194 protein-coding genes, 1 tRNA gene and 2 pseudogenes (1 of these 197 cut by a window edge) are annotated in these 230,686 nt (G+C 52.8%); 99 read left to right on the forward strand and 98 right to left on the reverse strand.

Going from position 1 to position 230,686, the window contains the following annotated elements; translation table 11 throughout:
- Positions 1-96: 96 nt before the first annotated feature.
- On the reverse strand, positions 97-465 hold the full coding sequence (locus DCC81_RS19265) for a hypothetical protein (protein ID WP_108688326.1): 369 nt from the start codon (positions 463-465) through the stop codon (positions 97-99).
- Positions 466-1,151: 686 nt separating this feature from the next.
- On the opposite strand from DCC81_RS19265, the gene DCC81_RS19270 reads away from it, so the two are divergent.
- The 3 genes from DCC81_RS19270 (at position 1,152) to DCC81_RS25870 (ending at position 3,166) form a co-directional block, all read left to right on the forward strand.
- Entirely contained in the window at positions 1,152-1,865 is a 714-nt protein-coding gene (locus DCC81_RS19270) for a hypothetical protein (protein ID WP_108688327.1), read from the forward strand.
- Positions 1,866-1,888: 23 nt separating this feature from the next.
- Positions 1,889-2,266, forward strand: a complete 378-nt coding sequence (locus DCC81_RS19275) for a hypothetical protein (RefSeq protein WP_108688328.1) — start codon at positions 1,889-1,891, stop codon at positions 2,264-2,266.
- Between the two features lie 285 nt (positions 2,267-2,551).
- Positions 2,552-3,166, forward strand: a complete 615-nt coding sequence (locus DCC81_RS25870; RefSeq protein ID WP_165806660.1) for a hypothetical protein — start codon at positions 2,552-2,554, stop codon at positions 3,164-3,166.
- Positions 3,167-3,241: 75 nt separating this feature from the next.
- Here the strand turns inward: DCC81_RS25870 and DCC81_RS25875 are convergent.
- The 5 genes and pseudogenes from DCC81_RS25875 to DCC81_RS19300 all read right to left on the reverse strand — a co-directional run.
- Positions 3,242-3,340 (reverse strand): annotated as a pseudogene (locus DCC81_RS25875) (transposase); the annotation flags it as partial.
- Positions 3,341-3,419: 79 nt separating this feature from the next.
- The gene (locus DCC81_RS19285) at positions 3,420-4,694 is read right to left on the reverse strand and encodes an amidohydrolase family protein (protein ID WP_108688329.1); all 1,275 of its coding nucleotides are present in this window, start codon (positions 4,692-4,694) and stop codon (positions 3,420-3,422) included.
- A 35-nt stretch (positions 4,695-4,729) separates the two neighbouring features.
- Positions 4,730-5,599, reverse strand: coding sequence for an SMP-30/gluconolactonase/LRE family protein (locus DCC81_RS19290; protein WP_240613027.1), 870 nt, complete (start codon positions 5,597-5,599; stop codon positions 4,730-4,732).
- 160 nt (positions 5,600-5,759) lie between these two features.
- Positions 5,760-6,521 carry an SDR family NAD(P)-dependent oxidoreductase gene (locus tag DCC81_RS19295; protein WP_108688330.1) on the reverse strand — a complete coding sequence of 254 codons (762 nt, stop codon included), beginning with the start codon at positions 6,519-6,521 and terminating at the stop codon, positions 5,760-5,762.
- A 48-nt stretch (positions 6,522-6,569) separates the two neighbouring features.
- The gene (locus tag DCC81_RS19300; protein WP_108688331.1) at positions 6,570-8,285 is read right to left on the reverse strand and encodes an IlvD/Edd family dehydratase; all 1,716 of its coding nucleotides are present in this window, start codon (positions 8,283-8,285) and stop codon (positions 6,570-6,572) included.
- 164 nt (positions 8,286-8,449) lie between these two features.
- On the opposite strand from DCC81_RS19300, the gene DCC81_RS19305 reads away from it, so the two are divergent.
- Positions 8,450-9,313: a helix-turn-helix domain-containing protein gene (locus DCC81_RS19305; RefSeq protein WP_108688332.1), complete on the forward strand. Its 864-nt coding sequence runs from the start codon at positions 8,450-8,452 to the stop codon at positions 9,311-9,313.
- A gap of 289 nt (positions 9,314-9,602) precedes the next feature.
- Here DCC81_RS19305 and DCC81_RS19310 read toward each other — a convergent pair whose 3' ends face one another.
- On the reverse strand, positions 9,603-10,580 hold the full coding sequence (locus tag DCC81_RS19310) for a hypothetical protein (protein WP_108688333.1): 978 nt from the start codon (positions 10,578-10,580) through the stop codon (positions 9,603-9,605).
- A 389-nt stretch (positions 10,581-10,969) separates the two neighbouring features.
- Here DCC81_RS19310 and DCC81_RS19315 point away from each other — a divergent pair, with 389 nt between their 5' ends.
- Positions 10,970-12,469 (forward strand): hypothetical protein, encoded by a 1,500-nt coding sequence (locus DCC81_RS19315; RefSeq protein WP_133177729.1) that lies wholly within the window; start codon positions 10,970-10,972, stop codon positions 12,467-12,469.
- A 111-nt stretch (positions 12,470-12,580) separates the two neighbouring features.
- On the opposite strand, the gene DCC81_RS19320 is transcribed toward DCC81_RS19315, so the two are convergent.
- Positions 12,581-12,946, reverse strand: coding sequence for a hypothetical protein (locus DCC81_RS19320; RefSeq protein WP_133177730.1), 366 nt, complete (start codon positions 12,944-12,946; stop codon positions 12,581-12,583).
- A gap of 340 nt (positions 12,947-13,286) precedes the next feature.
- On the opposite strand from DCC81_RS19320, the gene DCC81_RS19325 reads away from it, so the two are divergent.
- On the forward strand, positions 13,287-13,721 hold the full coding sequence (locus DCC81_RS19325) for a VOC family protein (protein WP_108689250.1): 435 nt from the start codon (positions 13,287-13,289) through the stop codon (positions 13,719-13,721).
- 150 nt (positions 13,722-13,871) lie between these two features.
- On the opposite strand, the gene DCC81_RS19330 is transcribed toward DCC81_RS19325, so the two are convergent.
- The 3 genes from DCC81_RS19330 to DCC81_RS19340 all read right to left on the reverse strand — a co-directional run bounded on the left by DCC81_RS19330 (position 13,872) and on the right by DCC81_RS19340 (position 19,705).
- Complete coding sequence (locus tag DCC81_RS19330; RefSeq protein WP_108688336.1) at positions 13,872-17,639, reverse strand: glycosyltransferase family 2 protein; 3,768 nt, start codon at positions 17,637-17,639, stop codon at positions 13,872-13,874.
- Between the two features lie 13 nt (positions 17,640-17,652).
- Positions 17,653-18,990 (reverse strand): hypothetical protein, encoded by a 1,338-nt coding sequence (locus DCC81_RS19335; protein WP_108688337.1) that lies wholly within the window; start codon positions 18,988-18,990, stop codon positions 17,653-17,655.
- Between the two features lie 334 nt (positions 18,991-19,324).
- On the reverse strand, positions 19,325-19,705 hold the full coding sequence (locus DCC81_RS19340; RefSeq protein WP_108688338.1) for a hypothetical protein: 381 nt from the start codon (positions 19,703-19,705) through the stop codon (positions 19,325-19,327).
- 259 nt (positions 19,706-19,964) lie between these two features.
- Here DCC81_RS19340 and DCC81_RS19345 point away from each other — a divergent pair, with 259 nt between their 5' ends.
- The 4 genes from DCC81_RS19345 (at position 19,965) to DCC81_RS19360 (ending at position 24,081) form a co-directional block, all read left to right on the forward strand.
- The gene (locus DCC81_RS19345; protein WP_108688339.1) at positions 19,965-21,599 is read left to right on the forward strand and encodes a sensor histidine kinase; all 1,635 of its coding nucleotides are present in this window, start codon (positions 19,965-19,967) and stop codon (positions 21,597-21,599) included.
- A gap of 13 nt (positions 21,600-21,612) precedes the next feature.
- Positions 21,613-22,671 carry a response regulator gene (locus DCC81_RS19350; protein ID WP_108688340.1) on the forward strand — a complete coding sequence of 353 codons (1,059 nt, stop codon included), beginning with the start codon at positions 21,613-21,615 and terminating at the stop codon, positions 22,669-22,671.
- A 93-nt stretch (positions 22,672-22,764) separates the two neighbouring features.
- Positions 22,765-23,241 (forward strand): pyridoxamine 5'-phosphate oxidase family protein, encoded by a 477-nt coding sequence (locus DCC81_RS19355; protein ID WP_108688341.1) that lies wholly within the window; start codon positions 22,765-22,767, stop codon positions 23,239-23,241.
- Between the two features lie 111 nt (positions 23,242-23,352).
- Positions 23,353-24,081 (forward strand): hemerythrin domain-containing protein, encoded by a 729-nt coding sequence (locus DCC81_RS19360; RefSeq protein ID WP_108688342.1) that lies wholly within the window; start codon positions 23,353-23,355, stop codon positions 24,079-24,081.
- A gap of 65 nt (positions 24,082-24,146) precedes the next feature.
- Here the strand turns inward: DCC81_RS19360 and DCC81_RS19365 are convergent, their stop codons facing one another.
- The 8 genes from DCC81_RS19365 to DCC81_RS19400 all read right to left on the reverse strand — a co-directional run bounded on the left by DCC81_RS19365 (position 24,147) and on the right by DCC81_RS19400 (position 31,768).
- Complete coding sequence (locus DCC81_RS19365; protein ID WP_108688343.1) at positions 24,147-24,413, reverse strand: hypothetical protein; 267 nt, start codon at positions 24,411-24,413, stop codon at positions 24,147-24,149.
- A gap of 370 nt (positions 24,414-24,783) precedes the next feature.
- Positions 24,784-25,995, reverse strand: a complete 1,212-nt coding sequence (locus DCC81_RS19370; protein WP_108688344.1) for an MFS transporter — start codon at positions 25,993-25,995, stop codon at positions 24,784-24,786.
- A 42-nt stretch (positions 25,996-26,037) separates the two neighbouring features.
- Positions 26,038-26,544, reverse strand: coding sequence for an N-acetyltransferase (locus DCC81_RS19375; RefSeq protein WP_108688345.1), 507 nt, complete (start codon positions 26,542-26,544; stop codon positions 26,038-26,040).
- An 86-nt stretch (positions 26,545-26,630) separates the two neighbouring features.
- Entirely contained in the window at positions 26,631-28,037 is a 1,407-nt protein-coding gene (locus DCC81_RS19380; RefSeq protein WP_240613028.1) for an aminotransferase-like domain-containing protein, read from the reverse strand.
- A 167-nt stretch (positions 28,038-28,204) separates the two neighbouring features.
- Positions 28,205-28,639 carry a chromate transporter gene (locus DCC81_RS19385; RefSeq protein ID WP_240613029.1) on the reverse strand — a complete coding sequence of 145 codons (435 nt, stop codon included), beginning with the start codon at positions 28,637-28,639 and terminating at the stop codon, positions 28,205-28,207.
- A gap of 153 nt (positions 28,640-28,792) precedes the next feature.
- On the reverse strand, positions 28,793-29,605 hold the full coding sequence (locus tag DCC81_RS19390; RefSeq protein WP_108688346.1) for a helix-turn-helix domain-containing protein: 813 nt from the start codon (positions 29,603-29,605) through the stop codon (positions 28,793-28,795).
- Positions 29,606-29,633: 28 nt separating this feature from the next.
- The gene (locus DCC81_RS19395; protein ID WP_108688347.1) at positions 29,634-30,605 is read right to left on the reverse strand and encodes an aldo/keto reductase; all 972 of its coding nucleotides are present in this window, start codon (positions 30,603-30,605) and stop codon (positions 29,634-29,636) included.
- A gap of 176 nt (positions 30,606-30,781) precedes the next feature.
- On the reverse strand, positions 30,782-31,768 hold the full coding sequence (locus DCC81_RS19400; RefSeq protein WP_108688348.1) for a glycosyltransferase family 9 protein: 987 nt from the start codon (positions 31,766-31,768) through the stop codon (positions 30,782-30,784).
- 158 nt (positions 31,769-31,926) lie between these two features.
- On the opposite strand from DCC81_RS19400, the gene DCC81_RS25610 reads away from it, so the two are divergent.
- The 6 genes from DCC81_RS25610 (at position 31,927) to DCC81_RS19435 (ending at position 42,177) form a co-directional block, all read left to right on the forward strand.
- On the forward strand, positions 31,927-32,334 hold the full coding sequence (locus DCC81_RS25610; RefSeq protein WP_165806661.1) for a hypothetical protein: 408 nt from the start codon (positions 31,927-31,929) through the stop codon (positions 32,332-32,334).
- Positions 32,315-33,121 carry a helix-turn-helix domain-containing protein gene (locus tag DCC81_RS19410; RefSeq protein ID WP_108688350.1) on the forward strand — a complete coding sequence of 269 codons (807 nt, stop codon included), beginning with the start codon at positions 32,315-32,317 and terminating at the stop codon, positions 33,119-33,121. Before DCC81_RS25610 ends, DCC81_RS19410 begins: the two co-directional genes overlap by 20 nt.
- Positions 33,122-33,198: 77 nt before the next feature.
- Positions 33,199-35,664: a TonB-dependent receptor domain-containing protein gene (locus tag DCC81_RS19415; protein WP_108688351.1), complete on the forward strand. Its 2,466-nt coding sequence runs from the start codon at positions 33,199-33,201 to the stop codon at positions 35,662-35,664.
- A gap of 743 nt (positions 35,665-36,407) precedes the next feature.
- Entirely contained in the window at positions 36,408-37,487 is a 1,080-nt protein-coding gene (locus DCC81_RS19425; protein WP_108688353.1) for an efflux RND transporter periplasmic adaptor subunit, read from the forward strand.
- 24 nt (positions 37,488-37,511) lie between these two features.
- Positions 37,512-40,754: an efflux RND transporter permease subunit gene (locus tag DCC81_RS19430; RefSeq protein ID WP_108688354.1), complete on the forward strand. Its 3,243-nt coding sequence runs from the start codon at positions 37,512-37,514 to the stop codon at positions 40,752-40,754.
- A complete protein-coding gene (locus DCC81_RS19435) occupies positions 40,747-42,177 on the forward strand; it encodes a TolC family protein (RefSeq protein ID WP_108688355.1) in 1,431 nt (476 codons plus the stop codon). Before DCC81_RS19430 ends, DCC81_RS19435 begins: the two co-directional genes overlap by 8 nt.
- Positions 42,178-42,290: 113 nt before the next feature.
- Here the strand turns inward: DCC81_RS19435 and DCC81_RS19440 are convergent, their stop codons facing one another.
- Entirely contained in the window at positions 42,291-43,352 is a 1,062-nt protein-coding gene (locus DCC81_RS19440; RefSeq protein WP_108688356.1) for a proline iminopeptidase-family hydrolase, read from the reverse strand.
- A gap of 168 nt (positions 43,353-43,520) precedes the next feature.
- Between DCC81_RS19440 and DCC81_RS19445 the strand changes: the two genes are divergently transcribed.
- Both DCC81_RS19445 and DCC81_RS19450 read left to right on the forward strand, forming a co-directional pair.
- On the forward strand, positions 43,521-43,778 hold the full coding sequence (locus DCC81_RS19445) for a hypothetical protein (RefSeq protein WP_108688357.1): 258 nt from the start codon (positions 43,521-43,523) through the stop codon (positions 43,776-43,778).
- A 289-nt stretch (positions 43,779-44,067) separates the two neighbouring features.
- Positions 44,068-44,820 (forward strand): porin family protein, encoded by a 753-nt coding sequence (locus tag DCC81_RS19450; RefSeq protein WP_108688358.1) that lies wholly within the window; start codon positions 44,068-44,070, stop codon positions 44,818-44,820.
- 103 nt (positions 44,821-44,923) lie between these two features.
- On the opposite strand, the gene DCC81_RS19455 is transcribed toward DCC81_RS19450, so the two are convergent.
- The 3 genes from DCC81_RS19455 to DCC81_RS19465 all read right to left on the reverse strand — a co-directional run bounded on the left by DCC81_RS19455 (position 44,924) and on the right by DCC81_RS19465 (position 48,992).
- A complete protein-coding gene (locus DCC81_RS19455; RefSeq protein WP_108688359.1) occupies positions 44,924-46,576 on the reverse strand; it encodes a lectin in 1,653 nt (550 codons plus the stop codon).
- 334 nt (positions 46,577-46,910) lie between these two features.
- Complete coding sequence (locus tag DCC81_RS19460) at positions 46,911-47,885, reverse strand: GlxA family transcriptional regulator (protein ID WP_108688360.1); 975 nt, start codon at positions 47,883-47,885, stop codon at positions 46,911-46,913.
- 522 nt (positions 47,886-48,407) lie between these two features.
- On the reverse strand, positions 48,408-48,992 hold the full coding sequence (locus DCC81_RS19465; RefSeq protein WP_108688361.1) for an NADPH-dependent FMN reductase: 585 nt from the start codon (positions 48,990-48,992) through the stop codon (positions 48,408-48,410).
- 320 nt (positions 48,993-49,312) lie between these two features.
- Between DCC81_RS19465 and DCC81_RS19470 the strand changes: the two genes are divergently transcribed.
- The 4 genes from DCC81_RS19470 (at position 49,313) to DCC81_RS19485 (ending at position 52,617) form a co-directional block, all read left to right on the forward strand.
- The gene (locus tag DCC81_RS19470; RefSeq protein ID WP_108688362.1) at positions 49,313-50,347 is read left to right on the forward strand and encodes an aldo/keto reductase; all 1,035 of its coding nucleotides are present in this window, start codon (positions 49,313-49,315) and stop codon (positions 50,345-50,347) included.
- A 235-nt stretch (positions 50,348-50,582) separates the two neighbouring features.
- A complete protein-coding gene (locus DCC81_RS19475) occupies positions 50,583-50,948 on the forward strand; it encodes a hypothetical protein (RefSeq protein WP_108688363.1) in 366 nt (121 codons plus the stop codon).
- Between the two features lie 77 nt (positions 50,949-51,025).
- Complete coding sequence (locus DCC81_RS19480; RefSeq protein ID WP_108688364.1) at positions 51,026-51,835, forward strand: SDR family oxidoreductase; 810 nt, start codon at positions 51,026-51,028, stop codon at positions 51,833-51,835.
- Between the two features lie 38 nt (positions 51,836-51,873).
- Complete coding sequence (locus DCC81_RS19485; RefSeq protein ID WP_108688365.1) at positions 51,874-52,617, forward strand: hypothetical protein; 744 nt, start codon at positions 51,874-51,876, stop codon at positions 52,615-52,617.
- Here the strand turns inward: DCC81_RS19485 and DCC81_RS19490 are convergent.
- Entirely contained in the window at positions 52,595-53,581 is a 987-nt protein-coding gene (locus tag DCC81_RS19490; RefSeq protein ID WP_108688366.1) for a nucleoside hydrolase, read from the reverse strand. The genes DCC81_RS19485 and DCC81_RS19490 overlap by 23 nt on opposite strands.
- Before the next feature lie 66 nt (positions 53,582-53,647).
- Here DCC81_RS19490 and DCC81_RS19495 point away from each other — a divergent pair, with 66 nt between their 5' ends.
- Both DCC81_RS19495 and DCC81_RS19500 read left to right on the forward strand, forming a co-directional pair.
- Positions 53,648-53,845: a hypothetical protein gene (locus DCC81_RS19495; RefSeq protein WP_108688367.1), complete on the forward strand. Its 198-nt coding sequence runs from the start codon at positions 53,648-53,650 to the stop codon at positions 53,843-53,845.
- Between the two features lie 122 nt (positions 53,846-53,967).
- The gene (locus tag DCC81_RS19500; protein ID WP_108688368.1) at positions 53,968-56,352 is read left to right on the forward strand and encodes an ABC transporter permease; all 2,385 of its coding nucleotides are present in this window, start codon (positions 53,968-53,970) and stop codon (positions 56,350-56,352) included.
- A 145-nt stretch (positions 56,353-56,497) separates the two neighbouring features.
- On the opposite strand, the gene DCC81_RS19505 is transcribed toward DCC81_RS19500, so the two are convergent.
- Complete coding sequence (locus DCC81_RS19505; protein WP_108688369.1) at positions 56,498-57,541, reverse strand: DNA topoisomerase subunit B; 1,044 nt, start codon at positions 57,539-57,541, stop codon at positions 56,498-56,500.
- Between the two features lie 73 nt (positions 57,542-57,614).
- Here DCC81_RS19505 and DCC81_RS19510 point away from each other — a divergent pair, with 73 nt between their 5' ends.
- Entirely contained in the window at positions 57,615-58,709 is a 1,095-nt protein-coding gene (locus DCC81_RS19510; protein WP_108688370.1) for a Gfo/Idh/MocA family protein, read from the forward strand.
- A gap of 142 nt (positions 58,710-58,851) precedes the next feature.
- Here DCC81_RS19510 and DCC81_RS19515 read toward each other — a convergent pair whose 3' ends face one another.
- Positions 58,852-59,736 (reverse strand): hypothetical protein, encoded by an 885-nt coding sequence (locus tag DCC81_RS19515; RefSeq protein ID WP_205686388.1) that lies wholly within the window; start codon positions 59,734-59,736, stop codon positions 58,852-58,854.
- 123 nt (positions 59,737-59,859) lie between these two features.
- On the opposite strand from DCC81_RS19515, the gene DCC81_RS19520 reads away from it, so the two are divergent.
- Positions 59,860-60,681 carry a GNAT family N-acetyltransferase gene (locus DCC81_RS19520; protein ID WP_108688371.1) on the forward strand — a complete coding sequence of 274 codons (822 nt, stop codon included), beginning with the start codon at positions 59,860-59,862 and terminating at the stop codon, positions 60,679-60,681.
- Positions 60,682-60,720: 39 nt separating this feature from the next.
- Entirely contained in the window at positions 60,721-61,275 is a 555-nt protein-coding gene (cysC, locus tag DCC81_RS19525) for an adenylyl-sulfate kinase (RefSeq protein WP_108688372.1), read from the forward strand.
- Here the strand turns inward: cysC and DCC81_RS19530 are convergent.
- Positions 61,223-62,146 carry a sulfotransferase family protein gene (locus tag DCC81_RS19530; protein ID WP_108688373.1) on the reverse strand — a complete coding sequence of 308 codons (924 nt, stop codon included), beginning with the start codon at positions 62,144-62,146 and terminating at the stop codon, positions 61,223-61,225. The genes cysC and DCC81_RS19530 overlap by 53 nt on opposite strands.
- A 4-nt stretch (positions 62,147-62,150) precedes the next feature.
- Positions 62,151-62,852 (reverse strand): aspartyl/asparaginyl beta-hydroxylase domain-containing protein, encoded by a 702-nt coding sequence (locus DCC81_RS19535; RefSeq protein WP_205686389.1) that lies wholly within the window; start codon positions 62,850-62,852, stop codon positions 62,151-62,153.
- A 474-nt stretch (positions 62,853-63,326) separates the two neighbouring features.
- Between DCC81_RS19535 and DCC81_RS19540 the strand changes: the two genes are divergently transcribed.
- The 6 genes from DCC81_RS19540 (at position 63,327) to DCC81_RS19565 (ending at position 77,249) form a co-directional block, all read left to right on the forward strand.
- Positions 63,327-64,445, forward strand: coding sequence for a Gfo/Idh/MocA family protein (locus DCC81_RS19540; protein ID WP_108688375.1), 1,119 nt, complete (start codon positions 63,327-63,329; stop codon positions 64,443-64,445).
- A gap of 174 nt (positions 64,446-64,619) precedes the next feature.
- Positions 64,620-65,195 (forward strand): phage tail protein, encoded by a 576-nt coding sequence (locus DCC81_RS19545; protein WP_240613030.1) that lies wholly within the window; start codon positions 64,620-64,622, stop codon positions 65,193-65,195.
- Positions 65,196-65,212: 17 nt separating this feature from the next.
- The gene (locus DCC81_RS19550) at positions 65,213-66,373 is read left to right on the forward strand and encodes an ABC transporter substrate-binding protein (protein WP_108688377.1); all 1,161 of its coding nucleotides are present in this window, start codon (positions 65,213-65,215) and stop codon (positions 66,371-66,373) included.
- Between the two features lie 12 nt (positions 66,374-66,385).
- The gene (locus tag DCC81_RS19555) at positions 66,386-74,401 is read left to right on the forward strand and encodes an Ig-like domain-containing protein (RefSeq protein WP_108688378.1); all 8,016 of its coding nucleotides are present in this window, start codon (positions 66,386-66,388) and stop codon (positions 74,399-74,401) included.
- A 26-nt stretch (positions 74,402-74,427) separates the two neighbouring features.
- Positions 74,428-75,402, forward strand: coding sequence for a PorP/SprF family type IX secretion system membrane protein (locus tag DCC81_RS19560; protein WP_108688379.1), 975 nt, complete (start codon positions 74,428-74,430; stop codon positions 75,400-75,402).
- Between the two features lie 398 nt (positions 75,403-75,800).
- A complete protein-coding gene (locus tag DCC81_RS19565) occupies positions 75,801-77,249 on the forward strand; it encodes an ArnT family glycosyltransferase (RefSeq protein ID WP_165806662.1) in 1,449 nt (482 codons plus the stop codon).
- 15 nt (positions 77,250-77,264) lie between these two features.
- On the opposite strand, the gene recQ is transcribed toward DCC81_RS19565, so the two are convergent.
- Positions 77,265-79,427, reverse strand: a complete 2,163-nt coding sequence (recQ, locus tag DCC81_RS19570; RefSeq protein WP_205686390.1) for a DNA helicase RecQ — start codon at positions 79,425-79,427, stop codon at positions 77,265-77,267.
- A 1,008-nt stretch (positions 79,428-80,435) separates the two neighbouring features.
- On the opposite strand from recQ, the gene DCC81_RS19575 reads away from it, so the two are divergent.
- From DCC81_RS19575 to DCC81_RS19595, 5 genes are all read left to right on the forward strand, one after another.
- A complete protein-coding gene (locus tag DCC81_RS19575) occupies positions 80,436-81,428 on the forward strand; it encodes a sugar phosphate isomerase/epimerase family protein (RefSeq protein WP_108689253.1) in 993 nt (330 codons plus the stop codon).
- A 197-nt stretch (positions 81,429-81,625) separates the two neighbouring features.
- Positions 81,626-81,973: a hypothetical protein gene (locus DCC81_RS19580; protein ID WP_108688382.1), complete on the forward strand. Its 348-nt coding sequence runs from the start codon at positions 81,626-81,628 to the stop codon at positions 81,971-81,973.
- 172 nt (positions 81,974-82,145) lie between these two features.
- On the forward strand, positions 82,146-83,333 hold the full coding sequence (locus tag DCC81_RS19585; RefSeq protein WP_108688383.1) for a proline dehydrogenase family protein: 1,188 nt from the start codon (positions 82,146-82,148) through the stop codon (positions 83,331-83,333).
- Positions 83,334-83,460: 127 nt separating this feature from the next.
- Positions 83,461-84,255: a thymidylate synthase gene (locus DCC81_RS19590; protein WP_108688384.1), complete on the forward strand. Its 795-nt coding sequence runs from the start codon at positions 83,461-83,463 to the stop codon at positions 84,253-84,255.
- An 11-nt stretch (positions 84,256-84,266) separates the two neighbouring features.
- On the forward strand, positions 84,267-84,758 hold the full coding sequence (locus tag DCC81_RS19595) for a dihydrofolate reductase (protein ID WP_108688385.1): 492 nt from the start codon (positions 84,267-84,269) through the stop codon (positions 84,756-84,758).
- A 210-nt stretch (positions 84,759-84,968) separates the two neighbouring features.
- Here DCC81_RS19595 and dnaG read toward each other — a convergent pair whose 3' ends face one another.
- Positions 84,969-86,960 (reverse strand): DNA primase, encoded by a 1,992-nt coding sequence (gene dnaG, locus DCC81_RS19600; RefSeq protein ID WP_108688386.1) that lies wholly within the window; start codon positions 86,958-86,960, stop codon positions 84,969-84,971.
- Positions 86,961-87,328: 368 nt separating this feature from the next.
- On the opposite strand from dnaG, the gene DCC81_RS19605 reads away from it, so the two are divergent.
- The 5 genes from DCC81_RS19605 to DCC81_RS19625 all read left to right on the forward strand — a co-directional run bounded on the left by DCC81_RS19605 (position 87,329) and on the right by DCC81_RS19625 (position 91,103).
- A complete protein-coding gene (locus DCC81_RS19605; protein ID WP_133177731.1) occupies positions 87,329-87,871 on the forward strand; it encodes an LVIVD repeat-containing protein in 543 nt (180 codons plus the stop codon).
- The gene (locus DCC81_RS19610) at positions 87,871-88,623 is read left to right on the forward strand and encodes an LVIVD repeat-containing protein (RefSeq protein ID WP_133177732.1); all 753 of its coding nucleotides are present in this window, start codon (positions 87,871-87,873) and stop codon (positions 88,621-88,623) included. Before DCC81_RS19605 ends, DCC81_RS19610 begins: the two co-directional genes overlap by 1 nt.
- Positions 88,623-89,303: a hypothetical protein gene (locus DCC81_RS19615; RefSeq protein ID WP_108688389.1), complete on the forward strand. Its 681-nt coding sequence runs from the start codon at positions 88,623-88,625 to the stop codon at positions 89,301-89,303. Before DCC81_RS19610 ends, DCC81_RS19615 begins: the two co-directional genes overlap by 1 nt.
- A 25-nt stretch (positions 89,304-89,328) precedes the next feature.
- Positions 89,329-89,853, forward strand: coding sequence for a hypothetical protein (locus tag DCC81_RS19620; protein WP_108688390.1), 525 nt, complete (start codon positions 89,329-89,331; stop codon positions 89,851-89,853).
- Between the two features lie 77 nt (positions 89,854-89,930).
- Positions 89,931-91,103, forward strand: a complete 1,173-nt coding sequence (locus DCC81_RS19625) for an acetyl-CoA C-acyltransferase (protein WP_108688391.1) — start codon at positions 89,931-89,933, stop codon at positions 91,101-91,103.
- 111 nt (positions 91,104-91,214) lie between these two features.
- Here the strand turns inward: DCC81_RS19625 and DCC81_RS19630 are convergent, their stop codons facing one another.
- Positions 91,215-91,838, reverse strand: coding sequence for a hypothetical protein (locus DCC81_RS19630; protein ID WP_108688392.1), 624 nt, complete (start codon positions 91,836-91,838; stop codon positions 91,215-91,217).
- Between the two features lie 236 nt (positions 91,839-92,074).
- Here DCC81_RS19630 and DCC81_RS19635 point away from each other — a divergent pair, with 236 nt between their 5' ends.
- Positions 92,075-93,058, forward strand: coding sequence for a pyruvate dehydrogenase complex E1 component subunit beta (locus DCC81_RS19635; protein WP_108688393.1), 984 nt, complete (start codon positions 92,075-92,077; stop codon positions 93,056-93,058).
- A 288-nt stretch (positions 93,059-93,346) separates the two neighbouring features.
- On the opposite strand, the gene cysM is transcribed toward DCC81_RS19635, so the two are convergent.
- Together cysM and DCC81_RS19645 are read right to left on the reverse strand one after the other, a co-directional pair.
- Complete coding sequence (gene cysM, locus DCC81_RS19640; protein WP_240613031.1) at positions 93,347-94,231, reverse strand: cysteine synthase CysM; 885 nt, start codon at positions 94,229-94,231, stop codon at positions 93,347-93,349.
- Between the two features lie 34 nt (positions 94,232-94,265).
- Positions 94,266-95,069: a serine O-acetyltransferase gene (locus DCC81_RS19645; RefSeq protein ID WP_108688395.1), complete on the reverse strand. Its 804-nt coding sequence runs from the start codon at positions 95,067-95,069 to the stop codon at positions 94,266-94,268.
- 142 nt (positions 95,070-95,211) lie between these two features.
- On the opposite strand from DCC81_RS19645, the gene DCC81_RS19650 reads away from it, so the two are divergent.
- The gene (locus DCC81_RS19650; RefSeq protein WP_108688396.1) at positions 95,212-96,396 is read left to right on the forward strand and encodes a sigma-54-dependent transcriptional regulator; all 1,185 of its coding nucleotides are present in this window, start codon (positions 95,212-95,214) and stop codon (positions 96,394-96,396) included.
- A gap of 33 nt (positions 96,397-96,429) precedes the next feature.
- Positions 96,430-97,080, forward strand: a complete 651-nt coding sequence (locus DCC81_RS19655; RefSeq protein ID WP_108688397.1) for an alpha/beta fold hydrolase — start codon at positions 96,430-96,432, stop codon at positions 97,078-97,080.
- A gap of 68 nt (positions 97,081-97,148) precedes the next feature.
- On the opposite strand, the gene DCC81_RS19660 is transcribed toward DCC81_RS19655, so the two are convergent.
- Positions 97,149-98,021 (reverse strand): MerR family transcriptional regulator, encoded by an 873-nt coding sequence (locus DCC81_RS19660; protein ID WP_165806663.1) that lies wholly within the window; start codon positions 98,019-98,021, stop codon positions 97,149-97,151.
- Between the two features lie 131 nt (positions 98,022-98,152).
- Here DCC81_RS19660 and lepB point away from each other — a divergent pair, with 131 nt between their 5' ends.
- The 3 genes from lepB (at position 98,153) to DCC81_RS19675 (ending at position 101,070) form a co-directional block, all read left to right on the forward strand.
- Positions 98,153-99,325, forward strand: a complete 1,173-nt coding sequence (lepB, locus tag DCC81_RS19665) for a signal peptidase I (RefSeq protein WP_108688399.1) — start codon at positions 98,153-98,155, stop codon at positions 99,323-99,325.
- 76 nt (positions 99,326-99,401) lie between these two features.
- Positions 99,402-99,887 (forward strand): cytidine deaminase, encoded by a 486-nt coding sequence (gene cdd / locus DCC81_RS19670; protein ID WP_108688400.1) that lies wholly within the window; start codon positions 99,402-99,404, stop codon positions 99,885-99,887.
- A 163-nt stretch (positions 99,888-100,050) separates the two neighbouring features.
- Positions 100,051-101,070, forward strand: coding sequence for a tetratricopeptide repeat protein (locus tag DCC81_RS19675; RefSeq protein ID WP_108688401.1), 1,020 nt, complete (start codon positions 100,051-100,053; stop codon positions 101,068-101,070).
- 322 nt (positions 101,071-101,392) lie between these two features.
- Here the strand turns inward: DCC81_RS19675 and argS are convergent, their stop codons facing one another.
- The 3 genes from argS to DCC81_RS19690 form a co-directional block, all read right to left on the reverse strand.
- Entirely contained in the window at positions 101,393-103,327 is a 1,935-nt protein-coding gene (gene argS / locus DCC81_RS19680; RefSeq protein ID WP_108688402.1) for an arginine--tRNA ligase, read from the reverse strand.
- Between the two features lie 60 nt (positions 103,328-103,387).
- Entirely contained in the window at positions 103,388-103,861 is a 474-nt protein-coding gene (locus tag DCC81_RS19685; protein WP_108688403.1) for a GNAT family N-acetyltransferase, read from the reverse strand.
- A gap of 308 nt (positions 103,862-104,169) precedes the next feature.
- Positions 104,170-105,537 carry an OmpA family protein gene (locus tag DCC81_RS19690; RefSeq protein ID WP_240613032.1) on the reverse strand — a complete coding sequence of 456 codons (1,368 nt, stop codon included), beginning with the start codon at positions 105,535-105,537 and terminating at the stop codon, positions 104,170-104,172.
- A 321-nt stretch (positions 105,538-105,858) separates the two neighbouring features.
- Here DCC81_RS19690 and dnaK point away from each other — a divergent pair, with 321 nt between their 5' ends.
- The gene (gene dnaK / locus DCC81_RS19695; protein ID WP_108688405.1) at positions 105,859-107,766 is read left to right on the forward strand and encodes a molecular chaperone DnaK; all 1,908 of its coding nucleotides are present in this window, start codon (positions 105,859-105,861) and stop codon (positions 107,764-107,766) included.
- A gap of 331 nt (positions 107,767-108,097) precedes the next feature.
- Positions 108,098-109,108: a dipeptide epimerase gene (locus DCC81_RS19700; protein WP_108688406.1), complete on the forward strand. Its 1,011-nt coding sequence runs from the start codon at positions 108,098-108,100 to the stop codon at positions 109,106-109,108.
- Between the two features lie 7 nt (positions 109,109-109,115).
- On the opposite strand, the gene DCC81_RS19705 is transcribed toward DCC81_RS19700, so the two are convergent.
- The 7 genes from DCC81_RS19705 to DCC81_RS19735 form a co-directional block, all read right to left on the reverse strand.
- Positions 109,116-109,376, reverse strand: coding sequence for a hypothetical protein (locus tag DCC81_RS19705; protein ID WP_108688407.1), 261 nt, complete (start codon positions 109,374-109,376; stop codon positions 109,116-109,118).
- 11 nt (positions 109,377-109,387) lie between these two features.
- Positions 109,388-110,914 (reverse strand): hypothetical protein, encoded by a 1,527-nt coding sequence (locus DCC81_RS19710; protein ID WP_108688408.1) that lies wholly within the window; start codon positions 110,912-110,914, stop codon positions 109,388-109,390.
- Between the two features lie 148 nt (positions 110,915-111,062).
- Positions 111,063-111,695: a redoxin domain-containing protein gene (locus tag DCC81_RS19715; protein WP_108688409.1), complete on the reverse strand. Its 633-nt coding sequence runs from the start codon at positions 111,693-111,695 to the stop codon at positions 111,063-111,065.
- Between the two features lie 277 nt (positions 111,696-111,972).
- The gene (locus tag DCC81_RS19720; protein WP_165806664.1) at positions 111,973-113,721 is read right to left on the reverse strand and encodes a HAMP domain-containing sensor histidine kinase; all 1,749 of its coding nucleotides are present in this window, start codon (positions 113,719-113,721) and stop codon (positions 111,973-111,975) included.
- A gap of 191 nt (positions 113,722-113,912) precedes the next feature.
- Entirely contained in the window at positions 113,913-114,404 is a 492-nt protein-coding gene (locus tag DCC81_RS19725) for a PH domain-containing protein (RefSeq protein WP_108688411.1), read from the reverse strand.
- A 44-nt stretch (positions 114,405-114,448) separates the two neighbouring features.
- Positions 114,449-115,399 carry a type I pantothenate kinase gene (coaA, locus tag DCC81_RS19730; protein ID WP_108688412.1) on the reverse strand — a complete coding sequence of 317 codons (951 nt, stop codon included), beginning with the start codon at positions 115,397-115,399 and terminating at the stop codon, positions 114,449-114,451.
- Between the two features lie 92 nt (positions 115,400-115,491).
- Positions 115,492-116,844: an NAD-dependent succinate-semialdehyde dehydrogenase gene (locus DCC81_RS19735; RefSeq protein ID WP_108688413.1), complete on the reverse strand. Its 1,353-nt coding sequence runs from the start codon at positions 116,842-116,844 to the stop codon at positions 115,492-115,494.
- Between the two features lie 225 nt (positions 116,845-117,069).
- On the opposite strand from DCC81_RS19735, the gene DCC81_RS19740 reads away from it, so the two are divergent.
- Positions 117,070-118,245, forward strand: coding sequence for an MFS transporter (locus DCC81_RS19740; protein WP_108688414.1), 1,176 nt, complete (start codon positions 117,070-117,072; stop codon positions 118,243-118,245).
- Positions 118,246-118,253: 8 nt separating this feature from the next.
- Here the strand turns inward: DCC81_RS19740 and DCC81_RS19745 are convergent, their stop codons facing one another.
- From DCC81_RS19745 to pfkA, 3 genes are all read right to left on the reverse strand, one after another.
- Complete coding sequence (locus tag DCC81_RS19745) at positions 118,254-118,964, reverse strand: YqjF family protein (RefSeq protein WP_108688415.1); 711 nt, start codon at positions 118,962-118,964, stop codon at positions 118,254-118,256.
- A gap of 73 nt (positions 118,965-119,037) precedes the next feature.
- The gene (pyk, locus tag DCC81_RS19750) at positions 119,038-120,528 is read right to left on the reverse strand and encodes a pyruvate kinase (RefSeq protein WP_108688416.1); all 1,491 of its coding nucleotides are present in this window, start codon (positions 120,526-120,528) and stop codon (positions 119,038-119,040) included.
- A gap of 13 nt (positions 120,529-120,541) precedes the next feature.
- Positions 120,542-121,522, reverse strand: coding sequence for a 6-phosphofructokinase (gene pfkA, locus DCC81_RS19755; RefSeq protein ID WP_108688417.1), 981 nt, complete (start codon positions 121,520-121,522; stop codon positions 120,542-120,544).
- A 189-nt stretch (positions 121,523-121,711) separates the two neighbouring features.
- Here pfkA and DCC81_RS19760 point away from each other — a divergent pair, with 189 nt between their 5' ends.
- Both DCC81_RS19760 and DCC81_RS19765 read left to right on the forward strand, forming a co-directional pair.
- Positions 121,712-123,796 (forward strand): prolyl oligopeptidase family serine peptidase, encoded by a 2,085-nt coding sequence (locus tag DCC81_RS19760; protein ID WP_205686391.1) that lies wholly within the window; start codon positions 121,712-121,714, stop codon positions 123,794-123,796.
- Between the two features lie 19 nt (positions 123,797-123,815).
- Positions 123,816-124,712, forward strand: coding sequence for an SDR family oxidoreductase (locus DCC81_RS19765; protein WP_108688419.1), 897 nt, complete (start codon positions 123,816-123,818; stop codon positions 124,710-124,712).
- Positions 124,713-124,894: 182 nt separating this feature from the next.
- Here the strand turns inward: DCC81_RS19765 and DCC81_RS19770 are convergent, their stop codons facing one another.
- Genes DCC81_RS19770 through DCC81_RS19780 form a run of 3 tightly spaced genes read right to left on the reverse strand, consistent with a single transcriptional unit; the run spans position 124,895 to position 130,630 of the window.
- Complete coding sequence (locus DCC81_RS19770; protein WP_108688420.1) at positions 124,895-125,869, reverse strand: HU domain-containing protein; 975 nt, start codon at positions 125,867-125,869, stop codon at positions 124,895-124,897.
- 27 nt (positions 125,870-125,896) lie between these two features.
- Positions 125,897-127,549, reverse strand: coding sequence for a TonB-dependent receptor (locus DCC81_RS19775; RefSeq protein WP_108688421.1), 1,653 nt, complete (start codon positions 127,547-127,549; stop codon positions 125,897-125,899).
- Between the two features lie 12 nt (positions 127,550-127,561).
- On the reverse strand, positions 127,562-130,630 hold the full coding sequence (locus DCC81_RS19780) for a tetratricopeptide repeat protein (RefSeq protein WP_108688422.1): 3,069 nt from the start codon (positions 130,628-130,630) through the stop codon (positions 127,562-127,564).
- Between the two features lie 229 nt (positions 130,631-130,859).
- On the opposite strand from DCC81_RS19780, the gene DCC81_RS19785 reads away from it, so the two are divergent.
- From DCC81_RS19785 to DCC81_RS19800, 4 genes are all read left to right on the forward strand, one after another.
- A complete protein-coding gene (locus DCC81_RS19785) occupies positions 130,860-131,285 on the forward strand; it encodes a DoxX family protein (protein ID WP_108688423.1) in 426 nt (141 codons plus the stop codon).
- A gap of 117 nt (positions 131,286-131,402) precedes the next feature.
- Positions 131,403-131,828: an acyl-CoA thioesterase gene (locus DCC81_RS19790; protein WP_108688424.1), complete on the forward strand. Its 426-nt coding sequence runs from the start codon at positions 131,403-131,405 to the stop codon at positions 131,826-131,828.
- 53 nt (positions 131,829-131,881) lie between these two features.
- Positions 131,882-133,138 carry a CinA family nicotinamide mononucleotide deamidase-related protein gene (locus DCC81_RS19795; protein ID WP_108688425.1) on the forward strand — a complete coding sequence of 419 codons (1,257 nt, stop codon included), beginning with the start codon at positions 131,882-131,884 and terminating at the stop codon, positions 133,136-133,138.
- 134 nt (positions 133,139-133,272) lie between these two features.
- Positions 133,273-134,634 (forward strand): dihydrolipoamide acetyltransferase family protein, encoded by a 1,362-nt coding sequence (locus DCC81_RS19800; RefSeq protein WP_108688426.1) that lies wholly within the window; start codon positions 133,273-133,275, stop codon positions 134,632-134,634.
- Between the two features lie 194 nt (positions 134,635-134,828).
- Here the strand turns inward: DCC81_RS19800 and DCC81_RS19805 are convergent, their stop codons facing one another.
- The gene (locus DCC81_RS19805; RefSeq protein ID WP_108688427.1) at positions 134,829-135,158 is read right to left on the reverse strand and encodes an RNA recognition motif domain-containing protein; all 330 of its coding nucleotides are present in this window, start codon (positions 135,156-135,158) and stop codon (positions 134,829-134,831) included.
- Between the two features lie 215 nt (positions 135,159-135,373).
- Between DCC81_RS19805 and DCC81_RS19810 the strand changes: the two genes are divergently transcribed.
- On the forward strand, positions 135,374-136,093 hold the full coding sequence (locus DCC81_RS19810; protein WP_108689254.1) for a hypothetical protein: 720 nt from the start codon (positions 135,374-135,376) through the stop codon (positions 136,091-136,093).
- A gap of 53 nt (positions 136,094-136,146) precedes the next feature.
- On the opposite strand, the gene DCC81_RS19815 is transcribed toward DCC81_RS19810, so the two are convergent.
- The 10 genes from DCC81_RS19815 to DCC81_RS19860 form a co-directional block, all read right to left on the reverse strand.
- Positions 136,147-136,593, reverse strand: a complete 447-nt coding sequence (locus DCC81_RS19815; RefSeq protein WP_108688428.1) for a hypothetical protein — start codon at positions 136,591-136,593, stop codon at positions 136,147-136,149.
- 29 nt (positions 136,594-136,622) lie between these two features.
- Positions 136,623-137,084, reverse strand: a complete 462-nt coding sequence (locus tag DCC81_RS19820; protein ID WP_108688429.1) for a hypothetical protein — start codon at positions 137,082-137,084, stop codon at positions 136,623-136,625.
- Positions 137,085-137,425: 341 nt separating this feature from the next.
- The gene (locus DCC81_RS19825; protein WP_108688430.1) at positions 137,426-138,043 is read right to left on the reverse strand and encodes a DUF4230 domain-containing protein; all 618 of its coding nucleotides are present in this window, start codon (positions 138,041-138,043) and stop codon (positions 137,426-137,428) included.
- Positions 138,044-138,055: 12 nt separating this feature from the next.
- Positions 138,056-138,577 (reverse strand): cupin domain-containing protein, encoded by a 522-nt coding sequence (locus DCC81_RS19830; protein WP_205686392.1) that lies wholly within the window; start codon positions 138,575-138,577, stop codon positions 138,056-138,058.
- A gap of 75 nt (positions 138,578-138,652) precedes the next feature.
- Complete coding sequence (locus tag DCC81_RS19835) at positions 138,653-139,501, reverse strand: helix-turn-helix domain-containing protein (RefSeq protein ID WP_108688432.1); 849 nt, start codon at positions 139,499-139,501, stop codon at positions 138,653-138,655.
- A 353-nt stretch (positions 139,502-139,854) separates the two neighbouring features.
- Complete coding sequence (locus tag DCC81_RS19840; protein WP_394337128.1) at positions 139,855-142,692, reverse strand: alpha/beta hydrolase family protein; 2,838 nt, start codon at positions 142,690-142,692, stop codon at positions 139,855-139,857.
- Positions 142,693-142,758: 66 nt separating this feature from the next.
- On the reverse strand, positions 142,759-143,652 hold the full coding sequence (locus DCC81_RS19845) for a DMT family transporter (RefSeq protein WP_108688433.1): 894 nt from the start codon (positions 143,650-143,652) through the stop codon (positions 142,759-142,761).
- Between the two features lie 131 nt (positions 143,653-143,783).
- Complete coding sequence (locus DCC81_RS19850; RefSeq protein WP_108688434.1) at positions 143,784-144,563, reverse strand: polyprenol monophosphomannose synthase; 780 nt, start codon at positions 144,561-144,563, stop codon at positions 143,784-143,786.
- A gap of 72 nt (positions 144,564-144,635) precedes the next feature.
- Positions 144,636-145,409, reverse strand: a complete 774-nt coding sequence (locus DCC81_RS19855) for a 3'-5' exonuclease (RefSeq protein ID WP_108688435.1) — start codon at positions 145,407-145,409, stop codon at positions 144,636-144,638.
- A gap of 85 nt (positions 145,410-145,494) precedes the next feature.
- Positions 145,495-146,850, reverse strand: coding sequence for a UDP-N-acetylmuramate--L-alanine ligase (locus DCC81_RS19860; RefSeq protein ID WP_108688436.1), 1,356 nt, complete (start codon positions 146,848-146,850; stop codon positions 145,495-145,497).
- 489 nt (positions 146,851-147,339) lie between these two features.
- Between DCC81_RS19860 and ytxJ the strand changes: the two genes are divergently transcribed.
- From ytxJ to aroQ, 4 genes are all read left to right on the forward strand, one after another.
- On the forward strand, positions 147,340-147,669 hold the full coding sequence (gene ytxJ, locus DCC81_RS19865; RefSeq protein ID WP_108688437.1) for a bacillithiol system redox-active protein YtxJ: 330 nt from the start codon (positions 147,340-147,342) through the stop codon (positions 147,667-147,669).
- Between the two features lie 234 nt (positions 147,670-147,903).
- Entirely contained in the window at positions 147,904-148,326 is a 423-nt protein-coding gene (locus DCC81_RS19870) for a hypothetical protein (protein ID WP_133177733.1), read from the forward strand.
- Between the two features lie 80 nt (positions 148,327-148,406).
- Positions 148,407-148,973 (forward strand): UbiX family flavin prenyltransferase, encoded by a 567-nt coding sequence (locus DCC81_RS19875; protein ID WP_108688439.1) that lies wholly within the window; start codon positions 148,407-148,409, stop codon positions 148,971-148,973.
- Between the two features lie 49 nt (positions 148,974-149,022).
- Complete coding sequence (aroQ, locus tag DCC81_RS19880) at positions 149,023-149,442, forward strand: type II 3-dehydroquinate dehydratase (protein WP_108688440.1); 420 nt, start codon at positions 149,023-149,025, stop codon at positions 149,440-149,442.
- A 160-nt stretch (positions 149,443-149,602) separates the two neighbouring features.
- Here aroQ and DCC81_RS19885 read toward each other — a convergent pair whose 3' ends face one another.
- The 6 genes from DCC81_RS19885 to DCC81_RS19910 all read right to left on the reverse strand — a co-directional run bounded on the left by DCC81_RS19885 (position 149,603) and on the right by DCC81_RS19910 (position 155,853).
- Entirely contained in the window at positions 149,603-150,178 is a 576-nt protein-coding gene (locus DCC81_RS19885) for a hypothetical protein (RefSeq protein ID WP_108688441.1), read from the reverse strand.
- 254 nt (positions 150,179-150,432) lie between these two features.
- Entirely contained in the window at positions 150,433-151,434 is a 1,002-nt protein-coding gene (gene bioB, locus DCC81_RS19890; protein WP_108688442.1) for a biotin synthase BioB, read from the reverse strand.
- Positions 151,435-151,582: 148 nt separating this feature from the next.
- Positions 151,583-152,683, reverse strand: coding sequence for a M42 family metallopeptidase (locus DCC81_RS19895; protein WP_108688443.1), 1,101 nt, complete (start codon positions 152,681-152,683; stop codon positions 151,583-151,585).
- A gap of 66 nt (positions 152,684-152,749) precedes the next feature.
- Positions 152,750-153,589 carry a UbiA family prenyltransferase gene (locus DCC81_RS19900; protein ID WP_133177734.1) on the reverse strand — a complete coding sequence of 280 codons (840 nt, stop codon included), beginning with the start codon at positions 153,587-153,589 and terminating at the stop codon, positions 152,750-152,752.
- A gap of 171 nt (positions 153,590-153,760) precedes the next feature.
- A complete protein-coding gene (locus DCC81_RS19905; RefSeq protein WP_108688445.1) occupies positions 153,761-155,290 on the reverse strand; it encodes an acyl-CoA carboxylase subunit beta in 1,530 nt (509 codons plus the stop codon).
- An 83-nt stretch (positions 155,291-155,373) separates the two neighbouring features.
- A complete protein-coding gene (locus tag DCC81_RS19910; protein ID WP_108688446.1) occupies positions 155,374-155,853 on the reverse strand; it encodes a hypothetical protein in 480 nt (159 codons plus the stop codon).
- Positions 155,854-156,035: 182 nt separating this feature from the next.
- Between DCC81_RS19910 and DCC81_RS19915 the strand changes: the two genes are divergently transcribed.
- Together DCC81_RS19915 and DCC81_RS19920 are read left to right on the forward strand one after the other, a co-directional pair.
- Complete coding sequence (locus DCC81_RS19915; protein WP_108688447.1) at positions 156,036-157,019, forward strand: acyl-CoA synthetase family protein; 984 nt, start codon at positions 156,036-156,038, stop codon at positions 157,017-157,019.
- A gap of 56 nt (positions 157,020-157,075) precedes the next feature.
- Entirely contained in the window at positions 157,076-157,960 is an 885-nt protein-coding gene (locus DCC81_RS19920) for a hypothetical protein (protein ID WP_108688448.1), read from the forward strand.
- A gap of 9 nt (positions 157,961-157,969) precedes the next feature.
- On the opposite strand, the gene DCC81_RS19925 is transcribed toward DCC81_RS19920, so the two are convergent.
- The 7 genes from DCC81_RS19925 to DCC81_RS19955 all read right to left on the reverse strand — a co-directional run bounded on the left by DCC81_RS19925 (position 157,970) and on the right by DCC81_RS19955 (position 163,099).
- The gene (locus DCC81_RS19925; RefSeq protein ID WP_108688449.1) at positions 157,970-158,407 is read right to left on the reverse strand and encodes an HvfX family Cu-binding RiPP maturation protein; all 438 of its coding nucleotides are present in this window, start codon (positions 158,405-158,407) and stop codon (positions 157,970-157,972) included.
- The gene (locus DCC81_RS19930; RefSeq protein WP_108688450.1) at positions 158,404-159,150 is read right to left on the reverse strand and encodes an HvfC/BufC N-terminal domain-containing protein; all 747 of its coding nucleotides are present in this window, start codon (positions 159,148-159,150) and stop codon (positions 158,404-158,406) included. Before DCC81_RS19930 ends, DCC81_RS19925 begins: the two co-directional genes overlap by 4 nt.
- Positions 159,137-159,967, reverse strand: a complete 831-nt coding sequence (locus DCC81_RS19935) for an HvfB family MNIO-type RiPP peptide maturase (RefSeq protein WP_108688451.1) — start codon at positions 159,965-159,967, stop codon at positions 159,137-159,139. The genes DCC81_RS19930 and DCC81_RS19935 overlap by 14 nt, the downstream gene beginning before the upstream one ends.
- A 78-nt stretch (positions 159,968-160,045) precedes the next feature.
- Positions 160,046-160,393, reverse strand: coding sequence for an HvfA family oxazolone/thioamide-modified RiPP metallophore (locus DCC81_RS19940; protein WP_108688452.1), 348 nt, complete (start codon positions 160,391-160,393; stop codon positions 160,046-160,048).
- A 113-nt stretch (positions 160,394-160,506) separates the two neighbouring features.
- Positions 160,507-160,770, reverse strand: coding sequence for a hypothetical protein (locus DCC81_RS19945; protein WP_108688453.1), 264 nt, complete (start codon positions 160,768-160,770; stop codon positions 160,507-160,509).
- A gap of 3 nt (positions 160,771-160,773) precedes the next feature.
- Positions 160,774-161,370 carry a sigma-70 family RNA polymerase sigma factor gene (locus DCC81_RS19950; RefSeq protein WP_108688454.1) on the reverse strand — a complete coding sequence of 199 codons (597 nt, stop codon included), beginning with the start codon at positions 161,368-161,370 and terminating at the stop codon, positions 160,774-160,776.
- A 223-nt stretch (positions 161,371-161,593) separates the two neighbouring features.
- On the reverse strand, positions 161,594-163,099 hold the full coding sequence (locus tag DCC81_RS19955) for a malate:quinone oxidoreductase (protein ID WP_108688455.1): 1,506 nt from the start codon (positions 163,097-163,099) through the stop codon (positions 161,594-161,596).
- A gap of 248 nt (positions 163,100-163,347) precedes the next feature.
- On the opposite strand from DCC81_RS19955, the gene DCC81_RS19960 reads away from it, so the two are divergent.
- From DCC81_RS19960 to DCC81_RS19975, 4 genes are all read left to right on the forward strand, one after another.
- Positions 163,348-163,429: transfer RNA gene (locus DCC81_RS19960), tRNA-Leu, on the forward strand.
- Positions 163,430-163,968: 539 nt separating this feature from the next.
- Positions 163,969-165,840 (forward strand): ATP-binding protein, encoded by a 1,872-nt coding sequence (locus DCC81_RS19965; protein WP_108688456.1) that lies wholly within the window; start codon positions 163,969-163,971, stop codon positions 165,838-165,840.
- A gap of 257 nt (positions 165,841-166,097) precedes the next feature.
- Positions 166,098-166,556: a MaoC family dehydratase gene (locus DCC81_RS19970; protein ID WP_108688457.1), complete on the forward strand. Its 459-nt coding sequence runs from the start codon at positions 166,098-166,100 to the stop codon at positions 166,554-166,556.
- Between the two features lie 315 nt (positions 166,557-166,871).
- A complete protein-coding gene (locus DCC81_RS19975; protein WP_108688458.1) occupies positions 166,872-167,861 on the forward strand; it encodes a hypothetical protein in 990 nt (329 codons plus the stop codon).
- On the opposite strand, the gene DCC81_RS19980 is transcribed toward DCC81_RS19975, so the two are convergent.
- Positions 167,862-168,704: a class I SAM-dependent methyltransferase gene (locus DCC81_RS19980; protein WP_108689256.1), complete on the reverse strand. Its 843-nt coding sequence runs from the start codon at positions 168,702-168,704 to the stop codon at positions 167,862-167,864.
- 154 nt (positions 168,705-168,858) lie between these two features.
- Here DCC81_RS19980 and DCC81_RS19985 point away from each other — a divergent pair, with 154 nt between their 5' ends.
- Positions 168,859-170,310, forward strand: a complete 1,452-nt coding sequence (locus DCC81_RS19985; protein ID WP_108688459.1) for an apolipoprotein N-acyltransferase — start codon at positions 168,859-168,861, stop codon at positions 170,308-170,310.
- On the opposite strand, the gene DCC81_RS19990 is transcribed toward DCC81_RS19985, so the two are convergent.
- Positions 170,299-170,868: a Crp/Fnr family transcriptional regulator gene (locus DCC81_RS19990; RefSeq protein WP_108688460.1), complete on the reverse strand. Its 570-nt coding sequence runs from the start codon at positions 170,866-170,868 to the stop codon at positions 170,299-170,301. The two genes, DCC81_RS19985 and DCC81_RS19990, sit on opposite strands and share 12 nt — an antisense overlap.
- 120 nt (positions 170,869-170,988) lie before the next feature.
- On the opposite strand from DCC81_RS19990, the gene DCC81_RS19995 reads away from it, so the two are divergent.
- Together DCC81_RS19995 and DCC81_RS20000 are read left to right on the forward strand one after the other, a co-directional pair.
- Entirely contained in the window at positions 170,989-171,489 is a 501-nt protein-coding gene (locus DCC81_RS19995) for a GNAT family N-acetyltransferase (RefSeq protein ID WP_108689257.1), read from the forward strand.
- Positions 171,490-171,500: 11 nt separating this feature from the next.
- The gene (locus DCC81_RS20000; protein ID WP_108688461.1) at positions 171,501-171,944 is read left to right on the forward strand and encodes a MarR family winged helix-turn-helix transcriptional regulator; all 444 of its coding nucleotides are present in this window, start codon (positions 171,501-171,503) and stop codon (positions 171,942-171,944) included.
- Between the two features lie 3 nt (positions 171,945-171,947).
- Here the strand turns inward: DCC81_RS20000 and DCC81_RS20005 are convergent, their stop codons facing one another.
- Genes DCC81_RS20005 through DCC81_RS20015 form a run of 3 tightly spaced genes read right to left on the reverse strand, consistent with a single transcriptional unit; the run spans position 171,948 to position 174,712 of the window.
- Positions 171,948-172,868 (reverse strand): helix-turn-helix domain-containing protein, encoded by a 921-nt coding sequence (locus DCC81_RS20005; protein WP_108688462.1) that lies wholly within the window; start codon positions 172,866-172,868, stop codon positions 171,948-171,950.
- A 15-nt stretch (positions 172,869-172,883) separates the two neighbouring features.
- On the reverse strand, positions 172,884-173,810 hold the full coding sequence (locus tag DCC81_RS20010) for an NAD(P)H-binding protein (RefSeq protein ID WP_108688463.1): 927 nt from the start codon (positions 173,808-173,810) through the stop codon (positions 172,884-172,886).
- An 8-nt stretch (positions 173,811-173,818) separates the two neighbouring features.
- A complete protein-coding gene (locus DCC81_RS20015) occupies positions 173,819-174,712 on the reverse strand; it encodes an NAD(P)H-binding protein (protein WP_108688464.1) in 894 nt (297 codons plus the stop codon).
- A gap of 568 nt (positions 174,713-175,280) precedes the next feature.
- On the opposite strand from DCC81_RS20015, the gene DCC81_RS20020 reads away from it, so the two are divergent.
- Positions 175,281-175,907: a trimeric intracellular cation channel family protein gene (locus tag DCC81_RS20020; protein WP_108688465.1), complete on the forward strand. Its 627-nt coding sequence runs from the start codon at positions 175,281-175,283 to the stop codon at positions 175,905-175,907.
- 2 nt (positions 175,908-175,909) lie between these two features.
- On the opposite strand, the gene DCC81_RS20025 is transcribed toward DCC81_RS20020, so the two are convergent.
- The gene (locus DCC81_RS20025; protein WP_108688466.1) at positions 175,910-179,989 is read right to left on the reverse strand and encodes a hybrid sensor histidine kinase/response regulator transcription factor; all 4,080 of its coding nucleotides are present in this window, start codon (positions 179,987-179,989) and stop codon (positions 175,910-175,912) included.
- A 332-nt stretch (positions 179,990-180,321) separates the two neighbouring features.
- Between DCC81_RS20025 and DCC81_RS20030 the strand changes: the two genes are divergently transcribed.
- The gene (locus DCC81_RS20030; protein WP_108688467.1) at positions 180,322-183,483 is read left to right on the forward strand and encodes a glycoside hydrolase family 2 TIM barrel-domain containing protein; all 3,162 of its coding nucleotides are present in this window, start codon (positions 180,322-180,324) and stop codon (positions 183,481-183,483) included.
- A 79-nt stretch (positions 183,484-183,562) separates the two neighbouring features.
- Here DCC81_RS20030 and DCC81_RS20035 read toward each other — a convergent pair whose 3' ends face one another.
- Positions 183,563-183,919, reverse strand: a complete 357-nt coding sequence (locus DCC81_RS20035) for a winged helix-turn-helix transcriptional regulator (RefSeq protein ID WP_108688468.1) — start codon at positions 183,917-183,919, stop codon at positions 183,563-183,565.
- 112 nt (positions 183,920-184,031) lie between these two features.
- On the opposite strand from DCC81_RS20035, the gene DCC81_RS20040 reads away from it, so the two are divergent.
- Positions 184,032-184,553, forward strand: a complete 522-nt coding sequence (locus DCC81_RS20040; RefSeq protein ID WP_108688469.1) for a hypothetical protein — start codon at positions 184,032-184,034, stop codon at positions 184,551-184,553.
- A 19-nt stretch (positions 184,554-184,572) separates the two neighbouring features.
- Positions 184,573-185,169: an HD domain-containing protein gene (locus tag DCC81_RS20045; RefSeq protein ID WP_108688470.1), complete on the forward strand. Its 597-nt coding sequence runs from the start codon at positions 184,573-184,575 to the stop codon at positions 185,167-185,169.
- Between the two features lie 6 nt (positions 185,170-185,175).
- On the opposite strand, the gene DCC81_RS20050 is transcribed toward DCC81_RS20045, so the two are convergent.
- Positions 185,176-185,523 carry a hypothetical protein gene (locus DCC81_RS20050; protein ID WP_133177736.1) on the reverse strand — a complete coding sequence of 116 codons (348 nt, stop codon included), beginning with the start codon at positions 185,521-185,523 and terminating at the stop codon, positions 185,176-185,178.
- 240 nt (positions 185,524-185,763) lie between these two features.
- On the opposite strand from DCC81_RS20050, the gene DCC81_RS20060 reads away from it, so the two are divergent.
- Together DCC81_RS20060 and DCC81_RS20065 are read left to right on the forward strand one after the other, a co-directional pair.
- A complete protein-coding gene (locus DCC81_RS20060) occupies positions 185,764-187,041 on the forward strand; it encodes a DUF3472 domain-containing protein (protein WP_108688473.1) in 1,278 nt (425 codons plus the stop codon).
- Between the two features lie 7 nt (positions 187,042-187,048).
- Complete coding sequence (locus DCC81_RS20065) at positions 187,049-190,033, forward strand: glycoside hydrolase domain-containing protein (RefSeq protein WP_108688474.1); 2,985 nt, start codon at positions 187,049-187,051, stop codon at positions 190,031-190,033.
- A 152-nt stretch (positions 190,034-190,185) separates the two neighbouring features.
- On the opposite strand, the gene DCC81_RS20070 is transcribed toward DCC81_RS20065, so the two are convergent.
- The 8 genes from DCC81_RS20070 to DCC81_RS20105 all read right to left on the reverse strand — a co-directional run bounded on the left by DCC81_RS20070 (position 190,186) and on the right by DCC81_RS20105 (position 197,844).
- A complete protein-coding gene (locus tag DCC81_RS20070) occupies positions 190,186-191,034 on the reverse strand; it encodes a glycosyltransferase family 2 protein (protein WP_108688475.1) in 849 nt (282 codons plus the stop codon).
- 219 nt (positions 191,035-191,253) lie between these two features.
- Entirely contained in the window at positions 191,254-192,756 is a 1,503-nt protein-coding gene (locus tag DCC81_RS20075; RefSeq protein WP_108688476.1) for a hypothetical protein, read from the reverse strand.
- Positions 192,757-192,791: 35 nt separating this feature from the next.
- Positions 192,792-193,751, reverse strand: coding sequence for a helix-turn-helix transcriptional regulator (locus tag DCC81_RS20080; RefSeq protein ID WP_108688477.1), 960 nt, complete (start codon positions 193,749-193,751; stop codon positions 192,792-192,794).
- A 278-nt stretch (positions 193,752-194,029) separates the two neighbouring features.
- Positions 194,030-194,362, reverse strand: coding sequence for an SWIB/MDM2 domain-containing protein (locus DCC81_RS20085; protein ID WP_108688478.1), 333 nt, complete (start codon positions 194,360-194,362; stop codon positions 194,030-194,032).
- A gap of 225 nt (positions 194,363-194,587) precedes the next feature.
- Positions 194,588-195,175: an HdeD family acid-resistance protein gene (locus tag DCC81_RS20090; RefSeq protein WP_108688479.1), complete on the reverse strand. Its 588-nt coding sequence runs from the start codon at positions 195,173-195,175 to the stop codon at positions 194,588-194,590.
- A 178-nt stretch (positions 195,176-195,353) separates the two neighbouring features.
- Complete coding sequence (locus tag DCC81_RS20095) at positions 195,354-196,706, reverse strand: sugar porter family MFS transporter (RefSeq protein ID WP_108688480.1); 1,353 nt, start codon at positions 196,704-196,706, stop codon at positions 195,354-195,356.
- Positions 196,707-196,964: 258 nt separating this feature from the next.
- Positions 196,965-197,186: a helix-turn-helix domain-containing protein gene (locus DCC81_RS20100; protein ID WP_108688481.1), complete on the reverse strand. Its 222-nt coding sequence runs from the start codon at positions 197,184-197,186 to the stop codon at positions 196,965-196,967.
- A 1-nt stretch (position 197,187) separates the two neighbouring features.
- Positions 197,188-197,844, reverse strand: a complete 657-nt coding sequence (locus tag DCC81_RS20105; protein WP_108688482.1) for a DUF2975 domain-containing protein — start codon at positions 197,842-197,844, stop codon at positions 197,188-197,190.
- Positions 197,845-197,963: 119 nt separating this feature from the next.
- On the opposite strand from DCC81_RS20105, the gene DCC81_RS20110 reads away from it, so the two are divergent.
- From DCC81_RS20110 to DCC81_RS20120, 3 genes are all read left to right on the forward strand, one after another.
- Complete coding sequence (locus DCC81_RS20110) at positions 197,964-199,868, forward strand: AAA domain-containing protein (RefSeq protein WP_108688483.1); 1,905 nt, start codon at positions 197,964-197,966, stop codon at positions 199,866-199,868.
- Positions 199,869-200,007: 139 nt separating this feature from the next.
- The gene (locus DCC81_RS20115; protein ID WP_108688484.1) at positions 200,008-200,835 is read left to right on the forward strand and encodes a ThuA domain-containing protein; all 828 of its coding nucleotides are present in this window, start codon (positions 200,008-200,010) and stop codon (positions 200,833-200,835) included.
- Positions 200,836-200,838: 3 nt separating this feature from the next.
- Complete coding sequence (locus DCC81_RS20120) at positions 200,839-201,363, forward strand: 2'-5' RNA ligase family protein (protein WP_108688485.1); 525 nt, start codon at positions 200,839-200,841, stop codon at positions 201,361-201,363.
- Positions 201,364-201,450: 87 nt separating this feature from the next.
- Here DCC81_RS20120 and DCC81_RS20125 read toward each other — a convergent pair whose 3' ends face one another.
- Together DCC81_RS20125 and DCC81_RS20130 are read right to left on the reverse strand one after the other, a co-directional pair.
- Positions 201,451-201,918, reverse strand: coding sequence for a GNAT family N-acetyltransferase (locus DCC81_RS20125; protein ID WP_108688486.1), 468 nt, complete (start codon positions 201,916-201,918; stop codon positions 201,451-201,453).
- 464 nt (positions 201,919-202,382) lie between these two features.
- Positions 202,383-202,601, reverse strand: coding sequence for a hypothetical protein (locus tag DCC81_RS20130; RefSeq protein WP_108688487.1), 219 nt, complete (start codon positions 202,599-202,601; stop codon positions 202,383-202,385).
- Between the two features lie 250 nt (positions 202,602-202,851).
- Between DCC81_RS20130 and DCC81_RS20135 the strand changes: the two genes are divergently transcribed.
- Positions 202,852-204,309, forward strand: coding sequence for a sigma-54-dependent transcriptional regulator (locus tag DCC81_RS20135; RefSeq protein ID WP_108688488.1), 1,458 nt, complete (start codon positions 202,852-202,854; stop codon positions 204,307-204,309).
- Positions 204,310-204,679: 370 nt separating this feature from the next.
- Positions 204,680-205,591 (forward strand): AraC family transcriptional regulator, encoded by a 912-nt coding sequence (locus DCC81_RS20140; RefSeq protein ID WP_133177737.1) that lies wholly within the window; start codon positions 204,680-204,682, stop codon positions 205,589-205,591.
- A gap of 523 nt (positions 205,592-206,114) precedes the next feature.
- Here DCC81_RS20140 and DCC81_RS20145 read toward each other — a convergent pair.
- Together DCC81_RS20145 and DCC81_RS20150 are read right to left on the reverse strand one after the other, a co-directional pair.
- A complete protein-coding gene (locus DCC81_RS20145) occupies positions 206,115-206,762 on the reverse strand; it encodes a hypothetical protein (RefSeq protein ID WP_108688490.1) in 648 nt (215 codons plus the stop codon).
- Positions 206,763-206,903: 141 nt separating this feature from the next.
- Positions 206,904-208,238: a DEAD/DEAH box helicase gene (locus tag DCC81_RS20150; RefSeq protein ID WP_108688491.1), complete on the reverse strand. Its 1,335-nt coding sequence runs from the start codon at positions 208,236-208,238 to the stop codon at positions 206,904-206,906.
- Positions 208,239-208,297: 59 nt separating this feature from the next.
- Here DCC81_RS20150 and DCC81_RS20155 point away from each other — a divergent pair, with 59 nt between their 5' ends.
- Together DCC81_RS20155 and DCC81_RS20160 are read left to right on the forward strand one after the other, a co-directional pair.
- Entirely contained in the window at positions 208,298-210,499 is a 2,202-nt protein-coding gene (locus tag DCC81_RS20155) for a B12-binding domain-containing radical SAM protein (protein WP_108688492.1), read from the forward strand.
- 104 nt (positions 210,500-210,603) lie between these two features.
- Positions 210,604-211,572: an ion channel gene (locus DCC81_RS20160; RefSeq protein WP_108688493.1), complete on the forward strand. Its 969-nt coding sequence runs from the start codon at positions 210,604-210,606 to the stop codon at positions 211,570-211,572.
- A gap of 177 nt (positions 211,573-211,749) precedes the next feature.
- Here the strand turns inward: DCC81_RS20160 and DCC81_RS20165 are convergent, their stop codons facing one another.
- Positions 211,750-212,328, reverse strand: coding sequence for a TetR/AcrR family transcriptional regulator (locus DCC81_RS20165; RefSeq protein ID WP_165806665.1), 579 nt, complete (start codon positions 212,326-212,328; stop codon positions 211,750-211,752).
- A 434-nt stretch (positions 212,329-212,762) separates the two neighbouring features.
- Between DCC81_RS20165 and DCC81_RS20170 the strand changes: the two genes are divergently transcribed.
- The 4 genes and pseudogenes from DCC81_RS20170 to DCC81_RS20185 all read left to right on the forward strand — a co-directional run bounded on the left by DCC81_RS20170 (position 212,763) and on the right by DCC81_RS20185 (position 216,076).
- Positions 212,763-214,166, forward strand: a complete 1,404-nt coding sequence (locus DCC81_RS20170; RefSeq protein ID WP_108688495.1) for an RtcB family protein — start codon at positions 212,763-212,765, stop codon at positions 214,164-214,166.
- Between the two features lie 79 nt (positions 214,167-214,245).
- Positions 214,246-214,863: a peptide chain release factor H gene (prfH, locus tag DCC81_RS20175; protein WP_108689258.1), complete on the forward strand. Its 618-nt coding sequence runs from the start codon at positions 214,246-214,248 to the stop codon at positions 214,861-214,863.
- Between the two features lie 65 nt (positions 214,864-214,928).
- Positions 214,929-215,516: a TMEM175 family protein gene (locus tag DCC81_RS20180; protein WP_108689259.1), complete on the forward strand. Its 588-nt coding sequence runs from the start codon at positions 214,929-214,931 to the stop codon at positions 215,514-215,516.
- Between the two features lie 18 nt (positions 215,517-215,534).
- Positions 215,535-216,076 (forward strand): annotated as a pseudogene (locus DCC81_RS20185) (DUF1415 domain-containing protein).
- Between the two features lie 75 nt (positions 216,077-216,151).
- On the opposite strand, the gene DCC81_RS20190 reads toward DCC81_RS20185, so the two are convergent.
- Positions 216,152-216,628 (reverse strand): DinB family protein, encoded by a 477-nt coding sequence (locus DCC81_RS20190; RefSeq protein ID WP_108688496.1) that lies wholly within the window; start codon positions 216,626-216,628, stop codon positions 216,152-216,154.
- 156 nt (positions 216,629-216,784) lie between these two features.
- Here DCC81_RS20190 and DCC81_RS20195 point away from each other — a divergent pair, with 156 nt between their 5' ends.
- From DCC81_RS20195 to DCC81_RS20225, 7 genes are all read left to right on the forward strand, one after another.
- Entirely contained in the window at positions 216,785-217,375 is a 591-nt protein-coding gene (locus DCC81_RS20195) for an RNA polymerase sigma factor (RefSeq protein WP_108688497.1), read from the forward strand.
- 79 nt (positions 217,376-217,454) lie between these two features.
- The gene (locus tag DCC81_RS20200; protein ID WP_165806666.1) at positions 217,455-218,648 is read left to right on the forward strand and encodes a FecR domain-containing protein; all 1,194 of its coding nucleotides are present in this window, start codon (positions 217,455-217,457) and stop codon (positions 218,646-218,648) included.
- Positions 218,649-219,092: 444 nt separating this feature from the next.
- Positions 219,093-222,452: a SusC/RagA family TonB-linked outer membrane protein gene (locus tag DCC81_RS20205; RefSeq protein WP_108688499.1), complete on the forward strand. Its 3,360-nt coding sequence runs from the start codon at positions 219,093-219,095 to the stop codon at positions 222,450-222,452.
- A gap of 21 nt (positions 222,453-222,473) precedes the next feature.
- Entirely contained in the window at positions 222,474-224,021 is a 1,548-nt protein-coding gene (locus DCC81_RS20210; RefSeq protein WP_108688500.1) for a RagB/SusD family nutrient uptake outer membrane protein, read from the forward strand.
- Positions 224,022-224,042: 21 nt separating this feature from the next.
- Positions 224,043-224,900 (forward strand): PKD domain-containing protein, encoded by an 858-nt coding sequence (locus tag DCC81_RS20215; protein WP_108688501.1) that lies wholly within the window; start codon positions 224,043-224,045, stop codon positions 224,898-224,900.
- A 52-nt stretch (positions 224,901-224,952) separates the two neighbouring features.
- Positions 224,953-225,819, forward strand: coding sequence for a glycoside hydrolase family 16 protein (locus DCC81_RS20220; RefSeq protein ID WP_108689260.1), 867 nt, complete (start codon positions 224,953-224,955; stop codon positions 225,817-225,819).
- Positions 225,820-225,827: 8 nt separating this feature from the next.
- The gene (locus DCC81_RS20225; RefSeq protein ID WP_108688502.1) at positions 225,828-227,285 is read left to right on the forward strand and encodes a glycoside hydrolase family 30 protein; all 1,458 of its coding nucleotides are present in this window, start codon (positions 225,828-225,830) and stop codon (positions 227,283-227,285) included.
- A 4-nt stretch (positions 227,286-227,289) separates the two neighbouring features.
- Here the strand turns inward: DCC81_RS20225 and DCC81_RS20230 are convergent, their stop codons facing one another.
- Positions 227,290-227,814: a DUF3592 domain-containing protein gene (locus DCC81_RS20230; RefSeq protein ID WP_165806667.1), complete on the reverse strand. Its 525-nt coding sequence runs from the start codon at positions 227,812-227,814 to the stop codon at positions 227,290-227,292.
- A 184-nt stretch (positions 227,815-227,998) separates the two neighbouring features.
- Here DCC81_RS20230 and DCC81_RS20235 point away from each other — a divergent pair, with 184 nt between their 5' ends.
- Positions 227,999-228,406, forward strand: a complete 408-nt coding sequence (locus tag DCC81_RS20235; protein ID WP_133177738.1) for a hypothetical protein — start codon at positions 227,999-228,001, stop codon at positions 228,404-228,406.
- Between the two features lie 118 nt (positions 228,407-228,524).
- On the opposite strand, the gene DCC81_RS20240 is transcribed toward DCC81_RS20235, so the two are convergent.
- Positions 228,525-228,908 carry a VOC family protein gene (locus DCC81_RS20240; RefSeq protein WP_108689261.1) on the reverse strand — a complete coding sequence of 128 codons (384 nt, stop codon included), beginning with the start codon at positions 228,906-228,908 and terminating at the stop codon, positions 228,525-228,527.
- Between the two features lie 92 nt (positions 228,909-229,000).
- Here DCC81_RS20240 and DCC81_RS20245 point away from each other — a divergent pair, with 92 nt between their 5' ends.
- Both DCC81_RS20245 and DCC81_RS20250 read left to right on the forward strand, forming a co-directional pair.
- On the forward strand, positions 229,001-230,143 hold the full coding sequence (locus DCC81_RS20245; protein ID WP_108688505.1) for a DEAD/DEAH box helicase: 1,143 nt from the start codon (positions 229,001-229,003) through the stop codon (positions 230,141-230,143).
- Positions 230,144-230,279: 136 nt separating this feature from the next.
- Positions 230,280-230,686: the 5' portion of an ABC transporter ATP-binding protein gene (locus DCC81_RS20250; RefSeq protein ID WP_108688506.1), read on the forward strand. Its footprint extends 226 nt past the window's final position; the window shows 407 of its 633 coding nt (coding positions 1-407); its start codon is at positions 230,280-230,282; the stop codon falls past the right edge of the window.

The following is a 230,686-nucleotide window of genomic DNA, read 5'->3' on the forward strand; positions in this document are numbered from 1 at the left end:
CGCTTTCCTGCGACTTGAGAATGCCTATAATCTGGCTCTCCGTGAATTTGCTCTTTTTCATAATTCTTCCCTTTTAAAGGTAGCACTTTTATATTTTTATGTGCTACCGTTTACAGGGAAGCTTTCATCATCACTAGCATGATTTGTCCCTTTTTCGTTTTGCGCTAGAAACCGTGCTGATAGCGCGATTTCTAGGAATACGGAATTAATTTTTGGAGTTCGAAATGCCCCAATTTTCTGATCATAGACAATTCCCTCCGGAAAAACGACTTTTTGCAGTTGCTCTTTCACTTTGATTCCTCCGGAACTCCATACTGTAGCGAGTTTTGAGCAAATATTTATTGCTTCTTCAAGCATAAAATCGAGGTTCGAAATGGAATTTTGACATTGCGATAGCTGTTTGGAAATATTGGCGTTCTCGGCAGTGAGTCGCTGATGGAATTTATCAAAGGGCTCTTTGCTCATACGCTCCTGTATGAAGAACTTTTCCCCTATCTTATCAATCTTTCCCTAGACTTCCGAAAGCTAGTTTTTCCAGAATAGCGGGCATAAACTCCGGTGCTACCTTTAGCCGGTCCAATTCCTGCTTGAATGCATCATGAAGCTGAACAGCGTTTGTGTTACATTTGCAACCAATGGTTCTACATTAATAATAGTAAAACCATAAGTATCACTTTTATGTTCTTGGGATGAGGTCGAGCATAACGATGGACTGAAGATAGCTGATCATCGACCGGAGGGGGGTACAGTTTATTTGGACAAAATTGAATATGGAGAAAGTAGATTAATGCCTTACGCTGTTCGTGAAGCGGCGATTCACTTTGTTGGCAAGAATAAGGGGTGGCTCTTATAAAAGTTTTATGATGATGTTTGGATTGGAAGACCAGTCAAGATCGTTGAATGTATTGACGCTTGGGTATTCTACTGACCTTTCAATTTCTGTTGGACTTGGTGTAATGGGATATGAGGGTCATGCTAGCGTCGGAATTGGAGTGGGGCTGGGACAAGTATCGGTTGGAAATAGCCATACTGACGCTAACAACAATGTTACGGGAGGAGATATTACGGTCCGACCAGGTGCTGTAACCGTTCTTGCTGCTGTTATTATTACGACAGCCCTTCCAGCTTTGGCATTCTAGAATTGTATAAATATGGAAAACAGATCGATTAGGAAAGGCCTTGCACTGCTTGGTTTGCTTATGGTATTTGGTGGCATTGGCTATGTATGCCTTAAAGGTTTAAAAGGGTTTAAGTCGAATCAAGACTTGTTTGCTGAGGACTTGCCGACGACATTTAAAATGCTGCCAGAAGATTCGGCATTAATTCAGAACGAATATTTAAAAAGAATTAAGGTTGTTCAAGTTCGCAATAACCGGGTTCGACGGCCGATGTCTCAGTTTCTTGTTGATAATAGATACTCACTTTTTATATGTAAATTGGATAGTCTGGGATTGTTGTCATTTAAAGACTCCTTTACTGTGAAATATATAGGTGCGGATCGGACAACCGGGATAGTTTACGATGTCCTTGATCTAGGGCCCTATGAGTTTCAGTATAGGTCTGAAAGTGTCGGAGATGCTTCTTTTGTGCTTTTAACAATGAAAGGGGATTCCGTGCAGCAAACTCTGAGAAGCGACAGTTTAATTGGCTTTTCCGGCTTGTGTGATAATATATCCGTTAGTTATGGATATAATGAAGTTGTTGATATTTTTATGGAAGGGCGCCAGATTGGCTTTACAACATTCCCAATCCCGATGGATATTTTATTTTGCAAACGGGGAAAAAGCACTTATCTCTTAATACTTACAGCAAATAGGTCCAATGCACCCATCCCAAGAAAACTCCTATTGTCGATGTTGTCATAGTAAATAGTTAAATAATTGATTTTATGAATGAAAATACAATTACATTAATAAATCAAAAAGTAAAAGAGTTCACATTCTTGAATTTCTCAATTTTTGAATATCATCATAATGAATTTGTCATAGCGATTAGCAGTGATTTTACTTATTATCATCTGTTTGAAATAAGATTTAAGAATGTTTTTTCTGTAATATGCAATACGCTTTGGAGTGTGGATACACAGAAAGACGTAATTAAAGTTCTTGATTTCACAGAAGCATATGATTTGAATGTAAAGTATGGAGTCGAAGTTGGCTATTCAATCTTTCAGCTTATGAATGAAGATGAATTAAAGCTATATATAATTGCAGAGCATGTCGAATTCACAGAACATATTGTTAAATATTTTAATGATGTGATATGAATGAGATTATCGTGAAAGCTCCCTAAAGCTCTGAAGTTGCCTCGAAGGGTTTTCAATCCGCAGCTACAACCATTGCCGTTAATTTTGCCCTGAGTTGGAATGCTCGCCCGGTACTCTGCGCAATTCAAGCCCTTCTCGAACGAGAATTTAAAAAACTTGTAATTGCGTACTTGGCTGAGGAGATTGAGGACTACCAACAATGAGTAATTATCTATCTAAAAAGAGTATTATAGTAACACTTGCAGTTTGGAACGTCCCTGGAGAATAAATGCCATTATTTAAAAAATGAACTCTAAAGAGCAATACTTAATCGACGAACTTACCAATTTAGCTTACAGGTATTATCCCTTGGGAATATCTGATACAGAAGATGCATACTTTCTAACAGAACAGTTTAAACTTCATAACGCTCGCCTAGATGAGTTTAAAGAGAAATACGAAAGAGGGTTTTCGGATTTGTTGTCTGGTATTACGGCAAATACCCGAATTAGATGTGAAGATATAAGTGGGCTTTATTATCATGACATGTGCGTTAAGGCGCGCTTATGGCGTGATAAGCCAGTCGCAGTAAGGATTTTAGTGCTTTACATTAGCTTTGCAATTCCATTTTATGTGTTGTATGAATCCGTAGACAGGTTTGCGGGGTTTACAATCACTGACTTCCACGAGCGAAGTTACATATCGGAAATAGGTACACCTGAAAATGTGGAAATTGCAAAATTAATTGAAGCCAAAATTCCTGTTTACTTCCCTGGCATTGAGAGATTACCAACAGCGGTGAGAGATGCTCCTGTTGATAACGTTCAATTTGATGGAGTAGGGAGGATTTTGGGAATGGAAGGACCCGGATCGGTACCAATGACAATCTTTAATTGCTTTTTTAGTAACCAATATTTTTGATGCACTTTTTTTTATTGATCTTTCTGATTTCTGCATACTACACTGACTTTTAAACCACATCGATGTTGGGAAGAAAAGTTTGTTTTTAGTATACTTCCTGATTTTACCATTTAAATTTTCAATTAGGTTCGTAGTATAGATGACCTGGGGGATTTCCAGGGGAAAATCAAAAATATAATCAAATTCCTCTCAGCTGCCCCGCCAGCGTTTAATAACATAGGCATATTTTGCGACCCATTTGCAATAAACCCGTTCATTTTTTGTAAAACGCTCCCTTTTTTATCACCAGGTACACCGCGTCGAGGTTATCGATCTTAACCAGCGGGTCCTTGTCGAGGATCAGCAGATCAGCTGCTTTTCCCGGGGCAATGGTGCCGTGGGTATGCTCAATGTGGAGTGCCTGTGCGCCATGGAGGGTAGCGGCGATGATGGCATCTGCAGGTGTTAGTCCCGCCTCACGGACCAGCAGTTTTATCTCTTCCTGTACAAACGCTTCCTGGTCATCATCGGTACCGGTACAAATGGTAACGCCCGCCTTACAAGCCGCGGTGACAAAGCGTTTACCCAACTCATAATCGTACCACATGGTACTGTCAGACTGTGCCCACTTTTGATACGTTAGCAGCGTGGCATCCAGGATGATGCCTTGTTTTTGCATGCGTTTAAAAAGCTGGGTGAGGTCTGGCGTAGAATCGTTCCAGAATTGTTGCGAATGCAGGGTTGCCTTCCAGGATGCCGGTACATCCTTGTAAGCCTCATGTACGAGTAACGGCGCGTGGGAAAGTGGGCTTACCCCTGCGTCCACGAGATCTGATGGAATAGCGGCCTGCAACCAGGCATGGCCCCATACGGGCATGTTTTGCCGGCGGGCTTCCTGTACAATTTTCTTTACCAGTCCCGGTTCCAGGTTGGCATACAACTTTATGCCAGAAGCGCCCGTGCCCTTAGCGGCAGCAATAGCCAATGGCAGGTTAGTACTGTCTGTTACTGCGAGCATGTACGGCATCTTGCCCGGCGTAGCGCCTCTGGTGGAGGTGCCGGTGCGTGGGTCTGCAAAGAATACCGGGCCAGCCATGAGCGCAGCGTAATAGATGTCTGGCGATACGATGTCGCCGGTCAGCGCGTCCCGCGAAAGGCCGGCCAGCGTACGGGCATCGCCTGCCATATCCCGTACCGTGGTAACGCCGCTGTACAGCATACGTTGCAGCACCTCCAAGGTGTGGCTGCGGTTATCTGTGCCGGATGGATCTGTGGCCAAATGCACATGGGTGTCTATCAATCCAGGAAGCAGGAATTTGCCTTTCAGGTTGATGTTCACCAGGGAGTCGGGCAGGGGCTTGCTGTTATCGGGAAACACTTCGCGGATCAGGTCATTTTCTATGATCACGGTTTGCCCGGAAAGCGGGGTCCGGTGGTTAGCATCAATGATAGTCAGGCCGGTCAGCGCGTATTTTTTCAGCGCAACCTGGGCCAGGCCAACTTGTGTAATAAGTAATAAAGACAACAGTAGCGGGTAGCGCATTTTCATATTGATGGGGTATTTATGGGAGTAAAGTAAATAACCTATTTCTTATATTCAAATGCAGGTATCCCTGTATACCCGGTGTTTTCCCATACAAATAATGAACCTGCTAAGTGTTGTTCATTTAATTCCGCTGCAGTAAGGCCTTTGCGTGCAGTTGTGATATACAAATCCTGCAGTTTTTCTCCCCCAAAAGTGCAGGAAGTGACGTTCGCCACCGGTAAAGGAATCGAAAGGAGCTTTTTCCCTGTTGCCGGGTCCCAGCGGCTAACCTGCCAGCCGTTCCAATGTGCTATCCACAGCATCCCTTCCGTATCTACCGTCATTCCATCGGGAATGCCATCTTCTGGTACAAATTCGACCACAGTTTTTATCCCGGAGATTTCACCGCTTTGATCATAGTGATAGCGCACCACGCTGCCGGTTGTTGAGTCAATAAAATAGAAAAATCGCTGGTCAGGGCTCCATGTCATCCCGTTTGAGATGGTCGTGCCTTCGATCTTTCGCGATATCGATAGTGCTTGTCCTAACATATAGACGGTGCCGGCGGCTGGAGCCTCTGTTAAAGACATTGTACCCGCCCAAAACCTGCCGGATGGATCGCATTTTCCGTCATTGAACCGGTTTCCGGGCAGGTGACGCTCGGGATCTGATACGATGTTTACGGCACCGGTATTCCTGTCAATAAATCCAAATCCATCCTGAAAGGCGCCTAAAAAATTTCCGTCTTCACAAATGCAGACAGCCCCTAGAACACGGTTGGTTGTGATCGTTTTTAAAAAACCGCTATCAGGATCGAGCGCATAGATCATACCTTTCAAAATATCGATCCAGCAAATCAAATGATTGCTGGCGTCCCAAACAGGGCCTTCGCCCAAGAGGCATTTTTGTTCCGACACGATCTTTATCATTGGCATTTTTTTACTGTTCAATTTTATAAGACCGCTGTCGATCGGGTAATGGCTCCCTGTTATAAAAGCAGCCGTGTTTTACCAAGACTATTGTATTTGTTAGATCAGGCATTTTCCAATTTCAGTTCGCTGATCAACGACAGGCGATAGCCGATCCTGGTTATTCAGGAGAAACACTTACAGAAGTCCATCCACCGTCGATGATCAGGTTTTGCCCGGTGATGTGTTTCGCTTTATCTGAAACCAAAAATAAAGCCGCATTGGCGATATCTGATACAAATGCAGGCCTGCCCATAGGTGTGATCCGCGACCATGTTTCCCGGTAATCCGGGTCCTCCATTGTCCGTTCTGTCAAAGTTGCACCGGGAGCGATGGTGTTTACATTTATCCCGTACTGGGAAAGTTCAATCACAAGGCTTTTTGCCAGCATTTCTAACGCAGCCTTGCTCATTCCGTAAGCCGCAAGATTTTTGTGGGCCTGGTGGCCTGTTACGGAAGATGTAAACAGGATAGAACCGCCTGATTGCTGAAGTTTCATCTGGCAAGCGGCTGATTGAGCCAGGAAAAATGTTCCGGCAAGATTAACCTGCATGGTCTTTATAAATGATTCCGGGGGGTAGGTAAAAAAGTCTCCGAACAAAGTAATTCCTGCATTAGCGATAACGATATCAACGTGGCCAAACTTTTCCACCGCGAAAGCTACTATCTCCCGGGTAAAGGATATATCACCTGCATCGCCTTCCATACCGGTGCAGCTGTCCTTTCTTAACATGTTGATCGCGGCGGTAGCCGAGCTGGTTAGCGCATGATCAAGGTCATTTAAGAGGATAGTTGCGCCCTCCATGGCGAGTTGCTTGCATATTTCAAAACCAATTCCCCGGCCTGCCCCGGTTACGATTGCTACTTTATTTTTAAATAACATATGGTAGATATTCTGCTTGCTCAGTAAATATTAAAACCTGGACCATGTTTAATGTGAATCGCGCGTCACTTTATTGCCTGATCTTCCCCTCAAAAAGTCCATATCAGCTCCTAAGTGGGCCTGTTGAACATGATCTGCATAGAGACTTGCATACCCCCTGCTAACTGGTGGTTCGGGTGGAATAAATTTAGATTTCCGGTCTGCCAGTTCCTCATCTGAAAGGGCAACATTGATAAGCCGGTTTGGAACATCCAGTGTTATAAGGTCCCCTGTCCTGATCACGGCAAAATTATTACCGGTTGCAGCCTCTGGTGATACATGGAGAACAACCGTGCCGAACCCTGTTCCACTCATCCGGCCGTCAGATATCCGCACCATATCTTTCACTCCCTTCTGAATTAGCTTTTTGGGCAAGCTCATATTGCCAACTTCCGGCATTCCCGGATATCCTTTCGGGCCAACATTTTTTAAAACCAGTATAGATGATTCGTCTACTTCCAGGTCATCACTGTCGATCCTTGCATGATAATCTTCGATACTGTCAAACACAACGGCTTTGCCAGTATGCTGCATCAAATGGGGGCTTGCGGCAGAAGGCTTGATCACTGCACCATTTTCGCAGAGGTTGCCGGAAAGGATGGCCAGGCCGGTTAGATCATTGAACGGATTTCCGGTTGTTGTAATAACGTCTGTATTATAACAGGTGGCATCTGCATAGTTTTGCTGAATGGTTTTCCCGTTGACCGTAATGCACGCTTTATGCAATAGCTGCTCAAGGTGTTTGATTACAACCTGTAGTCCGCCTGCATAATAAAAGTCCTCCATAAAATATTGCCCCGATGGCTGCAAATTGGCAATGAGCGGAATTCCTGATGACAAACGATCGAAGTCATTTAAGTTTAAAGGTACACCTACGCGGCCGGCAATGGCTAAAAGATGGATAACAAAATTTGTGGAGCCACCGATCGCTGCGTTCACCCTGATCGCGTTTTCAAAGGCTTGCCTGGTAAGTATATCTGATGGTTTAAGATCTTCTTTTACCATATCTACTATCCTGAGGCCGGAGAGCTGGGCGAGCACTTTCCGCCTCGAATCTGCGGCGGGGATCGAGGCATTGTTTGGCAATGAAAGCCCCAGGGATTCAACCATACAAGCCATGGATGACGCAGTGCCCATTACAGCACAATGTCCCGGGCTTCTGCACATGGAGGCCTCAATACTTAAGAGTTCTTCTTCTTTAATAAGATCGCCCCTCAGATCTGAAAAAAAGCGCCATATATCGCTTGTGCCGATACTATTGCCTTTATACCGCCCGGTTAACATCGGCCCACCCGATACCACAATAGCAGGTATATCCACGCTGCAGGCGCCCATTACCAGGGCAGGCGTGGTTTTATCACAGCCACATAATAACACAACGCCATCCAGTGGATTGGCTCTGATGCTTTCTTCAACATCCATACTGGCAAGGTTGCGGTAAAGCATGGCCGTGGGCTTCATCAACGTTTCTCCCAACGACATCACCGGGAACTCAACCGGAAATCCCCCGGCTTCCAGAACACCTCTTTTAACTGATTCCGCCAAATCTCTGAAATGTGCATTGCAAGGGGTTAGCTCACTCCAGGTGTTGCAAATGCCAATAATTGGTTTATTGTTAAATTCATATCCGGGTATGCCTTGATTTTTCATCCAGGCCCGGTATATAAACCCATCCTTACCCTGGCGGCCAAACCAGTTACTGCTTCTTAATTTTTTATTTTCCATAATTTAAGACCAGCATGCATTTTATACTGAATCGCCAATCCTTTCAGGTTTACATGCAGGATCAATTATTCGAATATAGCACAGGGTATAAATCAAAAAAAATACACCATTTGCTATTTTCTGATACAATATTTACATTTATCACTTATTGCCATAAATGACAGATGAAAAAGGTCTTTCACGAACTTAGCAAGCCAGAAAATGCAAGCTATATTGTTAAAGAGGAAATCGCGGCACAGTTCGCGGCGCCATTTCATTTTCACAAAGGCTATGAGCTTACCTATATCGTTAAAGGGCATGGGAAGTTTTACGGTGGTGATAGCATATTGAATTTTACAGGTGGTGAACTGTATCTTTTTGGGATAGGCTTTCCTCATTATTTTATCAATGATAAGTCATTTATTGGATCGGGAGTGCTTGCGCATTCTATTACTATCCAGTTTGGCGATGATTTTTTGGATGGCGGCTTTTATCTCCAACCTGAATTTACGAAAGTAAAGGCCCTGCTTAAAAATGCGCATAGGGGAATTAAAGTGGTAAGTCCCAATGCTCAATTGAAAAAGATGATGCTGGATGCTCCCCAAAGCTCAGGATTAAAGGGATTAATCAACTTACTTGGCATATTAGATATCATAGCAAGCTCAAATGACGACGGGAAGATCACTATCAGCACCGATTTATTCGAGAACTCGCTGGTAGCGCAAAAGAAAGAGCAAAAGTTAGACGATGTTTACAGGTATGTGTTGGAGAATTTTAAGGAACATATCACGAATCAAAAGGCGGCGGCGCTTGCATGCATGAATGAATCCGCATTTTGCAGGTATTTTAAACGCCATACCAAGAAAACCCTTTCGCAATTTGTATCCCAGGTGCGTGTTGCGCATGCTATGCACCTGCTTGCAGAAGAGGACATGAGTATATCAAAAGTTTGTTTCGAATGCGGATTTACCAATCTGTCCTATTTTAACCGGCAATTCAAAGCCGTTACCGGCAAAACCCCATTTATCTATCGTAAGGATTTTTACTAGGTCCTGCTTAAGCAAATTCCCTTTCCGGGGCAATGATGCCTGGAATGCCCATACTGAACCAGGCATTGCCCGGCTATTCATTAGTATATTCCGAATGATCCGGATGATTATGTAGGGGCGCAACTTTGACGGACGCTACGCGGAGAACGGCCATGACGAAGGTTCATTGTAACGGTGCGCCGTACCGGCACTACCGTATCTGGGCGCGGACGAAATTTATCACATCAAAAAAGCCTTTGCGTCCTTTGCCTAAAGGCTTTTTTGATGAACAATACATTGTAGCTCTGCACTAGAAGTATTTAGGAGTATTATCATGCCAGCTTGTATCCGCAGGCAACGCTATGTGAAGGCCTGCTCCACTCGACACCCCAGGGAATAGGTTGCCGGTGAGGTTCGTGTTATTACCAGTTGTGATGTCAACGCCATAAATGGTCTTGTTGGTTAGGACGGCGTTGGTGCTGCTATATACGGTGAATACCAGGTTCAGCTTAGTACCCGGGGCGCCAAAAAAGTACAGGTAGGTATTCCAGCCCGTCTTTCCCAGTTGATCAGCTGACAAGCCAAAGGTGCTTTTATCTGGCTGCCCCACGAGGGCGTCTCCCAATACTTTACTATTAAAGTAATCATAGTGATTGGCCCAACCGAACTCGGTGCCCTGGTTGATACTGTCATATGGTGGCGAACTAGCTTGGTAGCTTTTAATTTCCATGCGGCTGGCGTTAAAAGGGAGTGTGTCCAGTACCGTCAGGTGTACGCGGCTTACCACACGATCCAAAATAAGGCCCTGGTTTAAAACCCCAACCACAGTAAAGTTGAGTGCTTTAGAAAAGAAATCACCTCCGGGCAATACCATGCCTACGTCAGTTACAATCCCGGACATAAGGGTGGTGAATCTGAGTGAACTGTCCACGTTTGCATTCGTTACGAAAACAGCCGCCTCATAGTCCCCACCGGGTAGCGAATCAACAATAACCCCAAAATTGGGATCGGTGGATTTTTGAATGATGCGGGGTTGGGACCCGTACCCGATAAAATAATAGAGCGTGTACACGGTGGTATCTGCATTCGTGCGCCCGTTCGCATTTTGCTGGCGAAGCTTGCTGATCTCTGAGGTGAAGTCGCCCCCCACATTGAATTTCACCGCGTATTTTTTCCCGCCGGAATCGGGGCTACCGGGTACTCCGGGTTTGGTATTACCCTGTTTGGAACAGCTTATAGCTGTGAGCAGCAGGAGTGCGGCAAGTACCGCGTTAGTGATCTGTCTCATTGGTTAATTTAGTTGAGCATGATAGATTGGAAGTAGGATATGGACGTTTTTGTAATAGGATGGTATCAGGCTTGCAACAAGCCCAGCAAAAGATCGCGGGTAAAGTTTCCGACGCTATACATATAAATTTTACCCGGAGGTGGTAATATCAAATATCATTCCATCACGTTCCGCCATAACCTGCTGCATGGCATCTATGATAGGGCCACTACCTTTTCCCCGCCACGCCCGCAAGACGATACCCATGGGCTTTCATATCGTACCACCATAACTTGGCGGAGGGAATTAATGGACGCCGCCTTTACTTAAAGTAAATATTAACCAGCGACTGCCGAAATGTAGGTGGTTTTTCCGGTATCGCTTAATATTGCAGGATATTCACAATGACCATGGGACTACCTAAACTCCTCATATTCACTAAAGGTCCGGCTACAACAGGTTTCCGCTACCAGCAGCTCAAAGCCCTCCGGGATTGGCTGCTAAGCCGTCTTGAGGCTACGGATGACGTGTTCTTTTACGATAATGAAGACGGTGTTTTCCTGAGGGTACCCGGCCAACAGCACGGATTTGCAGCGGTGAAATATTACGCATCCAGTCCGGCATTCAATGGTGATGAAGTAAGTAGCGCCATTAGAAGATTTTTTGTGTTATGGCGGAAGGGGGAATATAAACCTGGTGGGATCACTTTTGTATTTGAGGCAAATGCAGTTACGGCTGCGGAGGATGCAGAAATCCCTGTTGAACCTGCGTATGACGGGAATGATGGGGCGCTCCTGGAAGAATGGGTGACACAGCAGGACCAGCTCAACGGGGACTTGCTTGGCCGCATAGTAACCTACGTCCAGGAAATCATTGGTCAGGATGGATCTGATCCCCTGGAACCTGATAGCTGGGAAGCATTCGTAAAGGCGGTTAGCTGGCAGGCTGACAGCATTGCCCTGGATGAGGGTATGGCCCTGTTGGTAGAAGACATCGATGACCTGATCCGGCATTTACCACTGGAGGGCGTGAAGAGCCAGCCGGCATTGTTGCGTGCAGCGCTCTATTACGAAATAGCAGCAGGCATAGGAAAAGCTGCCGTCGGTCAGCAGCGGCTCACCGGTGAGTTGTTGGATAGCGTGGTCCTGCAAGCGGATGGGGAAGAGCGTAAGTGGTATCGTAATGCATTGGAGGTTTGGAAAAGCGCCCCTGCGATCACCCATTTCAACCCGGAGGAATTTTATGAAGTTATAACAGCCGCCAGGTATTGCCGTTTCCGCTCCTTGCGTGCCTCGGGCGAGCACGAACAATGGCAGGATCTGTTACATCTATATATCCACCTGGAAGACATTGGTATCTATTTCCTGCGCAAAGCCATTTATGAATATCTCTTCCTGATCACCGCCACCGATCCGGATTCCTTTTTGCCGGGCGGCACCCTGGCCGGTATGGAGGATGGGATCAACTATTATTTTGACAACGCCCTGCAGCCCACCAGGGACATTGAGATGGAAGAAGATATTGCGTTGCTCTCCCTGGTCATCAATGCGCAATCTGCGGGGCAGATCAACATAGAAAGCCCGGTAATTGAATTTTGGAAAAAGAATATAATGGATTACCTGGACAGCCGTTTGGAAGAATCTTTCAATGTGGATGACAAGTGTGTACTATTGGAGCTGAAAGGCTCATTGATCATGGATTGCAGCATGCCGGGAGACTACGATCATGCCATCCGGGAGGCGCTTGTTGTATACCGGCAAATTCTTCCCCTGTTGCCGGAGGCTCGGCATTACAATATGAAAAGGCTTACGGAAATACTGGATGCGGTAAAGCGGACCATGATGCTGCTGCAAGTAAAAGGAGAGGGCGTTAAGCGCCTGGAGGCATTCCTGGGGGAGATCCGGCAATGAGGGGCCGCCGTGAATTGCATTGCCTTCATTGGACCTGACGCAATGACTACCCGTAAAAATGCCTTCAGGCCACTGGCCTGAAGGCATTTTTAATTTGAAAATTCGACGCCTTTACTGGGCAATCTTTATCTGGCTTTCACTCGTCACATTGATCTGCGGCTTTCCTTTAAACTCCGTAATCCGCCCCGTTACACAGATCTGCTTGTCCAGCAGTTTCTCATCCGGTGCATAAGAGAATCCATCCCGCGCGGGTTTGAAGATCACCAGCGTTAAAGGCTGGTTCGGAAATTTCCCGTCCAGGTCCAGGAGGGTAGGAGCGTTTTTACCGCCAGTGACATACTTGGCACCCATCACCTTCGCACAAACGGTAACGGAATCACCAATATGCTTTTTTGCCTCGCTGGCAGCAATTTTCGTCTGCGCACGGCCGGCCAGACCCAATGTTGTAAAAAGAGCAATAAGAACGATGTAGCGCATATACTTGATGATATTTAGTGTTTCACTGTTGGCATAGAAAAAACGTTGGCGGTGTATGATCTGCAAAATAGACAATTGCCGGCATACCGGCCGCAGGTGGCAAAGAATTATGGTGGTCGGGGATTATTTAAGCGTAAACAGGACATAGGCCCTGCTTTATGGACCGGGAATATGTTACGGCAATCCTTAGGTTAGATTGCTGCGTTTGTTTATATTCGAATGCGCCGGATCCGTCCGGCCGCCTGCGGCCAACGCCTCGCAAGGTTTCGCTGAAACACCGGATCGTGGCTGGGCCGATGATCTTTCCGCTCCCGGAATTAACAATTTAAAAATTCAAGTTATGAGAACAATCAACCCCTGGATCAATTTTAATGGCAATGCCGAAGAAGCATTTAACTTTTACAAATCGGTTTTTGGTGGGGAATTCACCAGGATCGTTCGTTTCAAGGAGCTGGCAGGCGAGGCGTTCCAGGTACCGGAACACGAAGCCAATAAGATCATGCACATTGCGCTTCCGCTTGGCAAGCACAACGTTCTGTTGGCGAACGACGTTCCCGAAATAATGGGACGCGTTAACGAGCATGAAAACAGGTCTAAAATATTGGTGAGTGCTGAAAGCCGGGAGGAAGCGGACAGGTTATTTAACGGACTGTCTGCAGGTGGAGATGTTGAAGGGCCCATTGGTGACAGTCCCTGGGGTACCTACGCAGGAATGTTTAGAGATAAATATGGCATTGAATGGATCGTGGAATTTGACCCATCCTATAACGGGTAGCCGGCCGGCCCGGGTGCTCCTTTTTAACATCCTGGAAAAGGCCCGCATGGCTCATTTGACACTGGTGCCCTGAGATCCATCCGCCCCGCATATTTCCGGGATCCGGATGGCAATCCCGTTGAAGGAATTACCTGCACCGTTGTTTTTATTTTAACGTACCGCAGCTGCTGGCCTATCGGGAAGCGCAGCAGTATCCAGTGGAATATTCAAAATGGAAGTAGCGCTTGTAATGGCATTGCCTTTCACGCCCACCAGGTATAGCCGGTACTGCTGCGGTTTTTCAGGCACGGTATAATCAAGCGAGGGTCCTTTGCTCAACCGCTTTATTTCCAAGGGCGTGCCCCAGGCGTCTGTCCGCACCTGGTACCATTCAAACTGCAATCCTGTGGAGGGCGTCGTTGCCAGCCGCCACCTGCCATCCTGGTATACCAATGCATGATAGGGCAGTACATTACCTGGCATTGTAGTAAGCGCCGGGCGCAGTATTTTAATGTCCGGCAAATGATAGCGCGTGGTATCATTCATCCAGTTGTGGGTAATGGCATAAAAGCCGGGTTTGTTCCTGCCCCAGATGTCTTTTAAACCGTTAAAGGTTACACCGGCATTTGTTTGCTGGTCCTGCCAGTTTTCCATAACGGCAGTTGCAGCTGGATCGTGCAACTTAAAATACAGCAACGGGTCTACGCTGCTGAAATAATAGGGAACCGGTAAATGATGAATTTCGGCAGTGTCTTCCAGGTTGTCCTTTAATACGAGACCATAAGCATCAATCCCGGGCACCTGGTCCCGCAGGGTGGCCACTATGTTTTGCAAGTCGTGCGCTACATTTACATCAACTGTTACCGGCCTGGAAGGATCTGTTTTTTTGATCTGCGCTATCAGCGTCTTCAGCCACTCCATGTATGCCTGCCTGCGGTAAAATAACTCCGGTTGCAAATAGCGGTCGTTCATTTGCTGCAGGGTACAGTTGCCAATATTCCAGCATTGTATAGAGCCATTGCCTTTCAGACGGGCCACGGTGGCCAATATTTGGCGTGCAAGCCGCGGCAGCACATCGCTGTCTGCCACCTGCGCCGCAGCATCGGGCACCCAGAAACTGTAAAAAACGGACAGGCCTGTTTCCCGTGCGGCCTGGAAGGTGATGCGGTCATAAACACCCGGGCCATAAATTTTTACCGTATTAATACCTGCCTTTCGCATGGCCTTGAAATCACCTGAAATAATCTGCCGGGTCACGGGGTAATCGTTGCCATACCAGTTTTGACCTTTTTGATATGTTACACCACGCGCGGCAAGCGTAAAGGTCTTTGTAGTGTTTGGATCAGCCGTACGGGGATCTGCTGCCATCGGCGCTATGGGCAAGTGATGTGTTACGGTGAGCGCAGCAATGCTTCCCAGGCTATCCTGCTGCCAGTTGATCATCGCGGTAGAATGATCCGGCACATTTTTGTCAAAAGCAGAATTGAATAATACGATGGCCTTCACTTCGGGGAAGTGGGCTTTGATACTGTTGATACCTGCCCGCAGCCAGGCGGTTTGTTGGTGCCCGTCTTTTGTGGCGCCCATTTCGCTGATCATCACCGGCATGTCCTGGCTAAGCGCAAACTGGTGGAATGGTGCATACAGCTGGCTAAAGGAATATGACTGGCCACCTGGGTTGTAGCGTCCATAATTTAAGCCGGTGATGCCCATCCAGTCTACGTAAGCTTTCCCGGGGAAATAATCAGCCATGGTTGCTGGTTTCCAGGGATTCCATACCCAGATCACATTCCAGGCTCCCTGTGCGATGAACTGCTGATGAATATATCTCCAGGCGGCTTTAAAATCCTCCGCCGTGTTGCCACCGCTGGCGGACCAGGGGTAGGAGGGATTGTCTGCTTCATGCGCAAAACGAAGGAACACGGGCCGGTTCAGCATACGCAATTGTGAGGCCACGCGCGTGATGTAAGCATCATACTGCCCCGCCACAATATTGGCAAACACGTGCTCATCCTGCTGACCGGCAGCGCGGTGGAAAAGCGACTGCCAGGGCTCCCAGGTGATCATGGGCGTGGAGTGATTGCGGTAGATACTGTCCATCACATTTGCCGGCACCAAATTCTGTGGCTGGTCGCCCCAGGCGAGGTAAACTGATACCAGGTCAAAGTGTATGCTTTGTTGTTGTTGCAGGGATGTTACGTTGGCCATATTGGTAAGGCCATTGCCTGCTGCCGGGGGATTAAAAATACCAGTAAGCAATATTGCTTTATGGTCGGGGCCTGCCGGCAATACATCCGCCTTCTGCGGCCGGTTCACCATGTACACGGAGGCACTGATGGCCAGCACAATGAGAAGCAGGCTTACGCTCCGGATGCCGGAATATAGTTTACGCCGGGACAACCAGAACCTGCGCTTCAGCACATGGACATAACTCGTCAACGCGGACAAGCGCTGGTGTTGTTGCTGGTAAGATTGGATCTTATGCTGCTGGCTGGCTACCAGCATGAAGAGCATAAAAAAGCAATTAATGCCGGCGATGCCCGCCATGGTAAATGTGTAGGGGGTCCAGCTGTTATACAAACCATAAGCAATAGCGGCTACTGACAGCACCAGCACTATAATATTGGGAGTATTGATGCCCAGGTTCCGCTCTTCGGCAATGGTTTTGGGTGTAGGGATGTACGGCACTTTTTTCCGGAAAATGGTGTAAATAAAACCGGTAATAAATATCCACCACGTACCAATGAGCAGTAATCCGCCAATAACATGGAAACCACGTTCCTGGTCTTCCATCACCCAGCGCTGCACGTAATGCCGGATGAGCACCACCGCAGTAACAAACGGTAAGCCGATCACCGCGAACGTGGAGAAGTCCATCCGGAGCGGGTACACGTCTGTAAGAAGGGACACCACCGGTATCAGGAAATTAAGCAGGTATACAAAGCCGGACAGGTAGAACATCGGCACCAACCCATAGTGCAATTTTTGCCGCCAGGTAAATTTACCGAACAGTTCAAAGTAAGCCGTGACAAAAAGTTCAAACACGCCCCTTGCCCATTTGAGCTGCTGCTTGTAGTATGCTGAAAGCGTGGCCGGCACCAGCCCGCGCGATAACACTGCCGGTACATACACTGATTTCCAGCCCTGTGCATGCAGCCGCATGGCCGTGTGCATGTCCTCTGCCAGGCCCGGGGCGTGGCCCCCGATGGATGCCAGCGCCGTGCGCCTGAATGTACAGTTGGCGCCAATGGCCTGCACCGTGCCATAGGCATTCATCGTCATCATCATCGGGCCATAGTACTGGTAAGTTTGCTGCGCTGCGCCCTTGGCTATCCATCCTTCGTGCTGGTTGTAATAGGCCTGGACTATCTGTACATAACCTATTTGCGGATCATTGAAATGGCCAACAATGGGATCCAGGAACCCGGAAAAGGGCACATGGTCCGGGTCGAGTATCACGCACAGCTCCCCGTTTGATTGTTTCAGGGCGTTATTGATGTTGCCTGCCTTGGCATCTGTTTTATCGGTGCGGGTTACATGATGTATGCCCAGGCGGCGGCAAACTTCTTTCAGGTAAGGATCGTCTGCTTCATCACACAGGTAGGCCTGGTGCGGGTAGGTGATGGCCTGTATGGCGTGCAGCGTTTCAATGATCATTTCATAAGGCTCGCCGGCACAGAACGTGGTGAAAATATCTACAGTGAATACCTTTTCCGGCAGCGGGTTACTGTCTATTTTGATGGACCAGTAGTGATACCACTCGTATAAGATCCTGGCGGCCGTAAATGCAAAGGTGATGATCAGCAGGTCATAAAGCGGCCTGTAACCCCGCAGTGCAGGGGCAAGCAGCTGGTATGTGAAGAAGGCCATGCAACAGATACCGATCAGGATCATTAACCTGAGGATGAACCGTTGTTTTTTATTAGGTGCGGCTATCATTGCTGATGGGTAATTATTGGGCGCCTATTACGTAAAAAGGTGTATTGCAAGTGGCAAAATAGCCGTTATCATTATAAATGTTAGCGTAAACACGGTAGGGGCCTTCCTGCGTGGGCGCCCGGAATACAAAGCGGTCTGCTGCCTGGCTGATGTTCAGCCCATTCAATGACTGCAGCGCTTGTTGATTATAATCATGCGCAGACCTGAACCAGTCTTCCCGCTGCACGGACCATTCAAAATGACAGGCACCTGCAAGCGTCGTGTCTTTTAAAAATGCACGGGCGTGGATAGTATCGCCGGGATTATAGAGGAGGTTATCCCTGGCGCTTTTGTTGTCTACAAGCATGTAGTTGACACCAGGTGCTTTTTGTGCAGGCCAGTGGCCGGTCCAGAGGTATTGCATCACATCCACGGTGGCCGATTTGTTGCCGTGCTTATCAAAAAGACTGAACCACGTGGGAGTTGTTTCCTGCTTATTGCCCCAATAAAAGATCATCTCACCTAAGAACCGGGGGCTCTTGAAAGGCATATGTTGCTGGTATAGTTCAAGGGTCTGTGCTGCTTTTTGATCACTGCCGGGCTCAATGAAAGCGTTCCATGCCGTGTGCTCGTGCGTGGTCCAGGGGCCGTCTATTCCCCATTCCGTGATTAGGAAAGGACCATTCCACCACCGGCGGAACCGGCCCAGATCCCTGCCCAGGTGCCGCAGGTCGCCAAAGATATTGAACGAGATAAAATCAATATGCGTCCACAACTTCAGGTTGATGAGATACTTCTGTTCAAAATTGATCAGCGTGGTGGTAACGGGATGATCAGGGTCTTCCTGGTGGATCATATCTACCAGCCGGTTAAAGGCTTTGTAGAATTTAAAATACCTGGGCTTCAGCGGGTAAGTTAGTTCATTGCCCAGGCACCAGCATAGAACGGCGTTGCTGCCCCGGTATTTCCTGACGAGTTGCCGGTAAGCGGCAAACTGGGAGTCTACCTTTGCGTCATCGTTGTAAAAGGCATCCATGTCATCATTGTAAGGCATGATCAGGCCTACGATCACCGCTAGTTGGTTGCGGTCTGCATCAGCCAGTATGCTGTCCAGCCCCGTGGTGTCCCAGGTGCGAAGGGTGTTGCCGCCGGCGGCTTTCAACTCTTTCAGGTGGGTGGTGCCTGCGCCCCCTTTTACCAGGAAAGGTTTGCCAAACCGGTATAATGTATATTTCCCATCCTCGTACCGGATGCAAACCGATCGTTTTGAAGGATCCGCAGATCTGGCGGGATAGGGGTCTCTCAAAAGGAACCAGGCAGCCAGGCTGATGACAACAAGCAGGAATACAAGGGTCGCATATTTTAAACGCAAGGGGAATATCGATTAAGTAGTTATAAAGTTATGCATTTTCAAGTGCTTAATAGCCAACTTTTGGCTTGCCTCCGCCCCGTTGCCTGGACCGTAATATTACCGGGGCACAACTCTACGACCTGATAAACGCCGCAATCTCCGCGAAGGCCCATGAAGTAGGTTAATGAACAGGCTTAATCTTATATTAAGGACAGGGCATTTTCCCGGGAAGACTTAAATGCGGGGAGCTAATCGGTAGTTGAGCGGATGCATCCCTGCTGCGGCACAAAAAGGGGCTGCACCTGTTTGGATACAGCCCCGGCTCTAACGTTGTGGCATATAGTAGTCTTGGGAATCAGCCTGGTAATTTGTCACTGAGGTACGTATGGAATGCATTGTCCAGTACCGCCATATCCCTGCACAGTTCATCATAGCGGGCCTTAATGCTCATGGCCAGCCCGTCTGGCGCGGCGGTGATGTGCTGCTGCTGGTGCAGGTGGTAGGCGGCGGGTGTTTCAAAACGCTGCAGGTCCGCTTTGAGGCGGCGCACTTTTTCATCCAGCTCCAGGAAGCGGTTCTGGTAATATTCAAAATAATCCAGTTGCGCATTGTGGGTGTCTTTTTTCAACACCTCTGCCAGCATATGTTTGCAGGCTATGTTCTGCTCTTCCAGGAGTTTTATATCGCTGGCGCCTATCCACTGCGCGGAAGCGGCGCCCTTGGTTGGCTGCTTCATGTCTATCTCAATTTACAGGCCGGGGCCTGTCCGGGGATTAATACTAATACCCATAGTCAAAACTAACACGGGACCTTGCGACCTCCACTGATCGGGATCAGGGGAGGGGGTGATTCTGGTCACTTTTTTAAAAACAGGCCGGAACTAGCTTCGTTCCGGCAAACTCATGCCCTCCGGCACCGGGAATGTTAAATGAAATTCATAGCTTTAAGGGCCCGTTGGCACGTGTGCAATCCGGGTAACCATTTATAACGCGGCTATGAGCGAAACCTACCAGTATCACAAAACAAACTTCGACGTGTTATTTAACCACGCTACCATCGGCATTATTGTCACGGATGGGCAGGGGCGGATAGTTGTGGCCAACCCCTACCTGCTGAACCAGTTTGGCTACACTGCCCCGGATATCGTGGGGCAGCCTATAGAAAAGCTGATCCCCCACCGCTTTCACCACCGCCACACCGGCCACCGCGAAAAATTCCAGGAACATCCCAAAAGCCGGCCCATGGGCGCCAGCATGGAACTATTTGCCATGCGCAACGATGGGTCTGAATTCCCGGTGGAAGTGAGCCTGGGCGCGTATGGCAACGAGGAAGGCCAGTTTGTGATCGCCTTTGTGAGTGACATTTCCTCCCGCAGGCGTTCCGAAGAAGCCCTGCGCCAGTTGAACGCAGACCTGGAAAAGAAGGTAGAGGAGCGTACGCAGTCGCTCACGGAGCAAATGCAGGAAGTGCAGGCCAAAGACGTGGAACTGCAGCGGACCCACAGCTACCTGCGCAGCATCTGGAATTTTGCCGGTGCCGTCATTATTGCTACCAATGAACAAGGGCTTATCCAGCTTTTTAACCCGGCGGCAGCGCGCATGCTGGGTTACAGTGAGGAAGAAGCGGTGGGCAAACTCACCCCCGTGGTCATGCTGGATCCGGCGGAACTGGCGGTAAGACGCCAGCAATTTGCCGCAGAACTGCAACAGCCCATTACCTCGGACTTTGATACCCTGGTGGCAAAAGCCCGGCTTAACCTGCCCAACGAATACGAATGGCAATACGTCCGCAAAGACGGCAGCCATTTTCCCATGCAGCTCAGCGTGTCTGCCATCCGTGATGCGGAAGGCCAGCTGACAGGTTTCCTGGCGGTGGGCACGGATATTACAGGGCGCAAGCGCGCAGAAAGTGACCTGCGCCTTGCCCTGGAAAAAGAAAAAGAGCTCAATGAGTTGAAATCGCGCTTTGTGTCCCTGGCCTCCCACGAGTTCCGCACGCCCCTGAGCACTGTATTGTCTTCCGCCTACCTTATTTCCAAGTATGAAAAAGGGGAGGAACAGCCCCAGCGCGAAAAACACCTGCAGCGCATCGTTTCTTCCGTTAACATGCTCACGGATATCCTGAATGATTTCCTGTCCGTGGGCAAAATAGAGGAGGGAAAGATCCAGGTAAGACATGCCCAGTTCAATGTGAAAGAGCATGTAAGCAATATCCTGGCGGAGATGCATGGCCTGGTGAAAAAGCAACAGCGCGTGGCCGTTTCGCACAGCGGACCGGAGATCATGGTGCTGGACCCGGCATTGCTCAAGCACATCGTCATGAACCTGGTGTCCAATGCTATCAAGTTCTCTCCGGAAGGCAGTACCATCCGGGTAAGTACCACGCTCACCCCATCGCACTTTACACTGGCGGTGCGCGACCAGGGGATCGGCATTGCGCCGGAAGACCAGCAGCACCTGTTTGAGCGCTTCTTCCGGGGAGGCAATGTCTCCAATATACAAGGTACCGGGCTTGGCCTGCACATCGTAGCACGCTATGCGGAGCTGCTGGACGGTAACGTCACCTGTGAGAGCACGCTGGGCCAGGGAACTACCTTTACCGTCACTGTCTTAAATCATCACCACGCATAATCCTGTTTTTACCATGGCAACCATCTTACTTATTGAAGACAACGACGATATCCGCGAGAATACCGCAGAAATACTGCAAATGGCCAACTACAAAGTGTTCACGGCGGAAAATGGCAAGACCGGAGTGCAACTGGCGCTGGAACACAAGCCAGACCTGGTGATCTGCGACATTACCATGCCGGTGCTGGATGGCTATGGGGTACTGCACCTGCTGCATAAAAATGAAACCATGCAGAACATGCCTTTCATCTTTCTAACGGCCAGGGCTGAACGAACTGATATGCGCCGGGGAATGGACCTGGGAGCGGATGATTACATCACCAAACCCTTTGACGCCACAGAGCTGCTGAACGCGATTGAAGGCCGGCTGAAAAAATCGGCCCGGCTGAAACAGGAGAGCGCCCCTGGCATCAATGGCCTCAGTGACCTGATGGCTACCGTGTCCGGCAAGGACCTGCTGGAGGCGCTGCGGGAAGACCGTAACGTGAACCGCTATAAGAAAAAACAGATCGTGTATACGGAAGGCAATCACCCTTCCAACCTTTTTTACGTGATGAAGGGTAAGGTGAAAACCTACCGGCGCAATGATGATGGCAAGGAGTTGATCACCGGGCTTTTTGGCGAAGGAGAGTTCCTGGGCTACGTGCCCATGCTGGAGGGCAGCGTGTACCGCGACCAGGCAGAAGCCATGGATGATACAGAGCTGGCCATCATTCCCCGCAGTGATTTTGAAGCACTGGCCCTGCATAACCCCGAAGTGATGCAGAAACTGATCCGTATCCTCACCCGCAACATCATGGATAAGGAAGAGCAACTGCTGGGCATCGCCTACAACTCTTTGCGGAAGAAGGTAGCGGATGCGCTGCTCACCCTGTATAAAAAATACAACCCCAGTAACCAGGCCACCTTCAGCCTGGATGTGAGCCGCGATAACCTGGCGGCAGTGGCCGGCGTGGCAAAGGAATCCCTCATCCGCACCCTGGGCGATTTCCGGGATGAACAACTGGTGACCATCAAGGAAGGATGTATTTTTCTCACAGACGTGCCCCGGCTGGAGCGTATGATGAATTAACCCAGGCACATGACCCCCATCATTCGCCCGTTTGATGCCCATCATTTCACAGGTGCGGCGAAACAGGTCTATTTGTATTGAAAACTACAAACTATGCTGGGCATATTAACAGATCAAGAAATAGAAGACGTGCTGCTGCGCAATGTTACCGGGCGTATTGGCTGCAACGACGGCCAGCGCACGTATGTAGTGCCCGTCAGCTATGTTTACAACAATAAATATGTGATCGCCCATTCCCGCGAGGGATTGAAGATAGACATCATGCGGAAGCACCCACGGGTGTGTTTTGAAGTGGACGAAATGCAGGACCTGGCAAACTGGCGCAGCGTTATTGCCTGGGGCCAGTACGAAGAAGTGACGGATGAAAGGGAACGTTACTACGCCATGAAATTCCTGGTAAGCCGCCTGCTCCATTTGCAGGTGAGCGAAACAGCCCGCCTGCCACACGAAGCCGGTGATGACCTTACCCATGACCAGCGGCCGGATGTACTGCGCCCCATTGTGTACCGCATCCGCATCGAGGAGAGGACCGGCCGTTTTGAAAAGCCGGATCAAATTCCCGGTAAATAAAGCTTTGACTTAAACGAGGTGGTGAAGGCCGCTTCATCAACAGCCCGTATAAGGCCGGCCCCGCCAGTATGCGGCATGACATTAGCGGGGTTACCTGCAAACAAACGCATTATGGGATCTAATAATGAGCTTGCAGGAAGCAGCCGGCAGGGGCAGAGCCGGAGGGTCTTCCTTGAATGGGGCTTTAAAGCCGCCATCGTTCCGGCTGTTGTTGGTATAGGCCTCAGCGCCAGTTGTAATAACAAAGAGGACGAAGAAGACGTAACTCCCCCGGAAGACCTGATGCGGGAACACGGCGTGCTAAACCGGGTACTGCTGGTCTATGATCATTTCCTCTCCATGCTGTCATCCGGGCAAAGCATGGACCCCGGGCTACTTTCCGCTGCCGCTGGCATTATCCGTTCCTTTATTGAAGATTACCATGAAAAGCAGGAGGAAGATTACCTGTTTCCCCGTTTTGAAAAGGCGCACCAGCTCACAGACCTGGTAACGGTCTTGCGCCAGCAGCACCAGGCGGGGCGCACTATTACCGCGCAGATCATGTTGTTGGGAAAACAGCCGCAGATCAGCAGCGAAGATGACCGGCGTAAATTACAGGGGTTGTTATCTTCCTTTAACCGCATGTACCGCCCGCACGAGGCCCGGGAAGACACCGTGCTTTTTCCGGCCTTGCGCAAGATCGTGAGCAAACACGAATTTGACAGCCTGGGCGAAGATTTTGAAAAGCGGGAGCACCAGCTTTTTGGCGAAAATGGTTTTGAAACGTTTGTAGATAAAGTATCCCGGATAGAGCAGCAGCTGGGCATATTTGAACTGGCACAGTTTACGCCCAGGGTTTAAAGCCGCCAGGTTACATGGCATATTAACGCGATGTGCTGACGTGAATAACGAGCACTGATATTCATTTACGCCGCAAGCCCTTTGATCCTGCGCCACAGGTTTTCTTTGAGATCCGCGTCCATGAAGGCATTTCCGGCGTCATTCAGCCGGGAAAGCACCTGTGATCTGCGGTCCAGGGAAAAGGCTACCTGCTTACCGCCAAAATTGTTAATGAGGTAGGTATCGCAGAAGTTTACGAGGTATAATTGCTCTTCAGCAGAAGCTTTCAGGCATTGGACGTAACAATTGTATTGTTTGCCTTCATGGTTAATGTGCATTGTAAAGGAATTCATGTGCGTCTGATTTTGTTGCTGGCCTTTGCAATTATGTCAAAATGCAGGCCGGAATGATGGCATAGGGGATAATGAATATTTCTAAATTACACATTTTTAAGCAAATATCAAAAAGGAGCGGATCACCTGGGTGGCCTGCTCCTTTTTGTTTACAGCTAAACAAGTAAGTGTTGTTTATCGAATGTATTTATCGCGTAAACCGGAACAGGTTTTCAGACGCCGATGGTACCGGTCTTTACTGCGCCCGCACGCCGGTAATTGGCCGGGATAACGCCTTTGGTGTTCGCCATATGTTCTGTCAATTGTGAATCCAGCGGCCGCCGCATTGTAAATGCGACATGTTAGCGGCAGAAAATGAGTAGGGCTGGTGCTAGTGTTCCCGCCGGAAAAATTTTCCTGCTACAACAGCGGCTGTCATTGCTATCAAACCAAAGATGCGCAGTGTTTCCAACAACCCCAGCGAGGCCAGCAGGCTAAATAGCAGGCTGCCAAAACCATAGCCCATAAAGAGAAAAAAGGCGAACAGGCCGGTGGAACCACCTGCGTTTTTACTGTTAAACGACGTGATGATCGTAGCCAGTGAGGGATGGGTCAGATCAAAGCTCAGGGATAAAATGGCAACCAGGATGCACGCCATATACAGCGGGGGCACGCAGCTTAGCAGCAGCACGGTGACGCCCCCCAGGGCGATGCCCAGTGGGATGATCTTACGCCTGCCCACCCGGTCAGCCATCCGCCCCAGCCGGGAGCCCAGCAGCAGCCCCGGTATGCCATACCCCAGCAATGCCAGGCCAATGCCCCGCTCCGTTAAGTGATAAGTGTTATAGAAATAAACGCCCAGCCAGGAAAATACCCCGCTATGAAACAAGCCGTTTTCAAAAACAAAACAATAGGTACCTTTTGCCCTCGGTGTTTGCAGGATGGCCCGGAAAGTCTTTAGCACGCCCGCCTGTGCGGGAGAAAGCGGTGCATCGGGGAACAGGCTGCCCCGCTTGCAGACCTGCAGCAGCAACACCGCTGCGCCTGAACAAGCCACTATAACAAATAACATCTGCCAACCAATGATACCCGCCAATAGCGCGCCCGTGCTGGATCCCAGGGCCATGCCGCCTGCCATGCAGCCAAAGAAAATGCCCAATGCATAGCCCCGCTCCGTATAAGGAAAACGGTCACTGATCCAGCTGATGGTGGTGGGGGCCACACCCGCTGCACTGATGCCGGTGAGCAGCCGTAGCAGGATGAGCTGGTTTGCATTCACTACCCAGGCCGTACCGGCGGAGAAGATCATGAAAAGGGCCAGGGACAAAAAGATGACCGGGAACCGGCCATAGCGGTCGCTCAGCGGGGCGTACACCAGCGTGCATGCGCCATAGCCTAACAGGTACACCGGTTCTATAAAACTGATCTTCCGCACAGTGCTGCTAAAGTAATGGGCCAGCTCCGGCAATAAGGGCGCTACCATGAACGCCTGGAAGAAAACGATAAAGGTGGCCAGTGAAACGATCACTACTTCGGCCTTTGTAGCCCTGGTACGGGGTGAAGATGGAACGGGGTATGGTAATGTGTTGGTATCGGCAATCATGATCTTCCTTTTTTTGATTTTTTGAAACGCACGCGGAATGCACTACGCGGTAAGGCACACGGATGCAAGGGGTAATTCGCCCAGCGGTAGCACATCCGGCTGCCGGATGAAGCCTTTACTTTCAAAAAAATTGATCAAAGGATTAGCCGTATACTCATTGATCCAGATACCTTCATAAGGCTGGCACACGGCCATGCATTTTTCAAACAGGGAGTTGCTCACGGCCAGGTCTGTATAGGATGACAGTATTCCGAAATCCGCAATGCGCACGGCCTGTTTTCCTTCCAGCACCTGCGGCCTTTTACCTTTGGAAGTGATGCGCGCATAACCTGCCGGGTTATCGTCCGCATATACCACCAGCCATTGATTGGACATGCTGTTGGTTTCTGCTATCAGCGCCGCTTTGCTGAAGCAACGGGCAATGTACTCATCCAGTGTTCTCCGGGGGAGGAGCGCGGCAAATTTTTCCCGGGCCAGTGCCTGGGTCAGCAGGTGGAGCACATCCAATCCCGGTTGAGAGCTTAGTGTAAATTTGGTGATAATGTTCATGACCTGTTGTATGTATGGGCACAAAATTAGGGGGCTGCCCGGTAGCATACACAGTACACATTTTGAAAATAGTGCCAGTACAGTTTTTACCGCAAGCGCTTGCCCAGCAGCTTAATGGCTTCTATCTTTTTGGGAAAGAATTTATCGGCAAATACCAGCCTGAAATGCTTGTCAAAGGTGCCGGAAAAGGAAAACGTGGATCCTGGGGTAAACCGTATCCCTATCTTTTCACATTGCGCGTAGAAGTGCGTCATATCTACGTGTTCAGGCAATTTCACCCAGAGGTTATAGCCGCCGGCGGGCGTGATGATCGCCGTTTTTTTAGGAAAGTGCGCTGATAATAAATGGATGGCAAAATGGGCGTTCCTGGCCAGTTGCATGCGGAAGGCCCGCACGTGCCGGTCGTAGCTGCTGCCAGCCAGCAGTTTGTTTACGGTTTCCTGGTACAAGGGAGACACGGTGCTGCCCAGCGCAAACTTAACCTGCTCCGCGCGTTGCATGAATTTTCCCGCGGACAGCCAGCCCAGTCGTATGCCAGGGGCCAGGGTTTTAGCATAGGATGCGTAGGTGAGCACCAGGCCACTGTCGTCAAACCTCCTGATGGTGGACGGCCGGGGGCCATGGAAGTGCAGGTCTCCATAAATATCGTTTTCTATCACCGCAATGTGGTGCTGCTGAGCGATGGATAACAATGCCAGTTGCTGTTCCTGCGTGAGCGACAGCCCGGTGGGGTTGTGGAAGTTAGGCGTTATGATCACCGCTTTTACCGGCGTGTTATGGCAGGCTTTCTTCAGGAAATCCACGTCAAAACCGGTCAGCGGGTCTACCGGGATCTCTATTACTTTCAGCTGCAGTACCCGGATCACTTCCAGGGCAGAAAATACGCAGGGGCTTTCCACGGCTACCACGTCGCCGGCATTGCATACCGCGGTCAGTGCTATGTATAGCGCCTGGAGCGCGCCATCCGTGACCACCAGTTCATCCGGGTGGAGAATGCTTTGATGCGCAGCCGCCCGTTTCACGATACTGGCCTTTAGCGTGGCACCCCCATTTGAAGGATAGTAATGCAATAAGCCGGCGCCTTGCTCCCTGATCACTTGCTGCATGGTGCGCAGCAGCAGCTTTTGCGGCATGAGCAGGTCGCCGGGGGCGGCTACATTAAATTCCGAGAGTTTACGCCCGGCCCGCAACGAGGTGGTAAGGCCAAGATGGTGTTTGAAAATAGCATCCCTCACCACGGGCCGGAGACGGGGCTTGGGTGCTTGTTTCACCACCTCCGGCCGGTTGCTTACGTAGTAGCCGGACTTGGGCACGCTTTCCACCAATCCCAGGATGACCAGGTGCTCATAACCATTTTGTATAGTGCTGATGCTGGTTTTATATTGTGCTTTTAACTCCCGCACAGAAGGCAGTTTGTGCCCTGGTTTGAAGATGCCTTCCCGGATATTTTTCTCTATGGTGGCGGTAAATATTTCAAATTTATATGTCTTCACAACTGTATTGCTAAGTTTTACGGATTTTGTGACCTGTACTGTAAAACTATACAATTTAACTGAGGGATATACCCGCATGATCGTATGTACGTTACCGTTGTACACGCATTATAGCAGTTGCAACAGGAAGCCGCCAATGCTCCCTAAAAGGATCACATACACGGTGCTCAGCTTTTTCCACGTAAAAGTAATAGCCAGGCAGGCGCCCAGGATGACCGCGGTTCTCCAGTTTTCCCCGCAGATACGGCCAGGTGCAGGCCCACTACTGCGATGATGGATACCGATGCGGCACTGAGCCCGTCCAGGAAAATACGCAGGCGGTTGCTTTTCCGCGCGCCGGCCACAATGAGCCCCAGGCGTCCCGCCCGCTCCTTACCACAGTGCATGATCACCTCCACGGCATTGGGGCCGGGAATGATGTAAGACGTGGCAAGTACATCCATGAAATGCTGGTGGTCTATCCACTTCCGCTTTACCACCATTTCATTTTCAATCGTGGCCACCATGCCGGCAATGCCGCCAAACCCGATACAGCCCAGTTTAAAAGTTGAAAAGGCTACTTCTTTCAGCCTTTGTGCTTGTGATGCTTCATTGTTTCCCATAGCGCCTTGTATCAATAGCCTTGTCAGCAGTAAGGTTAAAGATAATCATTCAGGGAGGCTTTTTTCTTTTAGTGAAAGCAGGAATATGCCGCGGTATGAGGCGTATTATGGAGCGGGTACATGGCGAAAAAATCAGGATAGCATCTGTACCGCCTACAAAGCCCATTCAGAGGGTGTTTTCCCAAACATCTTTTTAAAGGAGCGGGAGAAATGGGGGAGGCTTTCAAAGCCCAGGTCCAGGTAAATATCAGAAGGCCTTTTGTGTTTTTTTTCTATGAGATGGCGTGCTTCCGTGAGCCGTGTTTCGTGTAGCCAATGGCGTGGGGAGGTGCCAAATACTTTATTGAAATCGCGTTTGAAACCCGCCAGGCTCCTGCCGGTGAGCTGGGCAAACTTCTCCACCGGCACATTGAAGCGGTAATGGGTGCGCATGAATTTTTCCAGGTCTATCTTGTATGGTTCGGAAAAATCAAACAGCAGGTCACTCAGCTGGGGCATGGCATGCAGCAGCAGTTTCACTCCCTCTTTCACTTTCAGGAGGCCCATAGAAGCTGTGAGCGGTTCTGATGGGTGATGCACGTAGGGGATCACGGATTGAAAGAAGCCCTGGAGGTAATGATTGGGTGGGATGATCTGGTTGGGCGGCCCGGCATATTTTTGCCTGGCCTCCAGTTGTTCCTCCAGGGCAATGCTGCGAAGCAGGTCTTCATGCAGGCAGATCACGATCGTTTCATAGCCTTCTCCCGGCAGTGGTACTTTGGTGAGCAGCCCCACCTGGTTTTTGCTGATCAGCAGCATCTCTCCCTTTCGCGTGGAGATCTGCTGGCTGGTTGTTTCCAGCGTAAGCTGTCCTGCTACCTGCAGCACCAGCGTGTTGTGCGCCATGAAAGCCACATGCTCTTTGCGCATGGCGGAGAGGTAGGAGAAAAAGATAACGCCGGGCAGGATCTCGGTTGGATTTGTCATGGCATAAAGTTACAAAAAGCCTGGCCTGTTAGCGTTGCAGGTAAGTGCCGCCCAGGATGGCGCCGGGAGCAAAGGTGGTGTTCAGCGCCTGCATTTCTTCCGGTGTAAACACGATGTCCATGGCCTGCATGTTTTCCGGCAGCCGTGATCTGCGGCTCATGCTTACCAGCGGCATGATATCATCTCCCTGCGCATTTACCCAGGCAATGGCCAGTTGGGTAGGCGTGGCGCCTTTGTCTTTGGCCATTTGCTTCAGCACGTCCACTTTTTCCAGGTTCTTTACCAGGTTGTCGCCCTGGAAGCGGGAAAAATGAAGTTGATAATCGCCGGCAGGAAGTGGCGCGGTCATATTGCCGGTGAGCAGGCCTTCCGCGGTGTTGGCAAAAGCCACCACGCCTATGCCCAGTTCTTTTGCCGTGGGTAGCAGATCACTTTCAATCTGGCGGTCTGCCAGGGAGTAGCCTATTTCCAGCGCGGTTACAGGATGCACGCTGTGCGCTTTGCGGAGCTGGTCTGCTGTGATCTCAGACACACCCAGGTAACGCACCTTGCCTTCTTTGATCAGGTCTGCCACGGTGCCGATCACATCTTCTACAGGCACGCTGTTATCGAGCCGGCAGGGCTGGTACAGGTCAATGGTATCAATGCCCAGGCGCACGAGCGAATAGTTAATGAAATTTTTGATGGCAATGGGCCGCAGGTCCAGTCCCAGCCACTGCCCGCCGTGAAAGATGGCGCCAAATTTTACGCTGATGAAAGCATCGTCCCGCCTGCCTTTCACGGCTTTGCCTACCAGCAGTTCATTGTGGCCGGCGCCGTAAAAATCGCCGGTGTTCAGGAAATTAATCCCGTTGTCCAGCGCCTGCTGTATGGTGGCTATACTTTCTTTTTCGTCACTGGCGCGGCTGCCCCACACAGAGGACATGCGCATACAACCTAATCCCAGCTTGGATACCAGGGGACCGTTCTTGCCTAAGGGCATTTTGGTGATCGTTGTCATTGGATCTATGATTTTATGTTTGAGTAGGCCAAGCTCGGTGTTTGTGCGTTGTGCTGTATTTCCCGCAAGGCTCAATTTACTTGCCTGTACGGCTCATCCCGTTGCAGCGCTATTTTGAAGGCATGGCAGATATTCCGGTTACCCCGTAGCACATCCTCCACGTTGCGCGCCGTTTGTTAGAATGAATTGTCCTTTTGTAAGATTTCCATCAGCGCTTGCTCCACCAGGTTAAAATCTGGCGTGGTGGTCCAGTCTATAGTGGTATGCAACTGCCGGTTAAGCGGCACCCACCGGCCGGGCTCTCCACCCATGCTGATGATGAGGCTGGGGGTTTCCAACGCTGCTGCTATGTGTGATACGCCCGTGCAATTAGCAATGAGTACAAAAGCGTTTTTCAGCAAGGCGCCCATTTGCCCCAGGTCCGTATGGCCTGCCAGGTCTATGGCCGGGAAGGTCATGGCATTCATGACCGCCCTGGTCAGTGGGGCTTCGCCGGCCGTGCCGGTAAGCAGCACCTGCAGCCCTGCCTGGGCACACTGGTCCCCCAGACGGGCAAAGTAAGCTGCAGGCCATTGTCTTTTAGCGTCCCGGCTACCGGGGTGTATGCATACATAATGTTCTGGAACAGGCAGCTGGAGGGCCTGCAGGCTGGCTTGGTCTTTTAGCGAGATGGGAAATTCAAGGCGTGTATCCGTTTCCGTTATACCCAGGTATTGCACCAGGGCCAGGAGCCTTTCTATTTCATGCAGCCCTTCCGGATATTCCAGGAAAAGCGGCCCGGGTTGGTAGTCTTCCCTCCGGTAAAAACCGGCTGTGTAGCGGGCACTCCAAAGCTCCACCATGGGGTTTACCACGGAGCCGTTGCCCTGCATCTGCAGCGCCAGGTCGTAGTGCTGCCCCCACATGTAGCGCAGGAAATGGATGGAAAGGTCTGCATCCACCGCCTGTTCCGGCAGGCCGGGATAGCCGGGGAATACCACCAGTTCATCAATGTATTGCGGAAAGCGTTCCCGCAACCAGGTGGCCCAGGGCAGGCTTACCAGGGTAATGTGTGCATCGGGATAAGTATGGCGCAGGGCGCGCAAAGCAGGGATGGCGCAGAGCATGTCCCCGAGCTGAAGTGCCCGGAACACCGCTATTTTCCTCAGTTGTTTAAGTTGCATGGTCCTCCGTATCACAAAAAGAATACCCGGTATTTCCACGCACCGCACAATGTCCGGCGAACAGATAAAAAGGGATAAAAAGCGACATGACAAATATCTCTGTTACATCATCCCGGTTGCGCACTGTATGGGTTAGGCACCGGAAAGTGAAGGCCAGGATGAGCACAAACCAGGCCATCAGCGCGCCCGTGGCCAGCCAGCAGGCGATTATGCGGAGTAGCAGGCACCCGATGTGGCCCCCGCGCCCCCCTTGCGTCTGGAGCCAGCACGGCATTAAAGGCTGTTTTGTCAATGGTATACTGGCCCTGCCCGCCGATGCGTATCAAGTCTTCAAAACACGCCGGGCCTCGGGTTTGCCGTACGATGCCAGGGCCATCACCTTGTATTCATCGGAAGAAGGGGAGGAAGCCCAGGTGGGTGGTCTGCCAGCAGCACCTGCGGATCAAAAGAAGCAGCGCGTAAACACCCTTGGGGATAGAACATCTGGGGCATGCGCCCGCTACCCCGCACCGGAATTTTACAGGATTATGATACCTTTACGGCACCATGCAAGCGATCCCGGTTAAATCAAAGATCAACAGTGACCAACTGCTAAAGATCAGCCCTTTCAAAGAGGTGATCAAGCCTACCGTTCCACACAAACATGCCGACTATTTTGAGCTCATCCTGCTGGAGCAGGGTGGGGGTTACCATACCATCGATGACCAGCGTTACGAAGTGTTGCCACCGGTTGTTTATTTCCTCAAACCAGGCCAAACCCATTGCTGGGATTTTTCCCGCATTCCCAAAGGGTATGTGGTGCTTTTCCGGGAAACGCTGCTGAACCAGGAATGCCTGGACATTGTTTATAACCTGCCGGTGCATATGGCGCTGAAAGACAGCGAGACGCTGCTGGAGCTGATGAAGCACTTTTGCCAGGATTACCGCGCGGGCGCCACGCCCGCAGTGTTGCATACTTATTTGCAGCTGATCGTGCTGAAAACCGGGGCGCAGGCCGCGCAATGGCAGGGCGGCCGGGTAAGCAGCCCGGTATACTTCCAGTTTAAAAGGCTGGTCAATGAACATTTCCACCAGGTCCGGAAAATAGAAGCCTATGCGGAGATGCTGCACATACCCGCGGCTCAACTGAATGTGACCTGTAAAACGGCATCCGGCAAAACGCCGTCCATGCTGCTGAATGAACGCATTGTGCTGGAAGCCAAGACCCTGCTGTCCAGTACCCGCCTTTCCATTAAAGAGATCACCGCTGCGCTTGATTTTTCTGATGCCTCCAATTTTGTAAAGTTCTTTAAGCTGTATACCAACCTTACGCCCGGGCAGTACCGGGAGCTGGCCGCAGGGAAGCTGCGTTAAACTACCATAAATTCTTAGCTGGGTACCATAAAATAACAAATAAGAGCCGGTAATTTTGGGCTACCTATTGCTCAGATATGAAACGCATTCGCTCTGTTCTTTTCTTTACCTGGTTTTCAGGATTATCTATCGCTGCTGCCCAGAATGTTGCCGTAAAAGGCAAGGTCGTAGACGCGCAAAGCCATGCCCCCATTGAATATGCCAGTGTGGCCCTGTTCAGGGCAGGGGAGGCGGCCCCGGTAGCGGGCAATGTAAGTGCTGCCAATGGCGCATTCACGATCCGCAAAACAGCACCCGGACATTACCAGTTAAAGATCACTTTCCTGGGCTACCAGACCCTTGAGCTGAGCGATGTAGTGGTGGGCAATGCGCCCCTGGACCTGGGCACCATCCCGCTGTCGCCCTCCGGTAGCATGCTCCGGGAAGTGGGCGTATCTGCACAAAAAGCAGGTCTTCTCAATAAGATCGATAAGCAACGCTATGACGCCGGGCAATTTGAAACCGCCAAAGGCGGCTCCGCGATCGATGTGTTAAAGAACCTGCCATCGGTAGCTGTAAATTCACAAGGCGATATTACCGTGCGCGGGGCCACCGGCTTTATGGTGCTGCTGAATGGCAAGCCGGTGCTGGCCGATGCGCAGACCGTACTTTCCCAGCTGCCTGCCAATGCTATTGACCACGTGGAACTGATCACCGCACCTTCTGCCAAATATGATCCCGATGGCCGCGGAGGCATTGTAAATATTGTAACTAAGAAAGGCGCCGCGGACGGGGTTACGCTCACGGTAAACCTGCAGGGCGGCCTGCCCAGCACCACGGATTACAATAACCTGGAAAAGCCCCAACGCTATGGCGCCGATGCCACGGTAAGCTTTAAACAGGGCAAATGGGACGTGTCTGTAGGAGGAAACTATACTCGGAATGATAATGAAGGTTACCGCGAAGGCAATGTATATACGAAGGACTTTGTGCGCAATACCATCACCCGTTTCCCATCTACTGGTGAGCGCAGTTTTGACCGTTATAACTATGCGGGCCGTGCATCCGTAAGTTTTGCGGCCGATGCGCATAACGTGATCTCCGCCGGCTTTTACAGCGGTAAAAGATACCAGGCAAGGCTCGCAGACCTCCTGTACCATAACACCACAGCTGATCTTACTACCAATGCGCTGATTAGCAGCACCACTTATTTCAATTCAAACCTGCAACGGAAGGAAGGTACTTTCAACCTGGGCAACCTGGATTATACCCACATCTTTGCCAATAAGTCCAGCCTCACCGCCAGCCTGCAATACGAGCATGATGATCTTTATGGCGGTACCCTGAACCGCAATCTTCAATATCCCAACACGCAAGACACCATCCAGTTCGTAAACAACCCGTACCGGCGCCCCATTGGTGCAGTGCGCGGCAAGCTGGATCACAGCATCAACCTGGGCGCCGGCAAGCTTGAAAGTGGCCTGCAGTACCGGCACGACAGCCAGGATGGTACGTTTGATTATTTTGTAACACCCCCTACATCACAGCCAGACATCGATAAGTTTAAAGGCAGCACACACGCGGTCAATGATATTTATTCCGTGTACAGCCAGTACTCCGGCAAGGCCGGTGCGCTGGAATACAACGGTGGCCTGCGGTATGAATATGCCACCCGGACGGTGCGCTTGTCTTACGATCCAAGCCCGCATGTCCTTAACCTGTCTAACCTGTTCCCATCGGCCAATCTACGCTATCACCTTACACAGGCATGGGGCCTGAAAGCCGGGTACAGCAGGCGGGTACAGCGTACCAGTAACCTGGAGTTGAACCCTATCCCGGAGCGGGAACATTCTGAAACGCTGGAAGAAGGAGACCCGGACCTGCTGCCGGAGTTTGTAGACCTGGCAGAACTGGGCATAGACCGTACGTTCAAGCAGGGCGCTTTCTTTGGTACGCTGTACTATCAGCATATTCAAAATCCTATCCAGCGCCTGAACAGTGTGTATGCCGATACGATCCTGAACCGCGTGTTCACCAACGCGGGCAGCGCACGCCTCTTTGGCCTGGAAGCCGGTGTGAATATAACGCCGGTTAAATGGTGGACGCTGTACCTGGGTGCTAACCTGTACAATTATAAGATCCAGGGCAATATCTCCATCTTGGATAAGCCGGTTACAATCGCGAATAACGACTGGGCCTATTCCATCAATGGTAATGCTACTTTTCAGCTGGATAAAACGTGGAGCGTGCAGCTGAATGCCAATTACCTGTCCAGGCGCCCCACCGCACAGGGGCAGGACGGATCGTTCCTCGTGCCTAACAGTGCGGTGCGGAAAAGCCTGATGGCCGGGCGTTTGAAGATTGCCCTGCTGTGGCAGAATATGAACATGGGCATCCTGGGAGCTAACAAGCAGCGGATCACCACTTATGGCCCGGCATTTTTTACCACTACCAATTATATTTCAGAAACGGATGTGTTGATGTTGAACGTGAGTTTTAGCCTGAACCGCTTTGCCAGTAAGCTAAAGCTGCCGGTGAGTGAAACGGGGGACCGGGAGTTTTAGGGGAGTGTTCTTTCCATGTGCATTGTTGTGTCAATGCAGTGTGTAGTGGAAGGCCGTGAGGCATGACGTTAAATCTTTAATTATTTTCAGCATGGCACTATTGTTTGTTGGAAAAATTTCTAATTTTGGTGCGGATATGTTTTACAAACAGTTTCATTACTGAGACACTATCGAACGAACGGACGTTATGCCTGCTGCACTTATTCCCTTACTACTGCTGTTTTTCCAGCTCTTTCATGCCGGGGCTGTAAAAGATGCACCTGTAAACGGTGGCGCCCGACCTTTTGTATTTAGCACACCGCATCATTGTATTTTCCAGCAGCCACACCAGGCCAGGTCCCGTGCGTTCTTGCCCAGCCTGGAGGATACGGAAAATACAGAGCACAAATCCTGCAGCCCCGCCGCCTGCATCTTACCCGGCTATATTACCCAAACCCGCATTGCCACTATCTTCCATCATCCTGCTGTGTCGCCGTTCCAGGTGCCTGTGGGACCATTGCATACCCTGTTTCTTTTCCATTGCAGCCTGAGGGTCTGATACCCTTTCTTTCCCTGTTCTCATTTGTTTAGCACCTGACTGTCTTACAGGCACTACCACCTGTACAGGCCTCCATGCCGTATGTCCGCTACGTTCTTCGTAGTGCCGTTTACGTTATTCCGTGGTATACCACTGGAACAGGGACTGCTATGCCCGTACACTGCCATCATTGACCGTAGACAAAAAACCAATTTCAAAAACATATATGAAGAGGATGCTCATGCTCACCGGCGTGGTTGGCTTATTGTGCCATACCGGCTGTAAACCGAAGCAACAGGAAAAAGAAGTGGAAACCCGGCTGGAAGTGACCAGTCCCCTGCGGAAAGACACCGCTATTAACAAGGAATATGTGGCGCAGATCCGTGCGATCCGCCACATAGAGCTGCGTGCGCAGGAAAAAGGCTACCTGCAGAAAGTTTTCGTGGATGAGGGCCAGTATGTAAAACAAGGTCAATTGCTTTTCCAGATCATGCCCGCCCTGTACCAGGCGGAGTTGCAGAAAGCAGAAGCGGAAGTACAGTTGGAAGACATTGAGTTGCGCAACACCCAAAAGCTGGCGGACAGTAACGTGGTGGCCCCCAACGAACTGGCTATGGCCAGGGCACGGCTGGCAAAGGCCCAGGCAGAAGCCGCCCTTTCCAAAGTGCACTTACAGTTCACCGAGGTGCGTGCCCCGTTTGACGGCATCGTGGACCGCCTGATGGTAAAGCAAGGCAGCCTTGTAAATGAAGATGACCTGCTCACCAACCTGGCAGACAACAGCAGGATGTGGGTGTACTTCAACGTGCCGGAAGCTGAATACCTGGATTACAAAAGCAAGAACAATGCGGCGATGCCCGCAGTAAAACTGAAGATGGCCAATAAGGAATTGTTTGCCTATCCCGGCGTGGTGGAAACCATTGAAGGCGACTTTAACAATGAAACCGGCAACATCCCTTTCCGCGCCACTTTCCCCAATCCCAAAGGTCTGCTCCGGCATGGTGAAACCGGTGATATAGAAATGGAAGTGCCGGCAAAGGATGCACTCCTTATCCCCCAGAAAGCTACGTTCGAGATCCTGGATAAGAAATATGTGTACGTGGTGGGTAATGACCAGCGCGTGCACTCCCGGGAGATCACCATTGGGGCCAGCCTGGAAGACCTGTACGTGGTGACGGACGGCCTGGAAATGCAGGATAAGGTGCTGCTGGAAGGGCTGCGCAAAGTGAAGGATAATGATAAGATCAGCTATGATTTCGTAGACCCGGCAAAAGTGATCGGTGCACTGAAACTGCCGGCGGAATAATTCAGGAGCTTAAAAACAATAACGATGTTCAACAAATTCATAAAAAGACCTGTGCTGGCCATTGTACTGTCGCTGGTCATTATTTTCATGGGCATACTGGCCATAAATACATTGCCGGTATCCCAGTTCCCGTCCATTGCGCCGCCTATGGTGGTGGTGAGCGTGGCCTATCCCGGTGCCAGTGCCAAGGTACTCGTAGAATCTACGCTCATTCCCATGGAGAAGGCCATCAATGGCGCCCCCGGCATGAAATACATGACTTCCGATGCCACCAGTGCCGGTGAGGCCACTATACAGGTGATCTTTGACCTGGGTACAGATCCTAACCAGGCGGTGGTAAATGTAAAGAACCGCATAGAGCAGGTAACCAACCGCCTGCCGGTGCTGGTGCAGCGGGAAGGCATCACGGTAAATTATACTTCCCCTAACATGCTGATGTATGTAAATCTTTACAGCAAGGATAAGCATGCGGATGAAAAGTTCCTCTACAACTTTGCAGGAGTGAATATCCTGCCGGAGATCAGCCGCCTGAAAGGGGTGGGGAGTGCCAAAATACTGGGTAGCCGCAACTTTGCCATGCGGGTATGGCTAAAGCCCGACCGCATGCGTGCTTACAATATCTCTACTGATGAAGTGATGGCAGCCCTGTCGGAACAAAGCATCATCGGCTCTCCCGGCAGGATAGGCCAAAGCTCCGGCAAGCGCTCCCAATCCCTTGAATATGTGCTCACCTACGCAGGCCGTTACAATAAGCCGGAACAGTACAAGGACGTGGTGATCCGCGCCAACCCGGACGGGCAACTGCTGCACCTGGGCGATATTGCGGATGTGGAACTGGGAAGTGAGTTCTATGATATTTATTCCAATATGGATGGTCATCCTTCTGCTGCTATTACCCTGAAGCAAACTTATGGTAGCAATGCCAGTGATGTGATCAAAGAGGTGAAGGCCAAGCTGGAAGAGATCAAAGCCAATTCCTTCCCGCCGGGCATGGAGTACCAGATCAGCTATGACGTGTCCAGCTTCCTGGATGCCTCCATTGAAAAGGTGGTGCATACCCTGGCGGAGGCCTTTGTACTGGTGGCCATCGTGGTGTTCCTCTTCCTGGGCGACTGGCGTTCCACGCTCATTCCCACGCTGGCTGTGCCGGTTTCGCTCATCGGCGCCTTCATCTTCATGCAGTTGCTGGGCCTTACCATTAATCTTATCACGCTGTTTGCTTTGGTGCTGGCTATCGGCATCGTGGTAGACAATGCCATCGTAGTGGTAGAGGCCGTGCACGCAAAAATGGCAGAAGAAGATCTCTCTCCCTACAAGGCCACTAAAAAGGTATTGCAGGAGATCAGCGGCGCTATCATTGCTATTACGCTGCTGATGACGGCTGTATTTGTACCGGTGGCCTTCATGAGCGGGCCGGTAGGTATTTTTTACCGGCAGTTTTCCATCACCATGGCCACGGCCATTGTTATCTCGGGGCTGGTGGCGCTTACGCTTACGCCTGTGCTTTGCGCCATGATCCTGAAGAACCATCACGGGCAGCCGGCAAAGCGTTCGCCCATTGACCGGGTGCTCGGGGCCTTCAACCGCTGGTTTGAACGGATGACCGGGCGCTATGCCGCCTTCCTGGGCCTGATCGTGAACCGGCGGGTGGTCACCTTTGGTCTGCTGGGCATTTTCTGCGTGGGCATCTGGGCTACGTCCCGCACCCTGCCGGAAGGATTTATCCCGAACGAAGACCAGGGCATGATCTATGCCATCATTCAAACGCCGCCCGGCTCCACGCTGGAAAGGACCAACAACATTGCCCGCCAGCTGCAGGGCATTGCGGAGAAGGTGGAGGGCGTGCAGTCTGTATCTGCACTGGCAGGTTATGAGGTGCTTACGGAAGGCCGTGGTTCCAACGCCGGCACCTGCCTGATCAACCTGAAAAACTGGTCGGACCGGAAGCATGCTGTGAACGAGATCATTGAAGAACTGGAAGAGAAAGCGAAGGTGATACCCGGTGCCACCATTGAGTTCTTCCAGCCCCCGGCCGTACCGGGTTATGGCGCCGCCGGCGGCTTTTCCCTGCGCCTGCTGGATAAGACCAATACCGGCGATTATGCGGCCCTGGGAAAAGTGAACCAGGAATTTATGGCGGCGCTGCGCAAGCGGAAAGAGCTCACGGGGCTCTTCACTTTCTTTGCGGCCAACTATCCGCAGTACGAGCTGCAGATCGATAACAAAGCGGCTATGCAGAAAGGCGTTTCCATTGGCAAGGCGATGGATAACTTGTCCATCCTCATTGGCAGTACGTATGAACTGGGCTTTATCCGCTTTGGTACTTTTTATAAAGTGTTTGTACAGGCTTCGCCGGAATACCGCGCGCTGCCGGAAGATGTGCTGAAGCTGTATGTGAAGAACGATCGCGGGGAAATGGTGCCTTATTCCGCTTTCATGAGCATTAAAAAAACACAGGGGCTCAATGAGATCACGCGGTATAATATGTACCCGGCAGCAGCTATCAATGGTGCGCCGGCCGCGGGTTACAGCAGCGGGGAGGCCATTAAGGCCATACAGGAAGTAGCAAAGGAAACACTGCCCCGGGGCTATGGAATAGACTGGCTGGGCCTTTCAAAGGATGAAGCCGGGCGCGGTAACGAAGCGCTGTATATTTTCCTGATCGTGCTGGCATTCGTGTATATGGTGCTGGCTGCACAATATGAAAGTTTTATCCTGCCGCTGGCAGTAGTACTCTCATTGCCCGTTGGGGTGTTTGGCGCATTTGTGTTGCTCAAGTGCATGGGCCTCTCCAACGACATTTACGCACAGGTAGGCCTGGTGATGCTGGTAGGCCTGCTGGGTAAGAATGCAGTACTTATCGTGGAATTTGCCGTGCAGAAGCACCAGGAAGGCGCTACTATCCTGGAAGCCGCGATAGAAGGGGCCCGCGTGCGTTTCCGCCCCATCCTCATGACCTCCTTTGCTTTCATTGCAGGCCTCGTTCCCCTGCTTTTTGCCACCGGGCCAGGCGCCATTGGCAACCGTACCATTGGTGCTTCCTCTGCCGGTGGCATGCTGCTGGGTACCGTGCTGGGCGTGCTTCTTGTGCCGGGGCTGTACTATGCCTTTGCAAAGATGGCCGCCGGCCGCAAACTAATCCGGGACGAAGAAGAGCTGCCACTCACGGAAGACATCACCTACACGAAGAAGCAAAAGAAAAAGCTGTTAACGCACAACGGGAACGCAGCACATTCACTGAACGACAAAAATGGGAATCATGTATAACAAAAGATGCCGTTATCGCTGGATGGCTTGCCTGCTGCTGTTGTATACAGCGTGCAACGTGCCGAAAGAAACGGTGAGAAGGGAGAACAGGCTGGTGCCGGATCAATACAACAGTACGCAGGATACTACCAATCCTGCCGGTGTAAAATGGAGGGACTATTTTACAGACCCGGATTTAATTGCACTGATAGATACTGCGTTGGAACACAACCAGGAACTGAACATCCTTGCACAGGAAATAGCCGTGCGCAACAACGAGATCCGCGAAAAGAAAGGCGAATACCTGCCTTTTGCGGGTATTAAAGCCGGTGCCGGCCTGGATAAAGTGGGGCGCTATACGAACATTGGCGCCATGGAAGAAGCCACGGAGATCAAGCCTGGTAAGGCTATGCCGGACCCCTTGCCCGATTTTATGGTGGCAGGCTACGCCAGTTGGGAAGCAGATATCTGGCATAAGCTGCACAACGCGAAGAAAGCAGCATTAAGCCGCTACCTGTCCAGTATAGAAGGGCGGAATTTTGCCGTGACCAACCTGGTGGCAGAAATTGCGGAAGCTTATTACGAATTACTGGCCCTGGACAATCAACTGGAGATCGTGAGCAGGAATGTGGACATCCAAACGCAGGCGCTGCGCATAGTGAAACTGCAGAAAGAAGCTACACAAGTGACCGAGCTGGCCGTGCGCCGCTTTGAAGCGCAAGTGCTGCATACACAAAGCCTGCAATATGGCATCCGCCAGCAGATCACGGAAACCGAGAATAAGATCAATTACCTGCTGGGCCGCTATCCCCAGCCCATCCGGCGCAGCAGCAATAGCTTTGATACGCTGGTGCCACACGTGATCAGCGCCGGCCTGCCTTCCCAACTACTGGCCAACCGCCCCGACATCAGGCAGGCGGAGCTGGACCTGCAGGCAGCCAGGCTGGATGTGCAGGCGGCCAGGGCCCGGTTCTATCCCGCTGTGGGCATCACTGCCAGCGTGGGCTACCAGGCCTTTGACCCCGGTTACCTGTTGCGTACGCCCGCATCCCTGCTGTATGGCCTGGCCGGCGACCTGGCAGCCCCCCTGGTGAACAGGAATGCGATCAGGGCTGCTTACAGCAGCGCCAATGCACGGCAACTACAGGCGGTATACAATTATGAACGCACGGTGCTCAAGGGATACATGGAAGTGTATAACCAACTGTCCAGGATCAGCAACCTTGAAAAAGGGTATGCCCTGAAATCCCGCCAGGTAGCGGCGCTGGTGCATTCGGTAGACATTGCCAATACGCTCTTCAGCGCTACCCGTGCAGATTATATGGAAGTGCTGATGACCCAGCGCGATGCACTGGAATCAAAGTTTGAATTGGTAGAAACCAGGCAGCAACAGTTGAATGCGATGGTGAACATTTACCGCGCACTGGGAGGAGGATGGAAGTAATGATAGCGTGATTACTTGTGTGTGTTGTTGCCGGAACGGGTCGTCATTTTTTGGCGGCCCGTTCTTTTTTGCAGGGCGCAATCACGGATGGTGAAAAATCCTCCTGAAGCAGTTTACAATTTCACCTGCTGCTGCCCGTCATTTATCCCGTCAATGAATTTGATCACACCCGTCATATAGGTGGTTTGATCGTCCCACATGCAAAGGTGGCTGCCGTTGGGGCAATACAGGTAGCTGCCGTGTTTTACCTGTGTGGAAGCCCATTCCATGTGTCTGGGGTCCATGGTATCGAACTGCGCGCCGATGAACAGGGTGGGCACCGTGAGGCTGGGCAGTTCTTTGGTAATGTCCCACTTTTCCAGTTTGCCGCTGATGCCAAACTCGCTGGGGCCTTGCATGGTCACGTACATGGCCGCATTCACTTTAGAGAGGGAGCGGTTCACCGGTTCCGGCCACTGGTTCAGGGGGCGACGCAGGATATGTTGGGTGTAGAAATGAGGGAGGAGTAGGCCCATGTATTCCGGGTCGTCAAATTTCTTTTGTGCTTCGAGTGTTTGGATACGGGCCAGTACTTTCGGGTCCAGTTGTTTGGCCAGTACCTCTTTGGCATATTGGTCATAGGCAGGGCAGCTCATCATCATATCGGAGATGATCAGGCCTTTGAGACGGTCCTGGTATTTCAGCGCATATTGTGCTGCCAGGATGCCGCCCCAGGAGTGCCCCAGCAGGTAGAAGTTGCCTTTGTCCAGGTGGAGGGCCTTGCGTACCTGCTCTACTTCTTCCACGGAACGGGAAAGATCGAACAGGGACGTGTCCTTTGGGTTATCGGAGTTGCCGCAGCCCAGCTGGTCGTAATAAATAAATTCAATGCCGGCGGCGGGGAAAAAGCTTTCAAAACATTCCAGGTATTCATGGGTAAGGCCCGGGCCTCCATTGAGCAGCAATACCTTGACTGCAGGGTTGTTGCCAATGCGCTTGGTCCATACATTGAACTTGCCATGGGGCGTGTTGATGGGGATCATTCGAATGCCGCCGGTTTTAATGCCGGAGGTAGTATCCTTTAAATAAGCAGCACCGGTGTCTGTGCCAGGAGTGCCGCTGCCAGACTGGTGGCAGGATATGGTAAGCGTTACAGCGGCTGCCAGTAACAGGCTGCCGGTTCTGCGGAAGATCATGAGAAGGATTTTGGAACAGGAATAAATATAGAGCTTTTAATCGTGGGGGGCAGAGGATGTGAACATAGACAAGGTCGGAGCGGGTGAAAAAGTTAAATTTTTTAGTTGGAAATACTAAAATTATTAGTATTATTGCGCTACAATTTTTAGCTTTTAAAACGCGCAGTTATGCTTCAAGGTGATCTGTTTGCACAAGACATGAATTTCTATATCCAGGTGGATGGCCGCGAGCTACCGGTGGAAGAACGCCGGGTGGCGGGAGATACTTTGTTCCTCGTGAGAGGTATTGGTGCATTGCCATTTTGTGTAAAGCCTGCAAAAGATAAAAGCGGCCGGTTAAGCTGGATGGCGGTAGGTAACCGTGACCAGGTGCTGGCGGCGCAATTGGGCCGCGAGATCGCTGCTACCCGGCTGCGGAGGGCGTAGGCGTCTTTGCTAGGGCCAGGTTCCTGCCCACGGTAAAATGTCTTTTTTATTCCCCGTTTAGGATGTCCATGACCTTGACCGGATTTTTCATTTCCCAAAGATGAATGATCCAGGCGGGATGGTGGCGGAGGAAATGCCGCCCGCCCAGCACTTTTCAGGAAATATAGTCGTAACTTTAACCGACACACGGCCCCGCTGGACCACTGCTTATTACCTCATATTCCCCATTCCCTGATCCGGCCAGGACTTGCGATCGTTTCAGTTCACGCTTATCAAACATTGAAGTGCTATGAGACACTTATTTATGCTGCTCCTGCTGTTGGCCCTTACGCCGGCGCTGGCGCAAACCCACATTGACCTTGGCATTAAAGGAGGCATCAGTATTCCCAACCTGCACGCCGGCAATTCAGATAATCCGATCAACACCGGCTATAGTTCCCGCGTGGGGCCTGATTTTGGCGTACATGCAGAATTTCATCTGACCAGGCATTTCTCCCTCCAGCCACAGTTGGAGTATTCCGCCCAGGGCGGTAAAAAAAATGGCGCGCAGGCTTTTACACCCACGGCCGAACAGGCCAGCCAGTTCCCGTCCGGCCAGGTGCCCCAGTATTTGTATGCCAACTATAAAAGCGAGGCGAAATTCAACTACCTCATGGTCCCTATCCTGGCAAAATATGGCCTGGACCTCAGCGAGCACTGGCGCTTCTATGTAGGCGCAGGCCCCTTTGTCAGCTTCCTGCTCAATGCCAAGAATGTAACAAGTGGCAGCAGCATGATCTACACGGACCCCGCGCATACCCAGCCCATTACACCGGCTCCTGTGTCTTTTGACCACACAGAAAATATCAAAGACGAACTGAAGAAAACCAATGTTGGCATCGCCGGCCACGTGGGCTTTGCATACAGCTTTGGCCGCAGCAGCATCTTTGTGGAAGGTGGCGGCAACTACGGCTTCATCAAAATACAGCGAGGGGAAACCAATGGGAATAACAACACCGGTGCCGGCAATGTAGATATCGGTTATGCTTTCCGCCTGCGGTAGCTGTTAATGGTTGCAGGCTACTGACACTATAACAAAAACGCCCTCCGTCACCGGAAGGCGTTTTTTGTTTCGACCTGGGTATGCTCTCCCCGGGTGGATAATATTACTGGTTTATGCGGAATTTTTCCGTGGACGTGATCGTGGTATGCGTGCACGTCATAGGATTGGTGCCATTTTCAATGGACACATACGCGCCATTACTCCCCTGCAGGGAAATGGTGCCATCTGTATTCACTATCCAGTCAAACTGCTCCCAGGGGCCAATGGCGGTACGGTTGCAGTTCATGCCGGAAGTGGCGCCATTCTCGGAGCACACATAGTAGCCGCTGTTCTGCAGCACCACCTTGCCATTGCCGGCATTCACTACGGTAAATTGCTCCCAGCCGCCTACTGCTGCGCGGTTGCAATGCATATAGGTGGTGGCATCTTCGCTGGATACATACAGGTTATTGCTGCCTTTCAGGGTGATCACCTGGCCAAAGGGCGGGTTGCTGCCAGTGCTGCCAGGGTAAGGCACCGTGGGACGTGTAGCGGTAAGGGCTATCTGGCCTTTGAACATCTTACCGCCGTCGCCGGTGAGGCGCAGGTAGTAGTCTGCGGAGCAGGGGGTACCATCTTCATCCAATGCATAGAAGCTGGAACCGGCCGGTACATACGCGGCACTTTCGGCGGTCTTGCAGATCTGGTTACCTTCATTGAATTCATCAAACATGGAAATGTAAATGCCCTGTGCGCCCAGGCGGGTCATGTTGTAAAACTGGCGCCACATAAAGTCGCCGTGCACACGCTGTCTTTCCTGCAGGTCGCCGGGCAGTACGCAGGGCTGGTAATCGATACCATTCTGGTTGCAATAGGTCTGGTCCGGCGTCTGCACGTTGGTGTAGAAATTATCTACATCGTTCACATTGCCAATGCGGCCTATCATCCAGGGCGAGAGCATATTGAATGCCTTGTACGTGTTGAGGAAGCCGGGCCGGGAATCGTCGCTTTCGGTGCGCCAGTGCGTGGGTACGCCACCTATCACATAGCAACCGGCGTTCTTAAACCAGTTGATCACGTCCAGGCAGGCAGCCGCGCTGAAATCGTGGTTACTGTCATTAAAGCCAAAGCCCCAGATGCATACCACCGGTTTGCCATTTTGTTTGGCATACGCGGAGGACGCGGTGTAGGCAGACATCTTACTGGTCCAGTCGGTCTTGATCTCCGTTTGCATATTGCTCCAGCCGCTTACATCGTACATGATGTAGAATTTGCGGCCCGTGGCTTCCGCCGCGGTTTTTACCTTGGCAGTAATGGCGTCGCGCACGGGGCCTTCGCCACCGGTGGGGTTAAAGCGTTGCAGGGCGGCACCATCTATGCCGTTTTGCTGCATCCACTGGAACTGTACGTTCACGGTTTGATCATTGAAGGAGGAGAACAGGCGGGCGGGCTGTCCGTTGTTCAGGTTACTGAAACCGGTGTTGTAAAGCGAAGTGTATTCGCGCACATCCGGCCAGGACTTGATACCGTTGTTGCTGGGCGAAGGCGTTTGCTGTGCATTGGGCGCCCAGTGCCACCAGATATTGATGGGCGATCCGTCGCCGATGGCGGCAAACCAGCCCTGGTAGCCTACAATCACCTTGCCCACCACATCGCCTGCCGGGCTGGCCTGGGCTGCACGGGGCGTGGTTTCGGGAGAGGCTTCTTTGTTTTGTTTGGAACAGCCAAAGGCCAGGCAGGCCATCAGCAACAACAGGCATTGTTTTGTTTTTTTCATTGCGTGGATGAATTTAAAATGAGGAGAGCATAAACGTGGAAAATAGTAATAAAGTTCCGCGCCGCAGGCCGGGTAAAGCCGCAGCAGGGGATTACGCAATGGTTATAATGATTCTTCTGGAAAGGAACAGCGCGGGTCTACGCAAAATGTAAGGTGCTCACAATACTGTAATACTTAAATGTAGCGCTTTTATTTTAATTATCCCAATGTGGAAGCGGTTAAACGCCGCCGGCTGAAAATACTGCCGCTGGCAATCATGAAGATGCCCTGCAGTGGCCTGGATGCGGCGGCAGGGCATTGGGGGCGGATGGCCAACATTGTTATTGAAAACCGGTTAGGCCGTTTCCGCAACGCGCTTGTTGTACTTGTTGCGATAGGCGCTCGGTGTCATGCCCACCGTTTTCTTGAAGAGCTGGCGGAATGCCTTTTCATCACTGTAACCAGATGCTACCATGGATTCCAACACCCCGCCGGTAGCCTGCTCCAGGATCTTTTTGGCGGCCTCAATGCGGGTACGCTGCAGGTATTCAATAGGTGTAGTGCCGGTGATGGTTTTAAAGCGCCTGGCCAGGTTGCGCCGGCTGGCGGGGATATCGTTGAGCAGTTCTTCAATGGTGCTCACTTGTGAAAAGTCTTTCTGGATGCGCAGTTGCAACTGGCTTACCAGCTCATCGTGGTGCGTGGTGCGGGGCTCAAACGTAGCAAAATAGGTCTGTTGCTCCCGGTCCATATCAATGGCAAAATACTTGGCAATACGGATACTCATATCCCGCCCGCAGTAGTTCTCAATAATGCGCAGCAGCAAATGGAAAGTACTGGTGGCGCCACCACTGGTGTACACGCCCTGGTCCTGCGTTACCACCGCGTTTTCCTGCAGGTGCACGGAGGGGAATGCGGCCGCAAATGCAGCGGCGGCGCTCACATGGGTGGTTGCGTTGCGCTGGTCCAGCAGGCCGGATGCCGCCAGCAGGAACGCGCCCGTGCACACACTGCCTATAGCCGCCCCTTGCTCATACTGGTTGCGCAGCCATTGCATGCAGGCGTTGTTGTCGCTGATGGCGGCCTGCATATCATCAATGCCAAATGCCGGCACCAGGATCAGGTCGTATTTTTGCCCATTATCCAGGGGCTGCAATGTATATTGATTGAACAGGGTGCCTGCGTTTTGCTGGCTGATAACGTGCAGGCGGAATGCAGGTTCCTGCCCGTCTGCCTTGCAGAATTTATTGACGCTTTCAAACACGTCGAGAATAGCTGCCACACTGAGCAGGCGGTGGTGCCGTGTTAGTAAAATGCCAAGGTCTACCATCGTTTTCCAATTTTCCCTAAGATACAATTTTTTGGCTCAAATGCCCCTGGAAAAGGGCATATTGTGCTACTTGCAAGAAAGCTTCGCCCTGGTTGCTTTTTGCTTGAATGAAACACACATAAAACTTTACACAGGATGCATTGCTTACCCGTTATCCCCCGCAGGCGGAACTGGAGAAATAGCAGCTTGCTTAACGTACAAAGCACGTTGTACACAGGGTACAACGTGCTTTGTATAAAACGATTAACGTATAGCCGGCACCGTTATCCAGATCTCAAACTGCGGACAGGGTTTGCCAGCGCGGCTTTGGCAGATTGCCAGGAAACGGTGAGCAACGTAATAAGCAGGATGGCCCCGCGGCGACGGCCCGGATAAATAAAATGCCGGGTAGCTGCCCGCCAGCAACCCGGTGAGCAGGGTAGTGGCACCTATCCAGGCTACCAGGGATGGCGTGAAATGAATTGCACGTGCTTGCCCGTAGCCTGGTTAAGATGCTCCGCTTGCGGCCAGTGCCTGTCCGTATTAGTACGGCACGGGGGCTTGCAGGTAAGGCCCGGCCTTTTCGGGATCGGAGATCACCTGGTACAGCGATTGAATCAGTTTTTGTAATTGCTGCAGCAGGTCTGCATCCGTGATCTGGTAGTTATGGTTCACCTTTGTTTTTACGGCCGATACCACCAGCTGCGTAGCGTCTGTAATGCGGCTTTCAATGATCAGTAAAGTGCCCAGCAGCGAGGCATGCGCATGATGGCCTGCCGTGGAGGCGGTAATGAGCGCCACTGGTTTTTTGCAGAATTCCATGGAAGATACGGTCCAGTCAATGGCGTCTTTCAGCACGCCGGGCACGCCCACGGCGTATTCCGGTGTGCAGATCAGGATGGCGTCAGCGGCCCGCAGTTTGTTGCGGAAGCCTGTTACGGCAACGGGCTCCATGCCGGGCTCCATATCCTCATCCGGATTGAAATGGGGCAATTGCAACAGGCCGTCATAGATGGTAACATTAAAAAGATCTGTGCTCATACCCGCAATGGCCCTGATCAGGTTCAGGTTGGTAGAACGGGTGCGGGTGCTGCCGGAAATGGCCAGTACATTGTAAATTTTGGGCATGTTGGTGCTCGGTTAATTGGAAAAAACAATAATTAAAAATGTGTCTTTGTAATAAGGTTCACCGTTCATCAACGACAACTGGAATGCATAAAATAGTTAGGTGTCTTACGCTAACGGGCATGGATATATTACGGGCGTAAAACTAACTATTTCCCATGAACCCTCCCTTGCAAAAAAGTGTTACTTGCTTTTTTGAAAGTTAAGTTACGTACAAACTATCCAAAGAAATATACCAGCATTTCCTTCATTCATACTAACAAATGCCGGCGCAGCGATGGATATTTGTGACTGGCAAGTCATTATTTACCAAAATTGGAACCATGGAATACAGGCAATTAGGGGCATCCGGACTGATGGTGCCCGTGTTAAGTTTCGGTACCGCCACCTTTGGCGGGGGCAATGAGTTCTTTAAAGCCTGGGGCAACACCCAGCTGGAGGAGGCCCGGGAGCTGGTAAAGCTCTGTATGGACGCCGGCGTGAATTTCTTTGATACAGCCAACGTGTACTCCGCCGGCCGTTCGGAAGAAATACTCGGCCAGGCCCTCAAAGGCATGCGCCAGCAGGTGATCATTTCTACCAAAGCCACCTTCAACATGGGCGGCGGCCCTCGGGACCAGGGGTCTTCCCGCAGCCATTTGCTGCTGCAGGTGGAGCATAGCCTGAAACGCCTGCACACAGACTATATTGACGTGTACCACATGCATGGTTTTGACGGCAACACGCCCATTGATGAAACCCTGAAAACGCTGGACACCCTGGTGACCAGCGGTAAGGTGCGCTACATTGCCTGCTCTAACTTTTCCGGCTGGCAGCTCATGAAAAGCCTCAGCATTTCAGAGCGCTATGGATGGGCCAAGTACGTAGGCCACCAGGTGCTGTACTCCCTGCTGGACCGGGAATATGAATGGGAACTGATGCCCCTGGCCATTGACCAGCGGGTAGGCGCCATGATCTGGAGCCCCTTGTCCAGCGGCCGCCTTTCCGGCAAGTACCGCCGTAACCAGCCCCGCCCGGAAGACAACCGCATGCAGCAGGGCGGCGCACATGGCCCCGACCTGGCAAATGAGCACCTGTTCCGCATTGTGGACGTGCTGGATGAGATAGCCGCGGAAACCGGCCGCAATGTATCGCAGGTGGCCATCAACTGGCTGCTGCAGCGCCCCACGGTGAGCAATGTGATCATTGGCGCCCGCAATGCACAGCAATTAAAGGAAAACCTGGCCGCGGCAGATTTTACGCTCACCACAGACCAGGTAAAACGCCTGGATGCCGTGAGCGACCGCGATCTCGTTTACCCTTACTGGCACCAGCGCCAGAATACCAGCCTGCTGCCTCCGCCGGTATTTTACAGCTGATAAAAGACCAGCGATCCTGCATTTTTCCGCCCGGCGAAAACGTTTTCACCGGGCTTTTTTGTATTGCACTCCCGGCACGATCGCGTGTGCATATCCTGCTGAAAAAAAATTTCCTTTTGCCGAACATTCCCCTTTCAGATATTGTTAAATGAACCATTAGGCCAATAGAAGCGCCAATCCGCAAAACACACACACGATAGAGAAAATGCAAATGATTAAATTGTACATGCGCCATATGGGAGCATTGGAATTCATAGGCATGAACGATGTGCTGCAGCTACAGTTATGGATCAAAAAGGCCGCGGGCTACCTGGATAAGCTGCGCCTGGATTACGAGCCCGCCCACCTTGACCTCCTGGAAAAGGCCTGTGGCCACCTGTATGGCTGTGAACGCCTCCTCTACCAACTGGATCTGCCACATTTATTCCGGTTTACGCTGGCCAAGCAAAAGGCCCTCAGTACCCTGCATTTGCTGGAGCTGCGGGGCCAGATCCGCCACCGCCAGGCCGGCAGGGGAGGCGAGGCGCTGGTAAAAGTAATGCGCCGGGCGGGCCCGCTGCAGGTAGTGCGGCAGTACACAGGCCCGCTGTGCGCTAACTAGCAATGCTATCATGGTGGAAAAAGCCAGATACGCCCCGATGTTTTGTATCTTGGGGTGTATTTTTTCAACCTGTACACATGAGTGATTTCCGCAACCGCGTGGTACTGATCACCGGCGGCGCATCCGGCATTGGTAAGATCATGGGAAGGCTGGCCCTGGACCGCGGGGCAGCCCACCTTGTTATCTGGGACCAGGATGCCACAGCGCTGGCCCGAACTGCCGCCCAATGGGCCGATGCAGGCCCCCGGCTGCACACGCTGGCAATAGACATTACCAACACCACAATGCTGGAAACTGCCTGCCATGCCCTGCTGCAACAGCTGCAGCGGGTGGACATCCTTATCAACAACGCTGGCATAGTAGCCGGCAAATTATTCCAGGACCATACGGCGGCAGATATAGACCGCACCATGCAGGTGAACAGCCTGGCCATGATGCAGCTCACCCGCCTGCTGCTGCCGGGGATGATGGCGCGCGGTGAAGGACATATCTGCAACATTGCCTCCGCCGCAGGGCTTATTTACAATCCTAAGCTTTCCGTGTATTGCGCCAGTAAGTGGGCCGTCATTGGCTGGTCAGAGAGCCTGCGCCTGGAAATGGAAATGCAGCGCACCGGTGTGCGCATCACCACCGTGGCGCCCTATTACATTAACACCGGCATGTTTGCCGGGGTCCGTTCCCTCATTCCCATCCTGGAACCAGCGCCCACGGCCGGCAGGATCATCCGCGCCATTGAGCGCAACCGCATCTTTCTGAAAATGCCGGGCCTCGTAAACCTCATCCCGCCTGTAAAAGGCTTGTTGCCCATCCGCTGGTTCGACTGGCTGGTGGGCAAGGTATTGCGCACGCACGCCACCATGACCTATTTTACCGGCCGTCGGGAATAATTTTATTATCTTGGGGCAAAATTTATTGTTAGCTCTCTATGTTTGCTTATTGGAATAATTCCTATTACCTCGTTGTCATCCTGCAGGTCATCGCCATCATTCATGCGCTGAGGACCGGTCGCAGTAACTGGCTGTACCTGCTCATCTTCCTGCCGCTGGTGGGGGTGCTGGTGTATTTTTTTATGGAAGTGCTGCCGGAGATCCGGACAGGCGCTTTCATGCCCAATTTCCGCAAAGTATTTATGCCCGGCGCCCAGATCCACGAATGGGAACGTAAAGTACGTATGTCCGATACCGTTAGTAACCGGGTGCAACTCTCCCGCGCCTATGCGGAAGCCGGCCAGTGGGGCAAGGCCATAGAACTGACAAAGAGCGCCCTCACCGGTATGTATGCCAATGATCCGGGCATCCTGCTGCAACTGGCCCGCCAGTACTTTGGCAATGCACAATACGCAGAAAGCCTCCAGTATTTTGACAAACTGAAGACGATGAAGACCGGCCGCATCAACATGGCGGAAGACGACCTGGTGTACACCCGCGCCCTGGATGGCGCCGGGCAAAAGGAAAAGGCGGAAGAAGGCTACCAGCAGATCATCCGTGTACATCACTCCCTGGAAGCCCGCTATTATTATGGCCTTTTCCTGAAGAAGCAAGGCCGCTCCGCGGAAGCCAAAGCCCAGTTCCAGGCCGTGCGGGAGGATATCCGGGAATTACCGCGTTTTGCACGCCGCCTTAATGCCCAGTGGGCACGAAAGTCGTTTACGGAAATGATGTCGAAGTAGTTGGTTGATGCATGATCCCCCGCTCAATATATGCCTGCACCACAGCAGGCGTTGCTTTTTCCAAGAGGTAAGCCTGTTGTTTGCCAATATGCTCCCACCCGTTAGCCCCATCTGCATGTAACACAATGCGCCCATACTGCAAAGTATAAAAAGGTGCAATGCCTTTGCAGGCGGCCAGTACAGCCGTTTCATCCCAGCTCATACGGCCATCGGCGTCTTCCTTGGAAAGCGGGATGCAGATGCGGAACACATCTTTCACCGGGCTGTTTTGGATGTGCGCATTGTGCACCAGCGCCAGCCCCACTTTTATTTTCTCCCCGATCTCAAAGCCGCTGTAAGTAATGTGCGTGGGCCAGTGGGCAAATACATAACGGGAGGAAGTGGAATCCATGAACACATTGAACTCGCGCCCCTGAGGAAACTGCCCGGCCATGCTCACCAGTTGCTTCACTTTCTGCTGCACCAATTGCCGGCCGCCCAGGCGGGAATACCGGTCTGGCGCGGATTGCAGCAGGTTAGCCAGGTTGGTGAAAAAGCCCACGCTGATGATGGTTACACTATGATCTGGCTGTGCAGCCAGCACCTTACGGTATACTTCCACGGCATCCGGTACATCCGCATTGCGTTGTATGCGGTGGGGATAGCGGGCCAGGATGCTGTCTGTCCAGTGCTGTGTATCCCGCATGTCAATGCCGTTCCGGTGCGGCACGCCAATGGGTAGTCCCGGGCGGTGGAAGTATGTGTTGAACACATTGATCACGCCCGCCACGCCTTCATAATTGGTACTGGCCACGGTGGCCAGGATCTTTACCCGGCCGCTGTCTGCAAAGGCATGCAGCAGCGTGATGGCGCCCACGTCATCATAATCCGGCCCCATGTCGGTATCAAAGATCACGGGGCGCTGTGCCAGCGTCACGGAAGCCAGCAGCGAAAGTACAAGGGTAGCAAAGGTTTTAGGCCACATAAGACAACGGTAAGATGGTTGGCTTTAAAGATACGGCATCTGGAAAATTCTTTCTATTTTCCCCGCATGAAAGCAAAACATGCTGTTATTTTATTGGCCCTGGGCTTTTGTACCGACTTTGCAGCGGCGGCTTTTAAGATCACCCACTGGCGCGGTACAAACGAGTTGTTCTTTACCGCCATCTTGTTGAAAATAGCGGGTGCGCTCTTACTCGTTTATAAGCTGATCACCAGCCGCCAACTGCGCGGTTTCATGAACCATTAACGGACGGGCATTTGTACGATTGCGAACAATTGCAAGCATAGCTCCCGGTGTAATGGCCTGATTTATAATTGCATTTCTTTCTGGTATTTGTTTTGGCCGCCCGATAGCAGATCTCCTGGATTATGCTCAAAAACTACCTGAAAATAGCCTGGCGCTACCTGCTTAAAAACAAAGCACATTCCTTCATCAACATTGCCGGCCTTTCCGCCGGTATGACCGTGGCCATGCTCATTGGCCTGTGGATCCGGGATGAATGGGATTTTGACCGCGTGCATACAAATTACAACAGCATTGCCCAGGTGCTGCAGCAGCGCCGGATCAATGGGCGGGTGGAAACCAGCGAAGCAGTACCCATTCCGCTGAACACCGCGCTGCACACGGAGTACAAGCCTTACTTTTCCCGCATTGCCATGGCCACCATGGTATGGCCCCACGCGATTGCCGCGGGGGAGCAGGTGGTAGACGCACCCGGCCATTTTATTGAGCCGGATGGCCCGGACCTGTTTTCGCTGGACATGATTGCCGGCCGGCGCGATGCACTGAAGGAACCCAATGCCATCCTTATTGCCGCCAGCCTGGCAAAGGCCTTGTACGGCAACCAGGTAGCGCTGGGCCAAACCCTGCAACTGGATAACAAGAACAGCTTTAAAGTAGCCGGCGTATACAAAGACCTCCCGGCTAATTCCACTTTTCATAAGGTAACGTTCATGGCGCCCTGGGCTTACTTCCAGGCAGCGGAGCAGGGCATGGACCGTTCCCTGCACGACTGGGGCGATAACTTTGTACTGGAATTTGTGCAGCTGGCACCTGGTATGGATGCCGCCTGCGTGTCTGCCCGCATCCGGGATGTGAAGCTGAAACATGTAAACCGCGAGGGTGCGATGTACGAGCCGGCCATGATCCTGCAACCCATGGCTAACTGGCACCTTTACAGCCAGTTTCGCGATGGGCGCAATGCAGGCGGCCGGATCCAGTACGTATGGCTGTTTGGCATCATCGGTGCCTTTGTGTTGCTGTTGGCCTGTATCAATTTTATGAACCTGAGCACCGCCCGCAGCGCCAAGCGCGCCAAAGAAGTAGGGCTGCGCAAAACAGTGGGCTCCCTGCGGGGGCAGCTGGTAGTGCAGTTTTACAGTGAATCCGTGCTGATGGCACTGCTGGCGTTTGTTATTGCGCTGCTGGCAGTGGTATTACTGCTGCCATCTTTTAACCTGCTGGCGGATAAGGAAATTGCAATGCCCTGGAGCCGGCCATGGTTCTGGGTTTCCAGCGCTGCATTTACTATCGGTACAGCGTTGCTTGCCGGCAGTTATCCTGCATTGTTCCTGTCTTCCTTCCAGCCGTTAAAAGTATTGAAGGGCAATGTATACATGGGACGGCAAGGCGCATTGCCCAGGAAAGTATTGGTGGTGGTACAATTTACCGTATCCGTGTTGCTGATCATTGGCACCCTCATCGTTTTCCGGCAGATCCGGTTCGCCAAAAACAGGCCGGTAGGATACGACCGGGAAGGGTTGGTAAGTGTGTTCACTGGTACGATGGATATCCATAATCATTTTGAAGCAGTGAAAGCAGACCTGCTGCGTTCCGGTATGGTAACAGCGGTGGCGCAGTCGTCCAGCCCCCTTACCGGCGTGAATAACAACAGTGGGGATGTACACTGGGAAGGCATGCCTGCCGGCTTCTCCGGCGATTTTGGTATTGTACGCGTTACCATGGATTACCCGCAAACGGTGGGCATGCGCCTGTTGCAGGGGAGAAGTTTTTCCAATGCCTATGCCACAGACTCGATGGCGGTGCTGCTCAATGAAAGGGCGGTGCAATATATGGGACTGGAACATCCCCTGGGCGCCGTATTAAAACTGGGCCGGCAGGAACTGCACGTGATCGGTATTGTAAAGGATATGGTCATGGAGTCGCCATACGAGCCGGTAAAGCAAACCATTTTCCGGGTAGGCAAGGCAGAATTTGATTTCCTGAACCTGCGCATTAACCCCCATGTAAATATGCACGACGCATTGACGCAGATCGAGGCTGTGTATAAAACCTATTCACCCGCTACGCCCTTTACCTACCGGTTTGTGGATGTAGAATACGGGCGCAAGTTTATCAATGAAGAAAGGGTGGGCAACCTGGCGGGTATTTTTGCAGCACTGGCTGTCTTCATCAGTTGCCTGGGCCTCTTTGGCATGGCCGCTTTCATGGCGGAGCAGCGCATCCGGGAAATAGGTATCCGCAAAGTAATGGGCGCTTCGGTGACCGGCCTCTGGGCCCTGCTCAGCCGGGAGTTTGTATGGCTGGTAGGCATTGCGCTGCTCATTGCTATTCCCGCGGGTTACGTGGGGATGAATAAATGGTTGTCGCACTTTCCGTATCATACCCCCACGCCGTGGTGGATCTATGCCGGCACCGGCTTTGGTGCGTTGCTGCTTACCTTGCTCACGGTGAGTTACCAGGGCATCCGCGCGGCACTGGCCAATCCTGTTAAAAACCTGCGCGCAGCGTAACGGCCCCTGATATTTCACCCGGGCACCTTGCATTTCTGGAGGTACATTCAAACACAAGGGTAGAAAAATTTCATTTATAAAAACGAAAATTTTCTGCCCTTGTTCCCCCCTGATTTTTCCGGGTATAACAAAGAGCGGGTACCACCTATTGTTTCGTTTTTAACCAATCCACCAGCGCCACCAGTTCTTCGGGATGCGCCTCGTACCAGGCCAGTGTTTGCATGAATACATAATGCCGGATCTTCTTCTTCACTTCCTTCATATCCAGGCTGGTTTTAAACGCATTGTCATAAGAAAGATTAGGCCCGCGGATGGCGGCAATGGTCTGTATGTAAGGTTCTATGCGCTTGCGGCCCGCTTTAAGCTTACCCGGCTGGCGCCCTGCTATTTCCTTAATGGCCATGCGGAATCCTTTCATCACACCGGTTTGCAGGGAACCGCCTTCAAAGGTGGTCTCGCTGTTGGCATACGTGCGGATGGAAGGGAGGTTCTTGGGCACCCGCACGGGGTAGGCAATGCTCACCTGGTAGTGGTTCTCATCTATTTCCGTGTGCAGGTCCATGGACACCACGCTTTGCCCCAATGCGGCAAACGTTTCGTGCAGCTGCTCAGATACGCCCTGGGGGTAATAGAAAATGCGTTGCTGTAACGCGCCTCTTTTTTCCACGCTGGTAATATGAATGCCGGGATAGAGATAGGCAAATTGTTTCAGGAAAATGTTTACAAAAGCATAACTCACTTCCAGTGGCCCAAAGATGGCAGGATCGATGGTGAACTCCAGCAGGCTGCTATTGGCCGGCAGCTCCACGGTATTGCTGGTGCTGATCTCCAGCTTGCCTTCACCGCCCAGAAAGGCGCCGGTGGCTTGCGGATAGTTTACCAGGATCTTCAGGTCTTTCGTGTAAGCCGCCAGGGATACCAGGGCCAGGTTGTACTGCTGGGTATCCGCATCGGCCTGGGGATGCAGCAGGGCGGAGAGGCGGCCCAGGTGAATATTTTCAAACTGCACGCGCACGCGGTTTTCCGGGAAAAATTCAAACGTGGCCTTCAGTTGGGGAATGTCTGCCGGGGGCAGGTCGTTCATTACAAACTTGATAATATTAACGACCCCATTGTGATTGAGGCTGCCCAGCAGCTGGCTGGGTCTTTGTCTGGCCGCATCAATGTGGGCCTGTAGGTTTAGTACCATTGCTATCTTATCAGTTAGTAACGCCTGCTAAAAATATAATAATATCTTGTAAGCTAAACATTCACGGACTCTTATGCGCAAAAAATCTTTGGCGGGCTGCCTGCTCCTGGCAGTACTGCTGTTCCTGCAATCTGCCACCATGGCTCAAAACCGCTTGAAGGTGGTAGTGGCAGGACTTAACCACGACCACATCCACAACATCCTGCATGCTTTCCGGGAAGGGCGTGTCACCATCATTGGCATCGCAGAGCCCAGTAAAGCCCTGCAACAAAAATTTGCCAAGGCCTACCAGTTGCCGGATTCCCTCTTTTATAGTGACCTGCCATCCGCCCTGGCAGCGCATCCCCACCCCGATGCAGTGCTGGGCTACAATGAAGTAGGCCGGCACGTGGACGTGGTGCGCATCTGCGCCCCGCGCGGCATCCCGGTGATGGTGGAAAAACCGCTGGCCGCCACACTGGCCCAGGCCAGCGAGATCCAGGCGCTGGCAGGAAAGTACCATGTAAAGGTGCTCACTAATTATGAGACCACGTGGTATGCATCGTTCCATGCACTGTACCAGGACCTGCAGGCAGACAGCATTGGCCCCCTCAAAAAGCTGGTCGTGCACGACGGGCACCAGGGCCCCAAAGAAATAGGCTGCAGTGATGCATTTCTCAGCTGGCTCACAGACCCGGTGCTCAACGGGGCCGGCGCCCTCAATGATTTTGGTTGCTATGGTGCAGACCTGATGACCTGGTTCATGCAAGGCAAAAAGCCACTGGCCGTAACTGCGGTAACCCGCCATTACAAACCCGCAGTTTATCCCAAAGTGGATGACGATGCAACCATCCTCGTGGAATATCCCACTTGCACAGGCCAGCTGGAAGGCTCATGGAACTGGCCCTTCGGCATCAAGGACATGGAGTTATTCGGCACCACAGGTTACCTGCATGCATTTGACGGTACGCATATTTACAAGCGCCAGCGGGAAAATAAAGTGAGCACTTATGATGCTCCCGCGCTGCCCGCGCCCATCAATGATCCCATGGAATACCTGGCCGCCGTGCTGCAGGGGAAAATTTCCGGCGACAATGACCTCTCGTCCCTGCAATACAACATGGTGGTCATGCAGATCCTGGATGCAGCCAAACGGTCTGCTGCGAGCGGGAAGAGAATTGTGCTGTAGCAGCATATTTTCCAAACAGGGAATACTTTTTAGAACATAAAATGGAAGATCACCGCAAAAGTGATCTTCCATTTGTTTTTTATGCTTCGTATAAACAGGCATTGGCGTTTTCCAGGAGCCGGAAATTGCTTCTTTGAAATTCCTATAACGCGGGCGCTACTGCACTCTGGTTATTCACTACCGGCCACACACCGGGTGTGGGTACGCTCACGCCCTTGGTAAGCCCCATGGTGAGGTTATCACCACCGAAATAATACATAGGCCAGCCTTTGAAAGTAAGCTGCTGTTGCCCCTGCACGGTGATGAGTTTAAAGTCTGCCGCATTCAGCGCAGAGGGAACCCGCGCCAGTTGGGCAAGGGGATAAATAGGCCAGATAGCGTTATGGGCGGCATCTGTAGTGGTGTAGTTATTCACCCCGTTCTTGTCCTTTGCAGCAAAGGCATACAGGGTGCGGCCACGGTCGTCGGTGAGGTAAAAAGAGCTGCCGGTGCCGGCGCTGATCACGGCGGGAGTGCCGGACAGGGTGTAGTTATTGGCATCGTTACCTACCAGCTGGCCTTCGCCCAGCATTACGGAGTAGTCCGGTTTGGCAATGAACCAGTTGCCGCCTACATTATCGCCTTTGGTCTCGCCGGCACTGGCATCCTGGGCAAAGTAGTAGAGGGGCCAGCCTTTGTAAGTGGTTTGCTTGGCCCCATCCCCACGGGTGATGGTGGCAAAGTCTGCCGCCTTCAGGTCTGCATCCAGCGTAAGCGTTGCGGGGTCAATGTAGAACGCGGGCCAGGCTGCCAGGCAGCCACCGTTGCAGTTAGACGTGCCATTGTAGTCCACAGAAAAGAAGTACAGGCTGCGACCGGCGCTGTCGGTCATAATGCTGCCAAAAGTGCCGTTAGTGGCCAGTCTTACAGCGTGGTTTTTCACCGGCGGGGTAGTGCTGCCGCCGTTGTGGTCTTTGGAGCAGGAAGCGAATACGGACATGGCAAGGCCTATTGCCGCCGTAGCCGCAACTTTAAGTTGTGCATGCATGATCGTGAGGTATTTGTTGGTAAGTAATGAAGTGTGTTAACCGTTCACCAATACAATACGGCATCCTGGCATGAAGGGTTGCCTGCACCGGGAAAAATAAAAAGGGCTTCCTACATTTGAGGCATGGAAATACGCACCCTGGAGCATACACCACTGCCCGCTATTGTAGCTTGTTTCATCAAAGCGTTTGATGGTTATTTTGTAAAAGTATCCGAAGATGTAAATTATTACGCAGCCCGCTGGAAAGCCGCCATGGTGGACTTTGACAGCTCTTATGGCATGTTTGACGGGGAGCAGCTGGTAGGGTTTGTGCTGCATGCGGTGGATACGCGTTTTGGCATGCGAACGGCATTTAACGATGGCACGGGGGTGCTGCCGGCTTACCGCGGCCGCCGCATGGTGCAGGCCATTTATGAAAAAGCTGTCCCGGAGCTGAAAGCAAAAGGTATTGCCCAGCTTTCCCTCGAAGTGATCCAGGAAAATGCGGTGGCGCTGAAAGCGTATGAAAAGGTCGGTTTCCGTATTGTGAAGGAATACGCCTGTTTCAAAGGTATCCTGCTGGCCCGCGCGGATGCAGCCATGCAGCTGGAGGCCACTACGTTTGATCACATGGAATGGGATAAGCTTCCTGCCCCGGCCATGCAGGCCTGGGAGCACCAGCCGGAAAGCCTGCGGGGCGGCGCGTTCAAATACTACTACGTGTGGCGGGAAGGGAAACGTATTGGCTTTTTCGTGGTGCAGCCGGAAAATGGTTACCTGGCGCGGCTGGATGCTTTCACGGAAATTGAAGCGGACTGGAATGCCTTACTGCTGGGTGTTTCACAGCTGTGCAACCTGGTGAAGCACAACAACGTGGACGTAAGGCAGGCGGCCAAGACCCGCTTCCTGGAAAAGCACGGCCTTACCCGTTACATCAACCAGTTTGAAATGGGAATGAAGATCTGAAACCAAAGGATTAACTTTAGCGCATAACCATTACTATCCATGCACCTGTTACAGTTCACCGGTCTTTCCGGTGCCGGCAAAACCACCATTGCGCGTTCCATCAAAACAGCCCTGGAAGCCCAGGGGCAGCCCGTAGCCATTATAGATGGGGATGTATACCGGAAAAATCTTTGTGCAGACCTTGGTTTCTCCGCGGCGCATCGGCTGGAAAATATACGCCGGCTGGGTGCAGTGGCGCATGGTTTTGTGTGCAGGGGCAGCATTGCCATTGTAGCTGCCATCAACCCCTATGAATCCGGCCGCCGGCATATGGTGCACGCTTATGGCGCCCGCACGGTATGGCTGGATTGCCCGCTGGAGGTATTACAGCTGCGCGATACGAAGGGGCTGTACCGCAGGGCTGCATTGCCCGAAGGGCACCAGGAAAAAATATATAATCTTACCGGTGTGAATGATCCCTATGAGCGCCCCGCCGCGGCAGACCTTATCCTGCATACCGGCCACGAATCCGTGGATGCTTCGGTGAGCCGCCTGTTGGATTTTATCCGCCAATGCCCGCCCACCCGCTGCCCGGAGTGGCTGAGGTCCGAATAGCTTCCAGTTGATGGTAACTTTGCACGGCAGCCTGCAAGAATGCAGGTGGAGGAGCAGTTACAGCTGGTTCGGAAAACGGTTGGCCAGGATATTTCCCGTGGTAACTGCTACGGATGTACGCAGCATCCCGCCATGTAGGGGTAAGCGCTGTTTGTGTAAATGCGCTTATTTTTTCCAGCCATGCCATGGGGCCTTCGTTATAATTCAATAGCAACAGGTGTGCATCGGTAGCGGCCATCTCCAGCGCCAGCCCGTAATACCGGTGCAGCACATTCGCGAAGTAGGTATCCAGCACCGCTTCCGTATTGTTTACATCCCACAGCGGGGCCAGTACAGGAACAAGGCCCGGCACCGCGTGCCTGCCGCGCTGGCGTTGTTGTGAATGCAGCACGGCCAGGGGTTCCCGGTATAGTAATATGAAGGGCACCCCGGGGAATAGCTGGCGCAGGCTTTCATAATAGCAAAGATGCCAACTGTCAGTCTTTACAAAAAGGGCGGTTTCCTGCCCATGTTGCCGCTGGGCAAGCATGCGCAGTGCGGCGGGTACCAGTTCCGGTGTATGCGGCAAGAGCTGGTCCAGCACCGGGGCTTCTGACAGTACGATATGTTTTTCATCCAGCGCCAGTAATTGCGATAACAAGGTGGAGCCACAGCGGGATACATGGAAGATCAACGCGGTAGGCGGCACGGCATCTGCCACAGCTGCCCACAACAGCAGTTCGGCGCTGGTGCCTGTCCTGGTGGGCAATGCCCGGTGCTTGCAGGCTGCAATGGTTTCATCAAGGAAGGGATGCGTAAAGGCAATGCCTTTGCGGTTTAGCCAGGTGAAAGTGCCGTCTTCATGGTAACTGCCGGGAATGAAAGCTTGCATGTATTTAATTGAGCGGGTCTGTAGATTGTTGCAGCTGCATGGCCAGCGCACGGGAGGCTTCGGTGTTCATGGCCAGCAGGTTGGCAATGATCTGTGCTTTTTCACCCGCGGTATATGGCCGCTCCGCGGTGACGGCGGCCACCGGGAAGCCTGCCTGCGCCAGCAACTGGTCTGTCCATTCATTGCGCAGCGCATCAATGACCAGGTGCACCCTGCTTACCGGGCTGTTATTCTTCACGGAGTGTGGCAGGTCAAAGTTGGCATACCAGCATTCTCCGGCCTGCATAGGCAGTACTACCCCATCCACTACAAAATGCACCTCCGGATGGGTAATAACGGGTACGTGTAAACGAAGAAAGCCGTGTGCATAACCCGTGTGTTGATCACGGTGGGTGTGGATGCTGCTGCCGGGGGCCAGTGCCAGCAGGCGCACTGTTTCCAGGGGGCATTGAAAAAAGGAAAGCACTTCCCTGAAGTAATCACACTGGCCCAGCAGGGGGGTATTGGCCCAGGTGCTGGCCCCCGGGTGGGCATATACATCATTTGCCGCCCCGGTGGCAGAGCGCAGGGCAATGCAGGTCCAGCTGCCGGCATAGTCCCACTGGTTATAGTGCAGGGGCCATTGCAAGGCTACGCAGCGGGCCAGGTCGGCTTGCAGGCGTACAGGATCAAAGGAGCAGGGGAGCTGGATAAAGCGGCTTTCCATAGGCGGAGTTTTGCGCATGTGCCGCAAATATACGGGAGTGATGTGTGCGCAAGAAATTATTTGAATATCTAAAATGTTTTCTATATTTGCGGCATAAGGAACATGGATAGCATATATCGTAAATCCTTACTTATCCATTATTTTTTTAGCCTAAGGAAGTATACACTGACTGTATTTGTCGCGGTGGATTGTTATCTACACATTACCATTTTACCAGAAATCTGTAGACGCTGTGAGTAAATAGCACAGCCGAATGCACACCAACTGTAGTCTCCAACAACCTCAATTTTAACCTTATTGCATTGATGTAATCTTAATGATGCCCGGCATAGACCGGCGCAGTTTTTTTCCTGCCCGGTGTGGCAGGGAGTATCGTTTATTTATGTAAATCGTAGGGCCGTTATTATCACTGAATACATTCCATTCATTTCCTTTATACCAGCAAATCACGTTGCAGACCTTATTTACTATACTATGAGTCAATACCAAAGGAGAGCATTCCTGCGCCAGATGTCTATGCTGGCAGCTACTTTCAGTATACTTCCCGCGGGGATGGTCCGGGCGGCGTCTAAACTTCGTATAGGCGTTATCGGTAGTGGCGCCTGGGGGCTGCAGTATCTGTCACTTGCGGCGCAGCACCCGGATGTATCGGTCCGTGCGTTGTGTGAGCCGGACGCAGACCGGCGCCGGCAGGCATTATCACTTTGCGCGTTGCCGCCTGATATTTATACGCACTGGCAGCAATTGATAGCATGTCCCCATATTGATGCGGTGCTGATTGCCACGCCCTGGCAATGGCATGGTGTGATGGCGCTGGCGGCCCTGAAAGCGGGCAAGCACGTGCTGTGCGGAACGGTGGCTGCTACCACCCCGGAGGGGCATGGTGCCTTGTTGCGGGCCAGTCTTGAAAGCGGCCGGCAATACATTACGCTTAATGAAACAGACTTCCATGCCGATCAACTGGCTGTAGGTGCCATGGTAAAAGAAGGACTGTTTGGAGAAATACACGAAGTGCGTACCGGTGTACACTGTGCGCAGTTACCCGGTGATGTGTATGCCTTGCAGGGGGCCAGCAGTGTGCTTTCCATGCTGGGGGTGAATGCGGAAAATCCCTTTACCCGCTTATCCCTGCGCCGCGAAAAAATGGAATGCCTGGTGAACAGGAAAGACCGGCGTGGAGTAGACCAGCTGGTGCTGGCCAGGCAGGAGTTGCCTGTGATGGAAGTGCTTACCGCCAAACAACAGACCCTGGTGCTTCAAATGCCGCACCCGCGGAAAAGCGTGGTGGCCATTGGGTTTCAACTGAAGGGGAGTGAAGGCCGCTGGTTGGAAGGGCCCCGGGTGTTACAACGTACCGCCGCATTGCCGCAACATCATTGGGAGCCGGGCAGGCCTTACCTGGAGCAATACCGGAATGACGGCAACGTTGCGGAAACTGTTTTCGGCCATGCTATTGCTGCCCTGCAAGCGGGAAGGGGCACGGCCCCTATGGTGTATGACGCCATCGCCTTGAGCCGCCTGCAGGCCGTGGCCCGCCGCGCTGCCAGGCAGGGACAGGATGCGGTGGAATTGCAGGCTTGGGGTATAGTTTAGCAAATAACAAAAAATTAACCACCGGATAAAACCACGTTGTTATCTTCTGTGTTGTTGTTTTACCCATGTGGCCATTCCCGCAAAGCAGTCGTATTTAATGTCGCCCTTATCGAATCAATTATTTTATAACCCTTATTTAAATCACGTTTCCTCATGGACACTCCATTTCTTGCAATGATTATGATTTTTGCCGGCAATTTTGCGCCACGTGGCTGGGCGCTTTGCTGGGGGCAGATAATGTCCATCGCCCAGAATACAGCGCTGTTTTCCCTGCTGGGTACCACTTATGGGGGTGACGGGCAAGTAACGTTTGGATTGCCGGACCTGAGGGGCCGCATGCCCATAGGCCAGGGGCAGGGACCAGGTTTACCGCTCGTCAATTTAGGAGAAGTAGCCGGAACGCCCACCACTACCTTGCTTACCACTAACATGCCCATGCATAATCATACCGGTGTGATCGCGGCCGGTGGCCAGGCCATCATGCCTGCCACTGCACAAGCGGGTACCAGCGCGGTGCCGGGCAATACCCTGGCAGCTGCCAAGCTGCCCACCATTGGCAGCGGGCCTACCGCCCAGGCCATCAAAGGTTATGGCACTTCAGACGGTACCACTACGTTGGCTCCCGGTACTATCAGTGGTAATGTGACCATTGGCATCGCCGGTGGCAGCCAGCCTTTTAGCATTATGAACCCTTATCTGGGCATCAACTATTGCGTTGCATTGGAAGGTATTTTCCCCAGTCGCAATTAATTAAGCTCCTGTAGTATATGCGCCCCTTGAAAATCGGTTTCCTGACGCCTTATTCCGGGATCTATCCTTTTTACTCCGCCCACCTGTGCACAGGCTGGATGCTGGGTATGGGACTGGATCCTGCGCGTCAGCAAAGTGTTGTATTTACAGCAGCGTTCACGCAGTTGGGCGGCCCGCAGGTCACTGCAGATGCCGCCCGCAAACTGCAGTTCTTTGACCAGGTAGATGTGCTTTCGGGGCTGGTAAGCTATAAGTCGGTAGCCCACCTGATTCCTGTGGTGGACAGTGGTCACAAGCCTGCTTTTTTCTTTGATATGGGAGAATATGTTCCCCATTTCCCGCAGCTGCACCCGGATATTTTCTGGGCCTCCCACCAGCTCTGGCAATCAGAGTATGCGCTGGGCTATTGGGCCCAGCAGCGCTTTGGCAGCGGTGGCCACCTGGTAATGCCCGTGTACGAGGCAGGGTACCATCTGGGCAATACTTTCCAGCAGGGAATTGAAGCCGCCGGCGGCAAAGACCTGCATGTAACAATACTGCCTTATGACCAGCGCACACCCACTGACATGCGGCTGGACCTTGTGTTTGATACCTTGAAGGAACAGGCGCCCCCTTATGTGCACGCCGTACTTTGCGGGCAGTTTGGCAACCGTTTCCTCCGGGCGTGGGTGGAATATGGAATGCATAAAAAATTTCCCCTGCTTATCAATGAAACCATGACTTACGATGATGTACTGCAAGACGTGCAACACATTGACATGGAACTTTACACCGCAATGATGTGGAACCGGGAAGATGAGCGTAAGGAAAACAAAAAGTTTGTGAAAACCTTTGAAACAGTAACCAAACAGCCGGCCAATATTTTTGGATTGATGGGATACGAGGCCGGGTTGCTTTGGAAAGAACTGTTGACACCCGCCCGTAAAGGCGACTGGGATTATGTGAAGGCCCGGATACGGGAAGCCGTGATCAAAGGCCCCCGCGGGGATAAAAATTTTTATCCTTTGTCCGGTTTTGCACTGCCCCAGGCAGATATTATGAAGATCCGCACCTCGAACAATAAAATACAAAAAATCATTATCGACCAGGGTAATGGCATGCACTTCAATGCACCTGCATTTGAAGCGATCCACCGGGATTGTATTTCCGGCTGGCAAAACCCTTTTCTCTGTGTTTAATACGTCCCGCTTATGCGTACATTTTTTACCCCGCTAAAAACCCTGCTGCTCATTCTCAGCCTGCTGCTTGGAAGTATACAGGCGCAGGCCCAGTTATTTACTGATGCACAGCTGGAACATAACGACCGTGACCGCTACACCGCCATCACAAGGGATAATGCAGGCAATATTTATGTAGTACGGCCCAGCGGCGCTGCAGGTACTGCCTATGAAGTAGCCAAGTATACTAACGGCCAGGGTACGCCCACCGTTATCTTCAGCGGGCTTACCGCCGATCCTCCTAATTTGTCTTATCCATACGGGATCACGGTAGATGGCCAGGGAAATGTTTTTGTAGTGGATGGTAATCTTACCGGGGCATTATCCCAGGGGCAGATCTGGAAGCTGGCACCGGGCGGCGGTGGCTCCTATTCAGCCAATGTATTTGTGCATGATAACTACTATACCGCTATTGCACATGACGGGCAGGATAATATTTACACCATGGAGTACGATGCTACTACAAGCCTCTATGGTGTGGCTAAGTATACAGCCGGCAGCACAACGCGTACCATGCTCTGGTCTGGTCTTACCCCCGTTAACCCGTCCAACCCGTGGGGACTGGTGGTAGACGATCTTTCCAATATCTATTTTACTACCTTCCTGGAAGGCGGTGGAAGCTATGACGTGGGTGGCGACATCGTAAAACTGGCCCCGCCTTACAACAGCCCGGTGAAACTGCAACACGGCAATGGCTATACGGCCCTGGCGCTTGATGGTTCCAATAACCTTTATACACTGGAATATGATGCAGGCCTTACCAGTTATGATGTGCGCAAATACACGAACCCAGTTACAGCCAATGCACCTGGGACGGTAATTTATAATAATCTCATCCTCAATGCAGGAGATCCTTTTACTTACCCGCTGGGCCTTGCCGTCCAGGACAACGGCGCGATCTACACCGCCGATGTTTTTGAAGACAATACCAATAATATTTTCAGGGGACAGCTTCACCGGCTTACTGCACCCACTACTACAGTAAGTTCCATTACCCGCATCGGAACATCCCCCACCAATACCAGTTCACCCGCTTACACCGTTACTTTCAGCAGCACCGCCACCGGGGCAAATGCCAGTAACTTTACCACTACCACAACGGGTACTGCCAGCGTTGGCAGCATTACCGTAACGCCGGTAAACAGCACCACTTATACTGTTACTGCCAACGGGGTAACCGGTGATGGTACCCTGCGCCTGAATATGACGAATAACAACGGCATGGGCTATACGGTGACCAACCTGCCATTTACAACGGGAGAGGTGTACACTATTGATAAAACAGCGCCTACAGCGTCCCTGAACATTAACAGCGGCGCAGCGTATACCCAAACCACGGGTGTAACATTAACGGCATCTGCCACGGATGCCAGTACACCCCTGCAGATGCGCTTCTCCCCGGACAATGCAACCTGGAGCGCCTATGAACCGTTTGCGACTACGAAAGCTTATACGCTGCCTGCGGGAGATGGTGTGAAGAATGTATATATGCAGGTGCTGGATGCCGCCGGCAACGTAGCCACGGTATCAGATGATATTACACTGGATGCCACGGCACCTACTTTTAGTTTTACTGCTACGCCTGCCGCTATTACCAGCAGCAGTACGGCTTCCTTCATGTTTACAGCCAGCGAGCCGAATTGCACCTTCGCAGTAAGCCTGGATGGCGGTCCTTTCGTACCAGCTACCAGCCCCTTAACACTTACTGGCCTGGCAGATGGCCCGCATACACTGGTGGGCAAGGCCACAGATCCCGCGGGCAACACTGGTAACATCAATACATTCAACTGGACCATCGATACCCATGCCCCCACGCTGGTGAGTATTACACCGCCTGCGGATGGGTATTACCGCGCCGGGACGAACCTGTCGTTTACGATCCAGTATAGTGAAAATGTAACGGTAACCGGTACGCCCTTCCTGCAACTGGACCTGGGCGGTGTAACCCGCAATGCCAGCTACACCGGCGGCTCCGGTACCAATACCCTCACCTTCCAGTATGCCGTGGTAAATGGTGATGCAGACAATGATGGTATCGGCATTACACCCGCCATACAGCTCAATGGCGGTACCATCCAGGACCAGGTGAGCCTGGACGCAGCCACCGCATTTACAGCCCCTGCTCTTACGAACGTGCGTGTGAAGACAAGCATTCCCACCGTATCAGTGACCATGGCTGATCCCTCACCCGTTAATCATGCCTTCACCGTTACCTTTACTTTCTCCGACCCGGTAACAGGTTTTGATAACAGCGACTTGACAACATCTGCACTGGTTATCACCCCGGTTACTTCTGCCGACGGTGGCATCATCTGGACAGCTACCGTAACACCCTCCGTGCAAGGCGCTGGCAGCATCGTTGTGCCGGCCAATGTGGCGGTGGACCTGGCAGGAAATGGCAACCAGTCCGGCTCCCTGAATTTTGATTATGATAATATAGCACCCGCGCTCAATGGGGTAACTACCCCCGGCGGCACTTATAAGGCCGGTAATACCATCACATTTACGGCTGCCTATAGTGAACCGGTGACCGTGACGGGTACACCTTACATCAGCCTTGAAATAGGCGCCACTACCCGCCAGGCTGCCTACAGCGGCGGCTCCGGTACCAGCACGCTTACCTTTAGTTATACTGTGGTTAATGGCGACCTGGACCTGGATGGCCCAACGGCCAACCCTGCAGGCATCCAGCTGAATGGAGGAACAATCCGGGATGCAGCACAGAATGATGGTGGCCTGGCATTCGCCAATACCTACAGCAACGTGCTGATAGACGCCGTGGCGCCCACTGTTACTTCCGTGGACGTACCGGCCACCGGCTACTATAAAGCCGGGCAGGCACTGACCTTCACCGCGCACATGAGTGAAAATGTAACGGTGACCGGTACACCTTCCATTAATATTGATCTGGGCGGTGTAACCCGGCAGGCCATGTTTACCGGCGGTTCTGGTTCCAATGCGCTTACGTTTACTTATACCGTAGCAGCAGGAGACAATGATGCTGACGGCATTACAGCAGACGGCAACCTGCAGCTGAATGGTGGTACCGTGCAGGATGGTGCAGGCAATGATGCTGCGCTGGCCCTGAATAACATGGGCAGTACCAACCTTGTATTTGTAGATACCAATGCGCCGGGCGTAACGCTGACTTCCGCCACCGCAGATCCAACCAACGGGAATATCACCGTAACGGCCACTTTCACAGAAGCAGTGAACAATCTTGGGGCGGCCGGTGTTGCCGTTACCAATGGTACGGTGTCCGTACTGAGTGGCAGTGGTACTAACTGGTCCTTCACCGTGATCCCTGCTGCAGATGGCAATGTATCCATTACCCTGAACGCCGGCGCCGCACAGGATAATGCAGGCAATGACAATACTGTTTCCAATATCCTCAGTTACGTTTACGACCACACCGCGCCCGTGGTAAGCAGTGTAAGTGTACCGGCAAATGGCTATTATCAGGCCGGCCAGGCGCTCACCTTCACCGTACACTTCTCTGAAAATGTAACGGCCACCGGTGTACCTCAACTGCCCATTACCATTGGCACTACCACGGTGAATGCAGCTTACACCGGCGGCACCGGGTCACAAGATCTAACTTTTACGTATACCACTGTAGCCGGCGACAACGACCGGGACGGTATCGCCCTGGGCAGTGCCCTGGTGCTGAACGGCGGCTCCATCAAAGATGCCGCGGGCAATGACGCCACGCTCACGCTGAATAGTGTTGCATCCACTTCCATGGTGTTCATCATTACCACACCTCCTACAGTAACCAGCGTAGAAGTGCCTGCAGATGGCAGCTACAATGCAACAAGGGTGCTCACTTTCAAGGTGCATTTCTCTGACTTTGTAAGTGTTAGCGGCACACCGACGTTACCCGTCACTATTGGCACCAACACGGTAAATGCAAACTATTTAAGTGGTACAGGCAGCAATATCCTGGTCTTTACTTACCAGGTGGTTACCGGCGACAATGACAATGACGGCATTGCCCTGGGCAGCGCGCTGGAACTGAATGGCGGTGCCATCCTGGATATTGCCAACAATGCAGCTGACCTCAGGCTGAACAATGTGCCTTCCACTACCGGTGTACTGGTAGATGCAATTGCTCCCACCGTAACATTGACACCCGCACCCACCGGGCCGGTGAATCACAGCATTGCGCTCACTGCCACCTTCAGTGAACCGGTAACCGGCTTCACCACCGCTGGTGTAACAGTAACAAATGGCGCTGTGAGCAGTATCACCGGCAGTGGTACCACTTATACGGTCAACATTACGCCCACGGCAGACGGTAACGTGACCGCTACCGTAAGTGCCGGCGCCGCAGAGGATGCCGCAACCAACAGCAACACAGTATCCAACACACTGACCTATGTATATGACGGCACCGCACCGGCACCGCCCGTGATCACGGGTGTGGCAGGGGCCAACCCGTCGAACGTAGCGGTGAATACGATCAAAGGCACGGCGGAGGCCAATGCAATGATCACCCTTACCCAGGATGGTACAGCCATTACCCCGTTCAGTGCAGATGCCCTGGGCAACTGGAGCTACACTACCGGCAACCTGGTAAGCGGTACTTATAACTTCACCGCCACCGCCACGGATGCCGCCGGCAATACCAGCGGTGTAAGTAATCTTTATGCGCTGGTGGTAGACTATGTAACACCCACGGTGATGAACGTAGCGGTGCCCACGACGGGTAGCTACAAAGCAGGCAGTTTGCTCACCTTCATCGTATCGTTCAATAAAGCCCTGAACGTAACCGGCACACCGCAGCTGCCCATCACCATTGGCAGCAGCAATGTAAATGCGGATTATGTAAGTGGCTCCGGCACGATGTACCTTACCTTCCGGTACACGGTGGTAGCAGGTGACAATGATAACGATGGTATTACAGTAGGCAGCGCATTGGCGCTGAACGGGGGCACGATCATAGATGCCGCTTCCAACCTAGCAGACCTTATGCTGCATATGGTGGATCCGACTAACAATGTGCTGGTAGACACCCGGGTCCCGGATGTAACCCTGGCGCCCAATGCCACCGGGCCGGTGAAGACGAACATTAATATCAATATCACGTTCACAGAACCGGCGAACAATTTCACGGCTGGCGGCATTACCGTAAGCAATGGCGCTGTGCTGAATTTCAGCGGCAGCGGGGCAACGTATACTGCCACCATTGCCCCGGCAGCAGATGGTAATGTAACGATGCAGGTAAATGCAGGTGTAGCCCAGGATGCAGCGGGCAATGACAACAATGCTTCTAACCAGCTGGTCTACAGCTATGACCATACAGCACCTGCTGCGCCGGTGATCGTTGCCGCAACCGGCGGCAACCCGTCACATACTGCGATCAATACCCTGTCCGGTGCCGCAGAGCCCAATAGTACCGTGACACTCACACAAAACGGCGCGGTGGCGGGCTCTGTTACGGCGAATGCCGGTGGCAACTGGTCTTACACCACCGCCGGCCTGGCAGATGGCACTTATAATTTTACCGCCAACGCCACCGACGACGCCGGCAACACCAGTGTAGCAAGCAATCCTTACAGCCTGGTGGTAGACCTGACGGCACCGGTAGTGAGCAGCGTGGCAGCGCCCGCAGCGGGCAGCTACAAGGCAGGTACTACCCAGACCTTCACCGTGCATTTCAGCGAACCGGTGACTGTAACCGGCCAGCCGCAGCTGGCATACACCATTGGCAGCAGTACGGTAAATGCCGGCTACGTAAGTGGCAGCGGCAGCACAGATCTCGTATTCACCTACACCGTGGTAGCGGGCGATAATGACAATGATGGTATTACCCTGGGCACCCTCTCGCTCAATGGTGGCACCATAACAGACAATGCTGGCAATAATGCGGATCTTACCCTGCATGGCGTGGGTAACACCACCCAGGTGCTGGTGGATACCCAGGCGCCGGATGTGACATTGAGCACTGCCGCCGTTTCACCGGTGAACCATGCATTCACCATCACGGTTGCATTTACTGAACCGGTGAACGCCCTGAGCCTGAACCTGCACAATGCTACAGCCGGTACCGTCACTACTACAGACAACAAGACCTTCACCGTGGTGATCATCCCCACGGCGGATGGTACGGTGACCGCGCAGGTAGATGCCGGCGCATCGCAGGATGCAGCAGGCAACAACAATACGGCCTCCAATATATTGACCCTCGTTTACGACGCCACTGCACCCACCATTACCGCGGTGGGCGTACCGGCGCCGAAGACATATGTAGCGGCAGAAAACCTCGACTTCACTGTGACCTTCAACAGTGATGTGATCATTACCGGTGCGCCCACGCTGAACATCGTGGTGGGAAGCAGCACCAGGCAGGCGGCCCTGCAAACCAGTACGGCATCCACCGCTACTTTCCGCTACACCGTACAGCCGGGCGATGCAGATGCAGACGGCATTACCCTGCCGGCAGCCCTCAGTCTTAATGGTGGCAGCATAGCAGATGCCGCCGGCAACCCGGCAGACCCTACCCTGCATGGTGCCGGCACTACCACGGGTGTGAAGGTGGACGCCGTACCGCCGGTGATCACGGCGGCACAAAGCTTCACCGCCATTACAGAAAGCCCCGTGGGCACCAGCATTGGTACCCTGGCGGGTAATGATCCGGGTGGCAACGGTACCCTGCAGCACTGGACCCTCACCGGCGATGACGCCGCAGGCGTGGGCCTCGCAGCCTTCCAGCTGAATGCCACTACTGGTGTGCTTTCCGTAAAGAACACCACGGTGCTGAACCAGCATGTGAATGAAACCATCACCCTGCAGGTGACGGTATCTGATGGCTACAACACCAGCGCGGTGCAAACGGTAGCGGTGCTCATTAAGCCCAAGTTCCTGGCACCCACAGACATTACCCTGAGCAACAATGCCGTGAATGAACGCGCACCGCTGCATACCGCGGTGGGTACATTTACCACGGTAACGGCACAGCCCAATGTTACTTTCACCTACACCTTTGCCGGCGGGGCGGATGACGCTGCCTTCACGATCAGTGGGGACCAGCTGCAAACCAATACCACCTTGGACTACGCCACCAGGCCGGTTTACCATATCCGCATCCGCAGCACGGATAGTAACGCGCAGTTTACAGAGAAAGACTTCACCATCAACGTGAACTTTGTGAACCAGCCACCGGTGATCAATACCATCCCGAACCAGGCTGTCTGCGCCACCACTACGCCGCAAACCGTGGCGGTAAGCGGTATCTCCGCGGTGGAAGCCGGGCAGACCTATACCCTGGCCGTAAGTGCTAACCGCAACTACTTTGACGCCCTTACCATCACAGACGATGGCAGCGGTAAAGCCACCATCCACTACACTGAAAAAGCGGATGTAAGCGGCAGCGTACAAGTGACCGTGGTGGTGAAAGACAATGGCGGCCAGGCCAATGGTGGTAAGGACACCCGCAGCACCAGCTTCGCCATTAACATTGCCGCACCGCCGGTAGTGACCATCACCAGCGATGTGGGCCTCTCCATTAACAAGGGCGATTATGTGCACCTGGAAGCCAATGCAGACCAGGCCACCAGCTACAGTTGGATAGGTACTACAGAGATCATCAGCGGACAGCAAACCGCCACCATTTATGTAAGACCGCTCTCTGACGCCACCTACACCGTAACGGTGACCAATGACCAGGGTTGCAGCAACACCGCCTCCGTGAACCTGCAGGTATCACCGGAAGCGAAACAAAATGCCGCCAACATCCTGACGCCCAACGGTGATGGCCAGAACGACCACTGGATAGTGAAGAACATAGACCTGTTCCCGGATAACGAGGTGAAGATCTTTGACCGGAGCGGCCGCCTGGTGTACACCAAGAAAGGCTACACCAACGACTGGACAGGCACCGTAAACGGTCAGCCCCTGGCAGAAGGCACTTACTATTATATCATTGATTACGGTAACGGCCAGCCGGTGGCGAAAGGATACATCACCATTGTCCGCGATAAGTATTAATAACGTTCACGATTATACGTAGTAGCATGAAAAAGACATTTTCCGGTACCAGCGTAAGACAGGCCCGCACCACCCTGCGGGCGGCGGGAAGATTATTGGTTGTACTGGCCCTGGTAACAGGCTGCCCGGGACTGGCCGGGCAGGCATGGGCGCAGGTGGCCGGTACCACGCCGGCTTTGCTGGAGCCTTCTGCCACCCAGTACTTCCAGAACCAGTACCTGGCCAACCCGGCCATGGCAGGCCTGGACACAGGATTGCATATCAACGCTGCCTACCGCCGCCAGTGGTCAGATGTGCAGGGATCTCCCACTACCAAATTCCTTACGGCAGATTATTACGCCGGCGCCAGGGTAGGGGTGGGGCTGAATATCTTCAACGACCAGGCAGGCCTTATCCAGCGCACCCGCGTGGGTGGTTCTTACGCTTACCATCTGCCCCTGGCGGGTGATGGGGTGAAGAAGCTGCACTTTGGTCTTACCCTGGCCTTCAACACAGCCTACATTGACCGTAAGAACATCAATGGGGATAATTCAGACCCGTCCATCGGCCGCTTTAACCAGCGGGATAATTACTTTGAAGCAGAGTACGGGATGGCCTACACCGATAAGCACCTGACCATTCAGGGTTCGCTGCCAAACGTGTTCAGCCTTTTTAAGAAAGAACCTAACGACGCCGTAAATGGAGGAACGATCTACTACACTGCCATCGGCTACCGCTTCCTGGGCGGCGATGCCGTAAGTTCCGTGGAGCCCAAGATCGCCTACCGGGGCGTGCAGGGATATGATAACATCTGGGACTTTGGCGCTAATGTGGAGTTCCTGCACAACGTGTTCAGCGTGACAGGCCTCTATCACACCACCAAGAGCTTCACGGCGGGCGTGGGTTTCCAGTATAAGAACCTGCTCCGCCTGCAGGGCTATTACACCTCGCAGACCGGTGGTATCAAAACCTACGTGGATGGCACCTACGAGGTAGCACTGCTTATCAACCTCTTTAACTAGTGATCACAATTTGATTACAAGAAACGCCGCGTGTTTGCGGCGTTTTTTTTGTGCCATACAGCAGGCGAAAAAGTACCGTGTAACACGGATGGTTTCGGTGGTTTCGCCAGCTACGCATCCTGCACACGGGCCTTATTAGCCTGTACACCGTGCTTTGTGCAATTTCCCCCCGGCACGAAACTTAATCATTCCTGTCTTTTAATCTCATTTTAATGTACATTAGCAATACATAACGTGTGCAAAACCTCCCGGTGCTTTCACGGCACTTCAGAATATGCACAGAATCATTTGCTTGTTTACGTCTTTCATGCCATTGCTATTCTTTCTCCGCAAATTGTACTAAGGACAGTTTTATAATGGATAACCGTATTGTTGCAGGTCTTAGACACGACCGTTTTTTGTGGATAGCCCTTTTTTTCGTTACCCTGCTCCGGTTGGTGTTTATTCCGCTCATGGGCATGATGCCGCAGGACGCGTACTATTTTTTCTACAGTCAACACCTTTCCCTTTCTTACTTTGATCATCCGCCAGCCATTGCCTGGATGCTGCGCATTTTTACCACCGTGTTCGGGCGGCATGTGTTTGCGCTGAAGCTGGCAGACAGCGTGGTCACCGCGCTTACCGTGGTAATGTTTTACCAGCTGGCAGGCTTGTTCCTGTCCAGGGCACGCCAGCAGCGGGCAGTAATACTCCTGCTGTCCACGCTCATGGTCACGATCCTTGGCCTGGTTTCCACGCCGGATATTCCCTTGCTGCTCATGTGGACCATTGCGCTGCGTTTTCTTTACTACGCTGTTTTTGACAACCACAAGTGGAGCTGGATAGGCGCAGGAGTGTTCATGGGGCTTGCGTTTGACAGTAAATACACCGCCGTGCTGCTGCCGGCAGGATTGCTGATCTTCCTGGTCTTATCAAAGCCCCACCGGCGTTGGCTTTTAAGCGGCTGGTACTGGGCCAGTATGCTTTGTTTTGTGATCATGACACTGCCGGTGGTGATCTGGAACGTGCGGAATGGTTTTGCGTCCTTCCGCTTCCAGTCTGCCTCGCGTATGCAGGATGCCAGCCATGGCATTACATTTAATCCGTTGGATTTCCTGGGCGTGGTGGGGCACCAGTCTGCGTTGCTGCTGCCGGTCTTGTTTTTCTTTTTATTGTTGTTATGTTGGAAAACGGCCCGACGCATGTTTACCCGCTGGAAAAAGATATCTGCGGAACAGTTATTCCTGCTGAGTTTTTTTGCACCTACCTTCTTTGGTTTCTTCGCGCTGTCGCCCATTTATTGGGTGAAGCTGAACTGGATGATGCCCGCCTATATTACAGGCCTGATCTGGGTAAGCATATATTTTCCCTGGAAGTGGCTGCGGGCGCAGTATTGGGTATCCATCGTGGTGCATGTGGCCCTGGCAGTTGAAGTATTGTTCTACGTGGTGCCTGTGCGCTCTGATGATACCTGGGTGGGCTGGAAAACCTTGTCCCATGAAATGCAGGTGCTCACAAACCAGCACCCGGATTATTTTGTTTTTTCTGCGGATGATTACAAGACCTCCGCGGTCCTCAACTTCTACCTGCGCGATGATGTGTATGGAGAAAACATTCTGCACCGCCCGGCCCTGGAGTTTGACTTCATTGGCACGGAGCTGGACGACCTGGCAGGCCGCAATGCTTTCTTTGTAGACTCTAACAACAATGGCGACAGGCCTGTGCCCGATACTGTTTATTATCCTGTAGCCCTCCACAAATATTTTGACAGTGTAAAACCATTGAAGCAGATCCGCATTATACGGGGCGGCACAGTGGTGCGCACCTTCATGGTGTATGAGTGCCTTGGATATAAGCCGAGAGAATAATGGATTTGCAGCCTTTTACGCTTCCTGTAAGGCCAGTAGCGCCAGCCGGATCTCATCGTAAGATACCGCGCCCCTGAAATGCTCGTAATAAGGTTTCAGTTTATCTGTAAGGCCCAGTTGTGCATACACGGGCCGCATGCGCAGCAGCAGGTCCGGCGCCACCAGGTCGCGGAAGCTGACTTCCTTTCCTTTTTCCGCCCAGTGTTGCAGGTGCTGGATGATGGTGCTTTGGGTAAGGCCACGCTGCTCTGCTATTTCCGCTACGTTGAGGCCACGCTCGTACAGGTCCCAGGTTTCTGAATAGGTATCTTTTTTATTGTACTTGTACATGAAGTCCTGGATGGCATGGGTGAAGCGTTCCCCGTATCTGGCGGCTTTGGCGTCGCCCACACCGGGTATGCGCTTCAGAGCGCTCATGTTCACCGGCATCTGGGCCGCCATTTCCTTCAGCGTGTTATCATTAAAGATCACGTAAGCCGGCATGTTCTCTTCCTTGGCAATGCCGTAACGCAGCTTGCGCAGCTGTTCAAACAACTGTTCATCCGCCGTCATTTCCGACTTCAGTTTCTTTTCACGTCCCTGCTTTTCTTTGGCCGCGGGCTTGGCGCTGGGTGTAAAGTCCACCGGGCGGGTGAGTTGTACCGGGCGTTTTTCTGCCAGGATGGTTTTGCCAAAGTCCGTCACCTTCAGGGTGAAGTTCTCATCGTAGGCTATTTCAATGATGCCCTGGTCCAGCAGCTGCAGGATGTATTGCTGCCAGTCGCGGTTACTGATATCGGCGCCCGCGCCATAGGTCTTTATTTTATCATAACCCGCTTGCAGGATGTCTGCCCGGTGGGAGCCGCGCAGTACGTCTATCAGCATTTGGCTGCCCACGCGCTCGTTGAGGCGCAGCAGGGCGCTCAGTGCTTTTTGGGTAAGCACAGTGCCATCGAAGAAGGAGCGGGGATTGGCGCATACATCGCAGTTGTTGCACTGCTGCTCCAGGGTCTCGCCAAAATAGGAGAGCAGCACTTTACGCCGGCAGGTATTGGCCTCCGCATACTGGCGCATGCGGTTCAGTTTTTCCATGTTCATCTCCTGCTGGCCGCTTTCCTGGGCAAAGCGGGTGAGCATATTCAGGTCGCCCATGTTGAAGTACAGGATGGTATCGCTGGACACACCATCGCGCCCTGCGCGCCCTATTTCCTGGTAATACCCTTCCATATTGCGGGGCAGGTTGTAGTGGATCACCCAGCGCACATTGCTTTTGTCTATGCCCATGCCAAAGGCAATGGTAGCGCACATCACCTGCAAGCGGTCGTTGATGAAGTCCTGCTGGGCCGTGTCCCGGGCATCCGGGGCCATACCCGCGTGGTAGTAACCCACGGAAATGCCCTGTCGGCCCAGGGTTTGGTTCAGGTCTGCCGCCACTTCCTCGCAGGTTTTACGGCTCATGCAGTAAATAATGCCGCTGTCTTTGGGCCGGGCCAGGATAAAGGCGCGGATTTCCTCCATTTTGTCTTTCTTCTGTACGTTGCTGCGCACCTGGAGACTGAGGTTAGGCCGGTCAAAGGAAGCGACAAATACATTAGCCTGCGGCAATGCCAGCTGGGCCAGGATGTCTTTGCGCGTTGTTTTATCTGCCGTGGCGGTGAGGGCCACGATGGGTGTTTTAGGAAAATGCGTTTTCAACGAAGCCAGTTGCGTGTATTCCGGGCGGAAGTCGTGCCCCCACTGGGAAATACAGTGGGCTTCGTCTATGGCAATGAGGCTTACGGGCAGGGTAGGGAGGAAGGAGCGCAGCTCTGTTTGCAGGCGCTCCGGCGAAACATAGAGCAACTTGATCCGCCCTTGTACGCATTCATGCTTGATCCATTGTTCCTCGTCCATCCCGATGGTGCTGTTCAGGTAAGCGGCGCCTATGCCGTTTGCCTGGAGGGCAGTCACCTGGTCTTTCATGAGGGCAATGAGGGGAGAGATCACGATGGTAAGGCCGGGGAATACCAGGGCAGGCACCTGGTAGCAGATGGATTTGCCTCCGCCGGTGGGCATGAGCACCAGCACGTCCTGCTGCTGGAGGAGCTTTTCAATGATCTCTTCCTGCAGCGGCCGGAATTGTGCGTAGCCAAAGTAATGTTTTAAAACCGTCTTCGCCTGTTCTATTGTTCCATTTTCCTGCATAGTGTTAACAAACATAGGAAATTTTTTAAGAATGCCCGGCGAGGGAAAGGCCCTGTGGTAAAGGAGCTTTTGCGCCGGGCGTTGCTGGCTTTTTGTAAGTGGGTCGCGCGGGATGGAAGGTGCTGCGGAAAAGGATCTTTGGTGCTTCGCATCGCACGGTTTATGTAAGCATACCCTGCGGAGACGAAGCCCCTGCTGCAAAAGTCCTTTCCTCCGCGCATCGCGGTTTATGTAAGCATACGCTGCGGAGACGAAGCCCCTGCTGCAAAAGTCCTTTTCCTCCACTCATTACCGGTTTTATAATTAGGATTCCTTTATGAAGAAAATGCGCCCGGCTGTAGTTGGATGATTACAAAATAATTCGTTCCGGCAGTTGGGTACGCATGGCCGGCGGATGTGCTGTGAGCGCGCTTTTTGCATTAACTAGCAGTTAACATAAATATTAAATTCAATTACCGAATTTTACTGCGGGTTAACAAACAATGGATATATATTTAATCGGCCTTTGATTCTTCTCGGGCCGATCTTTTTTTATACAACCTATGAAAACCGCTGCTGGTAAGGATCCTGCCGTGTCCCCTTTTTATTTTCCATCATAAAATTTCCTGGTTGCCGTACGGTCTGCCATGCAGGGAGGTATCCTGCCGGAGTAACACCGCACCGTTTGCTTGCACTGCGGGAAGCGGGGCATACTTGTGATGCATGCCGTTAGCAAGCTGGTGTAATAAAGGCTATATGCAGTGAAATCCCCGTCCCCAAAGGGTCTTAGGGGAATGCGCCCTTCGGTGCTGCCACCAGGTAGTGTGCGCCCGTGATAAAATTCAGATTAATTTGAAACTTGTTTGTAAATCAAATGTTATTGTAAACGTTTTGTTATTGCCTGCGTGTTTTGTAAACGGGTTGTTATTGTGATGTAAATAGTTTGTTAACGGGTAATGTGTTTTGAAACGATTTTGTTGTATTTTGTTTACCGCATCACCATGCCTCGTATTGTATATTTTCTTCCACGTCAAAAAACAAAGCATGCAACATCCTACCGCACCCACCCGCAGGGACTTTTTGCGCCAGCTAGGCTGGTTATCCATGGCCGCCGCTGTAATTCCCGGCCTGGCCACCGCTGCTACGCCCACGGGTAGTACCGCCGCGCAACCGCAACCCATTGCCCACGATGCAAAGGACCTGTTCTTCAAGATCTCCCTGGCGGAGTGGTCCTTTCATAAAGCCCTCTTTGGCGGCAAGATGAAACACCTGGACTTCCCCGTACGGGCAGCAAAAGAATTCGACATCCACGCCGTGGAATACGTAAACCAGTTCTTTAAGGATAAAGCCAAGGACAAACAATACCTGGCCGAACTGAAGCAACGCTGCACCGACAATGGCGTGCGCAGTGTGCTGATCATGTGTGATGGAGAGGGCGAACTGGGCCACAGCGACGCCAAGGTGCGCCAGCAGGCCGTGGAGAACCATTATAAGTGGGTGGAAGCCGCCCAGTACCTGGGTTGCCACGCCATCCGCGTAAATGCCGGCCGTGAGGGCGATCCCGCCGTGGTGGCGGCTGCCAGCGTGGAAGGCCTCCGCGCCCTGGCAGAATTTGCTAAACCCCACGGCATCCGCGTGATCGTGGAAAACCATGGTGGTATTTCCTCCAACGGGGAGTGGCTGGCCAACGTGCTGCGCCAGGTGCCCAACGGGGGCGCCCTGCCGGACTTTGGCAACTTCTGTATCAAACGCGGTAAGCCCGTGAACGGCGAAGAGGTCTGCGAGGAAGAATATGACCGCTACAAAGGCGTCACAGAACTGATGCCGTACGCCGGCGGCGTAAGCGCCAAAACCTACAATTTTGACGCGGCCGGCAACTGCATTGAAACCGACTACCTCAAAATGATGGGCATCGTAAAAGCCGCCGGCTACACCGGCCACGTGGGTATTGAATATGAAGGCAACAATCTCAGCGAGGAAGAAGGCGTTAAAAAGACAAAGGCGCTGCTGGAGAAGGTGGGGGCGCAGTTGTCCTGAGGGGTAGGGCGTAAGTCTTAGGTCCTAGGTCCTAAGTCTTAAGTCCTAGGTCGTAGGTCTTAGGTCTTAGGTACCTTCTTCTTGAAGCTTTTGGGCATGAATAGCACCTAAGGGCCAGGACGTAAAACCTTGTACCGTGCCAGGTGGGCCGGCACGATTTATGTCCCATCCAAACAGAACAAAAAACACTACACATCATGGAAAAGCCGGCAGAAATGACCACCCTCACCCGGGTGATGGAAAAGCTTCGCGAAAAAGGATTTGACGATGAATTCAGGATGACGGATCACGGTCGCATGCAAAGCCCCAAAACAGGCAAGATCTATGATCCGGAAGACCTGCTCATCATAAAGACCTACCGCTTTGAAGGCGAATCAGACCCTTCAGACTCCAGCGTGATCTACGTACTGGAAGACAAGGAGGGCAGCAAAGGTTACGTACTGGATGCCTTTGGGGCCTATAGTAACCACGAGGATGACGGTTTCGACGAATTCCTCAGAAAGATCAAAGTGGAAGACCGCGACGAGCAGTTGCTCTACGCATAAACGTCATTATGGCAAATACAGCCCGCCTCCGGAAACGGGGCGGGCTTTTTTGTGGCATTCAGCGTCAAACGGAGCCTGTCCCACTTCCCAACCCACTAACTACCGCCCCTCCCACAAACGTGTGTGTGCTCCCTGAAGGTTGACAATCCCTTTTCCCCTAACTTTGCGCCCCATGGAACAACAGCTAGACTTGTCTTTTGAGGACACCGGCATCGCCTTCGAAGCCAAAACCGACCAACAATTAAGAAAAGCCAACCTCCTCTTCACCGCCATGGGCAAGCCCTGGCTCGTAAAACTGGGAGGAGCCACCCTGCCCCTGGCCCTGAAAATGAAACTGCCCATCAAAGGGCTGATCAAGTCCACCATCTTCTCCCAGTTCTGCGGAGGGGAGAACATGCCCGAAGCCGCCGCCGCATCGGAGGTGCTGGGTAAGTACCACGTGGGCGTGGCCCTGGACTACGGGGTGGAGGCCATGGAAGGAGAGGACAATTACGATCACGCAGTGGATGAATTCACCCGCGCCATCGAATTTGCCGCCGGCAAGCAACATATTCCTTTTATTGCCATCAAGGTGACCGGCTTTGCCCGTTTTGCCCTGCTGGAAAAAGTAGCCGCCGCCACGGGCCTCAGCAGTGAAGAGCAGGGGGAGTACGACCGGGTGGGCCTGCGTATCAAAACCATCTGCGCCGCCGCCGCTAAAAACCGCATCGGTGTGCTGATAGATGCAGAGGAATCCTGGATCCAGCAGCCGGTGGACGACCTGGCAGATACCATGATGGCGCTCTTTAACCAGGGCCGGGCTGTGGTGTTCAATACGTACCAGCTATACCTGCACAGCCGTTTGGGCGCCCTGAAAGCCGCCCATGAAAAAGCCGTGAAAGGTGGTTACCTGCTGGGTGCCAAACTGGTACGGGGTGCTTACATGGAAAAAGAACGCAAGCGCGCCGAGGAAATGGGGTATCCCGATCCGGTACAGCCCAATAAAGCCGCCACGGACAAGGATTATAACGAAGCGGTGCGCTTTTGCATGGAGCACCTGGATACCCTGGCCGTGTTCATCGGCACCCACAATGAAGACAGTTGCATGCTGGCCGCCCGCCTCATGCAGGAAAAAGGTATTCCCGCCCAGCACCCGCACGTGAGCTTTTCCCAGTTGCTGGGAATGAGCGACAATATCACGTTTAACCTGGCCCACAGCGGCTATCATGTGTCCAAATACCTGCCTTACGGCCCGGTAAAGGACGTAATGCCCTACCTGCTGCGCCGCGCCCAGGAAAATACCTCCATTGCCGGACAAACCGGCCGTGAGCTGGGCCTCATCCGCAAGGAGATCCGGCGCCGGGCGGCGGTGAAAAAGTAAGTTGCTCCCGGGCGGAGATCCGCCATGGGAAAGACTTTTGTTCCACAAAAAACGATTATGCACATCGCGTTGATAAAAACCAAGGCGCGGCCCTCTCCCGGACCGCGCCTTTCTGTATCTTAGCCCCATGGAACAGTATCTGCGTCTCTTACAACATATTATCGATACCGGGGCTACCAAAACAGACCGCACCGGTACCGGCACCACCAGCGTTTTTGGCTACCAGCTGCGGTTCGACCTGCAGCAGGGCTTCCCGCTGGTGACCACCAAAAAACTGCACCTTAAATCCATCATTTACGAGTTGCTCTGGTTCCTGAAAGGCGATACCAACATCAAATACCTGAAAGACCACGGCGTGAGCATCTGGGATGAATGGGCCGACGCCAATGGCGACCTGGGCCCCGTGTACGGGAAGCAGTGGCGCAGCTGGGAAACCCGCGACGGCCGCGTGATAGACCAGATCACAGACGCGGTGAACACCATCAAAAAGAACCCGGACTCCCGCCGCATCATCGTAAATGCCTGGAACGTAGGCGACCTGCCGCTAATGGCCCTGAGCCCCTGCCATTGCCTGTTCCAGTTTTACGTAGCCAATGGAAAACTGAGCTGTCAGCTGTACCAGCGCAGCGCAGACGTGTTCCTGGGCGTACCGTTCAATATTGCATCATATGCCCTGCTCACCCTCATGATGGCACAGGTGTGTGACCTGGAGCCCGGCGAGTTCATACATACCTTTGGCGATGTACACCTGTACAGCAACCACCTGGAACAGGCCCGCCTCCAGCTGTCCCGCCAGCCCTTTGCCGCCCCGGTGATGAAACTGAATCCCGAAGTGAAGGACATCTTTGCATTCCAATACGAAGACTTTACGTTGCTCAACTACGAAAGCCACCCGGGCATCAAAGCGCCGGTGGCCATATAAAATTACCTTACATGACTATTGCTTTTATCGTAGCGGCATCGCTGAATAACGTGATCGGGAAAGACGGACACCTGCCCTGGCACCTGCCTAATGACATGAAATTTTTCAAACAAACCACCTCCGGCCACCCCATCATCATGGGCCGCAAAACCTTTGATGAACTGGGCAAAGCATTACCTAACCGGGAGAACATCGTGATCACGCGTAACAAGGACTACAAGGCCCATGGCGCGCACGTAGTACCTTCCCTGGAAGCCGCCCTGGAACTGGCCCGCCACTACAGCAACGGCGAGATCTTCATCACTGGCGGCGGTGAAATTTTCCACCAGGCCCTGCCCCTGTGCCATCGCCAATACGTAACCCGCGTCATGGGGAACTATGATGGGGATGCTTTCTACCCGGTGATCGATGAATCACAATTTAAACTGACAAAAAGCGATTTTCACGAACCGGATGAAAAGCATGCCGTAGCGTATGATTTCCAGGTGTGGGATAGGATATAGTTCGTACAACGTACAGCGTACAGCGTACAACGTACAACGTACAACGTACAGCGTACAACGTACAACGTACAACGTATTTTTTGCTAGCAACAAAGAAGGCTGGATTTTGAGATCCGGCCTTCTTATTTATATGCTTATTTATCGTTAGCGGGTGCAAAGGAGCGCTACCGTACGTTGTACGCTGTACGTTGTACGTTATACATTGTACAATTACCTGAATATCACCGTCCCCAATCCCTGCGTAAGCTCTTGCTCCAGCTTTTTGAGGTGTTGTTGTAACTGGAGGCAGGCGATCTGGGTTTCTGCATCTTTGGCGGCCTGCATTTCCTGCTGGTTCTCCAGGATCATTTTTTTGATCTTCCGGAGAATAAGGTAGTTGGTGGTGGAGATGGTATCGCGCAGGTAGGCGTTGTCGCCGTACACGGTTTTAATCTCAAATTTTTCTGCCCAGGCAGGGCTCAGGTCTGCTTCTTTGTCTTCCAGGATAGATGTGGTTTGTTTGGAAATATCCGGATCCTCGTGATAGAGGAACCATTTCTTGTCGGGCAGGCTGCCTTCATCGTAGAAATGTTTGTACTCGCGCAGGATCTTCTTTACAAACTCACCGTTGGCCAGTGATTCAAAATCGTAGGGCAGGTGGAAGATGTAATCCGCCACGGTGGGGTTGTCGTCGTTGAAGGCCTTGTCGCCAAAGCGCAGCAGGATCTTCACCAGTTCCCTTTCCTGTTTGTCGTCTTTGTTGAAATAGTCTGTTGCCGGCGCCCCGCCCATATCGGCGCCTTCCATTTCAGCCATGGCGGCCAGGGCTTCCGGTGGCAGGTCGTCATCACCACCCTCAAAGTTGCCGGCCTTGTTGTTTTGCTGGTTGAACTGCTGCTCCCGCTTGCTCATGCGCTCGCGGATGTATTTGTTCACCAGGTTCACCAGCCCTTCTTCATCGATCTTTAGCAACTGGCTGCACTGGCGGATATAGTCCTGCTGTTTGGTGAAATCCTCCAGTTTGTCAATGCGGGCGATGGTTTCAGCGATCTCGTTCACCAGCTGTGACTTGCGCTGGGTGTCCGCGCCGGCATCGCGCATGGATACCTGCAGTTTGAAAAGGATGAAGTCCTGTTTGTTTTCCGCCACAAATTCACGGAAAGCAGGCGCGCCAATTTTGCGTACGTAGCTGTCCGGGTCTTCATTGTCCGGTATGAGCACCACTTTCACGTTCAGGCCTTCTTCAATGGCCATGTCCAGCCCGCGCAGTGCGGCTTTTACGCCGGCGGCATCACCATCATAGAGGATGGTAAGGTTCTTCGTATATTTTTTGATGAGGCGCAGCTGGTCCTGGGTAAGGGAGGTACCGCTGGATGCCACTACGTTCTCAATGCCTGCCTGGTGCAGGGAGATCACGTCTGTGTAGCCTTCCACCAGGAGGCACTCATTGAGCTTGTCAATGGCGTGGCGCGCAAAGTAGGTGCCGTAGAGCACCTTGTGCTTTACGTAAATATCATTTTCCGGAGAGTTAATGTATTTGGGCGCCCGGTCGGATTTTACAAGGATACGCGCGCCAAAGCCCAGCACCTTGCCGGATTGGTTGTGGATCGGGAAGATCACGCGGCCGCGGTAGTTATCCACCGGCTGTTCATAGCGGATGGAGACCAGGCCTGTTTTCTGGAGGTATTCCAGGTTGTAGCCCTTGGACAGGGCGGTTTTTACAAACGTATCCTTTTCATTGGCACAATAGCCCAGCTGGAATTTCTGGATGATCTCCTCGCTGAAACCGCGTTCCTCAAAGTAGCTGAGGCCCACGTTGCGGCCCTCTTCCGTTTCAAAAAGGGTTTTGGTAAAATACTCGCGTGCAAAATTATTGATGATAAAGAGGCTGTCCGCAATCTGCATCTGGGCCCTCACTTCCGGGCTTACCTCTTTTTCCTCGATGGTTACATTGTATTTCTGTGCCAGCCATTTCAGGGCTTCCACGTAGGAGTACTTTTCGTGCTCCATGAGGAAGGAAATGGTATTGCCGCTGGCGCCACAGCCAAAGCATTTGTAGATCTCCTTGCTGGGCGATACCGTGAAGGAAGGCGACTTCTCATTGTGAAAAGGACAGTTGCCCAGGTAGTTGGCGCCCCGCTTTTTCAGCTTCACAAAGGAACCCACGATCTCTACGATGTCGATGCGGCTAAGAATCTGTTGTATGGTCTGTTGTGAGATCAAAGTTTGGATGGTGTAAGATGGCAAATATCGGGAAAAATGTGTTCCGGAAGAAGGGGAAGCGCCCGCCGGTTGTTGCCGGAAATAAAAGGTTGGATAAGAGGGTATTATGCATTAAGACCTGCGCCCAGCCATGGCAGGGCGTTTCCGCGTGCCCGCGGCCTCGTTGCCGCAAAGGCTTTAACATAAATTTTGCATTCGCTGCAAATCCTTTCCGGTATTGGGGTTGGAGCGCAGGCACGTATTACCGCATTGCCACGCGCTGTAACTTTTGCGGTACTATGACGCTAAACGGTTACAATTTTCAACAGACGAATCCCATAAACAACCGCCCAGATTACTGTACAAAACTGCAACCTAAATCTACACATATGCCATTCCCGAAATGGATACCCCTCACCGCTTTGATCCTGTGTGCTGCAGCGTGCCGTAAAAAGCCGTTGTCAGACAGGCCTTGGGAGCAGGGCAGGGTAGCCGGTTACGCACCGGTATACGACAACTCGCCTTCGCTGAAAACCTTATCCCTGGCGGGCCCCATGGCCACGAAATTGCCTGGTAAGGTGCTGGCCTGTGGTCATTACCTGCTGGTACCGGATAGTGCCCTGCAAGGCATTCACGTGCTGGACAACAGCAACCCCCGGGCGCCACAAAACAAATATTTCCTGCAGGTGCCAGGCTTTGTAACCGCCGGTGCCAAAGGCAATTTCCTTTACGTGTCCAATTATAACGACCTGGTAACGCTGGACCTTTCCATCCTGCCCCAGTTGAAGGAAACTGCCCGTGCAAAAGGCGCCATCCAGGCCGGCATGTACCCGCCCTATGGAGGAGTGTATTTTGAATGCGTGGACACCACCCGTGGCACCGTCATAGGCTGGGTACCCGCTACTTTGACCAACCCTAAATGCCGCACCTGATGAGAACAATGTTACTACTGGCCGGCGCCTGCGCCCTGCTGATGGCAGCATGCAGTCCGGAAATCACCTACATTCCTGAACAAACCAATGAAAACGCCGCCCGTAGCGGCCTGGCGTTGTCTGGCAATTACCTGTTCCTGGTAAACCAGCATCACCTGCAGGGGTACGACATCAGTCGCAATGACACCCTGGTAAAGGTGGGCAGCATGGCATTGCACCACGCAACGGATACCCTTTATGCCCTGCCCGGCAATCAGCTGATCGTGGGTTTGCAGGGTAACAGCGGCTTCCAGCGCTTCAGCGCATTGGCACAACCCGGGCTGCTGGGGGCTTACAAGTCGTGGCGGCAGGGCACACAACTGGCCACTTACGGGCAAAATATTGCCGTGCTATTCAGCCGGGATTCCTTTTCCCTGTTGCTTTACAACGCAGCTAACACCGGCACTGGCGCAGATCCCGGCATGACGGCCCCGCTGGATACTGTGCTTTCCAGTTATGGTCCGTACATGGGTCTCGCCGCAAAGGATAACATCGTATACGCGGTTACGGTAGGACGGGTGATGGTGTTGAGTATTGGCAATGATCATTACACCCTGCTGCAGGAACTTATCCCGCTGGCTGCCAGTGAGGAACGCCTGGAAGACGCGTCCCTGGCCGGGAACGAGCTGGTATTGCGCAGCGACAAGCAGTTTTATTTCTATGACATCACCCAGCCGCAAGCTCCCGCATTGCTGGCCAAATTACCGCGCTGATGAAAAAATTATACACCCTCTGTTGCCTGCTGCTGGCAGGCATTCCGCTGAGTTTTGCGCAGCAAAAAGATACGCGGCACGACGCTGGTAAAGTGCCGATGGGCCTGAATGTAGGCACCAACGTGACCACCCTTGTGGAAGTAGATATGGGGCCCAGTTTAAATGTGGGCTACCGCTTTTCCAAACTGCTGGGAGTGGAGCTGGAAGGCACGTTGTATGTGCATGACAACAGCGAAACCTTTGACAAGGAACGGGGTTACCGCATCCTCCCCCAGGTCCGGTTTTTCCTGCCCGGCCGCCACGGGGCCTCCCATTATTTTTTTGGCGTACAAACCGGCTATAAACATGCCGTAGTGTATGAAGGATGGATAGCGACCAAACCAGGTGTGGATAATGATACTTACCAGCAACTGGGCTACTATCGCAGGGCTAAGAACAGCTGGCAACTGGCCGGCCGGTTTGGTGGGCAGTACGCCTTGGGCCCCGGGCGCCACCTGCTGCTGGAATGGGCGGTAGGCATGGGTTTCAAGTACCGTACGTTTGATTACCTCGACCCGCTTCCGCATGGTGCCAATAGCCTGGTATTTATACAGGACAAGGGGAATGGGAACTATTATTCGGAGCACGAGCACCTGCAGGTTATTGTGCCGGTGACGTTTAAAATGGCGTACCGGTTTTAATGAGGTCCATTGAATCTTCTCCATTTTGAGGTCTTTTGCAGAGGAAGGTTATGCTGATCAGCCATCTTTTTACAAACAAGGATTCCGCCTGGCAATAGATGCCAAATATTTTTTACCAGCCGGCAAGCGTAACCGGCTGTTCCTGGGCCTGGAGGGCCGGGTAAAACGCCTGGATTTTTCCGTCTACCGGCCCCACCTGGTATACCTTGATAATTATCTTGTTCCATATGACGAGGGAGGGTACCTGTTTCAACCGGCCCGCACAGAGCCCCGCACACTTACCTCCTGGGGACTTACACCTGTGTTTGGGGTTAACAGGATGTTGGGCCGCAGGTTTATGCTGGAGTGTTATGCAGGAATAGGTGTCTGTTATCGCGATCTGAACCTGCATGGTGCGCCGTCCATGATCAATGAATCTCCCGATCCCGACCGTAAAACAGCGTTGTTTGATCTCACGCCCACAGAAGCAGATCTGAGGGCGGCGCGCTGGCAAACGTCGATATCCCTGGGATTCCGGATAGCTGTCCTCCTGAACAAGCTCAAACATTAAGGTGCTGAGATCATTATGTGGCCGGTAGCAGATGTTCCCTTATATTTGGTGCATCCAAAACCAATCTTATCCTCGTCATGAAAGAAGTTTTTATCGTAGCTGCGGTACGTACGCCCATTGGATCTTTTAATGGAGCCCTGGCTGCAGTTACGGCTCCACGTTTGGGCGCAGCAGTGATCAAGGCCGCGCTGGAAAAAGCAAATATTGCCCCGGACCAGGTGCAGGAAGTATTGATGGGCAATGTGCTCAGTGCCAACCTGGGCCAGGCCCCCGCCAATCAGGCCAGCATTTATGCAGGGCTGCCCAACACCGTGCCCTGTACCACCGTGAATAAAGTATGTGCCTCCGGCATGAAAGCCATTATGCTCGGTGCACAAAGCATCATGCTCGGTGAACACGACATTATAGTAGCCGGTGGCATGGAAAGCATGAGCAACGTGCCTTACTACCTGGACAAGGCACGCAATGGCTATAAATATGGCCATGGCAGCGTAACAGACGGCATCGTACGGGATGGCCTGTGGGACCCTTACAATGATTTTGCCATGGGCAATGCCGGTGACCTTTGTGCTGCCACCTACAAGTTTTCCCGCGAAGACCAGGATGCCTACGCCATCCAGTCGTACAAGCGCGCCGCTGCCGCCACGGAAAAAGGGTATTTCAAAAATGAGATCGTGCCGGTGGAAGTGCCTGGTAAGCAGGCTACTTTGGTAACGGAAGATGAAGATTACAAGAAGGTGAATTTTGACAAGATCCCCACGCTGAAACCGGTTTTCACCAAAGAAGGCACGGTGACCGCGGCCAATGCATCCAACATCAATGACGGTGCAGCCGCCGTGGTGCTGGTAAGCGGGGAAAAGCTGAAAGCGCTGGGCCTGAAACCCCTGGCCAAAGTGATCAGCTTTGCAGATGCGTCTCAGGCGCCGGAATGGTTTACCACCACCCCCGTAAAGGCCATCAGCCAGGCGCTGGATAAGGCAAAGCTGACGGTAAAGGACATGGATTTCGTGGAGATCAATGAAGCCTTCTCCTGTGTGCCCCTGGCTAATCAGCGGGACCTGGGCCTGGACAATGATAAACTGAATATATGGGGCGGTGCGGTGTCCCTCGGCCATCCCATTGGTTGCAGCGGGGCCCGCATTGTGGTAACGCTCACCAGCATCCTGCACCACGAAGGTGGCCATTACGGCGTAGCCGGTATCTGCAACGGTGGAGGCGGCGCCAGTGCCATTATTATTGAAAGGGTGTAGGTGGTGTATTGGTTCCTGAATTCCGGGTATAAAAACGATGTAATGCACGTACCATCAATGCATACCACGTACCTGAGACTTAGGACCTGAGACCTAAGACCTGGGACAATTTTATTGCACGCCAATAGTAGTATCAATCTCCTTACGGTCCGTGAAAATGCGCAGCTGGATACTGTCCGGCTTAATGCGCGTGCCCTGCACGTTGTAAGCGGCCTCCCGGGGATTGATCACATCATCCGTGATCTTTTCCAGGAGCCAGTATTTATTCTGTACCAGGCTATAGGTAGGATATTGGGCGTTGATGACAGCCGTGGTCCGGGTTTGCAGGGCGTAATGGTCATCTACGGGATAGCGTTTAAATTCCCCGTCTACCAGCAGCCAGATGCCCGCTACCACCGCGTAAATCCGCAGGGGCGGCAGTATAAGGGCGCCCAGGAGAATGAACGGCAGGGCAAAGAACACGGACAGGTAACCCCGGCGGCCAGACACCTTGTCCTCCATGAGGGCATACAGGACCATGCCGGAGCCGGCGTAGAGGGAATAAATAATGCGGTCTGTATGAATGCCTTTGAACACATAGCCATTGCAGAACAGGAGGAGGCAGATCCCGGAAAGGACGGCGAAGAACAAGTGTAGGTACCAGCAGATGGTGGCCAGGTGACGGTCCTGGTAATGCTTGATCTTAAGGGAGATGGCTAACAGGAAGCTGACGCTGAGCAGGGTAATGGTGATCATGGGACAGGTTTTTCGGGATAGTTGTCTGGTTTATCAAACGCAATAAAACAAATTTACATATAAATTCTATATAATATATTATTTCCTTCAGGGGCAAAGCGGCCGGGGTGGCGGGTCTTCGTCAGGCGGCGGCTATCATTTTGGAAATCCTTTGCATTTTCGTCAACAAACGATATTTTTGCCCTGCCTTTTTTGAGAAATAGGCAATTCATATTTCAAACTTTATTACGAATAGCATGCGTCAGATAGCTTTCAGACAAGCGTTAAGAGAAGCCCTTCAGGAGGAAATGCGCCGCGACAGCAAAGTATTTATCATGGGGGAGGAAGTTGCAGAATACAATGGTGCTTATAAAGTTAGCCAGGGTATGCTGGAAGAATTTGGGGAAAAGAGAGTGATCGATACCCCGATTGCCGAGTTGGGCTTTGCAGCTATCGGTGTGGGTGCTGCGCAGAATGGACTGCGTCCCGTAGTTGAATTTATGACCTGGAACTTTGCTGTACTGGCACTGGACCAGATCCTCAATACTGCTTCTAAAATGCTTGCGATGAGCGGTGGCCAGGTAGGTTGCCCCATCGTGTTCCGTGGCCCTAACGGCTCTGCCGGTCAGCTGGGCGCACAGCACTCTACTGCATTTGAAAGCTATTATGCCAATATTCCCGGTCTGAAGGTAGTGTCCGTATCCAATCCCTATGATGCGAAAGGCCTGCTGAAAGCTGCCATCCGTGATGACGACCCGGTTGTTTTCATGGAAAGCGAAGTGATGTACGGTGATATGGGTGAAGTACCTGAAGAGGAATACATCATCCCTATCGGTAAAGCGGACATCAAGCGCGCCGGCCGCGATGTAACCATCGTTTCTTTCAACAAGATGATGAAAGTAGCCCTGGGTGCTGCGGAAGAACTGGCAAAAGAAGGCATTGAAGCCGAAGTAATTGACCTGCGTACCATCCGCCCGCTGGACTGGTTCACCATCCTGGAGTCTGTGAAGAAGACCAACCGCCTGGTGATCGTAGAAGAACAATGGCCGTTCTCCAGCGTATCTTCCGAGATCTCTTACCGCATCCAGAAAGAAGGTTTCGATTACCTGGACGCGCCGATCCGCCGTATCACTGCTGCCGATGCTCCCATGCACTACGCCCCCAACCTGGTGAAGGCTTACCTGCCGGACGTAGCGCGCACCGTGAAGCTGGTGAAGGAAGTGATGTACGCCAAGAAATAGTGGAAATTAGAAATGAAATAATGAAAGGTCCTGCCGCAAGGCGGGACTTTTTTGTTTTTACCCTGCTGCCCCCACTCATTGCAGTGGTGTAGGTAAAAATGACACAGCATCCTCGTAATGACAGGCCTGCATTTTCCAATAGATTTAAGGGCTACATTCCTTCGCTCCAACAAGTTGCTCCAATATTTGGCATAACAGTACATTAACTTTTCGCGATCTCACCTGGCTCAAAATGAAAAAGGATGCACGGAATGATGCATCCTTTGAATAATAGGATAGCAGGAAAGATCAGCCTGCAAAAAGATCACTGGAAAGATAACGGTCGCCGCGGTCCGGGATGATGCACACGATCACCCCTTCTTTTAATTCACCCGCCAGGCGCAGGGCCGCTGCCACCGCACCACCCGCGCTCATGCCGCAGAAAATGCCCTCTTCCCGCGCCAGCCGCCGCGTGGTTTGCACCGCATCTGCTTCACTTACTTCCATGATACGGTCCACCCGTTCCCGTTCAAAGATCTTGGGCAGGTAGGCTTCCGGCCACTTGCGGATGCCGGGTATGCGCGATCCGTCCATCGGCTGGCAACCTACGATCTGCACGCCGGGGTTTTGCTCCTTCAGGTAGCGGGATACACCCATGATAGTGCCGGTAGTGCCCATCGCGGATACAAAATGTGTAATGTGGCCTTCCGTGTCCCGCCATATTTCCGGGCCGGTGGTGCGGTAATGGGCGCCATAATTATCCGGGTTGGCAAACTGGTTCAGCATCAGGTAACCACCCTTGGCTACCTGCTCATTGGCATAATCAATAGCACCTTCCATGGTTGGCGCCAGCGTTACCTTGGCCCCAAAAGCCTCCATGCTCAGCACCCGCTCCCGGGTAGCGTCCTGGGGTAGCACCAGTTCTATGGAAAGACCAAACAAACTGGCCATCAGCGCCAGGGCAATGCCGGTATTACCACTGGTAGCTTCAATGAGTTGCATACCGGGTTTCAGTTCACCGCGGTCCAGTGCGCCTTTGATCATACTGTACGCCGCACGGTCCTTTACGCTGCCGCCGGGATTAGTGCCTTCCAGTTTTGCATAAATGGTTACCGCAGGGTTAGGGTTTATCCGCTGCAAAGCCGCCATGGGCGTGTTGCCCAGAAGATCCAGCAACTTTGTGTTCTTGTTCACAGTCATAGCAAATTCGTTTGAAAGCATGGTTATATCACCGGGCCACCATGGCGCCATCGGCGCGGTAGTAAATGCGGCTGAATGGTTCAATGCTCTTGATCAGCCACACATTGCCGCCTATAATGCTGTGATGGCCTATCACGGTATCGCCTCCCAGGATGGTAGCGCCCGCGTAGATCACCACATGGTCTTCTATGGTAGGATGGCGTTTGCTTTGCGCCATTTCTTTTTCAATACTCAGGGCCCCCAGCGTTACGCCCTGGTAGATCTTCACGTGCTCCCCGATCATGGTGGTTTCGCCAATTACCACGCCGGTGCCGTGGTCAATGCAGCAATAAGGGCCTATCACGGCCGCCGGGTGTATATCCACGCCGGTTTGCCCATGCGCCAGCTCTGTAATAATGCGGGGCAGCAGTGGTACCTGCAGTTTGTATAAGCAATGGGCAATGCGGTAAAATGCAATCGCATAAAACCCGGGATAGGTGCGGATCACTTCGTATAAACAAGTGGCGGCCGGGTCGCCCAGCAACACCGCTGCTGCGTCTTTGTTCAGGTCTGCATAGATCTCCGGCACGCGGTCCATAAATGTTTGTGCCAGGCTGGCCGCAGGGGCCTTCAGGGATGCCTGCATGGGCTCCAGCAGGTGTTGGAGCTGCCTTTGCAGGGAGGTGGCATATTCCGTCAGCACATCATAAGCCGTCAGTACCCGGCCGGTGTGCTCCGGGAAGAGCCAGTTCACCAGGTTCTGCGTGAAATCCTTCACCGAGGGGGTGGCCGGAAATGCATGATCGGCCGCCTGTTGGTGCCTCCGGTGCAGTTCATCCAAAAAGTCCTTCATGTTGGCGAAATTACAGGTAATTAGGTGGGTAAAGTTAAGCTAATCTATGGGATAGTAGGCTGAAAAATGGGAGCAGCACCCCGCTAATAATCCGGATAGCAGTAAAAAATCCCCTATTTTTGACCACTAACCAGCATTTACCATGGCCAATATCTTAATCATCGACGACGAAAAATCCATTCGCAAAACATTATCCGAGATCCTCGGCTACGAAGGCTATAAAATTGACGAAGCCGCAGACGGGGCGGAAGGATTTAAAATGTTCCAGGCCAAAACCTATGATGCCGTGCTGTGCGACATCAAAATGCCTAAAATGGACGGCCTCGAATTCCTGGAAAAAAGCAAGGAGATCAATCCCGATATTCCCGTGATCATTATTTCCGGCCATGGCAACATAGACACTGCCGTGGAGGCCGTGAAAAAAGGCGCCTACGATTACATTTCCAAACCGCCGGACCTGAACCGCCTTCTCATTACCCTGCGCAATGCCATGGATAAAACTTCCCTGGTAAAGGAAACCCGTACCCTGCGGAAGAAAGTGGCCAAAACCCAGGAAATGATCGGCAATTCTGCTCCCATCCTCAAGATCAAAGAAACCATTGAAAAAGTGGCCGCCACAGACGCCCGCGTACTGGTAACCGGCGAGAACGGGGTAGGGAAGGAACTGGTGGCCCGCTGGTTACATCAGCAGAGCCACCGCGCCAGTGGCCCCATTGTGGAAGTGAACTGCGCCGCCATCCCGGGTGAACTGATAGAAAGTGAACTGTTTGGCCATGAAAAGGGCTCATTTACCTCCGCCGTAAAACAACGCATCGGTAAGTTTGAACAGGCTAACGGGGGCACCCTTTTCCTGGACGAAATTGGCGATATGAGCCACGATGCGCAGGCCAAAGTGTTGCGTGCCCTCCAGGAAGGCCGTATCACCCGCGTGGGTGGCGATAAAGAGATTGCGGTGGACGTGCGCGTGGTAGCAGCTACCAACAAAGACCTGCTGAAGGAAGTGGAAGAAAAGAACTTCCGCCTGGACCTTTACCACCGCCTCAGTGTGATCCTGATCCATGTGCCTTCACTCAACGAGCGCCGGGACGATATTCCCCTGCTGGTAGATCATTTCCTGGACAGCGTGTGCAAGGAATACGGCATTGCCAAAAAGACCATAGAGCCCGCTGCCATGAAGGCTTTGCAGGAGCACAACTGGACGGGCAATATCCGCGAGCTGCGCAACGTGGTGGAGCGCCTGGTCATCCTTTCCGGCAAGACCATTGTACCGGAAGACGTGGAAGACTACGTGATCCCGGCACGCGACAAGAAGAAAGTCAACGCCTGATCCCACCTACGCATTTAAAAATATAACCCGGCCATGCCACAGCACATTTACCTCATCAGCGGGATGGGGGCCGATGAACGGCTCTTCCAGAAGTTACGTTTCCCCGGGGATTACGAGGTCCATCATCTGCCCTGGCTGGACCCGGCCAGTGCAGATGAATCTATTGAAGCCTATGCGGCCCGCTTCGTAGCGCAGATAGCCCACCCGGACCCGGTGCTGCTGGGCGTTTCCTTTGGTGGCATCATGAGCATTGAAATAGCCAAACAGATCCCCGTGAAAAAGATCGTGCTGGTGTCCAGCATCAAACACGCAGGGGAGAAGCCGGCCTATTTCAACTGGGTGCGCCGCCTCCGCCTCAATGAGCTGCCAGACCAGATGATCTTCCAGCCCCGCTACCCGGTAGTGAAATATTACAACAACATTGAGACGGAAGAAGACGCCGCGCTGCTCAAATCCTTCCTGGCCCGCCAGAAGAACAGCTACATGCGCTGGGCCATCAAGACCATCATTAACTGGCAGAGCAATGCTACGCCGGCGCCGGTGTTCCACATCCATGGTACCAAGGACAGGCCCTTTCCCTTCCACCGGGTAACGCCCACTCACGTGATCAAAGGAGGTGGCCATTTCATGGTGCTGAACCGGCACGAACAGATGAATGCTATTTTACAGGAAATACTGGGTTAACATGGGCCACAGGCCCATTTGTTTCTTTTAATGCCGGCAAAAGCCGGCCTCCGCAACAACGGTCTGCCTCATTGTATTGCAGCGTAAGCCTCCAGTTCCGCGGCTGTTTTTATAACCGTGATGCCTTCAACGTGCGCCAGGTGGCCCACTGCCGGCCCCATCACCAGCATTTTGGTTTGTTGTCCCAGCTCTTTTACCAGGCTTATATAGGCATGCATATCCGGCTTGGAAACATGTGTCATCATGTAGGTGAGCACATGCGAGGGCTTTTTGTAGCGTGCAAAGCAGGTCACATCGTCCAGCGGTACGTCCGGCCCCAGGTTGGTGACCTGTTTACCATTTTTTTTCAGCAGGTAATTGACGTAGAGCAGGGGAATTTCATGCAGTTCCCCCTCCGGGAGGAACGTGAGGTAATGGTCGTCGGAGGCGATGGATACGTTCAGCCCGTCTGTTGCCACGATCAGCTTACTGCGGATAATGGTGGAGGCAAAATGTTCCTGGGAAGGGATCACATTGCCCGTAACCCACAGCAGGCCTATACGGTGCAGGAAAGGGTAGATCACCTTTGTAATGCATTTTTCAAACCCCATATGCAGCAAAATGCTGTGAAAAATGCGCTCAAAACGGGGCTGGTCAAATTCTATGGAGCATTCGATCAACTGGCTTACGTAACTGGTGTACAAATGCTCTCCCTCCAGGTGCTCCAGCGTGGCGTTACGGATCTCTTCCGGGGTCATGGCGGCAATGCGGGATATCTTCATCCCGCTGTGGTATAGCTGTGCTACACGCAGCAAGGCTTTGAGGGCGTCGTTGTCATAGATCCGGTGATTGGTCTCTTTCCTGCGGGGTAGCAGCAAGTTGTAACGCTGTTCCCAGATCCTTAACGTGTGGGCCTTTATGCCGGTAAGGTTCTCAATGTCTTTGATCGTAAACGTGTTCAATTTAGCAGCTTCCTTAGTTAAACAAATGTAGGTCTTCACCCAGAAATTTTAAGAAACTTTTATGCCCGAATATTAGGTAGCAATGGCCAGAATATTATATTTGTTCTTTTAAAATACCTAAATCCGACTGAATGAACCTTGCATTTTGGCGCAGGAACACGGATGGACAGAAGAAAAAGAAGTCGGCTTTGCGCGAATGGCTGGATGCAGCTGTTTTCGCCATCATTGCCGCTACCCTGATCCGCACGTTTATTTTTGAAGCCTATACGATCCCGACGCCTTCAATGGAAAAGACCTTGCTGGTAAACGATTTCCTGTTTGTCAGCAAAATCAGTTACGGACCCCGTACGCCCATGACCCCCCTGGCAGTGCCTTTTGTGCATCACACCCTGCCTTTTACCCAGTATACCAAAGCTTATTCCGAAGCCGTAAAGTGGAAATACCACCGCCTGCCCGGCTTTTCCGATATCCACCGCAATGACGTGGTCGTTTTCAACTTCCCCGAAGGGGATACCGTGGCCCTGGAACGCCAGGACCAGAGCTACTACCAGCTGGTGCGCGATTATGGCCGTGACCAGGTGTGGAACACGTATCATGTAACCAGCCGCCCGGTAGACAAGCGGGAGAACTACATCAAGCGCTGCGTGGCGCAGGCGGGCGATACCCTGCAGATCATCAATACCTTCGTATACATCAATGGCCAGAAAGCCCCCGTGCCCCCGGCCAGCCAGAATAACTATGATGTAACCACCACCGGCGACCCCGTGAACCCGGACCGTCTCCGCGAACTGGATATATCTGACAGCGCCTTTGCCGTGGCGGGTGCCGGCCGTTTTTATGCCAACCTGACCCACAGCGCCGCTGACGCCCTGAAGAACTTCTCCGTGGTGAAAGACATTCACCTGCAGATCTCCCAGAACTTCACCGAGCCCTGGCCCCAGGACACCGCCCATTTCAAATGGACACAGGACAATTTTGGCCCGCTCTACATCCCGAAGAAAGGCGCCACCGTGCACCTGGACACGGCAAACATCGCCCTCTACCGCCGCATTATCCGCGTGTATGAAGGCAATACCCTGGAAGAGAACAATGGTAAGTTCGTGATCAATGGCCAGCCGTCAGACAGCTATACATTTAAAATGAACTATTACTGGATGATGGGTGACAACCGTAACAACTCGCTGGACAGCCGCTATTGGGGCTTTGTGCCGGAGGATCACGTGGTGGGTAAAGCCTGGATGATCTGGATGAGTTACGGGGATGGCAGCATCCGCTGGAAGCGCCTGTTTAACCTGATCAAGTAACGGATAAACATATTGGTCCAAGGATCCCGCCGTAATGGCGGGATTTTTTTGCTGCATTTGTTACTAACTTTCTGCTATGCAACTCCAACAACAATCTTTTCAATACGAAGTATACAACGATGCGGCCGAACTGGCCCCTGCCGATGCCGCCCTGCTGCAAAAGGCCCGGGAAACCACGCAGCAGGCCTATGCGCCGTATTCCCATTTCCGGGTAGGAGCCGCCGCCCTGCTGGCCAACGGAGAAGTGGTGACCGGTACCAACCAGGAAAATGCATCTTACCCCGTGGGCATCTGCGCGGAGCGCACTACGCTGAGCGCCGTGGCATCACTATTTCCAGGTATGGCCATTCAAACCCTGGCCATCAGTTATTTCAACGAGCTGGGCCAGAGTGGTCACCCCATTACGCCCTGCGGCATTTGCCGGCAGTCGCTCACCGAGCATGAGCAACGCACGTCCACGCCTATACGCCTTATCATGGCGGGGCAGACCGGGAAGGTGTTTATCGTGGAAAAAGCCAGCCAGTTGCTGCCATTTTCCTTCTCCAATGAAGACATGCTGTAGCCATTTACCGCAGGTCCGGCAGTGCCTGCCGCAAGGCCTGGAAAAGTCCGTTGGCACCACTTATCTTGTAATGTAAAAACTACCCGGGGAAAACCATATATTATGTATTTTATTTATGGAAGTTTTGGGTATATTTGTTCTGAACCGAAACAGCTTGTAAAGCATGACGCCTCCCCGTATCCTGTGCCTTTTGATGATCGGCTTTGTTAGTTTTACGAAAACCATGGCAGCACCCGGCGATCACGAAGCCAAAGCAAGACAATTGTACAAGGAAGGCCTGGCTTTCCGCAGCAGTGGCCAGTTACAGGCCGCTGCCACCCGGTTCTCCGCCGCCATCAATCTCAGTCAATCCTTTACAGATGCTTACCTGCAGCTTGCCGATATTTACCGTATCCAGCAGCAGCCGGGAAAAGCATTTGTACAATATGAAACCGCGCTGCGCTACCAGCCTGGCCACATTGGCGCCCTGCGTGGGCTGGCCGCCGTGGCTTACGAGCAGCAGGATTATGAAAAGGCCCTCACGTACGCATTGCGCCTGCGCCAGCAGGGCATTTCCGGTGAAAGCCTGCTCATTGGCCAGTGCTACCAGGCCCTTAACGATGATAGCGCTGCCCTGGATGCCTTAATGGTGGCCTGTGCAGAAATGCCCGCCAATAGTGAGCCGCCCTACCTGCTGGCCCAGCTTTGTGCCAATAATGAGAACTACAGCGCCAGCATCCGCTACTACCAACAGGCCATCCGCGTTGACAGCAACCGCTCCCAGTTACATTACGAGCTGGGCATGATGTACTTTAACCTGGGTGACTATGCCCGTGCCATCCATTCCTTTGAGCGCGCTGCCAGCCTGGGCCAGGCCCTCAATGCCGATTACCACTACAACCTGGGCGTGGCCTGCCTGAAACTGGAACAGACCTCCAAAGGTATTGCCCAGCTGAAAGCCGCACTGGACCAGCGCCCCAGGGATATCCCCACCCTTTATACCCTGGCCCACACCCTTTATAATACCCAGGATTTCAAAGAAGCCATTGTACAATGGAATTTACTGTTATCTTTGCAACCCAATAACGCTTTTGCCCTGTTCATGCTGGGCAAATCGTATATGGGAGCAGGTGACACTGCAAAAGGAAACGCGCTTTGTGACAAAGCCCTGTCTATGAACAGTGGCGTGTCCGGCACCATGTAACCCGGCACCCCGGAAACAACCACATGCTATGCTGCAAAGCATTTCAACAAGATTTCTATAATCGGGAATAAACCCACAGCGAATGTGCACACGGTGCATACGGGGCCGGCAAGCTCCCTTCATGCACTGTGTTTTGCTGTGGAAAATGTACAGCGTACAACGTACAGCGTACAACGTACAACGTACAACGTACTCGATTTACAATATTTTTTGTCAATGAAAAAGCCCCGTAACACAGCGTTACGGGGCTTTTTATTTCAACAGCGCAACGTACGTTGTACGTTGTACGCTGTACGTTGTACGCTGTACGTTGTACGATTCCTTACATCCGCTCCGGCACCTTGATGCCCAGCAGGCGCATGCTCTGTGCAATGGTATTGGCAGTGAGGATGGCTATCTGCATGCGCAGTTTTTTCTTGTCTTCGTTTTCTGCGTCGAGGATGGAGTAGGTGTACTTACCATTTACTTTTTCGCCGTAAAAGGAGTTGAACTGCTGTGCCAGTTGGAACGCATAGCCAGCTATTACAGCGGGGCTGTATTCTGCCGCGGCTTGTTCCAGGATCACTTCAAACTGCTCGTTGAGCAGGATCAGTTCTTTTTCCAGGGGAAGCAGCGTGCCGTTATAGCGGAAGTTTTCCAGGCCTGCCTGTGCGGCCTCGCCCACCTCGCGGAGGATGGACTTGATACGGGCATGCGCATACTGGATGAAGGTAGCGGTGAAGCCGTGCAGGTCAATGGACTCTTCGGGATTGAAGATCATTTTCTTTTTCGGGTCCACGCGCAGCAGGAAGAACTTCATGGCGCCCAGGCCTATCATTTCAAAGAGGGGCTGCAACTGGTCATCGCTCCAGTCTTTGAGTTTGCCGGATTCGCGGGTCTGGTTACCGGCGGTGGTGATCATTTCTGTGATCATATCGTCGGCATCCACCACGGTGCCCTCCCGGCTTTTCATGCGGCCATGGGGTAGTTCCACCATGCCATACGAGAGGTGTACAATGCCCGCGGCGCTGGGCTCACCCAGCTTTTGGAGGATGAGCTGCAGCACCTTGAAGTGATAGTTCTGCTCATCTGCCACCACGTACAGGCTCTTATCCATTTTAAACTCGTCGTACTTCAGGCGGGCGGTGCCCAGGTCCTGGGTCATGTATACGGAGGTACCATCACCACGCAGCAGCAGCTTTTGGTCCAGCCCCTCTGCGGTGAGGTCTATCCACACGGAGTTATCTTCCTTGCGAAACAGTACGCCTTTATCCAGGCCACTGGCCACCAGGTCTTTGCCCAGCAGGTAGGTTTCGCTTTCGTAGTACATTTTATCGAAATCGATGCCCAGGGCTTTGTACGTGGCGTCAAAGCCTTCGTACACCCAGCCGTTCATCATAGCCCACAGGCTGTGTACCTGCGGATCGCCGGCTTCCCATTGCTGTAACATGGTCTTGGCCTCGTGCATAATGGCGGTCTGGTTACGCGCCAGTTCCTTGATCTCATCTTCCACCTTAGCCTTTTTCTCTGCGTCCTGCTGTACTTCGGGTTGCTGGTAAGCAGTGCCCAGGCCTGTAATCTTCTTCAGCAGCGCTTCGCCCTGAAAATCGCTGTAGTCGCCACTTTTCACGCGGGCTATGATGGGGGCCGCCTGCTCTTTCAGCAGGTTTTCAAATTTCACATAATAATCACCTACCAGGTGATCGCCTTTCTGGCCGGTGCTGGCGGGCGTTTCGCCATTGCCCAGTTTCTGCCAGGCCAGCATGGATTTGCAGATATGGATGCCGCGGTCATTCACCAGGTTAGCCTTGATCACTTCATAGCCAACGGCCTTGAGGATCTCGGACACGGAGTAGCCCAGGAAGTTGTTGCGGAGGTGGCCCAGGTGCAAGGGTTTGTTAGTGTTGGGGGAAGAGTACTCCACCATCACTTTTTTGCCATTGGGAGCCTGCAGGCCATGGCGGGGATTGTGATATTGCTGCTGGAGGAAATTGGTCCAGTATACTTCGGCAATGCTGAGGTTCAGGAAGCCTTTCACCACGTTGTAGCGGGCCACCAGGTCCGGGAAGTGGGCCACCAGGTATTCGCCCAGGGCGGCGCCGGTTTCTTCGGGCTTCTGGCGGCTGAATTTTGTGAAGGCAAAGGTCACTACGGTGTACTCCCCCTCAAACTCAGGTTTGGTGATATTAATGGCAATGTCTGCCGCTGTGAGCGATTGCTGGTAGAGTGCGTTCACGCCCTGCGCAGCGGCGGTTTTGATGGCTTGGATTACTTGCATCTGTTCTATTTTGTCCGGTGCCGGCAGCGGTGCCGGCGGCTATTAGTTGTTATGTGGTGGCTACAGGTCCCGGATCATCCACCGGTCGCAGCCAAAGTGGCCGGTATTGCCCAGGGGGCCGGGCAGGTCCCGGAAGCCCAGGTGGGCATACACTTTCACGGCCTGGGCCAGTTCGGGTGATGTTTCCAGGTAACACTGTGTATAGCCATTGGCTTTGGCAAATGCCAGGCTTTGCAGGATGAGCTTTTTGCCCAGGCCTTTGCCGCGGGCGGCCGGTGCAAGGTACATCTTCTGCAGTTCACATACGTCGCCTTCCAGGGCACCAATGCCGGCGCCTCCCAGGATCTCCCCGTTTTCTTCCGCTACAAAATAGGCGGCGCGGGGTGCCTGGTACAGTTCATAAAGATGGTCCGTGCTTTCGTCTGTATACACGGTGCCTGGTTTGGCCATATTATGCTCCCGCAATGCGGCGCGGACAATGTGGGCCAGTGCGGCGTTGTCGCCGGGGGCGATGCTTCTGATCTTAATTTCCATGCGGTATGTCTTCCCGTTTTTTTAGCTCCCCAAACTGTTGCGGCAAGGCCGCAGTTTGTACGGTTGGCCTTCCCACAGGGGACTGCAAAAATAACAGCAGCCAGTGATGTTACAAAACATTACTGGCTGCTGTGAGGAATTGGCTTGGGTCGTGGACTTGGGTCCTGGGTCCTAGGTCCTAGGTCCTAGGTCTTAGGTCTTAGGCTTTAGGTGCGATACCTTAATGCACATGATCCATCGCCGTGAGGGATTGTTACCTAGGACCTAAGACCTAAGACTTAAGACCATTAGACTTAAGTCCATTTTCCCTAATATATCGTAAACTCCACCCTCCGGTTCGTCTGGCGGCCCTGGGCGGTTTTGTTGCTGGCAATGGGCTGGGTCTGGCCATAGCCGGTGGCCTCTATGCGCGACGGGTTGGCGCCACGGGCTACCAGGTAGGCTTTTACGGATTCAGCGCGTTCCTTGGAGAGGATCATGTTCTTGTCCGGGCGGCCTACATTATCGGTGTGGCCGGCCAGTTTCAGGCTGAAACCGCGTTTGACCAGCAGGTCTGCCACCCGGTTCAGGGTTTCGTAGGAGTGGGGCTTGATGTCGGACTTGCCGGTGGCAAACTCCAGGTTCTTCACGGCCTCTCTTACAATGCGGTTATCTTCCTCTGTAACGGTCACCTTTTCAATTACCTTGGGCGGTTCGGGTACCGGGAGGGGGCAGCCACTGCCATCCACTTTGGCGCCGGCCGGGGTGCCGGGGCATTTATCAAAGAAGTTGGAAACCCCGTCGCCATCCTCGTCGGCAGTCAGGCGGGCAACACTGGCCGCCAGGGAATCGTTGCTGGCCAGGGCATTGTTCAGGCGGGCCTGCATCTGGTCATTGGCCATTTTCTGGGCCTGCAGCTCGTCATACAGCACTACCGCGGGGTTGGTGAACTGGAGCTGTTTTTTGCCGGGGGCGCCAAATACAAACTCAAGACCGGCATAGCCGTAGGAGAATTTATCTTTTTGGGGTGGCTTGTTGTAGCCATCCAGGTTATCACCGTCTGTAAAGTAGGTGGTGTAGCCCAGGTCCAGGTTCAGCAGGTCCGTAAGCTTGAATTTAACACCTGCGCCCACGGGGATCACCAGTTCATTGATATTACCACCGCCCGTTTTATAATCCTGGGCCGCGCCACCCACCGGGGTAATGCGGGGGCTGTAGCCGGCCAGGCCGGCGCCTGCGGAGAGGTAGAGGCCTACAAAATTCTCCCGGTGCAGCCAGTTGATATTAAGCACAGTGGCCACGGCACTGAGGGAGGCAGTATACTTCAACTTGGTCTCAAACTCGCTGTAAGGGCTTTGGGGCCGGGAGCCATTGCCAAGGTTATTGTCATTGTTGGCGGACAGTTTGCCGCCCAGGTAGTCTGCCCGCAGCGCCAGGCTGTGGAGGATCTGCCATTTTACATAAGCACCGTACCCGAAGTCGGCCTTCCATTTAGTAAAATCATTGGAGCCGCCGGTAGGCGATACCGGTGCCAGGGCGCCGCCATTTACGCCAATGGAAAAGGTGCGATAATCAGCGGTGCCATCAAACAGGCTTACGGCTTTAAAGGGAGTCCGGGTGGCAGTGGTCTGGGCTTTTACTGCCAGGGGCATCAGGCAGGCACACGCAATGACGGTTCTTAGGAACTTGGTGTTCATAAAGAAAATTTAAAGGGTGAAGTAAACAGCTAGGTCGGGATAGAAGGACGGGGAAATGGGTCGCGTTTCCGGGAAACAATCAATAAGCACGTACAGTGGCAAATGACAAACCCGCAGAATTGGGGGGCAGCTGACCGGTGTACAGTCTTTCAGCCCTGTCAGCCATGTCATATGCCAGGGGCATTCTCCCGTCAAATATAGCCCGTTTTCCAACGCGACTGACATAATTGCATAAATATTTTGCTTGGCATAATCATTGACAAACTCACCCTGAATTCACGTTCAAAAACAAAGACTTACAACTCAAAGAATATAATCACTATGGGAAAAATAATAGGCATTGACTTAGGAACTACCAACTCTTGTGTGGCCGTTATGGAAGGTAACGAGCCGGTAGTTATCGCAAACGACGAAGGCAGAAGAACTACCCCTTCCGTGGTAGCTTTTCTGAAAAACGGGGAAAGAAAAGTAGGTGACCCGGCCAAACGCCAGGCTATCACCAATCCCCACAACACCATCATGTCCGTAAAACGTTTCATGGGCCGCAACTTCAACGAAGTAGGCAATGAGATCGGGCACTGGAGCTACAAAGTAGTACAAGGAGAAAACAATACGACCCGCATCGATATCGACGGCCGTTTGTATACACCGCAGGAAATTTCCGCAATGATCCTGCAGAAAATGAAAAAGACAGCTGAAGATTACCTGGGCCAGGAAGTGAACGAAGCCGTAATTACGGTGCCCGCTTACTTCAATGACGCACAGCGCCAGGCTACCAAGGAAGCCGGTGAGATCGCAGGCCTGAATGTACGCCGTATCATCAATGAGCCTACTGCTGCTGCACTGGCTTATGGTATGGATAAAAAACATGCTGACAGCAAGATCGCCGTATTCGACCTCGGTGGTGGTACGTTCGACGTATCTATCCTGGAACTGGGTGATGGCGTATTTGAAGTAAAATCCACCAACGGTGATACCCACCTGGGTGGTGACGACTTTGATAAGGTGATCATGGACTGGCTGGCCGATGAGTTCAAAAAGGACGAAGCGGTAGACCTGCACAAAGATCCGATGGCATGGCAGCGTTTGAAAGAAGCTGCTGAAAAAGCCAAGATCGAGCTGTCTTCTTCTCAGGAAACTGAAATCAACCTCCCTTATATCACCGCGGTGGATGGCGTGCCCAAACACCTGGTGAAAAAACTGACCCGCGCCAAGTTTGAACAGCTGAGCGACTCCCTGGTGGAAAGAACACTGGAGCCCTGCCGCAAAGCACTGAAAGACGCTGGCATGTCTACTTCCGATATTGACGAAGTGATCCTGGTAGGTGGTTCTACCCGTATCCCCAAGATCCAGGAAGTAGTAGAGAAATTCTTCGGCAAACGCCCCAGCAAAGGGGTGAACCCCGATGAAGTAGTAGCCGTAGGTGCTGCTATCCAGGGTGGTGTACTCTCCGGCGACGTGAAAGACGTACTGCTGCTGGACGTTACCCCGCTTTCTCTCGGTATCGAAACCATGGGTGGTGTGTTTACCAAACTGATTGAGTCCAACACAACCATTCCTTCCAAGAAATCTGAAATATTCTCTACCGCGGCAGACAGCCAACCCAGTGTAGAAATTCACGTGCTGCAGGGCGAACGTCCCCTGGCCAGCCAGAACCGCACCCTGGGCCGCTTCATCCTGTCCGATATTCCGCCAGCTCCCCGTGGCGTTCCCAAGATCGAAGTAGTATTCGATATTGACGCAAACGGTATCCTGCACGTAACTGCAAAGGACCAGGGCACCGGCAAAACCCAGAACATCCGCATTGAAGCTGGTTCTGGCCTGAGCAAGGAAGAAGTAGAAAAAATGAAAGCAGAAGCGAAAGCCAACGAAGCTTCCGACAAAGCTGCAAAAGATAAGATCGAGAAGGTGAACCAGGCCGACAGCCTGATCTTCCAGACCGAAAAACAGATCAAGGAGTACGGCGACAAGATCCCGGCCGACAAAAAAGCCCCGATCGACGCTGCCCTCACCAAACTGAAAGCTGCTCACGCCAGCCAGGACATTGATCAGATCGATGCTGCTGTAGCTGAAATGAACAACGCCTGGACTGCTGCCAGCGAAGAGCTGTACAAAGCATCCCAGGGACAGGCCCAGGGTGGTGAACCCGGAGCCCAGCCCGGCGGTAACGAAGGCACCGGCACTGCTGGTGAAGGTGTAACAGATGCAGAGTTTGAAGAAGTAAAATAAGGTACAACGTACCTAAATTAATGAGCGCGAAGGCTTTGGCCTTCGCGCTTTTTGTGCCCAGGAAATAGTTGTATAAGAGACGGGGTACATTCACACGATTAATGAGGGCGCAGGCCAAAGCCTTCGCGCTTTTTTGTGCCCAGGAAATAGTTGTATAAGAGACGGGGTACATTCACACGATTAGTGGGCGTGCAGGTTTTAACCTTCGCGCTTTTTTGTGCGCACAGGAAATTGCTGCGCAAATAATGAGCGCATTTTTTTGTCCCAGTGCTTTTTTGTGCTTCACAAAATCATTGTACATTGTATACAGTACCGTGTACAATGATTTCCCATGCAACTTCAACTCCTCCCTTTTGAACTGAAATTTAAACACACCTTCACCATTTCCCGGAAATCAAAGGATGTGCAACCCTTGCTGGTGGCGCGTTTGGAGCAGGATGGACGATATGGGCTGGGAGAGACGGCAGACAATGCTTATTACCACATTACGGTGCCCATGCTCATGGAGGCCATTAATACCCACCGCCCTTTCATAGAAGGCTATACGCTGCACACGCCCGAGGCATTTTGGGAAACAATGCACCCGCTGCTGAAAGACATGCCCTTTGCCCTCTGCGCACTGGACCTGGCGGCCCATGACCTGTACGCAAAAATGCAAGGGAAGAAATTGTACGAAGTATGGGGGTTGGATATTTCCCATAACCCCATGACAGATTTTACGATCGGGATAGACAGCATTGACAACATGGTAGCCAAGCTGAAAGAAATGCCCTGGCCTATCTATAAAATAAAACTGGGCACCGCCCATGATGTGGAGATCATCAAAGCGCTGAGAGCCCATACGGATGCGGTATTCCGCGTGGATGCCAACTGTGCGTGGACGGTGGAAGAAACCCTGCACAAGGCAGATACACTGGCTAAGCTGGGTGTAGAATTTATTGAACAACCCCTGCCAGCGGCGGCGTGGGAAGGCATGCGCGACCTATATGAAAAAAGCGCCCTGCCCATTATTGCAGACGAAAGCTGCATTGAAGAAGGGGATGTGGCCCGCTGTGCCGGTCATTTTCATGGCATCAACATCAAGCTGACAAAGTGTGGCGGCATTACCCCCGCGCGCCGGATGATCTTTGAAGCCAAGCGCCTGGGCATGAAGGTAATGACGGGCAGCATGAACGAAAGCACCGTAGGCACCTCCGCCATAGCCCACCTGCTGCCTTACCTGGACTACACCGACATGGACGGCCCCCTGCTACTGGCGCAGGACATAGCGACGGGCATAAAAATAAACGACGGGAAAATAATTTATGCAGACCGCCCGGGAACGGGGGCTGAAATGTATTAAACCCCCATTACTCTACAATCTTCCAGCTCTTCGCAAAAAAAACGTAGTCTGCAATGCGGCCCTCTGCTTCAATGGTCTTGCCACACAGGGGTTCCAGCGGGTTGTCCATGAAAGGATTGCTGTTCATGGGGCGTATGAGATAAGAGGCCTGGGGGGTCACAATGTACACTCCCAGGTGCTCACTTTTGGTAGTACGTCCAAAGACACGCGGCTCCAGGCGGCCACGGATGGTAACGAGCGTATAGCCATCATCGTTAGTTGCTGACATATGTTGAGTATTTAGCGGCGCACGTATTCCCGGTAGCCTACAATCTGGTCATCTTTTTCTTTCACCACCAGCACCCGGGTGTCTTTGAAGCTCCCTTTTTTTACTATGGCATTGGTATATACGTGAAAGCGTACGGTGGTCTTGTAGCTGCCCAGGCCGGGCTGCTCGGAGGCTATCAGCGTGCGGTTAATAAAGGTCTGTTTTTCTGTAACACCCTGTTTGTATTTGCACTCTTTTAACAAGTTGTTCAAATCCTCGGCCATTTTATGTTTCAGCGGGGTGGCCCGGGCCTTTTGGGGCGGGGCTATAAAGCTGCTCAGCAGCCGGCCCTTGGCCACCATGTTGTCGCGCCGGTTCTGCACACTGTTCACCACGGCCTTCGACGTGGCTTTATCCGCGGTGCCCGGGGTGTCTTTTACCGGCACCACGGAAGGATCGCCGAGGAGGCAGAACTGGGCTGCCGTCTTTAGCTCATAAGGGTCCAGGGTGGGGCCCATTTCCGTGAGGAAACGCTGGCGGGCTTCCAGGAAGGAGCGGCCCGTGGAGGCGCCTCCTTTCAGCACATTGATCATAAAATATTGCGTGAGCAGGTCTGCCAGGCCCTGGCCGTCAGACGGGCCGTAGGCAATGGTGGAACTGCCTGCGAAGGCAACGGCTTTGTTCTTCAGGTAAGTATTGGCAATGCTCATGGACTGGGGCTGCAATAGCGCCGGGTTGAAGAGTTGCGCGCCGTAACAGCACTCTGCCGCCACGATGGTGCCTGCGGTGATCTTCTTTTTCAGTGCGCCGGCATTCAGCGAAGGAGGATAATTATACCCTTGCTGCCCGTAAAAATTAGCATCCTGCAGGGAGCCATGGCAGTTGTAAAAGTGGGCCTTGGGCTTCAGCTGGGCGGCGGTGTACTCCGGGCCTGCCTTGGGACTGATGAGCAGGTGGGTATTGTTGCCAAAAATATGCTGCACGCTTTGCTGCGTACTCTTGGTCCATTCAAACACGCTTACCGCAAAATAGTTGTGATAAGAGGCCGCCGTAGCGGGTTTGGAGGTGATGGCCTGCTGTATGAGCGTATGAAAATAGGCCGGATCGCCCTGGCCGGGTACATCCGGCAGGCGGCCCACCACCCGGGACGGCGCTACGAATTTGGTAATGTTCAGGTCAAAGGGGGCATCGCAGGCATAAGGCAGGTCGCTGGGCACGGTCTTGTCCTCGTCTGCTTCGCCACTCAGCTGGTTTTTCAGCAATTGGAAAGGAATGATGTCCTGCGCACCGGCCAGCATAATGTAAGCCGGGCTGAAATACTTGTACAGGGCATCCACCGCATCCTTGTTCTGTTTCATGTCATCTGCCTTCTTCACGGGCCTGGCTTTATACGATTTCATCTGCGTGGCGTCGTCCATGAATATTACGTAGCTGGTGGTGCCTTTTGCCTTATCTGCTTTGCGCAGCGCTTCCAGGTCGGCCAGGATGGCCTTGTGCTGGTCTCCGTATTTCTTGACCAGGGCGGTTTTGTTGGTAAGGATGATCTTTATTGTTTCCATAGTATCGTTCTTGGGGTTTTGATACGGAAACAAATGTAAGGGAAATGTATATTGGTTCAGAGGGGTTTACCCGTAGCTGCATAAAAAGAAACGCGCTGCGGACGGGTACCGCGGCGCGTTTAGTACATGATATAGAAAGCGCAAAGAATCAGGCTACCTGTACCCGCTGCAACTGCTCGCGGGCGTCGTAAACGGCGCTGAGCAGGGCGCGCTGGTCCAGCTTATGCTGCAGGTAAGGATCTACCGCGGCAAAGCTTACCTGCTGGGCAGGGTTGATCACGTACGTAGCAGGGATGGGCACATCTGCATCCACACCAGATACGCGGTCCCAGATAGGATCCTGTTTTTCGTACAGGCCTGCCAGTGCGGCGATGGCATTGTTACGGTCGTGCAGGATGGGGAAGGTGAGCTGGTACTTTTCCACCAGGGGGCGCAGGGCTTGTTCACCTTCGGCGGCAATCACCAGCAGGCGGCCCCCCATTACTTTCACATCCTGGTGCAATGACTGCAGCTGCTGCAGCAGGTCAATGCCGTACCGGTTCCAGTGTACAGAGAAGAAAGCCACTACCAGCGGGCGGTCCGTGAGGAGGCTCAGGGGCAGGGAGATCTCGTGGGGCCAGAAGCCGGCAGGCGTTACCAATGCATCTTTGCGCAGCAGGGTGTCCGGGAAGATAGCGTGTTTGCGCAGGGGATTGATGCGTTTGCGGTTCAGCGGCTTCGGCTCAAAGCGATCAGGGAATTGTATATCGAGAATATCGGCGTATCTGTGGAGAGTGGACATATCTTTTTGTTTTTTTGCTGGTTGTTGATAAGGAAATTGTAAAGACAAGGCGGAAAACCGCCGGGAGGTGTACTACGGCATCAACATCGTATAGCAGGAAGATATGTTTGTCTGGTACTGATCATTACGCGTGTATTTGTAAGTTTTACAATGCAAATATAGGTGAATAATACTAATAACCTACAGGTTTAGTAGACTAATAAAATTTATTTTATTAAACTTGCTTGTTATCAGTCATTTAGCGGGGCGGGTTTAGAGGAAATTTAAGAAAACAGGCCTATACCCGGGCAGCAGGCAGGCATACCTGTACGGTGGTGCCTTTGTCCTTTTTACTGCTTACTTTAATACAGCCCCCGTTGTTCTTCACAAAATCATTGCACAGCAAAAGCCCCAGGCCTATGCCTTTCTCTTTTTCCGTGCCGGCCGTGGAGATGTTCTGGTCTTTGATAAACAGTTTAGAGAGGGTAGCTTCGTCCATTCCCACACCTTCATCCGTGATGCTGATGCACTGCTGCTGGTCTGTGGCGTGCACGGAAATCGAAATATTGCCGTGGCGCCGGGAGAATTTAATAGCGTTGCTGAGCAGGTTACGTACAATAAAAGCCAGCATGTTCTCATCTGCCTGTACCATAGCGGGTTCCAGCTCATGATAAATGGTGATGTTCTTGGCACCGGCACTCTGGCTCAGCACCGTGATGGTGGATTTGATCACCTCACTGGCGTCTATCATGCGGAAGTCCGGCTTCATTTCCCCGCTCTGGCTGCGCGACCATAATAACAGGCTGTCCAGCATGTCCACCACCTGCTTCACATTCCGGCTCAGGTTCCCTGATACTGTGATCAGCTCTTCCATGGAAAAGCTTTCTGTGTTTTCCTGGAACAATTGCATGAAGCCTACAATATTGACCAACGGCCCGCGCATATCGTGCGAAATGATGGAAAGGAACTTGTCTTTCAGTTCATTGGCATTCTGCAGGTTGGTTTCGTTGATGCGTAACCGTTCGTTGGCATCCTGCAGCTGCAGGTTATTCTGCTCCAGCTGCATGAAGTCGTGGTCTATCTTGGTGGCCATGAGGCCCAGGTTGTGATAGAGGGTGGCTATTTCGTCATTGCGCGTAGGGTCGGAGGGGGGCAGGTGCAAGGTCTTGAAATCACTGTTGATCACGTGTTTCACGCTTTCATCCAGGGTAATGATGGGCTTCGTGATCTGGTGGGCAAATACGGCACACAGCACAATGCCAAAGCATACGGCCAGCAGCACCAGGATGATGAAAGATGCCTTTAGTTGCTCCAGTTCTTTGTCATATTGGTTGCGCAGCCCCTGGATGGTCTTCTCCGCCAGGGTTTGCGCCAGCTGGCTTTCATCCTGCAGGCGCTTGCGCAGGCCGGTTTCATTGTTGATGCCGATGTTGTACTCCATTTGCACCAGGCGCTTAAAGTAAGCGATGTATTGTTGCAATACCGCTGCCTCTTTGCTTTTCTTATCCACGCTGTTGAGGATAGAGGACGCGGTAGAATCGAACAGGCCTACGTAAATGCTGTCCTTGCGCAGCAGGAAGTCCTTTTCCCGGCGGCGCAGTTGCAGGATGGAGGTGCTGCGCAGTTGATCCATGCTTTCCAGTTCATGCGCGTACTGGCGCATTTTGCCTTCCACGCCGTACTCCAGGAAGCCGCGTACCCGCAGGGAGTCCAGCACGTCGTTGAACAACTTTTCGTGCACGGCAATATAGGCCATGATGGTATCTACTTCCGGGGTAAGGTGGTCGTTGCTATGGGAGGCGCGGATGGCGCGGATATCCGTGTAAATGCTGGTCACCAGGGCCTTGCGCTGGATAAGATAGCTGCTTTTTCCGGTCTTGTAAAACTGTTCATTGGCAATATCATTGAGCAGGAAATTCTGCTCCGCCGCTACAGACTGCAATGTTTTCAGGGTTACAGATTCCAGTTTCACATACACCCGCAAAATGCGGTCGCGCTTATCGTACACATTTATGCAGCAGAAAATGATAACGAAATTGATAAGCAAGATCGAAAAGTAAGAAAGAAACAGGCGCTTCCTTAGGCTAATGTCCCTGAAAAAGTTCTTCATAGCGGCCGGTATAGGTAAACAGCGGTGCAAAGTTAGCCGTAAAGAGGGTTATCTGTGCGTTGCAACAACCAATTTCGGGTTAAATAATATTTAATTTTTGCAAATATAACGGCAATGGGTATACGGGTTTAGCGCCGGTAGCGGCGGCTGTTTACATCGTTGGTAAAGTGGATGGGAAGGTCCGGGCTGATCACGTATTTGCCTTTCTGCGTTTCTATCACTACGAGGCGGTCCCGGTGGGTGGCCCACATCTGGTAGTTGCCAATGCGGCTGCTGTGGTAATACCCCAGGTAGCCAAACAGGCCACCAGCACCCAGGCGGCGGCGGTTGAAGCCCAGTTCATCGCCCATCAGGGGCCGCACGTGGATGACGTTTTCCAGTGGGATGCGCAGCTTGCCAAACGGGCGCTGGACGATAATGCTGCGGTCACTTACGTAATAGTACTGGGGATGCAGGCCCCAGGAAAGGGTAATGGCCACCAGGAGGATAAGCACTGCGATCCAGCCACCGGTATGCGCCCATTGGGTGAAGGTTTGCAGGCCCAGTAAGCCCAGTGCGAAGAGGATGATCACATTGGTAAGGATCTTTACCACCGTATCAAAACTGGCTTTGTAAAGCATGGAAATCTGAAATTGGCTTTGCCCTTCTAAGTTAGGGAAAACCGCTAGATCTTGCGCAGCTGTACGGACTTCACAAAATGGTCTTTTCCTTTTTCCAGGATAAGGTTAGCGCGGTAGCGGGTGGGCCGTATGTTCTCTACCAGGTTGGGTTTGTTGATGGTGTTCCAGATATAAGTAGCCATCTGCACACTTTCCTCATCACTGAGGCTGGCGTAGCGGTGAAAGAAGGAGTCTTCATCCTGGAAAGCCGTGGCCCGCAGGCGTTTGAAGCGTTCTATATACCACTGGCGCAGGTCGTGCTCCTTGGCATCCACGTAAATAGAAAAGTCAAAAAAGTCGGATACGAACACGGCGTCTTCCCGTTCCGGGCGCTGCTTCACCTGCAGCACGTTAATGCCTTCCACGATCACGATGTCCGGCGATTCCACCCATTGGCGCTGGCCGGGCAGCACATCATATTCCAGGTGGGAGTACACAGGCGCAGACACGCGTTCCCGGCCGCTTTTCACCTCTGCCAGGAAGTGCATGAGGCCGCGTATATCATAGCTTTCAGGAAATCCTTTCCGGTTCATGAGCTGGCGGGATTCCAGCACGCTGTTGGGGTACAGGAAACCATCGGTGGTCACCAGGTCTACCCGTGGATGGTCTGGCCAGGCGCTGAGCAGCCGTTGCAGCACGCGTGCCGTGGTACTTTTGCCCACGGCCACGCTGCCGGCAATGCCTATAATGTAAGGGACCTTGTGCACCGTACTACCCAGGAATGAACTGGTAGCGGCATACAGTTCCTGTGCAGCTTTCACGTAAAAATTAATAAGCCTCGACAATGGCACATACACTTCCGTAATCTCCTTGATATTCAGTGGCTCATTCATTCCCCGCAGGGCATCCATATCCTGTTCAAAAACGTGGAGCATCGCATCATCGCTTCTCCTAGCCCAGTCTACCCGATCAATGGTCTGGTAAGGAGAATAACGCGCAGTTTTCTCAAAAGTCATAGCAGTTGCTTGTTGCGGGCGTAAAGGTAGTTTTTAAAGTTGTACAATGCATGGATTGGTCCCATGTCTTAGGTCCTAGGTCCTAAGACATTTTATTCTATCCACACTGTCTTCACATTCAGGAACTCGTGCATGCCTTCCAGGGACAATTCACGGCCGTAGCCGGATTCCTTGATGCCGCCAAAGGGCACGCGGGCGTCTGAGCGCATCAGGGTGTTTACAAACACGCTGCCGCTCTGGATCTTGGTGGCCAGGTGCCGGGCCTTTTCAAAATCCTGGGTCCAGAGGGAGGCGCCCAGGCCAAACTGGGAATCATTGGCCAGGGCAATGGCTTCCTGCTCCGTAGCTGCCGCGGTGATAACGGCCAGGGGGCCAAAGGTTTCCTCGGAAAAGGCCACCATGCCGGGATGTACGCCGGTAAGCAGGGCCGGGGTGAAGTTGCAGCCATTTACGGCGCCGCCCATGTCCAGGTGGGCGCCGGCGGCGATGGTCTGGTCCATTTGTTTTTTGAGGCCTTCGGCCAGGTCGGGGCGGGCCATAGGGCCAATGTCTGTCTGTTCGTGAAAAGGATCGCCCTGTACTTTTTGCGCTAGGATGGTTTTTACTTTTGCCGTGAAAGCCTCCACCACAGGGGCTTCCACGATCCAGCGCTTGGCGGCTATACAGCTTTGCCCCGCATTTTGCATGCGGCCCTGCACCGCGGTGGCGGCAGCCTTATCCAGGTCTGCATCGCGGAGCACAATGAACGGGTCGCTGCCGCCCAGTTCCAGTACGCTTTTCTTAATGTACTTACCAGCCAGGGCGCCTACGCTGCGGCCCGCCGGTGTGCTGCCGGTAAGGGTTACACCCTGTATACGCGCATCGGCAATGATGGGCGCTATGTGGTCGGAAGAGACCAGCAGGGCCTGGAAGGTGTGCTCCGGGAAGCCGCCTTCGCGGAAAATGGCTTCCAGGGCCAGGGCGCAGCCACTTACGTTGCTGGCATGTTTGAGCACCCCGGTATTGCCGGCCAGCAGGTTAGGAATGGCAAAGCGGAACACCTGCCAGAAGGGGAAGTTCCAGGGCATAATGGCCAGGATGGTGCCTTTGGGCTCGTAATGCACGTAGCTGGCGCGGGCGCCGGTTGTAATGATGCGGGGTTCCAGCATTTCTGCCGCATGGTCTGCATAAAACAGGGCGGAGTCTGCGCATTTGTTCACTTCCGCTTTGGCTTCCTTCAGGGTTTTGCCCATTTCCCGGGTAATGAGCGTGCCGTATGCTGTTGCTTTGTCTTTCAGGTGCTGTGCGGTGGCCCGCATCCAGTTGCAGCGCTGCTCCAGGGTGGTTTGCTGCAGGGCGGTGTAGGCCTGGGCGGCCCGGGCCAGCCTGGCTTCTACCTGGGCAGGGCTGTAAGACTGGTACTCCGCCACGGTTTCCCCGTTGAAGGGATAGATGCTCTTGAACATGGTTGTCTTTTTTAAACGTGGTCAATGATCATGCCCGGTAAATGTACGCCGGCGCGCGGACCTGCAAAGCTTTTTTGCACAGTTATGTGCCGGTGGTCTGGCAGGAATTGTCTTATAATTGACACCCATTTTACTACAATATCGCCAGAAGATCCCAGGTATGCCCGGGTTGAATTGCCTAATTTTGTACCGGGAAAACCGACAACTGAAAAAGACAACTGAAAAATGGCACTTAGAAAATCGACTATTCTTATCATGGCCGCCTGCACGGGCCTTATCGTAGCAAATATTTATTACAACCAGCCTTTGTTGAAGCTCATTGCGGAAGACTTTCACATTACCGAAAGTGAAGCAGGACAGGTGTCTTTCTTCACGCAGATCGGGTATGCCATGGGCCTGCTGTTTTGTGTGCCCCTGGGCGATATGCTGGAACGCAAAAAGCAGATCATTTTCATGGGCATTTTCTCCGTGGTGGCGCTGGTAGTATCTGCCGTGGCGCAAAGCCCGGCCCTGCTCAAAATAGCCGGCTTTTTCATTGGGTTTACTTCCATCATTCCCCAGCTCATTATTCCCATGGCCGCGCACCTGGCCGATCCTAAAGACCGCGGCAGCGTGATTGGCACTATCATGAGCGGGTTGCTGATCGGTATCCTGTTATCCCGCACCCTGAGCGGTTTTGTGGGCCGGTACCTGGGCTGGCAGGCCATGTTTGGCATCGCGGCCGGCATCACGGCGGCCATGGTATTGCTGATGGCGCTCACCTTTCCCAGCAGCAAGCCGCATTACGATAAAACCTACGGTCATCTCATGCGCTCCCTGCTCCATCTTATCCAGCGGGAGCCGTTGCTGCGCGAAGCTACGGCTATCAGCGTATGCAGCTTTGCGATGTTTGGTCTTTTCTGGACCACGCTTACTTTCCTGCTGTCCGCGCCGCCGTACAATTACAGCAGTGACCTCATAGGTTCCATGGGCCTGGCCGCCGCTGCCGGCGCGCTTTGTGCACCGCTCATTGGTAAACTGGCGGATAGCAGGAGCCCCCGCATTGCTGTGGGGTATGGCATTGGCTTCGTGTTCCTGGGCTTTGCCTTGTTCTATTTCTTCAGCACCCACATCATCGCCATCATCATCGGTATTATTTTCATAGACCTGGGCCAGCAAAGCATCCACGTGTCTAACCAGACCCGTATTTACGCGCTGCATCCCGAAGCGCGCAACCGCCTCAACACCGTGTACATGACGTGTGCATTTATTGGCACGGCTGCGGGTTCTGCCATTGGCCTGGCCGTATGGCCCGTTGGCCACTGGCCGGCCGTTTGCCTTGCAGCGGTGGTGCTCATGGGCATTGCATTGGCGGTGTACGTATTGACGTATAAGAAAGACGTAGTGCTGGAGGCGGCTTAAACAATGGTTTATAAATACTGCCTTCTCCATGCCAGCACCTGCACCCCGGGGGAATAACGCACCTGCAGCGTACCGGGCAGTATCAGTTCATGCAACCAGCCATATTGCTGGTGCATGTCTGTGATCTCCAGTGATTGCAGGGGCCATGCCTGGTGGTGGATGTCGTACCGGGCCAGGCGTTTGCCGTGCTCATAATACAGGCAGTAGCGTTCTGTAAGCCATTGATCGGCAGGCGTGGATGTCAGGATGTTGCCGGTTTGATAGGTAAGGTCAAAGTGGTGACGGGCGGTTGCGTTGTCCAGGCTCACAAAGCCGGGCCGGCGCTGCATGGGCGCGTAAGTATAGGGCAGGCCGGAAATGGCACGGGCCAGTGTTACGGCCAGTTTGCCAGAACCTTCCATGCTTAGGAAATACACACCGGGTCTACCATCCCGGGTTACATAGGTGCGCACATTGGCCTCGTAGAAATCAGATACCGGCGCCAGGGCGGGCGCAAAGCGGGGCCGGATGCGCTGCATGTCAAAAAATACATAAGACACCCAGTGCAGGCCCTCCAGAAGGTCCGGTTCCAGGCCGGGGGGCAGGAGGGCACTGAGTTTGGCGGCATCTGCCTGCCAGTGCAGGAAGATCACGCGGTTCCATTCCTGGTAGTAGATCCAGGGCCCTCCGGGCAATGGGTAGGGCCGGTGCACGGTGGCATTGAGTAGTGGATGTGACATGGAAAGGAAACTTACAAAAAAAGCGCCGCAGTAACCACTGCGGCGCTTTTAAAAAAATATAATACCGTAAGGATTACTGTACCCGTGTGATCTTCAGCACATTGGTAGGCAGGTGCTCTTCTACCGGGGTAGAGCCGGTGTTCACAGCTACATCGCCGGCCTTCAGGAAACCGCGTTCCTTCAGGATGTTGAGCTGGTCCCTGATGATGGTATCCAGGGCGGGTTCTTCTGCATAATAGAAGGCACGTACGCCCCAGCTCAGGCTCAGCTGGTTTACCAGGGTCTTTTCCTTGGTAAAGATGTACAGCGGGGATTTGGGACGGTAGCTGCTCAGCATAAAGCCGGTGTAGCCGCTCTGCGTCATACCGATCAGGGCCTCCGCGTCCAGGTCTTCCGCGATCTTGGCGGCGTTGTAGCACAGCGCATCGCTCAGGAAGGTGGGAGAGTGGCGGTGGGGGATCAGGTTACGGTTATAGATAATGTCTTCTTTTTCTACTTCCTTGATGATCTTTACCATGGTTTCAATTACCAGGGTGGGGTGCTGGCCGGTGGCGGTCTCGCCGCTCAGCATCACGGCGTCAGCGCCTTCCAGTACGGCATTGGCCACGTCGGTGATCTCACTGCGGTTCGGGCGGCTGCGGTCTATCATGCTTTCCATCATCTGGGTAGCTACGATCACAGGCTTGGCGCGGTGGATACATTTGCGGATAATATCTTTCTGGATCATGGGGATCTGCTCTACGGGCAGTTCCACACCGAGGTCGCCGCGGGCGATCATCACACCATCACTTTCCCAGATAATTTCTTTGAGGTTGCGGATGGCTTCGGGTTTCTCGATTTTGGAGATCACCTTGATCTTGGAGTTGCGCTCTTTCAGGCGGGAACGCAGCAGCAGCAGGTCTTTCACCTCACGTACAAAGGACAGGGCCACCCAGTCGCATTCGTTGTCGATGATGAACTGCAGGTCCACTTCATCCTTTTCGGTGAGGGCTGGCAGGGATACCTGGGTATCCGGCAGGTTGAAGCCTTTTTTGGAGGAGAGGATACCACCCAGGGATACTTCTGCCTTGATGAGGCCATCCGGGGTGATCTCTTTTACGATGGTTTCAATCTTACCATCATCGATGAGTATTTTCTGGCCGGGGCGCAGGTCCTTGTCCAGGTCGGGGTACGACACATAGATCAGGTCTTTGGTACCGACTACTTTTTCTTTGGAAGTGAAGGTCAGGATGTCGCCTTTGTGCAGGGGCAGGGCGTTGTTCTCGATCTCGCCTACGCGCAGTTTGGGGCCCTGGAGGTCTGCCAGAATGGACACGTTGTAGGGTTGTGTCTCATTGATCTGGCGGATATAACCGATGATGCGTTTTTTGTCTTCGTGGGCGCCGTGGCTGAAGTTGAGGCGGAACACGTTCACGCCGGCCACTACCAGTTCCAGCATTTTCTCATAGGTGTCGCAGGCAGGTCCTACTGTTGCAACGATCTTGGTTTTGTGAAAAGCATGCTCGCGGGCCGCTTCGTTGTTCATGTCCTTGTGATAATATTTCGACAAGTCGTTTGTGCTCATAGTTTCAGGTATTTTAACTCGCAAGTATTTTAACAATCTTAAACCATTCAGGATCTATCTCTTGTTTGGCTTTTACAGCCTTATCAAGGGGGGTGTAAGCAACTTTGTCGTTCACAATACCGATCATCACGTTGTGAATGCCTTCCAGCAGGGCGTCTACCGCGGCGTAGCCCATGCGGCTGGCCAGGATACGGTCCATGGTGGTAGGGTTGCCGCCGCGCTGGATATGGCCCAGGATGCACACTTTCGTGTCCAGCTGGGGGCACTGTTCGCGCACGCGTTTCGCCAGCCCGTTTGCACCGCCGGCCTCGTGGCCTTCCGCCACCACAATGAGGTTCACCATCTTTTTGCGGCGCTCATTGGCCTGCAGGTCGTTGATAATATCCTCTACTGAAGTGGTGTGCTCGGGAACCAGGATGTTTTCCGCACCGGTAGCAATGCCGCTGTGCAAGGCCAGGTAGCCCGCATCGCGTCCCATTACCTCGATGATGAAAAGACGGTCGTGTGCGTCGGCCGTATCGCGGATCTTGTCGATCGCTTCCACAGCGGTGTTTACCGCCGTATCAAATCCAATGGTAAAATCGGTGCCGGCAATATCTTTATCGATGGTGCCCGGCAAGCCGATGCAAGGTATGTCAAATTCCTGGCTCAATTTCATGGCGCCGTTGAAACTGCCGTCGCCACCTACTACTACCAGTCCGTCAATATTTCTGTTCTTTAAATTTTCGTACGCTTTCTTGCGACCTTCATATTCGTAGAACTCCATGCAGCGTGCCGTTTTCAGGATGGTTCCGCCGCGCTGGATGATATTGGCCACCGATTTGGATTCCATCGGGAAAATGTCGTCAGTTAAAAGGCCACGGTAACCATACATCACGCCGTACACGTTCAGGTCGTGATAAATGCCTGTTCTTACCACCGCGCGCACCGCCGCATTCATGCCGGGCGCGTCGCCACCAGAGGTAAGCACAGCAATATTGTTCACTTTTTTCATAGTAAATTGCTAAAAGAATATCACAAGAGCGCACAAAAATAGCATTTTGCAATTGTTTTCGTAATGTTATCTTATGAATTACGAGATTTTTTAAATTAATTTAAAGAACTCCTTAAATTTTTAAAAAATGCATGTATGCTAAAAAAAGTTCATCCCTTTTTGCCCCTTTGTTTAATATTAAATGTAATAATGACAGATACCGCAGCGGCACAACAACAGCCCACCATCCACTACCCGGAGACCCGGCGCACCGACACCGTAGACCACTATCATGGTACCGATATTGCTGATCCCTACCGCTGGCTGGAAGATGACCACAGCGCGGAAACCGCCGCCTGGGTATCCGCCCAGAACCAGCTTACTCAGTCGTACCTGAACTATATTCCCTTCCGCAAACAGGTGCACGCGCGCCTGGAGCAGCTGTGGAACTACCCGCGCTACAGTGCCCCCTTCCGCCGCGGGGATTTTTATTACTACTATAAAAATGACGGCCTGCAAAACCAGGCCGTACTGATGCGCCAGCGCGGACTGGATGGTGCCCCGGAGGTTTTTATTGATCCCAATCAACTCTCTGCCACGGGCACCGTGGCCCTGGGCGGCATCAGCTTTTCCAAAGACCACCGCTATGTGGCCGTCCTGGTGGCCGGCGCCGGGTCCGACTGGCAAACCGCCAAGGTGATGGACACCCGGACCGGGCAGGATTTGGCGGACAAGCTGGAATGGATCAAATTCAGCGGCATAGCCTGGCGGGGCAACGGCTTTTACTACAGCCGCTACGACGCGCCCACGGAGCAAAGCAAACTATCCGGCAAGAACGAATACCATAAAGTATACTACCATCAACTGGGCGATGCCCAGGAAATGGATGCACTGATCTACGTGGATAAAAACCACCCGCTGCGTAACGCCGGCGCTTCCGTAACGGAAGATGAGCGCTTCCTGCTCATCCACACCAGTGAAGGCACCAGTGGCTCCGCCATCTGGTACCGCGACCTGCAGGACCCTGCCCAAACGGAGCTGAAACTGCTCATCCCCGGTTTTGACCACGAGCCTTCCGTGATAGATAATGACGGGGATAAACTGCTGGTGCTCACGAACCACGATGCACCTAATTATAAAGTGGTGCTGGTAGATCCCAAACACCCGGAACAGCAAAACTGGAAAACCATCATCCCGGAACAGCAGGAAGTGCTGGGCCACGTGGGCACCGGTGGAGGAAAGCTGTTTGCCTCCTACCTCAAGGATGCCTCCACCCGCGTAATGCAGTATGATTACCAGGGCAAGCTGGAACACGATATCCAGCTACCAGGCATTGGCACCGCGGACGGTTTTGGGGCGGAAAAAGAAGACAAGGATTTCTACTACACCTTTACGTCTTTTGTAACACCCGGCACTATTTATCATTATGATATAGCCACTGGCCAATCCACCGTGTACCGCAAGCCGGAAGTGAAGTTCAATCCCGAAGATTATGAAACCAAACAGGTGTTTTTCCAGAGCAAGGATGGTACCCGCGTGCCCATGTTCCTTTCCTATAAAAAAGGCCTGGAAATGAAGGGCAACACACCTGTGCTGCTGTATGGCTACGGAGGCTTCAACATCCCGATGACACCGGCTTTCAGTGTGTCTAACCTCTTCTTCATGGAGCAGGGTGGCATTTACGCAGTGGTGAACCTGCGCGGAGGAAGTGAATATGGGGAAGCCTGGCACAAGGCAGGCATGCTGGAAAAGAAACAAAACGTGTTTGACGATTTCATCGGCGCGGCCGAATTCCTGGTAAAACAAAAATATACCAACCCGTCTAAGATAGCCATCCGTGGCGGATCTAACGGGGGCTTGCTGATAGGCGCCTGCATGACCCAGCGCCCGGACCTCTTTAAAGTGGCCCTGCCGGCGGTAGGGGTGATGGACATGCTGCGCTTCCAGAAATTTACCATTGGCTGGGCATGGGCCACAGAATATGGCAGCAGCGATAAGCCGGAACAATTCAAATACCTGGTGCAATATTCACCGTTGCACCATTTGAAAAAAGGGGTGCATTACCCCGCCACCCTGGTGACCACGGCAGATCATGACGACCGCGTAGTACCCGCCCACTCGTTCAAGTTTGCCGCTACCCTGCAGGCAGACCAGGGCGGCCCGGCGCCGGTGCTCATCCGCATTGAAACCCAGGCAGGCCATGGTGCCGGTAAGCCCACGTCTAAACTGATAGACGAAGCCACAGATGTATGGTCATTTACCATGTGGAATCTCGGCATGGATTTTAAGCAGTAAGCCAGCAAAAAAACAACGCATGAAAGTTCTCATCACCGGCAGCAACGGGCTGCTGGGACAGTACCTGATACAAACCTTTGCCGCCGATCCGCGTTACACTATCATTGCCACGGGCCGCGGGGAAAACCGCCTGCGCCGCCGCCATGGTTACACCTATGAGCCGCTGGACTTTACAGACAAGGATGCCGTAACGGCGTTGGTAAAAAAGCATATGCCGCAGGTGATCATCCACTCCGGGGCCATGACCCAGGTAGATGATTGTGAGCGCAACAAGGAAGCCTGCTGGGCTGCCAATGTAGATGCCACGCAATACCTGCTGGAAGCGGCCACCCCGCTGCAAAGTTTTTTCCTGCAGCTGTCCACAGATTTCATCTTTGACGGCCTGGCGGGCCCCTACCAGGAAGACGATGCACCCAATCCCATCAGCTACTATGGCGCCACCAAAGTGGCCGCGGAACGGCTGGTAAAACATGCCGCCCTGCCCTGGGCCATTGTGCGCACAGTGCTGGTGTATGGCGTGGCAGACGATCCGCGCCGCAGCAACATTATCACCTGGGTGAAGCAAAACCTGGAACAGGGGAAGTCCATCAAAGTAGTGGATGACCAGTGGCGCACACCTACCCTGGTGCAGGACCTGGCCCTGGGGTGCAAGCTGGTAGTGGACCAACGGGCTACGGGAGTGTTCCATATTTCCGGAAAGGAAGTGCTTACGCCTTACCAGATGGCGCTGCAGGTGGCGGATTATTTCCAGCTCAATGCAGCCCTGATGGAAAAGGTAACCGCGGATACGTTTACACAAGCGGGTAAGCGCCCGGCAAAAACAGGTTTCATTATCGACAAGGCTACTAACGTACTTGGCTATACGCCGAGAAGTTTTGCTGAAGGACTGGAGATCGTAGCAGGGCAGTTGGAATAAAATCGTACAACGTACAACGTACAGCGTACAACGTACTTTCCTTCGCGGCGTTAGTGATCAGCTCAAGACCTGGTTATAAAACATATAAAGCGAAAGCCGCATCATCCCGATGCGGCTTTCGCTTTATGCTTCGCCTCAATGTACGTTGTACGCTGTACGTTGTACGTTGTACGCTGTACGATTTACTGTTCTACATAAACCTTCCCCAGCTTATAACTGGCCATTTTCTTCTTCATGCTGGCCGTATCTGCTGCTGCGGTAGGCATGGCGATGCGGAAGAAAGCTGTATCGCTGCTGGGATAGATCATCACCGTGCGGAAGCTGGAATCTGTTTGCAGTTGGTTGTATTTGATATAAGCCTTGGCACTGTCACTGCGGGGATAGCTGCGGAACACTACGCGGTAAGTGGTCGCTGCAGCGACAGGCGCTGTGGTGGCGGTTTCCGGCGTGGTGGTTACGGTGCTGTCCTGCACGGAGGCCTGCTCCGTAAGGCTGGAATCTACCAGGGGCTTGGGCTGTTCTTCCGCGGGGGCGGGCTGCTGGGAAGTGTACCACCAGATACCCAGGCCGGTAAGCAGGATGATGATCACCACGGGAATGGCTATCCATGCCATGCTTTTGCGGGGGGCTTCCGGGGTGTCCCAGTCGTCTCCACCGGTATTGTCCACCGGGGCTTCGGGGATCAGCGTTTCTGGTGTTTCCTCGTCCAGGGTTTCGGGCACGATGGGTTGCTCCGGCTCCGGCTGTATGGGTGTGTAATGGGTTTGTGGCGCTACGTTCAGGGTGTCCATATAACCGGGCAGCACCACCGGCAGGAAGGTGATATGGCCATGGGCATCCTGCTCCAGGGTACCTATACCTTCCAGCTGTACTTTTTCCCCGGCGGCCAGGGGCTGCAGGACCTCTTCCAGGCCTTTATTCATCCGCAGTTCCGCGGCATAGTCCAGGAGGTTTTCATTATGGGCTATCCAACGCTGGCAGTCGCCATCATTGTCCCACAGGGGAGAAAAAGTGATCAGTTGCTGGGGAGGTGTAAGGGTACGGTCGGCTGCATGATACCGCGCGGGCACATGCTGCAGGTGGAAGGTACCTATCCTGGGCACCACGGCTACCTGCCGGCTAAACAGTACTTCCTGGAGGTATTGCTGTATTATCAAAACGGTGATTTATGGCACAAGTTTACATTAAAATTTGAACATCACGCCACCCAGCACATTGATCCCGTAATTCTGGTAGCCGTACCAGCGTTGATAATGGCTGTTGAAAAGATTGTTGGCGGTGAACCACACCTGGAAGTGCTGGCCTATGTCGTAGCTGGCGCCGGCGTTGAGGTCCAGGGCGCTTTTAGTTTTGCCAAAGTCCTTGTTATACACCAGGTAATCACTGCCGCTCAGGGCAAAGAGGTTCGCATGTACCTTCAGTTTCTTGGCAAAGGTGTACTCCGCAAAAACGTCTGCCTGGAAAGGCACCAGTCCCCAGGGTTTGGGCTCGGTGGTCTGCTTGCCGTAATTAAACCAGTCGATGCTGGCCCTTGCCTGGAACTTCTCTTCCTGGATGTAGCCTACCTCCGCATGCAGTTCAAATGCCTTGAGCTGCTCTTCGTTCCGGGTCATGAATTTATAAGATACCGTGGTATCGTTTACAAACAGGGGCAGGTTGCTCCAGGTTACAGATCCGAACTTGGTATTATAATTAAAGTGGCTGCCCAGGGTGCCTTTGATACCGGTATACTTTTCTTCAATGCGGGTATTGCGCATACCGTCCGGAAGGCCCGCCAGGAAAGGATTGCGCTGGGCCAGGTTGCGGTAGCTGTTCTTATCAAAATAAGAGATCCAGCCGCTGCTCAGGATCAGTTTCTTGCGGATCAGGTGCGATTCGTTCACGACGTCCGGCAGCAGGTAGAACTTGGAATTGGTCCACGTGGGGTTTACGCCCGCATGCAGCACAAAGCCCGGTTTATCTATATCCACGGAGGGGTGGATGGACACGATGTTGTTATTGATATGATCGCGGTTGTCTTCGTTGAAGGTAGACAGGTCCAGGATGCCTTCCGCACGGATGTAGATATCTTCAAAGATCTGCTGGCTCAGGGGCACGTTCACGATCACGGTGCTTTCACTGCGCTTAAAGTGGTCGCCAAAGAAATAGAACTTGGCGTGGGGGGCGTAGGAAAATGCCCAGGGATTGTTTTCTGTACGGTTCTTCACCCCGAAACTGGCGCTGCCCTGGTTGAATACCTGCTTCAGGTCACTTTTGGTAAGATTGGGAAAAGAGTCATGGTCGTAACCATAGTAGTGCACTACGTTCTGGTCAAAACCCAGGCCTGCCTTGATCTCAAACTTCGGGGAAAGATAGGTGCCGGCGGCGCCCACGTTGAGGGTGGAATAGTCCTGGTACTGCACATCCTTGCCCTTGGATGACTGGTAGTTCCCGAAAATGCCGAAGTTGAATTTCTCATTCCGGTTGCTGCCAAAGCCTACCTGTACCAGGGGCGTGTTCAGGTTGCCGTAGCCCAGCTTCACGAAATTGTTGAGCAGCGGGGGCAGGGAATCCTTGCCCAGGGCCAGGGGCTGCAGGTGGATGGGCTGGTACATGAAGTTCAGGTTCAGCGCCGGCACGTCATAGGTGAGCCGGGGCCGGGCCGTATCGCGGTTAGGCAGCGATGCGGTGAGATTCACTTTGGTAGCCTCTTTCAGCTTGGGCTGGTAAGAAGAGATAATGTCGATGGTTTCCTGCTTGAGGGTACTGTCTTTCTTCTGTGCGTGAGCCGTGGTGGCTGCGCCCAGTGCCAGCAGTACCGGCAGCATATATTTCAGGTGACGTTGCGTTGTGTTCATGCGTAACAACTGCTAAGGTTTTTTAATTTTTGAATCCGCTTTCTCGGTGGCCTCTGCCTTGGCCAGTTTGTCTTTGGCCTCCTGTTTCAATTCAGGAATGGGGCAGTTTTCCGCTATGCTCTGGTAAGTGGCTTTGGCATTGAAGTAGTCTTTTTCTGCCATGTACACATCGCCCAGCAGGATGTAGGCCTTGGCTACCCAGTTATCATAAGAAGGCGTGTTCTTGATCACATCAAAGCCGGCTTTCTCGGCGTCCTCCAGCCTGTTAAGGGCCAGGAGGCATACCCCGCTGTTGTAGCGGGCTTCCGCACCGATCTCGTTTTTGGTGAGGCCAGCCACGGTCTTGTATTCGGTGAGCGCATCTTCATACTGGCCAGCCTGTTGTTTGGACTTGCCCAGGTAGAAATGGCCGATCACCTGGTCATCACTGGTAATGCCGGCAGTGGAGAGCAGCACCTCTGCATAGTTGCCTACTTCATCCCAGTGCTGCAACTGGTAGTTGCTCCGCAGCAGGCCGCGGGTGGCGGTGAGGGTGTTCTCTTTGCTGGTGCTCAGGTCCTGCAGCTGCAGGTAGTAAGCGCGGGCCTTTTCATAATCCTTGTTCTGGTAGAACTGGATATTGCCCGCCTGCAATGCGGCACGTTCTGCGTATTGCGGTGCATTTTTGCCCAGCACAAATTCGTAGGCCGGTAGTGCCGCGGCGTAGTCCTTTGTATTATAGGCGCCTTCCGCTTTAAAGAAGTTGGCCGGCACAATGAACTGGCCGTTCGGGAATTTCTGGATGTAAGTGTTGAACGCTGTGATGGCACCCGGATAATCCCCGTTACTGAAGCGGGTTTCCGCGGTGGCATAGGTGATGGAATCCTCTGCGTTCACGGTCACGGTTTTGCCGGTAGATTTCAGGAAGGCCACATACGCATCGCCCTTGCCCTGGTCTACATAAATACTGCGGATGCTGCTCAGGGCCTCGTTGGCTTCCGGTGCATCGGGAAACTTGGCCACCACCTGCTGGTAGTAGGTAAGCGCCTTGGTATCGTTATCCTTGTTGAACCAGGAAAGGCCCAGTTTCAGCAGGGCTTTCGGCGTATTGGGGCCGTTGGGCTGTTTGGTCACCACGTTTTCCAGGTAAGGAATGGCCTCTGTATATTTTTCCTGGGAGAGGTAGGTGTTGGCAATTTCCATATCCACATCGTTGCCATAGTCGGAAGAGGGATACTTGCTGCCCAGTTGTTTCAGCAGGTTCAGTTTTTCCACCTGCTTGCCCTGCAGGCCCAGGATCACGCTCTTTTGGTATAGGGCATAGTCTGCGCCGGGCTGGTTGCTGCTGATCACACGGTCGTACAGCGCGGTGGCTTTCGGGAAATCACGCAGCATGTAGTAGCAGTCCGCTGCGCGCAATACCGCATCGTTGCTGATGCGGGCGGCATTGGGGCCGCTGGCGCGCTGGGCGCTCTCAAAGTAGGGCAGGGCCCCGTTGTAATTCTCTTTTTTCAGAAGCGCATAGCCCATATCGTAGCTGGCGGTTTGCACATTGGCCTCACCGGAGGCGGGTGGGTTGCCGGCCAGGTAAGCCTGGAGATTAGGGATCGCCACGTCATGCTGTTGCTGGCGCAAGGCAATTTCCCCTTTCCAGAACTGGGCCAGTTGCTTGATCTTCGGATCGTAGTTATTGCTGATGGCAATGTCCAGCAGGCGGCTGGCGTCTTCCAGCTGACCATCGTTGATCAGCTCTGTAGCACGGCCGTAAGCCACGGTCTGGTAGGCTTTCAGCACATTGGGCGACTTATCTTTAATGCCTTCAATGGTGGTGAGGGCCTCTTTAAAGTTATTGGTGTTGAGGAACAGGTTGGCCAGTATTTCACGGGCTTCCTTGTTGTACTGGGAGTTGGGATAGGTCTTCACAAAGTTGTTCAGCGCTGTGAGGGCGGCATCGGAGTAGCCCAGTTCATAAGACAGCTTACCGTAGTTGAAGCGGGAGATCTCCTGCTGCTGCGGGTTAGAGCTGTTGCGTGCACTGTAGGCAAATGCGTTGCGGGCATTGGCCTTCTGGCCGGTGCGCAGGTAGCAGTCGCCCAGCAGGTACATGGAGTTCTGGCCCAGGGAATCTTTCTCGCTGCTCAACTGTTTAAAACCGGCGATGGCCTTTTGCAGGTTGCCGGTCTGGTAGTAAGAGTAGGAAAGCTGGTACACATCCTGCTTGGTCACCGCCTCTGCATTATCGCTGTATTGCTGCAGGTAGGGCAGTGCTTTTTTATAGTCGCCTTTTTCAAAGTAGGCGCGGCCCAGGAGGGCTCTCAGGTTGGCATCGTAGTAGTTGTCGCCCTTTTCCACCAGGGGTGTTACGTAGGAGATCACCTGGTCTTTTTTGCCCTGGTAATAATAGATCTCCGCAATGTAGTAAGGCACCACTTTATGGTATTTGGGATCGTCTACCACGCGGGAGAAGCTTTTCAGCGCATCATCGTAGTTACGGTTACCGTAGGCAATGAAACCATAGTAGTAATTGGCCGGGAGGTAGTATTTACCCTGTATTTCCTTGATCTCGATGAAGAGGGGCAGGGCCTTTTTAAAGTCCTGGTTGTAAAAATAGCAGTAGGCCAGTTCAAACTTCGCATCCGCAATTTCCGCGTTGGAAAGGTTGTCGATGCCCGCTTTTTCGTAGTACGGGATGGCGTCCTTCACGCGGTTGTGGTGGAAATAATATTTGGCCAGGTAGTAGCTGACCAGTTGTTCACGGGCGTTGTTATTGAAGGTGGAGAGAAAGTCCTTGGCCAGCTTTTCGGCGTTGTTGTTCTCTAACTTCAACGCACACACGGTATAATAGTAGTGGGCGTCTGTGTTTACCAGGCTACGGTTGGTTTCCTGGAAATAGCCGATCTCGTGGATGACTTCATTGAACAGCTGCATGGCCACGCCGTACTTTTCCTGCTGGAAAAGTTCCTGCGCGGTCTTGAAGGTATGGTCGGGATCTGTGTAAGTGCGTGTCTGTTGCGCCTTTGCGGTTATGGGGGCCAGTGAGGCGCCCATGGCCGTGATGCATAAGTACAAACCGGCGGGTAGTAATCTCTTGAACAATTGCATGCGTAACCTGGTTAAAACCTTGAATATGCGTTTAAAACGACCGGGCCGCGGAATTATTACGCGACGGGCCCGGATTCGCCCAATCTTACAAATATAGTCGTAATATAATAAGTAATGAACACCCCGTCATAGCGAAAACAGTGCCGTTGTTGTTTTTGCGCGGCAGGAGGGGACTGCCGGTTTGCTGCTACTTTTCTATTATCTTGCAAATCAAAACAAAACAATTCCTATGAGTAAGTTCTTCTCCTCCAAACTGGCTCCTAATTCTGTAAACACTGGGCTTTTCATTATCCGCGCCATCTTTGGCATTTTCCTGTGTATGCATGGCTGGCAGAAGCTGACGCATTTTTCTGAATATGCAAGTGCCTTCCCCGACCCCTTGCATGTGACACACCCGGTTTCGCTGGGACTTACCATCTTTGCTGAATTTTTCTGCAGCGCCCTCGTGGTGCTGGGATTGTTTACCCGCCTGGCCGCCGTGCCCGTGGTGATCTGCATGACCATTGTTACCTATGTGATCAACCGTCATGCGCCCATTACCGGCGAAGGGAGCCAGGGCCATGAAATGGGCATTCTCTTCCTGGCCGCATTCACCGCCATCCTGTTTGCCGGCGGTGGCCGTTTTTCACTGGATGGGTTGATCCGGAAAAAATAATTGTCCTAAGTCCCGGGTCTTAGGTCTTAGGTACCAGGCGCTGTGAAGTTCATTCCCTGGTACTTAGGATCTAAGACTTAAGACCTGAGACCTAATACCTAAGACAACTTTAACACCATGTTCACCAGCACTACCCAGATCCGCGTGCGGTATGGAGAAACAGACCAGATGGGGTATTTGTATTATGGCAATTACGCCCTGTATTATGAAGTAGGCCGTACAGACGCCATCCGCAGCCTGGGGCTTACTTACCGGGAAATGGAAGACATGGGCATCATGATGCCTGTGGCGGAAATGTATGTAAAGTACATCCGGCCCGCGTTTTACGATGACCTGATCACCGTGAAGACCATCCTCAAAGCCATGCCGGATTCGCATAAGATCGTTTTTAATTCAGAACTGTATAACGAAAAAGGAGAGCTGCTCAATGTGGGCACCGTAACCCTGGCCTTCATTGATGCAAAGACCAAGCGCCGGGCCTCCATGCCGGAAGCCATGCGCCAGCGTTTCCTGCCTTTTTTTACAGAAGAGGACCAGCCATGAGCCGCTACGGCATTATGCTTGCTTACTAAAGGGAGTTCTAATTTTCACCGCACATGGAAAAGATATTAGCCAGCATTATCACGATCGGCGATGAACTGCTGATTGGCCAGACGATTGATACCAATTCTGCCTGGATAGCGCAACAGCTCAATGCCATTGGCATCTGGGTGCACCGCCGCGTGGCCGTGGGCGATACCCGCGAGGCCATCCTGCGTGCCCTGGATGAAGAAGGCAGCCTGTCCAGCCTTATCCTCATCACCGGTGGCCTGGGCCCCACGGCAGATGACATTACCAAACCCGTGCTCTGCGATTACTTTGGCGGTGTGCTGGTACAGAATGAAGAAGCGCTGCAAAATGTACTGCGCATTTTCGAGGGCCGCGGCCTGCCCACCCTGCAGCGCAACCTGGACCAGGCCCTGGTGCCGGATACCTGCACCGTGGTGCCCAACAAGCGGGGCACTGCTCCGGGCATGTGGTTTGAGCAGAACGGGAAGATCTTTATTTCCATGCCGGGCGTGCCGTACGAAATGCAGGGCATGATGCTGGATTACATCCTGCCCCGCCTGCCGGAGATCTACGATGCACCAGCCGTACTGCACCAGACCTTACTGACCTCCGGCATGGGCGAAAGCTTTGTGGCAGAGCGCATCGCGGACTTTGAAACGGCATTACCCCCCAACATCAAACTGGCTTACCTGCCCAGTTATGGCCTGCTGAAGCTGCGCCTTACCGCTTTCGGGAAAGACAAGCTCACTACTGCGCTGGCCCTTACTCAACAATTCACCACCCTCAAGTCATTGCTGACAGACATTACCGTGGATGAGGAAGATATTCCCATGGGCGCGGTGCTGGGTAAATTACTGAAGGCCAGGGGCCAAACCGTGGCCACGGCAGAAAGCTGCACCGGTGGCTATATTGCACACCTGCTTACACTCATCCCCGGCAGCTCTGCCTACTTCCAGGGCAGCGTGGTGTCTTATGCCAACGAGGTGAAGCACGCCTTGCTGAACGTACCGGAAGCCACGCTGGCGGCGCACGGTGCCGTGAGTGAAGCCGTGGTACTGGCCATGGTGAACGGTGTGCTGGATACAATGAAAACGGATTACGCCATTGCAGTATCCGGCATCATGGGGCCGGATGGAGGTAGCCCGGAAAAGCCGGTAGGCACCGTGTGGGTGGCCGTGGGCGATAAAAAGCGCCAGACCGCGGTGAAGTACCAGCTGCGTTATGACCGCAGGCATAATATTGAAATGACAGCGGCTTATGCCATCAATGAATTGCGCAAATTTATACTGGCCAATGGCCACTAAATATTTCATTTTCTAAATCTATCACCAAAACAAAATGAGCGGACCAGGAAGCGGGAAGCAGGAGCAGAACTGTATTTGGCAGTAATGCTGCAAATTCCCTTATTTTTGTCGCCGTATCAGTTAAAGAGAATCTTATGGCCATAGTAGAATTGGTAATGCCCAAGATGGGTGAAAGTATCATGGAAGCAACCATCTTGCGATGGCACAAGAAGGTAGGGGATGCGGTGAACGCCGATGAAACGGTGTTGGAGATCGCTACAGACAAGGTGGACAGCGAGGTGCCTTCTATTGCTACCGGAGAGATTACTGAGATCCTGTTCAAAGAGAACGATGTAGTGCCCGTGGGCACCGTGATTGCGCGGGTGCGCACTGCTGCCGGTGAATCGGCCGCATCGCCCGCCGCTGCCACGCCTGCCGCTCCTGCAGCATCACCTGCACCGCCCGCGCCGGCCCCCGTAGCTGCCGCAGCGGAAGCCGCACCTGTGCTGGAAAAACCCGCCGGTGGCGTGCGCTTTTATTCCCCGCTGGTACTTACCATTGCCCAGCAGGAAGGCGTAAGCTTTAACGAACTGGAAAATATTGCAGGTTCCGGCAATGAAGGCCGGGTAACCAAGAAAGACCTGCTGGACTACATTGCCCGCAGGCAGCAGGGCAGCGTTACCGCGCCGGCTGCAACGCCCGCGGCTCCCGCCGTTACCACCGCCCCGGCCCCACAGCCGGCAGCGGCAGAAAGCAATGGTGTAGCCGCCAAGGCCGCTCCTGCCGCGCCGGTAACCTTTACCACCGGCAACGTGGAGATCCAGGAAATGGACCGCATGCGCAAGCTCATTGCAGAGCACATGGTGCGCAGCGTGCAAACCAGCCCACACGTGACCAGCTTTGCCGAAGCCGACGTGACCCACCTGGTGCGCTGGCGCGATGCCGCAAAAAATGCCTTCGAAAAAAGAGAAGGGGAGAAGCTCACCTTTACGCCCCTCTTCATTGAGGCCGTAGTGAAGTGCATCAAGAAATTCCCCCTGATCAACTCTTCCCTGGATGGCGAAAAGATCATTCTCCGGAAAGACATCAATATAGGTATGGCCGCGGCCCTGCCCAGCGGGAACCTCATTGTACCGGTGATCCGCAACGCGGACATGCTGAACCTTGTAGGCCTGAGCAAGCAGGTGAACCACCTGGCCAATGCCGCCCGCACCAACAAACTGAAGCCGGAAGATACCCAGGCAGGCACTTTCACCCTTACGAACGTGGGCACCTTTGGTAGCCTGATGGGCACTCCCATCATCAACCAGCCGCAGGTGGCTATCCTGGCGGTGGGCGCCATCAAAAAACGCCCCGTGGTAGTGGAAACGGCCCAGGGCGATTCCATAGCCATCCGCCATATGATGTATTTGTCATTGTCCTATGACCATCGTATTATCGATGGGGCATTGGGCTCTACCTTCCTGAGCGCAGTAGCCCATGAGCTGGAGCATTTTGACCCGCAGCGGGAGTTTTAGGGATTGGCACAATGCATAAGGTATAAGGATAGTGGAAGGGCCTCCGTGTAAGCGGGGGCCTTTTTTAGTGCGTTGCGGGGTGGGAAATGCACTGGTGGGGAGGGGAATGGCCGGGGTACAAAAAAGGCGCCCTTCCGGAGCGCCTTACCGTCGTTTCTTGCAAAACGACCGAAAATAACATCGGGGAATCATCATTAGTGACGATCACGACCGCCGCCATAGCCGCCGCCGTATCCACCGCCACCGCGGTTACCACCACCACTTCTGAAATTATTATTCGGCTGTTTAGGTCTTGCTTCGTTAACTGTTAATTGTTTGCCCTCAATAGTGTTACCATTCAGGCTCTCCATCGCTTTCGCGCCTTCCTCTTGATTAGGCATTTCCACGAAACCGAAACCGCGGGAGCGACCAGTTTCATGGTCTTTGATAATTTTAGCAGAGGTTACTTCACCAAATTCGCTAAAAATTTGATGGAGGTCCTCATCGTTCAACCTATAGTGCAGGTTGGCTACGTAGATGTTCATGATGGTGAAATTAAAAAAATGAAATAATATCCTTGAAGATAGGTAAATTCTATCAAATATTTATCCCACCCCCAAAATATTTCAAAATGCGCCCCAGGTCCTGGAAATGGCCTTCCCGGCCTGTTTATGGGTTATTTAAGCACCGCTAATTCACCACTAGCAGGCTGCTCTTTTTTTTGTAACTTATGGATAAGTATATATTAAAATGTTTGCCTATGGGATCTCTGAGTGAAACCTGGTTTGCCGACGGGTATATTGATTTTGAACAAAAGAAATACACCCTGCTGGCCTACCTCCAGGAAATTAACCGTTTTTTTAACCAGCACATGCTCTACCCGCAGCTGTCTGACGTGATCTTTCATTTTAATAACCTGCGCGCCTTTAAGGAGAACAAGGAGTTCCTGCAGCAACGCTTTCCCAAACAGCTTACGGCCGTGAACATGGAAAAACTCCAACTGCTGTACCAGCGTATCGTGGAAGATGACGAGCTGATGGAGGAGCTGGAAAACATCCTGCGCTTTGCCCTGCAAACGCTGGACCACACGATCAAGGAAGGCACCGCCCTGTATGACCTGGTGGAAGACACCCTGCACATCTCTCCGGTAGGACTGCTGCCGCTTGACATCCGCGAGGGTTACCTGCTGCTCTGCGATGGGCGCTACCGCGATACGCTGGTATACACCTACCGCCTCAGCATCTTTGAGCGCCACGATGAAAAGTACCGGGGCATCCACACCCATTTTGTAGAAGCGTTCGACAAGAATGTCGGTAACTCCAGTGAGCATATTAAAACAGTGCTCATCCGCCGTTACCGCCAGCTGCCCAATCCCGCGGTGTACCGCGTGGAAACGGACCTGGCCTTCCCGGTGAATGAAACGCTTTTACCCGTGGCCAAGCGTACCCTGGTAAAATATCTTTCACAGCACGTAGCGTAAACGATCAGCAACATCAAAAAAAACGCGGGCCACCAGGGCCCGCGTTTTTGCTTTTAGTTGGAGCAACCGATGTTGTCCAGGAACTGTAGGTAAAAATCACTATCGCCAGCGGGCAGGTTCACCGTGAAAGTGGCCGTGCTCACGCCTTTGTAGTTCACATTGTACAGCGGCTGGTGCTGCAGGGAAAGCACGTATGCATTGAAGCATTCATTGGAAGGCAGGTTGCCATACGTGATGGTCACCGTGAGCGGTTGGGTAGGATCTATCTGGGTATACCACGACGTGGCATAGGTACCCGGTATGCCTACGTCCACACCGTTCACCACCAGGCTGGTTACATTGCGGAGGGGATTGCCGTTATGAACGATCTGCAGGGTTACCGTGCGATGCCTGGCTACGGTGGCTACGGAGTCATGGGAGATGCCGGAATGCTTGCCGGTGGAGGCAAAGGAGGCTACAGACAGGCAGCAGGCAGCTGCCAGGAAGAGGAGTCGCTTCATGGTGGTTGGTTTGTTAAAGGTGAAAAGGATCAGATCCCGCTACAACCAATGTTGTCGAGGAACTGGATGTACAGGAAAGTGCTGGTGGCAGGCAGTGTCACGGAGAATGTGGCCGTGTTAGTGCCCGCATAATTTGCACTGTACAACTGGGTGCTGTTTTCGTCACAGCAAAAGACGTTGAAACAATCTGTGGCGCCCATGTTTGAATAGGTTACTGTCACAACATGTGTACCGGTGGTGGTGTTGCCAAACACGCCTATCGGGTAGGCGCCGGAAGCGCCTGTTACGGCCACACCATCCAATGTTACGCTTACAATGTTGCGGATGGTACTTCCTCCGTTGTGTACTACCTGGAAGTTAGCGGCGCCACTGACCTCACGGTACTTCGTGGAGGGGAAAAGGTGGTTGCGGATCGGGCTTGCATAGGTTGATTGCAGCAAGCAGGCGGACAATGCCAGGCAGCAGGCAGCTGCACGTAACGCTTTGTTCATGTACGGTTGGTTTTATGGATTAAAAAATGGTTGGCAAAATGGGGAGTGGTTGGTTGCCCATTAACAGGCATGCGGGTAAAAGAAATGGCAGTGTTTTTTGCATGGATATAAACGGGCTGTGATACAGTATGAAATATAGCACATCACAGCCGGTTTTCTGATGTCCGTTTTATCTTTTCTTATCAGTACTTCCGTTTCCTTTCAATGGATAATTTTTTCCTTCCTGATACCAGCGTGGATGGATGTCCATCAGTTTATGGGAAAGCATTCTCACCCCCTGTGGAGGAACTGTCCGCCGTGCGGTCTTCACCGGTGTAGGGCTACGCGTTTTTTAGTGGCTGTTATTGCAGCCCGGTTTTCCCTTCTTCATCTGCAAAGTGCACTTCCAGCGTATGATCTTTTAAAAAAGGTTGGTAGTACTGTGTAAGCAGGCGGCGGATCTTGTCTTTGGATTGCTGCAGGTAAATGTTGTTATGCGCCAGCTGGTCGCGGGAGGTTTGATACAATTTTTTCTGCACCACGGTGTAGGTCTCATCATCCTGGAAAAGCAGGAAACCCTTACGGTTAGCGGTTTCCATCTTGTCTACCTTCAGCTCATAGCTGAGCAGGGCGGGGGCAGGGAGGTCTACCCGGATCACCTTTTTATCAAGGTGGATGTGAAACTGGCTGCTATCTATCACTACGCCGTATTTGGCTACATAAGGGATGGTTACAAACACGGTGTTTTCCAGGAATGCTTTCTTCAGGTTATCACTCCAGTCGTTGTTGTCTGTGATGTTACTGGTTTTGATGCTGGCATTGCCCATTACTTCCAGGCTGCCCAGCTCCGCAATCTCCCGCACGATCTGGCTGTTGGAGATCGTTTCCTCGGTAATATGTTTACTGCCAAATTGCTTTCCTATCCAGAACACAGCCACGATGACCACCACCAGGCAAAGCGTGTAGAAGAACCATTTCATAAAAGTCGTTTATCAGGCGTAAGTAAGTTGAGCAATGAGGGCTGCGTGTTGCGGGTATGCCGCCTGCAGGCTGGCGCGGTCTGCCAGTTCAAAATCTGCAAAGTCAAAGCCGGGGGCTACGGTACAACCCACCAGGGCAAAGGTTTCCGGGGCTGTGGTACGTGATGCAAACCAGCTGCCGGCGGGGATCACCAGTTGCAGTTGCTCACCGGCTTCCAGGTCGCGGCCCAGGCGGTGATGCAGCAAAGTGCCCAGCGGGGTAATTTCGTATATACTTAACGTTGAGCCATCGTAAAAATGCCACATCTCATCCGCCGCAATGCGGTGAAAGGCGGAGAACTGCCCGCTCTCCAGCAGGAAATAAATGCCGGTGCTGGCCGCACGGTCGCCCTTAAAGGTGCCGGGAAGGCTGCTTTGCGGCAGTTGCAGGGCGCTGCGGTAGGTTTCGCGGAAAGCGCCTCCTTCCACGTGCGATTCCAGTTTCAGGTGCTTGCGCCAGTAGGCGGCATTGTGCGTGAACATGCTCCGTTCCATGACATTAAGGTAAAAAAAAGTCCGGACGCAAGCTGTCCGGACCTTGATAATTGGCAAAAGAAAAAATACGCGGCTTTAGGCAACGGCTACCTGCTGTTGTTCCATCAGCATGTTCACAATGTTCTTTACCGGGGCAGTGCTTTCCGTTTCATGGGTAAAGTAGTGGCCCGGCTGGCCGTTAAAGGAGAGGAAGTCGCGCACAAATGTGGCGGCATCCGCGTAACCGCTTCTTTCCAGGGCGGTTTGCCACTGCGTGCGTTCCATCTGCTGCAGGGCTTTCATGGCATGTTTAAAACGCAGGATACGTGCGTACAACATGGGCGGCAGGCCTATCACTTCCATGAAACGGCGCTCCAGGGTGTGGCGGCTTTGCTGGAACAGTTCCGCCAGTTTGCCCATGCTAACATTGCCATTTTCTCTGATCATGTAATCAGCCATCTGGTCCACTTGTTTGAGTGCGTGCTGCTGCTCCATGGCTTTACCCAGGCCCGTGTTCAGGCACTCATACAGGTATTGGGGCATGGGCAGGCTGGCCAGTTGCTCCTGCAGCTGGCACCAGATGTTATTATCAAGTTTGGTAAGGTCGCGGCAGTAGTTGGTGAGGGTACCCATATTCAGCCCGAGCAGCTTGCGGCTGCCATAAGCATTGAGCTGCACAGCTACCAGTTTTACCGGGCCGTTTGCATGCAATTGGTGGGCGCCGGTAAAGTGGCCCAGGATGCAGGCCTGGGGCAGCACAAAAGTGGCGTGGCCGGCCGGTGTGCAGGAAAGGCTTCCTTCCTGGATAAAAATGAGGTACTGATCCCCCAGGGCAAACAGGTGTTGCGGTACCTGCACTGCTCCGGATACACTTTCCTGCCAGTAATAATAGTGCTTAACAAAAGGGTTCAAGCTGGCTGCGGGACGGTAAATATGAAAGTTCATAGGGACGGTTTTAGGATGATAGGATATACCGTTGGTCTTATTGTAAATATAGGTAAATGTTAAAATGTGAGGATATTTTTTTATAAGTTAATAACCAGTTGATCCGGAAGCCGTTGTGTGCATCAATAAAATACCTGGGCCAGTGTGGTAGCGGGTTTCAGGGGATGGGGCGGCTTTCCGAAATACTACTGCACTGGGTTATAGCGCCTTAGGAGGGCAGGGGTAGAAGACTGTTAAAGAACTAGTCAATTTATTAAATAAATTATATGTAATATATTTTTAATACGTTAATAATTTGTAAATGGCGGGGCAAAATTTGGTAGAGAGCAATGTGTGTTTGCCCCGCATCTGATTTATTTCACGTCAAAGCCCCAGTTGCTGCCCTTTTCCGTGGCGGGTACGCCCTTGTCCAGCCACTGCGGGGCGGGGGCGCCTTTCAGGAAATGGTCAAAGAACTGCTGCTCACGGCGCTGGATATCCTTGCGATTCTGGCGCTGTACCAGGTTGTGGGCTTCCCCGTTATAATTGAGCAGCCATACCGGCTTGCCCAGCCTGCGCATGGCGGTAAAGAGCTCAATGCCCTGGTACCAGGGTACTGCCCCATCCGCATCGTTGCTCATGATCATGAGCGGGGTAGTTACATTGGGCAGGTGGAAGAGGGGGGAATTTTCCAGGTACAGTTCCGGCTTGTCCCAGATGGAAGCCCCCAGGCGTGACTGGCCATGCTCATACTGGAACTGGCGGTTCATGCCGCTTTCCCAGCGTATGCCCCCGTAAGCGCTGGTCATATTGGCCACGGGCGCACCCGCCCATGCGCATTTGAAAAGATGGGTGGCCGTGACGAGGTAAGCCACCTGGTAGCCGCCCCAGCTCTGCCCCTGGATGGCCATATTGGTACTGTCTGCCCACGCATGCGTAGCCAGCGAGCGGGCACCGCTCACAATGTAATCGTAAGCGCTCCGGCCCGGATGACCATCCTCGTAACGGATGTCTGGTGCAAACACCAGGTAGCCGCGGCTTACAAAGAAAGAGATATTCAACCGGCTGGGAGTAGGCGCTGGTGGCTGATAGGCATACAGCCCGTCAGAGAGTTTTTCATAGAAATAAATGATCACCGGGTAGTGCCGGGTGCTGTCAAAGTTTTCCGGTTTGTAGAGAATACCTTCTGCGGGCTTGCCGCTGAAAGTGGTCCATTTATACAAGGCCGCCGTGCCCCAGTTGTACTGCAATTGCTGGGGATTGATGGCGCTCAGTTTTGTAGCGGCGGCAATGGTCTTGCCGGCATACACATCCGGGGAGGCTTCGTAGCTCGCCTTCAGGTAGATGTAGGCATCGGCATCCTTTGCCTTGGCCAGGCCCAGGTAAGTGTTGGGCGAAAGCACCAGTGTTTCCGGGGCTTTCGGCGCGTTGAGCTTCACGGCTGCAAAGCCATTTTCCTTGCTGGTCTCATCAAAGGTTTCCAGCACCAGGGTTTGTTTGGGAGAGAAGAAGCGCTCTTCCGCATCCAGGCGTACGTTGCGGTAGCGCAACTTTTGGGCGCGGCCGGCGCCGGCGGTCAGCATCTCCGGGGCCTCCCTGCCCGCAGGGTCTACCTTCCAGATATCGTACCGGTCATACACGTACCAGTATTTATCGCCCGCGCTCCAGCCGGCAAAGCCGTACTCACCGGGAAGATCGGGATGATCATCTTCTTCGTCCGCCATGCTGGTGGGGAGGTGTGCGGTCATGTTCACCACCGCGCCGGTGGCGGTATGGTAGCTGAACCAATGCTTGTCTGGGAGGCTGTACCAGATCACGTACTGGCCGGTGGGGGAGTAATAGAACTGCCCGTCCAGGTCCTTGCGGATCAGCTTGCGCTGGCCGTTGTGGATGTTTTCCAGGTAAGCCGTTTTCAGTGTACGGCCGGTCCACTGGGAGGCAATGCGCTGGCCGGCATCGGTGTAGCCCAGGGCATATTCACTGTTATTTTCATCTGTGAGCAGCACGGTTTCCAGCGTCTTATCACCCAGTTGTGCAAAGCTCCGGTTAGACAGGTGGTACACCGCCAGGTAGGTACGCTTTAGCTCCTGCTGCAGGTTCTTGAGCTGTACGGGCTGCAGGTAGTCGTCCTGGTAGTTCCAGATATCCACCTTGGCCACTTCAAAATCCACGATGGTGGTGTCTTTAGGCGGGGCAATGGGAGCGGTGCCCAGGAAAATGCGGGAACCGTTCCTGCTGAAAAACACCGTGCCGTTCTCGCTCACATTCCAGTGGGCAGGCATGTCGGCCGTGTTCCTGTTCACCACCACGCTGGCGCTGTCCTGCCCGGGCAGGTAATAGTAAAGGCTATAGAAATGCTGGAGGGCTTTGGCAGAGTCGCGCTCTGCTACAAAGGCCACCTGCTGGCCGTTTTCATCAAATGTGAGCTGCTTTGCGTTGGTTACCCCGTGACTCAGCACCAGGGCTTTGCGCGGCGCCGTTTGCCACACCACCACGTTGCGGACCAGGGAGTCTTTATTCCCGCCTTTGCACACGGCCAGCAGGGCATTGCCTGGTTTGCTGAATGTGTAGTCTACCACATCCTGCAGGGTGTCCTGGGTGCCGCTGTGCAGGTTGCGCACCAGCAGCAGGCCCTGGTCGTTGCTGCCTTCCGGCTGCTTGCCGTCATCGTCCGGATCTTCCGCCAGGTCGTTCATGATTGCTTTGCTGCGGTCTATTTTTTTATGACCGGTATCAGGTTTGGGTTTCTCCAGCAGCATGGCCAGGTAGCCGTTGCCTTTGGCCGGGGCCTTGAAAGATTTTACGTTGGGAAAACGAAGCATACCGGTATCGCCCAGGGCTATGATGCCCAGGGTGTCTTTGGGCATATCTGCCGGCTTGGTCTTTTTTATACGGGCCTGGCGCACGTCCCTGAATGCGGGCTTAATGGTAAAGGCCACGTAGCGGGAGTCCTGGGTAATGAGCGCGCCGGTGGCCCGCGCTACCTCGCGCTGCTGGCCGGTTTTACGGTCATAGACCACCAGGGTGGCATCGCCCTCCTGCGGGGTGATGTTGTATACCACCCACTGGCCGTTATTGGAAATAGCTTTGGCGCCGATGCTTTGCCAGGCGTCATACACGTTGTGATCCAGCGGCTTTTTGGAAGGTTGCTGGGCATGGGAAACAAGCGGCAGCAGGCAGGCTGCGGCAAACAGTATATTTTTCAAAAGCACGGAAGAATTGGTCGTGCCCAATATACGCAGCCTTTGATTTTTACAGGATAAAAAGGGGATGAGTGGTCAATGTGCTGCCCCCAGCCGTTCCCGCCGGCTTTCTGCAGACACGCGGGCCATTTGCAGTACCACGGAAAGAATGATACAGCCCAGGCCAATGTAAAAAGAGGCGTTCAGTTCCTTGTTCTCGTGAAACAGGATAAACGCCATGATAATGCTGTATACCGGCTCCAGGTTAAAGGTGAGGTTTACCGTAAAGGCGGAGATCTTCATCAAAGCGCTCATAGACAGCAGGTACATCACGATGGTGCAGGCCCATGACAGGATGAGGAGGTAGATCCAGTCCATGGTAGTAGGCCAGATGCTGGCCACGGGGAAAGCATGCAGGTACAGGGGCATGGCGGCCGTGAGCACCAGGGCGCCCACTGTCAGCTCGTACAGGGTGATGGTCCTGGAATCGTTATGGCGCAGCAGTATTTTATTGTTGATGGTGAACAGGGCGCAGCACGCGGCGGAGATAATGCCCAGGATAATGCCGGTGCGGTATTGCGCATCAAAATGAAAGATCAGGAGAATGCCGGCCAGCGTGAGGGCGCTCAGCGCCATTTCCACCACATCTGGCCGGCGGCGCAGGATGATGGGCTCAAAGATGGCAGTAAACATGCTGGTGAGGGAAAAACATACCACGGCAATGGACACGTTTGCGTACTTGATGCTGCCGTAAAAGAAAAGCCAGTGCAGGGCAATGATAATACCGTTGCCACCAATGGCGGCTATTTGCCTGGGGCTGATCTTGCGCAGGGCACCCTGGAAGTAGAACAGGGGCCAGAGGGAGAGGGCGGTAATACCCATACGATACCAGACCAGCAGTCCTTCATTCAGATCGATCAATTTCCCCAGGATGCCGGTGAAGCCGGCCAGGAACACGGAAAGGTGTAGTTGTATCAGCGCTTTTCTCATAATTCGCCGCAAAGGTACGGGGAAAACTGCTGTGGGAGGAACTTTTTGCGGACGGCGGAGGTACCTTAAAATAAAGATCCCCGCGACCTTTCGTTGCGGGGATCTTTATCCAAAATGTTATTAAAAAATGCCTACTTAGAAACGGTTCCTTGTTCCGGCGCAGTGCCCTGCCGGGCCGCTACGCGGCGGTGATATTTTTTAAAGAGGCTCTGGGACTGGATCTTCAGCACCCCAAAAACACCTTCTTTGATAATACCCTTGCTCATCTTGGAGTAGCCCTCTTTGCGGTCTATGAAGATGATGGGTACTTCTTTAATGGTAAAGCCCAGCTTCCAGGCGGTGAATTTCATTTCTATCTGGAAAGCATACCCTACAAACTGGATGGCGTCCAGGTTGATAGCCTCCAGCACGCGGCGGTGGTAGCAAACGAAGCCCGCGGTGGCATCACGCACGGGCAGCCAGGTAACCAGGCCTACATAAATGGAGGCGCCGTAAGAAAGCACGGCACGGTCCCACGGCCAGTTTCTGGTGCCGCCACCTTTTACATAGCGGGAACCTACAGACACATCTGCACCTTCTTCGGCGCAGGCGCGGTACAGGCGGGGCAGGTCGGCCGGGTTGTGGGAAAAGTCTGCATCCATCTCGAAGATGTACTGGTAGCCATTGGCCAGTGCCCATTTAAACCCATGGATGTAGGCGGTGCCCAGTCCCTGTTTACCGCTTCTTTCCTCCAGGAATAACAGCCCGGGGTAGGTGCGCTGCAATGATCTTACGATAGCACCGGTACCATCAGGTGAGCCATCATCCACAATGAGCACGTGAAAGTTCTCTTGCAAACCCATGACTGCCTCAATGATACGTTGGATATTATCCTTCTCATTGTAGGTCGGTATAATTACCAGCTTTTCCAATTAATGCGAATAGTTTTGTAGAGGGCGAAAATAGCTAAAAATAAAATGTTACGCGGAAAAACGGTAATAACATTAGATTTTTTTTAACACCATACTCCGGTAGATCTCTGTCAGTTTTTGTTTGGTGTTCAACGGAAAATCCGCTTTCATCATCCAGTCGTAATACTGGGGCTCCACTTTCAGCACTTCGCGTACCGGGCGGCCCTTGTATTTCCCGAAATTGAAGATCTCCACTTCGCCCTGCATCACCATGCGGCGGGCAAAGTCGATGTAGCCGTCTTCCTTGGTAAATTCCGCCAGGGCGTGCACGTCCTTCTGCAGTTGCTCATAACGGTCCAGCTGTGCTTCCAGTACCTCGTAGGTGGCCAGTGCATCGGCCTCGGCGCTGTGTGCGTTTTCCAGTTCCTTATCGCAATAGAACTTGTAGGCAGCGGCCAGGGTGCGCTTTTCCATGAGGTGGAAGATCTTCTGTACATCTACGAACTTGCGGTTGGTCAGGTCAAATTCCATATCACAGCGCAGGAATTCTTCTACGAGTACCGGTATGTCAAAGCGGTTGGAATTATAACCGGCAATGTCACAGTTGTCCAGGAACTGGCGCAGTTCATTGGCCAGTTGTTTAAACTGGGGCATGTCCTTCACATCGTCATCGCAAATGCCATGAATGGCCGTGGAGGCGGCGGGGATGGGAATGCCCGGGTGGATGCGGCGGGTCTTGCGCTGGATGGTCTTATCCGGCATCACTTTAATAATGGCGATCTCTATGATGCGGTCTGTGGCTACGTTGGTCCCGGTGGTTTCCAGGTCAATGACTGCCAGCGGACGGTTGAGTGTTAAGGTGGACATGTGGTGTGTTTGGTTTGTACAATGTACGCTGTACAAGGTACAAAGTATATCGTTGTGATGCCGGCGCCGGCGGGCGCCGCGGCTGTTAGGGCAATTTATTTTTCAGGGCTGCAATGTCCAGGCCATCGTAGGTGCCGGAGCTCATGAGCAGCAGGGTCGTGTTGCGGTAATTCTGTTGGTCCAGGAATGCCTGCAGCGCGTCTTTATCGCTGATCACCTGCAGCCGTTCGTTTTCAAAACCCACTTTGATATCCGTGGGGTCCAGGTCTGGCAGGCGCTTCAGCTCCAGGGCATGTTTGCTGAAGTAGACCACGGGCACATCGGCTTTGTCCATGGCGCCGGCATATTCGTGCAGGAAATCTTTATTGAGGCTGGAATACGTGTGCAGTTCCAGTACACCGATCAGCTTACGGTCGGGAAACTGGTGCTGGGTGGCCTGGATGGTGGCCTTTACCTTGGAAGGGGCGTGGGCAAAGTCGCGGAAGATCACGCTGCTGGCCGTTTTGGCCACTACTTCCAGGCGTTTGGCCGCGCCGGTAAAATCGGCAATGGCGCCCAGGAAGGTTTCATCATCAACGCCCAGTTCATTGCACACCAGTTTAGCCGCGTGCATGTTCAGCAGGTTGTGCTCCCCAAATACCTGGAGGTCTGCAAAGCCTTCTTCAAAGAAGATGCGGGTCACGCCTTCGCGGATCATGTGGATGGGCGTATTGTAGGGTACCAGTTTCAGGTGGGTACCTTCTTTTTCCACCAGCTGGCGCAGTGTTTCGTCTGCATTGTTGTAGATCAAAGTACCACCGGCTTCCATGGTGCGGATGAAGATGGCAAATTGTTCTTTGTAGATCTCAAACGTGGGGAACACGTTGATATGGTCCCAGGCAATGCCGGTAAGTACGGAAATGTGCGGGTGCAGGAAGTGGAACTTGGGCCGTTTTTCCAGGGTGGAGGCCGGGTATTCATCCGCTTCGCACACGATCACAGGAGCATCGGTGATGTTCACAGACTGGGAGAAGCCTTCCAGGCGGGCGCCTACGAGGTAGTCGAACGCTTTGCCAATTTTATGCAGCACGTGCATGATCATGGCGGTGGTGGTGGTTTTACCGTGGCTACCGCCAATGGCTATACGTTTTTTATGAAGGCTTTCCTGGTAAATGTATTCAGGGAAGGAATAGATCTTCAGGCCCAGTTGCTGTGCCTGGAGCAGCTCGGGGTTATCTGCCCGGGCATGCATGCCCAGGATAATGGCATCCAGGTCCGGGGTAATACGCTCCGGAAACCAGCCGATCGCCGCAGGCAAAATGCCTTCCGCGGCCAGGTTAGATGCAGCGGGCTCAAAGATCTCATCATCGCTGCCGGTCACCTGGTAACCTTTCTTATGCAGGGCAATGGCCAGCTGGTGCATGACGCTACCCCCGATGGCTATAAAATGAACTTTTGTCATATGGTGTGGGCCTGGATATGCACGTAGCAGACGGGAAATAATTTAATGCAATTTCCTGTCAAACATAGTGTTGTTTTTTTTAATATAAATTTTATATTTGCAAAGTAACGTTACAAAACACGAATTAACAAGGCAGAAACCGTGCGAACCAGCAGGGATTTTGGTGTAAGCCTTGGTAAGGCAGTGCCCGCCAGCGTTACAGCGCGTAAGGCGTATTGTTTTCGTACTTTTACAGGGCCTTTGTGCCCCTGGCAGCTACCCGGACAATTAAGCGAGGTGGCTGCGCGTTTCTATCCCGATCGGACCTTTATAAAACCAATTCTATAAAACTTAATCAGAATCCATCATGAAGTCTTACGTTAAAGTTCTCGGTTGTGTAATGTTGCTGGGTTTTCTTACAGCCGGTCTGAGCTCCTGCGCATCCCAGGGTAAATTGGGTTGCCCGATGAAAATCAGTAAATTGCCTGCTGAAAAAAGCAATAAGTGTTAATGAATTGGGAACCGCTTACATCTGAGGAGCAACTTACAGCCATCAATGAATTATCCCACCGGCACCCGGTGGCTATTTTTAAACATAGTACCCGCTGTTCCATCAGCAGCATGATCAAATCCCGCCTGGAGCGGGACAAGGCACCTGCCGATGTAACCTTTTACTACCTGGACCTGATCCGCTACCGCAATGTATCAAACCGCGTGGCAGATGATTACCGGGTGGAGCACGAGTCCCCGCAAATGCTGCTCATCCGTGACGGCAAATGTGTTTACCACGAAAGCCATAACGGCATTTCCATGGCGGATATAGGAGACCATGCTGTATAAGCCAGGCGCAAAAAAATAATTACACAGGCCGCACCAAAACAGGTACGGCCTGCGTTATTTAGGGGAATTTATTCCATCCTCCCGGCAAACCGTTCTTATCAAAGGGAAACCGCTTGTAATGCCTTATTGCCCCCGCAGGGGGCTAAAATGTGGCGGCCTCAAAAATTGGTGCAGGTTTTGCGCTGGAAAGGATACAAAACTGTACTTTCATCACTCATTTTTAAAACACCCTACATGAAAAGACTTCTTATTGCCATGGGCCTGGTGGCCACTGTAGCTGGTTTTTCATCCTGTAAAAAAACGGAAGTAACCCAGATCATCGATAATACGCAGGCTATCGTTTTCACCATCAACCCTGCAGACTGGAAGGCTACTGACAATACGAACAAGGAATACGTGGTGTCTATCAATACCCCGGAAATAGACCAGGACATGTTCCAGAACGGCAGTGTGCTGGTATACATTTCCATGGACCAGCAGAGCCAGACCTTTGATGCGCTGCCTTCCACCATTGGCAATTATGTGCTCACTACTTACCACACCGTGGGTGGCGTGTACATTGATCTCACCTTCTTTGACGGCCAGGCGCATGCCGCTCCCAATGCCGGGGTACCCTGCAAGATCATGCTGGTGAGGGCCGGTTCCGTTTCCAATTGATCCAAGTTTTGAACTTCTTCATAAAACAAAGAGTGCTATCGCCCCCGCGGTAGCACTCTTTGTTTTGCTACCTTTGGCCCATGAAACACAGAATAGTAGTAGCCATCACCGGCGCCAGCGGCGCTATTTACGCCCGGCAGCTGCTGCGCAAACTGGCCACCATCCCGGACCAGGTGGAGAAAGTAGCGGTGTTGATGAGCAACAATGCCCGTACGGTGTGGCAAACGGAATTGGACGATACCAGTTACGAAAACCTGCCTTTCCCGGTGTATGGACAGCAGGATTTCATGGCGCCTTTTGCCTCCGGCTCCGGGCGTTATAACACGATGATCGTATGTCCCTGTTCCATGGGCACCCTGGGCCGCATAGCCGGCGGCATCTCTAACGACCTGCTTACCCGCGCGGCAGATGTAGTGCTGAAAGAGCGCCGCAAACTTATACTGGTATTGCGCGAAGCGCCCTACAACCTCATACACATCCGCAACATGGCCGCCGTAGCGGAAGCCGGCGGTATCATCTGCCCGGCCACCCCGTCGTTTTACAGCAAGCCCCGGGACCTGGAAGCCGTAGCCGGTACCGTGGTAGACCGGGTGCTGGACCTGGCCGGCCTGGAACTGCCCACGTACCGCTGGGGAGGGGAAGATTAACCATTAACAAGTTTTTGTATTTTACCGCCTGCTTTATCAATCCATCTTTATGCGCATCGCCATCATCAACGGACCTAACCTGAACCTGCTGGGCAAGCGGGAACCAGGCATTTACGGCAACGCTTCTTTTGAAGAATATTATGAAACGCTGCGGGCACAATTTCCCGACGTTACCTTTTCTTACTACCAGAGCAACGTGGAAGGCGAATTGATCAACCACCTGCATGAAGTAGGTTTCAGTGCAGACGGTATCCTGCTTAACGCTGGCGGCTATACGCATACCTCCGTGGCCATCCGCGACGCCATTGCCGGCATTAAAACACCCGTGATCGAAGTGCACATCAGCAATGTATACGCCCGCGAGGAATTTCGCCACACGTCCCTGATTGCGCCCAAATGTGTAGGCAGCATCTGTGGCCTTGGCATGAAGGGATATGCGCTGGGGGTGGCGTATTTTTATGGGAAATGAAAAAGGTCTTAGGCCCTGGGTCTTAAGTCTTAGGTATATAACATTGTGAACAGGAAAAAATAAACGGGGCCCGTAACACTGCGTTACGGGCCCCGTTGTTTTAAATCCGTCTGCCGGACCTAAGACCTAGGACTTAAGACCCAGGTCCTAAGACCATCCCTTACACTTCGTTCACCGCAGCTACGATCACATTGTCCTGGACGCTGATATGGTAGCGGCAATCTTTGTTTTTCAGGAAGGCCACTACGGCTTCCAGGGCGGGCCAGCCGTCCTGGCCGTTGAACCGGGCGGCGTTGTTGATGAGGAAAATGTGGCGGCCGGCGGTGGTGAAGAAGACTTCCAATTGCTCAAAGATAGGGCAGATCTTTTCGTGCAGTGTGTTGTAATGCCCGTCCAGCCAGCAGATCACGGGTTGCTGGATGTGCTGGTCCAGCTGGTTCAGCACCTTGCGGCTGGCCCCCCAGAGCAGTTCCACGGTGGCCCGGCCGAGCGGCCTTTTGTTCGGAGCCACATAAAGATTTTCACTGATCTCCGCGGCAATGAAGCGGTCTTCGGATGGGTGGCCGGCCTGGGTATCGTCGGGAAAAGTGTTGATCTCCAGCAGCGTATGAATGTCATGTTCCTGGAGGTAATGCTGCAGGATGCGTTGTTTTACCAGGTGAGGGAAGGTGCGTTGTGTGGTGACTTCCGTGTTGGGTGTGCGTTGCCAGAACAGGCGTAGCAATTGTTTGATCATGCGACAGCAATTCTTCGTTGTTAATCTGATATGGTTTGTCCTGAAAGCAAAAAATCCCCGGGCGCAGGCGGGGGGATCATCTAATGTTGGAATAGATCGTTCAGTGGTGTGGCCGGAAATGCGTTTGTTCGGTGCCTTGTGGTTTTCTCTTTGGTTATATGAGTCGTGGTGGCCAGTACCGTGCCGGTAACTGCCTAAAAAACGAAAAGCCCGGACAATTATTGCCCGGGCTTTTATAAAAGTGTGGATGACCATTAGTGGTGCAGTTCTACCTGCAGGGCTTCCGCTTCGGTCTTGAAAGCCTCGCGGGCTTTCAGGCCCAGCAGCTGGAACATCATGTGGTCTTCTTCAAAGGAAGGATTGCTGGTGGTCAGCAGTTTTTCCCCGGTGAAGATGGAGTTGGCACCTGCCATGAAGCAGAGGGCCTGGTCGCTCATGCTCATTTCCGCACGGCCGGCGCTCAGACGCACCATGGCTTTGGGCATGAGGATGCGGGTGGTGGCGATCATGCGTACCATGTCCCAGAACTCTACCTTGGGCATATTTTCCAGGGGGGTGCCTTTTACGCGGGTGAGGGCGTTGATGGGCACGGAATCCGGGTGCTCCGGCAGGTGGCTCAGGGTATGCAGCATGTTGATGCGGTCTTCGTGGGTTTCGCCCAGGCCGATGATACCGCCGCAGCATACGCTCACACCGGCTTTACGCACGTTGTCCAGGGTCTGGAGGCGGTCGTCGTAAGTACGGGTGGTGATGATGTCGCTATAGTGCTCGCGGGAGGTGTCCAGGTTGTGGTTGTAGGCATACAGGCCGGCATCTGCCAGCTTGGTGGCCTGTTCAGCCGTGAGCATGCCCAGGGTGCAGCATACTTCCATGCCCAGTTCATTCACGCCTTTTACCATATCCAGTACACGGTCAAAGTCGCGGTTGTCGCGTACTTCGCGCCAGGCGGCGCCCATGCAGAAACGGGTGCTGCCGGCGTCCTTGGCTTTCTGTGCATAGGCCATTACCTGCTCCTTCTGCATCAGGGCGTGGGTATTAATATCTGTATTGTAACGGGCAGCCTGGGGGCAATAAGCACAATCTTCCGGGCAGCCACCTGTTTTAATGGACAGGAGGGTACATACCTGCACTTCCGCGGTATCCTGGTATTTACGGTGCACGGTGGCGGCGCGGTAAACCAGTTCCAGCAGCGGCGTGTTGTAAATCTCCTTTATCTCGTCCAGCGTCCAGTCGTGGCGGATCTCCACTTGTTGCATTTTTTTAATGTTTTAATGAAAAAAACCGGCTGCAAAGATGCAAAGCTGGTGGTCAAATGCCAAATAAATTTATTATGAGAGAGGTCCTAGGTCCTGGGTCTTGAGCAAATTTAGAAGACTTAGGACCTAAGACCCAGGACAATTTTCCCTATAGATAATTGAACGCTGTCTTTGGTGTAATCTTCAGCAGGGTGTGATAGATCAGCCGGATGGTGTTTTCCACGTCGTCCTTCTTGATCATTTCCACGGTGGTGTGCATGTAGCGCAGGGGAATGCTGATCAGGGCGGAGGGGGTACCATCGTTGGAGTAGGCGAATGCATCGGTGTCCGTACCGGTGCTGCGGCTCACGGCGTGGCGCTGGAAGGGGATCCCTTCTTTCTCGGCAGTGTCGATGATGAGGTCGCGGAGAATGTTGTGCACCGCGGGGCCGTAAGTGATGCTGGGGCCTCCGCCGCATTTGATCTCACCTTCCACGTTCTTGTTGATCATGGGCGTGGTGCTATCGTGCGTTACATCGGTGATGATGGCTACATTGGGCTTGATGCGCTTGGCCACCATTTCCGCCCCGCGCAGGCCTACTTCTTCCTGCACGGCGTTCACAATGTAAAGGCCAAAGGGCAGCTTGTCTTTATTTTCCTTGAGCAGGCGGGCTACTTCCGCGATCATGAAGCCGCCAATGCGGTTGTCCATGGCGCGGCACACGTAGTAATCGTAGTTCAGCTCTTCAAAGTTTTCGTCAAAGGTGATCACGTTGCCAACGTGGATGCCCAGGTCTTCCACTTCTTTTTTGCTGCGGGCGCCGCAATCAATGAAGATATTGTCCACCTTGGGTTGCACTTCCTTACCATCAGGATTGCGCTGGCGGGTGTGGATGGCGGGCCAGCCAAATACACCTTTTACAATGCCATTCCTGGTATGGATGTTCACGCGTTTGGAGGGCGCTATCTGCTGGTCAGAGCCTCCATTGCGGATCACGTAGATGAGGCCTTCCGCGGAGATGTAGTTCACAAACCAGGAGATCTCGTCGGCATGCGCTTCGATCACTACTTTGAACGGCGCATCCGGGTTGATCACGCCGATGGCCGAGCCGTAAGGATCCACGATGCGCGTGTCGATATACGGTTTCAGGTACTCCAGCCATATTTTCTGGCCTTCTTTTTCAAAACCGGTAGGGGAAGGATTGTTCAGGTATTTTTTGAGAAACTTCAGGGAAGCATCCGTGAGTATTGATTGCTGCTTTTTGCTCATAGCCTTATATGATTTAGCCTCACATTGAGATCGTACAAAAGTAAGGGTTTGCACAATACAAAACCCCTATAACCAAAGCCACAGCAGGTGCAGCACAGGAGCCAGCATCACCAGCCCGTCCAGCCCAAAATAATAGAGATAATCGGAGTGATTACGTTTGGCGGTGCCGGTAAGGGCGGCCAGCAGCAGTACCGGCACTATCATAATGGATACCAGGATGCCGGGTGCAAAAGGATAGAGCATGGCGGCACAGCCGGCAGCTACAATAAGGCAGGCATAGTACAGGTTGCGCCGGGTATGCTCCGGCAAAAAGGTGATAAGGCTGCGGATGCCTTCCCGCTTGTCCGATTCCAGGTCGCGTTCATCAAAGAGAATACAGGATGCATAGGTGAAGAAAAAGCGGTGCAGCAAAAAGATCCAGGCATTGGCATCCAGCGGGTGGTGGGCTATCCAGATGGGCATCACAGAAGTTACGTAGGTCCACACGAGGGCCAGGAACAGGGTCTTGGCGATGGCTATTTTGCGCAGGAACAGGAAAGGTCTGTGCGGCAGCTTGGGGGCGGTGTACAAAGCAGTAAGGACAATGGATACGCCCAGTGCCATCCAGTGCATGCGTAGCGGCCACACAAACCAGGCGGCGCCGGCCAGTCCCAGGAGGCCCAGGGCCAGCTGCAGGTTGCGGTGGCGCCCACCCCATATTAACCGGTGTGAGTGCTCATTGGTAGTGGGAGTAAGCCACCAGTGGAAGTTATAGCTGCAGATGGTAGCGGCAAATACGAAGCTGCAATAGGTGCGCACAGGATAATCCAGTCCCAGCACGGTATTGGTATGCCATATCACCATGACGGCACATAGCGCCACGTAAATGGAACTGAACAACAGGAAGTTGAAGACAGACTTTAGCAAGCCGTTAATAGTTAATCGTTAAAGGTGGATCGTAGCGGATCAAAGGTAAATCGTAAAAAAGTTACAAGTTGAAAATTTAACCGGCGATGGGCTGCCATCAACGATTTACCCGCAACATTCAATCGTCAGCCTTTAGCAATTCACTTTTAACCATTAACGATTAACCTCCATTTACAGGGGAATATTCCCATGCTTCTTCCGCGGCATGTTCACCACTTTATTTTCCAGCATTTTATAGCCCCGTATCAGTTTGCTGCGGGTTTGTTCCGGCAGGATCACTTCATCGATATAACCCTTTTCCGCGGCCAGGTAAGGATTGGCAAATTGTTCCGTGTACTCGGCCACCAGCTCGTTCATGCGGGCTTCGGGATCGGGGGCGGCGTCAATTTCTTTTTTGTAGATGATCTCTACGGCGCCTTTGGGGCCCATCACGGCAATTTCTGCGTTGGGGAAGGCAAAGTTCAGGTCTGCCCCAATATGTTTGGAGTTCATTACGCAGTAGGCGCCGCCATAGGCTTTGCGGGTGGTCACTGTGATCTTGGGCACGGTGGCTTCACAGAGGGCGTAGAGCAGCTTGGCGCCGTTGCTGATAATGCCGTTCCATTCCTGGTCTGTTCCGGGCAGGAAGCCGGGTACGTCTACCAGCACCAGCAGGGGCACGTTGAAGGCATCGCAGAAGCGGGTAAAGCGGGCGCCCTTCACGGAGGCGTGGATGTCCAGCACCCCGGCCAGGTTTGCCGGCTGGTTAGCCACAATACCGATGCTGCGGCCGGCAATGCGGGCAAAACCCACGATGATGTTTTCCGCAAAATCCCTGTGCACTTCAAAGAAGCTTTCTTCATCTACGATATGACCGATGACTTCTTTCATATCATAAGGTTGGTTAGGGTTTTCCGGTACCAGGGTATTGAGTGCGGGCCGGCGTTCATCACGGCTTTCGTAAGGGTATACCGGTGCGGTTTCCTCGCAGTTCTGCGGGATGTAGGAGAGGAGTTGTTTAATATTCTGGATGCACTCCACTTCATTGGCGCAGGCAAAGTGGGTCACCCCGCTTTTGGTGGCATGGGTGGTGGCCCCGCCCAGTTCATCGGCGGTCACATTTTCATGGGTCACGGTCTTTACCACATTGGGACCTGTGACAAACATGTAGGACGTATTTTCCACCATGAGGATAAAGTCTGTAATGGCCGGGCTGTATACGGCGCCGCCGGCGCAGGGCCCCATGATGGCGGATAGCTGGGGGATCACGCCGGAGGCGCGGGTATTGCGGTAGAAAATATCGGCGTAGCCGCCCAGGCTTACCACGCCTTCCTGGATGCGGGCGCCCCCGCTGTCGTTCAGGCCTATGATGGGCGCCCCGTTCTGCAGGGCCAGGTCCATTACTTTGCAGATCTTGCGCGCATGCGGTTCGGAAAGGCTGCCTCCGTACACGGTAAAGTCCTGGGAGAATACGTATACCAGGCGGCCGTGAACGGTGCCGTACCCGGTTACCACGCCATCCCCGGGAAACTGTTCCTGGGTAGCATTATCACGGTTATGTACCAGCATGTCCAGCTCTTCAAATGAGCCTTCATCCAGGAGGAGTTGCAATCTTTCACGGGCGGTGAGCTTTCCTTTTTTGTGCTGGGAGGCAATGCGGGCCTCACCTCCGCCTAACAGGGCTACAGCCATCTTCTGCTGTAGTTGTGGGATCTTTTTCATGCGTAGAATATGATGGTATTGGTGCTGGTAAAAATAAAAAAGGATTCCGGTAAAGGAATCCTTGCGTATGAAGGTAGTGTTTTTTATTCTTTGATGATGGCAGTTTTGGCGGTGAGCACCGTGTCGCTGAAATGACCGGCTGCATCCCGCACGTAGGCGCTGAACCAGATGCTGTCGTTTGTGGAGGTAGGATTGAACCCGATGATGTCAATGCTTTGCAGGGCAATGGTCACCTGGCCTTTTACGCTGTGGCCTTTATTGGCCCCGATGTCCGGCATCTGTGCGTAGATCCAGGCGGTGGTATCGGGCAGGGTATTGTTGATATCCTTGCTTTTATAGTGGGCGCGGATGCCCAGGGTATCATTGATATCGCCATCGGCGTCGGCAATATTGAAGGTAACGTTGAAATTATAGCCGTTCTGGGGAACGCCGGCCGCAGTGGATGCAAAGTAAACACTGGGATCATAGCTCGCAAAGCTCAGGGAAGGTTTGGTACCGGAGCTTTCCTTTTTACAGGCGGCCAATACGCTGCAAACAGCGGCGAACATCAGAATTTTCTTCATAAGAACAAACCTACATTAAATTGGTTAATATGCCAATAGCACTATAGACATTGGCCGGCGGCCGGAGTTTAAAACGGCGGCCGCTTTTCTAAAAACGGTATTCCGGGATATTTGTTACGCCCGGCAGGTAATTTATCCCGCAGCCTGTAACTTTGCAGTTCCGAAGGATTTATCTGAAGACTATGAGCACAGCACTGATGGACCGCATTTTCTCCGTAACGGAAGCCGGCTTTGAAGCCCTGGCCCTGGAGGTATTCCGCCTGCAGTACCAGGAAAACGCCCTGTACCGGGCCTATACCGATGCCCTGCGCATCCGGCCGGAAACGGTGCATTCGCTCACCCGGATCCCTTTCCTGCCCATCCAGTTCTTCAAAACCCATACGGTTACCTCCGGCCAGTTTACACCGGAGCTGGTGTTTGAGAGCAGCGGCACCACGCAAACGGTGAACAGCCGCCACCTGGTGAAGGAGGCCGCCTGGTATGAACGGAGTTTCATGCAGGCCTTTGAACATTTTTACGGGCCGGTGGAAGACTACGTGGTACTGGGCCTGCTGCCTGCATACCTGGAGCGCAAAGCATCCTCCCTGGTGCATATGGTCAATGCCATGATCCAGGTGAGCCGCCACCCGGAAAGCGGTTTTTACCTGTATGAGCATGCCCAGCTGGCGGAGCGCCTGCAAGCCCTGGAAGCCCGGGGGCAAAAGGTGTTGCTCATAGGCGTCACCTTTGGATTACTGGATTTTGCGGAGCAATACCAGCTGCACTTAAAAAACACCCTGGTAATGGAAACCGGGGGCATGAAAGGCCGCCGCGAGGAATGGACCCGCCAGCAGGTACACGATTTCCTGCAATCCCGTTTAGGCGTGCCAGTTATACATGCGGAATACGGCATGACAGAGCTCCTGTCACAGGCCTACTCCAGGGGCAACGGCCTTTTTGAAACCCCATCCTGGATGCGCGTGCTCCTGCGTGATGAAAGTGATCCCTTCCAGCTTTACGAGCGCGCTGCTGCCGGCGTGATCAACGTGGTGGACCTGGCTAACCGGTACTCCTGCGCCTTCATTGGCACAGAAGATATCGGTAAGCTGCATGCCGATGGCCGCTTTGAGGTACTGGGCCGCCTGGACAACTCCGCCCTGCGGGGATGCAGCCTGATGGTAAGTTAATATTAAAAATATTTACATATATTTTTTACCTTGCATGGGTTACTATCCGATGTAAGATGAAAACGACTGTCCTATTCCTATGCAGCTGCCTGGCGGTGTGCAGCGCCGATGCGCAGCTTTTGAAAAAAGCGGGTGATAAACTGAGATCCGTGGTGCACAGAAACAATGCAGATTCTACCTATGCCATGGCAGACGGCGGCGAGCCTACCATGCCTGCCGATGTGGAAGAAAAAGCGGTGCGCAGCGGCCAGCAGCGTGCCAACCCTGCCCTCCTGATCTCCGGTGATGACCGGGTGCAGATAGACTCCACTTTTGATTTTGATGTGGCCATTTACCAGGACATGGAAGCCTACCAGGGCAACCAGCTGGTGAAAGATGGCGGCCAGCAGATCGTGATCTATTACAGCGCCTCCCAGCCCATGTTTGCCATTCAATTGTCCAGCCGCGCCACGGCGGCCCGCCATCACTTTTACGGCAATTTTGAAAAGGAATCTTTGCTGAACATTACCGGCGATGAAAAAATAGCCAGCGGTGTAAAACAGGCTATGTCGCTGGAAGCCATCGAGCCTGCATATCCCGGTGATTTTGGCTACCTGGGCGTGCTGCTGCGCACGGGCAATAAAAAGGTGATAGCAGGCGTAGCCTGTGAAGAATATTTAGGCCACAACGATGCGCATGTGACCAATACCAACCATGGTGCTGTAACCGCCCATGTGTGGATCCCGCAGGACCCGCGGACGTTATTCCCCGGTTATGGTTTCATCCCTAAAAAATACCTGGATGAAATAGAAACCCTGCGCACGCAAGGTGGTTATGCACCATTCATTTTCCCGTTGGAGATGTACCTGGAATACGGGAATGGTGACAAGGTATACACGTTCACGAATGACATTATCATGGGCGAGCACCGCACGGTGAGCGTAATGGATATTGTTAAATAGCAACCCTGGTCAGGAGCGCCGCCTGTGCCACAAAAGGTAGTCCAGGCTTGCCTTCCCGGGCCCGAAGCAAAAGAGTGTGAGCAACATTAGTAAATAATACAAGGGGATTTCAAAGCCATTGTTGCCCGCGTCAAATCCATTTTCCCAATGCACTGTTTTAATGGCCACCAGCATCACGATCATGAGTGGGATGCTGATAATGCGCGTAGCCAGGCCCAGCGTGAGCAGCAGCACCCCCAGGGCCTCTGTGCCGGCGGCCAGGTAGGCGCTGAGTTTGGGCAGGGGAATGTTCATGCCGGCAAACCAGTCTGCAATGTCCTGGATATTGCTCCACTTCTTGGTGGCGGGGCCATAGAAGCCATAGGCCAGCACCAGGCGTACCAGCAAAAGGGGGATGAAGCCAAGCTGCGTGAGCCTGGTATTCCAGGTGGCAAAACGTGCGTTCATGCAAATCCGAGGATTAGTTTAGTATGAAGGGCGTGCTCAAAGAAAGATAAAGTAGCCTGGCGGATCTCCTCCGTGGGCGCAATGCCCAGCGTGGCACAGGCAGTGGCCATGAGGTTATCCATGGTAGCCGGGCCTTCGGCCAATGTTTCCAGCATACTCACAAAAGCGGGGGAGAGGGCGGTAAATTCCACATCGCCACTTTCCGGCTGGCGGTGCAGGGCCAGGAAGTAGTGCCCCTGGTGGGCGGCCGTGATCTGGTGTGCCGGTTGCAGGTGCACCGGGAATTGGAAATGCTCCAGGTGATGCTCGGGATTGAGCACCAGTTTATCCTGCCGGAGGTCGCCCTGGGCGCGGTATTCCGCGGAGCGGTCTTCCATCATGAACAACTCCACTTCCAGCCATTCAAACCAGAGCAGTTCCTGCAGGAAGGGATATTTTTCCAGCAAAGGATGCTGCACGGCCGTCATGTATTCATACAGTTCTTTGGGCATGTACCATACCTGCGCACTTTGGCAGGGATGCTCACGGAAGAAGCGTTGCACCAGGTGGTCCCATTCTGCTTCTTCCAGCAGATTGTGCGTAAGCGGGTAGGCAGATTGCAGGCTGTCGTCCACCACGTTGTATACCAGCCGGCGGTAGTGGTGCACGCTGCTGCGCACGCCTTTGATGGGCGTGTATTCGCCGGTGCGGCAATAGCTGGCCAGGGCCTGCTGGTAACTGGTGGTAGGATTAGCGGCTGGCATGGGCTACGGGATTTAAGGCTTTATGTTTGATGCTTTGCAGGCGGTTCAGCTCATCCTGCAGCAGTGGCAGTTCGGGGATATTGAAATCCCTCTCCAGCAGGGTGGGCACATTGCGCTGCAGCTTGTGCATGGCGTAGGTGTAAAGCTGGTACACGGGGTCAATGATGGCTTCCCCGTGGGTGTCAATAATGAGGTCTTCGGCTACTTTTTCATGACCCGCCATGTGGATGTAGGAAACCCTTTCCAGCGGCAGCTGGTCTATAAATTCGTAAGCGTCGTATTGATGATTGAAACCGTTCACGTAGATATTATTCACGTCCAGCAGCAGTTCGCAATCGGCTTCGGAAAGGATGTTGTTGATAAAATCCACTTCACTCATTTCCGGTGCCACGGGCGTGTAATAGCTTACAATTTCAATGGCTATTTTTCTTTCCAGGAGTTCCTGCACGGTTTTAATGCGCTGGGAAACGTGTTTCACCGCATCCGCTGTAAACGGGATGGGGAGCAGGTCGTAGAGGTGTGCGTTGTCGCACTTGGAGTAGCTGAGATGCTCGGAGTAGATCCGGGCGTTGGTATCGCGGAGGAATTTTTTCACCTGGCGGAGGAAGTCCATGTCCAGCGGATCAGGGCTGCCGATGGAAAGGGAAAGGCCGTGCGTATAGAAAGGGTATTTTTCCAGTGCGCGGTCAAACAGCTTTTTCCAATAGCCACCTACGCCGATCCAGTTCTCGGGCGCAGCTTCTATGAATGCAGGTTGCAGGAGATGGCTGTTTAAAAATTCTTCTGCAAAATCTTTCCGGAATCCGATGCCTACCATGATGCAAAATTTAAACGTGTCTTTAACGAGAAGAACCGGCAGGTCTGCTGCCTGCCGGTTTGTGAGGTCGTTTATGTATTATTGACCGTCTTTCTTGGGGGTAGTGGTGGTACCTTTTTTCTTGGCGCCACATTTACCTTCACCGCATTTGCCTTCGCCGCACTTGCCGTCTTTGCCTTTCTTGGCAGAGCTCTTGTTAGCGCCGCATTTGCCATCTTTTGCCTTGGTGCTGTCGGCACCGCATTTGAGTTCCAGTGCGCGGGCAGTGGTGGTATTGCTGTTCAGCAGGTTGCTACGTACCGCGGTACCATTGCCCAGCTCATTGTAGCTGAAAGCAGATGCTGCCTGTGCAGAGAAAGAAGCGGCGGTCATGATGGCGCCAGCTACGAGGGTGCCTGCGAGCAGGGATTTCTTTTTGTTTTCCATGTGCTTGTAGTTTTTAGAAGAATGATGATTATGTATGTTTCAGCATGAGCGGAATGCGGATGGAACTATTCAGGAAAAGTATTGTTGATCTTACACGGAAGGTTAAGCGATCATTACAGGTCTTTCAACCTTCGGACAATATTTGTTTTCAGTTTTTCCGTATCAGTGATCTGCGGGCTGCTTCCTTGTGAAAACCGCCGCAGTAGCTGGTCCAGGCGCTTGCTTTGCTTTTCATAATAGCGGCAATATCGGCAAACGGCGTTATGTACCCGGAGTTTGAGTGCCATTTTCCTGCTGATGCCGGTACTCAGTTTTTGTTCCATGATCATGGTGGCCTCCCTGCAGGAAAAGGTGAGCCGGAAAAGCAGTTGTTTCATACACTACCGTTTAAACCAGTGATGGTCCAGGCATTGCCGCAACTGTACTTTGGCGCGGTGCAATATCTGCCAGTAGTTAGTCGTGGTAAGGTTTAAATCCTGACAGATCTCTTTTCCTTTTTTTTCTTCGAGGTATTTCAGGTGAATGGCGGCATGCCACCCCGCAGGCAGCTTGTCCATACACTGCTGCAAGGTCTGGGAAAATTGGGGATCATCCAGCAGGTGCAGGTCGTAATAGTCACCATGAACGGGCGTTCTGCCTGGTAGCCAGGCGCCGTCTGCAGCAAAGTACTGCTCCATCAGGCGGTCGGCCCTTTCCGGTTGCAGGCTGCTTTCCAGTACTACAGGATTACGGAGTTTTTTACGGAAGTGGTCTGCTACTTTATGTTCAAGAATGCCAAAGAGCCAGGTACGGGGTTTGCTTTCCTGGCGGTATTGTTCAAACGACATACAGGCGGCCATGAAAGTATCCTGCACCAGGTCCTCCGCGATGCTACGGTCGGAAACCTGTTGCAGGGCCCGTGCCAGCAGGGCATCTGTATGGGCATTTACCCATTCGTCCAGGGTGGCATGCAGCGCTTGTTTACGGGTACTGAGCATAGATTAAGAGAAAGCCTTCAAAAGATAGGAAGATTCCCCAGCAATTAAGATAAGTAATAGCAATCTTAACATTCCACTAACTGTTTTGTGTGGGCGGTGTAAGGTAGATACGTTGTACAAGATGGATGCAGTTTTAAGTGGCAGGTTTATTTTTGCCGTAGCGCCAAAAGAAAGGCCCCGCGGGCAATGCGGGGCCTTGTATAAAGTGGTGTTGTAAGCGATGTTACTTTGCCAGGTGGAGCACCCTGGCGGTATGGGCTCTCACCTCGTCGCTCAGGGCGGGGTGATCGTTCAGCGCCTGGCCAAAGGAAGGGATCATTTCCTTCAGCTTTTGCTGCCAGGCAGGGCTGGAAGCGTGTTGCTTAAAGCACTTCTGGATGAGCTGCAGCATAATAGATACGGAGGTGGATGCGCCCGGAGAAGCACCCAGCAGTGCGGCAATGCTGCCATCTGCAGCGCTCACCACTTCAGTACCAAACTCCAGGATGCCGCCGTGTTCCGCATCTTTCTTGATCACCTGTACCCGCTGGCCAGCCACTTCCAGTTCCCAGTCTTCCATCTTTGCCTCGGGGAAGAAATCGCGCAGCGCAGCCAGGCGGTCTTCCTGCGACTGGCGTACCTGGTTAATGAGGTAGCGGGTAAGGGGCAGGTTGTCCATACCGGCCGCCAGCATGGGGCGTATATTATTGATCTTTATAGACAAGGGGAGGTCCAGCAGGGAGCCATTTTTCAGGAACTTGGTGCTGAAGCCGGCGTAGGGCCCAAAGAGGAGGGCTTTCCGGCCATTGATCATGCGGGTGTCCAGGTGGGGCACCGACATGGGAGGAGAGCCTACAGAAGCTTTGCCATATACTTTGGCCTTGTGCTGTGCAATGATATTTTCATTGGTACACTTGAGCCACTGGCCGCTCACGGGGAAGCCGCCAAAGCCTTTGCCTTCGGGTATATCAGATTTAAGGAGCAGCGGGAGGGAGCCGCCGCCGGCGCCGATGAAAACAAACTTTGACTTCAGGTCGCGTTTCTGGCGGGTTTGCAGGTCTTTTACCGTGATCTCCCAGCGGCCATCATCGGCCTGTTCCAGGTCGCGCACCTCGTGGTGGAGGTAGAACGATACACCGGGCTTGGACTTCAGGTAGTTGAAGAGGTTGCGGGTGAGGGCGCCAAAGTTTACGTCTGTGCCCAGTTCCGTGTAAGTAGCGGCTACGGGTTGGTTGGGATCGCGGCCGTCCATGACCAGGGGCATCCATTGAGTGAGCTGGGCGTGGTCTTCCGAGTACTGCATGTCCCGGAACAGGTGGTGCTGCTGGAGGGCGTCGTGGCGTTTCTTAAGATATTCCACGTTTTCCTTGCCCCACACGAAGCTCATATGCGGTACGGAGTTGATAAAGGTGGAGGGAGCTTCCTGGATGAGCTTATGCTCTACGAGGTAGGCCCAGAACTGCCGGGATACTTCAAACTGTTCAGCGATCTTCACGGCCTTAATGCTTTCTACGGTGCCATCGGCCTTTTCGGGAGTGTAATTAAGTTCGCAGAGGGCGGAGTGTCCGGTGCCTGCATTGTTCCAGGCATCGGAGCTTTCGCCGGCTACGACATCGAGTCTTTCAAATACCTGGATGGTAAGTTCCGGTTGCAATTCTTTCAGCAACACACCCAGGGTAGCGCTCATAATGCCGGCACCGATCAAAACTACATCCGGCTCAGTATTGGGTGAAATATCCTGTTTCAGCATGACCTTGATTCGAGACCGCAAAGTTACATGGAAAAATACATTATGGGCGGAGGTTTTTTATAAAACTTGAATGAGATTGGTAGTTTTTAACAAAAGCTCAACTGGTGGAGGGTGTTTTTAAAATATTTTAAAATTAACAATATGATAAGGTGATGGAGCCGGAGCATATTTTATGGATTTTGTAATTTTTTTTTGGAGAAATGGGGAAAGGGATTACTTTTGCACTCCCTGAAACACAAATCAGTGATGCCCAGATGGCGAAATTGGTAGACGCACTGTGTTCAGGTCGCAGCGCCGCAAGGTGTGCTGGTTCGAATCCAGTTCTGGGCACATTAAAAGGTTGTAAGTTATTGGCTTACAACCTTTTCTGTTTTTTATAATATATCCTTTTTATAGCATGTACCCCGCTTTTTCTCCACCATCGCTGGCACAAATGATACGCTAAAATTCGGGGGCTGGCAAGGGACAAGACCAGCATATTTTTTATGCCGATTATACCAAGCAAATCAGCTGGCGTCTTCAATTACAAATAATTAAAGTCCGCACCATCAAGCTGTAATTACTTTAATTATATTACAGTGTAATTTCATCACTAACAGCAGCTTTTCCTGAATTGGCTGACTGATGAACTGTATATAAGAATCTGGCCCTCCTAACAGATCTGGTAAGGATTAACGCATGCATAGTTCTGACTCCTAATTAACAGGTAAATATCTTCCCGGTGTTGCAAACGGTTGAGCAACGACTTTATCCTGCGTTAAAGATTAAACCTGACGATCTGACGCTAAAACTTATTATGTTAATCAATCAAAAAACGGCAACATCCATATCCTGTCGCTGCTTTGACCTAAAGTATATCTTCATCAGATATGTCTAAACACAAATTAATTACCCGTATCATCTGGGTACAGCTATGTTGTTTATCTTTAAGTACCGTTCACGCCCAATCAGCGCGTATTAAACAAAAAGAGAAAGAAAGGTCTTTCATTAAAGATAGCATCGCGTTGATCGATAACCTGAACCAGGTTGGATTGCTGTATTATTTAGAAGATATAGACAGTAGCTTCCATTACGCGATGAAAGCAAGAAGTATTGCAGTCAGGTTGCATTATCCTAAAGGGATCACTGATGCGGATAATGTTATTGCAACAGTACTCTTGCTGAAAGGCTTGTTTAAAGAGTCGCTGGAATTATACAGCAAGGTACTAGTGGCTTATCAGGCACAAGCTGACACGGCTAACGCAGGTCAGGTGCTGAGCAATATGGCCACTGCTTATAATACGATGGGAGACACTGTAAAGGCTGAAATGTTTTCCCGGCTTGCCCTTCAGGCAGTCCGCAATCTAAAACGGGATAGTATAGTGAGTACGATATATATCAATTATTGTCTCAATAATTTATCCCTTTCTGCTGACAGCGTACGATATTATCTCGATAAATCCAGGGAGATCGCAAATCGTTACAAAGATGAGGCGATGGTGGTTTTGTCGATGCAGGCACAAGCTGACTATATGATCAGGAATGGGCAAAGACAGGGCGTATTGCCATTGATTAGTGAGTCCCTGTCAAGGTCTGTAAATACCGGAATGGAATATTTTGAGATAAACGCATTTTGGCTGTATGGTAATTTTTATAAAGATGTACCAGACAGCGTTGTTCATTATTATAAACAAGCCTACCAGCTGATAGAGAAAATGGGTTTTTCCAGTGTTAAGGTTCCTATATTAAAAGGCATATTAGAATATACAAAATTATCCAGCAATAAATCAGACACCAGTCGTATACAACATTTGATGGCATCAGTGTTGACCACGGAGAATGAGAACCTGAAGAAGTTCATTGGCGATTATGTCCGGTATACCGCTATACAGGACGACAACCAATTGCTGGAGATCAGCAACCGGAATAAACAAACAAAAATATGGCTGCTGCTGGGAGCATTTGGCGTTACCCTGGCATTACTGGCTGTAATACTGTGGCAGTTCCGGGTCACCCGTCTGTTAAACAAGCGAATATCTGAACAGAACAGTCATATGCAGAAAGCACTCAGTTCCCTGGAGCAGAGCCAAACTGATAATACGCGGATAATGAAGATCGTTGCCCATGACCTGCGTAACCCGATTGGAGCGTCGTTTTCCATTGCAGACCTGATGCTGGCGAATCCGAACCGGTCAGCGGAAGAAAAGAAATTGCTTGAAATGATGAAGGCCTCTTGCGAGCATTCATTAGAGCTGGTCAATGACCTGTTGCAGCTACATAATCGTGCAGAAGAGTTAAAACGGGAATCGGTGGATGTCAGGAATTTGCTGCAATACTGTGCAGAACTGCTGCATTTTAAAGCAGCGCAAAAGGGGCAACAAATCCAGTTGCAGGCAGAACCTGCGGTGGCGTATGTTAGCGGGGAAAAGATATGGAGAGTGGTGAGTAACCTGATTACCAATGCGATCAAATTCAGCCCTGCCGGCGCTGAAATTTTAGTACGCCTGCAAGCTAAGTTGGATGTAATTATCATTTCTGTAGCAGATAATGGCATTGGTATCCCCCCAGAGATAAAGGACGAGATATTTGATATGTTCACACGGGCTAAAAGGAAAGGTACAGCCGGTGAGCATTCCTTCGGGCTGGGACTGGCCATCTCAAAGCAGATTGTGGAAGCGCACAAAGGCAACATTTGGTATGAAAGTAACCCGGGAAAAGGAACGATTTTCTTTGTGGAACTACCTGTAAACGGCATCATTTGATCTTGCAAACAAGTGCACCAACTACGCTTAACCTTTGACGGCAACATATCAAATTCCAACTGGTGGAGATTCCGGTTCCGGGCACGAAAGCCGAATGACTTACATTTTACAAGGTGTACAATAACTTACCGCCTATTTAAAATTTTCGGCCTTCACTAGACAAATAACCCATATCTTTCAAATCTTAAACTGTTGCCTGAAGCCGGCCGTTGTCATCCGTGCCACGGATCTTATATCGTATTTACAACCTACAAAACATGATAATAATCAACAACTTCGAAGAGTACGCTGCGTATCTAAACAAAGAAATAGGTGTTTCTAACTGGCATAAAATCGACCAGCAACAGATCGACAAATTTGCCGCCGCAACGCTGGATTTCCAGTGGATCCATACAGACCAGGAGAGGGCAAAATGCGAAAGCCCCTTTAAAAGCACCATTGCCCACGGTTACCTCACGTTATCATTAATACCATATCTCTGGAAGCAGATCACAGATGTGCGTAATATCAAAATGGAGATAAACTACGGTATTGAGGATTTTAAATTTGGCCAGCCTGTGCTGGTGAACAACGAGGTGCAGTTAAGGGCTAAGCTCCATTCCATCGTTAATCTGAGGGGTGTTACAAAAGTTGTGATCGGCGCTACGCTGAATATTAAAGATCAGGCGAAGCCCGCGTATACGGGGAATGTGGTTTTCCTGTATCATTTTATTTAGGACCAAATAGAAAAGTAAAACGTTTTAAATACCAGGCAGCCCTGCTTCCAGTAATGGAGGCAGGGCTGCTTCTTTTATATGGCGCCTCCCTGCGATATATCGCGCCTCCCCAGGCGCATTCACTAAATACCGTCACTTCCATTCCGCGCCCTAAATCAAAACCAACTGGTTACCAGCAAAATACCTCCCGGCACACCACTTGCCCAGCCTCCATGAAAAAATTGAAGGTCACGACAACTATATCTTAGGATCGCTTTCGTCTTTCGCAACCGAAGGTGACGGGTGCCGGCTTTTAGAAAAATAAAACCTTATGTTATGCAGGTGTTTAACATCGAAGTAAAAGAATCCATGCCCATCCTTACCGATCTCATTGAAACGATCCGGCAGGGCAATGACTCCCATAACGTTTATCTGAGCACCCATATTAACCAGGCAGATATGCAGTCCGGCAAACTGAAAAACGCGCTGGGCGTGAGCCAGGGCGAGCTGCCAAAGCCCTTGGCAGAACTGGGTATCCGCAGCATTACGCTGAATGCCGCCTTCAACAGCGGAACACTGGCCGGTTACAACTTTCATGTGGAAGAAGGTGAAGCTTACAGGAACCGCTGGAGTGAGATCAAAAGCAATCAACTTATTGCGGATCTGCAGGAACTATTCCACCATTGCCACACGGTGGCATTTGATGACTGGGCTAACGTAACGCAAGCCTCCGAATTATGGGATGGCCTGCTGGTGGATGTGATGCGCCCCCTGGGTAAACTGGACCTGGACTTCATTTTCTACCTCGGCGATCCGGCCCTGAAACGCTCGTTCCAGATCGATGAGATCCTTGACATCCTCAGTGACTTTTCGCGCCATGGAAGGGTAACGGTAGCGATGGATGAAACGGAAGCCGTGAAGCTGTGGAAAATGCTGAATGCAGAACAGTTTAGCCAGGAGCCGGTTACAGACCTGAGAAGAAAAAGCGTTTTTATTTACCGCACTATGGGCGTAGACCGGCTGCTGGTCTATGCGGCAGATCATGTCATTTTATATTCAAACGATACGCAGTTCTCCATGATCCGGCAGGTAGTGGCACAAAGTGTTGAGTACCGGCCGGATGCAAGGAATATTTTTATTGCCGGTTTTTCCATCGGGTTGCTGTTGCGCTTATCCATGCCGCATTGTATTGCGCTGGGATTGATCGTTTTTGGTGCACAGGGAACGGGGGCTTCCATCCCTGATCAGCAGGCATTACTGGATTATATTGACCAATGGATAGATGAGCTGAACAAGCCGGATACCCACATTTATCTATACCAATGATCAGGTGCCTGCCACCAGGAACTGCTCCGAATTAGATGGCTGTAATCCGTCGGTCCTGTCTTTAAAATACAGGGTGCCCAGGTCGCGGCCGGATATGATCTTCGCGGTCTTAAACCCTGCATCCTCTGCCATGTTCCGCATATCATCCGGGGTGAAAAAACTCACAAAGGGCGTTCCGCCGGATTGGGCGCCCTGCGCTGACCTGCGTTGCATGGGCATGTCTTCCGGATCTATCATATCTGCCGGTAAAATGAAGGTCATGGCCAGTACGGAACCGGGTGCAAAGCCTGCCGCTTCCCACAGGGCGGCCTCCACCGCTTCGCGGGTAAGGTAAAGCGTTACGCCGGTGCAGGATATTACGGCCGGGCGGCTATTGTCAAAGCCTGCTTCCAGTAGTTTTTGTTTCCACGATATGCCTGCCTCAAAATCCACTGGCACAAAGTGATGGTTGCGGGGCAATGTGTAGCCCAGCTCGTGCAAGCGGGCTTGTTTCCATGCCAGCGTATCTTCCTGGTCTATCTCAAACAGCTGTAACCCTTCACTCACTGCCGGATAGCGCACGGCAAAGGAGTCCAGGCCCGCGCCCAGGAGTACATATTGTGTAACACCATTGGCGGCCTGCTCCAGCACCAGGTCGTCTACGAAGCGGCCCCTGGCCACCATAGAGGCACGGATGCGTTTAGTGGCATCCGGGTCCATATCAGGGCGATGGCGCCAGTCTGCGCCAGGGGCCACCATCCGGAGGCCTATTTCATCTTCCATGATATGGGGCAATGCATCCACCTGCAGGTGAAGCGCCCGCCAGAGGGCTGTACGTTCCGCGGTATGATTGGGTTTGGTCATGTTCATGGATTTACTCGTATTGCTAAATTAGTCATTGCAGTAATTATTCCGCTGGCAGTTTTCATAGACAAGTGCCGTGCCCGTATTTATTGATTTTTGTCAACACCCGCCGCCCCGCCACCCTGTATCTTTGGTATAAATCATCCCGCCCGTTATGCGCTTTACAGACACGTTCTTTTCCTCCCGCATTGGTATCATTGCAAGCGTCCTGTTTTCCGCCTGCTGTTATTATTTTGGCAATGGCCTCACGGGAGATTGCTGGTTCCTGGTATGGGTCGCGCCATTGCCACTGCTTTGCGTGGCAATGAGTAATTCCTGGAAAGCCACTTTGGTGGCAGCTTTCATCGCTTACGCATTGGGGCGTATGAGTTGGTTTAGCTACCTGGAGCGGGTGGCATTCCTGGTGCCTGCTATTATCTTGACCATTGTGCCTGCATTGATCTTTGCCGCTATCATCCTGCTTACGCGCTGGATAACCTTACGCACCAGGGCCTGGTATGCATGCTTTGCTTTTCCTGTCTTCTGCTGCCTGTTTGAATATGCGCTCATCAGGCAAGCGCCGGATGGTACTGCCGGCAGTATTGCCTACTCACAAATGAATTGCCTGCCGCTTATACAGGTGGCGGCTCTGGGCGGTATCCTGGGGATTACATTCCTTATAACATTGATCCCATCTGCCCTGGCATACCTGTATATTTTCAGGAATGTAAAAAAGCAATGGACACGTGTACTGGTGGTAACGGTAGTGATAGCAGGAGGTGCTTTGTCTTTTGGTATGATGCGCTTAAGCCAACCCTCCCCGGGCCAGGGATTACAGGTGGGGATGGCAGTGATCCGGGAAGACCTGCATAATACTTCCGACAAACCAAACCGGGTGAAAGACAGCACCGCTGCGGCCCGGTATGTGCAACTGGTGGATAGCCTCGGCGCAAAGGGCGCATTGGTGGTAGTGCTGCCGGAACGCGCACTGAGTATAGATAAACAATCGGAAGCGGCCATGCTGGACACTTTGCGCACGGTGGCGGCTAAGCGGCACCTGTATCTCGTGGCCGGCTATACCAACCTGCGCAGCGATACGGAAAGGAACTCCGCCCTGCTGGTAGGCAACGCCACAGCCATCCCGGGTAGTTATAATAAAGTACACCTGGTGAATGGGCTGGAGACGCAATTCACGCCTGGTCACGGGATCGGGCTTTTCAACGTTGGTGCTGTTTCCGCGGGTGTGGCTATCTGCAAGGACCTGGACTTCCAGGATTACATGCGCCAGTACGGGCTGCATCATCCACAGGTGTTGTTTGTACCGGCATGGGATTTCGCGGTAGATGACTGGTTGCATGCGCGCATGGCGGTGCTGAGAAGTGTGGAGAACGGTTTTCCTATGGTAAGAGCTGCCAGGATAGGGCAACTCACGATCAGCGATTGTTATGGGAGGGTACTTGCCTGTGCCAGCACCGCGCAAGGGCAGGAAGCGGTGCTGGCCGGCGCCGTACCTTTGCAACCGTGTGCTACTTTCTACACGAAGCATGGCGACTGGCCGGGTATTGTATGCATGGCCGGCGCGGCATGGCTGCTCCTGCTGGCCATCTGGAAGCCTTCATCGCTTTGACTTCAGGCGGCTGAGTGTTTCCGGGGTAATGCCCAGGTAATCTGCTATAATGCGCGAAGGCAGCCGCTTTATCATTTCCGGGTGCTCTTCCATCAGCAGCCGGTAACGCTCCCGCGAATCGGCGCTGATCAATTGCTCTATGCGGCGGATGGCATCAATGTAAGCCAGCTCCACGCCAATGCGGTCCAGTGTTTCCCAGCCGGGAATCTCCTGTTGCAGGCGCACGCGGTTTTCATAACTCAGTTGTAAAAGCTCCGATGGTTCCGGTGTTTGTACCGCGGCGGCGGAAGGCTGGCGCAGGATAAAGCTGGGGAACGCCGTGCCCATGCTGCCTTCAAACACCAGGAAACGCGTGGATTCTTCGCCTGCTTCATTGGTCAGGAAAATGCGCAGGCAACCCTTTGCCACGAAATAGAGATGACGCGCTACCGTGCCCGCCTGCACCAGGATCTCGCCCCGCACGGTGTGCCGCGGCACAAAACATTGGTCCACCAGCGCTTCCTGGTCGGGCGTCAGCGCGATCCTGCCTGCTACATATTGTTTCAACAACGGGTGCATCGCCAAATATAGAAATTTGGAACGGGTATTTGGGAGGGGAGTTTCACAGCCTTAAAAAAGGTTGAAAAAGTCAACCAATATTTCCATATCTTCGTGGCACAAAAGACAAAGCCAACGGACATGGAGCCATTGCCGCTATCAGACATCCACATCAGGACCACCCTGCAGCCCGGCGACCTGGGTTATATTGCTTACCTGCATGGGCAGCTCTATTCCCGGGAAAATGGCTATGGGCTTAGTTTTGAGGCCTACGTGCTGGATGGGCTCAAAGATTTTGCAAAAGCATACGATCCTGCTGCGGACCGCATATGGATGTGCGAGCACGCAGGAACCATCATTGGATTCCTGGTGGCCCAGCACCGGGAAGATGCCATGCAGCTGCGTTATTTTCTTTTCCAGCCGGCCTACCGCGGCATGGGCCTGGGTAAAAGACTGGTCCAGCTGTTCCTTGATTTTATGAAAGAGAAAGGCAGCACCCACGCTTACCTCTGGACCACAGAGGAGCAACATGCCGCCATTGCACTCTATACCCGCTTTGGTTTCCGGCTTACGGAAGAAAGATCTTCCGATACTTTCAGCAAACCTATCCTGGAAAGGCGTTACGATCTCTCACTGGCATAAACCACGTACCCATGAATGGTAAACAAACCACCATACAGGATATCCGCGCATTTAACCGTTTTTACACCGGCCTCATAGGGCTGCTGAACGACGGCCTGCTGGATAGTGATTACTCCCTGGCAGAAGTGCGCGTGCTCTATGAGATCCACACCCATGGCCACATCAGCGCTTCCCAGATCATGTCACTCATTTACATTGACAAGGGGTACCTGAGCCGTGTGCTGAAGCAGTTTGAAAAAGATGGATTAATAGCGAAAAAAATTTCCAAAGAAGATGCGCGCGTAACCATGGTATCGCTCACGGCAAAAGGTAGCAAGCTGTTTGCCGCACTGAACGAAGCGTCCAATCAACAAATAAATATGCTCATTACGCCACTGGCGCCGGAGCAGCAGCAGGCACTGGTACACCACATGCATGCCATCATGCATTTGTTGAAAGACGGGTTGCCGGGATAAACATCAGTTAAACGACTGCCGGAATTCCAGCGGGGAAAGATGGGTCTTGTGCTTAAATAATTTACTGAAGGACTGCAAGTGCTCAAATCCCAGCTCATAGGCAATCTCGCTCACAGAGAGGGTCGTGGTGCTCAGCTTTTCCTTGGCCAGTTCTATCAGTTTATCATGCAGGTGCTGCTGGGTGCTTTGTCCAGTCAATGATTTTAACAGGCTGCTTAAATAGCTGGGGGAGAGGTGCAGGTTCTCCGCAATGTAGGCAACACTGGGAAGCCCCTTGGTGGCCAGCGCGCCACTTTTGAAATACGCTGCCAGCAAGGCTTCCATGCGGACCAGTATTTCGTGGTTGGCCACTTTGCGCGTAAGGAACTGGCGCTGGTAAAAGCGCTCTGAGTATGTAAGCAGCAGCTCCAGCTGCGCAATGATCACATATTGCGTATAGGCATCAATGTTAGCGTTGTATTCCTGTTCAATGCTTTGGGAAATGGCCGTGAGCAGCAATTCTTCCTTTTCAGACAGGTAGAGGCCTTCGTGCACGGAGTAATCGAAAAATTCGTATTGTTTAATGCTTTTTGCCAGCGAAGTATTCCACAAAAAGTCCGGGTGCACCAGTATCATCCAGCCGGTAGGGCGTTTCACCATGTTCTTATTCACCTCCATGCCAAAGACCTGCCCTGGTGCCATGAAGAACAGCACGCCTTCATCAAAGTCAGAGGTTTGCTGGCCATAGTGGTAGCGACCCTGGTCCATGTGCTTCATGGAAATGCTGTAAAAATCAAAGATCCTGCTGAAGTGGCCTTCCATCACGGGTGGCACCACGGCCCCCACATTCACCACGCTGATGAGCGGGTGCACCGGTTGGGGCAGGCCTGTCAACCGGTGAAACTCCGTAATGGTCCTGATCCTATGGGGAAGTTTTCCTGGCATATTACAAGCTACGATTTATTTATGGTTATAGGCCGCGGCAAACTCCCTGGCAAAGGCTGCCAGTTTCACGTTGCCCATGGGCGGCTGGTGCAGATGGAACTGTTCCAATGCTTTACCGCTGTGCATGGCGGCCTGCATAGCCACCATGGTTTCGGCCAGTTGTTGCGGCATCTTTGCCATTTTCAGGCCCTGCAACATTTGCTTGTCGGAGATCCGGACCCATTGCAGCCAGGGCTTGCCGATGGATGCACCAATAATGGCGGCCGCCTCGTTGCAGGTCATTTCTTCACTGCCCACGTAGCGTACCCGGTCCGGCGCCGGTGACTGTAAAGCTTCCGCGGCAGTGGCGGCAATATCTACCGGCGACACAAATACGATGCGGTCATCGCCCCCGAAATTACCCAGCAACAAACCGGTGCGCCCGCGCAATAAGGCGCCCAGCCCCAGGTAGCGGAGGGCCAGCAGTTTGCCCATAAACCCTTTGCCGCGTATCATGTTTGCGGAGAAGTAAAAATTAGTGTAGAAGTAGGCAGGGCGCAGTACACAAACGGTTACGCCCTGTATCTGTTCAAATTCATTTTCTACATTTTCGGCGCTCACCAGGTTGGCCGCCCACCCGCTCAATACTACCACGCGTTTAATCCCAGCGGTTTTTACCGCCTGCATGTAATTGCGTGCTATCCTGCGCATGTAGGCCTGCTGGTCCGTCTGCGCAAAGTCCATGGGGATCATGGCATACAGGGCATCTGCCCCGGCGAAGGTGTTGGTGAGGAAAGTCGCGTCTTCCAGTGAGCCGATGGCGGGTTTGGCATGCATGGCGGTGATAGCATCCATCTTTTTCGGATCGCTGCTGATCACAGTGACAGCGTGGCCCTGGCTTACCAGCAGGCTGGTAAGGGGTTTACTGATATTGCCCAGTGAACCGGTAACGATGATCTTCATATAAAGGATTATTGATGATAGGCGGCGGCAAAATCTTTTGCAAAGGTGTGCAGTTTGGTAGGGCCCTGTACCGGGCGGTGTTGGAAATAATCTGCGTACAGGGTGCCGTTATGCACCTGGTCAAACATTTCCACGTAACCGGCGGCTATGGCGGGTTGCATGCCGGCGCTGAGGAGGCCCGCCAGCATCTGTTCATTGGAGATCACGTGCCATTGCAGGGCTGGTTTGCCAATGGCCTCACCAAGAATGGCTGCCACCTGGCTGCAGGTGAGCTCTTCACTGTTCACATATACGACCTTGCGGTGTTGTGCGGGCAGGGTTATTTCTGCTGCAATAGCAGCTGCAATGTCTGCCGGCGCTACGTACAGGGCCATGTCATCCCCGCCGTGATTGGCGGCAATAAAGCCCTGCTGTTTGATCATGCCAATGAAATGATACAGCGTATAATAAAACCCGGTGGGGCGCATGAAGGTAATGTCTACACCTTCCAGTTGGGCCAGGGTCTTCTCTGCCTGCGTGTGAAGCGCCAGTAGCCCGTTACCTTCCTGCATATGGGCTCCTATGCTGCTTAGGTGGATGAGCCGTTTTACGCCTGTTGCGGCCACGGCTGCTTTGTAATTTTCCGATATAGCGCGGCAAAGTGCCATCAGGTCTGCAGTGGGATCATTGAAACTGGCCACAGGCGGTATCATGGTGTACACCAGGTCTGCACCTGTGAAGGCCCGCGTTAAAAAATCACGGTCGAAGATAGTGCCGATAGCGGGGATGGCGCCCAGTTGTGTAATGGCGCCGGCCCTTTCCGGCTGGCTGCTGATCACGGTTACCTGGTGGCCCTGCTGTACGAGTATTTCAGTGAGCGGCTTGCTGATGTTGCCCAGCGCACCGGTTACAGTTATTTTCATGGTCTGGTGTTTTTATTAATGCAAATGTCCGCCAGTGCCGGCGGAAAGATTTAGCCGGATCGGCTTTTGGTTTAGCCAAATCGATAACTGCTTCTCCGCGGCAACGCTTTATATTGGTGAAGGAGGGTGGCACAAGTCTCCACTAAATTTTATAAAATCTGCCCCCTGATTTCCGGATGTTTATTTTATTTTATTTAATGAAATGCCTATTTTATTGATGTTTGTATAATAAAATATATTTATTGTTAAATAAATTTGTGTTGAATGCCGTTTGTGTTGTACATTTGTATGGTCAACGACAAACACACTGTGGGGTGATGAAATTGGCAGACATACCCTCTTGTCTCGGGGGTGAGGATCACGGGATAAACAGCGCATAACTGAAACCAATTATCTTATTGTGCGTTTGCTAACTGCCTCGTGGAGGTTCGAGTCCTTCTCCTACAGCTACCATGCAAAGTCCCCGGAGGCGTCATGCTTCCGGGGACTTTGCATTTCGGTTCATCTATATTCTGCTACCTTTGCCCGGCCGGCTTGTGCCGGCAACTGTTTTAAAACACGCAGCAACTTGAACCAGCTTCATCCTCTTTACTTTTTCATAGATCTTGCAGGCACCTTTGCCTTTGCCATCAGTGGTGCGGAAGCCGCCCGTCAAAAGGGGCTGGATATCTTTGGCATTGCCGTGCTGGCCTTTGCAGTAGCCTGCGGGGGCGGCATTATCCGCGACGTATGCATTGGCGCCATCCCGCCCGCGGGCTTGTCAGACTGGCATTACCTGGTTACCGCCATTGCAGCGTCTATCATTACTATCACATTACAACCGTTGGTGAAATTGCTGAACCGGCCCGTGATCTTTTTTGATGCGCTGGGGCTGGCCCTCTTCGCCGTATCCGGCGCCCGCAAAACGCTGAGCATGGGGTATAATAATGAGGTGGCCATCCTGCTGGGCATGATCACCGCGGTGGGTGGTGGCATCCTGCGGGATATTATGCTGGCCCGCGTGCCGGTGGTGCTGGAAAAAGAAGTGTATGCCTCCGCAGCCTTGCTGGGAGCCGCTGTGGTTACCTTTGGTACCTGGTGGGGATGGGCGGGTGATGCTGTGTTCCTGGCGGGTTTCCTGAGCAGTTTTGCACTGCGCCTGCTGGCCATCCAGTTTCACTGGCAGCTGCCTGCATTTAAGGACAGGAAAGGATAACCCTATGCTTCATGCCGGGCAGACCTGCCATTCCGCAATCCCTTCACAAATTCGGAAGGGGCGCTGCCATATTCTTTTTTAAACATCCTGGAAAAATAAGAGCTGCTTTGTAACCCGATCCTGTCGGCCACTTCGGCCAGGGTTACATCTTCATGTGTCATGATGTAAATGGCCCGTTTTAGGCGGATCGTTTTAATGAACTCACCTACAGACTGGCCGGAAATGCCTTTGATCTTCTGGTATAATTTGGTGCGGCTGATGTTCAGGCGCGTACACAGGAAATCCACTTCCAGCTCTGGATTTTGCATGTTGTCTTCAATGAGTTGCAGCAGCGTATCCATGAAGCTCTTATCTTTTTCGGAATGTACCAGCTCCGTGGCCGCTATGAGATGGTTGTTCGTATAGCGCTGCTTTAGTTTTTCCGTTTGTTCAAAGATGTTGTTGATGGTAAGCAGCAGCAGGGAAATACTCAATGGTTTTACAAAATAGTAATCGGCGCCGGATTCCAGGCCTTCCACTTTCGTTTCCAGTGCATCTTTGGCAGAAAGGATCAGGAAGGGAATATGGCTGGTGTCAAGGGATTGCTTAATGCGTTTGCAAAGTTCAATGCCATTCATGCCGGGCATCATCACGTCGCTTATGATCAGGTCCGGATTGTGTGCCGCCGCCAGGGTAATGGCGCTGTGGCCGTCTGCCGCCTCGTGGATGTGGTAATAAGGTTCCAGGGATCCTTTCAGGAAGGCGCGCAGTTCCACGTTGTCTTCCACCAGTAAAATGTGTTTGGCTTTGCGGGTGGTTATGCCGGCCTGGTGTGCCTGCTGCGCAGCCGGTGCCGGCGGTATGGCATCCGCCTGCTCCAGTTGTGCGCCCGCCGTTACGCCAGGGGCCATCACTTCACTGGCGTCATAATTTTCTTTGCCCCACGGCAGCGACACCAGGAACTGGGTGCCCTTTTGGCGCTCACTGTACACGGCAATACGGCCCTTGTGCAGTTGCACCAGGCTTTTTACCAAAGCCAGGCCCACACCGGACCCCAGGTGATGGTTACTCACGCGGTAGTAGCGGTCAAAGATACTGGGAATGGACGTTTCGGAAATACCAATGCCGGTATCAGACACGAGGAAATAGCAATAGCGGGAGGCCTGGTACGTTTCGTTTGGCAGCGCAATGCCCACATTGAACGCGGGTGTGAACTGGCCATGGTCCAGGAAATATTCCAGTGTTATATGGCCGCCGTTATTCGTGTATTTGAAAGCGTTATTTAATAAGTTCAGTAATATTTTTTCCAGTACCTGGGCGTCAAAATAATTATCCAGGGCAGGCAGCCCGGTGCGGTCGATGATGTCAAAGCGGATCTCCTTGCTTTCCGCCAGGGGCGCAAACTCGCTGTAGAGGCTTTGGCAGAAGTCGCCTACCGCCATGGGCTGCACCTGCAGGCGAATGGCTCCATCGGCCACCTTTTTAAAATTCATCAGTTCACCCACCAGGTTAATGAGGCGTTTCACATTGCGCAGCATCAGTTGGTAAGCGTGCGCCCGGGTGGGCTGTTCATCTTCCGCTACCAGGTTTTCCAGCGGGCCGCGAATGAGGGTAAGCGGGGTGCGGAACTCGTGGGAGATATTGGTGAAGAGCTGCAACTGCTGCTGGTACAAGTGCTCTTTTTGCCGGTGCATGGCCTCCCGCTGCTGCTCTGCCACGGCGCGGAGTGCCAGCTCATTTTTGAGCCGGTACCAGCGGGCCTGGTAGATGTAAATGCCCAGCAGGATGGTGATGAAGAGCAGTAAGTAAAAGACCTTGGCCGGGGTAGACTTCCACCAGGGCGGTATAACGGTAATGGCTACACGCGCACGTTGTGTGCTCCAGATACCGTCGTTATTGGAGGCCTCCACTATAAAGGTGTAGTCTTTGTAATCCAGGTTGCTGTAAGCCCCGCTGGGGTGGCGCCCGTCGGTATACTGCCAGTCCTTGTCATACCCCAGCAGTTTATAACGGAAGCGGCATTTCAACGGGTTGGCGTAGTGCATGGCGCTGAAGCTGATCACGAAATTATTTTGCAGGTGGTTCAGCTTCAATGCCGTGTCATGGGGAATGTAGCGGGCAGAATCTGCCGGAGCATTGTTTACCAGCAGCGTGGTGATCACCGGCGTGGCCGGCACCAGGTTGGGCGTGATCTCTGCCGGCTGGAAATAATTCAGCCCGTTAATGCCGCCGAAGAACAGCATGCCATGGGCGCCCCGGCAGGAGGAATTTACCTTGAAGCTATTGCCCTGCAGGCCGTCGCTCTTGTCATACCGTACCGCGGTGCCCGTGCGTGGGTCAAAGCGTTGCAGCCCGTTGCCCGCCAGCCAGATGTAGCCTTCATCATCCACTTCCAGCCCCTCCACATCTTTTAAAATGCCCTGTGTGAATGCGGTGATGGTGTAGGAGTCATCCGGCCGCAGCACCAGCCGGTTCAGCCCCCCGCCAATGGTGCCTATCCAGTAAGTGCTGTCGTTTTGTTTACCAATGGGGTAGGTGTAGTTGGAGCTCAGGGAATTGGGCTTGCCGGTGGCCAGGTAGCGCCAGCTTTTTACAATATTACCTTCCCGATCCACGATCATGCGGGTAAGGCCGTGGGTGCTGGACACCAGCAGCTGGGGCCTCACGGAGTCTGCATGGATGAAAAAACTTTCCCCGTAATACTTCACATGGTAAGTGCCGCCGGCATCTTTTACGATCACGCCAAACTGGTGGGAGTGGTCCCCGAACCAGATGTTGCCAAAGCAATCCCTGGCCAGTACGTCTATCACGTGGTTGGGAAAATTTTCCGACCCCGGCGGGTGCAGGAGTTGCCTGCGGTCTGGCCGCATGATGGCAATACCGCCATTATTGCCTATCCAGAGATTGTGCGCATTATCGGTGACCAGTGCGGTAATGGCATCGCCCGGCACGCGCACGGGCGTGTCATGGCTGTTGTACACGGCCACCACCTTTTGCTGCTGCAGGTCGTAATGATTAAGGCCATTATAATTGGTACCTACCCAGAGGTCTTTCCCGTTCTCATCCAGGATGGCACGCACGTAGCTGCCAGACAGGGAGTGGGACGATTCCGGCAGGTGCTGAACGGTATAGAATTTTTTCTCGTGGAGGTCTGCATAATGTACGCCGTTGCCAAAGTTGCACGTCCACAGGCACTGGGAGCGGTCTATGAAAATGCCCAGCAACCCGCTGAGGTTCACATATTTCACCGGGCTGTTGCTGCTGATCTCCTGGATAAAGGAGAGGTCTTGCCCCAGCCGCACCAGGCGCTGGCTACCATTAATCCAGTAGTTGCCATCCGCCTCCTGGGCTATGCCAGTCACCCACCCGTTGATGGTGGTGGTTTTGGAAACGGTCCATGCACCGCCCGTGGGTTGCGCCAGGTAAAGATGGCCCCCCGTGCCCAGCACCAGCTGGCCGGCCTGGCCCAGGAACAGGCGGTCAAAATGGTTTTCCGGGCAGCCCTGCACCACAAGCGGGTGGGGCTTACCGTCCGGGGCCATCATCCACAGGCCCTTGGAGGTGGCCAGGTACAGGCGGCCGTCTGGCGCCATTGCCATATCATTCATGAAAATGCCGGCAGGCAAGGAAAGGGGCTGCTCTTCCAGGGTAGTGTCCTGCAGTGTGTAAGCGCGCAGCACGCCGCCACCAGAGAGGGCATAAAAGGAGTGTGCAGACCGGATGAGCAGCCGGTTGATCTCCCGGACGGGCGCGCCTTTGCGCACGGTATAATTAATGTATTGCTCCCGGCGCGTGTCAAAGCGCTGGAAACCATCTTCGGTACCCAGCCAGAGCAGGCCTGCACTATCCGCTGCCAGGCAGATCACCCGGTTGGCGTAGGCATTGCTCAGGGGATGGTTGCTATTGTAATACCGGCGGATGCGGTAGCCATCAAAACGGTTGATCCCGAACAGGGTGGATATCCAGATAAAGCCCTGTGGGTCCTGCACAACGTCCGTGGCATCCGTATGCGAAAGCCCTTCGTCCACCGTGAGGGCGTTAAAATGATAGGGATAGGATTGCGCCAGCACCCGCCCGCCCGCCAGGAGGAGCAGCAGTAGCACGGGCAGCCATACATTAATAAAGGAACGTTGCGGCAGCGGTATACGTTTTAGGATCAGTGGATAGGGGCAAGTTTACAAATTAAAACCCGTAATGCACAGTGCCAGTGGCACCTGACCGGCGTGCGCGGGTACAATTGTGCCGGGAAAATGTACAATCCGGCAAGTTTTTTTTCACCTTTGTCCCGGGCAAATAAGTACAAAAGTGCAAATCATATGCACGTTTGGGCAAATTGCCGGCTCCTTCGTTGTGCATCTTTGTAACCGTTTAGCATCCCTGCAAGGCCTTCCCAGGCACCAGGGGGGCCAAAACCATGCTTTAATAAATCCAGATTATGAAACTTTCATTTGCCAGTTTACTCATTGCCTGCAGCATTGCCGGGCGCTGTGCTGCCTTCCAGCACCTGCAGCTGCAAAACGGCCCCTGGCACAGTGCGGCCGATACGGCGCCTGTACCCAGGGAAATTGAAGATCCCGAATGCCTGGGTATCCACAAGGAGGCCGCCCACTCCACCCTGATGCCTTACGCAGACCTGAAGGAGGCCCTGCGTGCTAACCGTTATACATCTTCCTTTGCCCGCTCCCTGAACGGCAAGTGGAAGTTTAACTACGTGCCCTGGCCCCAGCAAAGACCGGTGGATTTTTACAAGACCACATACTCTGTAGCGCGTTGGGACGATATCGACGTGCCTTCCTGCTGGCAGGTAAAAGGCTACGGGACACCCTATTACAGCAATTACAATTACATCTTCCAGAAAGATTTCCCCAAGGTCATGAGCACCCCCCCGGTGAGCTTCACGGCGTACAAGGAGCGCAACCCCGTGGGTAGCTACCGCCGCAACTTCGAGGTGCCGGCCGCCTGGAACGGGCGCCGCATCTTCGTTACGTTTGACGGGGTGGACGCCGGTTTTTTCCTGTGGGTGAATGGCCAGAAAGTAGGGTACAGCGTGAACAGCCGCAACGCCGCTGAATTTGACCTTACCAAATATGTGAAACCAGGCAATAACATGATCGCCGTGGAAGTGTACCGCTTCACCACCGGCAGCTACCTGGAAGACCAGGACATGTTCCGCCTGAGCGGCATTTTCCGCAACGTAACCCTTTGGAGCGCACCCCAGGAGCACATCCGCGACTTCTTTGTGACCACCGACCTGGATGCGCAGTATACCAACGCCACGCTGAACGCCACTGGTAAAATAAAGAACTACGGCACTACGGCCACGCCTGTACGGAAAGTGAGCGTGGACCTGTATGACGGTGATAAGCTGGTAACTTCCGGAACCGCCACGGTAGCGGCCCTGCAGCCCGGCCAGGAAACCGCCTGGAAGGTGGATTTCCCCGTGAATAATCCCCGCAAGTGGACTGCCGAAACGCCTTCGCTTTACACCACGGTGATCACCCTGAAAGAAGGGGAGAAGGCGCTGGAAACAATGTCGTCCCGCACGGGCTTCCGCAAAATTGAGATCAAAGGCCGGGTGTTCATGGTGAACGGGGTAGCGGTGAAGCTCAAAGGGGTGAACCGCCACGAGAACTGGCCGGAGTCCGGCCACACTGTTACAGAAGCGGAAATGATCCGCGATATCCTGTTGATCAAACAGGCCAACTGTAACCATGTGCGCACCTCGCATTATTCCAATGATCCGCACTGGTATGAGCTCTGCGATGAATACGGCATTTACCTGCTGGCGGAGGCCAACCTGGAATCGCACGGAGCGTGGGACGAGTTTAACGAAGAGCCCCGCATCAAAGCGGCCATCATAGACCGTGACGTGGCAAATGTGGAGAATTTCAAGAACCATCCTTCCGTGATCATCTGGTCACTGGGCAATGAGTGCGGCAGCGGCGGTACCAACTTCCGCGCAGCACTGGCTGCCATGCGCAAGATAGACAGTACCCGCCCTACCCACTACCAGGGCTTTCCCACGGGCGACGGCAATCCTACGGATATGGACAGCCAGATGTACACCCAACTGCATGACGTGCGCCACTACGCCACAGATCCCAAGCTGAACAAGCCGTTCTACCTCTGCGAATACGCGCATGCCATGTTCAACTCCATGGGGAGCGTGGATGAGTATAGTGACCTGTTTGATCAATATCCCAGCCTGCTGGGTGGTTGTATCTGGGAATGGGAAGACCAGGGGATCTGGAACCGCATTGACCCCAATCACCCCATCATTGCGTATGGTGGCGGTTTTGGAGAATGGCCCAATGATCATTATTTCATCCACAAAGGCGTGGTATTCTCCGACCGCAGCCCCAAGCCCCACTACCCCGAGCTGAAACATGCTTACCAGTGGATCAAGGTAAGGCCGGTGGATGTAGCCCAGGGTAAGGTGCGCGTGGTGAACAAGTACCAGTTCATCCCCCTGGATGGTTTTAACGCCCGCTGGAGCCTCATGGAAAATGGCGTGGTGACGGATAGCGGTAAGATCGCACTGCCCCATATCAAAGCCGGCGATTCTGCAGACATACAACTGCCCAAGCTGGCCACCAGCAAGGCCGGCGCGGAATACATCGTGCGCCTGTCCTTTACCCTGGCCAATGAGGAAATGTGGGCCCACAAAGGTTACGAAGTGGCATCCCAGCAATTGTCTGTAACGGATGGCGATGGAAACTTCCTGCCGGCCCTGCAGAAGGATAAACTGGCAGTAACAGAAGATGCAGACAATATCCTGGTGACCGGCAGCAACTTTGCCCTCACCTTCAGCAGGCAGCAAGGCACTTTCACTTCCATGCTAAGCCATGGTGTGGAAATGCTGCAGGATAAAGGCGGCCCTATGCTGCACCTGTGGCGTGCGCCCCACCGCAATGATGATATGTGGGCCGATGATGAATGGGAGCGCTATGGCCTTAAAAAGATAGCATGGAGCGTCAGCGATGTGGCAGTGAAACAGGACGGTGATGTAACGGTAACGGCTACACTCCACGGTAAGGGCCACAATGGTTTTAACGTAACCCATAAGGTGAGCTACGTGATCAGCGGGGATGGCGTGGTGAAAGTGAACAACGACCTGGCTTTCAGTGATGTGAACATTGCCCTGGCCAGGGTAGGGGTGAGATTGCTCCTCAAAAATGATCTCAATGAATTCCAATACTACGGCCGTGGTCCGGAAGAAAACTATGCAGACCGTAAGGCTGGTGAAGAAGTAGGCATCTGGGGCAGCAGTGTAAAAGCGCAGCTCACGCCGTATGAAAAGCCGATGGAATGCGGTAACCACGAAGATGTGCGCTGGGCCACTGTGCGTGGCAATCACGTGGCACTGAGCGTGGTGAAAGACAAGGACCTGCTGCAGGTATCAGCATTGCCTTACCGCGATGAGGAAATGCAGCAGGTAGCGTACAAAATAGACCTGCCGGAAAGCAAGGCTACCGTGCTTTGCATTGCCTCCCGCACGCTGGGGGTAGGGTCCAATTCCTGTGGACCCCGCCCGCTGGACCGCTATGTGCCCCGTTCCGTGGCACAGTCCTTCAGCTACGTGCTGCGGGTGCAATAAACACGCGTATTAGCATCAATTCATAACGAAGGGAACATCCCGGTTGCCGTCTGCGACCGGGATTTTTTTTGTGCCGATGCTAGTGCAGGTGCCGCATGCGGTGCTGTAAATTCCGTGCGCCCCACTCATACACCGGCATCAATACCTCCATTAAAGACGCGCCTTTTTCCGTAAGGCTGTACTCCACCCGGGGCGGCACTTCGGCAAATATTTCCCGTGACAACAGTCCATCGCTTTCCAGCTCGCGCAGCTGGTTAGCCAGCATTTTACGGCTGATGCCGGGCAGCTGTTTTTCCAGCGTACTGAAACGGTTCACGCCCTGCGATACCAGGTATACCACCAGTGGCTTCCATTTGCCACCTATCACGTCCAGCGTGAGCGCCATGGGGCAGAGGGCCGGCGCATAGATCAGTACTTCATTTTTTTCTTGCTGCATAATCCATTGATAACGCTATAAGTAACAAAAAAAGGGGGTAGGTGTGCTTTTGGTTACCTATGTTAATACCGCCATAGATCGCACACATTTGCAGTATAAAAATACCCAAATTATGAAGTCCTTACAAAGAACAACTTTATTTACCAGCCTGCTGCTGCTGCTTACCATGCTCCATCATGCTTACGGTGCTTTTGTTTATAACACGCCCTGGCGGCTGCACGTGGTGTTTATTGCCACGCCGGTACTGCTACTCGTGTTATTGTTACAGCAGTATTACCTGCACACTACCCGCTACCACAAAATGTGGCTGGCCCTGTATGCCTTGGTGGTACTGGCTTTCCCGCTGACAGGCATCGGCCTGTTTGAAGGTGTGTACAACCATCTTTGCAAAAATATTGTATGGCCGCTCTCCGGCCCCGGCGCATTTTACAACCGGCTGTTTCCCGCGCCTATGTATGAAAGGCCGGACAACCTGGTTTTTGAACTTACAGGCTTGCTGCAGGCATTCCTGTTTTTCCCGCTGCTGGTGTATTACGGGCGTTTCATGAAGGAGCACTGGCCGGAAGGTATGCGGCATATGCGCGGTGCACCGCATAAGCACGATGCAGAATTGGGCAACAAATTCCTATTTTAGCAGGCAGTAAACTACGCCTATGCTACAGGAAACTTTTTACGCCCTGGCGGATGAATACCACTTGCCCGCAAAATCTTTGTGGGACAAACTTACGGCGCGTTACAACGAGCCCGGCCGCTACTATCATACCTTGCACCACCTGGAAAACATGTTGGCGGAATTACAGCCGGTAAGTGCCCTGCTGGAAAATGAACATGCCGTACTGTTTGCATTGTACTACCACGATGTGATCTATGATGCACAGAAAAAGGACAATGAAGCACGTAGCGCCGCCCTTGCCGCAAAAAACCTGCACACGCTGCCGCCTGCGCTGGTGGCGCGCTGTGAGCAACACATCCTGGCAACCAGGCAACATACATGGCAGGCAGATATGGATACCAATTACTTTACGGACGCAGACCTGTGCATCTTAGGCCAGCCCTGGGAAGTTTATGCCACGTACGCGGCCAATGTAAGAAAGGAATATCACATGTACCCGGACCTGCTGTATAAGCCGGGGCGTAAAAAAGTGTTGCAGCATTTCCTGCAAATGGAACGCATTTTCAAAACGGCTTATTTCCACGAAAAATATGAAACCACTGCAAAGGCAAACCTGCAGCGGGAACTGGCAGGGTAGCAACCGCTATTGCTCCATGGCCTCCTTTTCCGCTTCAGCCTGGGGCTGTACCATCCACCGGGTAAGCTTGTACTTAGGCAGGAGGGAGGCCACCAGTTTTTGCAGCCATTTTGATACCAGCTCAAATACGATGAAACCCACCAGGATAGACACGCTCCATTCCAGCGTGGTATAGGTATGTTTGGTAACAATGGTCTTGTGCGCCGTGAGGCCCCAGAGATTGCGGATGCTGCGGGTGGTGAAATAATTGGCCACCAGTCTTGAGGAAAGTGAGCCCACAATAAATCCCAGGAAATTGCCGATGTAATTATTCAATAGGTATGCTGCGAAGCGACGGGTAATGCCACCTTTCATACAGGCTGATTTTGGGTGACTAAGCTAAGACCAATTCCCCGGAAATACCAGTGTTCTTCAAAATTTCATATAGCCCGGTTTATAGATCCCGCCGCTAAAAGCGGCAAACGCCATCCGCCCCGCCGGGTGAGGCCCGGCGAGGCGACCACCCCGCATAACAGGCGCTCCAACCCGCGCAAACGATTGCCTAACATGATGAACGTACTTCCGCATGCCGCCGCCGGGACGTACTTTTAGCAAATGAAAAAACGCAATCCCCTGTTCCTCCTCGGTAGCCTGCTGCTGGCCCTTACCGCAACCGCACAAACGGAGGTGCCACCCGGTGGCAACTCCTTTGTAACCACCCTGCCCCAGGGCAGCCACGCCCGTGTTACCAACCACGGATGGTCCGGCTGGGACAATGCCGGTGTAGTTTATTCCACCTTCCTGAAGCCCGCCACCGCCGGCACGCTCAGTGTGAGTATGGCGGTGGTGGCAGCTGACAACAACAGCGTGATCAGCGCCTCCATTAACGGTAAAGCCTATACGGTAAAACTGGACAAAGGCAGCTACACCTATAACCTGGGTAGCTGGGAAGTAGATACCAACTACGTGGAGCTGAAAGTGAAGGGCATAAAGAAAACGGCCCCTCTCTTTGCGGAGGTTACCGGTATCACCGTAAGCGGCAGTGCAGTAGATGCCCGCCTCACTTATGTAAAGAACAATGAAGGCAACTTCTTTCACTGGGGCCGGCGTGGCCCTTCCGTGCACCTTGGTTATGATACCAAGGCAGTGGATGATAACATAGAATGGTTTTATAACGAGATCACGGTGCCAGAGGGGAATGATCCCGAAGGATCTTATTTCATGGCAGCCGGTTTTGGAGAAGGCTATTTTGGTATGCAGGTGAACGGGCCGGAGGAAAGACACATCCTCTTTTCCGTATGGAGCCCCTACAACACCGACGATCCCAAAAGCATACCGGCAGACCAGCAGATCAAAATGCTGAAGAAAGGCGCTGGCGTGCATACCGGCGAGTTTGGCAATGAAGGTTCCGGTGGCCAGAGCTACATGAACTATCCCTGGAAGGCCGGCCGTACCTATAAATTCCTGCTGCACGGCCACCCGCTGGACAGCATCCATACGGAATATACCGCTTACTTTTTTGCACCGGAAAAGGGCCAGTGGACGTTGATCGCGAGTTTCAGCCGGCCGCGTACCCACACGTGGTTAACCCACCTGCATTCCTTCCTGGAGAATTTCAATCCTGACAATGGTTATATTACACGCAAAGCCTGGTATCATAACCAATGGGTAAGAACGGCGTCCGGCAAGTGGGAGCCCATTACCCGCGCGCGTTTTACGGGCGATAATACCGCCCGCATTGGGTACCGCCTGGATTATGATGGCGGTAGCGGTGAGCAGGGCTTTTACCTGCGCAACTGTGGCTTCTTCAACCATCCGCCGGCCCTGAATGGCCTGTATACCGTGCCTGCGCCCACTACTGCACCTGTTATTGAACTTGAAAAATTACCGTAGCGATCCTATGTTATTGAAACAAACTTTTACCGGCATCCTGCTGGCGGCAGGCTTTGCAGCCACCGCGCAGGTATTGCCCTACACAGACGGCCACCATGCATGGGATCCCGATTCCCTGGGCAATCATCGTGCGGTACTGGCCGTGCCTGCGCCATCAAAAGTGGCTTATGTGCGCATAGACTGGCGCCGCCGGGATGAGCACCCGGAAAATAAGAGGGTGATCGTTACAGATGCGCAGGACCACCGCATCCTCAATGTGAAGCTGCTGCACATCAGCCGTGAATATGCAACCTTGCTTTTCGATGCCTCCACCGGCAAGGGCACTTACTACGTGTATTATATGCCGTATAAAAATGAAGGCAGGAGCAACTATCCCCGCGGTGTATACCTCAAACCGGATACCACCGCCAGTGCTACATGGCTGGCCAGCGCAGGTGCTGCAAAGCCGCAGCCCGTGCAGGTGAAAGAACTGCAGGCGGTAGATGCCTTCAACAGTTTTTATCCCATGGAGGTGATCGCCACGGCCGCGGAAACAAGGGCCCTGCTGGCAAAGCATAAGGACGCCGCCTACCTGGTGTTCCCCGAAGATAAAATGCACGCCATCCGCATGCCGCACGACCTGCCTTACCGCTGGATCAAAAGCGGCGTACAGCAAAGCTTTGCGGCCGGTACAGACCGAGGTTGCTATTTCGCATTCCAGCTGGGGGTGTACGCACTGCAACCACTGGAAAATGTGCAGGTGCATTTTTCCAGCCTTCAGGCAGCAAATGGTGCCACCATCGCCGCCGGGGAATTGTCCTGCATTAATACCAATGGCCGCGCTTACGATGGCAGCCCGCTCACGCAGGCCGTGAATGTACCCGCACAATCCATCCAGCCCCTGTGGTGTGGCCTGGAAGTGCCGGCTGGTGCGGCTCCTGGCGTATATAACGGTACTGCCACCGTGCAGGCAGCCGGACAAAAACCTACTGTCATTACGTTGAAAATTACCGTAAATGAGAAAGTTGCAGTAAACGGAGGGGTGAACGAACCCGCTAACATGACCCGGGTAAACTGGCTGAACTCCGACCTTGCACAGCAGAACACCGTGATAGCGCCGTACACGCCGCTGCAGGTACAGGACAGTGTGATCTCCCTGCTGGGCCGCCGTTTCACCATTGGCCAGGATGGGATGCCCTTGCAGATAGCAAGCTTGTACACGCCGGAAATGACCAGCATTGGTAATGCGGCACATCCCCTGCTTACAGAGGCCATTCACTTCCATTTCAATAAACCCGGTGCAGATGATTTCCTGCATTGGAAAACGGAAGGGTTTCACATTACCCGGCAGGATGGCGGTACCGTAAGCTGGTCAGCCAGGAACACTGCGGATGCCATGACCATGGATGTGCAGGCCAGGCTGGAATTTGACGGCTTCGTGGCGTACACGGTGAAGCTCACTGCCCTGCAGGACCTGGACCTCAGTGACATCAAGCTGCACATCCCCATGCAGCCGGAGATGGCCAGGTACATGATGGGACTGGGCCTGAAAGGTGGCAACCGCCCGGATTCCCTGCACTGGAAATGGGATGTAGCCCACAAGAACCAGGATGGCGCCTGGACGGGTAATGTAAATGGCGGCCTGCAGTTTTCCCTCCGCGATGAAAATTATGTGCGCCCGCTTAATACGAATTTCTACCTGCAAAAGCCCCTGCACCTGCCTGCTTCCTGGGGCAATGACAACAAAGGCGGCATAGACGTGTACCCGAAAGGGAAATCCATCGTGTACAGCGCCTACAGTGGTGCGCGCAGTATGAAGAAAGGGGACGTACTGTATTTTAATTTCAACCTGCTCATCACCCCCTTCCATCCGCTGCAAACGGACTTCCAATGGACTAACCGGTTTTATCACAAATACGATAACCTGGACACCATCAAGGGCACTGGCGCCACGGTGATCAATATCCACCATGGAACGCCCATCAATCCCTGGATCAATTATCCTTTCATTGAATGGAAGAAGATGAAGGATTATATTGATGAAGCGCACCGCAAAGGCCTGAAGGTGAAGATCTATAACACCATCCGTGAGCTTTCCGATCATGCTTATGAACTGCCGGTACTGCGCAGCCTGGGCCATGAAGTGTACTCGCCCGGCAAGGGTGGTGGCTTCTCCTGGCTGCAGGAGCATGTGGACAGTGACTACATTGCCGCCTGGTTTGTACCGGAAGTAAAAGACGCAGCCATTATCAACAGCGGTATGAACCGCTGGCACAACTACTACGTGGAAGGCATGAACTGGCTGGTGCAAAACGTGGGCATCGATGGCATCTACCTGGATGACGTAGCCTTTGACCGCGTGACCATGAAGCGCATTAAACGCGTGCTCACACAGGATGGTCATCCCGGCATCATAGACCTGCACTCTGCAAACCAGTACAACAAAAGTGATGGCTTTAACAACAGCGCTAACCTGTACATGGAAAACTTTCCCTACCTGAACCGTCTCTGGTTTGGAGAGTATTTTGATTACCAGCAGAACAGCCCCGACTTCTTCCTCACGGAAGTAAGCGGTATCCCGTTTGGTCTCATGGGTGAAATGCTGCAGGATGGCGGTAATCCCTGGAGAGGAATGGTGTACGGCATGACCAACCGCCTGGGCTGGACGGATGTAAACGATCCCCGCCCGCTCTGGAAACTGTGGGCGCAATTTGGCATGGAGCACGCTGAGATGATCGGCTATTGGAGCCCCAACTGCCCTGTGAAAACAGGCAATGACAAGGTACTGGCTACCGTGTACAGACAACAGGGCCGCACGCTGGTAGCCATGGCCAGCTGGGCGCCCGCAGACACTACGGTGCAACTGGATATTGACTGGAAGGCCCTGGGCATAGATCCTGCCAAGGCCAGTGTGAAAGTGCCGGCGGTAGCGGGTTTCCAGGAAGAGATGGTGGTGAAGGATGGCAAGCTGCCTGTTGCAAAAGGCAAAGGATATTTGTTATGGATTGAGTAGGCAAGCGTTTCATACAAACAAGGCCGGCTTCTTTGGAGGCCGGTTTTTTTATGTGTGCCCGCCAGGTAATAATGTGAAAAAGCCACCCGGCTTACTGGTCCGTTGTGGCCTTTCGCATATTGGTACGATGTAATTACGCAGGTATGTTCCCGTTATACTGCTTCATTCTTTGCCGGTACATCCTGCTGCAGGGTTACACCTGCTGTATTGATCTCCACGGTGGGTTTCACATTCCATTGGGGACGCTTTTCCCGGAGGATGCCCTCAAACAGTTTAGACCTTTTAAGACCGGCGTTGCTCAGGAAATACCGGATGCTGGTACCCAGTACACCCATACCGTACTTGGCGCTGCGGCGGAAGTTAATGGAGGATGCCTCGTCAAAATATTTGGTGGGGCAAGTGATCTCGGCCACTTCATAACCTTTGTAGAAGATCTGCGCCAGCATTTCATTGTCAAATACAAAGTCGTCGGAATTCTGCTGGTACGGAATGGAGAGCAGTACATCACGATGGAAGGCACGGTAACCGGTGTGGTATTCAGACAGCTTTTGCCGCATCAGCGTGTTCTGGAACATGGTGAGCATGCGGTTGAAAACATATTTGTACATAGGCATGCCACCTTTCAGGGCGCCCATGCCCAGGATGCGGGAGCCCAGCACCACGGGGTATACGCCGTTGGCAATCACGCTGGCCATGGAGCTTAGCAGGGCAGGGGTGTACTGGTAATCTGGGTGCAGCATGATCACGATGTCTGCCCCCAGTTCAATGGCTTTTTTGTAACAGGACTTCTGGTTGCCACCATAGCCTTTGTTCTTTTCGTGGCATACAATGTGGGCAATGCCTAAATGCTGGGCCACCGCCACGGTGTCGTCTTTGCTGGCATCATCCACCAGGATCACATCATCTACAAGGTTGCGGTCTATTTCTTTATAAGTGCGGTCCAGGGTCCTGGCCGCGTTGTAGGCGGGGAGTACCACCAGCACACGTTGTCCGTTGATCATAGCAATCGGTTTTAAGAGCTCGTAAAATTTGCTGTAGCAGCAGGGTTATTTTTATAGCACTGAAGTTAAATGGAGTGGTGTGCAAAGTGGCTGCAGGAGCGGGTTTTAAACAATCCGTTTTAGCGAAAACCCCGATGCGTTTTTTGATTTAGGGAGCATGTGTACAAATTGTTATGCATCGGGGTTATGAGATCGGGAGTGCTGTTTATGGTTGCCGTATCAGCGTACCTGTGAAGAGGATAAGGGGATCAGTTGTTTTTTAGGTTTGATGTCTTGCTTCTTCCTGGACAACTGCTGCGTCATATACAGGCAAAAGAAAAACAGGAGGGTCATGGGCAGCAACTGATACCGCATTACCACCGGCGTGGCAAACACGCTGAAGCCAAAATTTACCAGCAGGAAAAAGGCCGCCAGTACAATGCCGCTAACAGGGAAGTCTCTCCAGTAGCGGATCTTCCCTGACACGATGAAGTCCACGAAGCAGATCAGGAAATAGAGATTGAGGATGAAGAAACAGAAGGGGTAATAACTAAAGAAGGCCGCCGCGGCCGCGGGGTTTATCCGCGTATATACGGCAGGGTTATCCAACTCAAACCAGGCGGCCGGGCCGGTAAACATTTCCGGGAGGCCCAGGTTGTAGTTACTGTATTTTTCCAGGTAAGGCAGGAAATAGTTACGGGTGTTCGGCCACAGGTAGTACCGCGCAAAGGGCACCGGGTAGTGCATGATGAGATAGCGGCCATATGCCTTATAAGTGGGTGACACGGCGCCCCAGGCCTGGAAGTTGTCACGGCTGCTGTGTGCCTGGAACTGGTGACTGTTTGCCCACGCTTGCAGGTAAGGCTTCAGGATGGCATTCCGGTTTTTAATGAAGTAAGTGCCTTGTATAGCGGCCAGGTCATCGTCTGTAGGCGCTGCGCGCTGGAAATAGGCCCTGGCGCTATCATCCAGCACCCGCAGTTCCGGGGGCAGCTGGTTATTGTCTACCTGGATATGCCCATACATGTACAGTGCATTATTGGCCAGTTGCCAGCCGCCAAACACGGAAAATTCCGGCGTGCCGGTAATGGCTTTCGTGGCATCCTGCGTGTGTTTGATAAAAGGGAGGATGAAGAGCCATGGCATCACTATCCCCGCCAGCTTTACACGCGGCGTGTAGCCGGAAACGAGGATGGCAAACAGGCTCACTACCGGGTAATAAATGGCCGTGTAGCGGATGGTGAACGCAAGCCCGATCAGCACTGCCTGGAAACAAAGGTTGATGAACGTGGGCTTGTGCAGCATCCAGAGGTATTGGGAAAACAAGATGATACTTACTGCAAAGAACAATGCATCACTGAGCACAAAATTGCAAAGCAATAACAATGCGGGATTAAAGAACAGGAAGATAAATAGCAGCGTTTTATTCACCCCGGACAACTGGAACAGGTAGAGCACTGAGTAGAAAAAATACAGCAGTGAAAACAGCAGCAACACGTACTGGCACAATACCAGGAAATAATCCGATGTGTTGATGCCATGAATGAAATTAAGGAAGGCGGAATAGCCTGTTGGCCAGAGGTTCACGGCCAGGTGCTCGCGGTTGGTGGAAATGTAGCTGGCGGAATCTGAAATAAAATCCGGGAAGGGATACAGCCATTTAAGGAGCAGGAACTGTGCAAAGCCGGCCACCAGGGCAATGATCAGGTACTTCCGGCCCACCTGGTTAATAATGTGTAGCATAAAGGGGCAGCATATGAGTGAAAGAATACGGAATGCTATGCAAGCTGCCCCGGTGAGTACCCGAAGCGTTTTTTAAAGGCCCGGCTGAAGTTCTGGGGCCAGTAACCCAGCGTGTAGGCCAGTTGCTTTACACTGTACTGCTGCTGGTGCATCAGCTGCAACGCCCTGCGCAATTGCTCCTCTTTTCTGTGATGCGCGGCACTGTGGCCATACACCTGCTTAAACCCGTTGTTCATGCGGTACAGGCTCATATCAAATTGTTCGGCCAGTGTTTGGAGGGAAGGCGGGGCGTCGCCGTTTACCAGGCACGCTGCGATGGCGTATACTTTTTCCACATCAACATCCTGCAGGCGCAGGCTTCCGCTGCAAGGGCCTTCCGGCAGTTGATGCGCGGCCGCCCGTACCAGTTGCATTACGATGGCTTCGTTGCTGTACATTGTTTGCTGTGGGTGCAGCAGCATGTCCATCCAGCTCATTACCTCCAGGCCCGCCACCACGTTGTGTTGGCGGCGCAGGTGGGCGCGCGGCGCTGCGTCTTCCTGCAGGAGTGCCTGCAAGGACGGATGATCTTCCGCCAGCCCGGCCAGCAGAGCGGGCGGGAGCAGCACCTGCACAAAGGAAAAAGCCTGCTGCGGGCGCAGGGGCCATTCCATCAGGGTGCGGGGAATGTCCACGATATTATAACCGCGTTCCAGGAAGGTGAGCTTGCCCAATTGTGGTAAGTACAGCTCATGGCTGCGGCGCAGGCCCATATGCAGCATGGTAAGCGGTTCGCTGAGCAGCAACAGCGTGTCCTTTACAAAAGAATAAAAATGACAGATGCGCACCTGGAAGCCGGCCACCGGTATTTCCTGGAAAATAAAATAACTCAGTCCTTCACTGCCGGTATAGCATTGGGTGGAGATACCGGGTAGTACATGATCAGCAGCCACCAGGGGGACATCTGGTATGCAATGCAGTTCGCCATACCTTTTAGAATAAAGTTGGAAGGTCATGGTGTTCCAGGTTTAATGGTGTAGTCCGGGCTAACCAGGGTGATTAAAACAAGGTCCTCAGCTCGTTCATAACGTGGCATTCATGGCAGCATGCACGGGATCAACAGCGTGCTGGCAATTTACAACAACGGGCTGCAAAGCCGCAGCAGTACTGGGTTTGGTTGAATGCGAAATGGCGGCGGGCATTCGCTAAATTGGTACATTGTACTTTGTATAAAAAAGACAACCAGTCCCTTTTACAAGGACTGGTTGTCTTTTTGCATAACGCGCTATTACGGCTATTTTACGTGCTTAGCTACAAATTTGGTCAGGTCGAACATAGATACCTGGTCTTTGCCGTCAAACAGTGGTTTCAGTTTGGCGTCGGCATTGATCATTCTCTTGTTGGCAGGGTCCTGCAGGTTGTGGGCCTTGATGTAGTCCCAGATCTTTTTGGTTACCTCGGTGCGGGGCAAAGGCGTAGTGCCAATTACCGCAGCCAGGGTGGCGCTGGGTGTCAGCGGAGTCATAAAAGCGCTGTTTGCAGCCTTCTTGGGAGCGGCGGCTTTTTTAGGAGCGGCCTCTTTTTTGGCAGCTGCCTTCGGCGCTGCTGCTTTGGAACTTTTTGCCATATGATAAGATCTAATTGGTTAGTGATGATCTAAATATACGAATTTCAAAGGATTATAACCAGGTGTGGCCGGAAAATCCGCTTTTGGCGCGGGTTGCAGGGCTGTTCCCGAGGGGGAATGCCAGGTAGAAGCTCACAGAAGGTCTTCAAAACCAGCTCACTAGCTATGGCAAAACGGCAGTAAAACCAGGGTGGAATTATTTATCCCCAACGCCTGTGCATAACGCTAATTCCCTGGGATCGACAGTTTTTTGAGCCGGTGACGGGCCTTTTCCAGCTTCAGGGCCACCATGCAGTAGGTAATGCCGGCAGAGAGGAAAGAGAGGCCGGTAAAGGTGATCAGGGTTACCGCCCCGGCAGCTGGTACAAACAAAACGCCGATGCCCAGCAACAGGCTCACGGCCCCGCCAAAGATCACCCAGCCGGCGCCGGTGATGTGCAGGTGGCGGCCCTCCAGCCCCAGGCTGATCAGCACCCCGCCCGCATATAAAATGTAAAAACCCACTATAAAAGGCAGCACTGCCGCAGAGATCAGCGGATCGCCCAGCAGGATGAAGCCGATCACTGCGTCCACCACGCCCGATGCCAGCGTCCAGCCCCAGCCGTGCAGGCTTTCCCGGTTAGTGATGGCGAAGGCTACCTTGAAAATGCCACCCATTAAAATGGCCACGCCAAAGAATACAGCCAGGGCAAGGTAACTCTGGGCCGGGTATACGAAAGTAACCACCCCCGCGAGGATGAAAATAATGCCGGTAATGAGCAATAGCCACCAGTTCCTGGTTTCCTGCTCCAATGCTGAAATGATGCCCGCCATAAAAGAATAGTTTAAGTGAAAGATAAAAAAGATTCACCATGAAAACATCTCCTGCGGTGGTTTTGTTTGATATGCTGCAAGGTTGGAATGCAGGCAAGTCCCGGAAGTTGAAAGGGATCAACACAAAAGGGCTGCACCGTTCCAGGTACAGCCCTTTTGTGTAGGTGATAGCGATCGTTTAATGCATGACCAGCGTACTGCCCAGTTGCTCCAGCGATTTACCTTTGGTTTCCGGCATCATCCTCCACACAAACAGCAGTTGCAATACCATCATGCCCATGAAGATCAGGAACAGGTTGCCCAGCCCGATGGTGCTGTTCATCACCGGGAAGGAGAACGCGATCACTGCCGCCAGCACCCAGTGCGTAGTGCTGCCCAGGGCCTGTCCCTTGCCTCGCAACGTGTTCGGGAAGATCTCCGACAGGAATACCCAGATCACCGCGCCTTGTGAGAAGGCAAAAAAGGCAATGTAGGCAAACAGGCAGCTCATAACGGCAACGGGTATACGTGGATCGTTGGACGCGCTTTTATGGAAGAAAGAATAAGCTACCAGTCCCAGGGTGACAATGAGCCCGAAGGAGCCCACCAGCATGAGGGACCTGCGCCCAAACCGGTCAATGAAATTCATGGCCAGCAGCGTAAAGATGAAATTCACAGAACCCACGCCTACGCTGGAAAGCAGGGAGGCTTTCTCGCCAAAGCCCGCTTCGGAAAAAATGCGGGGCGCATAGTATAAAATAGCGTTGATACCGGATAATTGGTTGAAGAAGGCAAACAGTACTGCCAGCATAATAGGGGTTTTGTTCTTCATGGAAAACAGCGGCTCTTTTGCGGCTTGTGCCTGGGTTTGGGCGGTGGCCAGGTCCTGCTGTATTTGCTGCGCCGTAGCCGCCGCGGTGTCTGGGTTAATGACGCGCAGGATGTCCAGCGCAGCGTTGGTATCCTGCTTGTGCTGAATGAGCCAGCGGGGGCTTTCGGGCACGGTTCTCAGCAGCACCAGGAAGAGGAGGGAAGGCACGGCCTGTACGCCCAGCATAATGCGCCAGGGCTCTTTACCAATGTCGCCTACCAGGTAGTTGGAGAGATAAGACATGAGGATGCCCAGTACGATATTGAACTGGAAAAGCGCCACCAGCCTGCCCCGGCGCTCCGCCGGTGCAATCTCTGAAATGTAGATGGGAGCTGTAACGGAAGAGGCGCCTACACCTAGTCCGCCTGCAAAGCGGAAGAACAGGAAAGCATACCAGTTGGTAGAAAATGCGCTGCCCAGCGAAGAAATGAGGTACAATGCGGCAATGATGTAAAGGGTTTTCTTACGGCCCAGCGCATCAGACGGGAGCGCGCCCATGAGGGAGCCGATCACGGTGCCGATGAGGGCAATGGAGATGGTGAAGCCATGCTCCACTTCAGAAAGCTGCCAGTACTTTTGAATGAACTGCTCTGCCCCGGAGATCACTGCGGTGTCGAACCCAAAGAGGAAGCCGCCCAGTGCAATGACAATGGACCAGAGAAATACACGTTGTTGTTTCATGTGGTGGGAGTGGAATTTTTTAGTAAAGAATAAGCGTGGTCAGGGATTGAAAATAATAAAATAAAGAGGAATGTGGGGTGTTTTTCGGAGCGGTAGAAGGCACAGGGAAAAACAAGCGGGACTTACTATACATCCCGGGGCCGGACTGCACTTTCCTTGCTGGGCAGGGCTCATTACCTGGAACTGGGCACTAATAAAGTTGTATTATTTGGTAACATCGGAGAAAAGCTGCCTGCCTGGATGCAGGCAAGCTGCAGATTATTGCTTCCTCCCCTTAGGCGCCTGGTATTCTAAAATATCCCCGGGCTGGCACTCCAGTATCCCGCAGATCATTTCCAGCGTGGAAAAACGGATGGCCTTGGCCTTGCCGGTCTTCAGGATAGACAGGTTGGCCAGCGTAATACCCATTTTTTCAGACAGTTCCGTGAGCTGCATTTTGCGCCTGGCCAGCATCACGTCCAGGTTTACAATGATCGGCATGTTATACAGTTAATTGTTGTTCTGAATAGATTTCTTCCCCACGGCGAAACAGCACGGCCAGGCAAAGCAGGAGCAGGCCCATGATAATGCCGCTGCCTACCTCGATCTCCAGGCTCACCCTGATGCCACGGCCTGCCGGGAACATGCCGTTGCAAAAATGCTGGAACAAAGCGTAGTACACGATCTTCAGCACATCCACGCCAATAAATACCAGCGCTATGTTGCGGATACGCCGGCCCACCTGCCCGGGAAATGGTTCATCTTCACTCACCTTCCGGAACACCTGCCGCAACAGCCATAGCCCGTAAATGACGGCCATGCCCTTTGCACAGCTAAACAACAGGATGAGCATACCCAAAGGGCTGAAGTAAAAAGCAGACAACCGGTAGTGAGCTCCCGGTTGCTCCCGGATAGCCACGCGCGCACCGGCCGGCATGGAAATGGTGTCCGGTTGGTGCCTGGCAGCTGCCTGGCCAAACAGCTGCACCGGGGCGCTCACGGAGAGCCCGTCCGGTACACCACCCGCCCGGGGGTCTCCCTTTTCAGTGGACAGGGTATAAATGAAAAAAGCTACTGCCAGCACGGCCAGTACAACGGAGGCATTTAAACAGAGGCGTACCCCGGTGCCTACCACGCTGAATAATCTCTTGGAGCGCATAACATTTGTTTTAGTCTGTCAAAGCTATTTATTGTTTTTCGATAAACAAAATAAATTTATTGTTTTTCGATAAATATGTATCAAGAAACGATGACCGGCAAATCTATTACCTTTGCCGCATGGATTATTTCAAAAAGCAGCTGGAACTCCTGCAACTGGAACGGGAAGAAGACAAGAACGCCTATCAGTTACTCATTGCATCGTCGTCTGTGGCGGACCGCCGCGCAGCCGGCATGGCCTGGTATCCCATCGCCATCCGCGATACTGAACTGGGCCGCGGTGATTACCTTACCGTGGAAGCAGAACGCACCACCCACCAGGACGTTGCACACCAGCTGCGCTTTGGCGTATCCGCCGCCTTATTCTCTAACCATGATCCCAAAAACGACCGCCTGGAAGGCACCATCACCTGGCAAAGCGGTAACCGACTGAAGCTGACCCTGCGCACGGATGAATTGCCGGACTGGGCGGACAACGGGAAGCTGGGCATAGACCTGCTGTTTGACGACAACAGTTACGATGAAATGCAGTCCGCGCTCAAGGAAGCGGAAATCCGCAAGGATAAAGGCAATGAAGGCCACCTCATTAAAGTACTGCTGGGTGAAAAACCTGCCACTTTCCACCATGAACTGGTCACCTATCATCTTCCCCAGCTCAATGCTTCCCAGCAGGCGGCCGTGGAAAAGATTATTGCTGCCAATGAAATTGCCATCGTGCATGGCCCTCCCGGCACAGGAAAAACCACCACGCTGGTGCAGGCTATCAAAGCCTTGTGGAAACTGGAGCACCTGCCCATCCTGGTAGCAGCACCCAGCAACACGGCGGTAGACCTGCTCAGCGAGCGGCTTTCCGCGGAAGGGCTGAATGTACTGCGCATAGGCAATCCTGCCCGTGTGTCAGCACATCTGATGTCGCTTACGCTGGATGCCCGCATTGCGGAGCACACCAGCATGAAGGAGATCCGCGCCCTGAAAAAACAGGCCAATGAATTCCGTGACATGGCGCATAAATACAAGCGTAATTTTGGCCGGGCGGAACGCGAGCAGCGCAAAGCCCTCTTCACGGAAGCCCGCAATATCATGAAAACTGTAAGCGATACAGAGCAATACATCATAGACGATGTAATAGCCCGCGCCCAGGTGATCACCACCACGCTGGTGGGCGCTAATCACTACACGGTGCGCAACCTCCAATATAAGACCGTGGTGATAGACGAAGCTGGCCAGGCGCTGGAACCTGCCTGCTGGATCCCCATCCTCAAAGCAAAAAAAGTAATACTGGCAGGCGATCACCAGCAACTGCCGCCCACCATCAAATCGAATGAAGCAGCGCGCCGCGGCCTCAGCACCACCTTGCTGGAAAAGTGTGTAGCACTGCACCCGGAGGCGGTGGTGATGCTGGAAGAGCAGTACCGTATGCACGCCACCATTATGGGGTATGCTGCTGCTTCGTTTTACAACAGCCAGCTGCGTGCGCACGCCTCTGTGGCGGAACATACCCTGTTCACCGACGATTCGCCCCTTGCTTTTATCGACACGGCCGGTTGTGGCTTTGAAGAAAAGCAGGATGGCACCAGCACGACCAATCCTGAAGAAGCGGCTTTCCTCTTCAAACACCTGGGCCGCCTGGCGGTGGAGCTGGATACGCATTATCCCGTGGACCAGTTTCCCAGCATTGCCGTGATCTCCCCGTACAAACAGCAGGTAACGCTGCTGAAAGAACAGCTGCAACACGCGCCGGACCTGCATAAATATGGCAACCGGATCTCGGTAAACACGATCGACAGCTTCCAGGGCCAGGAGCGCGACATTGTATACATCAGCATGACCCGCAGCAATACGGAAAACAAGATCGGTTTCCTGGCAGATATCCGGCGTATGAACGTGGCCATGACCCGCGCCCGTAAAAAACTGGTGGTGGTAGGGGATAGTGGTACGCTTTCCCAACTGCCCTTCTACGCAAATTTTATTACCTACGCAGAGCAGCACAATGCTTACCTCAGCGCATGGGAATTTATGGATTAAGACAGCACCTTTTCACGAAAACGTTTTCGTGCAGGCGGATGGCCCTCCGGCCAGTATCCATGCGGGTTTGCGTACCGGAAGGGCCATTGCAGGAATGAAATTTAACGAGTAGATTTAACCATTACTAACAAACCGTTCCATGCGTAAGCTTTTCGTATATACCACCACGTTATTACTGCTTTCCCTGGCAGCATTGGCCCAGCAAAAAAATAAGCCTGCTTTCAAGGTGCTGGCGTTCTTCACCGCAAAGAACGACCTGGCCCATATCAGCTACGTGCACGAAGCCAACAAATGGTTTCCTGCAGCGGCCGCAAAGTATCACTTCCAATACGACTCCACCAACGATTGGTCCAAGCTCAATGCAGATACCCTGTCCCAATACCAGGTGGTGCTCTTCCTGGATACCCGCCCTGAAGTACCCGCGCAGCGTGCGGCTTTCCGGCAGTACATGGAAAAGGGCGGAGGCTGGATAGGCTTCCACTTTGCCGCCTTTGGCCTTACCCCCAGTGATGTGCCCCAGAACTGGGACTGGTTTCACAATACCTTCCTGGGCTCCGGTCAGTTTGTAAGCAATACCTGGCATCCCACGCCGGCCATCCTGCGCGTGGAAGACGCCAAAAGCCCGGTGACAAAGGGCTTGCCCCCTACTTTTAAAACAGCCCCCAATGAATGGTACCGCTGGGAGCACGACCTGCGTAAAAATCCCGGCATTGATATCCTCCTGGCGGTAGACAGCAGCAGCTTTCCCCTTGGCACCGGCCCCAAGCCGCAGGAGATCTGGCACAGCGGTTACTACCCGGTGGTGTGGACCAACCGGCATTTCCACATGGTATACATTAACATGGGCCATAATGATATGGATTATGATGGCGGCACCAACCGCCAGTTATCGTCCACTTTCTCCAGCCCGGACCAGGATAAAATGCTGATCAATGCCCTGTTTTTCGTAGCAGGGGTAAAACATTAACGTATGGCGCAGGAAACGCCTCCGCTGATCGTTACGCTGGAGCTGGATGGGGCTGCACACCAGTTCTTCACAGCACAGCGTACCCGGTATTTTCCTGCGCATACCAATTACCTGGAGGCCCATCTTACTTTGTTCCATCACCTGCCCGGAAATAATGCGGAAGTGATGGACATCCTGGCGCGGGAAGCCGCCGGTCCGCCGTTTTCACTGGCCGTGACCGGCCTGCATAATATGGGTAACGGGGTAGCCTATACGTTGCAATCAGATCACCTGCAGCGGCTACACCGCCGCTTGCAGGAAGCGCTGCGGCCATGGCTCCTCCACCGGGACCTGCAGCCCTGCTGGCCCCACATCACCATCATGAATAAGGTTACGGCTTACAAAGCGCTGCGCACCTGGGCGGAGTTGTCTGGCGGGTTCCGGCCCTTCCGCGTGGAAGCATGGGGACTGGGCTACTGGCATTACCACAAAGGAGCCTGGGAAGCGGCAGGTAACATGCCTTTTACGCAACCTGGCGGGAGCCCATGAAGCGGCACGGGTATGTAAAAAGCGGCAGGCGGCGCGCCTGGAAACGGGCGCAGGTCAGTGAAGCGGCATAGGTGCGCCGGGAACGGCTCAGGGCCGGTGTTTCACCAGGTGCAGGTAGAGTTGGTTATTGTTCCTTGCAAAACCGGCGTTCTCAAAAAAACCGGCTGCCACCATATTGCCGGGGTGTGCTTCCAGTTCCATACCGGCAAAACAGGGATCCCCTTTTTCAGCATTTATCAGCGCGTGGATAAACTGGCTGGCAACAAAGCGGCCCCGGAACTCGCGACGGATAAACAGTTCGTCCATGCCCAGCATTAACCCACCGTATTCATCGCTCCAGAAACGGAATACAATGGCATAACCGATCACGGTTTCAGGGTTCTCAATCATCAGTACGGCGCCCATGTTAGGATTTTCTTCATAGAACCGGATAGTGGCAACGATCCTGTTCTCCGCCCTGTCTTTGCGGCTTTGGATTTCCTGGTACAGCAGCATAGAGAGGTTGGTCAACTCTTCCGCGTCCATGAGACTTGCCTTTCTGTGTGAAGTCTTCATTATAAAAATGCGGTTTAAAAACGTGTTGGAAAAAGTACGTGGAGACGGCCTGCAAACCGGGCAACAAATTGAAAAAGGTAAATGATGATCTGTGTACGGGTGGTGTTGTGCAAAAGAAAAGGGCCACAGGGGTGAACAGTCCTTGCAGCGCCGGGTCCTGCCTTTTATTAAATGGGTTGGTTGTCTGTTTAGTTTACAGTTTCAAAACTATCAAGTGCACCAGCGGTGCGCAATGGAGATCCTGTTGCTACTGTTGTATATTTTATTGTTTTTACCGTGGGCGGCATCCCTTTACCCGTTTGTTTTTGCTGGTATAAATCATGCTTATCCTGGTAGAATGGATCGCTTTGCGGAGCGGTCTGCATGCATTTATTAGCATGGCACAACTTCTTTCATCAACCAATGTTCCGCGGGTATAGTTATCCCGTAACGACCGCATATGCGATACTTGGTTTTCCAGTTAATTACATTGCTACGGTCTGTATACCAGCATCGCTACTGGCCGGCAGATGCCGGTAGGCTGTACGCTGCCGGTGCCGGTTGCGCTTTGCCTGGAGATCAACCAGGAGGTGCTGATCAGTATTCTGCCGGAAGAAGCGGATGGACAGGCCTGCCTGCGCATGCAGGCGGCGGGCCTTCCAGGCAGACCCGGTAGCCCTGGTGGGGCGGGACCATTTTGGCATGCTGCTGATGCCAGGAACAGGCGCCGGGTGATGATGTGTCTGTCTGACACGATTAAATGGCGGACTGGAATGCCTTACCGGTAAGCATTCTGGCAGAATGCAGGGAACTGTTGTATAAGTAGTTATATTTGCCCTGACTACACAACATTTTTTGATTTTTGAACACCTGTTTAAATGCACCTATAGGCAGGAAGTGTGAGGATCCATTGTAATAACCCGCCTTGTTTTTTTGAGAGACCAACATCATTGTATGCGAAAGAAGATCCTGATAGTAGAAGACGAGCTGATTGTAGCGGGTGACCTCCGGTTGCTCCTGGAACGCTCCGGCTACGAGGTTTGTGGCATTGCCCGCTCTGTGCAGCGTGCCCGGGAAACGTTGCCCGTGGCCAGGCCGGACCTGGTGCTGCTCGATATTTATCTTAAAGGGGACCTTACCGGGATAGACCTGGCCAGGGATTTGAATGAGCTGCGTATTCCTTTCGTTTATCTTTCTGCCAATTCCAACCAACAGGTATTGGAAGCGGCAAAGCTTACCCAGCCTTATGGATTTATTGTAAAGCCTTTCCGCGAGAAAGATGTGCTGGTGACGCTGGATATTGCCTGGTACCGCTATGAGATAGACCGGCAGGTACAAGGCATGCCGGCCCGTGCGCCACAAGCCGCACCGCCGGCCCCTTTGGAAGCGCCCCCGGCCCCTGTACCGGCGGCATCTGTTACGCAGCCTTTATCGCTCCCCAATTTCGACGGCATCATTGGTGCCAGTGACGGGATGCTGGATGTATTTGAACTGATCCGCCAGGTGGCCCCGCTGGATACGTCTGTACTGGTACTGGGGGAAAGCGGTACCGGCAAGGAAGGTGTGGCCAACTGCATTCACCAGCGCTCTTCCCGCCGCGGTAAGCCTTATGTAAAGGTGAACTGTGCCGCCCTGCCGCCAAACCTCATAGAATCCGAGCTGTTTGGACATGAAAAAGGATCCTTTACCGGCGCGGTGGAAAAACGCATCGGCAAGTTTGAAAAGGCCAATGGCGGCACCATCTTCCTGGATGAAATAGGAGAGATGCCGGCAGATATGCAGGTGAAGCTGCTGCGTGTGCTCCAGGAAAGGGAGATAGAGCGCATTGGGGGCAATGGCCCCATCAAGGTGGATGTGCGCGTAATAGCGGCTACCAACCGTAACCTGGAAAAAGAGATTGCCCAGGGTAATTTCCGCCTGGACCTGTATTACCGCCTGCACGTATTCCCCATTGAAATACCGGCCCTGCGTGAGCGCCGCGAAGATATTCCCCTGCTGGTGCAGTACTTCGTTCAGTTCCACGCCAGCCGCGTGGGCCGGGTGATAGACCAGGTAGATCCTGCGGTAATGCGCGCACTGGAAGCCTACCCCTGGCCGGGCAATGTGCGGGAGCTGCAAAACCTCATTGAGCGCAGCGTGTTGCTCAGCAAGGGCAATATCCTCAAAGAAGTGGCCCTGCCCAACCAGCCTTACGAGCAGGCGCGCAGAACACCGGCGCCACAACAAACGGACGATGCTGCCGCCGTAAAAACCATCGTGGAGATAGAGCGCGAACATATCATAGAGGTGCTGAAGAAATGCAATCACCGCATTTCCGGCCCCGGTGGCGCCGCAGAGCTGCTCAATCTTCCGCCCAGTACCCTTACTTCCAAAATGAAGAAGCTGGGCATTGTAAAGAGGCATACCACCTGATCCGCAACACTGGCCTGTGTTTTTCCTGGTGATCCATGGATACAGGGTTTCCCGCAGGCCAGTGTTTTTCTGGTCACCTGTAACTCACCTGGCTTTCCCACGGGCCTCTCTATCCTAAATATCCATAGCTTTCCGGCTTTTGTCCATGGCAGGTGGCGGCCGGCCATTTTATCTTTGCACCCGTTAACCCTCTTGCATACCCGCTCCCGAAAACGCCATAACATTTCGCAAGCCCTTTCGCTAATTCACGATATATCGCAAATCTTAATGCACTGGCTTATCTGCAAGTTATTGTAAGTCAATTATTTAACGGTTTGGCAAGCTGTTTGGCTAATAGATCATCGAATTGACTCACCTAAAACTTTGCATCGTGATTACACAGTTATCAAAACCAGTTACGGCGTACAGGAACATTGTCGCCAGCCCGGCCCCCGGCACGGACAAAAAAATGTCGTTCGAGGTCAGCAACCTGTCAGACTTCCTCCGGGAAAGAGCTGCACAGCAGGTGAACGCTTACCGCCATGATTGCTTCATGGTGCTTTGGGTACGCCAGGGCTCCGGCGTGTACCAGATAGACATGAACCGTTATGAGATCAAGGCAGACACTGTGTACTTCCTGGCGCCGGGACAGATAGACGTGTTGCAGGCCAGCGAAGATCTGGATGGTTATGTGATCAGCTTCAGCAACGAATTCCTGAACCTGTATGAAAACAATTTCGACCTGCTGTTCAATACCGGTTTGTATTACACCCTGCCATATTCCCCTTTCATTAAAGTGCAGGGCGAAGACATGGTGGCAGAACTGGAACACATGGTGCTGAAAATGATAAAAGAATACCGTGGCGGTCACCGCCTGCGTGCAGAAGTGCTGCGGGGCAACCTGAAGCTGTTCCTCATCTACCTGATCCGCCAGGATGAAAACGCCGCTTATTCTTACCCCACCAAAAAGTTTGAACTGGTAAAACGTTTCCTGCAACTGCTGGAAAAGGATTTTGCCACCAAGAAACTGGTGACCGACTATGCAGATGAACTGGCGGTAACCCCCAGCTATCTCAATATCATTGTGAAAAAAGTGTCTGGTTTTCCCGCCAGTTTTCACATCCAGCAGCGCATTATCATGGAAGCAAAACGCCAGGCTTTTTATGCGGATATGACCATGAAAGAGATTGCCTATGACCTGGGTTTTGATGATATAGCCCACTTTAGCAAATACTTTAAGAACGTTGCTGGTACCAGCTTTACGGACTTTAAGAAAGAGGTGCAAACTCATTTGTGTCTCTAAGGGAATTCAACTTGAAATGTACAAGTTGAATGTGTGAATGTCAATTGCCAGGAGACTGTAGATCGTTTAATTTTGTATTGCACTGTTAGGAAAGCTTTTCATTATAGTAATGGGAAAAATTACGCATGGAAAAGCGATTACGACAGGAAATAAAGTAAAAGATTGGCAGTATATAGAACGGATCAGTATAGCAGTAAGGCGCAATGACGCAATAGACCGGATGTAAACAAATGCGAATAAAAGGAACGAAGAAGCGTTAGCACGGATCAAAGGATCAACAGGAAGGGCCTGGAAGGCATGCCCGGCGTGTAAGGTGGTTAGGAATGGTTACATAATTATTTAGCGCCGGGCGTCTTTCAGGGATCACAACGGGTTATTTTTTTTGACAGGTTAGACAGCTCCGCCTGTTTTAATGGAAATGGTGGCGTGGAGGCAAGATTATAAACAGGAGGTTTTTTTAGAAAGGTTTTAATGATCAAGGCAACAAGGCCCGGTTCTTTTGATGGACCGGGCCTTGTTGCGTTTACGGATGGGTGGGGGGTGTTACTTTTTTCCTTATGAGTTGATGAAGATCCTCGCCTCCAAAATCGTTATCGTAGTAATAAAGCGTATCGTTTTCGAGGGACACCCTTTTGAGCAAGTCACTGTCTGGTACAAAATCACCACCGGTAGGAACCAGGAGCTCGTCCATCACCTGCTCCCATTTTTTGTTTTTGAAGGTGTAGGTGCTGAACCAGTAGGTATTGCCATTTTGCGGTTCCATAAATACACTGAAGTCATCGGCATTATCGTGATTCAGGTCTCCTTCCGGTACCAGCCGGGCTTCGCAGCAGCCAATGGGCAGTGCGGGAATAGTGGTGTCTGAAAAGTGTACTTCAAAGGCGCCCGGGGAGCCGTTTTCCATCGGGTTACCACGCTGGCGCACTGTGCGCACCGTAAAGGCCATCTCCGTTTGCCCGTCCCCGTTAAAGTCACCGTTCAGCGTGTCGGTGAAGGGAACGTCATAATCGGAAAATGTAGTGTCCCACGCCGGGTCATCATCACTGGGAGCATTAGCAGCGGGCGTGGTATCTGCAACGGGTGGGGGAGTGGCAGGTGTACTTTGCACAGGCGCCGTTTGTACATGGCAGCAGCAAAACAGGACCAGCGCCGCCAGGGTTAATTTTTTCATGCATAGGGATTTCGGCAAAAATACAAAAGCCGGGCAAACACCCGGCCTGGTATCCTAAGAAATAAATTGAATATAAAATTTTTGATTTCCCGGCACCTGGAAATTGAAGCTGCTTTGAACTTGGAAATTGAAACCTGGAAATTATTTCTTCTTCGCGCCCCGTTTCTTCGGCTTCCCGTACTTGGCTTGCATTTTTTCCTTGTGGCTCACCTTTACATTCACCTTCCTGTTCTTCGCCTTTTTCTCGTGGAAGGCCGCCCCGCGCGGTTCTGCTTTGGGTTGACGGATCTCAATATTGGGCACCACAAACTTAGGTGGCATTTCAGATTCAATGAGTACGTTGGAGATCTCCAGGTCTGCCGGCAACGGCTTCACGGGGATCTGGTAATTCATCAGCGCTTCAATTTTGTCCACCAGCGGTTGTTCCTTTCCGGTTTTGAAAAGAATAGCTACCCCGGGCCTGTCTGCACGGCCCGTACGGCCTATGCGATGGATATAATCTTCCGGTACTTCCGGCGCATCCAGGTTGATCACGTGGCTTACTTCCGCCACATCCAGGCCACGGGCAATGATGTCTGTGGCAATGATGAAACGGTACGTACCATCCTGGAATTGCTTCACGGTATTGAAACGGTGGTTCTGTTCCTTATTGGAATGGATCACCCCCACCTTGCCGGGGAATTTGGGCTCCAGCTTTTCATACAGCTCATCCGCCAGGGCTTTGGTAGCGGCAAACACCAGCACCTTGCTCATGCCGGCATCTTCCTGCAGCATTTTTTCCAGCAGGTTCACTTTCGTGTTGAAATTGGGCACATCGTAGGCCACCTGCTGTATGTTAGCCAGGGGAGAGCCTGCGGGTGCGGCTTCCACGGTAATGGGATCGTTGAAGAAAGTTTTGATAATGGCCTGCACGTCTTCTGTGATGGTGGCGGAGAACATGGTGTTCTGGCGCCGGGCGGGCAGCAGGTCCAGCACATGCTTGATCTGCGTGCGGAAGCCCAGGTTCAGCATTTCATCCACTTCATCGATCACCACCTTCTTAATGCCTTTCATTTTCAGGGCGCCGCTCAGGATCAGGTCTACCAGGCGGCCGGGCGTGGCCACCACGATGTCTATTTTTTCCTTGGCGCGCTCCATCTGCGGGTTCATATTCACGCCACCGTAAAAACCTTCCGTTACCACCCGCATGTAGGGGGTAAGCTGGTAAATGGAGTCTACTACCTGGGCCACCAGCTCACGGGTGGGCACCATGATGAGCACGGTAGGGTATTTTTCCTTGGAAAACTGCCATTGGCGCAAAATAGGCAGCAGGTAGGCAAAGGTTTTACCCGTGCCCGTCTGCGCAATGCCGCATACATCGCGGCCAGACATCATCGCCGAAAAAGCCCGGTGCTGGATGGTGGTAGGCGTAGTGAAGCCCAGTTCATCCAGGGCAGTGAGCAACGGCTTGTTGAGATTGAGATCTGCGAACGTCATAGCCGGCAAAGGTAACGCTAAATTTTAATGTCGTACTTTTGTGCGCTAAAACCACCGATTTGAGCGCCGAAGTTTTTTTGATCACTCCTCCTTTCACGCAGCTGAACACGCCTTACCCGGCCACCGCCTACCTGAAAGGATTTCTCAACACCAAACAGGTCTCTTCTTTCCAGAGCGACCTGGGGATAGAGGTGACCCTGGCTTTGTTTTCCCGGCAAGGCCTGGCGGCGCTGTTTGCCAGGATCAATGAAACACCGGCCGCCCAGTGGTCTGAAAACGCACAGCGTATCCTGGTGCTGCAGGATGACTACCTGCAAACCGTTGATGGGGTGATCAGCTTCCTCCAGGGCAAAAACCCCACCCTGGCCCATCTCATCGCCAAACGGAATTTCCTGCCGGAAGCCTCCCGCTTTGCCCAGCTGGACGATCTGCACTGGGCCTTTGGCACCATGGGCACGCAGGACCGGGCCAAACACCTGGCCACCATGTACCTGGAAGACCTGTCGGACCTGATCATGGAATGCGTGGACCCGCACTTTGGTTTTAGCCGCTACGCGGAAAAACTGGGCCGCTCTGCCAACAGTTTTGATGAACTGCACAACGCCCTGCAACAGGACAATACTTTTGTAGACGATATTCTCCTGGGCATCCTGGCCCGGCATATGGAAAGGCTGCAACCCGGGCTGGTGGCGGTTTCTATTCCTTTTCCGGGCAACCTGTATGCCGGTTTCCGCTGCGCGCAATGGATCCATCGCCATTATCCTGGCGTGAAAGTGGCCATGGGCGGTGGTTTTGCCAACACAGAACTCCGCTCCGTCAGCGATCCCCGCGTGTTTGAGTACTTTGATTTCATTACCCTGGATGATGGAGAAGCCCCGGTAGAAAACCTGCTGAAGTACCTGCGGGGTGAAATACCCGTGGACCAGCTGAAACGCACGTTCCTGCTGCAGGATGGGAAAGTGACCTACATTAACAATCCCTCCTGCAGTGATTACAAACAGGGGCAAACCGGCACCCCGGATTACCGCGACCTGCTACTGCATGATTACATTTCTGCCATTGAAGTGGTGAACCCCATGCACAGCCTCTGGAGCGACGGGCGCTGGAACAAGCTCACCATGGCCCACGGCTGCTACTGGGGCAAGTGTACTTTCTGCGATATTTCCCTCAACTACATACAACATTACGAGCCCCTCACCGCCAGCATGCTATGCGACCGGATGGAGACCATTATTGCGCAGACGGGGCAGAACGGATTTCACTTCGTGGATGAAGCAGCGCCGCCCGCCCTCATGCGTGCCCTGGCGCTGGAGATCATCCGCCGCAAGCTCACCGTGAGCTGGTGGACCAATATCCGCTTTGAAAAGAGCTTCACCCGCGACCTTTGCCTGCTGCTCAAAGCCAGTGGCTGCATTGCCGTGTCTGGCGGGTTGGAAGTGGCCTCAGACCGCCTGCTGGCCCTTATCCAGAAAGGCATTACCGTGGCCCAGGTGGCGCGCGTGAACCGCAATTTTACAGAAGCCGGCATCATGGTGCACGCGTACCTGATGTATGGTTTTCCCACGCAGACCATGCAGGAAACCATTGATTCCCTGGAAATGGTGAGGCAAATGTTCCAGCAGGGGATCTTACAGTCCGCTTTCTGGCACCAGTTCACCATGACAGCCCACAGCCCGGTAGGCCTCGATCCGGAAGCCTTTGGCGTGAAGCGGATATCTGGCCCGGACGGCAGCTTTGCAAACAATGACCTGGAGCATGAAGACCCCCAAGGCGCGGACCATGCGGAGTTTGCCTTCGGCCTCAAAAAATCACTTTACAATTATATGCACGGCGCCTGCTTTGACCACCCGTTGCAGAAGTGGTTTGAGTTCAAAGTGCCCAGGACCACGGTGGCCCCGGACTTTATCCAAAAGGCGCTGCAGGAAGAGGAATATACCAGTGCCAGGCCCACTTCCAAAGTAGTGTGGCTGGGCCGCCAGCCTGCGCTGGAAACGGTAACAAAAACCAAGAAGGGCAACTCCTGGGAAGTGGATTCGCTTACATTCCAAAGCCGCAAGGAAACCGTGAATATCAAAGTAGATGTACCGAAAGGCCAGTGGCTGGCTGGTATGCTGGCAAAGTTGTCGGGGCATGGCAACAAAACCTATACTTACCAGGAAGTGAAAGAAAGTTATGAAGCCGCGGGCCTGGAAGATTTTGAACTTTTCTGGGATAATAAACCGGTGAACGGGCTCCAGAAATTCGGGTTGCTGCGTTTGTAGCAGATAGGCCATGGCGGCGCGGTACAGCGTCGCATCAAAAACAGCGAAGTGTAAAAAATGCTATGTATTTTTGCAAGGTGATCCCTCCCGCAAAAAGAACTGCAATGCACAATAAAAAAATAAATCCCCTCCTCAAGATCAATGAGAGCACCGGTTTCAGCAACCTGGCCGATGTGCATGGAAACCGTTTCCTGAACCGGGACGGCACCTACAACCTGCGCCGCGAAGGCCGGCGGTTCTGGGACCGTTTCAGCGTGTACCATGCGTTGCTCAGTTTACCATCGTATAAGTTCGGGCTGTTCATCCTGGTGGCCTACTTCAGCATCAACCTCATTTATACCGCGCTGTACCTGCTCATTGGCATAGACCAGTTGCAGGGCATAGCTGCTACCACACCGTGGGGTATTTTCAAAGAAGCCTTTTTCTTTAGTACAGAAACCTTTACCACCGTGGGGTACGGCCGGGTGAACCCCGTGGGCGATGGCGCCAATATGGTGGCCGCTTTGGAGGCAATGAGCGGATTCCTGTCCTTTGCCATTGCCACGGGCCTCATTTATGGCCGCTTTACCAAGCCCAGGGCCCACCTGGCTTTCAGCGACTACGCGGTAGTAGGGCCTTATGATGAGAAGGCTGCGCTCATGTTCCGCTTTGTAGGCTGCAAAGACGAACACTCCCTCAGTGATGTAACCGTGCAGGTGAATATAGCCATGCTGGCCGAGAAGAACGGCAAGCAGGTGTACCAGTACTATGAATTGAAACTGGAACGCAATAAGATAGAGAACCTGCCCATGAACTGGACCGTAGTGCATCCTATTGATGATGAAAGCCCGTTGCAGGGCTTTACGGAGGAAGACCTGAAAGCGGCGGATGTGGAGCTGTACGTGATGATCCGCGGCTTCAGTGACGTGTATTCCAGTTACGTCTTGCAGCGTACCTCATATACGTTTGATGAGATCAAATTTGGGAGAAAATTTGTGCCAATGTACCGCGAAGAAGGAATGGAAACGGTATTGGAAATGCACAAGCTGAGTAAAACAAAGGAAGCGCCGGTGATGGTGCTGGACGAGAAGTGAATGTGGTAGGTGTTGGGTCTTAAGTCTTAGGTCTTAGGTCTTAGGTCTTAGGTCTTAGGTCTTAGGTCTTAGGTCTTAGGTCTTAAGGGGTGGGGCGGCAAGGTGCGGATTTTAATGTAAAATAACAAGGGAGCTGCGTCATACACTGACACAGCTCCCTTGCTCGTTTATGGGTGACTATTGCGCGTTACTATCCAATATCCTTACCAGCATTTTTCGGGTATCTTCCATTGGCCTGCTGGAGCGCAGGATGGTGCTTTGCAGGATGGTGCCTTCAATAAGGTTGAAGATCATTTCTGTAAGCTCATGCAGTTCCTGCTTGGGAAAAGGCGGGCTTTTGAGCATGTACAACTGCTGCTTGATGAAGCCTTTGATGGCCAGTTTATGTCCCTGGATAATGGCCAGTGCTTCTTCGTTAATGTCTGGCAGTTCATAAGCCATGCGGGAAAAAGCGCAGCCTTTGTAGTGACGGTTTTCCAGGGTTTGCTTCCGGTAATCAAACAGGCCGATCAGTTTTTCACGGCCTTCCTCCATCTTTTCTGTATAAGCCAGCAGGTTGTTATACCAGTTGATCTTATGGCTCTGCAAGTACGCATTCAGCACCAGTTCTTTCGATGCAAAATGCTGGTACAGGCTGGCTTTTGCAATGGCTGCCTCTTCGATGATCTGGTTGATCCCCGTAGCCTGGTATCCCTGTTCGTAAAACAACCGGGCCGCCGTTTCCAACACCCTTTCTTTAACTCCTGCTGTTCTCATAATGTAAAGGTACATGTTTTTTACCAGACACAGACAGGTCTGTATGGAGTGTTTATTTTCTACCATTATTTGTTTTTTCCAGGGAATGCCTGCAACTTTGCGTCACAAATCTTTTACTCATCCGTAAACAACAGGAGGGTAATTATGCTTGAACTTTCCGCACATATCGCTTAGTTGGCACTTGCCGGTTGTACCCGAACCGGTCTTTTCCTTTATTTAAATAAAAGGTTAGCACAAGTGAACGCCTGCAGTTGCAGCGCGGCTCATTGCTGCACGTAATTATCCCCGCCAGCTGCATTTTCCCAAACAAGATCCTTCACCCGTGCTGCTTTGTGCAGCCGCAAACTTATTGGTTATGCTTTGTTTATGCTTTGGCCCACAGCGGCCCACGGACCCGTATTTATTTGTAAACATTCAATTCGTGCAGACGCTTTATGAAAGCTGGCATTCCCTTAAAAACACTGAGCAGGATCGGCTACACCACAGATGTGAGCCGCAGTCTTGCCATTAATATCATAGCCCGGCATTGCAAACATCACAGCCGGGAACAACTGCTGCAAACCTTGCAGCAGGTACAAGAAGATCCCGCAGCGTGGAAGGACCATGCCGCCTGGGCCCCGCTGGCAGCGCATTTCCTGCCAGATGCGGATGAACAGGCTTTTACTGAATACGACCTGCGCGCCACTGCGGTGGCCTGTAAAACATATGGGGGTAAGCAGATAGATAGCAATGCCAAACAGCAGATGCAGCTAGCCCTGCAACTGCCCATTGCCCTGCAGGGCGCGCTCATGCCGGATGCACATGGTGGCTACGGCCTGCCCATAGGCGGCGTGCTAGCCACGGATAATGCCGTGATCCCGTATGCGGTAGGCGTAGACATAGGCTGCCGCATGGCCCTCACCATTTTTGGAGAGAACGACAAATACCTGGTGCGCTATGCGCATCGACTGAAAGAAGCGCTGGGCGAGCATACCCACTTTGGAATGGAAGGCAGCCTGGCACAACGCCAGGAGCATGCGGTGATGGATGATCCGTTGTTCAACAGTTCCGCCCTGGTGAAATCCTTACAGGGCAAGGCTTACCGGCAGCTGGGTACCTCCGGTGGTGGTAACCACTTCGTGGAATTTGGCAGTATCGAGTTGTATGAAGGCAACTCGCTTTCATTGCCCGCAGGGCAGTACACCGCGCTGCTGTCGCACAGTGGCTCCCGTGGCCTGGGGGCGGCTATCGCCATGCATTACAGCCAGCTGGCGCAGCAGGTTTGTAAACTGCCCAGGGAAGCCCAAAACCTGGCCTGGCTGGATATGCAAAGCGAAGAAGGGCAGGCCTACTGGGCGGCCATGACGCTGGCGGGCAATTATGCCAAGGCATGCCACGACCGCATTCACGCTAACCTGGCCAGGGCCCTGGGTTTGCAGGCGCTGGTCACCGTGGAGAACCACCACAATTTTGCCTGGAAAGAAACCCTGGCAAACGGGCAGGAAGCCATTGTGCACCGCAAAGGCGCCACCCCTGCGCATGCAGGGCAGATGGGCTTTATCCCGGGCAGCATGGTGGACCCCGGTTACCTGGTGCGCGGCAAAGGCGTGGCGCAGGCGCTGCAATCCGCCTCCCATGGCGCCGGCAGAACACTGTCGCGCAAGCGTGCCAAGGAAAGCATCACGGTATCGTCCCTGAAAAAGCTGCTGGCGCAGTACCAGGTAACGCTTATTGGCGGCTCTACGGAAGAAGCGCCGGCTGCTTACAAGGACATTGAAACCGTCATGGAGCTGCAGGCGGACCTGGTGGCGGTGGAAGGACGTTTCCTGCCACGGATGGTACGCATGAATAAGGAGTAGGCCTTTCATCCTGTTTGATGTTCTAACCCCAAGATCGGATGCAATGGCATCCTGGTTTTTTAACATGATACAATATTTTATGAACAATTATATTTTCCTGCAGGTATCTGCCGGCAGGGGACCTGAAGAATGCAGCAGGGTAGTGGCCAAGCTATTGCCCCTGCTGCTCAAATCCGCTACAGCAGAGGGGTTAACGGCGGAAGTGGTGGACCAGGTGCCGGGTAATGTGCAGCATACCTTACAATCTGTGTTGCTGCGCATAGCCGGTGCAAACATTCCCGCTTTCCTGTCCGCCTGGGAGGGCACCGTGCAGTGGATCGGTCAAAGCCCGTTCCGCCGGTATCATGGGCGTAAGAACTGGTTTGTGAGTGTGCGGTCATTTGCACCGGGGGAGAAATCCATCCCGGATGGACAGATCACTTACAAGACCACCCGCGCATCCGGCCCCGGCGGGCAGCATGTAAACAAAACAGAAACCGCGGTATGGGCCATCCACGCGGCTTCCGGCCTGCGCGTACTGGCCAGCGACAGCCGCTCACAGCACCAGAATAAAAAGCTGGCCACGGAACGCCTGCTGGTAAAGCTGGCAGCCTGGGAAGTGGAAGACCAACTGGCACGGGTGCAGGAGCAATGGAACCAGCACACCCAGTTACAACGGGGCGGGGCGGTGAAAGTGATCCAGGCCCCGCTGGTTTGATCTGCATTTATTATTTTATATTGCTGGTGGATTCATTTCACCAGCAATTTTTTTATCAGACCCGCATGAACAAAACAAGACTAGAAGCTTTCAGCGATGGCGTTTTTGCCATTATCATCACCATTATGGTCCTTGAAATAAAAGTGCCCCATGGCGCGGAGTGGTTGGACCTGGCGGAACTGCTGCCCGTATTTCTCAGTTATGTACTTAGTTTTATTTACGTGGGCATTTACTGGGGCAATCACCATCACCTGGTGCATACTGCCAAAGAAGTTTCTTCCGGGATCATATGGGCAAACCTCCATTTGTTGTTCTGGCTTTCCCTGTTACCCTTTTCCACCGGCTGGATGGGAGAGAACCATAACTCGCCGAATACGGTGGTGGTGTACTGCCTTAACCTGATGCTGGCCGGCATGGCTTATACTATTTTGATCGCTACCATACGGCGGTGCACGCCTTTTTCAGAAAATATGAAACGCGCCATACAGGTGGTGAACCGCAAGAGTGTGATCTCTACGGCAGGGTGTCTTGCCGCCATGGTGATCGCTTATTTCAATACCATCGTGGCGGAATGTATGATCCTGATGGTGGCCATTGCCTGGCTGGTGCCGGACAAGCATATTGAAAATGCCATCCGCGAGCAGGAGCAGTAATGCCCTATCTTTGCATGTATGAATACAAACGAGCAGGTGATTGCACAAACCCGCAACTGGGTAGAGCAGGTAGTAATAGGTTGTAACTTTTGCCCTTTTGCGGCAAGAGAAGTAAAACGCAACAGCATTCACTACCAGGTGGAACCTGCTACCACGCTCAGTTCCAGCCGGGCGGTATTTACGCGGGAGCTGAAGCGCCTGGATGCAGATGCGGCCATTGAAACCACGTTGCCATCTTTCCCGGTTCGTTTACGGATTTCACGGATTACCTGGCCCTGGTGCGGCATGCAGAGGGCATCATTGCGCAGAAAGGATATACTGGCGTGTACCAGGTAGCCACTTTTCATCCACAGTACCAGTTTGAAGGCAGCGAAGCAGCTGATGCGGCTAATTTTACGAACCGCAGCATTTATCCCATGTTGCACATTCTCCGGGAAAGCAGCATCCGGAAGGCATTGCGCTTTTATGGAGATGCCAGTGGCATACCGGAACGCAACGTACAGTTTGCACGGGAGAAGGGGAGTGCCTATATGCAGATGCTGCGGGACAGTTGTTTATGAGGCCAACAATTTTACATAAAATGGGCGCTGCTTTTTACAAGTAGCGCCCATTGTTTTTTTGCATGCAGTAGTACATTATTTTTTAGCCCACACCAGTTGTCCCTGGTGGTATGCAATATGGCTTGTGCGTCCCAGTAACACATTGAAACGGTTCCGGTGCGGTTCCTTTGCAAAATCTTCCGCGCTCACATCCGCATGTTTTTCCAGCCACTGTGCAGGCGTCAGCTCCGCAAATTTTGCAGCCAGTTGTGCGTTCACCTGGTCAAAACGCGCCAGGAGATCGGCGGTAGAGGGGATGTCTGCCACGGTGCGGTCCGGCGTGCGGATAAAGGCTGCGTCCAGCTCCGGCCAGTTGCGGGCGCCCAGGCCCAGCAAGGGCAGCATGCGGTCGTGCACCGCCACCAGGTGGCCCAGCATGTAAACGGGCCGGTTGCGCCCCGGCGCTATGTCAGCCTGGAACGCTTCTTCAGAAAAACCTTTAAAGGTATCCGTTACTCTTTTCACCGATTGCTCCCACAGGGCTATCGTTTGTTTTACAAATGTTTGTTCCATGCGTTGCTTGTTTGTGTTTACTTTTTAAAAAGTTGCGTGCCCAAATATACGGGTGTACGGCTTGCGGGACGGTATCCTTCAAGAAAGCGTTTGGCAGGTATTGTATTTTTTATAGATTTACACCATAAGGTACGATACCGAAACCACGTTTTGATTATGGATAGTATGCCACCTGGAGATGTATGGGTACGCAGGATGAGGGAGGGCGATGAAGCTGCCTTCACGCAGCTCTACCGGCAATACCATCCCGCCCTTTACTTATACCTGTTGCGTTATTGCAAGATACCTTCCCTGGCCGAGGACCTGGTGCATGATGTGTTCCTGAAGCTGTGGGAAGTGCGTGAGCGCATTGACCCCGCCCAGTCTTTTACAGGCTACCTGTACCGCATTGCCCGCAATCATGTTTTCAAGACCATTCAACGCATTGCCACGGATGAGGCGCTGCGCGCCCAGGTGTGCCGCAACCTGGAAAGCCGGGCAGATACGCTGCCGGAAGACCAGGTGGCCGACAAGCAATACGAGCGCCTGTTTGAAGAAGCCCTGGACCGCATGCCTCCCCAGCGCCTGCGGGTGTTCCGCCTGTGCCGCCAGGAAGGCCGCAGCTACGAGGAAGCCGCAGACATGCTGGGCATTTCCCGTAATGCCGTGAAAAAACACATGGTCCTGGGCATGCGTTTTATCTATGAATATGTGCACCGCTACGGCGACGTGTTAGCCCTGGGGTACCTGCTGGTGCATCTTTTTTAAAAAATATTTTCCTGCCGGGGTACCCTTATCCTTCATTTCCGGATAGTATATGCAGTACGCCCACAACCGTACGCACGTTATGTCCACGACTCCTGACCATTTTGATCAATTACTGCGCAAATACCTGGACGGTAACTGCACACCTGAGGAGGTGGAGCAGCTGTACGCCTGGCTGCAAACGTCGGAGGCCCATAAGCCGCTGCTGCAGGCCATGCAACAGGATTTTGAAGCGGCCCTGAAAACGCCGGCGCACCTCCCGGCCGCTACCAGCGACCGGATGGAGACCCGCCTGCTGCAGGAGATCTCCCAGCCCGCCGTGGTACCTATGCATGCCTGGCGCCGCTACCTGCGCCGGGTGGCCGCCGCCGCCGTGGTGGTGGCAGTGGCCGGCAGCGCCGCCTTTTATTTTACCCGCCTGCAAAAACAAAAAAATGCATCCCTGGCCGCGCACACCGGTGCCGGCAAAGGAGACATCCTGCCAGGTACCAACAAGGCCCTGCTTACCCTGGCCAACGGGCAGGTGGTAACGCTGGACAGCACCGGTAACCAGGTGATACAACAGGCCAATACCACCGTGCATCAACACAATGGCCAGCTGCAATACGCGGTGAACGGTACTGATGAGCCGGTGGCTTTCAATACCCTTACCGTGCCCCGTGGGGGCCAGTTCACCATTGTACTGCCGGATGGCAGTAAAGTGTGGCTGAACGCGGCCTCCCGCCTGCATTACCCCACTGCTTTCAAAGGCGGTGTGCGCGAAGTGGAGCTGGAAGGACAGGGGTATTTTGAAGTTGCAAAAGACATAGCACATCCCTTTACTGTGAAGGTGAATAAAACCATGGAAGTACAGGTGCTGGGCACCGGTTTCGATATCATGGCCTATCCCGACGAGAAAACGATCAGTACCACCCTGGTAGAGGGGGCGGTGAAAGTGGTGAACACCCACGCTGCCCGCTCCCTGAAACCCGGCCAGCAGGCCTTGCTGGACCCCGCCACCGGCGAGTTCAAAGTGCGGCCCTGTGACGTGGACCAGGCCATTGCCTGGAAAACCGGCTTCTTCGAGTTTGACAACGCAGACATTTCACAGATCATGCGCCAGCTTTCCCGCTGGTATGATATTGATGTGGTGAACCATAGCACGGCACCGGGCCACCTGTTTGGAGGCCGCATCAGCCGCAACCTGCCGCTGTCGGAGATCCTGAAGATGCTGGAGGCCAGCGGGGCCCGTTTTAACGTGGACAATCACCGCCTGGATGTACTGTCGGTACAATAAAAAGATAACAACAGCTACCACACGCATACATAGAAAAAACACATCACCACCAAAAGAACCTCGCCCGGCAAAACAGTTCGTCACAAGCTGCATGTAGCAAAAAAACGGGCGGAAGGAAAACTGGTACAGGAAGAAACACTTAACAGTAACAAAGTAACCCGCGGTGACCGCGTCCACGTAAAGCGGCGCCCCGGCATTTGTGTAAATCTAAATTTCCCGTTATGAAATCTGAAACAGGTTAAGGGCATTCCCATGCCCATCATAAAAAAACCGGAAGCGCTTGCAACACTCCCGGTTTGGTTCTCTTGGGCATTACGGAAAAAACGAGTCCGGTTCAAGAACTGCCTATTCCCTCATCCCAAACATTACAAAAGTATGCAATTAACCTTTAGGGGCAATGCTCCTGGCGGCATTATGCGCCCATCAACCAAAATATTGCTCGTTATGAAACTCACTACCTTTTTGCTGCTCGCGGTTTGCTTGCAGATCAGCGCAAAAGGAGTCTCCCAGTCCATCACCCTGTCGGAGAAGAACGCGCCCCTGAAGAAGGTGCTGCGTGAGGTTTCCCGCCAGTCCGGCATTTCCATCGTGTACGACGAGGGCTTGCTGGCAAAGACCAACCCGGTGACCGTAGAAGCCAAAGGCGCCTCCGTGCAGGAGGTGATGGAGGCCTGCCTGCGCAACCAGCCGGTGTTCTTTACCATGGAAGGCCAGCGTATGATCCTGCAAAGCATGCCGGAAAAGAACTGGGCCGCCGCCGATACGTCCATCACCGTAAAAGGGATGGTGACCGATGAAAAAGGGCTGCCCATCCCCGGCGCTACCATCCGTGTGAAAGGTGGCAGCCAGGGTACCGCTACAGACGTAAATGGCCACTTTACCCTGAAAGCCCCCGCAGGCTCCAGCAGCCTGCAGGTGACCGTGGTGGGATATAACAACCAGACGGTGGCTATTACCGGTGGCCTGCTCTCCGTGAAAATGGTACTGGCAGAAACGGCGCTGAATGAAACGGTAGTGGTAGGATATGGTGTGCAAAAGAAAAGCGTGGTGACCGGGGCCATTTCTTCCGTAAGGGCTGCTGACCTGGAAAGCCAGCCGGTGACCCGCATTGAATCCGCCCTGCAGGGCCGCACTTCCGGTGTTACCGTAGCCCAAAGTTCCGGCCAGCCCGGTTCCGGCTCTACAGTGCGTGTGCGTGGTATCACCACGTTTAATAATAACGACCCGCTGTGGGTAGTGGATGGTGTAGTGGTAGACAACGGCGGTATCGGTTACCTGAACCAATATGACATTGAATCCATAGAAGTACTGAAGGATGCGGCCTCCCAGGCTATTTACGGTGCACGTGCAGCCGCTGGCGTTATCCTGGTGACTACCAAGAAAGGGAAAGCTGGTAAAATGCAGGTAAACTATAACGGCTATTACGGTACTTCCGAGCCGGCCCGCAAACTGAAGCTGCTGGATGCTACCCAGTATGCTACGTTGATGAATGAGGCCAATGCCGCCGCCGGCTATGCACTGCCCTTTGCCGATCCCCGCTCCCTGGGGAAAGGAACCGACTGGCAGGGCGAGATCTTCAACAACAGCGCGGTGCGCCAGAACCATGAAGTGAGCATCAGTGGCGGGAATGACCGTTCCACCTTCTTCTCTTCCTTTGGTTACCTGGACCAGGAAGGTATTGTGGCTTCCCCCATCTCTCACTACAAGCGCTTTAACGTGCGGGTGAACTCCCAGCATAAACTGGCTTCCTGGCTCACCTTTGCAGAAAACATCGGCTACGCCTATGACCGTGCAAACGGTATTGGCAATACCAACAGTGAATTTGGCGGCCCGCTCAGCTCCGCCATCAACCTGGATCCCACCACACCGGCAGTGGAAACAGACCCGGCGAAGGCCAGCACCGGCCAGTATGTGAATACCGGCGTGCGCGTAAATGCCAAAGGCCAGCCCTATGGCATTTCCGACCTGGTGCAGAATGAAATGTCGAACCCACTCGCTTATATCATCAATAATGAGGGCAACTACAACTGGTCGCACAATATCGTGGGCAATACCTACCTGGAAGCGGAGCCCATCAAGGGCCTGCGCCTGCGCAGCACCGTTGGCGCCAAGATCGCTTTCTGGGGTGGTGAATCCTTTACGCCCATTTATTATTACAACACCACTAACAAGAATGCCCGTACTGCCTTTAACCGCAGCATGAACAACGGGTTTAACTGGAACGTGGAAAATACCGTTTCCTACACCCGTGCATTCAACGATCATAATGTAACGGTACTGGTAGGCCAGGGTGCTTACATGGACGGGCGTTCCAAGAGTATCAGCAATACTTTCCAGGACCTGCAGGTAGATAATTTCTGGGACGCTTCCGAGAAATTCAAGGTGGCCCAGACCTCGCGCAGCACGGATGGCGGTGAGGGTACAGACCACCGCATTGCTTCCCTCTTTGGCCGTTTGAACTATAACTTCAAAGAAAAATACCTGCTGGAAGGCGTAATACGCCGTGATGGTTCCAGCCGTTTCGGGCCCAACAACAAGTATGGTACTTTCCCCTCTGTATCCGCCGGCTGGGTAGCTTCCAAAGAAAGCTTTTTTCCCAAACAGGACGTAGTGGAATTCCTGAAGGTACGGGGTGGCTACGGTATGGTGGGCAATGATAACATCGGCGACTTTGGTTATCTCTCCACCATTGGCAGTGGCCGTAACTATACTTTCGGTACGTCCGACATTTCTTCTATCGGTTACAGCCCCGATGCGCCCTCCAACCCGGACCTGAAGTGGGAATCTACCGCGCAGACCAACGTGGGTTTTGAAGCCTCCCTGTTCCGCAATTTTACCGTGAGCTTTGACTGGTACAAGAAAGTGACCAAAGGCATCCTGCAGAACCCGCGCATCCCTGCTTATGTAGGCGCCATCTCTAATCCACCAGCAAACGTGGCCGATATGCAGAACACCGGTGAAGAACTGGAACTGGGCTACCACGCCCAGGCAGGAGCGCTGAGCATAGGTTTGAATGGCAACGTGTCTTACACCCAGAACAAGATCACCTATGTGGGCCGCGGCCTTACTTACCTGGATGGTGGGGTAAACTTCCAGAGCAGCAGTTATCCCATCACCCGCAAAGCAGTGGGCCACCCGATCGATGAGTTCTATGGTTTTGTAACAGAAGGTATTTTCCAGACCCAGGCAGATGTGGATGCCTATACCGGCAAGAACGGTAAGATACAGCCCAATGCCAAACCCGGTGATTTCCGCTATAAGGATGTAAACGGTGATGGTATGATCGATGGCAACGACCGTGATTTCATCGGCAATCCCACGCCCACCTGGACGTATGGCTTTAATGTGAACCTGGCGTACAAAGGCTTTGACCTGGGCCTGTTCGGCCAGGGTGCCTCCGGCAACAAGATCTTCCAGGGCCTGCGCCGCCTGGACCTATCCAATGCCAACTGGCAGACCAAGGCCCTGAGCCGCTGGACAGGCCCCGGTACCAGTAATGATTACCCCCGCCTGACCATGAAAGATGATAACCACAACTTCACCAATCCGTCCGGTTTCTACCTGGAAGATGGCGCTTATGTGCGCCTGAAAACGGTGCAGCTGGGGTATACCCTGCCCAACACCATCAGCCGCAAGGCAGGCATCAGCCGTGCCCGTATTTACCTGATGAGTGAAAACCTTTTCACCTTCACGAAGTACACCGGCTATGATCCCGAGATAGGGGGTGGTACCATGAGCATTGACCGTGGCATTTATCCGCAGGCACGCTCTTTCCTGCTGGGCCTCAACATTACTTTCCAATAAATCCATTAAAGCAGATTCCACATGAAGAAATCATCATATAAAGCCATAGCAGCGCTTTGCTCCGCGTTACTGCTCACAAGCGCCTGCAGCAAAAGCTTCCTGGAGGTAAAACCCACGGGTACCAACCTGGAAGGTAACTATTACAAGAATGAAACAGAAGCATACAATGGCCTGATCGCGGTGTACGACGTGGTAGGCTGGCAGGGTGGTGGCTTTGTAACAAAAGTAGGCGCCATGGATGCCGGTTCTGACGACCAGCTGGCCGGCGGTGGTGGCCCTAACGATATCACCGACTTCCAGGTGATCTCCAACTACACGCTGGACCCGGCTACCGGCCCGCATAATGAATTGTGGAAAGCCGGCTTCTCCGGTGTGTTCCGCGCTAATTTCCTGCTGGAAAAACTGCCCAACGTGCCCATGGATGAAGGCCACAAGGCACGCTTTACCGCGGAAGCAAAGTTCCTGCGTGCTTACTTTTATTTTGACCTGGTGCGCCAGTTCAAGAACGTACCCCTGTTCAATAAACCGGTGCCGGTAGACCAGATGTATGACCAGGTGCAGGCGGCGCCCGCGGATGTATACAAACAAATAGAGCAGGACCTGAAAGATGCCATCGCAGAATCTAACCTGCCGGACCAGGTGACCGCTTCCACAGACGGTGGCCGCATTACCAAAGGCACGGCCCATGCGCTGCTCGGTAAGGTATACCTGTTTGAAAAGAACTGGACTGCCGCCGCCTCAGAACTGGCGCTGGTGAATGGTACGCCCGGCCAGCAGAACCCTACGTATGGTTACAAACTGCTGGACAATTTTGCCGATCTCTGGACCACCATTCCCGATCTGAAATTCAACAGTGAGTCCATCTTTGAAGTATCACATGCTACCATGTCCAATGGTAACTGGGGGTGCATTGCGTGCACGGAAGGTAACGTGCTGGATATCCTCACCGGCCCCCGTGGCTATGCACCGGGCCCTAATGCACCGGGTTATGAAGCAGGATATGGCTTCCTGATCGTAACAAAAGACCTGGCCACTTTCATGAAAGGAGATCCGCGGTTCAAAGCCACCATTGCAGACCTGGACAGTATGAAAGCCAATGGCATAGCGGATTACAGCCCATCGTTCAACAACACGGGTTTCTTCCTCAATAAATTCATCGGTTATGTAAAAGACGAAACGAAGGGCCCCGGCGACAAGCCGCTGAACTTTGGACAGAACATTTACGAGATCCGCCTGGCAGATACCTACCTGATGGAAGCGGAAGCGCTGGCCAACAGTGGTGACGCCGGCGCCGCCGGCAGCCGTGCCTATGCATTGCTGAATGCCGTGCGCGCCCGGGTGAAGCTGCCGCCCGTACCCGCTACGTTGGATAACATCCGCCGGGAGCGCCGCATGGAGCTGGCCGGGGAAGGCCACCGCTGGTTCGATATCATCCGCTGGGGCATTGCCGCAGATGTGCTGAAAGACCGTGGCTTCAAGGCCGGTAAGAATGAAATCCTGCCCATCCCGCTGCTGGAGCTGAACAACACGAAACTGCGCCAGAGCAAAGAGTATGGTGGCGATCTTTAATTATTCAACCAAACGTAAACGATGAAATCTTTCCAATATATTTCCCGCATGAGCGGCTTGTGCCTGCTGGCAGCCGCGTTGCATGCCTGCACCCCCGAATCATCCAGCCAGGACCTGGGCCCCTTGCCGGTGGCTTCTTTTACTGCTGCACCGCTTTCCGGCAATGCCAATAGGATCGCCATCGCCAGCACTACGCCAGGCGCCTTCATGTGGCAGTGGCAATACGGCGATGCCGGCGGCACTTCCAGCAAGGAAAAGGATACTATTACTTTCAGCAAAAAAGGCACTTACGCCATACAGCTCACCGCTTATACCAGGGGAGGGGCTGCCACCGCGGCGCAGCAGGTGACCATCGCCAATGACCTGCCCCCGGTGAACGTGCTCAAAGGCAGCACCATGGATGCAGATGCCACCCAATACTGGACAGTGCTGAATACCGGTGGCACCCAGACTTCCATCAGCATCGCAAACGGCGTGATGAACTTTTCCAACACGGGCAATACCAATGGTGCCATTTACCAGGCAGTTCAGGTAGATGCTAACCGTAATTATTATTTTTCCGGGCACGTAAAAGGAAATGGCGCTACCAATACCTGGTTTGAGATCTATATCCTGCCCGATGTACCGGTGCAGGGGAGCGATTATGGCAACGGTAAGAAATTTGTAGCACTTAATACCTGGGCCGGTTGCGGCGGTGCTGCTTTTGACGGCGATATAGCCACCATAGGCTGTGATGGCGATTATAAAGGCCAGAACGGTAAGATCAAATTTGCAACCGCCGGTACCATCTACATCGTGATCAAAGCCGGCAGTTCCGGTGGCACGATGGGGAATGGCGGTATCAACATTGATGACGTGACCTTCTCTGAAGAACAATAATTCAACCCCGGTGTACAGGCCCGGCGCCTGTACACCTTTTTAAACCATGTACATGAAACGACTGATCGCATTGCCGCTTGTGCTGCTTACCTGCACCTTCTTTTCCTGCTCCGGCCAGAAGTCCGAGCCATCCAACGGTGGTTATGTAACGCCCCAGGCGCCCAAACCGCCGGAAGATAAAGGCTGGAGTTTTGAGACCACCCCGGTGTGGAGCGATGAATTTGATAAAGACGGTGCGCCCGATCCGGCCAAATGGGGCTATGACCTGGGCAACAGCGGCTGGGGGAACCACGAACTGGAAAATTATACGAACAGTACCGACAATGCTTACATCAAAGACGGTGTGCTCTATGTAACGGCCCGCAAAGAAGCGTCTAACGGGATGAACTATTCTTCCGCGCGCATGGTCACTGCCAACAAGGGCGACTGGTTGTACGGCCGCTTTGAGATAAAGGCCAAACTGCCCGCCGGTAAAGGCACCTGGCCTGCCATCTGGATGCTCTCCACGGACTGGGCGTATGGCGACTGGCCCAAATCCGGCGAGATAGACATCATGGAAGAAGTGGGCTATGATCCCAATGTGATCCACCTGAGCGCACACACGGAGAAATACAATCATGTGATCAATACCCAGAAAACCGCGGTACAAACAGTGCCTACTGCCATCAGTGATTACCATGTGTACCGGCTGGACTGGACACCGGCTGCCATCCGTTGCTACATTGATGACCAGCTGTACTTCACCTTCAGGAACGAAGGCACCGGCTCCGCCGCCTGGCCGTTTGACAAACGCTTCCACCTGCTGCTGAACCTTGCCATTGGCGGCGACTGGGGCGGACAGCAAGGGGTAGACGACAGCATATTCCCCTGCGCTATGCAGGTAGATTATGTGCGGGTATATAAAATGATCGACAAATAAAACAAGCCATGAAAAACCTATACAGATCCGGCCTGGTATGCCTGCTGGCCGCAGGGATGGCAGCGGGATGCTCCGGTGGTAAAAAAGACCAGCTCACACCGGTAACGCCCCCGCCTGTGGCACCGCCTACCGGCCCGGTAAAGTCCGACGTGGAAGCCTGGGTGACCACGGCAGATAAAACATCGCTCCTTGCCAAACAGAACACGGCACTGGTTTTCAGTGATACAGTGAATGTGAATACCACCATTAACGTGAATGGCCAGCAGGCCTTCCAAAGCATTGACGGTTTTGGTTATTGCCTTACCGGCGGCAGCGCCACGCTGATCCACAACCTGCCCGCGGCCACGCAGGACGCCCTGCTGCAGGAGCTTTTTGCAACAGACAGTAATCACATTGGCGTAAGCTACCTGCGCATCAGCATCGGCGCATCAGACCTCAGCGCCACTACTTTCACGTATGATGATATTGCCGCCGGCACGGAAGACAATACGCTGGCGCAATTCAGCATAGACCGTGAGCAAACCGACCTTATACCCGTATTGAAAAAGATCCTGGCCATAGCGCCTGACATTAAAATACTGGGCTCACCATGGTCAGCACCTGTGTGGATGAAGACTAACGGCAGTTTTAAAGGTGGTAGTTTAAAGCCGGCGTATTATACGGTGTACGCCCAGTATTTTGTTAAATACATCCAGGCCATGAAGGCCGAAGGCATCAATATCGATGCCATTACCCCGCAGAATGAGCCGCTCAACCCGGACAATAATCCCAGCATGACCATGCAGCCCGCAGAGCAGCTGGATTTTGTGAAGAACGCGCTGGGACCGGCATTCCAGGCAGCGGGATTAAGTACCAAGATCATTTTATACGATCATAACGCAGACCGTCCTGATTATCCCACTACCATCCTGGCCGATGCCAATGCCAGGGCTTTTGTGGACGGCTCCGCCTTCCACCTGTATGCCGGCAGCATCAGCGCGCTGAGCACCGTGCATGACGCTTACCCCGATAAGAACGTGTACTTCACGGAGCAGTGGGTGGGTGGCCCCGGCAACTTTGGCGGCGACCTGAAATGGCATGTGAGTAACCTGATCATTGGCGCTACGCGCAACTGGAGCCGCAATGTGCTGGAATGGAACCTGGCGGCAGATGCCAATTACGGCCCCCACACCAACGGTGGCTGCAGCACCTGCCAGGGCGCACTGACCATCAGTGGCAGCGTAACCCGCAATGTTTCTTATTACATCATTGGCCAGGCGGCAAAGTTTGTACGCCCCGGTTCTGTGCGCATTTATTCAGATGACAAAGCAGACTTTCCCAACGTGGCCTTTAAACGCCCGGACGGTAAACACGTGCTGCTGGTGCTCAATAACGGTAACGGGAGTACGAAATTCAATATAAAATATAACGGTAAGATCGTCACCCCCACACTGCCCGCCGGTGCAGTAGGGACTTACACCTGGTAAACTTTCATAACGAGCAATAAGCATGCTTTCGAGAGGAACGAGAGGCCGGTTTTCCGGCCTTTCCGGTTTGGGGATCAGCCCTGGAAAAACGCCCCCGGACAGGCATGCCCCAGCCCCATCGCTCATAAGCCAGTGCCAGTGCGCCCAGGCAGCCCGCCAGTAGCCCCAGGTACAGCAGCACCATCGCATACAGATGCAGGTTGACCCCGCCCAGTTGGGCCGTTTCCGCCGGGCTTTCCGGATCAAAATAAACATTCACCTGCTCACCAATGCTGTAATTAGCGGGCGGGGCGAAGCTGCCGGAAATATAGGTATGCCTGCATCCCTGGTGGTCCTGGAAGGTGATCACGGGAGCATAGATGAGATTACCCGCATCGCGGTTAGACACCATATCGATCACGGTACCGCTGGCGATAGCGGCGTGCCGGCGGAAATGGCTGAGTGATGAATAACAGCAGGCAGCCAGCAGCAGGCATAATAGCCCGGTGGCCAGCAGCACCCGGCCGCCAATATGCAGGATCTTTTTCATAGGTATTCGGTTCTGTCTTCCGGGTAAACGGGAAATGGTTGCCAGGGATAAAAATATGCTTTTTTTTAATATGATGAGGTGCCGGGGCTGGTTCGTCACAGAATATGGGGGGCTGGTCACATTCGCCGCCGGCGTGTGCATAGTTGTGCTATTCTTGCAACACTGAACGACAAAACTGAAAGTTATGAAGACGCTGATGGCTTTTCTCATCCTTGCTTTGCTGGTGGTGCTGCAGATCCGCTGCAGTGGTGAACCAGGCGTGTTCCAGACTTATTTCTGGACCAGCACCCCCGGTACTGAAAAATTATATGTGTATGTGGATGGTCGCCGCCTGGGAGCATTGCCCCGCCTGGCCTCCGCCCCGGACGTGCGCAGCGACTCCCTGGAGCGGGTGGCCCTGTACACGCCCCTGCCATCCGGCAGCTACCGGGTAGAGGTAAAAAATGACCAGGGCCTGCTGCGCGTGGCAGAAACCCTGGAAATAAGCCGCCGGGGCGGCAATATGCGGCTCTCCACCAGCTTCAGCGACCACCAGGGCAATGGTAAGTGTGTATGGAACGAGGACCGCCTGGTAGAAGAACTTACGTACTGATTTAATACCACGCGATGGCTTTCGCCGCCCGCGTTTTGAAATAGAACTATACTAAATTGTTACTGTGTTAGCATCGCTGCACCGGGTTTTTACCTGGTGCAGCTTTTTTGTGGATGCCTCACATTTGTAATACGGAAATAATATTGCCCGAAGGGTCTGTAAACCATGCTACCAGCGGCTTTCCGCCCCGCACAATGCCCTTGGCGTCCGTTTGGATAGGCGGGCCGTACTGCTGGAATTTTACGCCTTTGGCGGTAAGGGCGTCCACTGTTTCATCAATGTTCTCCACGGTAAAATTGAGCACCGTGAACACGGCCGGCTGGTGGTCCGGCTTGGGATAGATGAGCACCATGGTTTGCCCGTTGTTGATCTGCAGGTTCAGGTGGTGCATGGCATCTTCCTTTACATCCAGCCCCAGTGTATCTGCATAGAATTTCCGGGCGGCGTCCAGGTCTTTCACGGCAAACCCGCTGAAGGCGGTCCTGTGCTTAAGTGATTCCATAAACATGTTTTTTAGGTGAATGAATGCGCCAGGCAGCCGTTGGCCGGAGGCGTCAATTTTATTTTCAATAGCTTTGCGGCAAAAAGAGACGCATGAGTTTTGCAACGCTGGGCCTGTCAATTCCTTTACTGAGTACCATCGCCAGGAAAAATTATACACAACCTTATCCCGTGCAGGAGCAGGCTATACCGGCCATCCTCAAGGGGCACGACGTACTGGGCGTGTCTAAAACGGGCTCTGGTAAAACGGCGGGTTATGCCCTGCCCATCATTGAGCGTTTTCAGAAAAGGACGGAGCCCAGTGAACGCTTCCCGCCGGCCCTGGTGCTGGTGCCTACCCGTGAACTGGCCATCCAGGTGGCAGAAGTGTTCCGCGACCTGAGTGAGCACATGCCCCAGCAGATCAAGGCCTCCGCTGTGTACGGAGGGGTGTCCATCAACCCCCAGATGAAAAACCTGCGCAACACCGATGTGCTCGTGGCTACGCCGGGCCGCCTGCTGGACCTGGTGGAGAGCAAAACCCTGCACCTGGAAAAAGTGGAAATACTGGTGCTGGACGAGGCGGACAAAATGCTGAACCGCGACTTCCGCGAAGAGATGGACAAAATCCTTGCCCTTCTGCCCAAAAGAAGGCAAACCATTTTATTTTCCGCCACCCTCAACCCCGACATCAAATGGCTGCAGGAGCAACTACTGTTCCAGCCTACCATCATTGAAATTAAGGAACCGGAAGATAGTATAGACAGCATTGCGCAGATTGCGTACCATGTGAGCATGGAGCGCAAAGGGCCTTTCCTGCGTTATCTTATCAAGGAGCAAAATATGCAGCAGGTGCTGGTGTTTGCATCGTCTACCCGCACGGCGGATAACATTGTGACCAAGCTGAAAAAGAACGGCATCCAGGCCGCTGCTTTCCATGGCGATATGGGCCAGAACACCCGGATAGACATGCTGCACCAGTTCAAGAAAGGCAACATCCGCGTGCTCGTGGCCTCTGACCTGGCGGCCCGCGGCATTGATATTATAGAACTGCCGGTGGTGATCAATTATGAGCTGCCCCGCTCCCCGAAAGACTACGTGCACCGCATAGGCCGCACCGGCCGCGCAGGCGCCATGGGTAAGGCTATTACCCTGGTAACACCGGAAGATGATCATCATTTTGGCGTGATCCAGAAGAAGATGGGAAAGAAAGTGGAGATCCTGGAAACGGAAGACATCAGCTTACAAGGCTACTAACTGGCTAATGATAAATGGAAAGGGCCGTTCCCGGCATGAGGGGGACGGCCCTTTTTGTCTGCCAGTGAAAGCAGGAAAGCACCGCTTGTAGATTTTGGCTGGCACTGTATGGGGAAATAGGATATTTTGTTACTGCATGATAACGATCTCCGGTTTTGAAAAATCGTACCAGGGCCGCCTTGCCCTGAAAATACCGTCCCTGGCGCTTCCCGGTGGTGTATACTGGTTGCGCGGGGCCAATGGTTCCGGTAAAAGCACATTGCTGAAAGCCATGGCCGGGCTGCTGGATTTTAAGGGAAGTATTGTGTTGCAGGAAAAGGTGGATCTTAAAAAACAGGATGTAGCCTACCGCCGCCGGGTGAATTTTGCGGAAGCAGAGCCTGTCTTCCCGGAGTTCCTTACCGGTCAGGAAATGGTAAGCCTCTTTGCGGCCGCCAAGCGGGCCCCTGCCACGCAACCCCAGGCCTACCTGGATAGCATAGGCCTTACACCAGACCTGGAACGCCCGGTAGGCGCCTATTCCAGTGGCATGCTGAAGAAGCT

Source organism: Chitinophaga parva, from assembly GCF_003071345.1.
Lineage (GTDB): Bacteria > Bacteroidota > Bacteroidia > Chitinophagales > Chitinophagaceae > Chitinophaga > Chitinophaga parva.

Bases quoted from the DNA above. Each gene is read 5' to 3' on its own strand.
- DCC81_RS19265 (WP_108688326.1), bottom strand. From the start codon at position 465: ATGAGCAAAGAGCCCTTTGATAAATTCCATCAGCGACTCACTGCCGAG.
- DCC81_RS19270 (WP_108688327.1), top strand. From the start codon at position 1,152: ATGGAAAACAGATCGATTAGGAAAGGCCTTGCACTGCTTGGTTTGCTT.
- DCC81_RS19275 (WP_108688328.1), top strand. From the start codon at position 1,889: ATGAATGAAAATACAATTACATTAATAAATCAAAAAGTAAAAGAGTTC.
- DCC81_RS25870 (WP_165806660.1), top strand. From the start codon at position 2,552: ATGAACTCTAAAGAGCAATACTTAATCGACGAACTTACCAATTTAGCT.
- DCC81_RS19285 (WP_108688329.1), bottom strand. From the start codon at position 4,694: ATGAAAATGCGCTACCCGCTACTGTTGTCTTTATTACTTATTACACAA.
- DCC81_RS19290 (WP_240613027.1), bottom strand. From the start codon at position 5,599: ATGATAAAGATCGTGTCGGAACAAAAATGCCTCTTGGGCGAAGGCCCT.
- DCC81_RS19295 (WP_108688330.1), bottom strand. From the start codon at position 6,521: ATGTTATTTAAAAATAAAGTAGCAATCGTAACCGGGGCAGGCCGGGGA.
- DCC81_RS19300 (WP_108688331.1), bottom strand. From the start codon at position 8,285: ATGGAAAATAAAAAATTAAGAAGCAGTAACTGGTTTGGCCGCCAGGGT.
- DCC81_RS19305 (WP_108688332.1), top strand. From the start codon at position 8,450: ATGAAAAAGGTCTTTCACGAACTTAGCAAGCCAGAAAATGCAAGCTAT.
- DCC81_RS19310 (WP_108688333.1), bottom strand. From the start codon at position 10,580: ATGAGACAGATCACTAACGCGGTACTTGCCGCACTCCTGCTGCTCACA.
- DCC81_RS19315 (WP_133177729.1), top strand. From the start codon at position 10,970: ATGGGACTACCTAAACTCCTCATATTCACTAAAGGTCCGGCTACAACA.
- DCC81_RS19320 (WP_133177730.1), bottom strand. From the start codon at position 12,946: ATGCGCTACATCGTTCTTATTGCTCTTTTTACAACATTGGGTCTGGCC.
- DCC81_RS19325 (WP_108689250.1), top strand. From the start codon at position 13,287: ATGAGAACAATCAACCCCTGGATCAATTTTAATGGCAATGCCGAAGAA.
- DCC81_RS19330 (WP_108688336.1), bottom strand. From the start codon at position 17,639: ATGATAGCCGCACCTAATAAAAAACAACGGTTCATCCTCAGGTTAATG.
- DCC81_RS19340 (WP_108688338.1), bottom strand. From the start codon at position 19,705: ATGAAGCAGCCAACCAAGGGCGCCGCTTCCGCGCAGTGGATAGGCGCC.
- DCC81_RS19345 (WP_108688339.1), top strand. From the start codon at position 19,965: ATGAGCGAAACCTACCAGTATCACAAAACAAACTTCGACGTGTTATTT.
- DCC81_RS19350 (WP_108688340.1), top strand. From the start codon at position 21,613: ATGGCAACCATCTTACTTATTGAAGACAACGACGATATCCGCGAGAAT.
- DCC81_RS19355 (WP_108688341.1), top strand. From the start codon at position 22,765: ATGCTGGGCATATTAACAGATCAAGAAATAGAAGACGTGCTGCTGCGC.
- DCC81_RS19360 (WP_108688342.1), top strand. From the start codon at position 23,353: ATGGGATCTAATAATGAGCTTGCAGGAAGCAGCCGGCAGGGGCAGAGC.
- DCC81_RS19365 (WP_108688343.1), bottom strand. From the start codon at position 24,413: ATGAATTCCTTTACAATGCACATTAACCATGAAGGCAAACAATACAAT.
- DCC81_RS19370 (WP_108688344.1), bottom strand. From the start codon at position 25,995: ATGATTGCCGATACCAACACATTACCATACCCCGTTCCATCTTCACCC.
- DCC81_RS19375 (WP_108688345.1), bottom strand. From the start codon at position 26,544: ATGAACATTATCACCAAATTTACACTAAGCTCTCAACCGGGATTGGAT.
- DCC81_RS19385 (WP_240613029.1), bottom strand. From the start codon at position 28,639: ATGGGAAACAATGAAGCATCACAAGCACAAAGGCTGAAAGAAGTAGCC.
- DCC81_RS19390 (WP_108688346.1), bottom strand. From the start codon at position 29,605: ATGACAAATCCAACCGAGATCCTGCCCGGCGTTATCTTTTTCTCCTAC.
- DCC81_RS19395 (WP_108688347.1), bottom strand. From the start codon at position 30,605: ATGACAACGATCACCAAAATGCCCTTAGGCAAGAACGGTCCCCTGGTA.
- DCC81_RS19400 (WP_108688348.1), bottom strand. From the start codon at position 31,768: ATGCAACTTAAACAACTGAGGAAAATAGCGGTGTTCCGGGCACTTCAG.
- DCC81_RS25610 (WP_165806661.1), top strand. From the start codon at position 31,927: ATGAGCACAAACCAGGCCATCAGCGCGCCCGTGGCCAGCCAGCAGGCG.
- DCC81_RS19410 (WP_108688350.1), top strand. From the start codon at position 32,315: ATGCAAGCGATCCCGGTTAAATCAAAGATCAACAGTGACCAACTGCTA.
- DCC81_RS19415 (WP_108688351.1), top strand. From the start codon at position 33,199: ATGAAACGCATTCGCTCTGTTCTTTTCTTTACCTGGTTTTCAGGATTA.
- DCC81_RS19425 (WP_108688353.1), top strand. From the start codon at position 36,408: ATGAAGAGGATGCTCATGCTCACCGGCGTGGTTGGCTTATTGTGCCAT.
- DCC81_RS19430 (WP_108688354.1), top strand. From the start codon at position 37,512: ATGTTCAACAAATTCATAAAAAGACCTGTGCTGGCCATTGTACTGTCG.
- DCC81_RS19435 (WP_108688355.1), top strand. From the start codon at position 40,747: ATGTATAACAAAAGATGCCGTTATCGCTGGATGGCTTGCCTGCTGCTG.
- DCC81_RS19440 (WP_108688356.1), bottom strand. From the start codon at position 43,352: ATGATCTTCCGCAGAACCGGCAGCCTGTTACTGGCAGCCGCTGTAACG.
- DCC81_RS19445 (WP_108688357.1), top strand. From the start codon at position 43,521: ATGCTTCAAGGTGATCTGTTTGCACAAGACATGAATTTCTATATCCAG.
- DCC81_RS19450 (WP_108688358.1), top strand. From the start codon at position 44,068: ATGAGACACTTATTTATGCTGCTCCTGCTGTTGGCCCTTACGCCGGCG.
- DCC81_RS19455 (WP_108688359.1), bottom strand. From the start codon at position 46,576: ATGAAAAAAACAAAACAATGCCTGTTGTTGCTGATGGCCTGCCTGGCC.
- DCC81_RS19460 (WP_108688360.1), bottom strand. From the start codon at position 47,885: ATGGTAGACCTTGGCATTTTACTAACACGGCACCACCGCCTGCTCAGT.
- DCC81_RS19465 (WP_108688361.1), bottom strand. From the start codon at position 48,992: ATGCCCAAAATTTACAATGTACTGGCCATTTCCGGCAGCACCCGCACC.
- DCC81_RS19470 (WP_108688362.1), top strand. From the start codon at position 49,313: ATGGAATACAGGCAATTAGGGGCATCCGGACTGATGGTGCCCGTGTTA.
- DCC81_RS19475 (WP_108688363.1), top strand. From the start codon at position 50,583: ATGGGAGCATTGGAATTCATAGGCATGAACGATGTGCTGCAGCTACAG.
- DCC81_RS19480 (WP_108688364.1), top strand. From the start codon at position 51,026: ATGAGTGATTTCCGCAACCGCGTGGTACTGATCACCGGCGGCGCATCC.
- DCC81_RS19485 (WP_108688365.1), top strand. From the start codon at position 51,874: ATGTTTGCTTATTGGAATAATTCCTATTACCTCGTTGTCATCCTGCAG.
- DCC81_RS19490 (WP_108688366.1), bottom strand. From the start codon at position 53,581: ATGTGGCCTAAAACCTTTGCTACCCTTGTACTTTCGCTGCTGGCTTCC.
- DCC81_RS19495 (WP_108688367.1), top strand. From the start codon at position 53,648: ATGAAAGCAAAACATGCTGTTATTTTATTGGCCCTGGGCTTTTGTACC.
- DCC81_RS19500 (WP_108688368.1), top strand. From the start codon at position 53,968: ATGCTCAAAAACTACCTGAAAATAGCCTGGCGCTACCTGCTTAAAAAC.
- DCC81_RS19505 (WP_108688369.1), bottom strand. From the start codon at position 57,541: ATGGTACTAAACCTACAGGCCCACATTGATGCGGCCAGACAAAGACCC.
- DCC81_RS19510 (WP_108688370.1), top strand. From the start codon at position 57,615: ATGCGCAAAAAATCTTTGGCGGGCTGCCTGCTCCTGGCAGTACTGCTG.
- DCC81_RS19515 (WP_205686388.1), bottom strand. From the start codon at position 59,736: ATGCATGCACAACTTAAAGTTGCGGCTACGGCGGCAATAGGCCTTGCC.
- DCC81_RS19520 (WP_108688371.1), top strand. From the start codon at position 59,860: ATGGAAATACGCACCCTGGAGCATACACCACTGCCCGCTATTGTAGCT.
- cysC (WP_108688372.1), top strand. From the start codon at position 60,721: ATGCACCTGTTACAGTTCACCGGTCTTTCCGGTGCCGGCAAAACCACC.
- DCC81_RS19530 (WP_108688373.1), bottom strand. From the start codon at position 62,146: ATGCAAGCTTTCATTCCCGGCAGTTACCATGAAGACGGCACTTTCACC.
- DCC81_RS19535 (WP_205686389.1), bottom strand. From the start codon at position 62,852: ATGGAAAGCCGCTTTATCCAGCTCCCCTGCTCCTTTGATCCTGTACGC.
- DCC81_RS19540 (WP_108688375.1), top strand. From the start codon at position 63,327: ATGAGTCAATACCAAAGGAGAGCATTCCTGCGCCAGATGTCTATGCTG.
- DCC81_RS19545 (WP_240613030.1), top strand. From the start codon at position 64,620: ATGATTATGATTTTTGCCGGCAATTTTGCGCCACGTGGCTGGGCGCTT.
- DCC81_RS19550 (WP_108688377.1), top strand. From the start codon at position 65,213: ATGCGCCCCTTGAAAATCGGTTTCCTGACGCCTTATTCCGGGATCTAT.
- DCC81_RS19555 (WP_108688378.1), top strand. From the start codon at position 66,386: ATGCGTACATTTTTTACCCCGCTAAAAACCCTGCTGCTCATTCTCAGC.
- DCC81_RS19560 (WP_108688379.1), top strand. From the start codon at position 74,428: ATGAAAAAGACATTTTCCGGTACCAGCGTAAGACAGGCCCGCACCACC.
- recQ (WP_205686390.1), bottom strand. From the start codon at position 79,427: ATGTTTGTTAACACTATGCAGGAAAATGGAACAATAGAACAGGCGAAG.
- DCC81_RS19575 (WP_108689253.1), top strand. From the start codon at position 80,436: ATGCAACATCCTACCGCACCCACCCGCAGGGACTTTTTGCGCCAGCTA.
- DCC81_RS19580 (WP_108688382.1), top strand. From the start codon at position 81,626: ATGGAAAAGCCGGCAGAAATGACCACCCTCACCCGGGTGATGGAAAAG.
- DCC81_RS19585 (WP_108688383.1), top strand. From the start codon at position 82,146: ATGGAACAACAGCTAGACTTGTCTTTTGAGGACACCGGCATCGCCTTC.
- DCC81_RS19590 (WP_108688384.1), top strand. From the start codon at position 83,461: ATGGAACAGTATCTGCGTCTCTTACAACATATTATCGATACCGGGGCT.
- DCC81_RS19595 (WP_108688385.1), top strand. From the start codon at position 84,267: ATGACTATTGCTTTTATCGTAGCGGCATCGCTGAATAACGTGATCGGG.
- DCC81_RS19605 (WP_133177731.1), top strand. From the start codon at position 87,329: ATGCCATTCCCGAAATGGATACCCCTCACCGCTTTGATCCTGTGTGCT.
- DCC81_RS19610 (WP_133177732.1), top strand. From the start codon at position 87,871: ATGAGAACAATGTTACTACTGGCCGGCGCCTGCGCCCTGCTGATGGCA.
- DCC81_RS19615 (WP_108688389.1), top strand. From the start codon at position 88,623: ATGAAAAAATTATACACCCTCTGTTGCCTGCTGCTGGCAGGCATTCCG.
- DCC81_RS19625 (WP_108688391.1), top strand. From the start codon at position 89,931: ATGAAAGAAGTTTTTATCGTAGCTGCGGTACGTACGCCCATTGGATCT.
- DCC81_RS19630 (WP_108688392.1), bottom strand. From the start codon at position 91,838: ATGATCACCATTACCCTGCTCAGCGTCAGCTTCCTGTTAGCCATCTCC.
- DCC81_RS19635 (WP_108688393.1), top strand. From the start codon at position 92,075: ATGCGTCAGATAGCTTTCAGACAAGCGTTAAGAGAAGCCCTTCAGGAG.
- DCC81_RS19645 (WP_108688395.1), bottom strand. From the start codon at position 95,069: ATGAAGGACTTTTTGGATGAACTGCACCGGAGGCACCAACAGGCGGCC.
- DCC81_RS19650 (WP_108688396.1), top strand. From the start codon at position 95,212: ATGGCCAATATCTTAATCATCGACGACGAAAAATCCATTCGCAAAACA.
- DCC81_RS19655 (WP_108688397.1), top strand. From the start codon at position 96,430: ATGCCACAGCACATTTACCTCATCAGCGGGATGGGGGCCGATGAACGG.
- lepB (WP_108688399.1), top strand. From the start codon at position 98,153: ATGAACCTTGCATTTTGGCGCAGGAACACGGATGGACAGAAGAAAAAG.
- cdd (WP_108688400.1), top strand. From the start codon at position 99,402: ATGCAACTCCAACAACAATCTTTTCAATACGAAGTATACAACGATGCG.
- DCC81_RS19675 (WP_108688401.1), top strand. From the start codon at position 100,051: ATGACGCCTCCCCGTATCCTGTGCCTTTTGATGATCGGCTTTGTTAGT.
- argS (WP_108688402.1), bottom strand. From the start codon at position 103,327: ATGCAAGTAATCCAAGCCATCAAAACCGCCGCTGCGCAGGGCGTGAAC.
- DCC81_RS19685 (WP_108688403.1), bottom strand. From the start codon at position 103,861: ATGGAAATTAAGATCAGAAGCATCGCCCCCGGCGACAACGCCGCACTG.
- DCC81_RS19690 (WP_240613032.1), bottom strand. From the start codon at position 105,537: ATGAACACCAAGTTCCTAAGAACCGTCATTGCGTGTGCCTGCCTGATG.
- dnaK (WP_108688405.1), top strand. From the start codon at position 105,859: ATGGGAAAAATAATAGGCATTGACTTAGGAACTACCAACTCTTGTGTG.
- DCC81_RS19700 (WP_108688406.1), top strand. From the start codon at position 108,098: ATGCAACTTCAACTCCTCCCTTTTGAACTGAAATTTAAACACACCTTC.
- DCC81_RS19705 (WP_108688407.1), bottom strand. From the start codon at position 109,376: ATGTCAGCAACTAACGATGATGGCTATACGCTCGTTACCATCCGTGGC.
- DCC81_RS19710 (WP_108688408.1), bottom strand. From the start codon at position 110,914: ATGGAAACAATAAAGATCATCCTTACCAACAAAACCGCCCTGGTCAAG.
- DCC81_RS19715 (WP_108688409.1), bottom strand. From the start codon at position 111,695: ATGTCCACTCTCCACAGATACGCCGATATTCTCGATATACAATTCCCT.
- DCC81_RS19725 (WP_108688411.1), bottom strand. From the start codon at position 114,404: ATGCTTTACAAAGCCAGTTTTGATACGGTGGTAAAGATCCTTACCAAT.
- coaA (WP_108688412.1), bottom strand. From the start codon at position 115,399: ATGACTTTTGAGAAAACTGCGCGTTATTCTCCTTACCAGACCATTGAT.
- DCC81_RS19735 (WP_108688413.1), bottom strand. From the start codon at position 116,844: ATGTTCAAGAGCATCTATCCCTTCAACGGGGAAACCGTGGCGGAGTAC.
- DCC81_RS19740 (WP_108688414.1), top strand. From the start codon at position 117,070: ATGGCACTTAGAAAATCGACTATTCTTATCATGGCCGCCTGCACGGGC.
- DCC81_RS19745 (WP_108688415.1), bottom strand. From the start codon at position 118,964: ATGTCACATCCACTACTCAATGCCACCGTGCACCGGCCCTACCCATTG.
- pyk (WP_108688416.1), bottom strand. From the start codon at position 120,528: ATGAGCACAAACGACTTGTCGAAATATTATCACAAGGACATGAACAAC.
- pfkA (WP_108688417.1), bottom strand. From the start codon at position 121,522: ATGAAAAAAGTGAACAATATTGCTGTGCTTACCTCTGGTGGCGACGCG.
- DCC81_RS19760 (WP_205686391.1), top strand. From the start codon at position 121,712: ATGACAGATACCGCAGCGGCACAACAACAGCCCACCATCCACTACCCG.
- DCC81_RS19765 (WP_108688419.1), top strand. From the start codon at position 123,816: ATGAAAGTTCTCATCACCGGCAGCAACGGGCTGCTGGGACAGTACCTG.
- DCC81_RS19775 (WP_108688421.1), bottom strand. From the start codon at position 127,549: ATGAACACAACGCAACGTCACCTGAAATATATGCTGCCGGTACTGCTG.
- DCC81_RS19780 (WP_108688422.1), bottom strand. From the start codon at position 130,630: ATGCAATTGTTCAAGAGATTACTACCCGCCGGTTTGTACTTATGCATC.
- DCC81_RS19785 (WP_108688423.1), top strand. From the start codon at position 130,860: ATGAGTAAGTTCTTCTCCTCCAAACTGGCTCCTAATTCTGTAAACACT.
- DCC81_RS19790 (WP_108688424.1), top strand. From the start codon at position 131,403: ATGTTCACCAGCACTACCCAGATCCGCGTGCGGTATGGAGAAACAGAC.
- DCC81_RS19795 (WP_108688425.1), top strand. From the start codon at position 131,882: ATGGAAAAGATATTAGCCAGCATTATCACGATCGGCGATGAACTGCTG.
- DCC81_RS19800 (WP_108688426.1), top strand. From the start codon at position 133,273: ATGGCCATAGTAGAATTGGTAATGCCCAAGATGGGTGAAAGTATCATG.
- DCC81_RS19805 (WP_108688427.1), bottom strand. From the start codon at position 135,158: ATGAACATCTACGTAGCCAACCTGCACTATAGGTTGAACGATGAGGAC.
- DCC81_RS19810 (WP_108689254.1), top strand. From the start codon at position 135,374: ATGGGATCTCTGAGTGAAACCTGGTTTGCCGACGGGTATATTGATTTT.
- DCC81_RS19815 (WP_108688428.1), bottom strand. From the start codon at position 136,593: ATGAAGCGACTCCTCTTCCTGGCAGCTGCCTGCTGCCTGTCTGTAGCC.
- DCC81_RS19820 (WP_108688429.1), bottom strand. From the start codon at position 137,084: ATGAACAAAGCGTTACGTGCAGCTGCCTGCTGCCTGGCATTGTCCGCC.
- DCC81_RS19825 (WP_108688430.1), bottom strand. From the start codon at position 138,043: ATGAAATGGTTCTTCTACACGCTTTGCCTGGTGGTGGTCATCGTGGCT.
- DCC81_RS19830 (WP_205686392.1), bottom strand. From the start codon at position 138,577: ATGGAACGGAGCATGTTCACGCACAATGCCGCCTACTGGCGCAAGCAC.
- DCC81_RS19835 (WP_108688432.1), bottom strand. From the start codon at position 139,501: ATGAACTTTCATATTTACCGTCCCGCAGCCAGCTTGAACCCTTTTGTT.
- DCC81_RS19845 (WP_108688433.1), bottom strand. From the start codon at position 143,652: ATGAGAAAAGCGCTGATACAACTACACCTTTCCGTGTTCCTGGCCGGC.
- DCC81_RS19855 (WP_108688435.1), bottom strand. From the start codon at position 145,409: ATGTCCACCTTAACACTCAACCGTCCGCTGGCAGTCATTGACCTGGAA.
- DCC81_RS19860 (WP_108688436.1), bottom strand. From the start codon at position 146,850: ATGACAAAAGTTCATTTTATAGCCATCGGGGGTAGCGTCATGCACCAG.
- ytxJ (WP_108688437.1), top strand. From the start codon at position 147,340: ATGAATTGGGAACCGCTTACATCTGAGGAGCAACTTACAGCCATCAAT.
- DCC81_RS19870 (WP_133177733.1), top strand. From the start codon at position 147,904: ATGAAAAGACTTCTTATTGCCATGGGCCTGGTGGCCACTGTAGCTGGT.
- DCC81_RS19875 (WP_108688439.1), top strand. From the start codon at position 148,407: ATGAAACACAGAATAGTAGTAGCCATCACCGGCGCCAGCGGCGCTATT.
- aroQ (WP_108688440.1), top strand. From the start codon at position 149,023: ATGCGCATCGCCATCATCAACGGACCTAACCTGAACCTGCTGGGCAAG.
- DCC81_RS19885 (WP_108688441.1), bottom strand. From the start codon at position 150,178: ATGATCAAACAATTGCTACGCCTGTTCTGGCAACGCACACCCAACACG.
- bioB (WP_108688442.1), bottom strand. From the start codon at position 151,434: ATGCAACAAGTGGAGATCCGCCACGACTGGACGCTGGACGAGATAAAG.
- DCC81_RS19895 (WP_108688443.1), bottom strand. From the start codon at position 152,683: ATGAGCAAAAAGCAGCAATCAATACTCACGGATGCTTCCCTGAAGTTT.
- DCC81_RS19905 (WP_108688445.1), bottom strand. From the start codon at position 155,290: ATGAAAAAGATCCCACAACTACAGCAGAAGATGGCTGTAGCCCTGTTA.
- DCC81_RS19910 (WP_108688446.1), bottom strand. From the start codon at position 155,853: ATGAAGAAAATTCTGATGTTCGCCGCTGTTTGCAGCGTATTGGCCGCC.
- DCC81_RS19915 (WP_108688447.1), top strand. From the start codon at position 156,036: ATGAGCACAGCACTGATGGACCGCATTTTCTCCGTAACGGAAGCCGGC.
- DCC81_RS19920 (WP_108688448.1), top strand. From the start codon at position 157,076: ATGAAAACGACTGTCCTATTCCTATGCAGCTGCCTGGCGGTGTGCAGC.
- DCC81_RS19925 (WP_108688449.1), bottom strand. From the start codon at position 158,407: ATGAACGCACGTTTTGCCACCTGGAATACCAGGCTCACGCAGCTTGGC.
- DCC81_RS19930 (WP_108688450.1), bottom strand. From the start codon at position 159,150: ATGCCAGCCGCTAATCCTACCACCAGTTACCAGCAGGCCCTGGCCAGC.
- DCC81_RS19935 (WP_108688451.1), bottom strand. From the start codon at position 159,967: ATGGTAGGCATCGGATTCCGGAAAGATTTTGCAGAAGAATTTTTAAAC.
- DCC81_RS19940 (WP_108688452.1), bottom strand. From the start codon at position 160,393: ATGGAAAACAAAAAGAAATCCCTGCTCGCAGGCACCCTCGTAGCTGGC.
- DCC81_RS19945 (WP_108688453.1), bottom strand. From the start codon at position 160,770: ATGAAACAACTGCTTTTCCGGCTCACCTTTTCCTGCAGGGAGGCCACC.
- DCC81_RS19950 (WP_108688454.1), bottom strand. From the start codon at position 161,370: ATGCTCAGTACCCGTAAACAAGCGCTGCATGCCACCCTGGACGAATGG.
- DCC81_RS19955 (WP_108688455.1), bottom strand. From the start codon at position 163,099: ATGCTGAAACAGGATATTTCACCCAATACTGAGCCGGATGTAGTTTTG.
- DCC81_RS19965 (WP_108688456.1), top strand. From the start codon at position 163,969: ATGTCTAAACACAAATTAATTACCCGTATCATCTGGGTACAGCTATGT.
- DCC81_RS19970 (WP_108688457.1), top strand. From the start codon at position 166,098: ATGATAATAATCAACAACTTCGAAGAGTACGCTGCGTATCTAAACAAA.
- DCC81_RS19975 (WP_108688458.1), top strand. From the start codon at position 166,872: ATGCAGGTGTTTAACATCGAAGTAAAAGAATCCATGCCCATCCTTACC.
- DCC81_RS19980 (WP_108689256.1), bottom strand. From the start codon at position 168,704: ATGACCAAACCCAATCATACCGCGGAACGTACAGCCCTCTGGCGGGCG.
- DCC81_RS19985 (WP_108688459.1), top strand. From the start codon at position 168,859: ATGCGCTTTACAGACACGTTCTTTTCCTCCCGCATTGGTATCATTGCA.
- DCC81_RS19990 (WP_108688460.1), bottom strand. From the start codon at position 170,868: ATGCACCCGTTGTTGAAACAATATGTAGCAGGCAGGATCGCGCTGACG.
- DCC81_RS19995 (WP_108689257.1), top strand. From the start codon at position 170,989: ATGGAGCCATTGCCGCTATCAGACATCCACATCAGGACCACCCTGCAG.
- DCC81_RS20000 (WP_108688461.1), top strand. From the start codon at position 171,501: ATGAATGGTAAACAAACCACCATACAGGATATCCGCGCATTTAACCGT.
- DCC81_RS20005 (WP_108688462.1), bottom strand. From the start codon at position 172,868: ATGCCAGGAAAACTTCCCCATAGGATCAGGACCATTACGGAGTTTCAC.
- DCC81_RS20010 (WP_108688463.1), bottom strand. From the start codon at position 173,810: ATGAAGATCATCGTTACCGGTTCACTGGGCAATATCAGTAAACCCCTT.
- DCC81_RS20015 (WP_108688464.1), bottom strand. From the start codon at position 174,712: ATGAAAATAACTGTAACCGGTGCGCTGGGCAACATCAGCAAGCCGCTC.
- DCC81_RS20030 (WP_108688467.1), top strand. From the start codon at position 180,322: ATGAAACTTTCATTTGCCAGTTTACTCATTGCCTGCAGCATTGCCGGG.
- DCC81_RS20035 (WP_108688468.1), bottom strand. From the start codon at position 183,919: ATGCAGCAAGAAAAAAATGAAGTACTGATCTATGCGCCGGCCCTCTGC.
- DCC81_RS20040 (WP_108688469.1), top strand. From the start codon at position 184,032: ATGAAGTCCTTACAAAGAACAACTTTATTTACCAGCCTGCTGCTGCTG.
- DCC81_RS20045 (WP_108688470.1), top strand. From the start codon at position 184,573: ATGCTACAGGAAACTTTTTACGCCCTGGCGGATGAATACCACTTGCCC.
- DCC81_RS20050 (WP_133177736.1), bottom strand. From the start codon at position 185,523: ATGAAAGGTGGCATTACCCGTCGCTTCGCAGCATACCTATTGAATAAT.
- DCC81_RS20060 (WP_108688473.1), top strand. From the start codon at position 185,764: ATGAAAAAACGCAATCCCCTGTTCCTCCTCGGTAGCCTGCTGCTGGCC.
- DCC81_RS20065 (WP_108688474.1), top strand. From the start codon at position 187,049: ATGTTATTGAAACAAACTTTTACCGGCATCCTGCTGGCGGCAGGCTTT.
- DCC81_RS20070 (WP_108688475.1), bottom strand. From the start codon at position 191,034: ATGATCAACGGACAACGTGTGCTGGTGGTACTCCCCGCCTACAACGCG.
- DCC81_RS20075 (WP_108688476.1), bottom strand. From the start codon at position 192,756: ATGCTACACATTATTAACCAGGTGGGCCGGAAGTACCTGATCATTGCC.
- DCC81_RS20080 (WP_108688477.1), bottom strand. From the start codon at position 193,751: ATGACCTTCCAACTTTATTCTAAAAGGTATGGCGAACTGCATTGCATA.
- DCC81_RS20085 (WP_108688478.1), bottom strand. From the start codon at position 194,362: ATGGCAAAAAGTTCCAAAGCAGCAGCGCCGAAGGCAGCTGCCAAAAAA.
- DCC81_RS20090 (WP_108688479.1), bottom strand. From the start codon at position 195,175: ATGGCGGGCATCATTTCAGCATTGGAGCAGGAAACCAGGAACTGGTGG.
- DCC81_RS20095 (WP_108688480.1), bottom strand. From the start codon at position 196,706: ATGAAACAACAACGTGTATTTCTCTGGTCCATTGTCATTGCACTGGGC.
- DCC81_RS20100 (WP_108688481.1), bottom strand. From the start codon at position 197,186: ATGCCGATCATTGTAAACCTGGACGTGATGCTGGCCAGGCGCAAAATG.
- DCC81_RS20105 (WP_108688482.1), bottom strand. From the start codon at position 197,844: ATGCGCTCCAAGAGATTATTCAGCGTGGTAGGCACCGGGGTACGCCTC.
- DCC81_RS20110 (WP_108688483.1), top strand. From the start codon at position 197,964: ATGGATTATTTCAAAAAGCAGCTGGAACTCCTGCAACTGGAACGGGAA.
- DCC81_RS20115 (WP_108688484.1), top strand. From the start codon at position 200,008: ATGCGTAAGCTTTTCGTATATACCACCACGTTATTACTGCTTTCCCTG.
- DCC81_RS20120 (WP_108688485.1), top strand. From the start codon at position 200,839: ATGGCGCAGGAAACGCCTCCGCTGATCGTTACGCTGGAGCTGGATGGG.
- DCC81_RS20125 (WP_108688486.1), bottom strand. From the start codon at position 201,918: ATGAAGACTTCACACAGAAAGGCAAGTCTCATGGACGCGGAAGAGTTG.
- DCC81_RS20130 (WP_108688487.1), bottom strand. From the start codon at position 202,601: ATGCCAAAATGGTCCCGCCCCACCAGGGCTACCGGGTCTGCCTGGAAG.
- DCC81_RS20135 (WP_108688488.1), top strand. From the start codon at position 202,852: ATGCGAAAGAAGATCCTGATAGTAGAAGACGAGCTGATTGTAGCGGGT.
- DCC81_RS20145 (WP_108688490.1), bottom strand. From the start codon at position 206,762: ATGAAAAAATTAACCCTGGCGGCGCTGGTCCTGTTTTGCTGCTGCCAT.
- DCC81_RS20150 (WP_108688491.1), bottom strand. From the start codon at position 208,238: ATGACGTTCGCAGATCTCAATCTCAACAAGCCGTTGCTCACTGCCCTG.
- DCC81_RS20160 (WP_108688493.1), top strand. From the start codon at position 210,604: ATGCACAATAAAAAAATAAATCCCCTCCTCAAGATCAATGAGAGCACC.
- DCC81_RS20165 (WP_165806665.1), bottom strand. From the start codon at position 212,328: ATGAGAACAGCAGGAGTTAAAGAAAGGGTGTTGGAAACGGCGGCCCGG.
- DCC81_RS20170 (WP_108688495.1), top strand. From the start codon at position 212,763: ATGAAAGCTGGCATTCCCTTAAAAACACTGAGCAGGATCGGCTACACC.
- prfH (WP_108689258.1), top strand. From the start codon at position 214,246: ATGAACAATTATATTTTCCTGCAGGTATCTGCCGGCAGGGGACCTGAA.
- DCC81_RS20180 (WP_108689259.1), top strand. From the start codon at position 214,929: ATGAACAAAACAAGACTAGAAGCTTTCAGCGATGGCGTTTTTGCCATT.
- DCC81_RS20190 (WP_108688496.1), bottom strand. From the start codon at position 216,628: ATGGAACAAACATTTGTAAAACAAACGATAGCCCTGTGGGAGCAATCG.
- DCC81_RS20195 (WP_108688497.1), top strand. From the start codon at position 216,785: ATGGATAGTATGCCACCTGGAGATGTATGGGTACGCAGGATGAGGGAG.
- DCC81_RS20200 (WP_165806666.1), top strand. From the start codon at position 217,455: ATGTCCACGACTCCTGACCATTTTGATCAATTACTGCGCAAATACCTG.
- DCC81_RS20205 (WP_108688499.1), top strand. From the start codon at position 219,093: ATGAAACTCACTACCTTTTTGCTGCTCGCGGTTTGCTTGCAGATCAGC.
- DCC81_RS20210 (WP_108688500.1), top strand. From the start codon at position 222,474: ATGAAGAAATCATCATATAAAGCCATAGCAGCGCTTTGCTCCGCGTTA.
- DCC81_RS20215 (WP_108688501.1), top strand. From the start codon at position 224,043: ATGAAATCTTTCCAATATATTTCCCGCATGAGCGGCTTGTGCCTGCTG.
- DCC81_RS20220 (WP_108689260.1), top strand. From the start codon at position 224,953: ATGAAACGACTGATCGCATTGCCGCTTGTGCTGCTTACCTGCACCTTC.
- DCC81_RS20225 (WP_108688502.1), top strand. From the start codon at position 225,828: ATGAAAAACCTATACAGATCCGGCCTGGTATGCCTGCTGGCCGCAGGG.
- DCC81_RS20230 (WP_165806667.1), bottom strand. From the start codon at position 227,814: ATGAAAAAGATCCTGCATATTGGCGGCCGGGTGCTGCTGGCCACCGGG.
- DCC81_RS20235 (WP_133177738.1), top strand. From the start codon at position 227,999: ATGAAGACGCTGATGGCTTTTCTCATCCTTGCTTTGCTGGTGGTGCTG.
- DCC81_RS20240 (WP_108689261.1), bottom strand. From the start codon at position 228,908: ATGGAATCACTTAAGCACAGGACCGCCTTCAGCGGGTTTGCCGTGAAA.
- DCC81_RS20245 (WP_108688505.1), top strand. From the start codon at position 229,001: ATGAGTTTTGCAACGCTGGGCCTGTCAATTCCTTTACTGAGTACCATC.